Source organism: Kribbella sp. NPDC043289, from assembly GCF_056436705.1.
This window is the reverse complement of record NZ_JBWKCB010000001.1, coordinates 2216088-2443717: the sequence shown is the minus strand read 5'-3', so window position 1 is coordinate 2443717 and position 227630 is coordinate 2216088. Positions and strand designations below refer to the sequence as shown.

Genomic DNA, 227630 nt, shown 5'->3' with positions numbered 1-227630 from the left:
CGGCCGCGGCACGATGCTGCTGACGTTCGACAACTGCTCGCACGTGGTCGCGACGGTCGGCCAGGTCTGCGCCGCCCTGCTCGAGTACTGCCCGAACCTGTCGATCCTGGCGTCCAGTCGCGAGCTCCTGCGACTGCCGGGGGAGAGCGTGTACGTCGTACCCGCGCTCGGACTGCCGCACGACGACGAGCTGGAATCGTCCGGGGCGGTCCGGCTGTTCGTCGAGCGGGCCAGCGCGCGCGGCTACGACCCGACGGGCGAGCTGGACCAGGTCGCGCGAGTGGTACGCCGGCTGGAGGGCATGCCGCTCGCGATCGAGCTGGCCGCGGCCCGGACCAACGTGATGACGATCGAGGAACTCGCCACCGAGCTGGAGACATCGTTCACCATCCTGGCCGGTGGCTCGCGCACCGCGACGCCACGCCAGGCCTCGATGTACGGCGCGATCGAATGGAGCCACGCGCTGCTGACCCCGGCCGAGCGCGACGTGTTCGCGCAGCTGTCGGTCTTCGTCGGCGGGTGGACGCTGAACGCGGCGGCCACGGTGATGTCCGGGCAGACCGATCCGGGGCCTGCGGAGCGCGCCGAGGCGGTCGACCTGATCGGACGGCTCGCGGACAAGTCGCTGATCCGGGTCATCCGGCGGGGCGGCGTCGCGCGGTACCACATGCTCGCCGTCATCCGCGAGTTCGCCAACGAGCGGCTGCGGACCGCGGGTCACGCCGAGGAGGCATCCGGCCGGCACGCGCAGTTCTTCCTGCGACTGGCCGAGGAGTCCGAGGAGCACCTGCGCGGTCCACGGCAGGGGGAGTGGCTCGAGCGGCTGGAGCGCGAACTCGACAACCTGCGGTCCGCGATGGCGTGGGCGCTGCGGACCAACTCGGTCGCCCAGGCCCTGCGCCTGGCGAGCGGGCTCTGGCAGTTCTGCTACCTGCGCGGGCATTACGCCGAGGGCAGCCGATGGCTGGAGCGGGCCCTGGCGCTCGGCGACGCGACGCCGTCCGACGTGATGGCCGACCTGTCCGACGCCTGCGCCAAAGCGAACCTGGGGGCCGGAACGCTTGCCTTCCTCCAGTGCGAGTACGACGTGGCGACCGAACGGCTGCAGGCCGCCCTGCAGCAGTACAAGGACCTCGGCGACAAGGTGGGAACGGCGCAGGTGCTGCAACGCCTCGGCGGAGTCGCCCGCGAGCGCGGCGACTACGAGACCGCGGAGGATCTGCACTGCGAGAGCTACGACCTGTACGAGAGCCTCGGCGACCGGGCCGGGATGGCGTCGGCGCACAATCACCTCGGCCTGGTCGCCTGGCTGCGTGGCGATCTCGAGGTCGGCGCCCGGCGCTGCCGGCGCGCCCGCGACAGCTTCCGGGTGGTCGGCGACGGCGAGGGCCTCGCCTGGTCCCTGATCAGCCTGGGCGCGATCGCGCAGTACGGCGGTGAGCTCGTCGAGGCCGAGGATCTCCTGCAGGAGGCCCTCGCGCTCGCGCAGCGGCTCGGCTACCGCGAGGGCGTCGCCTGGTCGCTCAACCAGCTCGGCATCATCGAACGCCGCCGCGGCCTGACCGAACGCGCCGTACACCTGCTCGACGAGAGCCTGGCCGAGCACCGCGATCTCGGCGACCGGTGGCGGTCGGCCAGCGTGCTCGAGGAACTGGCGGCGGTCGCCCAGCACCGCGGCCGCAGCGAGTACGCCGCGTTCCTGCTCGGGGCCGCGGACGGGGTCCGCGAGGTCATCCAGGCACCGGTACCTGCGATCGAGAAGGCCGACTGCGACGCCACCCGAGCCGCGGTCGAAGCGTCGCTCGAACGACGGGAGTTCCGGGTCGCCTGGTCGGCAGGTCGGGCCGCACCACTGGCGGCGGTCGCCGACGGCTATCCGCCACCTGGGACGACACCCACTGCGGGCTGGACCCGCGATCCGCTCTGAGGCCGATTCCGGTCCGTGCAGCCGATCCGGGCGCCGATCCTGGTCGGACGCCTGCCTCGCGGAGCACCACGACCTGGGGGATCGACGATGCCCCGCGAGGGATCTGAAGGCGCGGTTCGAGAAATGTGACCCGGCCGGCTGTGTCCTCTGTCTGACCCCCCAGGCAGTCCCCCCACCCCACAGCCGGCCGAAGCCACGTCGGCGACGGCACCGTCATCGAGCCCTCCCGGTCGACGGCCGGTTCCTCCGCGCTGAATCAAGGTTGCCGTGATCACGCAGCGTCGCACAGGGACGCAACCCTGACATCGCCCTGACAAATTTGTCCTGACAACGAAAGCGCCAGGCCATTTTCGCCGACGGTGACCGGATTCTTTCGGTGCGTAGGAAAATACGCGGCAGGATTCAAACGCTCGTCAGGGCAGATATCCGGAAATAGCTTTTGTGAATCCGGCGATCTTTCGTAAAGGAGCACCGTGCGCGTAGCCGGTCGTGTCCCCGAGTCCGGGCTGCTCGCGGTCCGGTGCCGGGATCCCCTCGCCGCGGCAACTGGCGTCCTTGGCCGGTGCGACCCCGGTGGTGAGGAACGTGTTGACGATCCGGTCCGCGCACTTGTTCACGCCGCCGTAGACGCCGTGGTCACCTTCGCCCGTGACGGTGAGCAGCCGCGAGCCGGCGTACCTGCTGTGGGCCGCGGTGGCGAGGCCGTAGTTGGTGGCCGGGTCGTGCAAAGACTGCACCATCAGCGTTGTGGGCAAGCCTTTGCCGGTCGGTGTCGGCATCGTGAGGTTCGGGCGGTCCCAGTAGAAGCACGGGTTCTCGGTCATCGTCCAGCCGACCAGCGGGTAGTGCGGACCGAGGCGGGCGGCGAGCTGCTCGCCGTACTCACGGCCCTGCGGCCAGGCGGTGTCGTTGCAGGTGATCGCGGTGAAGGTGGCGTCCTCGGCGTCGTCCGCTCCGAGCATTCGCAGGCCGACCGGGGAACGGTTCGCGCGCTGCACGAGCTGCCGCTGGCGGGCCGTCGAGAGCGCGTCGACGCGCCGCTGCGCGGCCTGCGGACCGCCGTGTTCCTGGGCCGCGGAAAGGTCGCGGAGAAATGCCAGGTCGACCGCCAGGGAATGGAAGTCGAGCTTCGAGTACATATCCTCGGTGACCATCTGGTCCAAGGTGTTCTGGTCATAGGTGACCTGGACCCCGGCGTCCATGAACTCCTCGGTGGCCGGCCGCTCCTTCAGCGACCGTCGTAACCGTTCGTAGGCACGGACGACCGCACCGGGTGACGATCCGAGGTGCAGCTGGTCGTCGTACTTCGCCGCCCAGGTCGCGAAGTCCTCGCGGAACCGGCGCTCGAACGCCTGCGGCTGGCCGGCGAAGGTGTCCAGCCAGGTCCTGGTGAAGTCCGTGTTCGAGTCGAGGACGAAGCGGCCGACGTGCTCGGGGAAGTAGGTCTGGTAGTACGCGCCGAGCCAGGTGCCGCCGGAGTACCCGACGTAGTCGATGGTGTCGAAGCCGAGCAGCCGCCGGATCAGGTCCATGTCCTGCACGGTCTGCGCCGTGGTGATGTAGGGGAGCAGGCCGCGCGACTGGCGGTCGCAGTACTGCTGGGCCATCTCGGACGCCTCGGAGATCAGGTCGCGGTTCGCGGGGTCGCGGTCGCGGGCGTCCATCGTGTAGCCCGGGCTGCCGTCGCAGCTGACGTTCGAGCTGCCTCCCGTGCCCCGAGGGTCGAAGCCGACGGCGAGGTGGTCCTTCGCGAGCGCCGCCTGACCGGCCAGGTACGGCGCCATACCGAGGCCGGCGCCACCGGGCCCGCCCGGGTTGCCGAACACGACCCGGCTCGGCTTGTTGCCCTTGGCCGGCGCGACCTTGCTGACCGCGATCTGCAGGTCCTTTCCGGCGTACTGGTTGGCCCAGTCACGCGGGACGGTGATCTTCGTGCAGTACGTGCGGAGCTCGGTGTCACCGCAGGGGATCCACTGCGGTTTCTGGTCCAGGTACTTGTTCGCGACCTGGTGCGGTGCGTCGACGACGGTCGTCGCGTTCATCGACGCGGTCGCGCCCGAGCCGGGGACGACGAGGACGGCGACTGCGGAAAGCCCTAGGCCGACGGCCAGGGTGAGGTACTTCATGCAGACTCCAGCGGATGGCCTTGCGTGATCGGACCGTGACAATCTGTCATGCCACCCACGCGCGGTCGAGCACCACCCCCGGCTCGTCGCCGTTCACGAGCCTGCTAGGGCGCTGGTACTGCGGGAGTTATTCGGTGCCGGGGTCCGTGTGCAGCCGGATCTGCTTGATGCGGACCGACTCGTCGCCGTACAGATCGAGCTCGCGGTGGGCGCCGTCGGGAGCCCACCCGGCTTCGGTGTAGAAGGCCCGCAGTACGTCGTCGGTGGAGTTGACCCAGACCGTCACGCGGCCGAAGCCGTCGGCGCGGATCGTGTCGACGACCGCGTTCAGCAGCCGGGACCCGTGGCCGGCGCGGGTCGCCTCGGGGCTGACCGCGAGCTCGGCGATCAACGCGTCCCGCTGCGCGTCGGCGTCCGGGTCGTCCGACGGCGTGATGGCCGCGAACCCGACCAGCGTGCGGCCGGCCAGCGCGACCATCACCCGGTTGCGTGCCTCACCCGGCGCGAGCAACGCGGCCCGCCACTGGGCCGCGAACTGCGCCGGGTTCAGGTCGGCGAGGACGTCGGCGGGAAGCAGTCCGGCGTACGACGTCCGCCAGGCCGCGACCTGGATCTCGCCGATCTCGTTCGCCTCCGCCGGAAGGGCGAGGCGGACGCTCGTGTCGGCCACCGGGGAGTCGCCGGACGCGCCGGACAGATCCGAGAGGTTGGCGGGTTCCGGAACGCCGAAGTCACTCATGCCCGCCATCCTCCCAAACCCCTCCGCTGCCCTTTTCCCCACCCTCAAAGAGCTTCAGTAGACGAGCTTGCGGAGCAGCGTCTCGGCTGGGCCGCGGTAGGAACGGCGGCTCATCGCGTACGACCCGAGCACCGAGATGATCCAGACGCCGATCGCCACCAGCGCCGCGGTGTACGCCGTGCTGCCGAACCGCAGGTCCAGCATGAACGGGGCCAGCAGCACCGTCCACGCAACCGACTGGAACAGATACCCGGACAGCGACCGCTGGCCGAGCGCGGAGATCGCGCGGACCGGGAGCGACTGCTTCTTGATCCGGGTGACCAGCAGCGCGAACAGAGCGACGTACCCAGGACCGCCGAACATCCCGCTGACGTGCGAAAGGGTGCCCAGGGCATCGACAGCGGCCTTGCCGACGTGCAGCCAGCCGGCGCCGACCAGCGCGAGCGGCAGACCACCGAGGACGGTCAGCCCGAGCCCGCCGGCGGCGACCGACTTCAGCAGGGTCTTGTGCGCGCCCGGGTTCTCCAGGATCTGCTTGCGGGCTGCCCAGATGCCCAGCCAGACGATGACGGTGACACCCAGCACGCTGGCCGCGTGCATCGGGTACTCGTGCAGCCGGTCGACCATGCTCGCGAAGTAGGAGGTCGCGCCGAGGGACGGGTTGGGGGAGTTGGTCAACGGCTGCGCGGGACCGGAGTTGTTGACGATGGCGAGCACGGCCTTGGCCCCGAACGCGACGGCCTCGACCGCCATCAGCGCCCAGATCACGAAGACGATCCGGTGGAACTTGTCGCTGCGGTTGAGCAGGAACAGGGTGCAGAGGATGCCGACGACGCCGTATGCGCCGAGGAAGTCACCGAAGTACAGCAGCGTCGCGTGCGCCAGTCCGAAGGCGACCAGCCAGGCGTTGCGCTTGAGCAGGATCCGCCGTACGGCGCCGGGGGTGGCGCCCGCGGACCGCTGCCGCCGGGCCAGCTGGACCAGGCCGTAGCCGAACATCACCGCGAACACCGGGTAGGCGCGGGCGTCGACGAGGGTCAGCTTGAGGAAGTTCAGGATGCGCTCGAAGCCGTGCGGCGAGCTCTCCAGGCCGGGCTGGCCGGCGAAGGCGAAGTTGGCGCTGTTCGCGAGCCCGATCAGCAGCAGCATCGCGCCGCGGATCAGGTCCGGCGCCAGCGCGCGCTCGCGGCCGGTGACCGGACCGCGGTGGTCGACGGCCGGGGCGGCGGTAAGAGTGGTGGTCACGGGGTCCTCCGGGAAACTGTTAAGCCCTTGAACGGATAACAGAATCCTCGCGCCGCCCGGCCCGGCGCCCCAGTGCGTCACCCCCACTTCGCGGGGTAGGTCCAGGTCCACCTTTGTGACAGTCTCTGTTGATTCTGAGAAAAAGTGTCACATATGCTGGGGGTATGGACAGCTTCCAGGCGACCATCGACGCCGACGGCCGGATCGAGCCGCGGGACGCGATGCCCGAGGGGTACCGCAAGACCCTGATCCGGCAGATCGCGCAGCACGCGCACTCCGAGATCATCGGCATGCAGCCCGAAGGCAACTGGATCAGCCGCGCGCCGTCGCTGCGCCGCAAGGCGATCCTGATGGCCAAGGTGCAGGACGAGGCCGGCCACGGTCTCTACCTGTACGCCGCCGCGGAGACGCTCGGCGTGGACCGCGCGGACCTGCTCGACCTGCTGCACAGCGGGAAGCAGAAGTACTCCAGCATCTTCAACTACCCGACCCTCACCTGGGCCGACATCGGCGCGATCGGCTGGCTGGTCGACGGCGCCGCGATCGTCAACCAGGTGCCGCTGTGCCGCTGCTCCTACGGGCCGTACGCGCGGGCGATGGTCCGGGTCTGCAAGGAGGAGTCGTTCCACCAGCGGCAGGGCTTCGAGATCCTGCACACGCTGTGCAACGGCACGCCCGAGCAGAAGGCGATGGCGCAGGACGCGCTGAACCGCTGGTGGTGGCCGTCGCTGATGATGTTCGGCCCGCCGGACTCCGCGTCCACGCACTCCGAGCAGTCAATGGCGTGGGGCATCAAGCGGCACAGCAACGACGAACTGCGCCAGCGTTTCGTCGACATGACCGTCCCGCAGGCCGACGTACTGGGGATCCGGGTTCCGGACGACGGGTTGTCGTACGACGCCTCGACGGGGCACTACCGGTTCACCGAGCCGGACTATGCGGAGCTGTACGACGTTGTCAAGGGCAACGGTCCGTGCAACGAGCAGCGGCTCGCCAAGCGGGTCAAGGCGCACGAGGACGGCGCGTGGGTCCGCGAGGCTGCGGCTGCCTACGCGGCCAAGCGATCGGTGAAGGCAGGTGCCGCATGAGCGTCGAGCCGTTGTGGGAAGTTTTCGTGCGGTCGCGCCGCGGGCTGTCGCACACGCACGTCGGGAGCCTGCACGCCCCGGACGCGACGATGGCGTTGCGGAACGCGCGGGACGTGTACACCCGCCGCCAGGAAGGTGTGTCGATCTGGGTGGTGCGGGCCGCGGACATCACCGCGTCGAGTCCGGACGAGAAGGACAAGTTCTTCGACCCGGCCGCCGACAAGGTGTACCGGCATCCGACGTTCTACGAGGTCCCGGAAGGCGTCGAGCACCTGTGAACGACCTGTTCGCCTACACGCTCCGGCTTGCCGACGACGCGCTGATCGCGGCGCAGCGGACGGCCGAGTGGATCGCGTCCGCGCCGCAGCTCGAGGAAGACGTTGCGCTCGGCAACATCGGGCTCGACCAGCTCGGACAGGCCCGGTCGCTGCTGCAGTACGCCGGCTCGCTCGACGGCCGCACCGAGGACGAGCTCGCCTACTTCCGTGACGAGCGCGACTTCCTGAACCTGCAGATCTGCGAGTTCCCGAACGGCGACTTCGGCTTCGCGATGGCCCGGTTGCTGTACTTCGCGACGTACCAGCACCTGTTGTACGACGAGTTGCGGTCCGGCACCGACGAGACGCTGGCCGGCGTGGCGGGGAAGGCGGTCAAGGAGGTCGCGTACCACGTCGACCACGCGACGCAGTGGGTGCTGCGCCTCGGTGACGGGACGGACGAGAGCCACCGGCGGATGCAGGCCGGGCTGGACGCGCTGTGGCCGTACACGGGGGAGATGTTCGAGTCCGACGAGCTGGTGCGGCGGTTGCCGGTCGCTGTCGATCCGTCGACTCTCCAGGAGGCCTGGCTGCAGCGCGTGCTGGCGGTCGTGGACGAGTCGACGTGTGAGCGGCCGACGTCGGCGTACCAGCACAGCGGCGGCCGCGAAGGACGCCATACCGAGCACATGGGCTACCTCCTCGCCGAGATGCAGCACGTGGCCCGTTCGCATCCAGGTGCGACATGGTGACCGATGCGGCGGTGTTCGAGGCGGTCGGTGAGGTCACGGACCCCGAGGTGCCGGTGCTGACGATCGCCGACCTCGGTGTCCTGCGCGGGGTGCGCCACGAAGGCGACGAGGTGGTCGTGACGATCACGCCTACGTACTCGGGTTGCCCGGCGATGGATCTGATCCGTCACGAGGTCGAGCTGACGCTGAACCATCTGGGTGTCGACGGCCGCGTCGAGACGGTTCTGTCTCCGGCGTGGACGACCGAGTGGATGAGCGAGGTGGGGAAGGCCAAACTCACGGAGTACGGCATCGCGCCGCCGACCGGCACGGGGCCGGTGATGGTGAGCCTGAGCGTGCGCTGCCCGCTGTGTGGGTCGCTCGACACGAGCGAGCTCAGCCGGTTCGGGTCTACCTCGTGCAAGTCGCTCTGGCGGTGCAACTCCTGCCGCGAACCCTTCGACCACTTCAAGGCGATCTAGATGACCACGATGGCTCCCCGGCGGCGCGCGACGTTCCATCCGTTGAAGGTGGTGGCGATCGATGCGATCACCGACGACTCGGTCGCGATCACGTTCGCCGTACCGCCGGAGCTGGCGGGGGAGTACGAGTTCACCGCCGGGCAGCACCTGACGATCCGCCGTACCGGGGAAGAGGTCCGCCGGAGTTACTCGATCTGCTCGGCGGAGGGATCGGGCGTACTGCGGATCGGGGTGAAACGGATCCCGGGCGGCGACTTCTCGTCGTACGCCGCGAAGGAACTGCGGATCGGTGACGAGCTCGAGGTGATGACGCCGCTCGGCCGCTTCGGGACGACGCTTGATCCGGCCAATGCGAAGCACTACGCGTTCGTCGCCGCGGGGAGCGGGATCACGCCAGTACTGTCGCTGGTCGCGACGATCCTGTCGGTCGAGCCGGCGAGCCGCGTCACGCTGCTCTACGGCAACCGCACCGCCGGTTCGGTGATGTTCGCCGACGAGCTCGCCGACCTGAAGGACCGGTACGCCGAACGCTTCCACCTGGTGCACGTGTTGTCGCGCGAGACGACCGAGGTGGAGCTCTTCAGCGGCCGCATCGACGGGGACCGGTTGCAGCGGATGTTCGCGACGATCCTCCCGATGGACTCGGTCGACGAGTGGTTCCTCTGCGGTCCATACGCGATGGTCGTCGGGGCTCAGGAGCTACTGCTGAGCGAGGGCGTTGCCCGCGAGCACGTGCATGCCGAGCTCTTCCATGTCGGCGACGAGGCCCCGAAGGCACCGGTCGAGGAGGCCGCGACGGACGAGGACGCCGCTCAGGTCACGATCATCCTCGACGGCCGCCGCTCCACCTTCGCGCTGTCCGAGCACGCCAAGGCCGTCCTCGACGCGACACTCGCGGTCCGCTCCGACGCTCCCTTCGCCTGCAAAGGTGGCGTCTGCGGCACCTGCCGGGCCAAGGTCCTCGACGGCAGCGTCCGGATGGACACGAACTGGGCCCTCGAGCCCGACGAGATCCGCGCCGGCTACGTCCTCACCTGCCAGTCCCACCCGACCACGCCGACCGTCACGCTCGACTACGACGCATAAGAACAGCCGGCCTCCCACCTGAAGGATGCCGGCTGTTCTTGTGCGGGTCTCAGTCGGTGCCGGCCTCCATGGCGGCGCGGTCGAGGAGTTCGTCCTCCTCGGTGGCCTCGCCGCGGGAGGCGATCGCCTCGGCGCCGCCGGTCGGCAGCTCGCCGATCAGGTCGGTGGAGGACGCCAGCGCCGGGTTCGAGGAGCCGAACATCCCGAGGCCGGCGTACTGCTCGAGCTTCGAGCGCGAGTCGGCGATGTCCAGGTTCCGCATGGTCAGCTGGCCGATCCGGTCGACCGGGCCGAACGCCGAGTCCTCGATCCGCTCCATCGACAGCTTGTCCGGGTGGTAGCTGAGCGCCGGACCGGTGGTGTCGAGGATCGAGTAGTCCTCGCCGCGCCGCAGCCGCAGCGTGACCTCACCGGTGACCGCCGTACCGACCCAGCGCTGCAGGGACTCCCGGATCATCAGCGACTGTGGGTCGAGCCAACGACCTTCGTACATCAGCCGGCCGAGCTTGCGGCCCTCGGTGTGGTAGCTGGCCAGCGTGTCCTCGTTGTGGATCGCGTTCACCAGCCGCTCGTACCCGGCGTGCAGCAGCGCCATCCCGGGGGCCTCGTAGATGCCCCGGGACTTCGCCTCGATGACCCGGTTCTCGATCTGGTCCGACATTCCCAGCCCGTGCCGGCCGCCGATCGCGTTCGCCTCCAGCACCAGGTCGACCGCGGAGCCGAACTCCTTGCCGTTGATCGTCACCGGCCGGCCCTGCTCGAACCCGAGCGTGACGTCCTCGACGGCGATCTCGACCGACGGGTCCCAGTGCTTCACGCCCATGATCGGGTCGACGGTCTCGAGTCCGGTGTCGAGGTGCTCGAGGGTCTTCGCCTCGTGCGTCGCGCCCCAGATGTTCGCGTCGGTGGAGTACGCCTTCTCGGTGCTGTCGCGGTACTGCAGGCCGTGCGCGACCAGCCACTCCGACATCTCCTTGCGGCCACCGAGCTCGTGCACGAACTGCGCGTCCAGCCACGGCTTGTAGATCCGCAGCTGCGGGTTCGCGAGCAGGCCGTAGCGGTAGAACCGCTCGATGTCGTTGCCCTTGAACGTCGACCCGTCGCCCCAGATCTGGACGTCGTCGTCGAGCATCGCCCGGACCAAGAGCGTGCCGGTCACGGCCCGCCCGATCGGGGTGGTGTTGAAGTACGTCCGGCCGCCCGACCGGATGTGGAAGGCGCCACAGGCCAGCGCCGCGAGACCTTCCTCGACCATCGCCGTACGGCAGTCGACCAGGCGGGTGATTTCCGCCCCGTACGCCGTGGCGCGGCCCGGCACCGACTCGATGTCAGGCTCGTCGGCCTGCCCGAGATCAGCGGTGTACGTGCACGGGATCGCACCCTTGTCCCGCATCCACGCAACCGCAACCGACGTGTCGAGACCACCCGAGAAGGCAATCCCGACCCGCTCACCGACCGGCAAAGAAGTAAGCACCTTGGACACAGGAAGAGTATGCATCACCCTGCATGATTATGCAAAGCCGCCTCGTCCTTGTGCCTCCATCAACCGAATCTCGCCGCCGATTGTGGGTGGTGGGGACTCAAGGAGTGGGTGGCTGGTGTGACGGGTGGGGTGGATGGGGGAGGATGTGGGTCGAGTGAGGGGAGTGAGGCTCCGGATGATGGGGCGGTCGCATGCGTTGTCGGGGTGGTGTGCCGGGCTGGCGGTGGCGCCGTTGGTCGGGCTGACCTCGATAGCGGAAGTGGTGCCGTTCGCGGCGGCCACGGCCGGGTACGCGTTGGTGCCCGACCTGGATCATCCGGGGGCGAGTGCCTCGAGGCTGCTCGGGCCGGTGACCCGGCTGGTGTCCGGAGCGGTCCGGGCCTTCTCCGGTGTCCTCTACAACGTCACCAAGGGCCCACGTGACGAGGACAGCACCGGTAAGCACCGCCACGCGACCCACACGCTCGTCGCGGCGATTCTGCTCGGCATGCTCGCGGCGAGCCTCGGTGACCGCGGCAAATGGGCCGTACTGGCGGTCGCGCTGACCGGACTGGTGCTCGCGGCCGACGCGCTCGGAGACTGGATCGTGCTCGCCGTACTCGGGGCCGCCGGCTGGTCTGTGGTCAGCACCACCGGCGCAGGTACGGCGCTCCCGGGAACCGCGGCTGCTGACGCTCTACAAACAGGTCTGACCCAGATCGGCGGCTGGATCGGAGTGTCCGTCGCGCTGGGCATGTTCGTGCATTGTCTCGGCGACAGCCTGACGCGCGCGGGCTGCCCCTGGTTGTGGCCGCTCCCGATCGCGGGCGAGACCTGGTACGAGATCCGCCTGCCGAGGTTGTTGCGATTCCGCACGGGCAGTTGGGTCGAGCACCTGGTCATCGTCCCGCTCCTGGGCGTCGGCGCCGTACTGCTCCTGCCTGGCGCTCTCCAGGTGGTCCAGCGGTTCTTCGACGCGACCTCGGTCTGGATCGCCGGTCAGTCCTGAAGCCGCGCACCCAGGTACGACGGAACGCCGCGCGACTCGAGTGACGCGGCGAACCGCTGCTGGTTCCGCGCGCTCGGCCACACTTCCAGGAGAACCAGCGGCAGCGCGAGCACGGCTCCGATCAGCACCACCCAGAAACTCTGTACGACGAATGCCAGCGCGACCGAGACCAGGAACACGCCCTCGCACAGTGCGAACCGGGTGAACGTCGACGCCGTGAACCGCCGCCACGACTCGGCCTCGATCTCGGCGGCGGGGCGACCGGAGTGCTCGAGCGCGGGCGTACGGAAGCCGGCCAGCTCGCAGAACGTGTACGCGGCGGCGGCTGCAGCCAGCACCACGAGCGGCGCCCACGTCGCTGGGAACTCGCCGGTCCCGTCGGTGGCGAGCACGAACCACAGCACCAGGGTGATCATCGGGATCGCGCCTGCCATCGCTGCGCAGATGATGGTGAGGCTCTGCTGCGCTGCTGGAGGCTTAGTAGATGTCGACACGCGGATGACCCTAGCGGTCTCGAAAGTCACCGATTTATCGACACAGAGCACTCGTTTCATCACCCAGAGTATTTGCAGAAGTTTTTCCGGACTTTTTTGCTGGAAGCTGTAACGACTCCCGGGTCGAGCCCGATAGGACGAGTGAGCCTGGTGGCTGCCCGGACCCCCGAGCGGACAGCCACCAGGCCTACTCATTTCTTCAGGGTCCAGGAGCGGTAATCTGAGGCTCATGTCCTCGCCAGAATCCACGCCCTCGCCGGCGCTGCCGTTCGGCCGCCTGACGACCGCGATGATCACTCCGTTCCGGGCCGACGGTGCGCTCGATCTCGACGCCGCCCAGCGGGTCGCGACCTACCTCGTCGACGGCGGTAACGACGCCCTGGTGCTGAACGGGACCACCGGCGAAGCGCCGACCACGTCGGACCAGGAGAAGGTCCAGCTGATCGAGGCCGTCCGCGAGGCGATCGGCGACCGCGCCTTGATCGTCGCCGGGGTCGGCACCAACGACACCGCGCACACGATCGAGTGCGCAAAGCAGGCCGAGGCCGCGGGCGCGCACGGTCTGCTCGTCGTCACGCCGTACTACAACAAGCCTCCGCAGGACGGGCTGCGCGCGCACTTCACCGCGGTCGCCGACGCCACCGGCCTGCCGAACATGCTGTACGACATCCCCGGCCGGTCCGGCGTCGCGATCAAGACGGAGACCTTGATCACGCTCGCTGAGCACCCGCGGATCGTCGCGGTGAAGGACGCGAAGGGTGACATCGCGGGGACCACCAAGGTGCTGGCGAACACCGATCTGTTCTACTACTGCGGTGCGGACGAGCTGAATCTCGCCTCCTTGGCGATCGGCGCGGTCGGCATCGCGAGCGTGGTAGCCCATGTCGCGAGCCGGGAGTACCGGCAGCTGATCGACGCCGTGGTGGCCGGCGACCTTGCCACCGCACAGGAGATCGACCGACGGCTGGTGCCCGCCGTCGAGACGATCATGACCAGGACCCAGGGCGCCATCATGGTGAAGGCCGCCCTCAAGCTGGCCGGTGTCATCGAGCACGCGACCCTCCGGTTGCCGTTGGTTGAGGCGACCGCCGAGCAAGTGGACTGGCTCACCACCGACCTCAAGACGGCAGGACTGATTGCATGAGCCATCCCCATCCAGATCTCGACGCGCCCGGACCTCTCGCTCCGGGCGCTTTGCGGGTCATCCCGCTCGGCGGCCTCGGCGAGGTCGGCCGGAATATGACGGTGTTCGAGTACGACGGCAAGTTGCTGATCGTCGACTGCGGCGTCCTCTTCCCGGACGAGAACCAGCCCGGCGTGGATCTGATCCTGCCGGACTTCGAGCCGATCCGGCACCGTCTCGACGACATCGTCGCGGTGGTCCTGACGCACGGCCACGAGGACCACATCGGCGGGTTGCCCTACCTGCTGCGTGAGCGGGGTGACATCCCGGTCGTCGGGTCTCAGCTCACGCTCGCGCTGCTCGAGGGCAAGCTGAAGGAGCACCGGCACCGCAACGTGCCACAGCAGACCGTGGTCGAGGGCGAGAAGCTCCAGATCGGGCCGTTCGTCTGCGAGTTCGTCGCGGTGAACCACTCGATCCCGGACGCGCTCGCGGTGGCGATCAAGACGCCGGCCGGCGTGGTGCTGCACACCGGTGACTTCAAGATGGACCAGCTGCCGCTGGACAACCGGATCACTGACCTGCGCGCGTTCGCCCGGCTCGGCGAGGAGGGCGTCGACCTGTTCATGGTCGACTCCACCAACTCCGAGGTGCCCGGTTTCACCACCCACGAGCGCGACATCGCGCCGGTGCTGGACCGGGTCTTCACCAAGGCGAAGAACCAGCGCATCATCGTCGCCTGCTTCGCCTCGCACGTGCACCGCGTCCAGCAGGTGATGGACGCCGCCGTGAAGCACCGCCGCAAGGTCGCGTACGTCGGCCGCTCGATGGTCCGCAACATGGGCGTGGCCCGCGACCTCGGCTTCCTGACCGTGCCGGGCGACACGCTGATCGACATGCGCGACCTCGACAACTACCCGCCGGAGCAGGTGGTGCTGGTGTCGACCGGTTCGCAGGGCGAGCCGATGTCGGCGCTGTCCCGGATCGCGGCCAACGACCACAACGTCGTCCACCTGCAGCCGGGTGACACCGTCGTCCTCGCGTCGTCGCTGATCCCGGGCAACGAGAACTCGGTCTACCGGGTGATCAACGGCCTGGTCCGGCACGGTGCGAATGTCATCCACAAGGGCAACGCGCTGGTGCACGTCTCCGGCCACGCGAGCGCCGGCGAGCTGCTGTACTGCTACAACATCGTGAAGCCGCGCAACGTGATGCCTGTGCACGGTGAGGTCCGGCACCTGCACGCGAACGCCGACCTGGCGGTGCAGACCGGCGTACCGCGGGAGAACGTGGTGGTCGTCGAGGACGGTGTGGTGGTCGACCTGATCGACCGCAAGGCCGTGGTGGCGGGCAAGGTCGACTGCGGGTACGTGTTCGTCGACGGCTCGACCGTCGGTGACATCACCGAGACCTCGCTGAAGGACCGCCGGATCCTCGGGGACGAGGGCTTCATCTCGGTGATCGCCGTGATGGACTCGGTCACCGGCAAGCTCACCGCTGGGCCGGAGATCCAGGCGCGCGGGTTCGCCGAGGACGACACCGTCTTCGACGACCTGAAGCCGAAGATCGAGGCCGAGATCGAGAAGGCGATCGGCGGCGGGGTCGACGACATGTTCCAGCTGCAGCAGGTGATCCGCCGGGTGGTCGGCAAGTGGGTCAGCGACACCCACCGCCGCCGCCCGATGATCATTCCGGTAGTTGTCGAAAGCTAGTAACGTCGGCGCGACTAGACGAAGGGGTGGGCCGGCGATGAGTGTCAGTGGAGTGAACGGGACGGGCCAGCGCCGGCCCACGATGAAGGAGGTCGCCGCCCGGGCCGGGGTCGCGTTGAAGACCGTGTCCCGGGTGGTGAACGAGGAGCCGAACGTCAGCCCGGAGCTGACCGCGAAGGTCCAGGCCGCGATCAAGGAGCTCAACTACACCCCGAACGAGTCCGCCCGGATGCTGCGCCGCGGCAAGACCGGGACGATCGCCGTCGTGATCCGCGACATCGGCGACCCGTTCTTCGCCTCGCTCGGCCGCGCGGTCGAGCTGTGGGCGCGCTCGTCCGGCTCGGTGGTGATGATCGGTCTGACCGACGAGGACCCGGAGCGCGAGAAGGACGTCTGCCTGGAGTTCGTCGCCCGCCGGCCGGACGCGCTGATCATGGCCCCGATCGGCGAGACCCAGGACTACCTGGCCCCGCACGTGGACGCCGGGATGGCGGTCGTCACGATCGACCGTCCCGCGCACGGTATCGAGGCCGACGCCGTACTGGCCGACAACGCGGGCGGCATCGATCAGGCGATCGACCACCTGGTCCGGCAGGGCCATCGGCGGATCGCGTACCTCGGTGACGACGAGCGGATCTTCACCGCTCGCGAGCGGGTGGTGGCCTACCGGGCGGCGATGGCGAGGCACCGGATCGACGTCGACGAGGACCTGGTGCACCTGTCCGAGCCGACCACCGAGGGCATCGGCATCACGCTGTCGGCCGTCCTCGATCGAAGTGATCCTGCGACGGCGTTGCTGTCGGCCAACAACATGACCACTGCCGAGGTGCTGCGCGGTCTGGCCGGGCGGCGGGATCGGGTCGCCCTGGTGTCGTTCGACGACCTTCAGTTGGGCGACCTGCTGAGCCCGGGGCTGACCGCGGTCGCGCAGTCGGCCGACGTGATGGCGCGGACCGCGATCCAGTTGATGACCGAGCGCCTGCCGGAGCCGCATCGCCCCGGCCGCACGGTCCGCGTCCCGGTGAAGCTGACGATCCGCGGTTCAGGCGAGATTCCGCCCGCTCACTGATCGGAGTTCCGCGGCCAGCGGGCAGTCGAACGGGTCACGGGCGCGAAGTCCCACGTTGTTCAGATAGCCGACGACGATCCGGTACGACGCGAAGAAGCTGACCTCGGTGTAGGCCACGTCGTGCAGCCCGCAGTACTCGCGGACGATCGGCTGCACCCTCCGCAGCGTCGGCCGTGGCATGCTCGGGAACAGGTGGTGCTCGATCTGGTAGTTGAGCCCGCCCATCGCGAAGTCGGTCAGGATCCCGCCGCGGATGTTGCGCGACATCAGGACCTGACGCCGGAGGAAGTCCAGCTTCATCGTCTTCGGTACGAGCGGCATGCCTTTGTGGTTGGGCGCGAACGAACCGCCGAGACACACCCCGAAAACGGCGAGCTGCAGGGCGAGGAACGCGCCGGCCTTGCCGATCGGCAGCAGGATGAGCAGCACGGCCAGGTAGCCACCGATCCGGCCCGCCACGATCGCGGCCTCGACACGCTCGACCGAGGTCGCCCCCCGGCGCAGCAGGTGCCGCATGCTCGAGACGTACAGGCTGAGGCCCTCGAGGGTCAGGAGGGGAAAGAACAGCCAACCTTGGCGACGGGTCAACCAGGCCTGGAAACCCCGGCGCCGGCCGGCGTGCTCCGGGGTGAACGCGATGACTCCGATCGCGATGTCCGGATCCTTGTCCAGCTGGTTCGGGGCGCCGTGGTGGCGGCTGTGCTTCGATCGCCACCAGTCGGCGCTCATTCCGACCAGGCCACCGGCCAGCAGACGCGCGGTCCAGTCGTTCCAGGCAGCGGAGTCGAAGATCTGCCGGTGCGCACTGTCGTGGCTGAGGAACGCCACTTGAGTCAGGACGAGCGCGAGGGCACCTGCCATCAACAGCTGGAACCATGAATTGCCGAGCAGACCGACGCCGACCCAGACCGCGATGAAGGAACCGACCACCAGGGCGATGCGTGTCAGGTAATAGCCGCGGCGCCGGCGCAGCAGCCCAAGCTCCCGGACGGTTCGCAGCAGGTCGGTATAGAGGTGCGTGTACCTGTGCTGCGCGCGCAGGGGATCGTCGTCGTCGGCAAGCAGCTGTGACAAAGGAATCGCCCCGGCTCCGGAAGTGCATCGGTCGATGCGCTACCGGGGTACCGGGGCAGCGTACGAGAATGTGCTGAGACCCTCAACGGAACCACGTCGGGTAACCGTACGCAAGGCTGGCGCGGGTCGCGCCGCGCGAGTCCAGGGTGATTTGACGCCCAGTTCGCTCGGCTTTCATCTGAGCGTCACCAGCGAGGCGCACCTTCGGGGACATGAAACTGAGCCGCCGCCAGCTCCTGGCCGCATCCACAGTCGCCGGTGCCTCCCTCGCCGTACCCGGGGTGGCCGCCGCGGCGCCGAACCTCGTCCGTCGCGACCGTCCGGCGCTGCCGTCCGGGATCGCGAGTGCTGACGTCACGCCTAACTCGGCCGTCGTCTGGTCGCGCACCGACCGCCCCGGCCGGCTGGTCGTGCAGCTGACCAGCCACGGACGCTTCGACAAGGCGATCAACCTGCGTGGTCCGAAGACCGACGCCGCCGACGACTTCACCGCGCGGCTGCCGCTGCGTGGCCTGCGGCCCGGCCAGCGCTACGACTACCGGATCGGTTTCGAGGACGCGCAGGGCCGGATCGGCGAGACCCTGGACGGCTCGTTCAGTACGCCGGGCCGCAACAAACCGGTGTCGTTCGTGTTCACCGGTGACACCGCGGGCCAGGGGTACGGCATCAACCCGGACCTCGGCGGCATGGTCGCGTACCGGGCGATGCACGACACCCGGCCGGACTTCTTCCTGCACTCGGGCGACAACATCTACGCCGACGGCCCGATCCAGGCCGAGCTGAAAGTTGCCGACGGCACCATCTGGAAGAACGTGGTGACCGAGGAGGTCGCGAAGGTCGCCGAGACGCTGGCCGAGTACCGCGGGCGGTACAAGTACAACCTGCTCGACGACAACGTGCGCTCGCTGTACGCCGACGTACCGCTGATCGCGCAGTGGGACGACCACGAGACGCTGAACAACTGGTACCCGGGGGAGATCCTCACCGACGACCGGTACACCGAGAAGCGCGTCGACGTCCTCGCGGCGCGGGCCAAGCAGGCGTTCCTCGAGTACCTGCCGATGGAGCACGTCGCGGACCGGGACCGGATCTACCGCAAGGTCAGCTACGGGCCGCTGGTCGACGTGTTCTGCCTGGACATGCGGACGTACCGCGGTGCGAACCCGGTCCCGTCGACGGCCGGACCGGTCGCGATGCTCGGCGCCGAGCAGGCCGCCTGGCTGGTCCGTGAGGTCGCGGCGTCCAAGGCCACCTGGAAAGTGATCGCCAGCGACATGCCGATCGGCCTGCTGGTGCCGGACGGCGACCTGATCGAGGCGGTCGGGAACGGGCTGCCCGGTGCGCCCGGCGGTCGCGAGCACGAGATCGCCTGGGTGCTGAGCCAGTTCAAGAAGCGCAAGGTCCGCAACGCGATCTGGCTGACCGCGGACGTGCACTACGCCGCGGCCCACCACTACGACCCGGCGCGCGCGGCGTTCACCGACTTCGACCCGTTCTGGGAGATCGTGGCGGGCCCGATCAACGCCGGGACGTTCGGGCCGAACGGGCTGGACAGTACGTTCGGGCCGCAGGTCGTGTGGTCGAAGGCGGCCGACTTCCCGAACCAGTCGCCGGCCGGCGGCAACCAGTTCTTCGGTCACACAACGATCGACCCACGGACCGGCGTGTTCACCGTGTCGTTGCGGAACCTGTTCGGCAAGGTGCTCTGGTCGAAGGACATCAACCCCACCCGATAGAGCCTGGTTGAGAGGCCCGTCACTGATGGGTCCGTCGTACTCACCCGGCCCCGGCGCCTGCGCGGGATGCCGCCCACCGGGGCCGGTGAGTACGACGCGTTCTCCGGCTAGGTTTGGATTCATGACCTATCCGGAGAGCCGCCGCGACGACGTGGTCGAGACGATGCACGGACACCAGATCGCCGATCCTTACCGTTGGTTGGAAGACCCTGACGCGGACGACACCCAGGACTGGGTTCGCCGGCAGAACGCCTTCACCGAGGACGAGGTGTCGGGCTACGCGGAGCGCGCGTGGTTCCAGGACACGCTGTCCGCGATCCTGGCCAGGCCACGCGCCGGTGTGCCGGTGAAGAAGGCGGGTTGGTACTTCGCCGGGCGCAACGACGGCACGCAGGCGCAGGACGTGATCTACGTGGCCGAGTCGCTCGACGAACTGCTCAGCGGCGGCCGGGTGCTGATCGACCCGAACACGCTGTCCGCGGACGGCACCGACTCACTGGGCTCGTTCACCGTCAGCCCGGACGGCAAGTACTTCGCGTACGGCATCAACGAGAGCGGCAGCGACTGGACGACGTTCCGGCTGCTCGACATCGCCACCGGTACGCCGGTCGACGACGTGGTGTCCGAGGCCAAGTTCTCCGAGGCGACGTGGCTCCCGGACAGTTCGGCGTACCTGTATCTGCACTACCCGGTCAGTGGGCGGAACGAGGGGACCGAGACCACCTCGCTGGCTGCTGGGCGGCTGATGCTGCACAAGGTCGGTGCGCCGCAGTCCGAGGACGAGCTGGTGCTGAGCATCCCGGACAAGGAGCAGTACTTCTACACGCCTGAGGTGTCCGACGACGACCGGTACCTCGTCGTCCACATCACCGAGGGGACCGACCCGAGCACGCGGCTCTGGGTCTACCCGATCACCTCCGACGGGCTGGGCGAGCCGGTCAAGGTCGTGGACGAGTTCAAGGACGAGATCGCCTTCGTGCGGATGTCCGGGGACCACCTCGTCCTGCGGACCGACCGCGACGCGTCACGAGGCCGAGTGGTGCTGTCGACGCTGGCAGGCGAGTTCACCGACCTCATCCCGCAGGGCGAGGCGACGCTGCAGGCAGTCCGCGGTACGGCGAACGGCCTGGCCACGCTGACGCTTGTCGACGCGCAGTCGGTGCTGACGCTCTATGCGTTGGACGGATCCGGTGCGCGTGAGGTCGACGTACCTGGCGGGGGAGTGGTGGGGCTCAACGCGTCACCGGAGTACGACGAGCTGTTCGTCGGGCTGTCGACGACGACCGACCCCACGCTGTCGTACGTCGTGTCGACCGGGTCAGGCGACGTACGTGCACTGCCGGAGCTGGTCCGCGGCTCCGGTGGCTTCACGCCGCCGCAGGTCACCGTGACGCGCCGGATCGCTCCCGGACGCGACGTGCCGTACTTCCTGATCACCCGGTCCGACCTGGACTTCTCCGCACCGCGCCCGACCCTGATGTGGGGGTACGGCGGATTCCGCATCCCGATCCAGGCGGACTACCGTCCCGGCTGGCCGGCGTGGCTCGCCGCCGGCGGAGTACTGGTCATCGCCAACCTGCGTGGTGGTGGCGAGTACGGGACCGACTGGCACGATGCGGGGCGGCTCAAGAACAAGCAGAACGTGTTCGACGACTTCATCGCGGTCGCAGAGCACCTGCGCGACACCGGCGTGACCACTCCGGAGCAGCTGGCCATGCACGGCCGCAGCAACGGTGGACTGCTCGTCGGAGCGGTCATGACGCAGCGACCGGACCTCTTCGCGGTCGCACTGCCCGGTGTGGGCGTGCTGGACATGCTGCGGTTCCACAAGTTCACCGTGGGAGCGGCGTGGGCGTCCGACTACGGTCTGCCCGATGACCCCGAGCAGTTCGAGGACCTGTTGGCGTACTCGCCGCTGCATCGCGTCAGCGACGGGACGGCGTACCCGGCGACTCTGGTGGTCACTGGTGACCATGACGACCGCGTGGTGCCGTTGCACAGCCACAAGTTCATCGCGACCCTGCAGCATGCGCAGTCCGATCCGCGGCCTGTCTTGACTCGCGTCGAGGTCAACACCGGCCATGGCTTCGGAAAGCCCGCCGCGATGGTCGCTGCGGAGTGGGCGGACCTACTGGCGTTCGCTGCTCACCATGTAGGTCTCGTACCTCCCGAGCAGTAGGAGCGCTGCTTCACCAGATGCGCGGCGCGTGGAGGTCGCGGGGATCGTCGGCCGGCTGACAGCCGTGGGCGCTCTCCGCGTACTCCGTCCGCGGGCCAGTGGTGGCCAGCGTGCGTACGGCGTTGACGAGGCGGTCCACGTGCTCACGGGTCGTCCCGAGGCCGAGGCTGGCTCGGACCGCCGTACCGTGTTCGCTGCCGGTGGTGAGCAGGTGGCCGACCAGGAGGTGGGCGCAGAACTTGCCGTCGCGAACACCGATGCCGTACTCGGCGCTCAGCGCGGCGGACACCAGCGTCGAGGTCAGACCCTTGACGGTGAAGCAGACTGTGCCGACGCGGTCGGCGTCCGCACCGAAGATCGAGTACGTCGTGACGCCGTCGATCTGCGCGAGTCCGGTGCGCAGGCGGGCCAGCAGGCTGCGCTCGTGCTGCTCGATGGCGTCGCGGTGCTTGCTGATCGCGGCGCACGCGGAGGCGAGGGCGATCGCACCGATGACGTTGGGGGAGCCGCCCTCGTGCCGCGCCGGTCCGGTCGACCAGACCACGGTGTCGCTGGTGACCGCGTGGGTCGCGCCACCGCCGTACAGGTACGGGTCGGCGGCGTCGAGCCAGTCCGAGCGGCCGATCAGCGCGCCGGCGCCGTACGGGGCGTAGAGCTTGTGACCGGACAGGGCGACCCAGTCGACATCCAGTGTGGCGATGTCGACTGCGCGGTGCGGCGCGAGCTGGGCGGCGTCGAGGCAGACCCGGGCACCATGCGCCTTGGCGACGGCGGCGATCTCGGCAATCGGGAAGATCTCGCCGGTCACGTTGGACGCGCCGGTCACGACCACGAGGCGCGGGCCTTCAGGCGCCGCCCGCAGCGCGTCGGCGACGTTCGTCACGGCCTCGGTGGGGCTGCTCGGCGCGGCGAGCCGAATGGTCCGCTCGGCCGGCCAGGGGAGCAGCGCCGCGTGGTGCTCGGACTCGAACACGATCACGGTCGCGTCCGCCGGCACGGCGTGCGCCAGGAGGTTCAGCGCGTCGGTGGTCTGCCGGGTGAAGATCACCTGGTCGTCGGTCCGGGCACCGACGAAGGCGTGCACCTCGGCGCGTGCCCGCTCGTACCACTGGGTGGTGATCCGCGAGGCGTACCCGTTGCCGCGGTGCACCGACGCGTACGACGGCAGCGCGGCCTCGACGCTGTTCCGCACCGACTCCAGACACGGGGCGCTCGCACCGTGGTCGAAGTTCGCGTAGTCGGTGACCCGGCCGTCGGCGAGCGGGACCAGCAGGTCCGAGCCGACGGTGGCGGGGATGCTGCCGGTCGCGAGCCGGGCGACGGTCGGTCGGTTGGACGTCGTACTGGCCGGCTCGAGGATGGAGAGGATCGACATGCTGGTGCTCCCAGGAAGTCCGCGCTTGCCGAACGGGGTATCCGCACGGCCTGGTCTTCACCCGGGGCACCCCACCGCGGAGGAGGGTTGCCGGCCAGCGAGCCGGGGCTTGTCGCTGGCACTCATGACCTGCCGTGAACGGTAACGAACGGGATACGGGGTCCGCCAGTGCATATCTCATGTGATGAGATAGATGTACACAATGTGGGACAACGTGAGGATGGCAATGACCTGGAACGCACCTGCGGTCGAGCGGCCGGACGGCTCGCTGACTGCTCCCGAACGCGAGCTGCTGCAGGGTTATCTGGATTTCTATCGCACCACGCTGCTGTTCAAGTGCGCGGGGCTGACCGCCGAGCAGTTGGCGGCCCGCCCGTCGCCGCCGTCCAACCTCTCGCTGCTCGGCCTGATCCGGCACCTCACGAAGGTGGAGCGGATCTGGTTCCGCATCCACTTCGCCGACGCGCCCGCCGAGCCACTGTTCGCGCCCGAGCTCGGCAAGGACGCGGACTTCGAGCTGATCGATCCCGCTGACGCGCAGGCGGCGTACGAGGGTCTGATCGCGGAGTGGAAGCTGTCCGACGAGGCGGTCGCCGGTCGTTCCCTGGACGATCGCTTCACGTTCGGCGGCACCGAGTCGTCGCTGCGGATGATCTACATCCACCTGATCGGCGAGTACGGCCGGCACTGCGGCCATGCCGACCTGCTCCGCGAGCAACTGGATGGCACCACCGGCGCGTAAATGGTCCACGGCAGGTGGAAAACGGTTGCCGTTCACTCTTCCCGGCGCGGACTTACCGTGCTCAACTCGTCACATGAAGCGAACGACCGCCCTCGTGGCGCTTGCAACAGCGATGATTGCCGCTGTCCTGGCGTTGCCCGCCAGTGCGGCGTCCGGGGTGCGGATCGAGGTGCTGTCCGCACCCCGCCCCGACATGGTCAGCGACGGCAACGCGCTGGTCTCCGTCTCCGGCCGGCACCTGGAGGACCTGAAGGTCCGGCTGAACGGCCGTGACATCACTAGTACCTTCACCCGGACCGCGGACAAGCTGGTCGGCGTCGTCCAAGGCCTCGTCGACGGCCGCAACACGCTCACTGCGGCCGATGCGCGGCTCGAACTCACCAACCATCCGCGGACCGGCCCGATGCTCGCCGGCCCGCACGAGACGCCGTTCGTTTGCGGTACGGCGACCTTCATCACCCTCGCGAAGGTCCCGCTCGGCCCACCGACCGACGCGAACTGCTCGGTGCCGATCCGCGTCGACTACCTGTACCGCTCGACCGTGGACCGCTCACTGAAGGTGCTCCCGGCAACGAAACCGGCGGACCTCGCCACCACCACGACCTCGGACGGCCGGACCGTGCCGTACGTCGTCCGCGTCGAGACCGGCGTGATCAACCGGTCGATCTACGAGTACGCCGTACTCAACGATCCCGCCGCGGGTGAACCGAGCGCGCTGAAGGCGCCGACCGGCTGGAACGGCCGCCTGGTCTACACGTTCGGCGGCGGCTGCCCGGGTGGTTGGTACCAGCAGGGGAGCGGCACCGGCGGCGTCAACGACGACGTACTGCTCGGTCGTGGGTACGCCGTCGCGTCGTCGAGCCTGAACGTGTTCGGGGTGAACTGCAACGGCGTACTCGCGGCCGAGACGATGTCGATGACCCGTGAGCACATCCTCGAGAGCATCGGCGTACCGAAGCAGACCATCGGCTGGGGGTGCTCGGGCGGTTCGTACCAGGTGTTCCAGATCGCCGAGAACTATCCGGGCCTGCTCGACGGGATCATGGCGTCCTGCGTGTTCCCGGAGGTCGGCTTCGCGACGCTGCACACGATCACCGACGCGTTGCTGCTGGACCACTACTTCAAGTCCGCGACCGGCTGGACCGACGAACAGAAACGGGCCGCGTCCGGGTTCGGCATGGTCACCACGATCGCCAACCTGGCTGGCGCCGGCCGACGGATCGACCCGCGGGTCTACTGTCCCGCGCAGCTCCCGGTCGCGCAGCGCTACGACCCGGTCAGCAACCCGGACGGCGCGCGCTGCGACGTCTACGACCATCAGGTCAACATCTGGGGCAAGAACCCAGCAACCGGTGCGGCCCGGCGCCCGCTGGACAACGTCGGGATCCAGTACGGCCTCGACGCGCTGAACGCGGGCAAGATCACCGCGGCGCAGTTCCTGGACCTCAACCGCGCGATCGGCGGGTTCGACACCGACGCGAACTTCGTACCCGCCCGGACCGTCGCGGACCAGCGCGCGATCGACACGGCGTACCGGACCGGTCAGCTGATCAACGGTGGTGGGGGACTGGCCAGTACGCCGATCATCGACTACCGCCAGTACTGGGACCAGTTGCCGAACGGCGACATCCACCTGATCTTCCACTCGTTCTCGCTCCGCGAGCGGTTGCAGAAGGCGAACGGCGACTTCGGCAACCACGTGATGCTCGTCCAGGCCGGAGACGCGGCGGGCGGCTTCAGCACCAAGAACCCGGTGCTCACCAACGCACTGGACGCGCTCGACCGGTGGATGGACGCGACCGACGCGGACCAAGGGCCCGGCTCGCCGCATGAACGTCTGCTGCGCAACAAGCCGACGTCGCTCACGGACGCGTGCTGGAGCCCGCAGAACCAGAAGATCGTCGAGACGCAGGTCGACGGCATCGGAACGACCAAGTGCAACACGCTGTACCCGGTGTGGCCGGCGCCGCGTCAGGTGGCCGGCGCCTCCGTTGCCAACGACGTCATCAAGTGCCGCCTGCATCCGATGACGCGGTCCGACTACAAGGCCAAGCTGACCGCAGCGCAGTGGAAGACGCTGCGTCAGACCTTCCCCAACGGCGTCTGTGACTGGTCGAAGCGAGGTATCGGCCAGCAGGACCCGGGCCCGAGCTGGCCAACCTTCTGACCTCCTAGGCTGCGGGGTGTGCCCTTCACGCTGGCCCACCCCGCGGCCATCCTCCCGCTGATCCGCCGGCCCCTCGTCGCATCGGCCCTGATCGCCGGCGCCGTCGCACCAGACCTGCTGTACGTCGACCCGCTCTATCGGTTCGCCACGCAGCAGGTCAGCGGCAACTTCACTCTGACGCTCACGCACGAGTTCACGTCCGCGTTCTGGCTGGACCCGCTGTTGGCGCTCCTCCTGCTCGCCGTCTTCACCGTCCTCCTCAAGCGCCCGCTGATCGCGCTCGCGCCGCCGTCGCTGGCTGCGCGCCTCCCGTCCCCGCGGCGCATTCCTCGGGTGCCAGGCGTTCAGGTGCTGCTGTGGACCGTCGTCTCGGCCGTCCTCGGCGCCCTGACCCACGTCATCTGGGACTCCTTCACCCACGGCGACGGCTACTTCGTCCAGCAGTTCCCCGACGTCTTCCGCGCCACCGTGACCCCGGCCTGGGACGTCAATCGGATCCTGCAGTACGTCAGCACCGTCGGCGGCTGCCTGGTCCTCGCCGTCTGGCTCTACCGCTGGTTCCGCCGTACGACGCCGGCTCCCGTCACTCCGGGTGACCAGGTCGCCCCCTGGGTCCGGTACGTCGTACTCGCCGCCGGGACCCTCCTCGCAGCGACCGGAGCGATCATCGAACTCGGCCGCGCGGACGGTGAGCTGGGCGGCGAAATCGCCGTACGACTGCTGCTCTCCGGCCTCGTGTCGGGAGGCCTGGCCGCCCTCGGGTGGTACGTCGTGATCTGGCATCTGGTTCGGTTCCGGAGGCGGGTCGCGACACTGTGACGCTACGGATGGGGCAGCGTGACCGGCGTGTGACACGTGGGACTCGAGAGGTGATCGGGGTAGCCTCAGGAGTATGGCGACCCGCACGTCTTCCCCGGCGCGGGCGCAGAAGTCGGCAGCTAAACGGCCCAGTACGGCTCGTTCGGCTGCTGGTGGACGCTCCCGTCCGTCAGCCGCCCAGAAGCGAGGGCAGAGCACGAAGCGCGGTGGATCCACGGCCGCGCGGACCAGCACGCCCAAAAACAGCGGACCGGGTCCGTTCGCGGCCGCCATGCTCGCTCTGTGTCGCGGAGTGGTGAAGGTCTGGATCGGTATCGCGCACCTGCTCGGCAGGATGGTGCGGGGGATCGGCAACAGCGCCCGCGACCTCGAGCCGGAACACCGCCGTGACGGTGCCGGGCTGTTCCTGATCGGTCTGGCGCTCGTAGTGGCCGCCGCGATCTGGTGGGACCTCCCGGGCTCGGTCGGCAACGCTGTCCGCACGGTCGTCGGCGGCAGCATCGGCATGCTCGGTTGGGCATTGCCACTGCTGCTCCTGCTGATCGCGATCCGCACGCTGCGTGACCCTGAGCGCAACGGCCCGGCAGGCCGCCAGGTCATCGGCTGGACAGCGGTCACCCTCGGCGTCCTCGGCCTGATCCACATCGCGAACGGTCTGCCCCGGCCCAGCAACCCGGCCGACGGACCGCTGAGCGACGCCGGCGGCGCGATCGGGTACTTCATCTCGTCGTTCCTGTCCGACCTGCTGACGCAGTACGTCGCGGCGCCGCTGCTCGTGCTGCTGTCGATCTTCGGCGCGCTGGTCGTCACCGGTACGCCGGTGTACTCGATCCCGCTGCGGTTCCGAGCGGCGTTCGACGTACTGATGGGGCGGACCGAGCTGCCCGAGGACGCGCCGTCCGTGCAAGCCGCGCCGACCGACGACACGGTCCGGCTGACGCGCAAGCAGCGCCGCGCGAAGGCGGAACTCGAGGACGACGACGACCCGACGGTCAAGCCGTACGACTCGCCGGTGCTCGAGAGCCGCGAGATGGCCAAGCGCGGCCGGAAGACGAAGGCCCGCGAGCCGGAAGAGGACGCCTACGACGTCGACTCCGAGAGCGCTGCTTCGGCACCGGAGTCGGTCGACGAGGCGCCGGCCGCCTCGAAGAAGGCCTCGTCGCCCACGCCGCCGCCCGAGCCGCCGCCACACACGCCGCTGCCCCAGCGGGTCGAGCAGCTGAGCCTGTCCGGCGACATCACGTACACGCTGCCCGACGGCCAGATGCTCAGTCCCGGTTCGGTGCACAAGGCCCGCACCAAGGCCTCCGACCAGGTCGTCGACCGGCTGACCGAGGTGTTCGAGCAGTTCGGAATCGACGCCCAGGTCACCGGCTACACCCGTGGCCCGACCGTCACGCGGTACGAGGTCGAGCTCGGCTCCGCTGTCAAGGTCGAGAAGGTCACCGCGCTCTCGAAGAACATCGCGTACGCCGTGGCGTCGGCCGACGTCCGGATCCTGTCGCCGATCCCGGGCAAGTCCGCGATCGGTATCGAGATCCCGAACACCGACAAGGAGACCGTCAGCCTCGGCGACGTGATCCGGTCGGCGACCGCCCGCAACGACCACCACCCGATGGTGGCCGGCCTCGGCAAGGACGTCGAGGGCGGCTTCGTGGTCGCGAACATGGCGAAGATGCCGCACCTCCTGGTCGCCGGTGCGACCGGCTCGGGCAAGTCGTCGTTCGTCAACTCGCTGATCACCTCGATCCTGATGCGCTCGACGCCGGACGAGGTCCGGATGATCCTCGTCGACCCGAAACGGGTCGAGCTGAACAACTACGAGGGCATCCCGCACCTGATCACGCCGATCATCACCAACGCCAAGAAGGCCGCCGAGGCGCTGCAGTGGGTCGTCCGCGAGATGGACATGCGGTACGACGACCTCGCGGCCTTCGGGTTCCGCCACGTCGACGACTTCAACAAGGCGGTCAAGGCGGGCAAGGTGAAGCCGCCACCAGGGTCCGAGCGCGTGCTCTCGCCGTACCCGTATCTGCTGGTGATCGTCGACGAGCTCGCCGACCTGATGATGGTTGCACCGCGCGACGTCGAGGACTCGATCGTCCGCATCACCCAGCTGGCGCGTGCCGCCGGTATCCACCTGGTGCTCGCCACCCAGCGGCCGTCGGTGGACGTCGTGACCGGTCTGATCAAGGCGAACGTACCGTCCCGACTGGCGTTCGCGACCTCGTCGCTGGCCGACAGCCGGGTCATCCTGGACCAGCCCGGCGCGGAGAAGCTGGTCGGTCAGGGTGACGGTCTGTTCCTGCCGATGGGCGCGAGCAAACCGATGCGGATCCAGGGCGCGTGGGTCACGGAGAACGAGATCCACACGGTGGTCGAGCACTGCAAGGAGCAGTTGCAGCCGACGTACCGTGAGGACGTCACCGCGGCGCCGGGGCCGAGCAAGGATCTGGACGACGAGATCGGGGACGACCTCGACCTGGTGGTGCAGGCGGCGGAGCTGATCGTTTCCACCCAGTTCGGCTCCACGTCGATGCTGCAGCGTAAGCTCCGCGTCGGTTTTGCCAAGGCCGGCCGGCTGATGGACATCCTGGAGAGCCGCGGCGTCGTCGGTCCCAGTGAAGGTTCGAAGGCCAGGGACGTCCTGGTCAAACCCGACGACCTAGAGGACTTCATCAGCACCCTCCGAGGAGAGTGAGACCGTGACCGCGGCGAGCGCACTGCCCAGGCAGGAACGATTCGACGTCGACCCGAAGCCGACGCCGTTCACCGTGCACGCTTCCCAGAAGGTGCACGGCGGCCTGGCCGTCGGGGCCGCGCTGGTGGCGATCGGTTTCGCCGCCTCCGCGTCCACGAGTCCGACCGGCATCCTGCGCTGGATCGTGGCGGCGGCCTTCGCCGCACTTGCCGTCGTGTGCGCCCGCGCCCTGACGGTGGGGGACATGCTGGTCGCCGACGACGTCGGCATCCGCCTGCGGATCGGCAACGAGTGGATCGGTACGCGGTGGGAGGACATCGAAGAGGTGACGGTGCTGCAGCGCCGGCATCCGCTCGACGACGGGCGGATCGCCGTACATCTGCAGGATCCTGGGCCGATCCTCGGTGCGATGCCGAGTTCGACACGCAAGCGAACCGATGCCAACCGGCGGCTGACCGGATCGTCACTCGCGATACCGTTCGGGTTGACGGCTCGGCCGTCGAATGGGGAGGTTGTGCAGGCTCTGCACATGCTGGCGGATGCCAGATGTCCGGTCAGAGAACAACTCTGAGTAGTCCGTGACCCCGTCGTACCAACGGCGTTGAGTTGGTGTCGGCGGACCGGTCGCCGACTAGGCGGGCGTCAACGCTCCGCGCGATAACGCCGAGCGAAGGAGAGGATGGTGGGGACGTGAGCATCGGCAGCGAGCTCACGGCGGCCCGCGAACGGGCCGACATGACGATCGAGCAACTGAGCGCCGCGACCCGGATCAGAACCGGGCTGCTGATCGCCATGGAGGCCGATGATTTCTCCCGCTGCGGCGGGAATTTCTACGCCCGTGGACATATCCGGTCGATCGCTCGCGTGGTCAAGGCCGACCCCGCGCCACTGCTGGCCACCTTCGACGCTGAGCACGCCGCCGAGGAGGAGAAGTCGCGGCGCGAGGAACGCGCCGCGGTCAAGGGCCCGACCCTGCGCCCGGCCCGGCCACGCTGGGCCCTGGTGGTCGGCGCGATTCTCGTCATCCTGATGGGCTGGGGGATGGTGCGGCTCTTCACGCTGCCCAACGACATCGAGGCCAACGCGTCCAAGACCGCGACCGCCACGGCGACCGTCACCACACCGACCCCGAAGACATCGCCGAAGCCGACGGCCCAGCCGACCAAGAAGCCGGCGTCCCCGAAGCCGCCGGTCCTGAGGACCGCGCTGACGCTGACCGCGAAGAACGACGGCACGTACCTGACGATCCGCGACAAGAAGAACCGCCGCCTGTTCCAGGGCCGCCTCAGCCCCGGCATCGCGCAGTCCGTCACCAGCTCCGGCGACATCCGCGTGACGGTGGGCAACCCCGGGAACCTGATCATCGTCCTCAACGGCAACCGCCTCGACACCAAGCTCTACAAGTTCACCGCCCACCCGAACGGGACGCTCAGCAAGACCGCCTCCTGAGTTCGGGGTGTGAGATCGGTTGGTGAGTTAGGTCGCGGCGTGTACCGCGCGTCATACTCGTAGCGATGACTACGCCACCCACCACCGTCGCCCTGGTCACGCTGGGCTGTGCCCGCAACGATGTCGACTCCGAGGAGCTGGCCGGCCGGCTCGAAGCCGGTGGCTTCCGCCTCGTCGACGACGCCGCCGAGGCGGACACGGTGGTGGTGAACACCTGCGGCTTCGTCGAGGCCGCGAAGAAGGACTCGGTCGACACCTTGCTGGCGGCCACCGACTACAAGGACTCCGGCCGCACCCAGGCCGTCGTCGCGGTCGGCTGCCTGGCGGAGCGGTACGGCGAGCAGCTCGCCGAAGCCCTCCCGGAGACGGACGCGGTCCTCAGCTTCGACGACTACGCCGACATCTCGGACCGCCTCCGCGCGATCCTGTCGGGTACGAAGCATCAGGCCCACGTCCCCCGCGACCGCCGCAAACTCCTGCCGCTGGCCCCCGCCGCCCGCCACACCACCGAGGGCGTAGCCATCCCCGGCCACGGCAACCCAACCCCCGCCGCAGATGCCCCAGCCACGAACTCTCCTGCGGGCGCCTCTGCTGCTGCCGCCGGCGACCTCATCACGGGCCACGCGGCTGCTGTCGCCGCGGATGCGTCCGCGACCGGCCGCGGCGCGGCCGCAGTTGCTTCCGGTGCCGCTCTCGGTGACGCAGCGCCGGCGCCGGTTCTGGGCGACCACATACCCGCCGCGCTGCGTCCGGCGCAGCCGGACGGCGCTGCACCCGAGCCCGCCGGCCTCAAGGGACGCTTCGTCACCGGCGCCCCCGAAGAACTGAAGATCGACGCCCCCGACCTCGAACTCGCCCCCGCCAGCGGCCCCCGCGTCATGCGCCGCCGCCTCGACGGCGGCCCGATGGCCCCGCTGAAGCTCGCCTCCGGCTGCGACCGCCGCTGCGCGTTCTGCGCCATCCCGATGTTCCGCGGCGCCTTCATGTCCCGCCGCCCCGCCGAGGTCCTCCGCGAGGCGGAGTGGCTCGCGGAGAACGGCGTACGCGAACTGTTCCTCGTCTCCGAGAACTCCACCTCCTACGGCAAGGACCTCGGCGACCTCCGCCTCTTGGAGACCCTCGTCGGCGAGATCGCCCAGGTCACCGGCATCACCCGCGTCCGCGTCTCGTACCTGCAGCCCGCCGAGATGCGCCCGACCCTCATCACCGCGATGACCTCCACCCCCGGCGTGGTCCCGTACTTCGATCTCTCGTTCCAGCACGCCTCGGGCCCGCTGCTCCGCCGGATGCGCCGCTTCGGCGACTCCGAGCGCTTCCTCGAACTCATCGCCCAGGTCCGCGCCGCCGCCCCGACCGCCGGCATCCGCAGCAACGTCATCGTCGGCTTCCCGGGCGAGACCGAGGAAGACGTCGACATCCTCTGCGACTTCCTGTCCCGCGCCGGTCTGGACGCGATCGGCGTCTTCGGCTACTCCGACGAGGACGGCACCGAGGCGGAGACCTACGACGGCAAACTCGACGAGGACACCATCGCGTCCCGCCTCGACCGAGTCACCCGCCTCGCCGAAGACCTCACCTCCGCCCGCGCCGAATCCCGCATCGGCGAACTCCTCGAAGTCCTCATCGAGTCCCTCGACCCCACCAACGAAGCCGTCAACACCGACGCCGACGCCGACGCCGGCGCCGACGCCGGCGCCGACGCCGGCGCCGACGCGGACGCTACCGACGCAGCGAACGCCTCGGCCGACGCAGCTGACGCGTCTGCGGACGCAGATGACGCCTCCGCCGAGGCCGCAGAAGCCGCTGACGCTGCACGCGCGGGCGCTGACTTCGGGCAGCGCCCGGCCGACGAGTTGGCGGACAGCGGACTGCTCGGCACCGGTCGGACGGCCGAGGGTCGCGCCGCGCACCAGGGTCCTGAGGTGGATGGGATCACGACGCTGACGGGTCTCCCGGACGGCATCAAGGTCGGCGATCTGGTGTCCGCGAAGGTGGTGGCGAGCGACGGTGTCGACCTGATCGCCGAATTCGCGGCGCTCGTGACGGCGCCGGACGCCCGTTCGGCAGTTAACCTGACCGCGTGACCAACCCGCCGACGAACCCGGCGCCACGCGCTGCCGGCAGTCATCTCCACGCGCCCAGCGCCTGGAACCTGCCGAACGCTCTCACGGTTCTCCGGCTGGTCCTGGTACCGCTTTTCGTCTGGCTCCTGCTCCGCGAGGGCGGCCACACCACCGACAACCGCCTGCTCGCCACGGCCGTGTTCGTCGTCGCGATCGTCACGGACCGCTTCGACGGCGACATCGCCCGGCGCTGGAACATGGTCACGAACTTCGGCAAGGTCGCCGACCCCATCGCCGACAAGGCCCTCACCGGAGCCGCCTTCCTGGGCCTGTCGTACCTCGGCGAACTCCCGTGGTGGGTCACCATCCTCGTGATGGTCCGCGAATGGGGCGTCACCGCCCTCCGCTTCTGGGTCATCCGCCACGGCGTCATGCCCGCCAGCCGCGGCGGCAAACTCAAAACCGTCCTCCAGGCAATCGCCTTAGGCCTGTACCTCCTGCCCTGGCAGGACGTCGCCATCCTCCACTGGACCGCCGTAACCATCATGGCCGCCGCAGTCCTGGTCACCGTAGTAACCGGCATCGACTACGTAGGCCGAGCCCTCCGCCTCCGAGCCGCCGCCAAACGCCCCCTCCCATAACCCGATAGCCCGGTCACGCCGGCCCCTCAGCGGCCCCGCGCCCTCCACCCAGCGCCCTCGCCCTAGCGCCACCTCGCCCCAACGCCTGCGCCCACTGCACGCGCCCCAGCGCCCGCGGCTCGGCGCCCTCGGACCAGCGCTCGCTCGACCTAGCTCGCCATCGGTACCGCGCGGCTCCCACCCCACCCTCGGCCCGCACCGCCTGCGCCAGGCATCCTCCGTTCGCCTACCCCGGCATGCCTCGCCCGGCCGACTCCGCCTGGTTACGCTCCGCGTCGCGCACGTCGGCGCCTGCTGGTGGTGCGCCGCGCATCTCGGAACCCCGCCGTTGGGCGGCGCGGGCTGAAGATGCGTTTGTCAGCGGCTGGTTACAAGTGGGGTGGGGGAGAGGGCTATGAGTCCGCCAGCCAGGAGAGCATCTTGCCTCGGGACCAGGTACGGCCGACTGACTCGGTGTGTAGAGAGCCGTGTCTGAAGACTGCGAGGCTGATGATGCTGTGACCTGAGGCCCGGCGGTCGCCGAAGGTTGGGATCGCGGGGGCGACTCCGACGCCTTCCACCGAGACCCACGCGATCGGCCGATGGGTTGCCGCGTCGTTCAGGTGCTGGAGGAACCGCAGCCGGCCCTCGAGCGGAACATTCGACAACGCCCAGGTCGTGGTGACAACCGGCAACACTCCCGCAGGTACGTGAGCGAGCGCATCGGGCAGGACATCAACAGGTTCACCGCGCACCAGCGTTGGTGCTGCACCGGCCGCCATCTTGAGCTCGGCGCCGAGCAGTCCCAGCGCGTCCGCGTCATCCGGGGGCAGACACGCACGCAACCACCGCGCCTGATCCACATCTGTGACGTCTACCGGATCAACGTCCACGACGGCTCGACTAACGACCTCAGGAATCGCCCGCGTCGGCACACCCCGGTCACCCACCATCGAAGCCGCCACCTGCACCGACGAACCCGAGTCACCCAGCGACTGCCCGTCGCTGTAAGCAATCCCAACCCGATCGACAGTGAGATTGAGCCCAGCCGCCCGCCCCACATCGATCAGCCCGATCGCGTCCGCGCCGACCCGCTGAGCGACCTCCGCAATAGCCGGGTACAAGACGGCGTACCGCCCGCTCTCGTTCGAACGCACAGTCCGGCTCTCGGCAAGCGAGACCACCGAGTCCCGCATCCGCACCACGACATCGACCGCCACAGTCCCCGCCGCATCGCCCCGTTCGTGATCAGCTGAGGCGTTCGGTGCGGGGGCGAACGCCTCTGCTAAGTCAGGGGCTTGGCCGGTGAGGGCGAGATAGTGGAGGACCGCGAGGATGATCGTTGGACTGCGCTTGCGCGGTGACGCTGTCTCGATGACTGCGAGAGCCTCGTCGGACTCGCTCAAGGCGAGCGCGATCCGGGTGCTGAGCGGAGAGGTCTTACTCGCGTCGCTCTCTGCGAAGCGGCGATAGATCTGAGCGAGTGAGCGGCCGTGACGCTCCGGCTTGGATCCTTGAGCGGTCGGCATCGGCACCTCCAGGAGTTTAGCGATCGTCCAGCACGTCAGGGACGTGCTTGGGGTGTGTTGGTGGGGTGGGGCACGGGCGTTGGTGTTGAGTACAGGTACTGGTCGGAGTGAGGGAGGTGGCGGGTGGCTGGTGATGGGGTAGACGCGGCAGTTGGACGGTTCGTGGAGCTGCTCCTCGAGCGGGGCGTGACGGTTGCGACGGCTGAGTCGTTGACTGGGGGGATGGTTGGGGCTGTTCTCACGGACGTGCCGGGGGTGTCGGCTGTGTATCGGGGTGGCTTGGTGGTTTACGCGACTGACCTGAAGGCCAAGCTTGCAGGCGTGCCTGAGGATCTGTTGGCGGCTGTAGGCCCCGTGCATCCGGATACGGCTGCAGCCCTGGCCAATGGAGTGCGAGAGCGTTTGGAGGCCGATTACGGGCTCGCGACGACGGGTGTGGCCGGTCCGGACCCGCAGGCGGGGATCGAGGCCGGCACGGTGTACGTCGCGGCGGCCGGCGCGGGGTCCGTCCAGGTCCGGAAGCTGCAGGTCGCCGGTGATCGGGCGGTTGTACGCCGGGCGAGTGTCCAGGCTGTCCTCGAACTCGGAGCCGCAGTTGTGGCGGAAGAACTCGACTGAACGGGGTGTTGAGACCAGCATGGGGACAGGTAAGGCAGACTGGCACGGCGCACCGAAGGTGGACATTGCGTCGGGGAGTGACCCAGCAACAGGTACCGTTGGTTCCTACGGTCGCGCTACCGTGCGAGTAGACGTGGCCGGACAGGTGGAAGGGAGAAACCCTATGGTGCTGGTTCGTGGCCTGTTGGGCGACGTGCTGCGGCGTAAGCGGCTGCGCCAGGGGCGCACTCTCCGCGAGGTGTCCGCTGACGCTCGGGTGAGCCTTGGCTACCTGTCCGAGGTGGAGCGCGGCCAGAAGGAAGCCTCCAGTGAGCTGCTGGCAGCGATCTGCATGGCGCTCGAGGTGCCGCTGTCGACGGTCTTCGCCGAGGTGAGCGAGGACCTGGCGCGCGAAGAGGCTCTGGTGCTGGCGCACCCGACCATCGAGTCCGAGGTCGTGGCCTCGGCCGCGTGAGCTCCGAGTCATCGGACACCGCCCTCGGGCGTTGGAGTGCTGCACGGCTGGATCAGTGCTGTCCGGCTCGGCCAGAGGAGCTGCAGCGCCGGCAAGGGCGGGAAGCCCGGCTGCCGGAACATCTGGTTCGCCGTGTATAGGTGCGTTGCTGAGTCGGGGAATCGGAGCAGTTCCGCCGTCTCGGGCGGTGGGAAGAAGGCGGACAGGTCGTCGCCCTCGTCGAACTCCGCGCCCTCCATCACCGCCCAGGCGAGCGGCTTGAGCCCGAGGTACGCCGAGCACGGCTCCGGGTCGAAGACGATGATCTCCGGATGTCGGTACAGGCTGAGACCGAGCGTGTACCCGAAGGCTGGATTACGGGCGCCGCCGCCCTCGACGTACTGCATCGTCCAGCCGTAGGTCCGGATGTTCTGCTCGATCTGCCGTGAGTACTGCTCGTCGGTCACACCGCCGCACGCCTCGCACATCGCCTTCTCCTCTCGCTCGAACATGTGTTCGATGTGTCAGAGAAGATATCGGTGTTCGATCCCGCCGCTGGGGTTTTCCACAGGGCAGTTCGGTGGGTCAGATTTCCGGCTGGCAGGCCGGGCACCAGTAGGTGACCCGCTCCCGGGTTGGTTCGCCGAGCATTGCGGAGAGGATCGTCGTACCGCAGCGGCGGCAGGGTTTGCCGGCGCGTTCGAACACCCAGGAGCGTTGCCCGGGACGGTCGACGCCGGTACTGACCTGGGTGCCGTTGCGCACGTTGGCCTTCATCAGCTTCCTGCTGAGGTCGACCGCGGCAGGGACATCGACCGCCGAGACCGGACGCCACGGGTGCAGACCGAGCAGGAAGCAGACCTCGACGCGATAGAAGTTCCCGATTCCGGCGAGGTTGCGCTGATCGAGCAACGCCCCGCTGATCGTCCGTCCGGGATCGGACTCGACGTTCGAGATCGCAACCGATCGGTCGAACGACGGTGAGAGCAGATCGGGCCCGAGATGCCCGACGACGCTGTCCTCGTCGTCGGTGGCCACCAGATCGAGGACCGGCAGCCGGTAGCCGACGGCCGTCCAGGGAGCGGTTTCGAGCACCGCGCGGACCTGATGATCAGGCCCGCCGTGCCACCGTTCGCCGGGGCGGTACAGATGCCAACTCCCGTCCATCCGGAAGTGGCTGTGCAGCGTCAGGCCGCCGGAGATCCGCATCAGGATGTGCTTGCCCCGTGCAACGACCTCGTTGATCGTCCGACCACTGAGGTCCGTCGTCGCGAGTGTCGGAACCCGGAAGTCGGTACGGACCAGTTCCTGCCCGGCCAGCGCCTGATTCAGCCGCTTGCAGGCCCGCCAGACGGTGTCCCCCTCAGGCATGGCTGACCGCCGCGACCGTCAAGCCCGCAGCCGCAGGCCGCGCGGCGTCGCGTGGAATCCGGCCTTCGCCAACGCATCGCCGAACGCGGTGTGCCGAACTTGCTCGCCGTCAGCTGTCTCCACACTCAACTTCCCGAGCTGCCCGTCCCGGATCGCCAACGCCAGCGCATCCACGGCCGGCTGCAGCAGGTCAGAATCCTCGGTGAAGCTCAGCACGGTCCGCCCGCCCCGCTCGACGTACACGATCAGTTGGCCGTCGACCATCACGACCAACGCACCCGCCTTCCGGCCGGGCCGATGACCGCCGGCGCTTTCACGCTCGGGCCAGGACAGCGCCGCACCATACGGGTTGGCCGGATCAGAAGCAGCTAGTACGACGGCGCGCGCGGTCAGCTCCTCGTCCTTTCGGGCGCGCCCACCGTTGCCGGGCCCGAAGCGACCAGGTGGACCAAACGGCCCGTCAGGCGTCGCCGCGGACGAGGTTGGCAGCTCGGCCAGAGCTCGCAGCCGATCGACCGCGCCTGGCAGTGCGAACTGTGCAGCCCCGAGTCCCGCTACGAAGTACCCGCGCCGGCATCGCCCGGACTCCTCGAACGCGCTCAGCACCTTGTAGACGGCAGCGAACCCGCCGGGTGTGCGCTCCGTGATCACCGACCCGCGCGTGACGATCCCGTAGCGATCCAGCAGCGTCTCTGCCGCCGCGTGCGCCCGCCGAGTCGCGTCCGTACTGCGTTCCGGGAGCAACGACCATCGCCCGCCCGCTGTCGGCGGCCCACTCCGCGACGGCATCGCCGGCCGCCCGGGCCGCACAGGCCGCCCTGGTCGCGCACGCGGCGTCGCGCGGCGAGTCCGATGACTGCCACGGCCGCCACCGACGAGGGACCGGACAGGCGTCAGCGTGTCGTTCGTCAGGTACCCGGACCACACGAGATCCCAGAGCACCCCAACCAGCGCCTCGTCCTCGACGACTCCGGATGCGGCACCCACCGCGTCACTCAGTTGTCTGAAGAAGAACGCACCCCCACCAGACAGCGAATCAAGAACCGCCTGATGCGTCTCACCCAACTCGACCGCCGGGTCCGGATCAGGCAGCGTCAGGTCACAGTTGTCGGCCAGATGCAGCGAGACCCACCCATCTGTCCCGGGCAGTGAACCCGCGCCGGCCCAGATCACTTCACCGGTCGCCGTCAGCTCGTCCAGCATCGACGGCTGATATCCGGGCACGCGCGATGGCAGCACGATCGACTCGAGCGCCGACGCCGGCACAGCGCATCCCGCCAGTTGCTCGACCGCTCCGAGAAGTACGTCGTACCCGCGTCCGCGGCTGCTCGTGATCCCTTGCCAAGCCGGCAGGAAGCGGGCCAGCGCCGACGGATCGACGGGCTCGACCTCCTTCCGTAGCGCGGCGAGTGAGCGCCGTCGCAACAACCGAAGGATCTCGCTGTCACACCACTCGAGCGCGATCCCGCCCGGTAGGAATTCGCCCTCGACGACGCGACCGGCCGCTGCCAGTCGTCGCAGCGCCTCCGTGACCACCGCGACCCCGATGCCGAGATGCGTCGCGAGATCGATCGCCCGGAACGGCCCATGCGTGCGCGCATACCGCGACACCAGATCGCCAAGCGGATCGGCGACCGGCTCGGCGTGCGCTTCCGCGACGCCAGGCGGCAGCGGTACGCCGAGAGCGTCGCGCAATCGAGCGACATCCTCGACGACCGCCCATCGATGCTCACCGGCGATCCGAACCCGAACGACTCGGCGAGCCGCAGCCAATGAAGTCAGCCAGGACTCCGCATCCGAACCGTCGACGCAGCGCTGCGTTGCCTCGGACAACGACAGCGGCCCGATCAGTCGCAGTACGTCGAACAAACCCTCGGCATCGCGAGCGCGGCGGTCCTCGGCGAGCCGCTGCAGCTCAGCCTCAGTGCGCAGCACGACCTCTGCGTCCAGCAACTCGCGCAGCTCGGTCCGCCCGAGCAGCTCGGCCAGGAGGCTCTGATCGAGTGCCAACGCTGCAGCACGCTTCTCCGCGAGCGGACTGTCGCCCTCATACATGAACGCGCCCACGTAGCCGAACAGCAAGGATTTCGCGAACGGCGACGCCTCTGACGTCTCCACCTCGACAACCGAGATCCGGCGTTCACCGATCCCGGTCAGCAGGTCCTTCAACGCGGGCAAGTCGTAGACGTCCTGCAGTACCTCGCGCAACGTCTCGAGAACGATCGGGAACGAGCCGAACTTGCTCGCCACACTGAGCAACTGTGACGCCCGCTGTCGCTGCTGCCACAGCGGCGATCGTCGCCCGGGATTCCGTCGCGGCAGCAGCAAGGCCCGCGCGGCACACTCGCGGAATCGCGCCGCGAACAACGCCGACCCACCGACCTCGGTGGTCACCAGATCCTCGATGTCCGCCGGATCGAACAGCACCAGATCCGCTCCCGGCGGCGCCTCGTCGGTCTCCGGCAGCCGCAGCACGATCCCGTCGTCGCCCGAGACCGACTGCGCATCCATCCCGTACCGATCGCGCAGCCGTGCCGCGATCGCCAGCGCCCACGGCCCGTGCACCTGACCGCCGTACGGCGAATGCACGCACACTCGCCAGTCGCCGAGCTCGTCGCGGAACCGCTCGACGACGATCGTCACGTCGTCCGGGACCCGGCTCGTCGCTTCACGTTGCTCGGCCAGGTACGAGACGAGATTGTTGGCGGCGTACTCGTCCAGGCCAGCGGCTCGTGCGCGGTCGACCGCCTTGCCGGCTGGCAGTGACGCCATCTTGCGGACGAACGCGCCGGTCGCCGCACCGAGCTCGGCCGGGCGCCCGACCGCGTCGCCCTTCCAGAACGGCAGCCTGCCCGGCTGACCCGGCGCGGGGGAGACCAGCACCCGGTCATGGGTGATGTCCTCGATCCGCCAGCTCGAGGCGCCGAGCGTGAAGACGTCACCGACCCGCGACTCGTAGACCATCTCCTCGTCGAGCTCGCCGACCCGATGGTTCGTCGATTCGCCGACCAAGAACACCCCGAACAACCCGCGGTCCGGGATCGTCCCGCCGCTCGTCACCGCGAGCCGCTGCGCGCCCGGCCGACCCGAGACCTCGCCGCTGACCCGATCGAACACGATCCGCGGCCGTAGCTCCGCGAACTCGTCCGACGGATAGCGACCGGACAGCATGTCGAGCACCCCGTCGTACGCCGAGCGTGGCAGCGTCGCGAACGGGGCGCAGCGTCGTACCAGAGAGAAGAGGTCGTCGACGTTGACGGAATCGAGGGACACGATCGACACGATCTGCTGGGCGAGCACATCCAGCGGGTTGGCCGGAATGTGCAAGCTCTCGATCAGTCCCTCGCGCATCCGCTGCACGACGACGGCGGTGTCGATCAGATCGCCGCGGAACTTCGGGAACAGCACACCACGCGACACCGCGCCCACCTGGTGACCCGCGCGACCGACACGCTGCAGACCGCTCGCGACGGAGGGCGGCGCCTCGACCTGGATGACCAGATCCACGGCGCCCATATCGATGCCGAGCTCGAGGCTGCTCGTCGCCACGACACACGGAAGCCGACCGGATTTCAGGTCCGCCTCGATCAGCGCGCGCTGCTCCTTGCTCACCGATCCGTGATGCGCCCGCGCTATCAGTGGGGGAGCCGCGAGTGATCCGCCTGACTGCGCCATCACTTGTGCAGGTGATCCGAGTTCCTGCAGCTCCAGCTCGGCACGCTCGGCGGCGATCTCGTTCAGCCGGGCGGTCAGTCGCTCGGCCAGGCGGCGTGAGTTCGAGAAGACGATCGTCGACTGGTGCTGACTGATCAGGTCGAAGACCTGCTCCTCGACGTGTGGCCAGATCGAGGCGTGCTGTTGTGGACCCGCCGCGGAGCCGGAGGTCTCGACCTCGGTCGCGGCCAGCTCCGCCATGTCCTCGACCGGCACGACGACGCTCAGATCCCACTGCTTGGTGAACTTGGGCTGCACAACGGTCACCGGCCGCTCACCGCCGAGGAACCGCGCCACCTCTTCGACCGGTCGCACAGTCGCCGACAGACCGATCCGTTGCGCCGGCTTCGGCAACAACTCATCGAGTCGCTCAAGGGTCAGCGCCAGATGGGCGCCGCGCTTCGTCCCGGCGACCGCATGGACCTCGTCGACGATGACCGTCTCGACTCCGCGCAACGCCTCCCGGCCCTGCGACGTCAGCAGCAGGAACAGCGATTCCGGCGTCGTGATCAGTACGTCGGAAGGTCGCGAGGCGAACCGCCGTCGCTCGCCGGCCGGGGTGTCGCCCGACCGCACCGCGACCTCGACCTCGATCGGCGCCTCACCGAGCCGGCGCGCGGTCTCCCGGATGCCGATCAGGGGCGCGCGCAGGTTGCGCTCCACGTCGACAGCGAGCGCCTTCAGCGGGGACACGTACAGCACCCGGCAGCGCAGCTTCGGATCGGACGGCGGGGGGATCGAGGCCAGCCGGTCGAGCGCCCAGAGGAAGGCCGCCAGCGTCTTCCCGGAGCCGGTCGGCGCGACAACCAGCGCGTCCCGGCCCGCGGTGATCGCGTCCCACGCCTCGAGCTGGGCCGGGGTGGCCGCCTCGAAGACGTCGCCGAACCACGCCCGGGTCGCGGGCGAGAACCGGCTCAACGCGCTGGTTTTCTTCACGCCGACCATCTTGCCGGGTCCAGCCGACAGTTTTCACGGAGGCTTTATGGAGGCGGCCGCCGGCCCTCGTCGCCGACCGTGAGCACGCGCTTTCCGTCCGATGCCGAGCTTGTCCCCTTCGTCTGCAATGATCGGCCACATGATGAACCGCGTACGTGCAGCCCTCGTCGTCGTGGCCTGCCTCGTCGGGTTGACCGGGTGCGTCAACCTCGACGCCGACCTGAAGGTCGGGTCGAACGAGACGGTCTCCGGGACCATGAAGATCGGGGTCGACAAGCAGCTGCTGCAGTCCAGTGGCCAGTCCCTCGACAAGGTCCGCCAGCAGATCGAGAGCGGCATCAAGGAGACGACCACCGAGGGCGTCACCTGCAAGTCGTACGAGGACGACAAGTACGTCGGGTCCAACTGCACGTTCGAGAGCGTGCCGTTCGACAAGATGGGCAGCTCCAGCGGTGACGGTGTCAGCTTCCGCAAGGACGGCGACAAGGTCACGGTGACGGTCAAGGCTGACAACCTCGGCAATGTCCCGTCCGGCAGCCAGCCGCAGGTGAACTTCAAGATCACCATGCCGGGCAAGATCCTCGAGCACGACGACGGCGCGAAGATCAGTGGCCGGACGGCGACGTACGACAGCCTCGACAAGCTCGGGAAGATCTCGCTGACCTCGCAGGCCGGCGGTGGGTTCCCGACGTGGGCGCTGATCCTGATCATCGTCGTGGTGTTGCTCGCCATCGCCGCGGCGGTGTTCTTCGTGCTGCGCAGTCGGAAGGCGAAGGGGCAGCAGGGCTACGGACAGCAGTTCCCGGGGCAGTACCCAGGGCAGCCGGGGCAGTACGGCGGTCCGGGGCAGTACCAGGGGCAGCAGGGGTACGGGCAGCAGTACGGCCAGCCTGGTCCCGGTGGGCAGTACCCGGGCCAGCCTGGGCAGTACGGCGGTCCGCAGGGCCAGCCTGGTCAGTACGGCGGCCAGCCGGGGCAGTACCCGGGTCAGCCGCAGCAGGGTCAGCCGGGTCAAGGTCAGCCGGGTCAGGGCCAGCCGCCGTACGGTGGTCAGCCTGGGCCGCAAGGACAGCCTGGTCAGCAGCAGTACCCTGGGCAGCCTCAGCAGGGCCAGGGCCAGTGGGGTCCGCAGCAGCAGCCGCCTCGACAGGGGCAGCCGCCGCAGCAGGGTCAGGGCGGCTGGGGACAGCAGCCCGGCCAGGGACAGCAGCCCGGCCAGCAGCCGCCGCAGCAAGGCGGTTGGGGACAGCAGGGTGGTCCGTCAGCGCCTCAGCAGGGGCAGCAGGGCGGTTGGGGGCCGCCGCCGAAGGATGACGACGGGCAGGCATGAGACTGACGGAATTCTGGGCACGGATGGATCACCATCTCGGGCCCGCGTACGCACGGACCTGGGCAGAGACCCAGGTGGTTCAGGAACTCGGCGGCCGCACGGTCGTCGAGGCTCTGGACGACGGTGAGGCTGCGAAGGTGGTGTGGCGTGCCGTCTGGGCGCACCTCAACCTCCCCGCCAGCGAACGCTGATGCCTAAGGCAACAAATCGCTTCAGCCGGTCCAGCCGGTGCGCGCCGCCCATTCCTCGGCCGGCAGGTAGATGAGGTCGCAGACCGGGTCCTTGAGGTCGGAGTAGTCACCGATCTCGAGCCGGAGGGCGGCAGCGTGCTGCTTGAACGCGGCGTACGCACGAGCCGTTTCCGGATGGCTGCGCAGGTAGTCGCGGAAGAGCAGTGCGTACCGCTGGTTGGCCCGGCCTGCCACCCGGATGTGGAGATTGACCCGGCGCCGGTACATCGGCTCGACCAGCATCCGCTTCACCCACTGGGCCTCGTCCGTGGGCAGTCCGGGCACCGGGTGGTCACGACGCGGTGGACGGAGCTCCCAGTCCGCGGCGGCCAGCCGTTCCGCCACGGCGTCCAACTCGGACTCCGTACCCACTGTGACCTGGATGTCGATGATGTCCTTGGCCGGCAGCCCGGGCACCGAGGTGGAACCGATGTGGTCGATCCGCTGGGCGAGCTCGCCCAGCAGTCCGCCGATCGTGTGGGCTGTCTTCTCGTACTGCGCCGGCCAGCTGTCGTCAGGGCGGGCGATGACGATCCCAGTCATGCCGAGATCATCCCAGGAGTCCGTGGGGTCAGACAGGCTTGAGACGGAACGCACCGTTGGTGAGCAGGTCGGCCGCCTCGTACGCCGCCTTTCGGATCGCTTTGCGCTCGTCGAAGTACCCGCCGACCACCCCGACGCCTGGGAGCTTCCCGACGAACCGGGCAGCCAGACCGCCACGCGGACGCTCCTCGAAGATCTCGTTGAGCCCACCGAACAGCTTGCTGATCCGCCAGATCATCCGGACGCCCTGACGCAACCCCTTCTCCTCCGTCTCGTCACCGAGGCCGAGCTGCTTCGCCACGTCCTGCCCGGCGACGGTCGGGTCGTCGTACTTGAGTACTTCGTCCGGCGTGATCGGCCGGTCGGTCAGTACACGAGCGATGATCGCCGTACGGTCGGCGTGCGCCTCCACGCCGTACTCACGGCATACCGCCCCGATCACCATCGCCTGGACCGCCGCACCGAGGGTGTCCCTGATCGGGAGCCTGTCGGCGGCCGCACCGCTGAGCCGGGGGAGTGCCGCGACGACGGCCGCGAACCCACCCAGCCGGGCAACCCACCAGTCGCAGCGCTTGGCGAGCGGCAGCAGCGGCCACTCCGAGTGTCCGGGCACCTTCATCTTCAGCAGCCGGTCGATCGCGAGGATCAGGGCCTTCTCCGCGAGGTTTGGCTTCTCCTGGTCGGAGTACTCCGTCAGGATGCTGCGGACCCCGAACGGGTCCTGGGTGCGGAGTGCGTCGAGTACGGTGTCGATGCCGAACTCGACCCGGCTGAGAGCCAGAATCACGGCTGAATCGGGCACGTCGGGACGGTCTGTCACGCCCGCAAGGGTAGGGAGCGCACGGGTCAGGATGGTTGCCCGGGCAGGGTTCGGCGTGTCAGTTGTGATTCGAACACGTGTTCGGGATACTTTGGTGCTCTGAAGGTGCGTGGACGGGCCGAGTTGTCCACAGATTCGAAGTCGCGACGAAAACTGTCGGTGCGGACGAATACCTTCTCTGGCGACAACGAAGTTCCTTCGGGCGGCCGGCTGGCGGCCCCGGATTATCAGATGGGTCAGGTGGCAGTCACATGGCGGGTGCAGCGAGCGCGGCGGCAAGTGCGGAGCGTGCGGCGGCCGATCGCGAGAAGGCGCTTGCGACCGCGCTGACGCAGATCGAGCGGCAGTGCGGCAAGGGATCGGTGATGCGCCTAGGGGAGCAGAACAAGCCCCCGATCGAGGTCATCCCGACCGGGTCGATCTCGCTCGACATCGCACTCGGGATCGGTGGTCTGCCGCGCGGTCGCGTGGTGGAGATCTACGGCCCGGAATCCTCCGGTAAGACGACCGTCGCCCTGCACGCGGTCGCGAATGCGCAGCGGGCCGGCGGGATCGCGGCGTTCATCGACGCCGAGCACGCCCTCGACCCGGAGTACGCGCGGAAGCTCGGTGTCGACACCGACGCGCTGCTGGTCTCGCAGCCCGACTCCGGTGAGCAGGCCCTGGAGATCGCCGACATGCTGGTCCGCTCCGGCGCGATCGACATCGTCGTGATCGACTCCGTGGCCGCGCTGGTGCCGCGCGCCGAGATCGAGGGCGAGATGGGCGACAGCCACGTCGGTCTGCAGGCCCGGCTGATGAGCCAGGCGCTGCGGAAGATGACCGGCGCGGTCAGCGGGACGAACACGACCGCGATCTTCATCAACCAGCTGCGCGAGAAGATCGGCGTGATGTTCGGCTCCCCGGAGACGACGACCGGTGGTAAGGCGCTGAAGTTCTACGCGTCGGTGCGGCTGGACGTCCGCCGGATCGAGTCGCTGAAGGACGGCACCGACGTGGTCGGTAACCGGACCCGCGTCAAGGTCGTGAAGAACAAGGTGGCCCCGCCGTTCAAGCAGGCCGAGTTCGACATCATCTACGGCCAGGGCATCAGCCGTGAGGGCAGCCTGCTCGACCTCGGCGTGGACCAGGGCTTCGTCCGCAAGGCCGGCGCCTGGTTCACCTACGAGAGCGACCAGCTCGGTCAGGGCCGGGAGAACGCGCGGAACTTCCTGCGTGACAATCCCGATCTGGCCAACGAGCTGGAGAAGAAGATCAAGGAGAAGATGGGCATCGGCCCGACGCTCGACGCCCCGGCCGACGAGGCCGCCAAGGCCGAGGTTGATGTCGACTTCTGATCGACCCACCGCGGGCGGCAGCGTGGGTCGGCAGTCGCCAACTGCCGACGACGCTGCCCCCGCGGCGCTGTCTCTACCCCACGAGGAACGCCTGGCCCTCGCCCGCAAACTCCTGGTCGAGGGCCCACCGTCGTCCGCGTCGAGCTCATCAACGTCGCCATCGGCGTCTTCACCAACGTCATCGTCATCAGCAGCGTCAGTGTCTTCGGCCGCGAATCGGTCTGCAGCCGCGAAACGCGGGGCCGAGGCGTCGACGGGTTCTAGATCTGGCTCGGGCCGACGGAGTCGGCGTACCGGTGGTCGCAGCTCGACCGCAAAGCGGGGAAGTGCCCAGGACGACTCCGACGACTTTCTGTCTGCGGACGACTCGGGTTGGGAAACCTCGCGGCGTCCCGGCTCGATCAGGCGAACTGTCGGAACGGTCGATCCCTGGGACGAGCCCGACACCTCTCGCGACAGCACTCGAGAGTCTGAAGAACAGTCTGCGCCTGGGGCTCGGTCCCGGCGAGCGCGGACCGAACCGTCCGCGTCTGCTTCGACATCGTCCCGGGCGGAGGACGTTCGGGAGGTACCTCGGCGAGATGCCTCGCGCCGTAGCTCCGGTGCGAAGGCGGCCGATCCGTGGGGCGATCAGGACGAGCGCTTGGCTGAGGCATTCGAAGCCCAGGCCGCCGACCGGCAGGCCGAGGCACGCGCCTTCGCCGACGACACCGAAGCCCCTCCCACACCCCGCGCCAACCACGGTCGCTCTACCGACAGCCGGTCCACCCATAGCGAGTCCATCGACCGCCAATCCACCGATCGTCGGTCCATCGGTAGCGGGTCTGCTGACAGCGAGTCCGACGACCGCCAGTCCGACGACCGCCAGTCCGACGACCGCCAGTCCGCCGACGGCGAGTCCATCGATGGCGATTCCGTCGAGCGCCAGTCAGTGCATCCTCGATCCACCGATGGTCGGGTCGATCGCGGCCGGTCGAGCAAGAGTGGCTCAAGTTCGGGTCGCTCTGACCTAGACAGCTCTGGTCGGAGCCGTTCTAGGCGTGGGCGTTCCATGGGCGGCGATCGATCGGCTGACGCACCTGATGCGTCGGCTGACAGGTCGTCGACGACTGCGTTTGAGCGGAACCTTCGTTCGGCTGCTGGCGGACTCGATCCGTGGGGAGATTCGGACGACTCCGCGGCCAGTTCGCGTCGAGTTCAGCCGGCCAAGCCCGATCACACACTCGCCGACGCATCGAGCGGGCAGTCCTTTGCCCGCCACGGCGAGACCGCCGGCGATACGTCCAGCGAGACCTCACCTGAGACATCCACTCCGCCGTTGGGTGAGACATCCACTGACCGAGGCAGGTCTGCTGAACACAGCGGGTCTGCTGAACAGGCCGGGTCCGCTCAGCACGGCGGGTCCGCTGACCGCGGCGGGTCCATCGACCACGACACGGCCACTGAGCACGGCGGGTCCATTGAGCACGGCGCGTCCGCTGAGCACGGCGCGTCCGCTGACCGACGTGGACCCTCTGCGGTTAGCGCGTCTGCCGAGACCGCTCCGCCTGTTCGAAGTGCAGTGTCTGGTTGGGCTGGTGTGTCCGGTGTTGACGCGAGTGGTGAGGTCGCGGCTGAGGGTGGCCGGTCTGGGCGGGGTGCGGGGACCGGCGGGTCCAGTGGTGGAAGTGCGCGTCGGGGGACGGGGCGGCGGCGTGTTGGGGGTGGGTTCGGGCGGCGTGGGAGGCCGCGGTCCGCGGAGGGAGCCGAGCCTCGGGATTCTGCGTTGGACGGTGATTCGGATCCGTACGCGGTGGCCCGGACGATCTTGCTGGACAAGCTGACCGGCCAGCCGCGGACGCGGGCTGAGTTGGCCGATGTGTTGGCTGATCGGGAGATTCCGGACGAGGTCGCTGATCAGGTGCTGGATCGGTTCACTGACGTCGGGTTGATCGATGATGCGGCGTTCGCGAAGGCGTGGGTGGAGTCGCGGCATCGAGGGCGCGGGCTGGGCAAGCGATCGCTCGCGCAGGAGCTTCGGCGGCGTGGCGTCGACGATGAGTTGACGCGGGATGCGCTCGAGGAGCTGGCTCCGGAGCAGGAAGAGGAGACGGCCCGCGAGCTGGTACGGCGGAAGTTGCGGTCGATGCGTTCGCTGGAGCGACAGGTGGCGATGCGCCGGTTGCTCGGAATGCTTGCTCGCAAAGGCTATCCGGGTGGTCTTGCCATGAGCATCGTCAAGCAGGAACTCGATGCGAGCCACGAGGAGTTCCCGATGTTGGATTCATCCGGGTTGGAGCCTGAATGAATCACGCTGAGTCTCGCGAGAGTTTGGTCGTGCGCGAGGCTGGGGCGGTTGATGCCGGGGCGATTCGGGTGTTGCTGCGGGAGTTGCATGGGGACGCGGCCGAGGCTGCCACGCTGCCGGTGGTGCGGCAGGAGGCCCGGACGTTTGTCGCGGCTGATGGTGATGACGTCGTCGGGGTGGTTGTCGCGACGTTTGTCGACTACGGGCACGAGCCGTACGGGATGGTGGAAGAGCTGGTGGTGGCTCCGAGTCGGCGTGCTGCCGGAACGGGTGCGGCGTTGCTGGGGCAGTGCCGTCGGTGGTTGGCGGGGCTGGGGGCCGAGGTTGTGTTCGTGTCGGCGGTCAGTGATGAGGTGGCCGAGTTCTACCTGGCCGCTGGGTTCCAACGCTGCGTCGGCCCGTGGTTGTGGGCTGGTTAGCCGGTAGCCAGGTTCCAGCGCTGCTGGACCGTGGGATGTCGGTTGTGGATTCACGAGGGTTGGGTGGGGGCGGGGGTAGCGTCGGGGGATGGTGAGTTTTGGGGATGTGGAGCGGTTGGTGGGGGAGTTGTCGGGGACCGAGGAGACGGCTCGGTATGGGCAGCGGACTTGGGCGGTTGGGGGTAAGGGGTATGCGTGGGAGCGGCCGTTCAGCAAGGCTGACCTGAAGCGGTACGGCGACGAGACGCCGCCGGCTGGGCCGATTCTGGCGATCGTGGTGGAGGACCTCGCCGAGAAGGAAGCGGTGCTTGCAGCGCGGGCTGGGGACGGGTTTTTCACGATTCCACATTTCAACGGGTACGCCGCGGTGCTTGTCGAACTGGAGAAAGTGTCCGAGCCGGTGTTGCGGGAGGCGCTGCTCGACGGGTGGTTGGTGCGTGCTCCGGCGGACATCGCGAAGGCCCACCTGGACGGGCAAGCGACCGAACGCTGACCCGCGGGATCGACGGAGCTTTGATAGGCGGGCCGGCCGGGCGCTGCCCCGCGGGAAAGTACTGGGTGGGTGATCGTCGAGCGTCGACCAGGTGATCCGGGGGCGTCGACGGGGTATCGGCGGGGCGCCGACCTGGCGATCCGGGGCACGTCGACCGGGTGATCGGCGTCGCGCTGGCTGGGTGATTCGTGGCGCGTAGACCGGGGATCGGTGGCGGGCTGACCGGGTGATTGGAGCGGGGTGGGTCTGGGGCGGGCGTGTTGGGGTGGGCGGGATCTGGTCGGTTGGGGGCGGCGTTGTTACGTTGCGTGAGGTGGGTTCGGGGTCGGGCTCGCGGCGAGGGGCGTTGACGGGTGCGGGATGACGGTGTGTTATCCGAAGTAGGACTGGTATTTGGGCCGGTCCGTAGGCTGGGATTTTCCGTCGATCCGCCCCAGACACCGCGGAGGGTGCAATGAACGATTTTCAGGAACAGGCGAAGAACTGGCTCCGGAATGTCGTCAAGCAGAACCCGGACAAGATCAAAGCCGGCGTCGAGAAAGCCGGCGATCTGATCGACAAGCAGACCGGCGGGAAGTACGCGGAGAAGGTCGACGCTGTCCAGCAGAAGGTCGGCGGCTTCGTCGACAAGCAGAACACCGACGAGAGCCCGAGCGACGCAACAACCGAGGCGCCATCCGACTCAGCAACCGGCTCGGCATCTGACGCAGGATCCGGCTCCGCGAGCGCGGAAACAGCCGAGAACGCGGCGACCAGCCAAACGCCGAGTTCCGATGAGGCGACCGGGAACTCCGCGACCTCGGCCGGCACCGCTAGTTCCGACCGCCCGACGCCCGGACCAGGCCCGGCCGCCGGCTAGCGCCCGCCGCCCGACGCACCTCGCGAGCGGTGCTGTCACGCCGCCGCACCTTGGCAGTTGCTGACACGCTCCCCGCGCACCCCGGCTAGCAGGTCCTGGTCTTTCGACCAGCCGACCTGTCAGTGCCGGGGCGCGGTGGATGCGTTGCTCGGCGCCTGAGCGCATGGCGCCCGACGCACCTTGGCGAGCGAGGCTGTCAAGCCGTCGCACTTTGGTGAAAGTTGTGTGTCATGCTCCCCGCCCACCCGGCGAAGCGAGTCCTGGTCGTTCGACTAGCCGAGCTGGCGGTGCTGGGTCGCGGTGGATGTGTTGCTCGGCGCGTGAGCGCCCGCCGCTCGGCGCACCTCGGCGAGCGTGCCTGTCGGGCCGCTGTGCGTCGGCGAGCCACGATGGTGACGTCGGCGCACTTTGGTGAGGGTTGGTGTTGCTCGTGCGGTCGCGTGTCGGTGCGGGGTGTTGTGGAGGGGACCATTGGGTGGGGTGGTCTGGTTTGGTGGGGTGGGGTGGGGGATCGGTGGGGGCGTGCGTGAGTGTCCGCTTGACCGGGTGGTGGGGCGCGCTTAGCCTCAGGACCAAGAAGGGACGAACCCACCGCATCGGTGGCGGATATAAGGATCGGTGGGCCGGTGAAACGGCCGGCCGGAAAAGACGCAACCACGCTCGACCGAGCTGAAGGAAGGACGACGGCGCCCGAAAGCGCCGTCGGATAGGCGGCACCGCACGCACATCCCGGACGGCAGCGCGAGCGAGCCGAACCGGGCGCGAGGCGGGCCCATCGTGGTCTCCGGTTGTCAGCGGTGACTCACGGTGAGCAAGCGAGGCAAACAACGCTGGCCAGCCGCGTACGCGGCCGCCAGGCAATCCGCGGACGGGGGTTCGCGGACCGCGACCAGCGAGTGAGCAGCGACGCCGTCGTCACGGCATCGCAGGAAACGGCAACGCATCGGGTACCGCCTCACCGAGGTGGCACCCGTCCAGCCGTACCCCGGCGGCGCCGTACCGTCTCCTCGACCGTATGAGTGGTAGTCCCTTCGACCGACGGCCACAGTCCCGCGTGGGACTCGAAGGAGAGGGGAGACGCCGATGACCGCGATGTCCGTTGGCCTGGCCCTGATCGGATTGCTGATCGCCGGACTGCTGGCGTGGATCGGCTTGACCCTCTCCCGCCGAAAGGCCGTCGACAACTCGACCGCCCGAGTCGAGGTGGAGCAGGCGGCCAAGTCCGCCGCTGACCAGGTACGTCGGCAGGCCGAGGAGGACGCCGCCGTACTGCGGACCCGCGCGGAGGCGGCCGAGCAGCGGGGCGAGGAGATTCGCCGTGCCGCCGAGGACCGGGCCTCCGAGGTGCGACGGGACGCCGAGCAGCGAGCGTCCGACGTACGGCGGGAAGCTGAGGCTGAGGCGCAGGCGATCCGGGATGATCTGCGTGAGCAGCGCCTGGAGATGGAGCGTCGCGACCACCGGCTGACCGAACGTGAGGAGCGGCTCGACGAGCAGCGCCGCGCGGTCGAGGAACGCCACACCGAGGTCACCGCGCAGCTGGCCGAGCTGGACCAGCGCAAGCAGGAGATCAAGGACCTGGACGACGAGCGCCGCCGGATCCTCGAAGGTGTCGCGAACCTGACCGCCGAGCAGGCGAAGACCGAGCTCGTGTCCGCGATCGAGGACGAGGCCAAGCGGCACGCGCACACGATCGTTCGCGACATCGAGCGGCAGGCACTGGACGAGGGCGAGACGAAGGCCCGCAAGATCATCACCGGCGCGGTGCAGCGGCTCGCGTCCGAGCAGACCAGCGAGTCCGTGGTGTCGGTCGTCCATCTGCCGAGCGACGACATGAAGGGCCGGATCATCGGCCGCGAGGGCCGCAACATCCGGTCGTTCGAGCAGACCACCGGCGTGAACCTGATCATCGACGACACCCCCGAGGCAGTGCTGCTGTCCTGCTTCGATCCGGTACGCCGGGAGACCGCGCGCCTGACCCTCGACTCGCTGGTGCTCGACGGCCGGATTCACCCGTCCCGGATCGAGGAGATCTACGAGCGCAGCAAGGGCGAGGTCGCCGAGCTGTGCGAGCGGGCCGCCGAGGACGCGATGGCGGAGGTCGGGATCACCGACCTGCACCCGGAGCTCGCCCGGACGATGGGCCTGCTGCGGTACCGGACGTCGTACGGGCAGAACGTGTTGAAGCATCTGGTCGAGTCGGCGCACATCGCGGGGATGATGGCGGCCGAGCTCGGGTTGGATCCGAAGCTGTGCAAGCGTGGCGCGTTCCTGCACGACATCGGCAAGGCGCTCACGCACGAGTCCGAGGGCAGTCACGCGATCGTCGGCGCGGAGCTGGCCCGCAAGTACGGCGAGAGCGACGACGTCGTGCACTGCATCGAGGCGCACCACAACGAGGTCGAAGTACGGACGGTCGAGGCCGTGCTCACCCAGGCCGCGGACGCGGTGAGTGGTGGACGGCCGGGCGCGCGGCGGGAGTCGCTGGAGGCGTACGTGCAGCGACTCGAGCGGCTCGAGGAGATCGCGATGCATCACGACGGCGTCGAGAAGGTGTTCGCGATGCAGGCCGGGCGCGAGATCCGCGTGATGGTGCTGCCGGACGCGGTCGACGACATCGCGGCGCAGGTGATGGCGCGCGACATCGCGAAGCAGGTCGAGGAGGAGTTGACGTACCCCGGTCAGATCCGCGTGACCGTCGTACGGGAGTCTCGCGCTACCGAGGTGGCGAAGTAGCGTACTTCGCGCGCCACTGCGGCGCCTCGAACGGGGCGCCGTAGATGCGCGTCTCGCGGGCGATCCGGCCGTCGCGGAACTCGACGACGTTCGCGACGTAGTAGATGTCGCCGCCGTAGTCCGAGCGGCCGAGGACGACGAAGTGGTCGCCGGCGCCGGCGATGCGCAGGATCTGGATCGACGGCGGGTTCGGGTACTCCTGCTGCATCTCGCGCATCAGGTCTCGGCCGACGATGCGTTCACCGGACTGCGGCATGTCCAGCACGTAGTCGTCCGTGCGTAGCTCGTGCTCGGCCTCGGCCGAGAGCGCGAGCCGGCCGTCGGTCGGCCACAATCGCTCGAGCACTTCCCGGTTCCTGTCCATGATTCACAGTGCCATGGACTGCTGGTTCAGGCCACGCTGGCGGCCGACGCGGTGTAGGTGTTGCAGGCCGACGGTGCCCCCGCGTCGAAGCCGCGACGGGTCCACTTGCTGTGGCTGGAGCTGTCGCCGTGGTCGCGGACCGTGCCCCATTCGTCGCCGCGGTGGCGGATGGTCCAGACCCACTTCTCTTTCCAGCTGCCTGAGACGGGGAAGTACCGTCGATCGGCGCCGAGGTAGACGCCACTCAGGCAGGACGCCTGCAGCTCGAGGCGACGCCTGTCCTGCAGGTTCGCCTCGACGCCGTTCAGGTACGTCGCGCGCTCGGCTGCGGCTGCCGAGATTCCGGTGAGTGCCTGGATGTGATGGGCGTACTCGTGGGCGACGAGGTGGGCCATGGTCGTCCGTGTCCAGAGCTTGTCGTACTGGCGGTAGTTCTTGAGGTCGAAGTCGGCGCTCATCGAGATCACGCCCCCGCAGTACGCGGCCGAGTCGGTGACGGAGCACAGGGTCCGTGAGGGGCCGGTGAAGACCTCGACACGCGGTGACCGGAACGTGAAGCCGGCCTTCCGGACCACCGGCGCCCACGCCTTGTCGAGGCAGCGGACGAACTCGGCGTAGTACTTGCGCACGTTCGCGACCGAGGTCGGCCGGACGGTGGGCTCCTTGCAGTGCGAGGCCGGGAGGCGCCCGACGCCGTACAGCGGGTTCCGCAGGAGGATGCGGTTCTGCGCCGCGAGCGCCGCCGTGGTCGCGTTGACGGTCGGGGTGCTCGCGGTCGGGGTGCTGACAGGCGGCGTACTGACTGTCGGCGTACTGCTGGGCGTCGACGGCTGCGCGGTCGGAGTAGGCGAGGCGGTCCCCGGCGTCGTCTGGGCGACAGGTCGATCCGAACCGGAACCAACCGCGCGTACGACGACAACTCCGGCCGCTGCGAGGACAATGACCAGCGCACCGACCACCCCAACCCGCCTGATCACGGACCGGATGCTAGCCGGTGGCCGAGGTCAGCGGCGGCGGTGGTCCGGTTGCTCGCGAAGATGGGTCGGCGTGACGTCGATCGGCTCCTCGCCGACCTGGCGCAGAGGAGCGGTGCGGTACTGCTTCTCGACGTCGGGGTCGATCACGGGCCGCGCGCCTCGCCGGCGTTGGTTGGCGAGGCGGTAGGACAGCCAGATGCCGGCCGCGCCGCCGAGCATGATGATGATTCCGAGCGCCCGCAGGTTGAACACGTCCGAGTGGATCCGGACGGCGAAGGCGATGACGGCGCCGACCACGACGAGTGCGATCCCGGCCCCGATCCGCATAGATGCTCCTTCCTGAGCAGTTTGCAATCCGGTGCCCAGGAGTCGCGGAGCGTATTCGTCAGCGGAAGGCGGACTGCCCGGTCAGCGCTTGGCCGATCACCAGTTGGTGTACCTCGGACGTGCCCTCGTAGGTGAGGACCGACTCGAGGTTGTTGGCGTGCCGCATGATCGGGTACTCGCCGCTGATCCCGTTCGCCGCCAGGATCGTGCGGCACTCACGGGCGATCGCGATCGCCTCACGGACGTTGTTGAGCTTGCCGACCGAGACCTGCTCCGGGCGGAGCGTGCCCTTCTCCTTCAGCCGGCCGAGGTGGACGGCGAGCAGGATGCCCTTGTTCAGCTCGACCGCCATGTCGGCCAGCTTCGCCTGGGTCAGCTGGTACGCCGTCAGTGGCTTGTCGAACACGATCCGCTCACCGGCGTAGGCGACCGCGGTCTCCAGACAGTCCCGGGCCGCGCCCATCGCGCCGAAGATGATCCCGAACCGGGCCTCGTTCAGGCAGCCGAGCGGACTGGACAAACCACGGGCCTCGGGCAACATCGCGCTCTCCGGAAGCCGCACGTCCTCGAGCACCAGCTCCGACGTCACGGACGCCCGCAACGACATCTTCTGCTTGATCTCCGGTGCCGAGAAACCGGGCGTCGACGTCGGTACGACGAAGCCGCGGACACCGTCGTCGGTCCGCGCCCAGACCACCGCGACGTCGGCGACCGAACCGTTGGTGATCCACATCTTCGAGCCGTTCAGCACCCAGTCGGCGCCGTCGCGGCGGGCGTTCGTGCGCATGCCGGCCGGGTTCGATCCGAAGTCGGGCTCGGTCAGGCCGAAGCAGCCGATCGCCTCGCCGGCGGACATTCGGGGCAGCCACTCGTTCTTCTGTTCCTCGCTGCCGTACTTCCAGATCGCGTACATCGCCAGCGATCCCTGCACCGACACCAGCGACCGCATCCCCGAGTCGGCCGCCTCGATCTCCAGACACGCCAGCCCGTACGCGACCGGCCCGACGCCGGCGCACCCGTACCCCGTCAGATGCATCCCGAGAAACCCGAGCGCACCCAGCTCCTTCGCCAGCTCCCGCGCCGGGATCGACCCCGTCTCGAACCACTCCGGCAACGAAGGCCGCAACCGCTCGTCCGCGAACCGCCGCGCAGCCGCCCGAACGTCGACCTCCTCCTCGGTAAGCAAGGAATCAACATCAACGAGATCCAGCGAAGCAGTCATAACTGAACGCTAACGGCAATCCGGCCGGGGAGAGAGGAGGTGTGGATCACTTCCGGTACCAGGGCCACCACCAGTGCCTTTTGCGGGCGTGGCGGACGATGATGTTGGAGTGCCGGGCTTTGCCGGTGACGACCAGGCGGACGCCGCCGGGCCGCGGCGGGCCGGCCTTGTTCTTCGCGCTGCTGTGTACCGCCTCGACCTGGTCGACGTCGACGCTCCAGCCCTCGGGGATCACCATGATCACGGGGCTGTGTTTGGTGTGCGCGTCGACGTGGACAACGCCCCAGTGCACGATCGCGTCGGTGAAGTCGAGCTTGACCGGTGAGTGCTCCGCGATCGCGGTCACCCGCTCGGGCACGACCCACTTGCCTTCGCGCTTCTGGGCGCTGTGGCGGGCGCGCAGCGTCAGTTCCTGCGTGCTGCCGTGCGCGACCGGGATCAGGTCGGCGGTCGCGTTGCGCAGCTCGAGCTGGGTCTTGGCCGAGTAGACCTGGGTCAGCCGCTCGTCGAGCTCCTGGATGTCCAGCCGCCCGTCGGTGTGTGCTTCCTGGACCACGGCGGCGGCACGCTCACGGTCGTTGTCGGATGCCCGGTGGCCGGGCGGCGGCTGCTCCAGACTCATGCCCCCAAAGGTAGCGCTGAGTCAGGCCGTGAGATCGAGAAATCTCCCGACGACCGTGGACCAGGTTTTGTCGAGTTCCACGGCGTACTGCTCGGCGTCGGCGACGACCGTCTCGGGGTCGAATCCGAGCGACCGCAGTCGCTCCGGGTTCCAGCGCCGTACCCGGTCCGCTGTGACCTCCGGGTGGAACTGCACGCCCCAGCTCCGGCCGATCCGCAGCATCTGGTTCGGGCAGCGTTCGCTGGACATCAGCAGCACGGCATCCGCCGGCAGCCGGGTGATCTGGTCCTGATGACTCTCCACCGCCCGCACCGTTGACGGCAGCCCCGCCAGCAGTAGGTCGTCCGCCGCGGCAGGCAGCACCGTCAGCGGCGTCACACCCTTCTCGGGCAGTCCGTACTTCCCCTGCACCTCACCGCCGAAGGTGTGCGCCAGCAACTGTCCACCGAGGCAGATGCCGAGCACCGGCACCTTGCCGTGCGCGTCGCGCAGCAACGCCCGCTCGTCCGCCAGCCAGGGCGACCGCTCGTCCTCGTCCGGCAGCATCCCGCCGCCGAGCATGATCAGCGCCGCATGGCCGTCGACGCTCCGGGGCACAGGTTCACCGTCCCAGGCCCGGACGACGACCGGCGAGATCTCACGATCGTCCATCCAATCGAGGATTTTGCCTGGACCGCTGTCGCGGTCGTTCTCGATGATGAGTACGGAAGCCGGAACTGGGGTCACCGGGCAACGGTACGGCGGCACACCGAGCACCGCCGTACCGGAGTGGCGATTCCTGGATACTGATGCACTGGGGGTGCCGATGGAACCTGTCAGTGGATTCGTGCGAGCCGTGGTGGGCGACGTCGCCTTCATCTTCGGCAAGGGCATGGTCAGCGCGTACCTGCTCGCCCGGCGCAACGGGTGGACGCGGCCGCAGCTGGACGTCCTGGTGCGGTCGCACGGTCAGTACGTGCCGCTGGACATCCCCACCGGTGCGGTGCCTGTGGTCGGGCGGCTGGTCGGCCTGGACGAGATCGGTCCGGCGCCGATGGTGACCGTCGAGTTCACCCCGGGCGACACCGGCGCCGAGGCGCACCTCACCGCGAACAACCCGGTCCTGATCACCATCACCGACGTGAGTCACCGCGAGTACGACGCTGTGGTTCTCACCACGTCGCTCGGCGCCGCGGCGTACGCGCAACTGCCTCCTGGGTACTACCACGTCTCCGCGGTCGTCATCGACGAGCACGGCGACCTCCTGCAGGGGTACGGCGCTCAGCACAACCTGCACGTGGACAAGGGCGACGACCTGATCGTGTCGCTGTCGATCCGGACGGCCGGTGTGGGTGGGATCGCAGCGGCGCTGGAGACCGGACCGCAGCCCGTGCTCGTCGGGGAGGCCGGTGACGTCGTACCGCTGCTCGACCTGGTCCGGATCGGGCGGGCTCCGGACTGCGATCTGATCCTGGACCGCCCGGAGGTGAGCCGGCACCACGCGGAACTCCTGCGGATCGACGCGACCACCTATGAGTTGCGGAACCTGGCGGCGACCAACGGGACGTTCGTGAACGGTGAGCGGATCGACACCGCAGCGGTCGGCCACGGTGACGAGATCGGCCTCGGAGCCTTCCCGTTCCGCCTGTACATCAGCTGAACGAGGCCTGGTCGTCACGATGGGTGCGCACCTGGAACAATGGCGCCGTGAACCCGCGCAGCGTCGTCATCCTCGGCTCCACCGGCTCGATCGGTACCACGGCGCTCGAGCTGATCGGGCGTAACCGGGACCGCTTCCACGTGCTCGCGCTGTCCGGCGGCGGCGGCAACGTCGCGCTGCTGGCCGAGCAGGCGCTCGAGTTCGGCGTCGAGGTCGTCGCGGTGGCGAAGGCCACGGTCGCGCAGGACCTGCAGCTCGCCTTCTACGCCGAGGCGCAGCGCAAGGGATACGCGCAGGGCGAGTTCCGGATCCCGAAGATCGTCACCGGGCCGGACGCTTCCAGCGAGCTCGCGGCGATGCCGTGTGACGTGGTTCTCAACGGCATCAACGGCTCGGTCGGGCTGCACGCGACCCTGGCCGCCCTGGACGCCGGGAACACGCTCGCGCTGGCCAACAAGGAGTCGCTGGTGATCGGCGGCCCGATCGTCACGCGGCGGGCCGAGCCGGGGCAGATCGTCGCGGTCGACTCCGAGCACAGCGCGATCGCCCAGTGCCTGCGCGGCGGCGGGCCGGACGAGGTCCGCAGACTGCTGCTGACCGCGAGCGGCGGCCCGTTCCTCGGCAAGCCGCGCAGTGAGATGGAGACCGTCACGGTCGAGCAGGCCCTGGAGCACCCGAACTTCGCGATGGGCCCGGTCGTCACGATCAACTCGGCGACGCTGGTCAACAAGGGCCTCGAGCTGATCGAGGCGCACCTGCTCTTCGGGATCCCGATGGACCGGATCGACGTCGTGATCCACCGGCAGCAGGCCATCCACTCGATGGTCGAGTTCTTCGACGGCTCCACGATGGCGCAGGTCGGCGTACCGACGATGACGGTGCCGATCGCGCTGGCGCTCGGCTGGCCCGACCGGATAGCGGACGCGTCGCCGCCGTGGGACTTCACCCAGGCGAGCACCTGGACGTTCCAGCCGGTCGACGACGCCGAGTTCCCGTCGGTCCAGCTGGCCCGCGAGGCAGGTACCCGCGGCGGGACGGCCCCGGCGGTCTTCAACGCCGCCAACGAGGTCTGTGTCCAGGCGTTCCGGGACGGCCGGTTACCGTTCGTGAGAATCGTCGACACGGTGGCCCGGGTGGTGACCGACCACGACGTACCCTCATATGAGGAACTGTCCGTCGACGACGTGCTCGCCGCGGACGCGTGGGCCCGAACCCGGGCTCGTGAGATCACCGGCGTACGGGAGAACCAAGAGGCATGAGCGTGCTCCTCACCATCCTCGGCATCGTGCTGTTCGTCGCCGGGGTCCTGATCTCGGTAGCACTGCACGAGATGGGTCACATGCTCCCGGCCAAGGCGTTCGGGATGAAGGTCACGCAGTTCTTCGTCGGCTTCGGGCGCACCGTGTGGTCCACGAAGCGCGGCGAGACGGAGTACGGCATCAAGGCGATCCCGGCCGGTGGTTTCGTCCGGATCATCGGGATGATGCCGCCCGCGAAGGGCGAGGACCCGACCCGGATCCGCAAGGCCAACACCGGCCCGATCCAGTCGATGGTCGAGAACGCGCGCACCGCGGAGTACGAGACGATCGCGCCCGAGGACGACGGCCGGCTGTTCTACCAGAAGGTGTGGTGGAAGAAGCTGATCGTGATGGCGTCCGGGCCGCTGGTCAACGTGCTGATCGCGGCGGTGCTGTTCACCGGCCTCTTCACGCTGTACGGCGCGCACGTTCCGCAGACCACGATCTCCACCGTCACGGACTGCGTGATCCCCGCCGACCAGGCGTCGGCGAACCGCAAGTGCCAGGACGGCGACAAGCTCTCGCCCGCCAAGCAGGCCGGGTTCCAGGTCGGCGACCGGATCGTGTCGTTCAACGGCACCACGATCGACAGCTGGGACCAGCTGACGCCGCTGATCCGGGCGAACACCGACAAGGCCGCCACGATCGTTGTCGAGCGCAACGGTCAGCAGCTGACCCTGCACACCAGCACGATCGTCAACCAGGTGCTGGACAAGCCGGGCTCGGACAAGTACGTCTCGGTCGGGTTCCTCGGTGTCTCGCCGGAGGACAAGCTCGAGCGGCAGAGCGTCGGCTACGCGTTCGACCAGATGGGCACCTACACGGTCGCCACGGTGAAGGCGCTCGGCCAGTTCCCGGAGAAGCTGGTCGGCGTCGCGAAGTCGATCACCGGCGGCCAGCGCGACCAGGACAGCCCGATGAGCGTCGTCGGCGCCAGCCGGGTCGCCGGCGAGATCGCCTCCTCCAACGCCCTCGACGTCGGCGCGAAGTTCGCGAGCTTGATCATGCTGCTCGCGTCGCTGAACCTGTTCCTCGCGCTGTTCAACTTCATCCCGCTGCTGCCGCTGGACGGCGGGCACATGATCGGCGCGATCTGGGAAGGCATCCGGCGCGGCTTCGCGAAGCTGTTCGGCCGGCCCGACCCCGGGTACGTCGACGTGGCCAAGCTGCTCCCGATCGCGTACGTCGCGGCGAGTGTGATCGTGGTGATGGGCGTCCTGCTCGTCATCGCCGACATCGTGAACCCCATCAAGTTGTTCAACGGATAAGGACACATGAGCATCAACCTGGGCATGCCCGCACTGCCGCCCCCCACGCTGGCTCCGCGCCGGAAGACGCGGCAGATCAAGGTGGGCAGCGTGCTGGTCGGTGGCGACGCGCCGGTCTCGGTGCAGTCGATGACCACCACCCCGACCAACGACGTCAACAAGACGCTGCAGCAGATCGCCGAGCTGACCGCGGCCGGCTGCGACATCGTCCGGGTCGCCTGCCCGCGGCAGGAGGACGCCGACGCGCTCCGGGAGATCGCGCAGCACTCGCAGATCCCGGTGATCGCCGACATCCACTTCCAGCCGGGCTACGTGTTCGCCGCGATCGAGGCCGGCTGCGCCGCGGTCCGGGTGAACCCGGGGAACATCCGCAAGTTCGACGACCAGGTCAAGCAGATCGCCCAGGCGGCCAAGGACCACGGTACGTCCCTGCGGATCGGCGTGAACGCGGGTTCGCTGGACAAGCGGCTGCTGGAGAAGTACGGCAAGGCGACGCCGGAGGCGCTGGTCGAGTCGGCGGTCTGGGAAGCCTCGCTGTTCGAGGAGCACGACTTCCACGACTTCAAGATCTCGGTCAAGCACAACGACCCGGTCGTGATGGTGCAGGCGTACGAGATGCTCGCCGAGCGCGGCGACTGGCCGCTGCACCTCGGGGTCACCGAGGCCGGTCCGGCGTTCCAGGGCACGATCAAGTCCTCGGTCGCGTTCGGTGCGCTGCTGTCCCGCGGGATCGGCGACACGATCCGCGTCTCGCTGTCCGCGCCGCCGGTCGAGGAGGTCAAGGTCGGTCTGCAGATCCTGCAGTCGCTGAACCTGCGGGAGCGCAAGCTCGAGATCGTCTCCTGCCCGTCGTGCGGTCGCGCGCAGGTGGACGTGTACACGCTCGCCGAGCAGGTGACCGCCGGTCTGGAGGGCATGGAGGTGCCGCTCCGGGTCGCCGTCATGGGCTGCGTCGTGAACGGTCCGGGTGAGGCCCGTGAGGCCGACCTCGGCGTCGCGTCCGGCAACGGCAAGGGCCAGATCTTCGTCAAGGGCGAGGTGATCAAGACCGTCCCCGAGGCGGCGATCGTCGAGACCCTGATCGAAGAGGCGATGCGGATCGCCGAGCAGATGGGCGAGGCCGGAGAAGCCGGCGAGCCCACCGTCAGCGTCGGGTGACCAACTACCTGGTAGTCAGCGCGATCGCGGGCGAGGCGCGGTACGTGCCGGAGTCGATCCCGGTGGTCCTCACCGGGATCGGTAAGACCCAGGCGGCCGTCGCCGTCACCCGCGCGTTGTCCGAGCGCGACACCACGGACCTGGTCGTCCTGAACGTCGGCACCACCGGCGCGCTCCGGGACGGCCTGTCCGGTCTCTACCTGCCGAGCAAGGTCATCAACCACGACGTGAACGCGGACGCGTTGCGGGCGATCGGCGTCGACCCGCAGGATGAGCTGCCCGTCGAGGGCGGTGACGGGTCGGTCCTCGCGTCGGGCGATGTGTTCGTCACCGATCCCGCCGTCCGCGATCGCCTGGCCGAGCGCGCGCACCTGGTCGACATGGAGGCGTACGCGGTCGTGTACGCGTGCCGCGAGTACGGCGTACCCGTGCGCGTCGTGAAACACGTCTCCGACTCGGCCGACGAAGCCGCGCTCGACTGGCCTTCGCTCGTCGACGCCAGCGCGAAGGTCCTGGGGGAGTGGGTCAACCAGAACGCCCGCTGAGCCACTCCAGCACAGCAGTCTCCCGCACCAACCACCGCATCACCCCGACGCCGTCGTCCAACACCGCGCGATTGGCGTCGAGCGCTTGGCCGACCGTCACCCAGCGGGGCGTGAGTCCCAGGCCCGCCTCGTACGCCTCGAGGTGTTGCCCGCCGATCGGCGTGCCGCCCGAGCACGTGAAGTAGTACGACGTCATCGCGAACACGTCGTAGCCCGCATCCACCGCGGGCACCTCTTCGCGAGTTGTCACAAGTTCCGGTCCGACGAGCACCCCGCCGTACCCACACTCCTCGTCGAACTCGCGGCGGAGCGCCTCCTCGAGGGTCTCGCCGACCTCGACTCCACCGCCCGGGAACTTGTAGTCGCCGTGCTTGGACAACAGCAGCAGCAATTCGTCGTCGCGGGAGAGCACGCCTCGGACCGCGGTCCGCTCGATCGTCCGGCCGCCAGGTGCGAGACCTTGCGCGCGGAAGGTGTCCAGCTGCATGCGGGTCATGCTGGCGCGACCTGTGGGTGGTATCAAGAGTCGGTGGGATGCTTTACGGGGGGTTGGTCGGCGGCTTAGTTTCAGGTGCTTCGTACGCCACTCCTGGAGGTCGGGATGACTGACTCGTCGCCCTTGTCCGTACTGGTCGCAGCCCTCGCCGACGGGTCGGTCGAGATCGTCGACCTGACCTCGCCGTTGAGCGCGTCGACGCCGGTGATCCAGCTGCCGCCGGAGTTCGGGCAGACGGCGCGGTTCGAGCTCGAGGAGATCAGCCGGTACGACGATCGCGGGCCGGCCTGGTACTGGAACAACTTCACCAGCGGCGAACACACCGGCACCCATTTCGACGCACCGAACCACTGGGTGACCGGCAAGGATCTCGCCGACGTCGCCTCGGTGCCGGCGCAGCGGCTGATCGCGCCGGCCGTCGTACTCGACTTCACCGCCGAGGTCGCGAAGAACCCCGACTTCCTCGTCGAGATCGACCACATCCAGGCCTGGGAAGCGGACAACGTGCCGCTGCCGGACGGCGGCTGGCTGTTCGTCCGCACCGGGTGGAGTGCGCACTCCCATTCACAGGAGGCGTTCCTCAACGCCGACGAGAACGGGCCGCACACACCCGGCCTGTCACCCGAGTGCGCCCGGTGGGTCGCACAGGAGACGCCAGTACTCGGCATGGGGGTCGAGACCGTCGGCACCGACGCGGGCAAGGCGCACTCGTTCGACCCGCCGTTCCCGTGCCATTCGTACCTGATGGGCAGCGACAAGTACGGGCTGACGCAGCTGCAGAATCTCGATCAGTTGCCGCCGACCGGTGCCGTGGTGATCGCCGGACCCTTGCCGATCGTGAGTGGATCCGGCGCCCCGGCTCGGGTGCTCGCGTTGGTCGAACGCCGGTGAACGTCGCGGCCGCGGTTGGCCGCGCGTTGGCCGACGCGGGGATCCGCCAGGTGTTCGGTGTCGTCGGGTCCGGCAACTTCCACCTGACCAACGCGATGCTGGCCGCCGGCGCGCGATTCGTCGCCGCGCGGCACGAGGGCGGCGCAGCGACGATGGCCGACGCGTACGCGCGGATTAGTGGAACGGTCGCCGCGCTGTCGGTCCACCAGGGCTGCGGTCTGACGAATGCGATGACCGGGATCGCCGAGGCCGCGAAGAGCCGTACGCCGATGGTCGTGCTGGCGGCCGAAGCCACCGAGCCGCGCTCGAACTTCTTTGTTGACCAGGACGCACTGGCCCGTTCGGTGGGTGCGGTGCCGCTGCGCATCACGTCGGCGGAGACGGCGGTGGCCGAGGCGGTCGGGGCCGTGGCGACCGCCGTTCGCGAGCGCCGAACCGTACTCCTGAACGTCCCGCTGTCCTTGCAGGCATTGGAGACTGAAGAGCATGCGGTGGAGCCGCCGCCCGCTCGGGACGCCGTGGTTCCGGACGACGTCGATGCTCTGGTCGACCTGTTGAGGCGTGCCTCCAGACCTGTGTTCGTCGCCGGTCGGGGCGCTCGTGGATCGCGGGAACCGCTGGAAGAGTTGGCGGAACGGTGTGGCGCGTTGCTCGCGACGTCGGCGGTCGCGCACGGGCTGTTCCACGGCAACCCGTGGTCGCTCGGCATCTCCGGCGGCTTCGCCTCACCACGCACCGCCGAGCTGATCCGTGGCGCCGACCTGATCGTCGGCTGGGGCTGCGCGCTGAACATGTGGACGATGCGCCACGGCCAACTGATCGGACCGGACGCGACAGTCGTCCAGGTCGACGACGACGCCTCCGCACTCGGTCTCCACCGCGAGATCCACCTGGGCATCACCGGCGACGTCGACCGCACCGCCACGCTGACCCTCGACGCTCTGAGCGAGCAACGACCCGGCTATCGCACCATCGACATCGGTAGCGTGCGTTGGCGGGACGTCGACTACGACGACACGAGTACGGCGGACCGCATCGACCCGCGGACGCTCAGCATCGCGCTGGACGACGTACTCCCGGACGAACGCGTACTGGCCGTCGACTCCGGGAACTTCATGGGCTACCCGAGCGCCTACCTCGACGTACCGGACGAGAACGGGATGTGTTTCACCCAGGCGTTCCAGTCGATCGGGCTTGGGCTCGCCACCGCGATCGGGGCGGCGCTGGCACAACCGGACCGGCTCCCGGTCGCCGCGCTCGGCGACGGGGGTGCGCTGATGAGCGCCGCGGAGCTCGACACGGTACGCCGGCTCGGTCTGCCGATGCTGGTGGTGGTGTACAACGACGACGCGTACGGCGCCGAGGTACACCACTTCGGCGGGCAGCGGATGGACACGGTCACGTTCCCTCCGACCGACATCGCCGCCATCGGCCGGGGCTACGGCTTCGAGGCGGCGACCGTTCGCACCGTCGCCGACCTCGCCGCGGTCGAGGACTGGCTGCGCGGTCCGCGCTCCGCCCCGATGCTCGTGGACGCGAAAGTGGTCGCCGATCATCCGTCGTGGTGGTTGGAGGAAGCATTCCGCGGTCACTGATTAAGCTGGCTTGACCTTGACCCCGGGGTCAAGGTTTAGCGTCGTCGGTGAAGGAGGCGGGATGCGGATCAGCGATCTGGCGGCCGAGGCCGGTGTGACGGTCAAGGCGGTGCGGTACTACGAGGCGCAAGGGCTGCTCAAGCCGCGCCGGGAGGCCAACGGCTACCGGGCGTACGAGGCGGACGACGTGGTCGTGGTGCGTGAGGTGAAGGCGTTGCTGAGTCTCGGGCTGACCGCGGAGCAGACGTACCCGTTCATCGAGTGCCTGCGAGCCGGCAATGCGCGCGCCGACGTGTGCCCGGCGTCGCTGACGGCGTACCGGACGCGGATCGCGGAGGTGGACCGGCGGATCGCCGAGCTCACCGACCTGCGGGCCCGGCTGACCGACCTCCTGACCGATGCCGAGAGCTGGAGGAACCAACGATGACTGATCTGCTGACCGTCGACGAGGCAACCTTCGACGAGGTGGTACTGCGCTCCGCGAAGCCCGTACTCGTGGACTTCTGGGCCGAGTGGTGCCCGCCCTGCCATCAGATCGCCCCGGTGCTGGCACAGATTGGTGCCGACCGCAACGAACAGCTGACCGTCGTGAAACTCAACTCCGACGAGAACCCGGCCGTCTCCGCCCGCTACCGCGTGATGGCCCTGCCGACCCTGATCCTCTTCCACCACGGCGAGATGATCTGGTCCGTCGTCGGCGCCCGGCCGAAAGCCAAACTCCTGAAAGAGATCGACGACGCCCTGCTCACCGCCGTGTGATCCGGCCCAGCCGCACCGCCCGCCCTGGTCCGCGAAAGCAGGCAGGGTTGTCGTAGATCTGCATTTCGACAGGAGGTGTCAGCTGCCTGGGTAGTGCAGTTGAGCGTGACCGGGCCTGCGTGTACAGCGTCTCGCCGGTGCACTACCTGTCGAACTGCCGACTGACTACTGCGGCTGGTTGAACTTGTAGAGCTCGACCAGCACGCCGTGGGGGCCGGCGCCGTACGCCGAGGTGGTGCCCCAATCGGTGTCGGTCGGCTCGAGCGCGATGGTGCCGCCGCGGCGGCGGATCTCCTCGATGTCGGCGCGGACGTCGTCGCTGCTGAACTGCAGGAGCGTCCCGCCGATCGCGCCGAAGTCGTCGACCATCGCGCCGGTGTGCAGCGCGATGGTCATTGCGCCGGCCTTCACCTCGGCGTACCCCTCGTTCGCGGTGCCGGTGATCTCGAGGCCGAGGACGCCGCCGAAGAAGTCGGCCAGGTCCTGGTTCTGCTCGCGGGTGCGGCTGAGCAGGCCCATGTGGTCGAAGCGGAGGTTCATCGTCGGAGCTCCCTCTCGGTTGACGGTTAGCTGTCTAGGATGCTAGCAATATAGCCATGGCTGATGACGGTGGCAAGAAGGTGCAGTTCAACGTGTATCTGCCGCCCGAGCTGGTGCGGCGGGTGAAGCACAAGGCGATCGACGAGGCCGCGAGTCTGTCCGCGCTGGTCGAGCAGGCGCTGGCGGAGTACCTGGACAACCATGGGGAGGCGCGAGGATGAACGACGTGGTGATCAGGCCGTTGCGGTTCACGGCCGATGTCGATGCGATGCAGGTGTTTCTGGAGACGCTGGGGTTGCGGTCGCGGATCGAGTCCGAGCGCGGCGGCTGGGTCGACATGCTGACCGGTCGCGGGATGGTCGCGTTGCACGACGCGGCGTCGAGTTCGACCGGCGGGCAGCCTGGGCAGACGACGCTGTCGTTCGAAGCCGACGAGATCGACCAGCTGCGGGATCGGCTGGAGCAGGCCGGGTTCGAGGACGCGACGGTCTTCGACGAGGCGTACGGGCGAGTGTTGTCGGTGACCGGCCCCGACGCGGCCGTGATCTGGGTCGACGAACGCAGCGAGGACCTCTACGGCTACAAGTTCCACGACGCGAGTCCTGACGCGCGCTGGTCAGTCACGCCGTACCTGACCGGCGCCGACGAGACCGCGTGGCGCACCTTCTTCCAAGCGGTCGGGACGGATGCGACCGCGCTGTTCGGCTCGGCCGAAGGCGCGTTCACCGTTCGTCTCGACCTGACGACGACCGAGGATCTGGACGAGGTGCGGAGCCGCCTGGGCGATCTTCAGGTCACGCGCACCGAGGCCGGTCTGGAGATCACCGACCCCGACGGCCGGCTCGTGGTGGTGCACGGATGAGTTGTACGGCCGATCGGGATCTGGGTGCGGGATGTGGATGGGGCTTGACCTCCAGCCCACGTGAGGTTGGATCATGCCCGTCATGACGACGGGGGCGCCTGAGCGGCTGCGCGACGATCCGGACTTCCGGCGGTACTGGTTGGCTCGTGCGTTGTCGGTGACCGGGTCGATGGTGACGGCGATCGCGCTGCCCGTGCTGGTGTACCGGCTCAGCGGCTCGACGGTGCTCACCGCGGTGGTGACTGCGCTGGAGTCGGCGCCGTACCTGCTGGCTGGTTTGTTCGCCGGTGCGCTCGCCGATCGGTGGAACCGGCGACGGGTGATGGTCGCCGCGGACACCGTGAACGCGGTACTGGTCGGGTCGGTGCCGGTAGCGCATCTGCTCGGCCTGCTGACGGTCGCGCAGGTGCTGGTGGTCGCGTTCACGGTGCAGGCCGTCTACACCTTCTTCGACGGCGCGAACTTCGGTGCGTTGCCGGTGCTGGTCGGCCGGGCGCGGGTCGCGCAGGCCAACTCGGCCGTCTGGACCGCGTCGAGTCTGATCGAACTGTTCGTGCCGCCGCTGACCGGTCTGCTCCTCGCCGTCTTGGATCCGGCGAGTCTGCTGACTCTCGATGCGTTGAGTTTCGCGGCGTCCGCGTTCGCCGTCCGCGGGATCGTGCGGGCGATGTCGGAGTCGCGCGACGGGCGGCCGCCGCTGCGCCCGCGGGTGGTACTGAACGACATCCGCGACGGACTGCGCTACTTGGTCCGGCACGCCGGCGTCCGCACGATGACGATCGTCGGCAGCGTGCAGTCGTTCGCCGGCGGTGGGTTCATGGCGCTGATCGTGGTCTGGTGCGACCGCGTCCTGCACGTCGGTACGTCGGGACTTCGGTTCGGACTCGTCTGGGGAACGTGGGGGATCGGCGGTCTGATCGCGGCACTCAGCCTGCCGCGGTTGCTGAAGCGCGTCTCGCCCGCCGCGATCACGCTCTACGCGTTACCGGTCTCGGCGTTGCTCGGTGTGTTGGCGCCGCTGTCGCCGCACTGGGTCGTGGCCGCGCTGGCGTTGCTCGTCTGGGGTTCGGCGTACGTGCTGGTGATCGTGAACGCGGTGTCGTACCGCCAGCAGGTGACACCGGAGAACCTGCTCGGCCGGGTCAACACAGCGGGCCGGATGCTGTCGTGGGGCGTCGGGTGGACGTTGGGTTCGGTGGTCGGCGGAGTGCTCGGCAACGCCTTCGGACCGCGGACCGGGATGGTACTGATGGGCCTGTGCGGATTCGCCGGAGTCGTGGTCGCCTGGACCTCGCCGCTGCGCCGGATCGCGGCCGGTGCCGATGCCGGTGCCGATGCCGGTGAGGATGTCGGGGTCGGCTGAGTCGGCCCCGTTGCATACGGGAGCCCGGGTCATCCGCTAGGTTCTGCGCGTGGGCGTACGGGTTCTCGGTCCTCGTGACCTCGCGGCGGCGCGCGCGGTCATCGCTCGCGATCCGGTGGTGAACGTGTTCGTGGACAGCCTCGTGCAGGCGTCCGGGCTCGACCCGCGGCGTGGTGCCGAGGTCTGGGGGTACGTCGAGAAGGGCGCGCTCGAGGCGCTGTGCCACGCGGGCGGCAACATGGTGCCTGTCGGTGCGGACGATGCCGCGCTGCGGGCGTTCGCGGCGTACGCGATGCGGCGCGGGCGGAACTGTTTCCAGATCCTCGGCCAGGCGCGGGCGGTCGCGCAGCTGTGGGAGATCCTCGAGCCGCAGTGGGGACCGGCGCGCGAGGTGCGTGACGACCAGCCGTTCATGGTGATCGACGGGTCGCCGTCGGTCACGCCCGATCCGCTGGTCCGGGCGGTGGAACCGGTCGAGCTGCCGATCCTGTACCCGGCGTGCGTGGCGATGTACACCGAGGAGGTCGGCGTACCGCCGCAGACCGGGCCGGACGGGACGTTCTATAGGTCCCGGGTGGCGGAGCTGATCCGGACCGGGCGGGCGTTCGCGCGGATCGAGGGCGGGCGGGTCGTGTTCAAGGCCGAGGTCGGCTCGGTCGGCACCGGGGTCTGCCAGATCCAGGGGGTCTGGGTGGATCCGGAGTACCGCGGCCGAGGGCTGGCCGCGCCGGGGATGGCGGCCGTGGTCGAACTGGCGCGGCAGATCGCGCCGGTCGTGACGCTTTACGTGAACGCGTTCAACCTGCCCGCGCGGGCGGCGTACGAACGCGTCGGCTTCCGCACGATCGAGACCTTCGCGACGATCTTGTTCTAAGCTCCGGCCCATGCCATCGCGAAGCACGAAGGGTCTGGCCGTTCTTTTCGGGGTCCTCGGGGCGCTGCATTTCGCCAAACCCGAGCCGTTCGAGAAGATCGTGCCGAAGGTGCTGCCCCGCAAGAAAGAACTCGTGTACGCCTCCGGTGTCGCGGAGTTGGCCTGCGCGGCCGGGCTGCTGCACCCGCGGACGCGGCGGTTGGCCGGGCTGGCGAGCGCGGGGCTGCTGGTCGCGGTGTTCCCGGCGAACGTCCAGATGGCCGCGGACCTGCGGCGAAAAGGCTCGCCGGGGGCGCAGGCAATCGCTTTCGCACGGTTGCCGCTGCAGATTCCGTTGATCCGGTGGGCGCTGAAGGCCTCCCGCGAGGTGTAGCCGGTGTGGCCTTGTGGATAACGTGGTGAGACCATGTCCGGCGGACAGATATTCTCTGTGACGTCCTGATTTCGACTTTTGCACGCTTGGAGACTCCCGTGATTTTGCGTATGTCGTCGTTGTTCCTCCGCACGCTTCGCGAGGACCCGGCGGACGCGGAGGTCCCGAGCCACAAGCTGCTCGTCCGCGCCGGGTACATCCGGCGGGCCGCGCCCGGCATCTACACCTGGCTGCCGCTGGGTCTGCGGGTGCTGCGCAACGTCGAGCGGATCGTCCGTGAGGAGATGGACGCGATCGGCGCGCAGGAGCTGGTGTTCCCGGCGCTGCTGCCCCGCGAGCCCTACGAGGCCACCGGCCGCTGGACGGAGTACGGGCCGAACATCTTCCGGTTGAAGGACCGCAAGGGCGCCGACATGCTGCTCGGTCCGACGCACGAGGAGATGTTCACCCTCGTCGTGAAGGATCTGTACTCGTCGTACAAGGACCTGCCGCTGTCGATCTACCAGATCCAGAACAAGTACCGCGACGAGGCGCGGCCGCGGGCCGGCGTGCTGCGCGGGCGCGAGTTCGTGATGAAGGACTCGTACTCCTTCGACGTCGACGACGAGGGCCTCGCCACGTCGTACGAGAAGCACCGCGACGCCTACATCAAGATCTTCGACCGGCTCGGTTTCGACTACGTGATCGTGCAGGCGATGTCCGGCGCGATGGGCGGATCCCGGTCCGAGGAGTTCCTGGCGATCGCGGAGAACGGCGAGGACACCTTCGTCCGCTCGCCCGGTGGGTACGCCGCGAACGTCGAGGCGGTCGTGGTTCCGCAGGCGGCGGCCGTCGACGCGTCCGCCGTACCCGCCGCCGAGGTCGTGGACACGCCGGACACGCCCACCATCGACACCCTGGTCGACGCGCTGAACGCGAAGCACCCGCGCACCGACGGGCGCGAGTGGGCCGCGGCCGACACGCTGAAGAACGTGCTCGTGATGCTCGTGCACCCGGACGGCTCGCGCGAGCCGCTCGCGATCGGCGTTCCCGGCGACCGGGCGATCGACGAGAAGCGGCTCGGCGCGCAGATGGAGCCCGCCGAGATCGCGGCCTTCGAGGAGGCCGACTTCGAGAAGCACCCGGCGCTGGCGAAGGGGTACATCGGCCCCGGCGTACTGGGCAAGGAGAACACGTCCGGCATCCGCTACCTGCTCGACCCGCGGGTCGCTGAGGGTTCGGCGTGGGTGACCGGCGCGGACAAGTCCGGGTTCCACATCATCAACCTGGTGCACGGGCGCGACTTCACCGCGGACGGCACGATCCAGGCCGCCGAGGTCCGCGACGGTGACCAGGCCCCCGACGGCTCCGGCCAGCTGGAGACCGCGCGCGGCATCGAGATGGGCCACATCTTCCAGCTCGGCCGCAAGTACGCCGACGCGCTCGACCTCAAGGTCCTCGACCAGAACGGCAAGCTCGTCACCGTCACCATGGGCTCGTACGGCGTCGGCGTCACCCGCGCCGTCGCCGCGATCGCCGAAGGCAACCACGACGAGCTCGGCCTCGTCTGGCCCCGCGAGATCGCGCCGGCCGACGTACACCTGGTTGCCACCGGCAAGGACCCGGAGGTCTTCGCGAAGGCCGCCGAGATCGCCGCCGAACTCGAGTCCCGCGGCCTCACCGTCATCTACGACGACCGCGAGAAGGTCTCGCCCGGCGTCAAGTTCAAGGACGCCGAACTGCTCGGCGTCCCCACCATCGCCGTCGTCGGCAAGGGCCTCGCCGAAGGCACCATCGAGGTCAAAGACCGCCGCACCGGCACCCGCTCCGACATCCCAGTCGCAGACGTCGTCAACCACTTGGTCACCACCGTCCGCAACTGACCTGCCCGCCGCCCAGCGCGAGCGGGGCGGCGACCACTCACCTTCAAACCCGCGCAGCTCGAGCCGATCCGGATCCACGGACCCCGGCCCGAGCTGCTCCGGGTGCATAGACCTGGGCGCGCGCGCATCTGAGTGCACAGACCCCGCATCGCGCCGATCCATGAACACCGACCTGGGTCTGGCTGATCCCGTCACGCGGAGCTCGCCTCGGACCGATCCGGTGCACGTTTCGCGGCGCCCGTTTAGCGGAGCGCTCGGCATCGAGTCGTGGCGTTTGGCGGGTCTAGCGAATCGCGAGTCGTGACTCGTGGCTGTGTCGGAACACGACCGATCCCCACGACTCGGCAACCAGCGGCCGCTCGCCTCGCCGGTGCACGGTTCGCGGCACCTGCTGTACGGCGCTCGGTTCGCCGCGCTCGGTTGTGCAGCAGTCGGCTTGCTTCGCGCGGTTCCCGGCGTCGGCTCGTCGCACTTGCAGCCTGAGGTGTGGCGGTTGGACCGGGTTCCACGAGTCGGCGAATTCTTGGGCTGATTCGGCTGTGTGTGGGACTGCTTTGGAGACCGTGGATAGGCCGTGGGGACTGGGCGCTTGGTATTGCTTGTTCACAGTGCTCGGCGCCTGTGCTCAGTGCCGGTCGGTGAACGCGGTCCGCACCATGCCGACGTCGAGCAGACGGTCTTAGATGTCCGGCACATCTCGGGTGTGGCGTGGGGCTGGTGGAAATTTGTTTGGTGGGGGATGTCGAGGGGTGGGGGGTGGTTTCGATCCCTGGGTGAGGCGCCGTGGGGGCGTCTGGAGCTAGGGAGTTGTGATGAGGGAATCTGTGGTGGCTCGGGGTGGGCTGGATGGGCTTCGTGGGGTTGTGGTGGGGGAAGTGCTCGCCGGCGGGGATGCGGGGCTCGCCGAGGCCGGGCGGGTGTTGACGGCTGAGGGGCGGCCGCGGGTGGTGGTGCGGTGTGCGGGGGCCGGTGATGTGGTTGCGGCGTTGCGGTACGCCGAGGCGCAGGATCTGCCGATCGCGGTGCGCAGCGGTGGGCATCACGCCGCCGGGTTCGGGACGAGTGACGGTGGGGTCGTGATCGACGTACGGCCGATGGATGAGGTGCGGTTGCTGCCGGACAACGTCGTCCGTATCGGCACCGGGGCGACCTGGGGTCAGGTGGCCGCGCGGCTCGCGAAGGTTGGCCTGGCGATTTCATCGGGGGACACGGCGGCGGTCGGTGTCGGTGGGTTGATGGCGGGCGGTGGCATCGGCTGGATGGTGCGCAAGCACGGCCTCGCGATCGACAACGTGGTCGCCGCCGAGATCGTCACCGCGGACGGTGCGGTACGCCGGGTCGACAGCGCGACCGAGCCGGAACTGTTCTGGGGACTGCGTGGCGCAGCGGGAAGTCTTGGCGTCGTCACGTCGTACGACATCGTCGCCGTACCGCAGAAGACCGTGCATTTCGGGACGCTGTTGTATCCGTGGACGCAGGCGGAGCAGGTGCTCGCGAAGTGGGCGGAGTACATGAGCGATGCGCCCGAGGAGCTCACGTCGTCGCTGCAGTTGGCGCCGACGATGATGGCCGATCGGCAGGTGCCGGTCGCGGTCGCGGTGTGTGCGACCGGCGACGGCGCGGTCCTCGAACCGCTGCGCAACCTCGGTTCGTTGCTGACCGACAAGGTGGTCGAGATCCCGTACGCCGAGGTGTTCAGCGACATGTCGATGCCGCCGGGGATGCGCCCGCGGATCCGCAACGGGTTCTACGACCGTTGGACGCCGGATCTCGGTCAGCGACTGCTGGACGCCCGTCCGCGGATTCCGGGGCTGGCGATGGAGGTCCGGGCGCTCGGTGGTGCGTACGGCGCGATGCCGGCGGACGCGACCGCGTTCGGGCATCGCGACGCGCGGTTCCTGGTCAACTCGGTGCTGATGGGATCGCCCGAGCAGGCTGACGACTTCGACGCGTTGTGGAAGTCGCTGCGGCCGAAGGGGGCGTACCTGAACTTCCTGTCCGACCCGACGGACGCCGACGTGGACCTCTGCTATCCGAAGGCTCACCGCACCCGGCTCGCCGCGTTGAAGCGGTCTGTCGATCCGGGGCACGTGTTCCGGAGCGCGGTGAGTGTTCCGCCGCAGCCGGAGTGGACCGGCGGCCGGCGTCACTTGATGAGGTGGGCGATGCGCTCGCGGAGGTAGTTCTGTTCGGCCGTGTTGCGGGTGCGATCGAGGGCCGCGAGGTAGTTCTCGCGGGCGAGGTCCGGGCGGCCGGCGAGTTCGTGGAGGTGCGCGAGGACGGACAGCCGGCGGTGGTGGTCGCCGAGGTACCGGTCGGCGGCGAGCCCCTCGACGATCGCGATGCCGGCGTCCGGACCTTCGGTCATCGCGACCGCGACGGATGCGCCGAGCGTCACCATCGGACTCGGGTCGACCTTCTCGAGGATCCGGTAGAGGCCGGCGATCTGTTCCCAGTCGGTGGTCTCGACCGAGTCCGCCTCGCCGTGCACCGCGGCGATCGCCGCCTCCAGCTGGTACGGCCCGACGGCGCCGGAGCGCAAGGTCTCCTCGACGAGCCGGGTGCCTTCGGCGATCTCGTCGGCGTACCAGCGGGAGCGGTCCTGGCGGTCGGCGGGGATCAGGTTCCCGCCGGGGCCGGTGCGTGCGTCGCGGCGGGCGTGCGTGAGGATCATCAACGCCAGCAGCCCGGTCACCTCGCCCGATCGACCGACGGCGTGCTGGAGCAGCCGCGTGATCCGCAACGCCTCCTCGGCGAGGTCCACCCGCTGCAGTTCGTCACCGGCGCTCGCCGTGTGGCCCTCGTTGAAGATCAAGTAGAGAACGTGCAGTACGGCGCGGAGTCGTACGTCGTACTCGTCGGCTGTCGGCAACTCGAACCGGGCGCCCGCGTCCTGGATGAGCCGCTTCGCCCGGCTGATCCGCTGCGCGACGGTGCTCTCGCCGACCAGCAACGCCGCAGCGACCTCGGCCGTCGTCAACCCACCGACCGACCGCAGCGTCAGTGCGACCTGCGATGCCGGGGTCAGCGCGGGATGGCAGCACAGCACGAGCAGCCGGATCGTGTCGTCGCTGTCCTCGTGGTACTCATCGGGATCGAACTCGGTCGGCGCGCGCAGGAAGTCGTTCAGCTCGCGCTGCCGCCGCGCGTTGTCCCGCCGCCAACCGTCCATCATCCGCCGCGACGCCACACTGATCAGCCACCCGATCGGCTGCTCCGGTACGCCGTTCGCGCCCCACTGCACGATGGCGTCGAGCAACGCCTCCTGGACCGCGTCCTCGCACTGGTCGAACGCGTCGTACCGCAGGACCAGCGCCGCCAACGCCCGCGGCGCCGCAGCCCGCATCGCACCCTCGAGCTCCGCCCCCCTCACGCCGCGCGGCTCAAGGTTCGACCGGTCTGCCTCACAGTTCGGCGATCTGCGCGAAGAAGTCCTGCTCGGTGGCCAGCACCTGGCGGATCTCCACCCGGCGGAACTCCACCAGCGGGATCCGGGCCGCGATCTCCACCGCTCGCTCGACCGACACGCAGTCCAGTACGAGCGCGCCGGCCAGGTACTCCTTCGTCTCCAGCAAGGACCGGTCGGAGATCACCGGCGTACCGGCGGCGAACTCGACGTCGGTGATTCCGGGGGACTCGCCGAGGTTGAGGATGGAGACGAGTTCGCCGCTGTCCCGCAGTTCGCGCGCGGTGGCGGCGACCCGCTCCCGGCCGCCGGCCATCGCGGTCAACTGCTCCTCGGTGAACGCTTTGAGCGCTTCGACATTGTTGTGGATCAGCAGTAGGAACTTCACCAGACCATTCTGCCGATCCGGGTGTCAGACACCCGGCCTGATCGGGTGCGGATGTGGTGTCGCTCTCAGTCAGCGGTGTAATGGTTGAGCGGGACAACGCCCTTACCTGATCATCGGGGCGTGAGGACGTGCTGCGGTGCCTGATGTTTCGTTGTGGACGTTGTTGTTCCTGGTGGTCGCGGCCTTCGCGGCGGGCTGGATCGACGCGGTGGTCGGGGGCGGTGGGCTGCTGCAGTTGCCGGCGATGCTGCTCGGGCTGCCGAACGCGTCGCCCGCGCAGATCCTGTCGACGAACAAGATCTCGTCGTTGTGCGGTACGACGACCAGCGCGGTCACGTTCGGTGTAAAGGTGCGGCCGGACCGTAAGACGGTGCTGCCGTTGGCGATCCTGGCCGGCCTGGGGGCCGCGGCCGGTGCGTTGGTGGCGACCAAGATCCCGATGTCGTGGTTCAAGCCGATCGTGCTCGTGCTGCTGGTGGCGGTCGGGATCTACACCGCGATGAAGCCGTCACTCGGCGCCCGGACGGCGCTGCGGTTCGACGGTCGCGACCATTACCTCGCGGCGAGCGGGGTCGGCGTACTGATCGGGTTCTACGACGGCGCGGTCGGGCCGGGGACCGGTTCGTTCCTGATCTTCGCGTTGGTCGGCCTGCTCGGGTACAACTTCCTGCAGGCGAGCGCGAAGGCGAAGATCGCCAACGTCGCCACCAACCTGGGCGCGATCGCAGTGTTCGCGCTGCACGGCGCACCGCTGTGGGGTCTCGGGCTGATCATGGGGGCGGCCAACATGCTCGGCGGCCTGCTCGGCGCCCGGACCGCGGTGGCTCGCGGCAGCCGGTTCGTCCGGGTGATCTTCCTGGTGGTGGTGTCGGCCCTGATCGTCCGGCTCGCGTTCGACGTGTTCTGAGTTTCGCCTGCTGATCAGGTACGGCGGCTGAACGTGGGCGCCCACGGGGCGTCGTCGAGGCCGATCCGTTGAATGGCGGCTGCGGTCTGGTTCGCCAGGCTCTGGAGCGCGGCGACTTCCTCGGGCGAGGCCTCGTAGTGACGCGACCAGTACGCTCCGATCGCCGCCACCGGGGTCGGCGAACCGACCGGGACCATCGCGAGGCTGCGGACGAAGGTCGGCAGGTAGGCCTCGAGCGGGATCCGGTCGTCGACGGAGATGTCCGGGATCACGGCCGTCTCGTCGTGGAGCATGGCCCAGCCGCTGACACAGGACGTGATCGGAAAGCGTTGTCCCTTCCACAGCGGCGCGATCGCGTCCTCGTCCGCGTAGAAGCAGTGGTTCTCCTCGCGCAGCACGAACGTCGCCCCCTGCGCGCCGGTGCAGCTCCGAGCCTCCCGCCGGACGATCTCTCCGACCTCGTCCAGGGTCGTTGCCGTCTCCAAGGCCGCCACCATCTCCGTCATTCCGACATTGTGCTCCCGTCCGGCCGATGTCAAAAGCAGCACTCCGTAGTCGAGCGCCGTCGAGCGGCCACGGCCGCCGCGCGCCCGGCCTGCACACCGGGTACGTCGCGTTGCGGGTCGAGCACACCGAGCAGCCGCCGCTCGGTAGTGTCGTGCCATGGTCGACTACAACGGTCGGATCGGCAGTGTGTACGCGGCAGGTCGGGGTATGCCTGCTGCTGAGGTACGGCGCTGGACGGCAGCGCTCGCCACGCATCTCCCGGAGCATCGCCCGCTCGACGTCCTCGACCTCGGAAGCGGAACCGGCCGCCTGACTCCCGGGCTGGCCACGGAGTTCCAGGGCGAGGTGTACGGCGTGGAGCCGTCGGACCGGATGCGGGACACCGCCGAGCAGGCGCCGCACCCGGGGGTGACCTACCTGAAGGGCAGCGCCGAGGACATTCCGTTGCCCGAGGCCTCAGTCGACGCGGTGCTGATGTTCCTGTCCTTCCACCACTTCCGGGACCCGCTGCAGGGGCTCCGGGAGGTACGCCGGGTGTTGCGGCCCGGGGGAGTGGCGTTCCTGCGCAGCCAGTTCTCCGACCTGATGCCGGACCTGTTCTGGTACGAGTACTTCTCCTCCGCACGCGACGTCGACGCCGCGTTGTACCTGTCGCTCGGCGCGGCGAAAGCGCTCGCGACCGAGGCAGGGCTCGCGCCGGCCGATGACGTCGTACGGATCACTGCGGAGACTCCGCGGACGCTGCGGGAGAGCTACGAGCGGATCAGCCTGCGGGCGCTGTCGACGTTCGAGCACCTGCCGACGGACGAAGTCGAGACTGGGTTCGCGAGGTTCGCCCAGGATGCGGAGCGCGATCCGGAGCGCGAGATGCCGGTGCACGCCGCGACGATGCTGGTGCTCAGCCGTCCCAGGTGACGCGGAGTGCCGCCGGCTTGCGGAACACCAGCCCGTACGGCGGTGGCGAGTCATCGGCCAGCCGGAGACCCGGAAGGCGAAGGACTGCTTCCAGCGCGGTGAGGGTCTCCAGACGGGTCAGGTGCATGCCGAGACAGATGTGCGGTCCACTGGCGAACGCGAGATGACGGCGGGCGTTGGCCCGGCGTACGTCGAAGGTGTCGGGCGACTCGAACAGCTCGGGATCCCGGCCCGCGCCTGCGAGTGACACGGTGACCATGTCGCCGCGACGGATCTGCGCGCCGGCGAGCTCGATGTCGCGGGTGGCGTAGCGGTCGACGACGGCGGCGGCCGGTTCGAGGCGGAGCGACTCCTCCATCGCGTTCGGGAGCAGCGACGGATCGGCGAGGACCAGGTCCAGCTGGTCGCGATGGGTCAGCAGGTGCCAGAGCGCATTGGTGATCATGCCCTCGGTGGTCTCGATGCCCCCGAACATGAACACCGCGGCGTTCGCGACCACCTCGTCCACACCGAGCCCGGCATGGGCAGCGACCGCGAGCAGCGAGTCGGCGGAGTCGATGCCCCCGGCAACATGCTTGTGCAACTCCGCGAAGGCGGCCGCACCGTCGGCGGTGACCGGTTGGCCGGCGGAGACGCCTGACACGGAGGTCGAGATCGCCGTGTACCAGTCGAGCACGGTGGAGGCCGACGCCTGCGGCAGTCCAAGCGACAGCGCGACGACCGCGACCGACAACGGCCCGGCCAGTCCGGTCCGGAGATCAGCAGGTGACGCCAGCTCGGCCATCAGTGCATCGACCGTTTGCTGCACCGGCTCCGTGAACCGGCGGCGGGTCTCGGCCAGAGCGAAGGGGGACTCGAACGGATCGCGATGCGCCTTGTGTGGAACGCCGTCCAGCGACAGCATCGACGGCCCGACGACCTGTGCCGTGGAGAATCGCGGATCGTCCACGGTGAACCTCCCGGGATCGCGGAGCACCTGGACGGCCAGCGCGCGGCCGGTCACGACCCAGGAGCTCAGGGGCTCGATCCAGCCGATCGGCCGGATCCGCGCCAGGGTCGGATGAGGGTCGACGGCAAGCTCCGCAACGGTCACCACGCGGACAGCCTAGGCGTAGGACCACTTGTTATACTGGTATTGCTGAGACAGATCGATTTCAAACGACTCAGGAGGGCTCCGGGTTACGGTTCTCTCAGCAACGCCCTCTAGGGTGTGGGCCATGTCAGTGTCCGATTCAATCCCCGCCCCTCCGCCCCGGTCAGGGAACCTGGTGCTGCTGCCTGCCGTCGATGTGGCGGACGGGCAGGCGGTCCGGCTGGTGCAGGGTGCGGCCGGTAGCGAGACGTCGTACGGCGATCCGCTCGCGGCCGCGATGGCCTGGCAGGACGCCGGGGCGGAGTGGATCCACCTGGTCGACCTCGACGCGGCGTTCGGCCGCGGCAGCAACCGTGAACTCCTCGCCGAGGTGACCGGCAAGCTCGACGTCCAGGTCGAGCTGTCGGGTGGCATCCGCGACGACGAGTCCCTCGAAGCTGCGCTTGCCACCGGTGCCCGCCGGGTAAACATCGGCACCGCCGCCCTCGAGGACCCGGAGTGGTGCGACCGGATCATCCAGCAGTACGGCGACCGCGTCGCGATCGGCCTGGATGTCCGCGGCCGCACGCTGGCGGCCCGTGGCTGGACCAAGGAAGGCGGCGACCTGTACGAGGTGCTCGCCCGGCTGGAAACGGCCGGCTGCGAGCGGTACGTGGTCACCGACGTCACCAAGGACGGCATGCTCCAGGGCCCGAACCTGGATCTGTACCGCGACCTGTGCGCGCGCACCGACAAGCCGATCATCGCCTCCGGCGGTGTCTCCAGCCTCGACGACCTGCGCGCGCTCAGCACGCTGGTCGGCGACGGCGTAGAGGGCGTCATCGTCGGCAAGGCGCTGTACGCCGGCGCGTTCACCCTGACCGAGGCACTCGAGCTCACGCGTGGAGGCGACAAGTGAGTCTGGCCGACAAGCTCAAGGACAAGAAGGTCCTGGTCACCGGCGTTACCGGCTTTGTCGGTGAGGCGCTGCTGCACCGGATCATCGGTGATCTCCCCGGGACCACCGTGGTCGCGATCATCCGTCCGAAGGGCTCGCTGACCGGCACCGACCGGATGGCGCAGTTGCTCCGGAAGGACATCTTCAAGCCGTTCTACGGCGAGGGCACCGAGCACGCCGACGCCGAGGCGCTGACCGCGGCCCGGATCCAGGTGATCGACGGCGACCTGTCCGACGTACCGGAGCTGCCGAAGGATCTCGACATCGTCGTGCACTGCGCCGGCGACGTCAGCTTCGACCCGCCGATCCACGAGGCGTTCAACACCAACGTGCTCGGCACCAAGAGCCTGCTCGAGCGGATCGTCGAGACCGGGCGCCCGGTGCACTACGTGCACATCTCCACGGCGTACACGGCCGGTCGCCGGCGCGGCGCGATCCCGGAGGCCCCGGTCGACCACTTCGTCGACTGGCGGACCGAGGCCGAGGCCGGGATGGCGATGAAGGCCCGGATCGAGGAGCAGTCCCGGTCCGCGGGGATGCTGGCGAAGTTCCGCAAGGAGGCCGAGAAGCTGCACCGCCGCGCGGGTCACCTGACCGCCGCGGCCGACACCGAGCGGCGCCGTACCGAATGGGTCGCGAAGAAGCTGGTGGAGACCGGCACCGAGCGCGCCCGCAGCCTCGGCTGGACCGACTGCTACACGTTCACCAAGGCGCTCGGCGAGCGCGTCGTCGAGGAGTTCGCCTCGACGCTGCCGACCTCGATCGTCCGGCCGGCCATCATCGAGTCCGCGGTGCAGAGTCCGCACCCGGGCTGGATCGAGGGCTTCAAGATGGCCGAGCCGCTGATCCTGGCCTACGGTCGCGGCGAGCTGCCGGAGTTCCCGGCGTCGCCGGACTCGGTGATCGAGATCATTCCGGTCGACCACGTGGTCGGTGCGATCTGCGCGGTGATGGCGACCGAGCCCGAGCTGAGCAAGCCGGAGTACTACCACATCGGTTCCGGCGCCCGGAACCCGCTGACCTTCGAGCAGCTGTACGCCGGGGTTCGCGCGTACTTCTCCAAGCACCCGTTCGACCTGGGCGAGCGCGGCGCCGTACGGCTCCCGGTCTGGAAGTTCCCCGGCGGCGACTCGGTCGAGACGATGCTCAGGTACGGCGAACGCGCGCACAAGCTCGCGGACGCGGTCATCACCCGGGTCCCGCGCGGCGAGCGGACCCGCAAGTACGCGCGCGAACTCGACGTACAGAAGCGCCGTCTGGACTTCCTGCGCCGCTACATGGACCTGTACTCCGAGTACGCGCAGGCCGAGCTGCAGTTCATCGACGACAACGTGCTCGCTCTGCACAACGCGCTCGAGGGTGACGACAAGGAGAAGTTCGCCTGCGACACCTCGGTCGTCGACTGGCAGTACTACCTGCAGGAGCTGCACTGCCCGAGCGTCACCGAGTCGATGCGCCGGCTCGACGTCGTCCGGAAGAAGCGGAACAAGGCGCTCGCCGAGTCCGCCGGGGTGCTCAAGAAGGTCGAGCCGAACCAGGACTCGCAGGTGATCGCGGCGTTCGACATGGACGGCACGCTGCTGTCGTCGAACGTGATCGAGACCTACCTGTGGATGCGGCTGCCCGAGCTGGACGGGCCGCAGCGGGTCGGCGAGGTCGGCGCGATGCTGCGCAAGCTGCCGAAGCTGATCGCGGCCGAGCGCAAGGACCGTGGCACCTTCCTCCGGACCATCTACCGCCGGTACGCCGGCGCGGACCTGGAGGAACTGAACCAGATCGTCGACGAGATCCTCGCGGAGCACGTCCTCGAGCGGTTGAGCGGTGCCGCCGTACGCCGGATTCGCGAGCACCGCGCGGCGGGGCACAAGACGATCCTGATCACCGGCGCGGTCCGGCCGCTGACCCGGCCGCTCGAGCCGCTGTTCGACGAGATCGTCGCGGCCGAGCTGGCCGTCGACGACCGCGGCCGTTGCACCGGGTTCCTCTCGGGCCCGCCGCTGGTCGGCGAGTCGCGCGCGGCGTGGATCAAGCACCACGCCCGGGTGACCAACATCGATCTGTCCAAGTCCTACGCCTACGCCGACAGCCACTCGGACCTGCCGATGCTGTCGGTGGTCGGCAACCCGGTCGCGGTCTCGCCGGACGTATCGCTGTTCCGGGCCGCCCGGGCCGCGCGCTGGCAGATCGTGGACTGGAAGACCTCGTCCACCACGTCCCGTCTGGAGCTCCCAGGGGTGAACGCCCGATGATGCTCGCTCTCGAGATGTACCGGTCGCCGGCGAAGTACCTGGCGGCCAAGGCGGTCGGCGGCCGCATCCCCGGCATCCTCACCGGGCCGGCCGCGCCGCTGCGCCTCGTCACCATCAACGAGCCGAAAGCCGACCGGGAGGGCTGGGCGCGGATCCGCCCGATCCTGTCCGGGATCTGCGGCTCGGACCTTGGCATGGTCACCGGCTCGACCAAGCTGTACTTCTCGGCCGTCGTGTCGATGCCGTTCGTCCCGGGCCACGAGGTGGTCGGCGAGCTGCTCGACGACTGCGAGGACCTGCCGAAGGGCACCCGCGTAGTGATGGACAGCGTCCTGACCTGTGCGGCGCGCGGCGTCGAGCCGTGCCAGGGCTGCGTGTCCGGCAACACCAACCGCTGCGACCGGATCACGGTCGGCCACGTGGCGCCGGGGCTGCAGACCGGGTTCTGCCAGGACACCGGTGGTGGCTGGGGCAATCTGATGGTCGCCCACCGCAGCCAGCTGTACGCCGTACCGGACGAGATGTCCGACGAGCGCGCGGTCCTGGTGGAGCCGCTGGCCGGTGCGGTGCACGCCGCACTGCGGGCCAAGGTCGAGCCAGGCCAGTCGGTGCTGGTCAGCGGCGCCGGCGCGGTCGGGCTGTTCGCGACGCTCGCGTTGCGGGAGCTGACCCAGGCCGGCCGGATCACCGTGGTCGCCAAGCACGCGAAGCAGCGCGAGCTCGCCCGCGCTTTCGGAGCCAGCGATGTCGTCGCGCCGGACGAGGTGTTCCGGGGCGTCCGCCGCTCCACCGGTGCCTTCCGGCTGAAGCCGGACTTCGGCGCTCCCGAGTTCCTGCTCGGCGGCGTCGACGTCGCGGTCGACGCGGTCGGCAGCAAGGACTCGATCGACACCGTGCTGCGGGTCACCAAGGCCGGCGGCCGGGTGGTGCTGTCCGGGATGCCGGCCAGTGGCGCCGACCTGTCGCCGGTGTGGTTCCGCGAGCTCGAGGTCACCGGCACGTACGCCTCCGCGCGCGAGGAACCGAACGGCCGCCCGGCGTTCGAGACCGCGCTGGAGCTCGCCGGTCGCGCCCCGCTGGACGGGATCGTCGGCGCGCGGTACCCGCTCTACCGCTGGCGCGAGGCGCTCGACCACGCGCACTCCGCCGGCCGACTGGGAACAGTCAAGGTCGCATTCGATGTGAGGGCCTCATGAGGGCAGTGATGACGGCAGTGACGATGCAGTTCGTACGACGAGAGAGGTTCTGACATGTCCCGGCCAGGTTTCGTGCTCGAGGTGGACGACCGGACGCCGCCGCTGCTGGTGCACAACGGTGAGGGCTTCCTGCTGGAGCGTTTCCCGCAAGGCACCCGCGTGGTGTACCCGCCCGAGGCGCTGCCCGCCGTCCGCGACGTCGACGAGGCGATCCAGAACGCGCTGCTGAACCCGATCGACTCCGAGCCGCTGCCCGAGCTGCTGCGCGCCGGGATGAAGCTGACGATCGCGTTCGACGACATCTCGCTGCCGCTGCCCCCGATGAAGAAGCCGGACATCCGGCAGCGCGTCATCGAGGCCGTGCTGGAGCTGGCCGCGCAGGCCGGTGTCGACGACGTCGAGCTGATCTCGGCGAACGCGCTGCACCGCCGGCTGACCCCGAACGAGCTGCGCGAGATCGTCGGCGAGCGGGTCTTCCGGTCGTTCTTCCCGGACGGGAAGCTCTACAACTTCGACGCCGAGGACGCCGACAACCTGACCCACCTGGGTCAGACCCGGCACGGCGAGGACGTGGAGATCTCCAAGCGGGCGGCCGAGTCCGACCTGCTCGTCTACGTGAACGTGAACCTGGTGGCGATGGACGGTGGCCACAAGTCCACCTCGATCGGGCTGGCGTCGTACAAGTCGCTGAAGCACCACCACAACAGCCACACGATGATCCACTCGCGGTCGTTCATGGACCACAAGGCGTCGAAGATGCACCACTCCGCCTGGCGGATGGGCGAGATCCTCACGCAGCACGTCAAGGTGTTCCAGATCGAGACCACGCTGAACAACGACATCTTCGGCGGGCCGCTGGAGTTCCTGCAGAAGCGCGAGTGGGAGTGGTCGATCAAGGACCAGGCCTCGATGCTCGGCACCAAGCGGGCGCTCGCGGCCGCGCCGGCCAAGCTGCGGCACAAGATCTTCACCGACGTCCGCTCGAACTACGGCCTGACCGGGATCAACGCCGGCGCCATCGAGCCGGTGCACGAGAAGACGATCGAGGCCGTGCACCGCCAGCACCTCGTCGAGGTCCAGGGACAGTCCGACGTCGCGATCATGGGCGTGCCGTTCATCGGCCCGTACAACGTGAACTCGGTGATGAACCCGATCCTCGCCGCCTGCATGGGCCTCGGGTACTACTTCAACTCGTACCGGGGCAACCCGGTCGTCCGCAAGGACGGCGCGGTGATCCTGTACCACCCGGTCGACTACGAGTTCAGCCAGCTGCACCACCCGTCGTACGTCGACTTCTTCGAGGAGGTGCTCTCGGAGAGCACCGACCCGGCGACGATCGAGGCGAAGTTCGAGAAGCAGTACGCCGAGGACCCGTGGTACATCCACCTGTACCGGACGTCGTACGCGTACCACGGCGTGCACCCGTTCTACATGTGGTACTGGATCTCGCACGCGCTGGACCACTGCGGCGACATCGTCTGGGTCGGCGGGAACCGCAAGACCGTCGAGCGGATGGGCTTCCGGTCCGCGTCGACGCTGCAGGACGCGCTCGAGATGGTCAGCCACTCGGTCGGCCGGTCGCCGTCGATCACCTACCTGCACAACCCGCCGCACCTGCTCGCGGACGTGCGCTGATGGGCACCAGTCTGGTGAAGTTCGGCCGCGACACCGCGCGCGACGTGAAGCAGGTCGCGCGCGGCTGGCGCTGGGGCCGGCGCCCGCAGGTGCCGCGGTCCGCCGAGCCGTACGTGATCCCGAAGGAGACCACGGTCTTCCCGACCAAGTGGGCGCGGACGCCGGCCGCGATCGCGGTCCGGGACCTGATCCAGAAGGGCCCGCTGAACGCCGTACTGAACTTCGAGGTCAGCCCGCAGGTCAGCGGACTGGACTCGCTGCTCAAGCTCGACGGTCCGGCGATCATCGTCGCGAACCACTCGTCGCACCTCGACACCCCGTTGCTGCTGCTGTCGCTGCCGGACGCGATGCGCCGCAAGACCGCGTTCGCGGCGGCCGCCGACTACTTCTTCGACACCTGGTGGCGGGCGGCGGGCTCGGCGATCGTGTTCAACACGTTCCCGATCGAGCGCCGCGGCGGCAAGATGAGCTCCACCCCGGGCGACCTGCTCGCCGACGGGTGGAATGTCGTCGTGTTCCCGGAGGGCACCCGCTCACCGGACGGCTGGGTGCAGCGGTTCCGGATGGGAGCGGCGTACCTGGCCGTCGAGCACGACGTGCCGATCATCCCGGTCGGGATCAAGGGCTCGTTCGCCGCGATGCCGCGCGGCCGCGGCTGGCCGATCCCCGGTCGCCCGGCAGTGCACGTCCGGTACGGCGACCCGCTGCGCCCCGCCGAGGGTGAGAGCGCTCGCGACTTCGCGCCCCGCATCTCGGCCGCGGTGTCGGCCCTCCTCGACGAGGAGTCGACCACCTGGTACGAGGCCCGCCGTCGTGCGGCGATCGGCGCGTCTCCGTCGCAGACCGGCCCCGAGGCCGCGCGCTGGCGCCGCGTCTGGGAGTCGACCCGCCCGATGAGGTCCACGGACGACCGCCGCCGGGCCTGGAAGTAAGTGTCACCGACAGTCCTCCGGCCGAGCATCGCCTCGGCCGGAGGCTCGTTCTGGTACCTGCTCGGGTGGTACGCCGTGATGCTCGCGATCGTGTGCGTGTCACTGGCGACCTGGGCCGTGAGCCCGGTGGTGGCGGCGGTTCTGTTCGTCGTACTGCTGGCCGGCTTGGGGCTCGGACTCGAACTGCTGTCCCGGGGTGCCGAGTTCGTCGTGGACGATGCCTCGATCACCTATCGCGAGCGCCGTTGGGGAATGCGCAAGGTGCTGCCGCGCGGACAGGTGCGGCGGGTACTGCTGGTCGATCGGTTCACCCCGCTGATGCCCGGCGCGCTGATCCTGCTCGCCGCCGACGGGAACCGGATCGCGGCGGCGCGCTGGCTCTGGCCGATCGCGACGCTCGAGGAAGCCGCCGTACTCACCGGGCTCCCGATCGAGCGGCGCGCGACGATGCGGGCGATGGATCTGCAGCGTGAGATCGGAATCGATCCCGCGCTGCGGCAGCACGGGGCGCGGTTCGTCCTGACGCGGCTGGTGACCTCTGCGCTCGGCATCCTGACCGCATGGCCGTTCATCCACTGGATCTGGACGAAGTGAAGCCACGCCGCATCCCGGCAAAGGTCCGGTACGCCGTTGCCGGCGCGGTCACGCTGGTATTTGCCGTCGTCCCCTCCTTGCAGCCTGACGGCGTCACCGCTGCGCGCCTCAGCACCGTCGTGATGGTCGCGACCGTCCTCGGGCTCGCTGCGGCGACCCTGCTCGTCGCGAACCTCGGATTCCGTCCGCGGATCCGCGGGCAGTACCTCGAGGTGTGGACGCTGCTCGGGCGACAGTCATTGGACCTGGCCAGGATCGCCGAGGTGCGCTACGAGGGCAGCCTGAGTGGCACCACCAGTCTGGGCCTGCGTGACGATGTGACCGACGTACTGATCACAATCCCGGTATCACCCCAAGTGTTTCCGGTGCTGAGGGACGCGTTGCTGGCTGCGGGGCAGCGCGGCGTGCCGTTGCCTCAACGAGTCACCAGGATGTTCAACCTGCCCGACTTCCCGGGGGCTCCGCTGGGCGGCGGCAATCGGACACTGCTGATCATCTGTGTGCTAGCCGGTGTGATCGTGCTTGGGGCGGTCATCGGTCTGGTGCCCATGGTTTGACCGCTACGCTTGGCGGCGTGAGCCTTGCCGTACGAGTCATTCCCTGTCTGGACGTCGACGCCGGCCGCGTGGTCAAGGGCGTCAACTTCACCGACCTGCGCGACGCGGGCGATCCGGTCGAGATGGCGAAGGTGTACGACGGCGAGGGCGCGGACGAGCTCACCTTCCTCGACATCACCGCGTCGTCGGGATCCCGCGAGACGACGTACGACGTGGTCCGGCGGACCGCCGAGCAGGTGTTCATCCCGCTGACCGTCGGCGGCGGTGTGCGGGAGGCGAGCGACGTGGACCGGCTGCTGCGCGCGGGTGCGGACAAGATCGGGATCAACACCGGCGCGATCGCGCGTCCCGACGTGATCAAGGAGATCGCCCACCGGTTCGGCAACCAGGTGCTGGTGTTGTCCCTCGACGTACGGCGGTCCGCGGAGCAGCCGAGCGGGTTCGAGGTCACTACCCACGGCGGCCGGAAGTCGGCCGGGCTGGACGCGATCGCATGGGCCCAGCGCGGCTGCGAGCTGGGCGCGGGCGAGATCCTGCTGAACTCGATGGACGCCGACGGGACCAAGCAAGGGTTCGACCTGGAGTTGATCAAGGCGGTGCGGGCGGTGGTCGACGTACCGCTGATCGCCAGTGGGGGAGCGGGCGCGCCCGAGCACTTCCCGCCCGCGGTGCAGGCGGGCGCGGACGCCGTACTCGCGGCCAGCGTGTTCCACTTCGGCGACTTCCGCATCGCCGACGTGAAGAAGGCGCTCCGGGACGCCGGGATCGTGGTCCGATGAGCACGCCCGCGCACGTCGAACGCTCCGAGGAACTCGTCGCCGCGGTCGAGCAGGAGCTGTCCGCCCTGTTCCGCCGCTCCCGCTCGGCGTCACTCCGGCTGGCCCGCCGCGTGCACCCCGACATGGACGCAGCCGGCTACGCCCTGATCTCCCAGATCGAGCTGGGCACCAGCGCCGGCAGCGGCACTGGCACCGGCAGCGGTACCGGTAGTGGCGCCGGCGTTCGTGCCTCGGACGTCGCGCACGTCCTCGGCCTCGACAAGTCGACGGTCAGCCGCGGCATCACCCAACTGGAGAACCTCGGCCTGATCGAACGCGTCGGCGACCCCGACGACGGCCGCGCCCGCCTCCTCCGCCTCACCACCACCGGCGCCGAACGCTACGAAGCCATGCGCACCCAACGCCAAACCGAGTTCCGCGCCATCCTCGACCGCTGGACCCCCACCGACCTGGCCGACCTCTCCCGCCTCCTAACCCGCCTAAACACCGACCTCGGCTAGTTCCCACCCCAGCCACCCCCGGCGCCCCGAGCCAGGAACCGGTACCTCCGTCACCCGAGCCCCGGTACGGCGCGTGTGCCGGCCGCTCGTGGTGACCTGAGACAGGAACTGGTGTCTGGGGACCTGTTATTGCCTGTCTTCGCCCACCATTGGGTGTCTCCAGTCCAGGGACCGCCGCGCGAGCTGAGGTACGGCGCGACCCCCGTCACCCGAGCTGGGGTACGGGCGTCTGTGCCGACCGCTTGTGGTGACTGGAGACAGGCTCTGGTGGCTGGGGACCTGTTATTGCCTGTCCTCACACACCGTTGGGTGTCTCCAGTCCCGACACCGCCGCTTGAGCTGGAGGTGCGAGCGGAAGTACGGCGTACCTCCGTCGTCCGAGGTCCGGTACGGCGCGTGTGCTGGCCGCTTGTGGTGACCTGAGACAGGAACTGGTGTCCGGGGACCTGTTATTGCCTGTCCGCACCCTCCGTTGGGTGTCTCCAGCCCCGGGGAGCGGGTGGGAGTACTGGGAGTACTGGGGGTAGTGGGGTTTCCACAGGGTGTGCATATGGTTGTGGAAACCAACTAGTCGGGTATATAGTTGGGTTATGCAACTAGCTCAGCAACCCCTCGTCCCGGGGGTAGAGCGGGATCCGGCGGCTCATGAGTTGATCGAAGGGGTCAGTTCGCTGATTCGGGCCGTGCGGTGTATCGAGCACCGGAATCTGATGCCTGATGTGGGACTGCGGCGGTCCGATGCGAGTGTGCTCAAGGTGCTGGCGAAGGACGGCGAGCAGCGTGGCGGGGAGATCGCGGCGAAGCTCGGTGTCGATCCGTCGGTGGTGAGCCGCCAACTGACCACGCTGGAGGCCGACGGTCTGGTGAGCCGTCGGCCGGATCCGGCCGACGCGCGGGTCGGGCTGGTCAGCCTGGCGCCGCAGGGCCGGTCCCGGCTGCAGGCGATGTATTCGTCCTACACCCAGCAACTTCGTAACTCCCTGGAGGACCTCGACGACGAGGCGCTGATCGCTGCGGGGCAGACCCTGCAGCGCGTCGCGCGCGCGATCACCGAGGCGAACCAGGCCGTGAGGCAAACGTCCAAGACTGGAGAGTAATGACTGTCACCGAGACCCGGCAGCAGTCGGCGCCCAACTCAGGGCCCGCTGCGCCGGAACTCACCCACCGCGAGATCCTCGAGATCCTGATCGGACTGCTCGCCGCGCTGTTCACGGCGATGCTGAGCTCGACGATCGTCAGCAACGCCCTGCCGACGATCATCGCCGACCTCGAAGGCTCCCAGACGCAGTACACGTGGGTCCTCACCGCGAGCCTGCTGGCGACGACGGTGTCCACCCCGATCTGGGGCAAGCTGTCGGACCTGGTCAGCAAGAAGCTGCTGGTCCAGGTGGCGATCACGGTCTTCGTGATCGGGTCGGCGCTGGCCGGTCTGTCCCACAACGTGCCGTTCCTGCTCGGCGCCCGCGTGCTGCAGGGCCTTGCGATGGGCGGTCTGATGGCGCTCGCCCAGGCCATCATCGGCGCCGCGATCCCACCCCGGTCGCGGGGCCGGTACTCCGGTTACATGGGTGCCGTGATGGCGGTCGCGACCGTCAGCGGCCCGCTGATCGGTGGCGTCATCGTCGACACCTCGTGGCTCGGCTGGCGCTGGTGTTTCTACGTCTGTGTCCCGCTGGCCGTGGTCAGCCTGGTGATCCTGCAGAAGTACCTGCGGCTTCCGGTCATCAAGCGCAAGGTCAAGATCGACTACCTCGGCGCCGTCCTGATCAGCATCGCGGCCAGCCTGCCGCTGCTGTGGGTGTCCTTCGCCGGTAGCGACTTCGCGTGGATGTCGTGGCAGTCGGCGCTGTTCGTCGGCGGCACCCTGGTGGTCGGCTTCTTCGCCGTCCTGGTGGAGAGCCGGGTCGCGGAGCCGCTGGTCCCGCTGAAGGTCGTCCGCGAGCGCACCACCGCACTGGCAATCATCGCCAGCCTCGCGGTCGGTGTCGCGATGTTCGGCAGCGCGCTGTTCCTCGGTCAGTACTTCCAGATCGCCCGTGGCTACAGCCCGACCGAGGCCGGTCTGCTGACCATCCCGATGATGCTCGGGTCGTTCGTCGGCTCGGCGGGTTCGGGTCAGATGATCACCCGGTACGGGAAGTGGAAGCGGTACCTCGTCGCCGGCGGCATCCTGCTCCTCGCGGGCCTGCTGCTGCTCGGCACGATCGACCACAACACGCCGTACTGGTTCGTCGGGCTCGGCATGCTGGCGATGGGTCTCGGCATGGGTATGACGATGCAGAACCTGGTCCTCGCCGTACAGAACACCGTCGATGTCACGCAGATCGGCGCTTCGTCCGCGACCGTCGCGTTCTTCCGCAGCCTGGGTGGTGCGGTCGGCGTCTCGGCGCTGGGTGCGGTGCTCGCCGCTCGGGTGAAGGACCTGATCGTCGCCGGCCTGCTGGCCGGTCCGAACGGCGCCGAGGCGGCGCGGAAGCTGCAGGAAGGTGGCTCCGGCGGCACCAGCCTGCTGGACGTGAAGAACCTGCCGCCGCAGCTCGCCGAGCTGGTCCGGCAGGCGTACGGCGACGCGACCGGTCGGGTCTTCCTGATCGCGGCCGCTTGTGCGGTGGTCAGCTTGATCGCGGTGGTGCTCATCAAGGAGGTCCCGCTCCGCAAGACCGTCGCGAAGGTCGATGTCGTCGAGGACCTGATCGACGACTGAGGACGACCGGAACACGAGGTACTCCGAGGAAACTCTCGGAGTACCTCGTTCGCGTTATGCGGCCAGTCCGCGGAGCCGTTCCTCGTCGATCTCGAACCCGAGCCCCGGGGCATCGGGCACGCGCAACAACCCGTCGGGTCCGACCAGCACCGGTTCGGCGAGCATGAAGTCACGCCGCTGTTCGGTCCACGTCGGCGGATCGATCGGGTACTCCAGGTACGGCCCGCCGCCGACGCCCGCGGTCACGTGCAGGTTGGCCAGCAACCCGATCCCGTTGGACCAGGTGTGTGGCGTGAAGAGCCGGTTCTTCCGGCGTACCACCTCGGCGATCGTGCGCACGCGGTGCATGCCGGCGGCGAGCACCACGTCGGGTTGGTAGACGTCGAGCGCGTCCTGCTCCACGAGGTCGAGCAGCTCCTCGAACGTCCGCACCATCTCACCTCCGGACACCCGTACGCCGGTCTGCTCGCGCAGCGACCGCAGTCCGGGAAGGTCGTCGAGTGGCAGCGGTTCCTCGAGCCAGAAGATGTCCGCCTCGGCGAGCTGCTCCGCGACCCGCCGGGCCTGGGGCGGATCCATCGCGCGCCGGATGTCGCCGGCCATCCGCCAGGACTGGTTCAGGTCGACCATCAGCTGGAAGTCCGGTCCGACCGCCTCCCGGACCGCGAGCACGGTGCCGATCCCGTTCTCCAGATCACCGGGGGAGACCCGGATCTTCGCCGCCCGGAACCCGCGCTCCCGCAGCGCCAGGATGCTCTGCACCCGCTCCTCGCGACCGAGCGGCCGACCGGTCGACGCGTACGCCGGGACCGCCGACTCACTGCCGCCGAACAACGTCGCCACCGGGGTGTTCAGCGCCTTGCCGATGATGTCCCACAACGCCACCTCGAGCGGCCAGTACCGGCCGGCGTGGAACGAGATGGTCTCCAGCGAACGGACGTGCCGGCTGATCCGGAGCGGGTCCTCGCCGAGGAACAGCCCGGAGTACGGCTCGAACCCGTCCATTGTGTCGCCGGACCCGTAGCCGACGATCCCTTCGTCGGTGCTGACCTTCACCACGGTCGCGGCGAAACTGGTCCGTGGTACCGGGTCCCAGGCCGCGTCGAACGGCGGGTCGAGGGGGAGGTCGGCGCGGATCAGTTCGATGTCGGCGATCTTCATGGATCCTCAGGGTTCAGGCTGCACGGGTGGCTCCAGACCGTCCAGTGAACGGGTGCGGATGATGGGGGAGCCAACCAACCACAGTACGGACAACAGGCCGCCGGCCGCGGACACCAGGAGCGTTTCCCGGACACCGATCCAGGTGCCGAGGAACCCTCCGGCGACCGCGCCGAGCGGCCTGATCCCGTAGTTGATGCTGCTGAAGGCCCCTGCCACCCGGCTCCGCATGTGGTCGTGGATGACCGCAGCCTGCAATGAGTTCAGCGGTACGTCGAAACACATCACCGCGAACGCCCCGATGAACTCCGACGCCGCCACCGCGACGGCCTTGAGCCAGGTCGGCCCACCGGCGAGTGCGGCGATCGCGATCGCACCGGGGAAGACGACGGCACCCATCGCGATCACCGGACCGGCACCGAACCGGCGGCTGAGCGGCGACGCGGTGACGGCCCCCAGCAGTCCGCCGGTCGCCCCGACGCCGAACGCCAGACCGATGGTCCCCGCCGACAGCCCCAGGTTGCGGCTCGCGAACAGTACGAGCAGCGCGATGCTCATCAGGTTGAAGAAGTTGACCGTCGTCGCGCACGCCAGACTGCGACTCAGGTACGGGTGCTTCAACACGTACCGCATGCCGGCAGCGGCTCGCCGGAGAAGCGGCTCACCCGACTCCTCCGAAGCGCCCGGTTCGATCTTCAGCCGGCTGATCTGCACTGCCGAGAACACGAACGTCAGCGCATCCACGACGAACGCGATCGGCGCGCTCAGCCACTGCACCAGCAGACCGCCGACCGCGGGCCCACCCATGAACGAGATCGAGCGCGTCGCGGACAACTTGCTGTTCGCCTCGAGGAACTGGTCGCGATCGACCAGCCGGACGAAGAACGACGCGTAGGCGGTGTTGAAGACGACATGCGCCGTACCGGCCAGGATCGCGACCGCGTAGAGCTGGCCGAGGGACAGCAGGTCGAGCCAGTAGGCGACCGGCAGGGTGAGCAGCAGGACGGTCCGGGCCAGGTCGGCGGCGATCATCAGCGGGCGCTTGTCGCGGCGGTGGTCGACCCACGCGCCGATGAACAGCGAGGCGAGGTTCGGCAGCCAAACCGCCGCGGTCAGGAAGCCGACCTGGCTGGGAGAGGCGTCGAGCAGCGTGACCGCGATCAGCGGCAGCGCGAGCTCGGTGATCCGGTCGCCGAATTCGGAGACACCCTGCGCGGACCAGAACGTCCGGAACCTGCGGTCGCGCCACAGGCTGGTGGCGGTCGTGGTGCTCACTGGCCGTCCGTTGCTTCAGGCAAAGAGATCCGGAGGTGCCGGAGCGGGCGCGCGTCGTCCGGCGTCTCGCCGCTGTCCCGGCGTTGCACGTACGGCGCCAGCAGTTCCTCGATCGCGGACTCGATGGCCTCGGCCTCGGCGGGTGTGACGACCAGCAGGGTGTTCGCCGAACCAGCCAGCCGGCTCCACTCGGGGGAGAGGTTGGGTTCGGTGTCGACCAGCCACTGCTGGGCCGCTTCGAGGGCCTGGTTCATCATCTCGGTGCGCAGCAGCCGTCCGGCCTCGGCGCCGTCGGGAGTGTCCGGCATCTCGTACCGGAACCCGCGGGCGGCCGCGTGCCACCAGCGCTGCCGCCGGTCCGAGCCGCTCGGGGGCGGCCCGTCCGTGACGAGGCCGAAGCTCGCCAGGTGTCGCAGGTGCCAGCTGGTCACCGATGGCGAGGCGCCGACGTGCTCGGACAGCTGGGTCGCCGTGGCGGGGCCGTTCTTCTGCAGGTAGCTGAGCGCGGCGAGCCGAACCGGGTGAGCCAGCGCCCGCATGGCTTGCGGGTCGGTGATCTCGAAATCGCCGTACGGATTTCTGAGAGACATGTTTCGAGAGTAATCTCTCAGATCTCTCGAAGGCAATCCTCAACGCGGGGCAATCCTTAGGCGGTGATCGTGCGGGTCCAGATGTCGCTGATCAGGTCCGGGCGCATGCCGACGCCGGTGTAGAGGGCGACGGCGGGCGTGGGGTTGCTGGTGTCGACGTGCAGGATCGTCCCGCTGCGGCCGGCCGCGGCGTCGACCGCGAACGCGTCCCGCAGGAGGAACTTGGCCAGCCCGCGTCCCCGAGCGGACGGTACGACGGCGAGTCGCCCGACGTACCCGCAGTTGGTGGTGCTGACGAAGTTGTCGTTGCACTCGGTCATGCCGACCGCCTGCCCGTCGAGCTCGGCGATCGTCACCTGCGACCAGTCGAACGTCGACCGGCTCTCGCGCGACGCCGCCCACTCCTCGAACGGTCGTGGCAACGTCCCGGGCTGCTCTGCGAACGCCTCCATGAGTACGGCGTGCGCGGCCCGCCGACTCGTCTCGTCGGGAGCCCCACGTCGTACGACGACACCCTCGGGCACGTCAGGCACCGGGACCGGGCCGTCGAAGGCGATGCGCATCCGCTGCACCGACGTACCGACGGTGTACCCGCGCGGAGCGAGCACCTTCGGCAGGAGTTCGTCCTGGCTGATCACGCCGACCTTCACCACGACTTCACGGCGGCCTACGAGCTGGGCACGCCGTTCGGCCTGGTCCAGCAGCCAGTCGAGGATCGCCTCATCGGAGCTCAGGATGTCGACGATCACGTGCGTGCCGCCGGTGATCGGGACCGCGGTCGCCGAGCCGGCGAACTCGCCGGACGGGCCGAGCACCACCCATCCGTCAGTCGCCAGGTCGGTGCCGGGGTCCCGCAGGTAGTTCGCGACGTCCTCCGGGCTGTGCTTCGCGAAGCCGAGCAGCGCCGAGGTGTAGACCGCGGACCGCTCCGCGATCAGTGCCGCGTCCGCCGGCGTCATCGCCCGCGCGGTGTGGCCGGCGGGCAGGCTCATGCGGCCGTCACCTCGCGCCGCCAGACCTCCATCACGAGGACCGCCTCCATGCCGACCGACAGGTACACGCCGAGCGCCGGAGTCGGGTTGTTGGTGTCGACATGCAGGATCGTCCCGGACCGCCCGGCCGCCGCGTCCAGCGCGAACTGGTCTCGCAGCAGGAACTTCGCCAGCCCGCGCCCCCGAGCCTTCTCGAGTACGCCGAGCCGGCCGACGTACCCGCAGTTCTCGTCCTCGACGAACTGGTCCGAGCATGACCGCATCGCGACGACCTCGCCGTCCACTTCGAGCAAGGTCAGCTGCGACCAGTCGAACGCGGAGAAGTTCTCCTGCGAAGCGTGCCACTCCTCATACGGCCGCGGGCTGAACCCGAACTGCCCGTCGAACGAAGCATTCAGTACGTCGTGCCCGGCCCGCCGGCTCGCCTCGTCCGGCGCGCCCCGACGTACCGTCACTCCGGCCGGAACCTCCGGCGCGGCGACCGGGCCGTCGTGGTCGATCCGCATCCGGTGGAACACCGTCCCGCACCGGAATCCCCACTCCGCAAGGCGTTCCCGCCGTACGGCGTCTGCCTGGTACGCGACCACGTCGACCTGGACCGAGGCGTGCCCGTACTCGCGGGCAAACTCGCTCGCGCGCTCCAGGACCCGGTCGAGCAGCCAGCGCTCGACAACGGGGTCAGCGGTGACGATCTCCAGGTCGAGGTTGCTGCGGTCGCCCTTGCCGAAGACCGACCCGAACCCGACCAGCCGGTCGCCGTCGGACACCAGCCACCCGTCGGTCGCGGGCTCGAAACCCGGCTCGGAGAGCTCGTCCTCGGCGTCCTCGAGGGTGTAGTCCGCGAAGCCGATCACCGGCGTGTTGTACGCGGACACCAGGTCGAGGACAGCCTGCGCGTCCTCCTTCGACGGCGGACGGACGGTGTACGACGATGGCAGTACGGCGGTCATCCCCACATGGTGAAGAACGACCGCCGTACCTGTCCAAGCGATTAGCAGGCCTTGTCCCACTCCGACTCACACGCGGTCTGGGCGGTCTTGAAAGTAGACGCTGCGGCTGGCGGTGCCTGGTCGGACCAGGAGGCGAGGGTGACGCCGACCGCGTCCTCGATCGAGCGCGGGCTGCTCAGGTAGTTGTTGCTGATCATCGAGAACACCAGCTTCCGGCCGTCCTTGTTCGTCACGTAGCCGGACAGCGAGGTGACGCCGGTGAGCGAGCCGGTCTTGCCGTGCAGGTTGTTGGCGGCCGGCGTGTTCGCCATCCGGCTGCGCAGGGTGCCGCCGACGAACCGTTCCGGGTTACCGGCGATCGGCAGCGCGTCGTACCACTGCTTCCACCACGTCTCCTTCTGCGCACCGATCAGTACGTCGGTGATCGAGTCCGCGGTGACGTTGACCTTGCGCGAGAGACCGGAGCCGTCGGAGAGCCGGATCCGGCTGGTGTCGACACCGAGGGACTTCGCGTAGTTCGTCACCACGTCGAGCCCGGCCGACCAGCTGCCGTCGGCCTCGGCGACCGCGCCCATCGCCTTGACGAGCGTCTCGGCGTGCATGTTGTTCGACAGCTTCAGGAACGGCGTCAGGAGTTCGCCGACGGTCATCGACTCGTCCCGGGCCATCCGCGTCGCGCCGCTCGGGGTGCCCGCGTTCTTGATCTGGCCGGTGACCGCGATGCCCTGGGCAGCCAGCGCCCGGCGGAACACGTCGGCGGCGTACAGCTCGGGCTCCCAGACGGTCGACCACTCCTGGTCGACCGACGCGCCGAGCGGGATCGAGCCGCTGACCCGGACGACATTCGTGCCGTGGTCGCGCTCGACGTTCAGCGTGTTGGACGAGCCGGTCGCACCGGTGGTTGCGGTGTTGACGAGCTTGACCGTGTCGTTCGCCGGCACCAGGTTCAGCTTCGCGGGGGCGCCGGCGGCGGCACCGGGGCGGGTCTCGACGATCGCCGTACCGGAGTCGTAGTCGGTGTTCGGCGCGAGCGTGAGGGCCGAGATCTGGGCGCTGTAGTAGAACGGTTCGTCGTCCCAGGACCAGGTGTCGCCGAGGCGGACGTGGTCGAAGTACGTGTCGTCGGCGATCAGGTTGCCGTCGACCCGGCGTACTCCGGCGGCCTTGAGTTGCTTGGCCAGGCCAACGTAATCCGATTCGAGCGCGGTCGGGTCGCCGTACCCCTTCAGGTAGAGATCACCGCGCAGCATCCCACCGCGGACGGGTGCGGTGGCGAGCACATCGGTGTGGAAGCGGTACGCCGGACCGAGGACGTGCATCGCCGCGGTCGAGGTGAACAGCTTGGTGTTCGACGCGGGCAGCAATCGCTCGGCACCGTTCCGGTCGTACAGCGTCTCGCCGGTGGTCGCGTCGCGAACCACGAGCGCGACCTGCGAACCGTCGTACCGGCTGTCGTTCAACAGGCCGTCGAGCCGTTGTTGCAGCGCCGTCGCTTGTACTGCGGTCGGCGCGGCGGCGGACTGCCCGACGAAGCCTCCGGCGACGGCCGCGACCGCGGCGACCGCGGCGACCATTCCGCGCCCCGACACTCTTGGTAAACCACTCACGAGCCACTCCCTCGATCCAGGCGGAAACCAACTAGCGGGAGTCTCCACCGCGCGTTCGCCAGGGTCCAGTGATTGAGCTATCGCGTTTCAGGTGAATCGATGGAAAAGTTCGTCGTACAGGTATCCGCCCCCACCTGAGGAGTCGCCATGCCCCGATTGCGAACCAGATTTCTGGCTGCCCTTGTCGCAGCCCTGAGCTTGACCACGTTCCTCTCGGTTCCGGTGCACGCCGCGACCACCGCGGCCGTGTTCCCGAGCGAGATCATCGGCGAGGACTTCCCCGATCCGGACGTCTTCCAGCAGAACGGCACCTGGTACGCGTACTCGACCAACAACGGCCGCGGCACCGTCCCGGTCGCGACTGCCCCGAGTGCGAACGGCCCGTGGACGATCCGCGGCGACGCGATGCCCGGCGGCCCGTCCAGCGCCTGGGCCCAGCCCGGCCGCACGTGGGCGCCGGACGTCTACCCGAACCCCGACGGCACCTACACCCTCACCTACACCGCGTGGCACAAGGCGTCCGGCCGGCAATGCATCGGCGTCGCCACCGCCACCTCACCGCTCGGCCCGTTCCAGCCGGTCGGTACGGCGCCGTTGATCTGCCCGCTCGACCAGGGCGGCGCGATCGACCCGAACACGTTCGTCGCGAACGACGGCACCCGCTACCTGGTCTGGAAGAACGACGGCAACGCGATCAGCAAGCCGTCGACGCTCTGGCTGACCCGGACCGCGGACAACGGCCGAACCCTCGTAGGCGGCAACACGGCGATGCTCACCTCGAGCGGCGTGATCGAAGCCCCGGATCTGGTCCAGCGGGGGAGCCAGTACGTGCTGTTCTTCTCCGGCGGCGGCTACAACGACTGCAACTACCTGACGTCGTACGCGACCTCGAAGAGCCTCAGTGGGCCCTGGACGACGGCGTACCGGCCGTTGATGACGACCGCGACGTTCGACAACCACCTGTGCGGTCCTGGCGGCGCGGACTTCGTCGGCGACAAGGTGTTCGTGCACGGCTGGGTGAACGGGGCCCGGCACCTGTACGTCGCCGACGTCGGGTGGGCGAACGACTACCCGGTGGTACGCGGCAGCCGCGTCCGGTACGAGGGGGAACGCGGCACGCTGAACCACTGCTCGGTGCGCGCGAACGCCGCCGGCGCGTCGGACGGGAAGGTGGTCGCCTACATCGACTACGCCGACTCGTGGGTGGAGAACACGGTGTTCGCGCCGGTCGCGGGCGGCTACACGCTGCACGTCGGGTACGCCAACGGTTCGGCGTCCACCGCGAGTCACGGCCTCGTTGTCAACGGCAACAACGCCGGATCGGTCAGTTACCCGGTCACCGGCTGGGACAACTGGCACGAGAGTTCCGTACAGGTCACGCTGAACGCGGGCTGGAACACGATCCGGCTGACCAAGGGTGACCTGTACACGGAGGTCGACTACCTCGAACTGCAGTAAAGCCGTCTGCGGGACCCCGTACTCTCGTACTGCACAGCAGGACGGAACGGGGAGCACGAAGCAGGCGATGGCAAAACCACCAGAACAGGTGTCCGGAGACCGGCGACGGCGTCCGGTGTGGCTGGATCTGCGCCGCACCGGACGCGGTCTGCAGGCGATGCTGTACGGCGGCCTCGCCTCGCTGATCTCACTCGTCGTCACGTTCTGGCTGCTGCCGCAGATCAGCAGTGACGGCCGGCTACCGATCTTCCGGCTGGTCGTCCTGCTCGCGGTGTTCTCGGTGCTGATGCGCTGGGTGCTGGCCGGGATCGCGGTGCTGATCGGCTCGATCGGCGTCCTGGTCGGCGGCCTGCTGTCACAGTTCGCGGTCGTGTACCTCGGCATCACCGTCGACCCGGGCGTGGACCTGCACGGCGGCGTCGAGGCGCCGCTACTGGTCGCGATCGTGATGTCCTCGGTGAGCGCCTTCGTCGGCTGGGTCGCGTACGCCGGCAGTGACGACGCGTACGTCGCGGAGGTGATGCGGGTCGTGCACCGTCGCGCCCGGCGGATCGAGCCCGCACCTAAGACCGGCATGCTGATCATCCAGATCGACGGCCTGTCCGCGCCGCTGCTGAACTGGATGGTCCTGGCCGGCAACCTCCCGAACCTCGGCGGCTGGATCCGGGACGGCAACCACTCGATGCTCTCCTGGCACACCGGCGTCCCGGCGACGACACCGGCGAGCCAGGCCGGGATCCTGCACGGCGGTTCGCGGCACATCCCGGCCTTCCGGTGGTACGAGAAGGAGACCGGCCGGGTGATGGTCACCAACCGCGGCCGGGACGCGGCGGAGATCGAGGACCGGATGTCCACCGGTCGCGGTCTGCTCGCCGACGGCGGCGTCAGCATCAGCAACAACTGGTCAGGTGATGCGGACCGCTGCGAGCTGGTGTTCAGCCGGGCCGCCCTGCCGAACAGCCGCAGCCGCGGGTACGTCCGGTTCTTCTCCAGCCCGCAGGGTGCCGCCCGCGGCTTGATCCTGTGCGTCGCGGAGATGATCAAGGAACTGCACCAGGCCCGCCGGCAGCGGGTCCGGCACCTCGTGCCGCGGGTGAAACGCGGCGGCGCGTACATCTTCCTGCGCGCGATCACCAACGTCCTGCTCCGCGACCTGAACGTCTCGCTGATCACCGACGAGCTGGTGAAGGGCACGCCGGTGATCTACTGCGACTTCGTCGACTACGACGAGGTCGCGCACCACGCCGGACCGACCCGGCCGGAGTCACTGCAGACCCTCGAAGGGCTCGACCGGGTGCTCGGCGCGCTGCAGCGGATCATCGACATCCTGCCGCACTCGTACGAGATCGTCGTGCTGTCCGATCACGGGCAGAGCCAGGGCTCGACCTTCCTGCAGCGGTACGGGCGGACCCTCGCCGAGGTCGTCGACGATCTGGTCGACACCACCAAGGAGCCGGTCCAGGCGGTCGGCAAGTCCGAGGGTTGGGGGCCGGTGAACGCGTTCCTCACCGAGCTGAGCATGCGCCGCAGCGTCGCCGGATCGGTCACCCGGAAGGCGCTGCACGTGAAGACCGGCGAGGTCGAGCTCGGCCCGGCGGACTGCGAGCCGCCGGTCGCCGCGGACGAGCAGATGGTCGTCACCGCGTCCGGCAACCTGGCCCTGATCTACCTCGCGACCACCCCCGGCCGGGTGCCGCTGGAGGAGATCGAGCTGCTGCATCCGAAGCTGATCCCAGGCCTCGCGACCCATCCGGGGATCGGGTTCGTCGTCGTCGACTCGCTCGCCGAGGGACCGGTCGCGATCGGCCGGGCCGGGGTGCACGTGCTGCGGACCGGCCATGTCGAAGGCGAGGACCCGCTGCCGCCGTACGGCGAACTCGCGGCGGCGTCGCTGCTCCGGCAGGCCGAGATGCCGCACAACGGCGACCTCGTGGTGGTCAGCCGGCTCGACGACTACACCCAGGAGGTGGCCGCGTTCGAGGAACTGGTCGGCTGCCACGGCGGGATCGGCGGCTGGCAGACCGACGCGGTCCTGGTGCACCCGTGCCGCTGGGTCCTGAACGAGCCTCCCGTAGGCTCCGATGCGGTCCACGAGGTCCTGGTCGGCTGGCTCGAGAAGCTCGGCCACCGTAAGGACCTGAAGGATCCCGTCGAGTCGAAGGTGGAGGCCTGAAGCGTGCGGATCACCTGGTGGGGGCACGCCACCACCACGATTGAGGCGAACGGCACGCGACTGCTGACGGACCCGGTGCTGACGGCGCGGATCGCGCACCTGCGCCGCCGCCGCGGTCCGGCGCCGCTGCCGGAGGCGGGGGACTGTGACGCCGTCCTGGTCTCCCACATGCACGCCGACCACCTGCACCTCACCTCGCTGCCGTTCATCTCGCCGGACGCCGCGCTGGTGGTCCCGCGCGGCGCGGCCAAGTTGATCCATGCCGACAGCGGAGCGGCGTACTCGGACCGCTGCATCGAAGTTGCTCCCGGCAACCGAGTGCAGATCGGCGGGCTCGAGGTCACCGCGGTCACCGCGCACCACGACGGCCGCCGTCTGCCCTGGTCGTCGTACGAGGGTCCCGCGATCGGGTACCGGATCGACGGGTCGCCGAGCGTCTGGTTCGCAGGCGACACCGACCTGTACGACGGTCTCGCGGCCGAGGCCGGCCCGGTCGACCTGGCCCTGGTGCCGGTGGGTGGGTGGGGGCCGTCGCTCGGTCCTGGCCACCTGGATCCGGTCCGGGCCACCGAGGCGGTGCGGCGGGTCGGGGCGTCGACGGCGATCCCGGTACATTTCGGGACGTTCTGGCCGATCGGGTGCGACTGGATCAAACCCGAGTTGTTCCTGCCACCGGGGGACAGGTTCCGGTCCGCGATGGCCGAGGTGGATCCCGCGGTGAAAGTGGAGGTTCTGGTGCCCGGTGATTCGCTCGAGGTATCGGCATGACCGGTGATACCAAGTTCGATCTCTGGTACCTGTTCGCGCTGGCCGGGGCGGTGCTGGTCGGAGCGGTGCTCCCGGTGCTGCCGACCGGCGCCGCGGTGTCGGCAGGCGCCGTACTGGCGTCGCACAGCAATCCGATCGGGCTGGTCGGGGTGCTGATCGCCGGCGCCGCGGGAGCATACCTGGGCGACCTGATCGTGTACGCCGGGTGCCGCTTCGGCGGTGAGCGACTGGCCAAGCGGGTCGGCTGGTTGCGCGACAACGCCTCGCTGTACTCGCTGCGGCAACGCTTGGCCGACCACGAGATCGGCGTACTGCTGACGTCGCGGCTGATCCCGGGCGGCCGGGTTCCCGTGCTGCTGGCGGCCGGGCTCGCGGGATACAAGTGGGAGCGGTTCGCGGTGGTCGACCTGATCGCGTCGTCGCTGTGGGCGGCGGTCTACATGGCGATCGGGCTGCTCGGCTACGCGCTGTTCGACGAGCCCTGGCAGGGCGTGCTGGCGGCGATCGTGCTGGTCATCCTGACCACTGTGGTCAGCGGCTTGGTGCAGCGCGCCCGGCGCGGGCGTTCACACTCCAAATGAGGCGTTGCGGAGCTGCTCCACGGCCTCCGCGTCACCATCCAGCTGGACGTCGGCCACCTGCTGCCGCCCGAAGCAGAACAGCACGAGCTCGGCCGGCTCACCGGTCACCGTCACCGAGCCGAGTTCGTTCGGCCGCTTCGCGACGGACGACGTACCGTCGGGCCGGCTGAGCACCAGGCCGGTCGGCGACTTGCGGGTCATCGTCTTCGCCGCCAGCCGGACCGCCTTCCACAGGCCGTCCTGCTGTTCGGCGGGCAGCTCCCGGACGTCGTACTCCGGTTGCGCGCGGCGGACGTCCTCGTGGTGCACGAAGTACTCGGTGGTGTTCAGCTGGTGGCCGAGTTTGGGGAGGGCGTAGATCGAGACCGGGGGCGGTCCGTTGCGCACCTTCTCGACCACCTCGGCGAACCCGAAGCGCTCCTTGACGCGCTTCATCCGCCGCTCGGTGGTGTCGGCGAGCGCGGGGATCATGATCCCGGGGCCGGCCATCGGATCGGCTTCCCGCACATACAGATGGACCGCGAGGTCGTAGGCGTCCCAGCCCTCGCACAGAGTGGGGGCGGCTGGTCCGACTTGATCGAACAGTTCACACAGAGCGAGGCGTTCTACCCGGCTGTAGTCGGTCACATACCCGATCGTAGTTGTCGGTTGGTTGAGGCAGAATGTCATTCGTTGTCATGTCTGTGGTTCGTGAATGCACCTGACTGTCCCTGGAGCGTGTCTTGCCTGTCCCGAGAGTCCCCGACAAGGGCAGCGTCACCCGGCGGGGGTTCGGGGTGCTGCGGGTCGCGATCTGGGAGGAGCCGGGCATCTTCGCGCTGTCCGTGCTCGCCAGCATGCTGTACGGCGGGATGACCGTGGCCGGCGGCTGGGCCCTCGGCTGGTCCACCGACCACATCATCCGGCCCGCGTTCGAGAGCGGTCACACCAGCACCGGCGCGATCGCGACGCTGATCTCGCTGTTCATCGGGATCGCGATCCTGAACGCGATCGGCGTCGTCGGCCGGCGGCTCGGGGCCGGCGTGATGCAGTTCCGGCTGCAGGCGACGTACCGCCGACGCGTCACCCGGCAGTACCTGAAGCTCCCGCTGGAGTGGCACCACCAGCACTCGACGGGCATGTTGCTGTCGAACGCGAACGCCGACGTGGAGTCCACCTGGTTCGTGATCGCGCCGCTGCCGATGGCGATCGGGGTGATCGCGATGCTGATCTTCGCGACCATCGCGATGTTCGCCGCCGACGTCTGGCTGGCGCTGGTCGGCTGCCTGGTGTTCCCGCTGGTCTTCGTCGCGAACGTGATCTTCCAGCGGTACCTGCAGCCGCTCGCGACCCGCGCGCAGCAGCTCCGCGCCGACGTCTCCGAGGTCGCGCACGAGTCGTTCGACGGTGCGCTGGTGGTGAAGACGCTGGGCCGGGAGGCCGCCGAGACCGAGCGCTTCCGCGGCCCGACGTACGCGCTCCGGGACGCGAACATCGCGGTGAACAAGGCCCGCGGCATGTTCGACCCGGTGATCGACGGGTTGCCCCGGCTCGGGGTGCTCGCGGTGCTGCTGGTCGGCGTCGGGCGGGTGCGGTCCGGCGGCGCGGACGCGGGTGACGTCGTCCAGGTGGCGTTCCTGTTCACGCTGATCGGGTTCCCGATCCGTGCGCTCGGCTGGGTGCTCGGCGAGCTGCCGCGCTCGGTCGTCGGCTGGGACCGGGTGCAGCGGGTGCTGACCGCCGAGGGCGGCATGGAGTACGGCGAGGCGAAGCTGACGTCGGCGAAGGCGGCCCGGCTGCAGGTGGCCGGCGTCCGGTTCGGGTACCTGCCCGAGCGCGACGTACTCGCTGGTGTCGACTTCACCGTCGAGCCCGGCCGAACGGTCGCGGTCGTCGGCCCGACCGGCGCCGGGAAATCGACGCTGACCACGATGCTGACCCGCCTGGTCGACCCGGAGTCCGGCGTCGTCAAGGTGGACGGGGTCGATCTGCGCGAGCTGGCGCGCGACGAGCTGGCCGGTTCCGTCGCGCTGGTCGCGCAGACCGCGTTCCTGTTCGACGACACGATCCGCGGCAACATCACGCTCGGCGGCGACTACAGCGACGACGACGTCTGGGACGCGCTGCGGATCGCCCAGGGCGACGGCTTCGTGAAGTCGCTGTCCGACGGCCTCGACACCAAGGTCGGCGAGCGCGGTACGACGCTGTCCGGCGGGCAACGGCAGCGGATTGCGCTGGCCCGGGCCCTGGTCCGGCGGCCGCGGCTGCTGATCCTCGACGACGCGACCAGCGCGGTGGACCCGCAGGTCGAGGCGCGGATCCTGGCCGGCCTGCGGTCCGCGGTGCAGGAGGACGCCGGCGCGGCGACCACGGTTCTGGTGATCGCGTACCGGAAGGCGACGATCTCGCTGGCCGACGAGGTGCTGTTCCTCGACCACGGCCGGATCCAGGCGCACGGCACGCACACCGAGCTGCAGGAAAGCACTCCTGCCTACCGCGATCTCGTCGACGCGTACGAGAAGGACGCCGAGCGCCGCCAGGAAGAGGCCGAGTCGGCCGACGATCTCGATTCCGAAGGAGCATCAGCGTGAGTGCCGCCGAAGCGAGCCGCCTCGACCACGGTGACAACGCGGGCGGCCTGCAGACCCTCAAGGACGGGCTGAAGGTCTCACCCGAGCTGGCCCGCGGGTGGGTACTGACCGGCATCCTGGCGCTGACCATGACGGCCGGGCGGATCGTCGTACCGATCGCGGTGCAGCAGACGATCGACAAGGGGCTGTCGGGTCCGAACGGCCCGGACATGTCGTACGTCGCGTGGATGTGCCTGGTCTGCGCGCTGGGCGTGATCCTGACCGCGGGAGCGTCGTACCTGACGACCGTGCGGCTGGCGGTCAACTCCGAGCACGGGCTCGCGACGATGCGGATCAAGGCGTTCCGGCACGTGCACGACCTGCCGGTGCTGACGCAGAGCACCGAGCGGCGTGGCGCGCTGGTCAGCCGGGTCACGTCGGACGTCGACACCGTGTCGCAGTTCCTGCAGTTCGGCGGGTTCATCTTCCTGGTCAGCCTCGGCCAGATGCTGCTCGCGACGATCGTGATGTTCTTCTATTCCTGGCAGCTCGCGCTCGTGGTGCTGGTCTGCTTCGTCCCGCTGTTCGGGAGTCTCAAGTACCTGCAGCGCGCGATGTCGGCGGCGTACGGGATCGTCCGGGCGAAGGTCGGCGAGATGCTCTCGGCGATCGCGGAGCCGGTCGTCGGCGCGCAGGTGGTCCGTTCGTACGCGATCGAGCAGCGCACGCAGGGCCGGATCGACTCGTCGATCGAGGACTACCGGCGGACGGCGACGAAGGCGCAGGCGATCACCGGTCTGACGTTCTCCATCGGAGGTCTCGCGGCGGGCCTCGCGAACGCTGGGGTGCTGACGGTCGGCGTACTGCTCGGTGTGGACAAGCAGGCGACGCTGGGTGAGTTGCTGGCGTTCATGTTCCTGGTCGCGCTTTTCTCGGACCCGGTGCAGATCGCGACGCAGGTGCTGACCGACGCACAGAGCGCGTTCGCCGGCTGGCGGCGGGTGCTCGGCGTGATCGCCACGCCGGCCGACGTCGTGGACCCGGGGACCGAGGGCGTGAAGCAGCCGCGTGGGCCGATCACGGTCGAGTTCGCCGACGTGGACTTCGCCTATCCGGAAGGCGAGCTGGTACTGCGGGATGTCGACGTACGGATCGCGCCGCACCGGCGGGTCGCGGTGGTCGGCGAGACAGGCTCGGGGAAGACGACGTTCGCGAAGTTGCTGACCCGGTTGATGGATCCGACGTCCGGGGCGGTGAAGCTGGACGGGGTGGACGCCAAGGACATCTCGTTCGAGTCGCTGCGGGAGCGGGTCGTGATGGTGCCGCAGGACGGGTACCTGTTCGACGCGTCGCTCGCGGACAACGTGCGGTTCGGCCGGCCGGACGTCACCGACGCGGAACTCGTGACGGCGTTCGGCTCACTCGGCCTGACCGACTGGCTGGAGTCACTGCCGGACGGACTGGAGTCGCCGGTCGGTCAGCGCGGCGAGTCGCTGTCGGCGGGGGAGCGGCAGCTGGTCGCGCTGGTGCGCGCCAACATCGCGGACCCGGATCTCCTGGTGCTCGACGAGGCGACCTCAGCGGTCGACCCCGGGACCGAAGTACGGGTGAACGCGGCGCTCGAGCGACTCATGGCCGGGCGTACGTCGGTGACGATCGCGCACCGTTTGTCGACGGCTGAAGCGGCGGACGAGGTGCTGGTGTTCGACGAGGGCGAGATCGTGGAGCGCGGGCCGCACGCCGAGCTGGTCGGCGCGGGCGGGGTGTACACGCGGCTGCACGACAGCTGGATCGCCCAACGCAGCTCGATCTGACTCAGCCACAGGCTGTGCGGACAGAAGAACGGGTAGTGCCCGCCCGACCGCGGCGCAGGCCGCGCTGGGCGCGGCCTGCCGGCGGACGGGATTAGGGATCACTACCCGTTCTTCGGTACACACCTACGTGTGTCAGGGGGTCGGGGCGGCACCGTTCTCCCGGCCGGCCCCGGGCTGCGGGACCAGCAGGAACTCGACACCGCCCTTGTCGTCGACCGCCGCGTCCAGGATCTTGTCGTCGAGGGCGTTCGCGGCGTTCTGCTCCAGGAAGACCCGGGCACCCGCCTCCTCGACGACCTGGTCACCCGGCTGCGGAGCCTCGGTCGTGGTCACCGCCAGTGCCGGATCCGCCGGGTTCTCCTGCGAGATCCGCACACCGGCTCCCTCCGGCGCGCCCTCGACCCCAGTGATGCTCTTGATCACCAGCGTCGCGTTCTCAGTCAGGGTCAGCACAGCCACTCCATCCGTCGGTTGTCACTTGAGCCCGTCCCGTGCCCTCCCCGAAAAATCACAAACCCCTCTACGAGCCCCCACCAACCAATTTTCTACAGCGGTTCTGGTTGGTGGGGACCCAAGGTCACGCGACGTCGGCGACGGTGTGCGGAGCGACGCGCCACGTGGGTGGCTTCGTTGTGCGTGACGCGCCGCGGGCGAACGCGGCGCGGAGCCGGGCGATCAGGTCGGAGTGAGGGTCGACCACGTCCTCCCAGCCGAAGTGCACGAGCTCGACGCCGCGGTCTCCGAGGCGCTGGTCGCGGCGGTGACTGCGACGGATCCGGCGCCGTCGCTCGGCCGGCGAGTCCGCGTCGTACTTCGCCAGTCCGTCGGCCTCGCCGACCGTGCGGAAGGACGGCCACCAGAAGTCGACGCGTTCGGGCATCCAGGTGAAGCCGTCGAAGAACTGGACCTGAAGCACCGGCGCGGGCAGGCCGGCCGCCGCGAACACGGCCCGCGAGATCGACTCCAGGACCGACTCGGACAGCGGATCGCCGAAGCCGATCGTGGAGCGGGCTCGCTGGATGCCGGGCCAGTGCTCCTGGCGCGCGCAGACCTCGAGCAATTCGGTCATCGTCGTACCGCTGCGCAGCGCGTGGTCGACACTGACGATCGCCTCGCGCAAGGGCAGCTCGCGGGCGAGGTCGACAACGGTTCTCGCGATACTCGTGACCGGGAGTTGGCCCTGGCGTGACACGTCCACGGGCGGCAGTCCGGCCCGCCGTACGACGATGTTCGGGCGGCGCTGGTTGCGTGGGGCGGTCGGTGCACGCGTCAGCCAGGTGGCGTCGACCGGGGGAGCGGCCTTTCGGAGGCGATCGGTCCACAGCCGGAGCCCCGCCAGCCGGGCCGCGCTGAAGTGACTCACGACCGAGCCGGGGTACGCCGCCCGCGCACAAGCGATCACCGCGACCAGCTCGTCGACCTGCGCGTCGATGTAGTGACCGTGACGGTGGAGCAGGTGCTGTCGGCGTACGAGGCGGCGGAGGTCTGCGTCGCTGAGGCCGAGTTCGCGCAGAACGTTTCGTGGCACCGCGTGCTGAGTCACGACGCGCAGTCGCTCCCGCGTGACCTCGTCGAGCCGATCCATCGCCCCATCCTCGCGCGCCACACCCCCGCACCGCTCCACCCCTGTGGACAACGCACTTTGAGTCCCCACCAACCAAATTTCGGCGCGGATTTTGGTTGGTGGGGGCCCAAAGACGGGCTAAACCGGTGTGCGGAGTGGTGGGGGGATGGTGTGGGATCGGGGTATGGCGATTGAGATGGGTACTGCGGGGGTCGGGGAGCTCGGGGATGTTGTGGAGGTGTTGCGGGACTGGACGCGGGAAGGGGTGCCGCTGCAGTTGCATCCGGGGGATCTCGGGTGGTTCTGGCGGTTCGGGATCGAGAAGACGGCGGCCGCGACGCGGATCTGGCGGCGGGACGGGGAGATCGTCGCGATCGGGATGCTCGACGAGCCGGACTGGGTGCGGATGTCGATCGCGCCGGACGCGCAGCGCGACGAGGAGCTCGCGCAGCGGATCGTCGCCGACGTGTCCGACCCGGCGGCCGGTGTCCTGCTCGACGGCAAGGTGTTCGTCGAGACGCCGATGGGAGCGCTCGTCCAGGACCTGCTGTTCAAGGACGGCTGGAACGCGGACCAGCCGTGGATCCCGGTCTGCCGCGACCTCGCCGACCCGGTCCCGGACCCGGGAGTCCGGATCGACGTGATCGGGGCCGAGGAGGCGCACGAGCGGGTCGGCGTACAGCTGGCGTCGTTCGACGGGTCGACCTTCACCAACGAGCGCTGGTTCGCGATGGCGGGCGGTCTGCCGTACGACGACGCACAGTGCCTGGTCCTGCGGAACGACATCGGCGAGTCGGTCGCCGCGGCGACGGTCTGGTCGGCCGGCGCGGGCAAGCCCGGGTACATCGAGCCGATGGGCGTGCACCGGCTGCACCGCGGGCGTGGCTACGGTACGGCGATCGTGCTTGCCTGCGCGCGGGCGATGCGGGAGCTCGGCGCGTCCAGCATCTACACCGTCACGCCGGCGTTCAACGTCGGCGCGGTCGCGACGTACCAGGCCGCCGGCCTCGAGCCGCAGGACGAGATCCGCTCCCAGTACCGCGACGCCTGACCAGGACGCCGGGCCGCGAAAGATCAGACCGCGGCGTCGTCCGCGGCCCGGAGCACCCGGCGGATGTTGCCGCCGGCAAGCTTCGCGAGTTCCTCGTCGCTCCAGCCGCGGTCGGCCAGCGCCGTGAACAGCACCGGGTACGACGCCACGTCCGGCAGCTCCACCGGGAAGTCCGGGCAGCCGTCGTAGTCGCCACCCACGCCGATGTGATCGACGCCGGCCACCTCGCGGACGTGCTCGACGTGCTCCACCACGTCCGCGAGCGTGACGGCCGGCTCGGGTACGCCGTACATCGCCTGCACCTGCTCGCGGTGCTCGCGATCCTCCAGCCCGTGTTCCTTCGCGAGCGCATGCATTCCGTCGACCCAGTCGACGTACCGCTGCGAGACGAAGTACGGCACGAAGGTGACCATGCAGACGCCGTCGTTGCGGGCCAGCGTCTCGAGGACGTCGTCGGGCGCGTTCCGCGGTACGTCGCAGACCGCGCGCGCCGACGAGTGGCTGAAGATCACCGGTGCGCTCGTCACCCGCAGCGCGTGCCGCATGGTGTCCGCCGAGACGTGCGAGAGGTCGACGAGCATGCCGATCCGGTTCATCTCCCGGACGACGTCCTCGCCGAACTCGCTGAGCCCGCCGAGCACCGGCTCGTCGGTCGCCGAGTCCGCCCAGGACACGTTGTTGTTGTGCGTGAGCGTCATGTACCGGACGCCGAGGCTGCGCATCACCCGCAACACGCCGAGCGACTCACCGATCGAGTGGCCGCCCTCCATGCCCATCAGCGACGCGATCCGGCCGGCCTTGAGCGCCGCGTCCACGTCGTCGGCCGAGTCCGCGAGCTGCAGTTCGGACGGGAACCGCTCGACGAACCGCCGGACGAAGTCGAGCTGCTCGAAGGTACGCCGTACCGCGTGCTCGTCCTGCGGCACCCACAGGGACCAGAACTGGGCACCGACGTGGCCGGCGCGCAGCCGCGGCAGGTCGGTGTTCAGCTGCGGCACCGGCCCGGCGAGATCGTGGGCGTCCAGGTCGTACCCACACAGCTCGTAGAACGCAATCGGCAGGTCATTGTGCCCGTCCACCACCGGTTGCTCGGTCAGCACCGCCTCGACCCGCGCCTCACTCGTCGTCATCCCGCCATCCTGTCAGGCCTGTTGGTAGCTCGCCCGCGGGGTCGTGAACGTGTCAACAACCCGCCGCAGTACCTCGAGTACGCCGAGCCCGGGCAACTCGTCGTACCCGATCGCGGTCCCGGCCTGGACGATCAGGTGCTCCGCTACGGTCGGCCAGAAGCCGAAGCCCTCGCCGGTGGTCTCCTCGGTGTCGGGGTCGCGGGTGCTGAAAGCGGTCCGGATCGAGCCGGGCTCCGGGGTCAGGAACAAGCCGTCGGCGTCGGCGTCACGGACCAGCGCGCCGAGGTTGCCGGCGTCGACCGGACCCGGCCAGCTGTCGGCCCAGGCCGCCGCGTCCGCGGAGAGCGCGAACCGCCATTTGTGCCTCCGTTCGGCGAACTCCTGCTGAGCCAGGTCCCGGCGTCGCCGGTTCTCGGCGTAGTAGGCGTTCAGGTCCACTGCGACCTCCCGTGGTCGGGGCACTCGTCGTCATCGGAGACAATAGGCCGGTGAACATCGACGAGTTGACCTTCGACGCGGCCGGTCTGATCCCGGCAGTGGTGCAGCAGTACGACACGCGCGAGGTCCTGATGGTGGGCTGGATGAACGCCGAGGCGGTACGCCGTACCGCGGACACCGGGCGCAGTACCTTCTGGTCGCGCAGCCGGCAGGAGTACTGGGTCAAGGGCGAGACCAGCGGCCATCGTCAGCACGTCAAGCAGATCCTCGTCGACTGTGACGCCGACACTCTGCTGGTGCTCGTCGACCAGGAAGGCCCGGCCTGCCACACCGGCACCCGCAGCTGCTTCGAGCACGGCGAGATCGAGGTGGCGGCGTGACGGTTCCGGAGCTGGAGACCTTCCGCGAGTACGCCAAGGATCGCCGGGTCATCCCCGTCACCCGGCGGCTGATGGCCGACGCGGAGACGCCGATCGGTGTGTACGGCAAGCTCGCCGCCGAGCGCGAGGGCACGTTCCTGCTGGAGTCGGCCGAGAACGGCGGCGTCTGGTCGCGGTACTCGTTCATCGGCGTCCGGTCCGCCGCGACGCTGACCGAGCGCGACGGCGAGGCGATCTGGACCGGCAACCCGCCGGTCGGGCTGCCGCAGACCGGTGACCCGCTGCAGGCACTCCGCGAGACGCTCGAGATCCTGCACACGCCGCGCCTCCCGGACCTGCCTCCGCTGACCGGCGGCATGGTCGGCTTCCTCGGGTACGACGCTGTTCGCCGCCTGGAGCGGTTGCCGGACACAACCACCGACGACCTCGGCCTGCCCGAACTGACGTTCCTGTTCGCCACCGACCTGGCCGCGCTCGACCACGAGACCGGCGAGATCTGGCTGATCGCGAACGCGGTCAACTGGGACGACTCCGACGACCGCGTCGACGAGGCCTACGCGGACGCCGTACGCCGGCTCGACGCGATGGAGCGCGACCTCGCGCAACCCACCCCGTCGTACGTCGTGCAGGCGGACCGCCAGGCCGAGCCGGACCCGCATCGCCAGCGCTCCAGCGTGGAGTACCGGGAGGCGGTCGAGCACGCCAAGGAGGAGATCCGGGCCGGCGAGGCGTTCCAGATCGTCGTCTCGCAGCGGTTCGAGCTGCCGACCACCGCGTCGGCCCTGGACATCTACCGGGTACTGCGCCGCTCGAACCCGAGCCCGTACATGTACCTCGTCCGCCTGGACGGGTTCGACATCGTCGGCTCCAGCCCGGAAGCGCTGGTGAAGGTCACCGACAACAAGGTGATCCTGCACCCGATCGCCGGCACCCGCCGCCGCGGCGCGACGCCGGAGGAGGACCACGCGCTGGAGGAGGAGTTGCGCGCGGACGTGAAGGAGCGCGCCGAGCACCTGATGCTGGTCGACCTCGGCCGCAACGACGTCGGCAAGGTCTGCGCGCCGGGCACGGTCGAGGTCGTCGACTTCATGGACGTCCGCCGCTACAGCCACGTGATGCACCTGGAGTCCACGGTGACCGGCCGGCTGGCCGCCGGGCGGACCGCGTTCGACGCGCTCGCCGCGGCGTTCCCGGCCGGCACGTTGTCCGGGGCCCCGAAACCGCGCGCGATGGAGATCATCGACAAGCTCGAGGTCACCCGCCGCGGCGTGTACGGCGGTGTCGTCGGCTACCTCGACTTCGCGGGTGACGCCGACACCGCGATCGCGATCCGGACCGCGGTGCTGCGCGGCGGGACGGCGTACGTACAGGCGGGTGCGGGCATCGTCGCCGACTCCGACCCGGCGTCGGAGGACGCCGAGTGCCGGACCAAGGCGGCCGCGGTGCTGAACGCGATCGCCGTCGCGGGAACGTTCAAGGACGTCTGATGCTCAAACCGCAGCGGTTGGTCGACGTCCTCACCGTGCTGGCGCTCGCCCTGCTCGGGTTGTCGGCGTACCTGACCTGGGTCACGGTCGACCCGGGCAACGGCCGGCTGCCGGTGCACTTCAACGGCTACACGATCACCAAGGCCCCGGTGACGCTGGCGCTCGCGTCGGTGGTGGCCGTGGTCGTGATGAAACTCGCCGGTACGGCGCTGCGCCGCGTGCTGGGCGCCCTCGTACTGGTGATGGGTGTGGTCGCGGTCGTGGTCGCGCTGACGGTGCGGCCGAGCAGCGAGGAACTGAGCCGGTTGCGGCCGGAGATCAGTGATGTGCTCGCCGACCAGGTGACGCAGACCGGTGGACCGGCGCCGTGGTTCGCGCTGGGCGGCGGTATCGCCCTGGTCGCGGCGGGTCTGATCGCGATCCTGACGGCGCAACGCTGGCGCCGCGCGACCCAGCGTTACGAGCGTGATCCGGCTGCCTCACCAGCCGATCAGTGGAAGGCGATCGACGCCGGGGAGGACCCGACTCTCTGATCGCGGCGGGCTACCGCCACAATAGGACCGGGACGACGAGGAGGAGTGGCGCGTACTATGGACAATTCTGTGTCCTCTCTAGGGGCCAATCAAACAACAGCCCGGATCGAGGAGGAAGCACCTCACGATCTGCACGGCAACAGCCCGGCGGCTTGGACCGCGGTGGCGATCGTGCTGGTCGCGTTCACGCTCGGCGCCATCGCGATGGTGCTCGGCCCGAACTGGGTGCTGTTCTGGATCTCTGTCGGCATCGCGGTGCTGGGTGCGCTGGCCGGCAAGGTGCTGCAGTTGCTGGGCTTCGGGGTTCCGAGCGACGGCGACCACTGAGGGGCGGACGGACATGACTGTGCTTGACGACATCCTCGCCGGGGTCCGTGCGGACCTCGCGGAGCGCCAGGCGCGGGTCAGCCTGGACGACCTGAAGCTGGAGGCCCAGCGCAAGCCGGACGCCAAGGACCCGATGCCGGTGTTCCGCGGCGACGGGATCGCGGTGATCGCCGAGGTGAAGCGGTCCAGCCCGTCGAAGGGCGAGCTGGCCGAGATCACCGACCCGGCCGCGCTGGCCGGGGAGTACGAGCTGGGCGGTGCGGCGGCGATTTCGGTGCTGACCGAAGAGCGCCGGTTCAACGGCAGCCTGGACGACCTGCGCGCGGTCCGCGGCCGCGTCGACGTGCCGGTGCTGCGCAAGGACTTCATCGTCTCGTCGTACCAGCTCTGGGAGGCGCGCGCGGCCGGTGCCGACATGGTGCTGCTGATCGCCGCGGCGCTGGAGCAGGAGGCGCTGGTCTCGCTGATCGAGCGGGCCCAGTCGATCGGCCTGTGCCCGCTGGTCGAGGTGCACGACGAGGAGGAGACCCGGCGTGCGGTGGACGCCGGCGCTCAGCTGATCGGTGTGAACAACCGGAACCTGAAGACCCTCGAGGTCGACCGGGACACCTTCGCGCGGGTGGCGCCGACGATCCCGACCGAGCTGGTCCGGGTGGCGGAGTCGGGTGTCCGCGGGCCGCATGATGTAATCGAGTTCGCGCGCGCCGGGGCCGATGTCGTCCTCGTCGGTGAGACCCTGGTGACCGGCCGCGATCCTCGCGCCTCGGTCGCCGACCTCGTCGCCGCCGGATCGCATCCCGCCATCCAGCAGCGCCACTAGTAATCCTCGGCCGGTCCAAACGGCTCGGGGCAGAAACTCTCCCGTGCCGTCTGGGCCGGGTTTGGAAGGTTTTGTCGGATGACTACTGTGCTGCCCGACCAGTTCGGGCACTTCGGCCGTTTCGGCGGCAGGTTCATGCCGGAGGCGCTGATCGCGCCGCTCGACGAACTGACCCAGGCCTGGCGGGACGCCATGGCCGACGCCGAGTTCACCGACGAGTTCGAGCGGATGCTGCGCGAGTACATCGGCGCCCCGAGCCTGCTGTACGACGCGACCCGGCTGTCCGACGTGGCCGGCGCGCGGATCCTGCTGAAGCGCGAGGACCTGAACCACACCGGCGCGCACAAGATCCGGAACGCGATCGGCCAGGCGCTGCTCACCAAGCGGATGGGCAAGCCGCGGGTGATCGCCGAGACCGGCGCCGGCCAGCACGGCGTCGCGACCGCGACCGCCTGCGCGTACCTCGGCCTCGAGTGCGTCGTCTACATGGGCGAGGTCGACACCGAGCGCCAGGCGCTGAACGTGGCCCGGATGCGGCTGCTCGGCGCCGAGGTGATCTCGGTCAAGACCGGCAGCCGGACTCTGAAGGACGCGATCAACGAAGCGCTCCGCGACTGGGTCGCCAGCGTGGACAAAACGCACTACATCCTCGGTACGGCGGCCGGTTCGCACCCGTTCCCGGCGATGGTGCGCGACTTCGTCCGCGGGATCGGCGACGAGGCCCGCGAGCAGTCCCTCGAACTGCTCGGCACGCTGCCGGACGCCGCGGTCGCGTCGGTCGGCGGTGGGTCGAACGCGATCGGCCTGTTCACCGCGTTCATCCCCGACGAAGCCGTGTTGCTGTACGGCATCGAGCCGGGCGGCGACGGGTTCGAGACCGGCCGGCACGCCGCCACGATCACCGCCGGCCAGGTCGGCGTACTGCACGGTGCGCGGTCGTTCCTGTTGCAGGACGAGGACGGGCAGACGATCGAGTCGCACTCGATCTCGGCCGGGCTGGACTACCCGGGCGTCGGTCCGGAGCACGCGTGGCTGGCGGAGACCGGGCGGGCGTCGTACCGGCCGATCACCGACGCCGAGGCGATGGAAGCGTTCCGGCTGCTGTCGAGGACCGAGGGCATCATCCCCGCGATCGAGTCCGCGCACGCGGTCGCCGGCGCGCTCGACATCGCCAAGGAACTGGGGCCTGAGGCAACTATCCTGGTGAACCTGTCCGGTCGCGGGGACAAGGACATGGACACGGCCGCCAGCTGGTTCGGCCTGGGTGAGAAGGGGGCCGGCGGTGAGTGAACTCGTTGCCCTGGGCAAGGCCGGCGCGGCGATCCGGAAGGCGACCGACGAGGGCCGCGGCGCCCTGGTCGGGTACCTGCCGGCCGGTTACCCGACGTACGACGGTGGCGTGGACGGGATCAAGGCGCTCGTCGACGGCGGCGTCGACGTGATCGAGATCGGCCTGCCGTACAGCGACCCGGTGATGGACGGTGTCACCATCCAGCGTGCCACCGAGATCGCGCGCGCCGGCGGCCTGCGGACCCGCGACGTGCTCAGCACGGTCGAGAAAGTCGCGGCGTACTCCGACGTGCCGGTGCTCGTGATGACGTACTGGAACCCGGTCGAGCGGTACGGCGTGGACCGTTTCGCGGCGGACTTCGCCGGGGTCGGGGGAGCGGGGCTGATCACGCCCGACCTGATCCCGGACGAGGGCGCGGAGTGGATCGCGGCCGCGGACAAACACGACCTGGACAAGGTGTTCCTGGTCTCGCCGTCGTCGACCGACGAGCGGATCGCGATGACGACAGCGGCCTGCCGCGGGTTCGTCTACGCGACCGCTGTGATGGGTGTCACCGGCGCCCGGGACAAGCCGTCGGACCTCGCGGCGCCGCTGGTCGCCCGGGTGAAGGCGGCGACGGGCGTGCCGGTCGGCGTCGGCCTCGGCATCTCGAACGGTGACCAGGCGGCCGGCGTGGTGGCGTTCGCGGACGCGGCGATCGTTGGCGCGGCCCTCGTCAAGGCCCTTACCGACGGTGGCCCGGCCGGGGTTCGCACACTGACCGAGGACCTGGCCGCGGGCGTCCGCCGGGAACCTCGCGCCACCGTCGAGCGTTAGTACCGCCGTGAGTCGAACCAGGAACGCGGTGCTCCTGCTGACCGCGGTGGCTCTGCTCGCCCTCGCGGGCTGCAGTGGCAAGGACGAGAAACCCGACAACCCCGGCGGCGCGATCATCCGCAGCAGCCAGGACCCGAACGGGTTGCGCGGCGCGACGCTGGACCGGCCGTACTCGATGCCCGCGGCAACCCTGACGGACACGAACGGGAATCCGTTCAACCTGGTGACGTCGACGAAGAAGCCGGTCACGCTGGTGTTCTTCGGTTACACGAACTGCCCCGACGTGTGCCCGACCGTGATGGCCGACGTGGCGTCCGCGCTGACCAAGCTCGACAAGTCGGTGCAGGACCAGATCCAGATGCTGTTCATCACCACGGACCCGGCGCGTGACACGGGTCCGGTGATCCGCAAGTACCTGGACCGCTTCGACCCGGCGTTCACCGGGCTGACCGGATCGCTGACGTCGATCAAGGACGTAGCCAAGGCGGTCGGCGTACCGGTGGAAGGGATGCAGAAACTCCCCTCCGGTGGGTACGAGGTCGGTCACGGAGCGCAGGTGATCGGGTTCGGGAAGAACGACAAGGCGACCATCATCTGGTTGTCGAACGCCGCGATCGGTGATCTGTCCCACGACTTCGGGAAGTTGGTCGAGGCGAACCAGTGAAGCGTCGCTCCTGGTTCGGATGGGTCTCGCTCGGAGCGCGGCTGCTGCTCGGCGGTGTGATGCTGGTCGCCGGCGCGCTCAAGGTGACCGATCCGGAGACGGCCGCGCAGGCGGTCCGTGCGTACGAACTGCTCCCGTCGGCGCTGGTGCAGCCGGTCGGCTGGGGCCTGCCGTTCCTGGAGATCGCGATCGGGTTGCTGTTGATCGTCGGCTTCGGTGTCCGCGCCGCGGCCGCGGCCGCAGGTGTTTTCCTGATCGTGTTCATCGCCGCGGTCTCGTCCGCCTGGGCTCGCGGCCTGTCGATCGACTGCGGCTGCTTCGGCGGCGGCGGTCAGGTCGCGCGCGGCCAGACGCAGTACCTGCAGGAGATCGTCCGCGATCTCGGTCTGCTGGCGCTGGCCGGATGGCTGTGGTTGTTCCCGGCGAGCAAGTTCGCCGTCGTATCCGAAGCACAAGGAGTCGCCGCGTCGTGAGCAAGACCAATGCCCCCGGGAATCCGCTGCTGCAGCCGAAGCGCCGGATCTCACCCGGGATCGTCGTGGTGATCGTCCTGGTCCTGGCGCTCGCCGCCGGGGTCGGCGTCCAGTACTACCGCGGTCACTCCAAGGTCGAGGTGAGCTCGCTCGGCCGCCCCGAGCCGGCGGTGATCACCGGCCCGGGTACGGACGGCAAGGGCGTCACGGTCGGCAAGGCCGGCGCCAAGGTGAACATCGACCTGTACCTCGACTTCCGCTGCCCGCACTGCGCGGAGTTCGAGGAGGCAAGCGGCGCCACCGTCGACAAGCTCGTCCAGGACGGTACGGCGACGCTGACGTACTGGCCGTTGCAGTTCGTGAACCCGGACGCCTCGCCGCGGCTGGCGAACGCGTTCGCCGCGGCCGCCGCGAACGGCAAGGCGCTGAGCTTCGCCGACGAGATGTACGGCGACTTCTCGAAGTCCTGGACCACCGACCAGCTGATCGAGCTCGGCAAGCAGCTCGGCGTCGGCGACCAGAAGTTCCAGCAGGCGTTGCAGGACAACACCTACGCGGGCTGGCTGGAGTCGGTGAGCAAGGCGTCCGACGACCGGGGTGTGACCGGGACGCCGACCGTCTACGTCAACGGCAAGCAGTTGGCCGCCGACCAACTGACCGCGGAGGGCCTGCAGAAGGCCGTCGACGCGGTCGCAAGCTGAGGCCCCATCGTGACCGTGCGTTCCTGGCCGTGTTCTGGCGGGTCGAGTAGCGTTCCCATTTGCCATGTCTAGTCTGATTCCCGCCGTGATGGTTCCGGCGTTCATCCCTAGTCCGAGCCAGGGCGTCTGGCACCTCTTCGGTCTGCCGATCCGCGCCTATGCGCTGTGCATCCTGGCCGGCATCTTCGCCGGGTACTGGCTCGGCCGCCGGCGCTGGGTGGCGCGCGGCGGGTCCGCGCCGGTGCTCGCCGACATCATGTTCTGGGCGATCCCGTTCGGACTGGTCGGTGCCCGGATCTACCACGTGGTGACCGACGCCGAGCTGTACTTCGGCGCGGGCAAGCACCCGATCGACGCGCTGAAGATCTGGCACGGCGGCCTCGGTATCTGGGGCGCGGTCGGCTTCGGTGCGCTCGGCGCCTGGATCGCCTGCCGGCGCGCCAAGGTGCCGTTCCTGGCGGTCGCGGACGCGATGGCGCCCGGGATCGCACTGGCGCAGATCTTCGGCCGGTTCGGGAACTACTTCAACCAGGAGCTGTTCGGCCGCCCGACCACGAAGCCGTGGGGCCTGGAGATCGCGCCGGGACATCGCCCGGACGGGTACGCCGACTTCGCGACCTTCCAGCCGACGTTCCTCTACGAAGCGGTCTGGAACCTCGGTGTGGTCGCGCTGATCCTGATCGTCGACCGCCGGTTCAAACTCGGCCACGGACGAGCGTTTTTCCTGTACGTCGCGGCGTACACCGCCGGTCGTGCCTGGATCGAGAACCTGCGGATCGACACCGTGAACCACTTCTTCGGCCTGCGCCTGAACGTGTGGACCGCGATCATCCTCTTCGTGATCGCCGTCATCGCCTTCGCCATCAGCGCCTGGAAACGCCCCGGCCAGGAGGACATCTCCACCGGCGCCGCGGCCGGAACAACGCCGACCCCGGAGCCGGCCGACGCCGCCGAGTCCAAAGAGTCCGCCGAGTCCACAGAGCCGGAGCCGGCCGCGGATTCCGAGAAGGCGGATGACTCAGGCAAGGTAGATGCGGGTACTACCAACGGATCTGCGAAGACCGAACCGAATGACGGGGCACGTGACTGAGACGCCTGCTGTTTCGCCTGAGCATCACGGTGATCACACACACCGTGATGTGAACGGCGGCTGGCTGCGGCCGGCGGTGTTCGGCGCGATGGACGGGCTGGTCTCGAACTTCGCGCTGATCGCCGGTATGGACGGCGGCACCAGTTCGGGCTCGAAGTTCATCGTGCTGGCCGGCCTCGCGGGCCTGGCCGCCGGTGCGTTCTCGATGGCGGCGGGCGAGTACACCTCGGTCGCCTCGCAGCGGGAACTGGCGCACGCCGAGATCGAGGTGGAGCGCAAGGAGATCAAGCGGCACCCGGTCGACGAGGAGATCGAGCTCGCCGAGACCTACCGCGCGAAGGGCCTCGACCCGGACCTGGCCAGCAAGGTCGCCAAGCAGTTCCACGCCGACCCCGACCAGGCCCTCGAGGAGCACGTCCGCGAGGAGCTCGGCATCGACCCGGACGACCTACCGAACCCGGTGGTCGCGGCCGCGTCCTCGTTCGTCTGCTTCGCCGTCGGTGCCTTCATCCCGCTGGCGCCGTACCTCCTGGGCGCGAGTAACGTCCTGCCCTCGCTGATCCTGTCGCTGACGGCCCTCTTCGTCTGCGGCGCCGTCGTCTCCCGCGTCACCACCCGCTCCTGGTGGTACTCCGGCCTTCGCCAACTCCTCCTCGGCGCCGCAGCCGCCGGCCTGACCTACTTCGTCGGCACGTTGGTCGGCCCGGGGATCGGTTGACGGCGCCGGACAGCACCGCCGACACTCGTTGCCCGACGCAAGCCGGGGCAGCGTATCTACCATCGAAAGATGGCGAGCAGCGTGTTCTGCACGAGGTACGGCATTGAGCTGAACCTGACGTTGCCTGACCTCGGTCATCCGGAGCTCCCCGACCTGTGGAGTGAGATCTACGGGGACGACGCCGATCCGGACCCGGAGTTCTTGCAGTGCATGCAGAGCGCACGCGGTGATCCCTGCAATTCCGAGGCGGACGGCAAGTCGCCGTACATGTACATCCAGAGGCGAGGCGGCAAGCCCGTTGCCGTCCACCGCAACCACGGCGTCCACTTGGTCACGGCGGCGGAGAGCGACGAACACAAGGCGCTGAAGGAGCGGATCTGCCAGGACGCACAGGCGGCCGGCTTCGATGCTGATATGGAGTCGAGGTCGGCGGACGGGAAGCGTCGCACCGATGTGATCGTCCGTGGTCCGGACGGGATCCGTATCGGCTGGGAACCACAGATGTCGAAGCTGTCACGAGGCGCGGTACTACGGCGTACGGCGCTCGCCGAACGCGACGGCCTGACATCAATGTGGCTGACCAAGTCGGACAAGGCGGAACTGATCAACCGGGCGCCTTGGTCACGGATCAAGGAGACGCCGTGGACGGTGATCGCTGCCGGCGATCCGGTGGAGATCATCGGCGGCGTCAACCGGTTCGAGACCTGGCGATGCGACAGCAGCGCCGTCACGCCGTGTCCGGTCGACAAGCGCGGACGCTGCGGGAAGTTCCACGGCCGATGGACAGCTGCACGGAACCTCTACCTGAACAAACTGGTGGAGCTGACCGCCACCGGCGACTATCGCGTCCTGCATCTCGAGCGGATCACCGGGGTCCAGGCCGAAAGGTTTCTGTGGGCTCCGCGTGAGGAACTCAGGAGGTACCGCGAGATCACGCCGGCAGGCGCCGAGGAAGCTGAACCTGTCGTCCGCGAGCCCGTCGAGGACGAGGTGCGCGAACGGCCGCTGGACACGTCCTGTAGGTATGGCGAAGAGACTGGGTTCCGCGCTCAGCCGACCCTCACACGCGACACCGGCGCGGCCGTTGTCATCCGGCACCTACGCCAGGATCTTGAGCTTGGGGTCGGCGACGAACCGCAACTGCTGGACTGGAGCAATCCCAGGCACTGGAGCTCTGTCTCGCGTCCCTGTGTGTCATGCAAAGGGTTGACCAACCTGCAGGACGACCAGTTTCGCCCGATCCACAAGGCGTGCGCCGAGGCGCGTCTGTGAACGGCTCTTGGCGTCGTCTCAGTCGATCGGCACGTTGGTCGGCCCAGGAATCGGTTGACTCTGGGGGAACAGGCCGCTGTAGGCGTTGAGTGCGGGCTGGCCGCCGAGGTGGGCGTAGAGGACGGTTGAGTCCTTGGGGATGTCGCCGTTGCGGATCAGGTCGATCAGGCCGGCCATCGACTTTCCCTCGTACACGGGGTCGATGATCATGCCCTCGAGCTGACCCGTCAGGCGGATCGCGTCCAGCGTGGACTGCACGGGGATGCCGTACTCGTCGCCGGCCCAGCCCTCGAGGACGGTGATCTCGTCGGCACGCAGGTCCCGGCCGAGGCCGATCAGGTCGGCGGTGCCGCGGGCGATGCGTTCGACCTGGTCGCGGGTCTCCTGGAGCTTGGCGCTGGCGTCGATGCCGATCACCCGCCGCGGCCGGTCCTGCCCGGCGAAACCGGCGATCATCCCGGCGTGCGTCGACCCGGTCACCGAGCAGACGACGATGGTGTCGAAGAACACCCCGAGTTCACGCTCCTGCTGCTCGACCTCGTACGCCCAGTTCGCGAAACCGAGTCCGCCGAGCCGATGGTCCGAGGCGCCGGCCGGGATCGCGTACGGCGTACCGCCCCGGGCCTCGACGTCCGCGAGGGCCTGCTTCCAGCTGTCCTTGAACCCGATCCCGAACCCGGACGGGTCAAGCCGCACCTCGGCGCCCATGATCCGGCTGAGCAGGATGTTCCCGACCCGGTCGTTGAGCGCGTCCGGCCAGTTCACCCAGTTCTCCTGGACGAGGACGGCCTTCAGCCCGGCCTTGGCCGCCACCGCTGCCACCTGCCGCGTGTGGTTCGACTGGTACCCGCCGATCGACACCAGCGTGTCGGCTCCGCTCGCGAGCGCGTCCGGCAGCAGGTACTCCAGCTTCCGCGTCTTGTTCCCGCCGTACGCGAGCCCGGAGTTGCAGTCCTCCCGCTTCGCCCAGATCTTCGCGCCACCGAGATAGGCGCTCAGCCGCTCCAACGGATGCACCGGGCTAGGCCCGAACAACAACGGATACCGCGGAAAGTCGGTCAACCCCATGGCTACCATCCTCCAGATGCTCGCTCACCTGGGAACCAGGCTATGCGGCCTTCTACGGGGCGTGGTTGACGGCTTCTTCGACGAGCGGGGACAGGTCGGCCAGCCGTTGGACGTGATCGTCGGGGTCGGGTTGGGCGAGGGCCCACGCGGCGCGGGCGACGAGGGTGATGGCGGCGGTCAGGACGGCGCCGCGGCGTACCTGGGTTGCCGGCCAGGCGGACGAACTGCCGGCTTGATACGCGGCCACGAGCTCGTCGGCGGGTGACCGGCTGGACTGCAGGAGGTAGCCCAGATCGAAGCCCAGCGGGCCGATGCCGAACTGATCCCAGTCTGCCGCGATCACGTCGTCTCCCTCGCGCCGGAGCAGGTTGAGCGGGTGCGCGTCACCGTGGACGAGCTGCTGCGGGAGCCGATCGAGCTCCGCCAGTACCTCCTCCCGCCGGGTCCACAGCAGGCCGCATGACCGCCGTACGTCGGGTGTCAGCTCGTCCGCCGTAGCACAAGCCGCCCACCCACCATGTACGGCGTCGTCCGCGAGCCGATCGCGCAGGATCTGCCGCGAGAACCAACTGGCCGGCTCGACGTGATTGATCCCGAACCGACCGAGCGCAGCGGCTGCCTCCACGGGCGTCACCGGACTCGGCGCGACCGCTTCGAACCACAGCGTGATGCCGTCCGGATCGCTCTCCGCCTTGAGGAACCGCGGCGCGCGCAGACCGGTCGTCAGCTCGAGGAGTCCGGAGCTCGCGAGGTCGGCCTGGCGGCGCCAGTACGCGTACCGGCTCGGCCGCTCGTCGCCGGGGATGAGCCGCTTGACGACCTGCCGGTCCGGCGTCCGCCACACCCCGCCGTGGGTGATCTCGGTACCGGCGGCCAGCAGCGTCCAGTCCCGCTCAGGTTCCCATCGCATCGCGCAGGTCTACCACCAGCCCGGCTCATCACCCCGCGATCTGCGCTGCCTCGTCCACCACGGCCGACAGCCGGGCCAGTCGAGCGAGATGTTCGCCACCGTCCGGCTGTGAGAGCGCCCACGCGGCCCGAGACACCCCCGTGTACGCCGCCACGAGTGCCGCGCCGCGTCGTACATCCCCTCCATGCGCCGCGACGAGATCGTCCAGCGGTACGTCGACCGCGAGGAGCAGGTAGGCGAGATCGAAGCCGACCGGACCGAGGCCGAACTGCTCCCAGTCGATCGCGACCACATCGTCCTCGTCGCGGCCGAGCAGATTCACCGGATGGGCGTCCCCGTGTGTCGGGACGCGGGGGAGCGCATCGAGTACTGCGAGTGCGCTGTCGCGGCGCTTCCACAGCTCCTCGATCGCCGGCGTCGCGAGCCCTGAGCGGGACAGCGACGACCACCCGCCGCGCCGCTCCACGGTCGCCAGGCGGTCCCGGAGTACGTCCCGTGCACCCCAGGCAGGCTCGGGCACGGAACACGCTGCGAACCGCCCCAGAGCCCCAGCCAGCGCCTCCGGAGACCAGTCGGCCGGAGCCACGTAGGCCGTCCGCAGCGTGATCCCTTCCACATCACGCTCGACCCCGAGGCACTCCGCCGTACGGAGCCCTGACGTCCCGGCCACGATGCCGGAAGACGCGACCAGCGCCTGACGCTCCCAGTACGCGTGATGGCGCTGGTCCTCGACGCCGGGGACGAGTCGCTTGACCACGTGGCCGTCCGGCGTTCGCCACACGCCGCCGGTGGCCTGGCCGGTGCCTGAGGTGAGCGCTTGCCAGTCGGGGGAGGGGTGCCAGGGCATGCCACCGGCCTATCAGCTTCAGGTGGGTCTCAGCAGGTGAATTTCAAGTGGCGTGGGTGGTTGCGGAGCCGGTCTGCTGGGAAGATAGGAGGCTAGTAGTGAGCGCTTGCTTACTGTGGGTCATCAAGGCGTTTCGCGGTGGACAGAAAGTCCAGCTGGCGGGCGTCATGAGGTAGTCTCGGGACTCCCGGCTTGGGCCAGTGTTGTCCCGCGGCCAGTTGTGTTGACCGTAGGACGACGGGAGCTCCTGAATGTTTGGTCGCCCCCCCATCGGGAAGCTGCAGAGGCCGAGCGAGGGTCTCTACGACGGATTGCACGAGCACGACGCGTGTGGTGTTGCTTTCGTCGCGACCCTGACCGGTGAACCCAGCCACGACATCGTGGCCAAGGCATTGACCGCCCTGCGGAACCTGGAACATCGCGGTGCCTCCGGCGCCGAACCGGATTCCGGCGACGGCGCGGGCATCCTGATCCAGGTGCCGGACGCCTTCTATCGCAAGGTGTGCGAGTTCGAGCTGCCGGCGGCGCACAGTTACGCGACCGGTATCGCGTTCCTGCCCGCCGATCCCGACGACGCCGCCAAGGCGGTCGCCCGGATCGAGGAGATCGCGGCCGAGGAAGAGCTGACGGTCGTCGGTTGGCGGGACATCCCGACCACGCCCGACCTGCTCGGTTCGACCGCGCGCTCGGTGATGCCGACGTTCAAGCAGCTCTTCGTGTCGGCCAAGGCCGGCCGGGTGCTCGGCCTCGCGCTGGAGCGGATGGCCTTCCGGCTGCGCAAGCGCGCCGAGAAGGAGACCGAGACCTACTTCCCGTCGCTGTCGGGCCGGACCATCACCTACAAGGGGATGCTCACCACCGACCAGCTGGACAAGTTCTTCCCCGAGCTGACCGACCCGGACCTCGCCTCGGCGATCGGTGTCGTGCACTCGCGGTTCTCGACAAACACGTTCCCGTCCTGGCCGCTGGCCCACCCGTACCGGTACATCGCCCACAACGGTGAGATCAACACCGTCCAGGGCAACCGGAACTGGATGCGCGCCCGCGAGGCCCTGCTGGCCAGCGACCTGATCCCGGGTGACCTCGAGCAGCTCTATCCGATCTGTACGCCGGGAGCCTCGGACTCGGCCTCCTTCGACGAGGTCCTCGAGCTCCTGCACCTCGGTGGCCGCTCGCTGCCGCACGCGATGCTGATGATGATCCCGGAGGCGTGGGAGAACGCCGCCACGATGGATCCGCAGCGGCGCGCGTTCTACGAGTTCCACTCGACGCTGATGGAGCCGTGGGACGGCCCGGCATCGGTGGTCTTCTCCGACGGCACCAAGGTCGGCGCGGTGCTGGACCGCAACGGTCTGCGCCCCTCGCGGTACTGGGTGACCGAGGACGGCCTCGTCGTACTGGCGTCCGAGGCCGGCGTCCTCGACATCGACCCCGCGACGGTGACCGAGAAGGGTCGCCTCGAGCCCGGCCGGATCTTCCTGGTCGACGTCGACGCGCACCGGATCATCACCGACGCCGAGGTGAAGAACGCGCTCGCCACCGAGCAGCCGTACGACGAGTGGCTGCACGCCGGCCTGATCCGGTTCGAGGACCTGCACGAGCGTGAGCACGTCGTCCACAGCCACGCGTCGGTGACGCGGCGCCAGCAGGTCTTCGGGTACACCGAGGAGGAGCTGCGCGTCATCCTCACCCCGATGGCGAAGTCCGGCGCCGAGCCGATCGGCTCGATGGGTACGGACACGCCGATCGCGGTGCTGAGCGAGCGGCCGCGGCTGCTGTTCGACTACTTCGCGCAGCTGTTCGCCCAGGTGACGAACCCGCCGCTGGACGCGATCCGCGAGGAGCTGGTGACCTCGCTGTCGTCCAGCCTCGGCCCGGAGTCGAACCTGCTCGGTCCGAGCCCGGCGTCCTGCCGGCAGGTGGTGCTCCCGTTCCCGGTGATCACCAACGACGAGCTGGCCAAGCTCCGGCACATCAACCTCGACGGCGACATGCCCGGCCTGGCCACCACGGTCCTGCGCGGCGTGTACGACGTGGAGGGCGGCGGCGAGTCGCTCAAGGCGCGGCTCGACGAGCTGTGCGCCGAGGCGAGCGCCGCGATCAATGACGGCGCCCGCATCCTGGTGCTGTCCGACCGGCACTCCAACGCCGACCACGCGCCGATCCCGTCGCTGCTGCTCACCGCCGCGGTGCACCACCACCTGGTCCGGGAGAAGACCCGTACCCAGGTCGGCCTGGTCGTCGAGGCCGGTGACGTCCGCGAGGTCCACCACGTCGCGCTCCTGATGGGGTACGGCGCCGCGGCGATCAACCCGTACCTGGCCCTGGAGTCCGTCGAGGACCTGTGCCGCCAGGGGACCTACCTGCCGGGCGTGGAGCCGGAGCAGGCGGTCCGCAACGTGGTGAAGTCGCTCGGCAAGGGCGTCCTCAAGGTGATGTCGAAGATGGGTGTGTCGACGGTCGCGTCGTACACGGGTGCCCAGATCTTCGAGGCGAACGGGCTGGCTCCCGAGCTGGTCGAGCGCTACTTCACCGGTACGTCGTCCAAGCTCGGCGGGGTCGGCCTGGACACGGTCGCCGAGGAGGTCCGTCGCCGGCACCTGCGGGCGTACCCGGCGGACGGCATCCTGCCGGCGCACCGCAAGCTCGAGATCGGTGGCGAGTACCAGTGGCGCCGCGAGGGCGAGCCGCACCTGTTCGACCCGGACACGGTGTTCCGCCTGCAGCACAGCACCCGGACCGGGCGCTACGACATCTTCAAGCAGTACACGTCGAAGGTCGACGAGCAGTCCGAGCGGCTGATGACGCTGCGCGGCCTGTTCGCCTTCAAGAAACCAGACAGTAAGTCGGATCGCGCGCCGATCTCCATCGACGAGGTCGAGCCGGTCAGTGCGATCGTCAAGCGGTTCTCCACCGGTGCGATGAGCTACGGCTCGATCAGCATGGAGGCGCACCAGACGCTGGCGATCGCGATGAACCAGCTCGGCGGCAAGTCGAACACCGGTGAGGGCGGCGAGGACGCCGACCGGCTGTACGACCCGGCCCGGCGGAGCTCGATCAAGCAGGTCGCGTCCGGTCGCTTCGGCGTCACCGCGGAGTACCTGACGAACTCCGACGACATCCAGATCAAGATGGCGCAGGGCGCGAAGCCCGGCGAGGGCGGGCAGCTGCCCGGCCCGAAGGTGTACCCGTGGGTGGCGAGCACCCGGCACTCGACGCCCGGCGTCGGCCTGATCTCGCCGCCGCCGCACCACGACATCTACTCGATCGAGGACCTGGCGCAGCTGATCCACGACCTGAAGAACGCGAACCCGCAGGCGCGGGTGCACGTGAAGCTGGTCTCCGAGGTCGGCGTCGGCACGATCGCCGCGGGTGTCTCCAAGGCGCACGCGGACGTCGTCCTGATCTCCGGTCACGACGGTGGTACGGGTGCGGCGCCGCTGACCTCGCTGAAGCACGCGGGCGGTCCCTGGGAGCTCGGCCTGGCCGAGACCCAGCAGACCCTGCTGCTGAACGGGTTGCGGGACCGGATCGTCGTACAGACCGACGGTCAGCTGAAGACCGGGCGGGACGTCGTCATCGCGGCGCTGCTCGGCGCCGAGGAGTACGGCTTCGCCACCGCTCCGCTGGTGGTGTCGGGCTGCATCATGATGCGGGTCTGCCACCTGGACACCTGCCCGGTCGGCGTCGCCACCCAGAACCCGGTCCTGCGGTCGCGGTTCTCGGGCAAGCCGGAGTTCGTGGTGAACTTCTTCGAGTTCATCGCCGAGGAGGTTCGCGAGTACCTGGCGGAGCTCGGCTTCCGGACCTTGGACGAGGCCATCGGGCACGCCGAAGTACTGGACATCGAGCGCGCGGTCGACCACTGGAAGGCCGACGGGCTCGACCTGTCGCCGATCCTGCACGTGCCGGCGCTGCCCGAGGGCGCGTCCCGGCACCAGACCGTCGAGCAGAACCACGGCCTCGACAAGGCGCTCGACAACGAGCTGATCCGGATCTGTGCTCCGGCACTGGAGAACGGCGAGCCGGTACGGGCGCAGCTCGCGATCCGGAACGTCAACCGGACCGTCGGCACGATGCTCGGTCACGAGATCACCAAGCGGTACCGCGCGGCCGGCCTGGCCGACGGCACCATCGACCTGACCTTCACCGGGTCGGCCGGCAACTCGTTCGCCGCCTTCGTCCCGCGCGGGGTCACCCTGCGGCTCGAGGGTGACGCCAACGACTACGTCGGCAAGGGTCTGTCCGGTGGTCGCGTGGTCATCCGCCCGGACCGGCAGGCCCGGTTCGCCGCCGCCGACCAGATCATCGCCGGCAACGTGATCGCGTACGGCGCGACGTCCGGCGAACTGTTCATCAGCGGCGGTGCCGGCCAGCGGTTCTGCGTCCGGAACTCCGGCGCGACCGCGGTCGTCGAAGCGGTCGGCGACCACGCCTGCGAGTACATGACCGGTGGGCGCGTCGTCGTACTCGGCGCCGTCGGCCGGAACTTCGCGGCGGGCATGTCGGGCGGCGTGGCCCACGTGCTCGACCTGGACCGTTCGCTGGTGAACACGGAGCTGGTCGACCTGCTCCCGCTCACGGAGGACGAGTCCGACCTGTTGCAGGACCTGGTGCAGCGGCACCACGAGGAGACCGGCTCGGAGCGGGCGGCCAAGCTGCTCGTCGACTGGCCGGCCGCCGCGGCCCGGTTCACCACGGTGATGCCCCGCGACTACGCCCGGGTGCTGGCGGCCAAGGCGGCCGCCGAGCGCGACGGCCTGGACGAGGACGCCACCACGCGAGCGATGATGGAGGCCATCTGATGGCTGACCCCAAGGGATTCCTGACCACCGGGCGGGAGGTCGCCGACCGGCGGCCGGTCGCCGAGCGGGTACAGGACTGGAAAGAGGTCTACCCCGGCGGGCCCGGCAAGGCGCTGCTGCCGATCATCACGAAGCAGGCCGGCCGCTGTATGGACTGCGGCATCCCGTTCTGCCACAACGGCTGCCCGCTGGGCAACCTGATCCCGGAGTGGAACGACCTGGTCTGGCGGGACGACTGGTCGAGTGCGATCGAGCGGTTGCACGCGACCAACAACTTCCCGGAGTTCACCGGCCGGCTCTGCCCGGCGCCCTGTGAGACCGCGTGCGTGCTCGGGATCAACCAGGACCCGGTGACGATCAAGAACGTCGAGGTCGCGATCATCGACAAGGCCTGGGAGACCGGAGACGTCAAGCCGCAGCCGCCGGAATGGCTGACCGGTAAGACGATCGCGGTCGTCGGCTCCGGCCCGGCCGGCCTGGCCGCCGCGCAGCAGCTCACCCGCGCCGGTCACACGGTCGCGGTCTACGAGCGCGCCGATGCTCCGGGCGGCCTGCTGCGGTACGGCATCCCCGAGTTCAAGATGGAAAAGGAACAGGTCGACCGCCGGATCCAGCAGATGAAGGAAGAGGGCACGGTCTTCCGCTCCGGCGTCAACGTCGGCGTGGACGTCACCGGCACCCAACTCAAACAGCGGTACGACGCGGTGGTGATCGCGACCGGGTCGACGGCGGCCCGCGACCTGCCGGTGCCGGGCCGTGAGTACGGCGGCATCCACCAGGCGATGGAGTACCTGCCGCAGTCCAACCGGGTGGCGCTCGGCCAGACCGTCGAGGACCAGATCGTTGCCACCGACAAGGACGTGGTGATCATCGGCGGCGGCGACACCGGCGCCGACTGCCTCGGTACGGCGCATCGCCAGGGTGCACGCTCGGTGACCCAGCTGGAGATCATGCCGCGGCCCGGCGACGACCGCCCGGGGCACCAGCCGTGGCCGACGTACCCGATGATCTACCGGGTCGCGTCCGCCCACGAGGAGGGCGGCGAGCGGGTGTACGCCGTCTCCACGGTGAACTTCGAGGCCGATGCCGACGGCAACGTCGCGGGGCTGAACCTGGTCGAGGTCGAGTTCAAGGACGGCAAGTTCAACCCCGTCGAGGGGTCCGAGCGGACCATCCCGGCGCAGCTGGTGCTGCTCGCGATGGGCTTCGTCGGCCCGGAGCGCGAGGGCTTCCTCGAGCAGCTCGGCGTCGAGCTCGACGAGCGCGGCAACGTGAAGCGCGACAAGCAGTACCAGACCACGGTCGACGGGGTGTTCGCCTGCGGCGACGCCGGTCGCGGTCAGTCGCTGATCGTCTGGGCGATCGCCGAGGGCCGGTCCTGCGCCGGCGGCGTCGACACCCACCTGACCGGTTCGTCGACCCTGCCCACTCCCATCCCCCCGACCGCCCGCCCGCTGGCGGTCTGACGACATCGACCTTGAGCACCCACCAACCGAAATTCCCGACCCGGGATGGTTGGTCGGTGCTCAAGGTGGTGTCGCTCGGTAGGTTGGAGCGGTGGATACGCGCCTGGTGACCAAGGCTCGGCTCCGTGCGATGGCACCGTGGGCCGGGCTCAGCCTGCTCTTCGTCCTGACCTCGGCCCTGGTCGGGCTGCTCGGATTCGTGAACGACTCCGAGCGGGTCACGATCGGCGCGCACGCGGCGACCGTGTCCCCGACGTTCGACGGGCACGCGACGCTCGACCTGGGCGCGGTGCTGCCGCGATTGCGGATTCCGGCGAAGACGCCGGCCGGTATCGGCGTCAACATCGACGTCCAGGAGACCGACGCGAGCAACCTCACGGAACTGCTCACCCGCGACACCCTGATCGCTTCCCAGCCCGACGGTGAGATCGCGCGGATCAAGCAGGTCATCCAGGAGATGGCGGTCGACAACGCGGTCGCCGGCGCCGGTACCGGACTCCTGGTCGTGGTGCTGGTCGCGACGCTCTGGACCGCCATCGGCGCCCGGCGCCGCCGCGAGCTCTGGCACCTGGTGCACCGGCACGAGCGGCGGTTCGAGCACCGGGCGATCGTGGTGCTGGTGGCGATGCTGATCACGATCGCCTCGATCTACGGACCCGGGCGGATGCGCCAGGCCGACGTACCACCGACGCAGTGGCAGCCGTTGTCCAAGTTGCTCCCCGAGTTGTCGTTCGACGATCGACTGAAGACGGTGGAGGTGGCGTCCGGGTTCTCCACCACCGGCGGCGTCGGCGTGATCCGGACGCTGGTCGAGACGTACCGCAAGTCGACCGAGCTGTACGGCCAGCTCAAGGACCGGGTGGCCGACGTCGCGCCGCAGATCCACGAGCCGGGCAAGGACGAGAAGGTCGCGCTGCTGGTCTCGGACCGGCACGACAACATCGGGATCGACGGCTTCGCGGCCGCCGTGGGGAAGGCCGGCGGCGCGAAGATCCTGATCGACGCCGGCGACGACACCTCGTCCGGCCAGAGCTGGGAAGCGTTCAGCATCAACTCGCTGAAGCAGCACTTCAAGGACTTCAAGGTGGTCTCGGTGGCCGGCAACCACGACGCCGGCGGGCACGTCGAGGAGTTCATGCGCAAGGCCGGGTTCACCGTGCTGGACAGCAAACCGGTCGAGGTCGAGGGGATCCGCTTCTTCGGCGACAGCGACCCGACGCGGACCGGGCTCGGCAGCGCGGACAGTCCGGGGGACGAGACGATCGAGCACCAGTCGAAGCGGCTCGCGGACATCGCCTGTGACCAGCCCGACAACAAGCGGATCGCGACGATGGTGGTGCACGACCCGTCGTCGTACGCCGACACCGCCGAGCGCGGGTGCGCGAGCTTGCTGGTGTCCGGTCATCTGCACCGCCAGGTCGGGCCCGAGCACAAGGTGGTCGACGGGCGCGCGGTCACGACGTACACGAACGGGACGACCGGGGGAGCGGCGTACGCCTTCGCGCTGGGCTACACGTTGCGTAAACCCGGCGAGGTCACCCTGCTCACCTACCTGAAAGGCGAGCCGGTCGGCCTCCAGACGGTCACCGCGCAGCCCGGTGGCGAGGTCACCGTCGGGGCCTACACCCCCTTGTCTTCTTGACGATTCAGGCACTGCGGTCGCTTGCCATCTACTGTTAACCGTCCAGTAATGGGGGCGGACCAGCAGGCCCAGTGGTTTGCAGGAGTAGGGTTGTGTGACGTGCGTCGCGCAAAGATCGTTTGTACGCTCGGCCCGGCTACGGCCGCCCCGGAGCGCATCACGGAACTCGTCCAAGCAGGTATGGACGTCGCAAGGCTCAACCTGAGTCACGGCGCCCATGCCGAGCATGAGCGCATCTACCAGCGGATCCGTACCGCCGCGGCGGAGACCGGGAGCAATGTCGGCATCCTGGTCGACCTGCAGGGCCCGAAGATCCGGCTGGCGGAGTTCGCCGAAGGCAAGGCAACACTGACCTACGGCGAGCGCTTCACGATCACCACCCGGGAGGTGCCTGGTGACCAGACCATCTGCGGGACGACGTACGACGGCCTGCCGGGGGACGTGAACCCGGGTGACCAGCTGCTGATCGACGACGGCCGGATCGCGCTCGTCGCCGAAGAGGTCACCGAGACCGACGTGATCTGCCGCGTCACCGTCGGCGGCCCGGTCTCCAACCACAAGGGCATCAACCTGCCCGGTGTCGCGGTCAGCGTGCCGGCGATGTCGGAGAAGGACGCCGAGGACCTGCGCTGGGCGCTGCACCTGCCGGCCGACATGATCGCGCTGTCGTTCGTGCGCGACGCCGCCGACATCCAGCTGGTGCACAAGATCATGGACGAGGAGGGTCTGCGGATCCCCGTCGTCGCAAAGATCGAGAAGCCGCAGGCGGTCGCCAACCTCGACGAGATCATCGAGGCCTTCGACGGGTTCATGGTGGCCCGCGGCGACCTCGGCGTGGAGCTCCCGCTCGAGGAGGTCCCGCTGGTCCAGAAGCTGATCATCGACCAGGCCCGGCTGAACGCGAAGCCGGTGATCGTCGCCACCCAGATGCTCGAGTCGATGATCTCCGCGCCGCGGCCGACCCGCGCCGAGGCCTCAGACGTCGCGAACGCCGTCCTCGACGGTGCCGACGCGGTCATGCTGTCCGGTGAGACCAGCGTCGGCCGGTTCCCGATCGAGACCGTCAAGACGATGGCCCGGATCGTGGAGTCGACCGAGGAGCACGGCCTCAGCCGGGTCCAGTCGATCGAGTGGGAGCCGAAGACCAAGGGCGGCGTGATCGCCCGCGCGGCCGCCGACGTGGCCGAGCGGCTGGACGCGAAGTACCTGATCGCGTTCACCCAGTCCGGCGACACCGCGCTCCGGCTCGCCCGCTACCGCACCGAGGTCCCGCTGCTCGCGTTCACCCCGGTCCCGTCGGTCAGCTCCTGGCTGAGCGTGGTGTGGGGGATCGAGACGCACATCGTCCCGACCGTCGACCACACCGACGAGATGGTCCGCCAGGTCGACCAGCGCCTCCTCGAACTCGGCAAGCTCCAGAAGGGCGACCTGGTCGTCATCGTCGCCGGCTCCCCGCCGAGCATCCCCGGCTCCACCAACGCCCTCCGGGTCCACCGCATGGGCGACGCCATCGAAGGCATAGCCCCCGCCTACCGCAGCCCCAACCCGTAACCACAAACAACTGAACCCGAGGCGGACGGTCCGCGGACCGTCCGCCTCGCGCAGGTTCAGCCCTTGGGCCCGCTGAAGGCGTCGAGCCTGCGGACTCCTTCGCGGCGGGCTACGGAGAGTGCGTTCGGCCGCGGCATCCGCCAGGGGATGCCGAGCAGATCGAGCGCCCACTGACACAGGCCCATGATGTCGGCGGACGCATTGGAGAACTGGTACCGCGGATACTCGTACCGCTTCGTCTGACCGCCGACCCTGCGCGTCGCCCAGTTGGCAACCCGGCAACCGTCCGAGTTGAACAGCCCACGCAGGAACATCCCGGGGCACTCGGCAACAATCGTTCGCTGCCAGTCCACCAAGGCGATGAGCCGCCGGTGCTTCGGCCCGGGTCCGTGCTGCGGAAAGAGACAAGGCCAGTGCTTCCAGTACGAAACGACCGAGGTGTAGCCGACCGCCTGGACCCGGTGCACCGGCCGACTCGAATGAACGGCGGTCATGACGCCGGCGGCCTCGTCGATCAGCCGCGGATACGCGTCGTCGCAGGCGATCCGAAGCGCGTAGACACCCCGCCTGTGTTCGGACAGACAGCCGTCGCCCAGATATAACCCGAGCAGATGCGAGTACGACGGGGCAGGCGGCGTCTCGTCAGCGCAGATCGGACAGTCGTTCGGACGCGGCGGGCACCGGTCGCCATCGCGCCAGTCACGCAGGGTGGATCGACTCACCCCGAGACGCTTGCTGATCGAGTTGAGACTCTCGCCCGCAGCGATCGCCGCGAGTGCGATCGCCCGCACGCGTTCGTCGTACATGAACGAAGTTTCGCGGGCGCCGCCGACACTTTCTGTGCCCTGGGTGGGATTCGAACCCACACTGGACGCTGTTTGAGAGCGCGGCCTCTGCCGTTGGGCTACCAGGGCATTCCGACGTCGAAGATCCTAGCCCATGGAGCTGCTCGACTCACAAAATGTCGGTGGGTGGCGACAGCCTGGTCCTGTGGGCCACTTCAGATCGAAGGAGACGGTTCAGTCCGCGTTGCGGATGTCGGATGACGGGGTTCCCGATCGGGTGAATGCCGAGATCCACGGCGTGGCTCTCCAGACGATCCGTACCTGGCGACGGCGGTATCAGGTTGAGGGCCGCGTCCGCGGCGACAGCGGGATGCCATGTCCGCGGTGCGACGGGGCGGAGCTGGATGAGGCGGCGTACGCCCTGCTGCTCGGCTGGTATCTCGGGGACGGATCGATCGCTCGGGCGCGGCGGGATGTCTTCACGCTGCAGATCGCCAACGACGCACGGTACACGCAGCTCAACCAGGAGATCGCCGCGACCATCAAGCGTGTCAAGGCGAACGCGAGCCCCTGCCTGCGGAAGGGCCGTGGAGTAATCCTGGTCGAGGCGCGGTGGAAGCACTGGCCGTGTGTGTTTCCGCAGCACGGGCCTGGGCGGAAGCATCTGCGGAAGATCGAGTTGGCGGACTGGCAGCTGGCGATCGTTGCCAAGTTCCCCCAACAGCTGCTGCGTGGGCTCTTCCACTCGGACGGGTGCCGGTTCGTGAACTGGGCCAGCAAGCCGGGCCGGGAGAAGCGGTACTACTACGTGCGGTACCAGTTCTCGAATGAGTCGGATGACATCCGCAGGATCCTCACGGACGCGCTGGACCTGCTCGGGATCGCCTGGAAGCAGCCGCGGCGGAATGTGATCGCAGTCAGTCGCAAGGAAGCTGTCGGCGCGCTGGAATCGTTCGTGGGACCGAAGAGCTGATCCGATGTCGATAAGGTGTCGGTGTGACTGCTAAGCGTGTGGTGATCGCTGAGGACGAGGCGTTGATCCGGATGGATCTGGCCGAGATGCTCGCGGAAGAGGGGTATGACGTCGTCGGGCAGGCCGGCGACGGCGAGGAAGCGATTCGGCTGGCGATCGAGCAGCGGCCGGACCTGGTGATCCTCGACGTGAAGATGCCGAAGCTGGACGGGCTGAGTGCCGCCGAGAAGATCGCGGGGGAGCGGATCGCGCCGGTGCTGATGCTGACCGCGTTCTCGCAGCGTGAGCTGGTCGAGCGGGCCCGGGACGCCGGCGCCATGGCGTACCTGGTGAAACCGTTCTCCAAGGCCGACCTGCTGCCCGCGATCGAGATCGCCGCGTCCCGGTACGTCGAGCTCGCGGAGCTGGAGCGTGAGGTCGCGGACCTGGCGGACCGGCTGGAGACCCGCAAGCTGGTCGACCGGGCGAAGTCGATCCTGCAGACCAAGTTCGGGCTGTCCGAACCGGACTCGTTCCGGTGGATCCAGAAAACCGCCATGGATAAAAGAGTTTCGATGCGCCAGGTCGCGCAGTTGGTGGTTGACGAGGCGGGCAGTAGCGACTGAATCACTCTCTGCTCACCACGGCTGAGCGGGCGTACAGCAACCAAGTGAACCCATGCTGCTTACCGCTGTAACGACCTCACAACACACGTTCCGTGACATCGCTTGAAGGACTGCCCGAGGTCTAACCTGCGGGTGCTCGCGGCAAACGCGAGAGTCCGGGGATTTGCCGGACTATCCAGACATGGGAGGAACAGTGCACCAGCGTTCCGTAGTACGGGTCGGCGCGTCGCTGATCGTTGCGTCGTTGGCCCTGACTGCCTGCGGTTCACGCAGTGGCAACGACTCCGGGGGGAGCTCCGGAGGGTCGACGAAGACTGCCAAGATCGGCGTCATCGCACCGCTGTCCGGAGACTTGTCGGCCCTGGGTCTGGGTATCCAGCACTCCGTCGAGCTGGCCGTGAAGCAGGCCAACGACTCCAACGCGATCCCGGGCTGGAAGCTCGAGGTCGTGCCGAAGGACGACGAGGGGAAGCCGGACCCCGGTAAGAATGGCGCCACCGCGCTGGCCGGCGACAAGGACGTCATCGGCGTCGTCGGCACGCTGAACACCAGCGTCAGCCAGCAGGTCCAGCCGGTGCTCGCCTCGGCGAAGATCGTCCAGGTCTCGCCGGCCAACACCGGCCCGGGCCTGACCCAGGGCGCCAACTGGCAGACCGACCCGAAGCGGCCGTACCCGACGTACTTCCGCACCTGCACCACCGACGCGGTGCAGGGTCCGTTCGCGGCCCGGTACCTCTACGAGACGGCGAAGATCACCAAGGTCGCCACGATCCACGACAAGAAGGCCTACGGTCAGGGCCTGGTCGGCACCTTCACCGAGGAGTTCAAGAAGCTGGGTGGTCAGGTCGTCGCGGCCCAGACCATCAACCCGGACGACTCGAACTACCAGGCCGTGATCTCGTCGATCAAGCCGTCCGGCCCGCAGGCGGTCTACTACGGCGGTGAGTACCCGCAGGCCGGTCCGCTCTCGCAGCAGATGAAGGCCGCCGGTCTGAACGTCCCGCTGATGGGCGGCGACGGCATCTACGACCCGAAGTACATCACGCTGGCCGGTAAGACCAGCGACAACGACCTGGCCACCTCGGTCGGTGCGCCGGTCGACACTCTGGAGTCGGCGAAGAAGTTCGTCTCCGACTACAACGCGGCGGGCTACAAGGACCCGTACGCGGCGTACGGCGGCTACTCGTTCGACGCGGCCAACGCGATCATCAACGCGCTGAAGGTCTCGCTGAAGGACGCGAAGGACGTCGAGTCGGCGCGCCAGGCGACGGTCGATGCCATGAGCAAGGTTTCGTTCGACGGCGTGACCGGCAAGGTCGCCTTCGACCAGTACGGCGACACCACCTCGAAGGTGCTCACCGTCTACAAGGTTGCCGGCGGCAAGTGGGCCACCGTCGAGACCAAGGCGTTCGAGACCAAGTAAGCAAAGTCGACCTCATGTCTCGGGGGTGGGAGCGATCCTCCCACCCCCGTGGCGTGTCATAACTGAGGCAGATGGGAGGTCGACGTGGACCAGTTCTTCCAGCAGCTCGTCAACGGGCTGACCTTGGGCTCGCTGTATGCCCTGATCGCGGTGGGTTACACCGTCGTCTACGGCATCGTGCAGCTCATCAACTTCGCCCACGGCGAGGTCTTCATGATCGGTGCGTTCGGCGCACTGACGACGTACCTGTTGTTCTTCGACGGCAAGACCAACCTGTGGATCCTGCCGATCATGATCATCGGCGCGATCATCGCCTCGGTCGGCACGGCCGTGGCGATGGAACGTGTCGCGTACCGTCCCCTGCGGAACGCGCCACGACTCGCGCCGCTGATCACTGCGATCGGCATCTCGGTCTTCCTGCAGGAGTTCGTCCGGCTGTTCTACGAACGGCCGGGCTGGACGCTGTTCGCCTTCGCCGGTATGGCGATCGGCCTTGGCTACTGGGTCGGCGCGACGGTGTCCAAAGCACCCCTGGATCACCCGGTGACCAAGTGGTACGACCGAGCCCCGCTGCTCGGCGCCGTGCTCGGCGCGGTCGGTCTCTGGGTGGTGGTGCGGCTGGTCAACAACGACGTCAGCGTCGTGCTGGCAGTCGGCGTGCTGATCGTCGGCGCAGCTGTCGGTACGGGGATCGGCTGGCTGGCTGGTCTGGCGGTACGGCGGCAGGCGCGCACCGAGATCAACATCCGGGCGATCGCGGCGGCGGCGGCCACCGCGTCAGCCGGGGCGGTGCTGGGCTGGATCCTGTTCGAGAAGCTGATCAGCAGCATCACCTGGCCGAGTGCGAAGCAGCGCATCCCGTTCCCGCAGATCGATGTGGTGACCGGCACCGCCTTCGACGTCGGCGGGGTGACGATCCAGCGGTCGGCGATCTTCACCATGGCAGCGCTGGCGATCTGCTCCGCCCTGCTGTGGTACTTCATCAACCGGACCCGTCTCGGCCGCGGCATGCAGGCCGTCTCGCAGGACCCGGACACGGCCCGGCTGATGGGTATCAACGTGGACCGGATCATCGTGGTCGCGTTCGCGCTCGGTGCGGTGCTGGCGGCGATCGCCGGCGTCTCGCAGGGCCTGCAGAACAACAACATCGAGTTCCGGATGGGCTTCCTGGCCGGTCTGAAGGCGTTCACCGCGGCGGTGCTCGGTGGCATCGGCAACGTCTTCGGCGCTGTCGTCGGCGGCCTCGTCCTCGGCGTCATCGAGGCGATGGCCACTCAGTACATCCCAGGTCAGTTCGGCGGCAGTACCTGGAAGGACGTCTGGGCCTTCGTGATCCTGATTCTGGTACTGGTGTTCAGGCCCCAGGGCCTGCTCGGCGCGCGGGTGGTGGATCGGGCATGAAGGATCTGAAGACACCTCCGGCGGAGCCGGAAACCGCGGCTGAACCGCACGCCAACCCGATCGCCTGGCCGCTGGGCCTGGCCGGCGTGGCGCTCGTCATCGTCGGCTCGTTCCTGTCGTGGAGTTACGACAGCACGATCCTCGGCGACCTGTCGATCAACTTCTACCCGGGTGGCCTGCAGATCCTGGCGATCATCATGGCCCTGTTCGCGCTGGTCCTACTGCTGGTCGAGAAGGGCCCGCTGACCAGGGTGGGCGCGTGGCTGGACGCGACCGCCGGACTGCGGGCGCTCGGCGTGACGCTCACGCTCTACATGCTGCTGGTCCTGATCGCCATCTCGGCCGATTCCGGCGGCCTGATCAACGTGAACCCCGGCGGGTACGTCACGTTGGTCGGTGCCGTGCTGATCGTGGTCAGCTCGCGGATGCTGCCGCTGCGGCAGTTGCGCGACATGAGCGAGGCGAAGCTGCCGGCCTGGGTCGAGATCCTCGCGATCGCGGTGCTGATGGGCTCGGTGCTGTTCGTCGCGGCGTACGCGCTCGGGTTGGAGGACGCGTGGTCGTTCATCCTCTGCCTGGTCTTCGTCGCCGCCATGGCGGTCGCGCTGTTCCGGACCGGTGCGCTGACCTGGGTCGGCCACGTCTCGCAGCGGCAGCGAAAGGTGCTCACGCTGTCGGCGTTCTTGGTGGCCTTCCTGTTCCCGTTCACGCAGGGCGGTTCGGACGCGAACATGTCGATCGCCACCCAGGTGCTGGTCTTCGCGGCCACCGCGATGGGCCTGAACATCGTCGTCGGTCTGGCGGGTCTGCTCGACCTCGGCTACATCGCCTTCCTCGGGTCCGGCGCGTACGTGGCGGCCACGATGTCGACCTCGGCGTTCGCCACCGTCGGCTGGAAGCCGCCGTTCCTGGTGGTGATGCTGATCGGCGCCGGCGTGGCGGCGACCTTGGGTCTGATCATCGGTACGCCGACTCTGCGGGTCTCCGGTGACTACCTGGCCATCGTCACCCTGGGCTTCGGTGAGATCTTCCGGTTCTCGATGTTCAACCTGGACGGCAACAACGGCCCGAACCTGACCAACGGCCCGAACGGTGTCCCCGGCATCCCGGACCTGGAGATCGGCGGCTTCAACTTCGGCGACGTGCACACGGTCGCCGGGATCGAGCTCGGCCGGTTCTCGAACTACTACTTCCTGCTGCTGGTCCTGACCGGCTTCGTCATCCTGGTCTTCTCCCGGCTGAACAACAGCCGGATCGGCCGGGGCTGGGTGGCGATCCGGGAGGACGAGAAGGCGGCCGAGGCGATGGGCGTGAACACGTTCGGCCTTAAGCTGCTCGCGTTCGCGATCGGCGCCTTCCTGGCCGGCCTGGCCGGCACCATCAAGGCCCACCAGGACGGCGCGGTCAGCCCGGACCAGTACATCTTCCTGGAGTCGGCGTTCCTGCTCGCCGCGATCGTGCTCGGTGGTATGGGCACCATCGCCGGTGTGTTGCTGGGGGCAACGATCCTGAAGCTGCTGCCGGAGAAGCTGCGGTTCTTCTCGGAGTACCGGCTGCTGTTGTTCGGCCTGCTGCTGGTGCTGATGATGCGGTTCCGGCCGGAGGGCCTGGTTGCGAACCGACGCCGCCAGCTGGAGTTCCACGAGGAGGACGAGGTGTTGGCGGTCGAGATCGACGAGGAGCACCTGTTGGTCGAGGAGGCGACATGACCGTCACCGAAACGAACCGGGCACCGGCCCGGCCGGGCGGCGCCGCGGTGCTGGAGGCCACTGGCGTGACCATGCGGTTCGGTGGTCTGCTGGCGGTCAACGATGTGAACCTGACCGTTCACGAAGGCGAGATCGTCGGCCTGATCGGCCCGAACGGGGCCGGCAAGACGACCTTCTTCAACTGCCTCACGGGCCTCTACAAGCCGACCAGCGGTCAGGTCCGGTTCGCCGGTGCTCCACGGAAGCCGCCCCGGGCGCCGAAGCGGCGCAAGGACGGCACGGTCGGCGTGGAGGCGGTACCGGTGCAGCCGCTCGCCGCGCTGACGCCGTTGCCGCCGAAGCCACGGGCGGTGGTGCGCGCCGGGATGGCGCGGACGTTCCAGAACATCCGGCTGTTCGCCAACATGACTGCGCTCGAGAACGTGATGGTCGGCCGGTACTGCCGGACCAGTTCCGGCGCACTCACCTCGGTCTTGCGCGGACCGAAGTTCCGTCGCGAGGAAGCGGCCAGTCGGGCGCGGGGCCAGGAACTGCTCGAGTTCGTCGGTCTCGGCCGGTCGACCGAGCACCTGGCCCGGAACATGCCGTACGGCGACCAGCGCCGGCTCGAGATCGCGCGGGCGCTGGCCACCGACCCGAAGCTCATCCTGCTGGACGAGCCGACGGCCGGTATGAACCCGCAGGAGACCCGGCAGGCGATGGACCTGATCTTCAAGATCCGGGACTCCGGGCTGTCGGTCGTGGTGATCGAGCACGACATGCGGTTCATCTTCAACCTGTGCGACCGGGTGCTCTGCCTGGTCCAGGGGCAGGCCCTGATCGAGGGCACCCCGGAGGAGGTGCAGTCCGACCCGCGGGTGATCGAGGCCTACATCGGCACCGGCGAGGACGACGAGGACGACGTCGAGGTCGAGGACGCCCACGTCCAGGACACCACCGTCGCCGACGAGGAGGGCCGCCCGTGAGTGCCATGCTCGAGGTCAAGGACCTGGAAGTTGCCTACGGCAAGATCGTTGCGGTGAAGAAGATCAGCTTCAGCGTCGAGCAGGGGCAGGTGGTGTCGCTGATCGGCACCAACGGCGCCGGCAAGACCACCACGCTGAAGACGATCTCCGGTCTGCTCCGGCCGACCGGCGGTGAGATCTGGTTCCAGGGTGAGCGGATCGACCACGTGGCGGCGCACGACATCGTCACCCGGGGTCTGGCGCACTCGCCCGAGGGACGACGGATCTTCCCGCGGCTGTCGGTCGAGGAGAACCTGATGCTGGGTGCGTTCACGCGTCGCGATCCCGCGGGCGTGCGGACCGACCTGCAGTCGGCGTACGACTTGTTCCCGATCCTGGGGGAGCGGCGCAAGCAGCCGGCCGGGACGTTCTCCGGTGGTGAGCAGCAGATGCTGGCGATGGGCCGGGCGATGATGAGCCGGCCGAAGCTGCTGATGCTGGACGAGCCGTCGATGGGTCTGTCGCCGATCATGATGAAGCGGATCATGTCGACGGTGACCGAGCTCCAGAAGCAGGGGACGACGATCCTGCTGGTCGAGCAGAACGCCCAGGCGGCGCTGAAGCGCGCCGACTTCGGGTACGTGCTCGAGGTCGGGAAGATCGTGCTGTCCGGCACCGGCCGGGACCTGCTGGTCAACGACGAGGTCCGCAAGGCCTACCTCGGCGAGGACTGAGATCTCACACGCAGTGCTGCTGGTTCAGTTGCGGATGACAACGAGCAACTGAACCAGCAGCGGCGCGACGATCAGCGCCGGCAGCAGGTCGGCGACGGCGACCTGCTTGAGCTTCAGCAGCCGCAGCGCGACACCGATCAGCATGACGCCGCCGGTGGCGCCGAGCGCAGTCACATGCGCGTCCGGCAGTACGTCGCCCAGCAGCGCGCCGACCGCGGTCATCGAACCCTGGACCACCAGCACCACCAGCGCCGACGCGGCGACTCCCCAGCCGAACGACGCGGCGAACGCGATCGACGTGAACCCGTCCAGGACCGCCTTCAGGTACAGCTGGTCCGCTCCGCGCCCGAGGCCGTCGGAGAGCGAGCCGAGGAACGTCAGCGGCCCGACGCAGAACACCATCGACGCCGAGACGAAGCCCTCGACGAACGTGCTCCGCCCCTCGCCGCGGTCGAACCGGCGCTGCATCCAGCCGCCGAAACCCTCCAGCCGTTCCTCGATCCGCAGCAGCGAGCCGATGATCCCGCCGATCAGCATCGCGCCGAGCACGATCAGGATCGGCGCGCTGTCGCCGACCGCGGCGCTCAGCGCCCGGTCGCTCACGGTGAGGGCCGACGAGATCGCGATCAGCAGCGTGACCAGGCCGATCGCGTCGGTGACCAGGTCCCTGGTGCGGTGACTGAGGCGGTGCCCGACGAGTACGCCGAGTACCGAGCCGATGAGCACCGTCGCGACGTTCACGACGGTGCCGATTCCGATGAACAACCTGGTCCCTCCGGACAGCTGTGGTCAGCTTTGCATGTGACCCCCGACGGCCTACTGTTGCGCGAGGACGAGCGTATCGGCCCGTCTGTTCACCTCGGGGGTGGACCTGAGCGGGAGGTTCGCTGTGGTGGCAGCCGTCGAGGTGCGGGACGCCCAGCCGGGGGATGCCGGCGCCCTGGTCACTTTGTGGCGCGAGCTGACCACCGCAGGATTGCCGTCCCGGCTCCCGGCTCCACCGTCGGAGGCGGCCGCGGCGGTTGCCGTCAGCAAACACCTGGGCGATCCGCTCGGCCGGCTGCTGATCGGCGAGCTCGACGGCCAGGTGCACGCAATGGCGTACCTACGCCGTACCTCGGTGAGCCCGCTGCACGAGGACACCACGGTCACCGTCGAGTACCTGCACGTCAGTGACGCCGCCCGTCGGCACGGTGTGGGCAAGGCGCTGATCGCGGAGGCGGTCGCGTGGGCCGAGCACGAGAACTGCGCTCATCTGGCCGTCGTCGCGCCCGCGAGCGCCCGCGAGGCGAACCGATTTCTGGCCCGTCTCGGTCTCGGGCAGGCCGGCGTACTGCGGTATGCGAACACGCACACGGTGCGTCGCCGACTGGCGTCCGAGCAGCCGCCGAACCTGTTGGCCCTGCTCTCGTCGCGACGTTCCGCCGTGGCCCGGCGCGCGCAGCTCGGCGCGGTCAGCTCCCCGGCGGAGCCTGAATCAGCTGGCAAGTGATCCGCGCGGTGCAGACCCGCTTGTCCCGCTCGTCGGTGACGACCACCTCGTACGACGTCGTGGTCCGGCCGAGGTAGATCGGGGTCGCCACGCCGGTCACCACGCCCTCGCGGACCGCGCGGTGGTGGGTGGCGTTGATGTCGACACCGACCGCGACCTTCCCGTACGTCGCCGCGTGCAGCGCGGACCCGATCGAGCCCAGGCTCTCCGCCAGCACGCAGGACGCGCCACCGTGGAGCAGACCGTAAGGCTGGGTGTTGCCCTTGACCGGCATCGTTGCTACGACCCGCTCCGGCGCGGCTTCGCTGACAACGATTCCCATGACCTGGAGGAGCGTCCCCTCCATGCTCATGCCGGGGCCGAGGTTCGATTCATCAGTCACGGGAGCAGAGTACGCGGCTGTGACAGAACTGTCGGTGGGAACCACTAGAGTCGGGTTGTGGCTCCAGAAACGGATACGACGACGATGACAGCTCCGTCCACAGGGGACACCGCGGCCCCGGGCACCGGGCGGCCGCGGATCCTGCTGCTGGACGGGCACTCGCTGGCCTACCGGGCGTTCTACGCGCTCCCGGTGGAGAACTTCTCCACTACGACCGGTCAGCACACCAACGCGGTGTACGGGTTCACCTCGATGCTGATCAACATGCTCCGCGACGAGCAGCCCACCCACATCTGTGTCGCGTTCGACGTCTCCCGCAAGACCTTCCGCACCGAGCAGTACGCGGAGTACAAGGCCGGCCGGTCGAAGTCGCCGGACGAGTTCAGCGGGCAGATCTCGCTGGTCAAGGAGGTGCTGGAGGCACTCCGGATCCCGACCACGGAGATCGACGGCTGGGAGGCCGACGACATCATCGCGACGCTCGCGACCCAGGCCGACGAGCAGGGTTTCGAGGTGCTGATCAGCTCCGGTGACCGGGACTCCTTCCAGCTGATCAACGAGAACGTCACGGTGCTCTACCCGAAGCGCGGCGTGTCCGAGATCGCCCGGATGGACCCGGCCGCGATCGAGGAGAAGTACGGCGTCGGCCCGCGGCTGTATCCGGACCTCGCGGCGCTGGTAGGGGAGCAGAGCGACAACCTGCCGGGCGTTCCCGGGGTCGGTCCGAAGACGGCGGCGAAGTGGCTGAACCAGTTCGGCTCGCTGAACGACGTGGTCGACCGGGTGAACGAGATCAAGGGCAAGGCCGGCGAGTCGCTGCGTGAGCACCTCGCCGACGTGATCCGGAACCGGCAGATCAACGAGCTGGTCCGCGACCTGAGCTTGGATGTCACGGTCGACGACCTGGCCCGCACGCCGTGGGACCGGGACAAGGTGCACACGCTGTTCGACAGCCTCGAGTTCCGGGTGCTGCGGGAGCGGCTGGTCGCCGAGCACGAGGAAGTCGACGCGACCGTCGACCACGGCTTCGACCTGGACGGCACGCAGTTGAAGCCGGGCGAGGTGGCGGCCTGGCTCAAGGAGCATGTGAGCGGCGACGAGCGGGTCGGCGTGGCGGTGCAGGGCAGCTGGGGCGGCGGCACCGGTCAGATCACCGGGCTGGCGCTGGCGAAGACGTCCGGCGCGGCGGCCTGGTTCGACCCGACCACGATGACCCCCGACGACGAGTCGGCCTGGCAGGCCTGGCTCGCCGACGAGAAGCACCCGAAGGCGCTGCACGACGCGAAGGGTCCGCTGCTCGGCTTCCTGGAGCGCGGCTGGACCCTCGGCGGCCTCAGCTCCGACACCCAGCTCAGCGCGTACCTGGTTCGTCCGGACCAGCGTGCCTACGACCTCGCCGACCTGACCGTGCGGTACCTCAAGCGCGAGCTGCGCAACGAGGAGGCGGACAACGGCCAGCTCAGCTTCGACGACGTCGAGGGCGGCCCGGCCGCCGACCACACGATGCTGCGTGCCCGTGCGATCGCCGATCTCGCCGACACCCTGGACGCCGAGCTCGAGAAGCAGGCCGGTACGGCGCTGCTCGCGGATGTCGAGCTGCCGCTGATCCAGGTGATCGCCTCGATGGAGCGCGACGGGATCGCGGTCGACCGGCCGTACCTGCAGGAGCTCGAGGAGCGGTTCGCGACCGGCGTGCGCGAGGCGGCCACCGCGGCGTACGAGGTGATCGGGAAGGAGATCAACCTCGGGTCGCCGAAGCAGCTGCAGGTGGTGCTGTTCGACGAGTTGCAGATGCCGAAGACCAAGCGGACCAAGACCGGTTACACCACGGACGCGGACTCGCTGCAGGCGCTGTTCGAGAAGACCGAGCACCCGTTCCTGGCGTACCTGCTGGCGCACCGGGACGCGACCCGGTTGCGGCAGACGGTGGAAGGGCTGCTGAAGACGATCAGCCCGAAGGACGGCCGGATCCACACCACGTTCAACCAGACGATCGCGGCGACCGGCCGGCTGAGCTCCACCGAGCCGAACCTGCAGAACATCCCGATCCGCACCGAGGAGGGCCGCCGGATCCGGCAGGCGTTCGTGGTCGGCGAGGGCAACGAGTCGCTGATGTCGGCGGACTACAGCCAGATCGAGATGCGGATCATGGCGCACGTGTCGAAGGACGAGGGTCTGATCGCCGCGTTCAACTCCGGGATGGACTTCCACTCGGTGACCGCGTCCCGGGTGTTCTCGGTCGAGCCGTCCGACGTGACCCAGGAGCAGCGCGCCAAGATCAAGGCGATGAACTACGGGCTCGCGTACGGCCTCTCGGCGTACGGGCTGAGTCAGCAGCTGAAGATCGGCGTCGACGAGGCCAAGGGCCTGATGGACGAGTACTTCGAGGGCTTCGGCGGGGTCCGGGACTACCTGCGGTCGATCGTCATCGACGCCGGGAAGACGGGTTACACCGAGACGATCCTGGGCCGCCGGCGCTACCTGCCGGACCTGACGAGCGACAACCGGCAGCGGCGCGAGATGGCCGAGCGGATGGCGCTGAACGCCCCGATCCAGGGCTCGGCCGCCGACGTGATCAAGATGGCGATGCTCAAGGTCGACAGTTCGCTGCGCGGCTCCGGCCTGAAGTCCCGGATGCTGCTCCAGGTCCACGACGAACTCGTCTTCGAGATCGCGCCCGGCGAGCGGGAGGCGCTGGAGGAGCTGGTCCGCCACGACATGGGCCACGCGGTCGACATGGCCGTCCCGCTGGACGTCTCGGTCGGCGTGGGCCGCACCTGGCACGAGGCCGCTCACTAGCACCGTGGAGCCGATCCGGCCGTTTCGCTGGGACCTGATCCGGCCGGACCACCTCGGCTCGCTACTCGACGACGTCGAGGTGTGGGAGCTGTTCTTCCTCGAGGACCTGGTCCGCTGTGCGGCCCGGGTCCTCGGCCAATGCGGCAACGGCGAGCTGTACTTCGTCGGCCGCTCGGTCGACAGCCTGTTCGACCTCTTGAGCGGCGCGCTGGCGGACACCGCGTGGAGCTCACGGCTGCACCCGCTGCCGCTGTCGTTGTTCGGCATGGACGGGCGGGCCGTCACCGGCGCGGAGCTCTGCCAGCTTCGCACCAACCTGGCTGCTGCCGGTCTCGCGCCGTCCGACCTGATGCGCGGCCGGCCGACAGTCTTCGTCGACCTGGTGTCACAGGGTTCGACCTTCGAGAACCTGTACGCCGTCCTCCGCCGGTGGATCGAGGACGAGCACGCGCAGTGGGACGTGATCCGGCGACTGCTCCGGTTCGTCGGGATCACGCCACGCACGAAGACCAGCCCGAACACGTGGCGCTGGCAGCAGCACGCCGACTTCGCGGGCGAGTTGCCGGCGTCGGCGATTCGGAACGTGTCGCTGGACGGGCGCCTGTGGTCGTACTTCGGTGACTACCAGTACAAGACGGCCGCCTCGTTCCGGCGTACCAGGTGGTCGGATCCGGAGGTCGCGGATCCTCGGCGTGACGAGAAGACACGGATGGCGCTCGCGGAGGCGGTGCGGGTGGTCGCGGCGGGAAAGTCCGCCAAGGTACGGCGGCAACTCGCGGAGCTGCTGACGAAGGAGCCGGCGATCCGCGAGGGCTGGCTCCGGGAGCTGCAGGTCAGTCTTCGGGCGTGATGTAGACCGGCGTCGGGTCGGGGGAGAGGGCGTGCTTGATGCAGGTGTGCTCCCGGTCCGTCAGCTCGGGTAGGTCGTTCAGCGGCCACCAGCGGACGTCGAGGGACTCGTCGTCGTTGACCCTGGGCTCGCCACTGAGCGGCCGGCAGCGGAAGCAGATGTCGAGGAACTGGACCTGGTCGCCGTTCGGGTAGCTGGCGGGCGGGAGTGACTCGAAGCTGACCAGGCGGTCGATGGCTGCCTCGACGGCGGTCTCCTCCTGGATCTCGCGGATCAGGCCGACCGCCGGCTGCTCCCCGGGCTCGAGGATCCCGGCCACCAGGGACCAGCGCCCGTTGTCCGCGCGCTGTACCAGCAGCACCTCGTCCGCGTCGTTCAGCACCACCGCGGTGAGGCCGGTGAGCCAGAGCAGGTCGTGCCCGATCTTCTCGCGCAGGTCGAGGATGAACTTCGGGGTCGGCATACGCCCGACCCTACCGGCGCCGGAGCGATCAATGCTGTCAGTGGATTGCCTGCGCTCCGATCACGGACAGCAGCTGCAGCTTCTCGTAGCTCTCGCTGCCGGGATGGGCGGTGTAGACGAGCAAGCGGTGTGACTGCTCCGGATCCAGCAACGACTGGCAGGTCAGCTCCAGCGCGCCGACCTCGGGATGGACGAAGCGCTTCACGTCGTTCGGACGGACGCCGACCTCGTGGTCGTCCCACACTCGCCGGAACTCCTCGCTCTGCTCCAGGAGGAGCCGGGCGTACTCCGCTCCGCGGGACTCCGGCCCGCGGAGCGTGACGACCTGCCGCAAGCCAGAGCAGAACATGCGCGTCAGGAACGGGTGGTCCTGCGGGGCGTATAGCTGTCGCGTGCTCGTGTCGGTGAACCATCGGTACCCGATGCTGCGGGCCGGGCCGGTGTAGCTGGTCGTGTCTCCGGTGAGCGCGACGCCGAGCGTGGTCTGCCGCAGCGTCTCGCCGAGCTCGGTGACGATCTCCGCCGGGGTGTCGTCGAGGCGGTCGAGGATGCGGAGCAGGCCGGGACTGATGTGCTCACTCGTCGTTCCGCGGGTCGGCGGGTTGTGCCCGGCCAGCCGGAACAGGTGATCGCGTTCGTCGAGCGAGAGGTGGAGCCCCTGCGCGATCGAGGCGATCATCTGCTCGGACGGCTGAGGTCCGCGTTCCCGCTCGAGGCGCGAGTAGTAGTCGGTCGACATGTGGCACAGCACGGCCACCTCCTCGCGCCGCAGCCCGCTCGTCCGGCGGCGCTGTCCGCGCGGCAGGCCGACGTCCTCCGGCTGCAGCAGCTCGCGACGGCGGCGCAGGAACTCCGCCAGCCCGGTGCGATCGATCACGACGCCTCTCCTCCTCGGGGTGCTGCCTCGTTTCTACCGTCTGCGGGCCGCGCTAGCCACGGACTGCCGATCCCCCCGTGATGTGACGAGCCTGGGATCGGGAGGCCGTGGTTACCGCTTCGCTGCCGACCGAGGATCGGTACTGGGCGCTACTTGGACCACCACGAGAAGGAGCAGAACCAATGCGACGTACGCCGATCGACATCAGCGTTCCCGACCTGTCGGGGAAGCGCGCCGTGGTCACCGGCGCGAGCGACGGGATGGGGCTCGGGATGGCAACACGGCTGGCCGCGGCCGGGGCGGAGGTGGTCCTGCCCGTCCGCAACCCGCGCAAGGGCGAGGCCGCGATCGCCGCGATCCGGCGAACGGTGCCGGAGGCGAGCGTGTCGCTGCGCAGCCTCGACCTGTCGTCGCTGGAGTCCGTGGCGGCCCTCGGCGAACGTCTGCGCGACGAGGGACAGCCGGTCCACCTGCTGATCAACAACGCGGGCGTGATGACACCACCGAACCGGCAGGCCACGGCCGACGGGTTCGAGCTGCAGTTCGGCACCAACCACCTGGGTCACTTCGCGCTCGCGCCCCGAGCTCGGCCGTAGCCAGGACACGCCGCAGGTTCGTTTGATCCGGGCACTCTCGGCCCGCGGCATCCTGATCGGCACGGTCGATAGCGCCAAGCTCCCGGCCTTGATGGCCGCGACCGGAGCAGGCACCTTCTACGGGCCAGGCGGCCTGGGTCAGCTCGGCGGAGGTCCGGCAGAGCAGCGCCTGTACCCACCGCTCCGCAGCCGCGCGGACGCCGAGCACATCTGGCGCATCTCCGAAGAGCTCACGAAGACCACCCTCCCCACAGCTTGACCCGTCCAGCGCTTGCAAGAAACGTACGGGTGAAACGTTCAGCGGTAAACGCTTTCATGCAAGATCCGGACAGTGGTCGGCCGATTTCGGTCGGTGACCGCCGACCTCTTCCGTAGCGTCCTGATCTATGTCATCCTCCCGGGCAAAGATCCGAGATCCTATCGGATATCCCCTATCAGCATCGGGAGGCGGGATGCGGGAAGACCTGAGGACCACTCCGGTGAGACGACGGGCAGTCGTCGCCGGAGCGCTCGGGATCGCGGCAGCGGGCGGCAGTGGCCTGCTGAGTGGTTGCAGCTCCGGCGCGGCCGCGACCGGTGCCGCCGCGGACAGCCTGAGTGCGCCGCCCACCGAGCTCGGCCGGGAGCGCACCGGCATCAACTACCCGCCCGGGTACGTCGGCCCGCGGGCCCGCGAGCGCCGCGCGGTCGTGACCGAACCGGCCACGTTCACCATCGTCGTACCGCAGAGCCTGACGGTCGGCGATTGGGCGAAGAACGAGTTCACGCGCTGGATGGAGCAGCAGACCGGTATCCGGATCCAGTGGCGCCAGGTGGCCGGCAAGGGCAATGACGCCGAGACGATGACGAAGGTCAACGCGATGATCGCCGCGGGCGACGTACCGGACGCGTTCCTCGGGATCACGTTCACCCGCTCGCAGCTCTACCTGTACGGCGCGCAGAACCTGTTCGTGGACCTGAACCCGTACCTGGACAAGTACGCGCCGAACCTGCAGCACGCGATGAAGGACTACCCCGAGGCGCGCAAGCTGATGGTGTCGCCGGACAAGGGCATCTACAGCTTCCCGGACATCAACGACTGCTACCACTGCCGCGCGTCGAACGGCCGCGCGCTGCTGAACACCGAGTGGTTGCGCAAGGTCGGTCTGGACATGCCGACGACGACCGACGAGTTCCGTGAGGCGCTGACCGCGTTCAAGAAGGCCGATCTCGCGGGCAACGGCAAGACCATCCCGTTCGGCGGCTACAAGGACGCGCCGCTGGACACCTACTTCATGAACGCGTTCGTCTACAACCCGGGCGACCCGTGGCTGGTCGTCGACGACGGCAAGGTCGGCGTCTCGTACCTGAAGGACGAGTGGCGCGAAGGCCTCAAGTACCTGCACGGCCTGTACCAGGACGGCCTGCTGGCGAAGGACATCTTCACCGCGAACGAGGACCAGATCAAGCGGTACGGCGACAACCCGGGCGGCCCGATCCTCGGTGGCGCCCGCGTCTACTACTGGGGCTCGTGCATGACGCTGGACCTGTCCGACCCGAACGCCCGCTGGCGGCAGTACCGCACGATGGAGCCGCTCAAGGGACCGGAAGGCGTGCAGGTCGCGCCGTGGGACTACCTGAAGGTCGGCCTCGAGGTGTCGACCCTCGTCGTCACCCGCAAGTGCAAGCGCCCGGACCTGCTGGTCCGCTGGGCCGACTACCAGATGGACCTCGAGGTCGTGCTCCGCTCGTACGCCGGTCCGGACATCCGCTGGTCCGCGAAGGGTGACAAGGGCATCAACGGCAAGCAGTCGATCTACGGGTACGACTCCTGGAACACCGACGCCACCAAGGGCAAGACCTGGGACCAGTTCGGCGTGATGTACCGCTCGGGCGACTTCCGGCTGGCCGAGCGGGTGAACCCGACGAAGCCGACGTTCGAGTCGCCGCTGTACGAGCAGAGCCGGGACTACCTGTTCCCGCACAAGCAGCCGATGGAGCAGCAGTTCCCGCCGGTCACGCTGGAGGCCGACCAAGCCGCGCAGGACGCCGAGATCGGCCTGAACCTCAAGGGTGAGGTGACCACGTCACTGGCGAAGTTCGTCACCGGGAAGCTCGACCCGAACGACGACGGCCAGTGGAACGACTACAAGGACCGCATCAACCGGATCGGACTGAAGCCCTACCTGGAGATCCAGCAAGCCGCCTACGAGACCTACCAGGGGTGATCTGATGGCCACCGCAACCGCCACACCGGGTGGCGCGCCCGCTCCGGTGAAGGAAACCCGGTCCGACCGGATCGTGTCGATCTGCAACTACACCGCCCTCGGCCTGTTCACGCTGGCCGTCCTCTACCCGTTGGTCTATGTCCTGAGCGCGTCGCTGAGCGACCCGAAGAACGTTGTCTCGGGCAAGGTCTGGCTCTGGCCGGTGGGCTGGAGCACCGAGGCGTTCAAGGCGATCTTCGACTACGACTCGATCGTCAGCGGTTTCAGCAACTCGGTGATCTACGCGATCGGTGGTGCGCTGATCGCCACCGCGCTGACCCTGCTCGCGGCGTACCCGTTGTCCCGGAAGGGGTTGCCGGGCAAGGGCCTGATCATGGGGCTGTTCGTGTTCACGATGATGTTCAGCGGCGGGCTGATCCCGACGTACCTGGTGGTGGACCGGCTCGGGCTGATGAACACCCGGTGGGCGATCCTCCTGCCGGGCGCGCTCGCGGTCTGGAACATGATCATCACCCGGACGTTCTTCCAGTCGACGATCCCCGAGGAACTCAACGAGGCCGCGAAGGTCGACGGCTGCACCGACTTCGGGTTCTTCTGGCGGATCGTGCTGCCGCTGAGCAAGCCGATCATCGCGGTGAACCTGCTGTTCTACGCGGTCGCCCAGTGGAACTCCTGGTTCAGCGCGCTGATCTACCTGACCAACGAGCACCTGTTCCCGCTGCAGATGGTGCTCCGCCAGATCCTGATCCAGAACCAGTTCGACCCGTCCCAGGTCCGCGACACCGCCGAGCTGATCCGGATGAAGGAACTGCAGGAGCAGCTGAAGTACTCGCTGATCGTGATCGCCACCATTCCGCCACTGCTGATCTACCCCTTCGTGCAGAAGCACTTCGTCAAGGGGGCCATGGTCGGCTCACTGAAGGGCTGACGCGCAATGGCTACAGACACCTTGGTACGTCGTACTCCCGCGCACAGCTCGACGCGGCAGAAGAAGGAGGCGCTCGGGTTCGGGGCGCGGATGCGGCGGCACTGGCAGCTGTACGTGATGCTCGCGCTGCCGTTGATCTGGCTGGCGCTGTTCGCCTACTGGCCGATGTACGGCGCGATCATCGCGTTCAAGGACTACAACGTGATCGACGGCATCTTCGGCAGCCGGTGGGTCGGCTTCAAGCACTTCGAGCGGTTCGTCGAGTCGTACCAGTTCGGGCGGCTGCTGAAGAACACGCTGATCCTCTACACCTACGAGTTGCTGGCGACGTTCTGGCCGCCGATCCTGCTGGCGCTCGGCCTGAACATGGCGCGCCGGCGCTGGTTCCGGCGGTCGGTGCAGCTGATCACCTACGCGCCGCACTTCATCTCGACGGTGGTCGTGGTCGGCCTGATCGTGGTGATCGTCGACCCGAACAGCGGCGTACTGAACCAGGTCCTCGGGCACTTCGGGATCGGGCCGATCGACGTCCTGAGCGACCCGAGCTACTTCCGGCACCTGTACGTCTGGTCAGGCGCGTGGCAGACGATGGGGTTCTCGGCGATCATCTACCTCGCCGCGCTCACCAGCGTCTCGCCGGAGCTGCACGAGGCGGCGATCGTCGACGGCGCGTCCCGGCTGCGACGGATCTGGCACATCGACCTGCCGGCGATCCGGCCGGTCGCGGTGATCCTGCTGATCCTGAGCATCGGGTCGATCATGTCCGGCGGGTTCGAGAAGGTCCTGCTGCTGCAGAACACGCTCAACCTGCAGACGTCGGAAGTCATCGACACCTACGTCTACAAGCTGGGCTTCGCGTCGCAGGTGCCGCAGTTCAGCTACGCCGCGGCGATCGGGCTGTTCCGGTCGGTGATCGGTCTCGCGCTGCTGGTGATGGCGAACACGATCGCGCGGCGCTTCTCGAAGTCCAGCCTGTGGTGAGCTAGCTCGATTGGCGGTGCAGGCCGGTCGCCAGGCCGGCCGCGAGCACGAGGGCGCAGGTGCTGGTCATACCGGCCAGCACCTTCACCCCGTTCAGACCGGTGGCGGCGCCGGTGCCGAGCACGATCACGGCGGCCACCACGAGAACGACCAGCCCGATCCAGATGGCGAGCGCCGTGCGCTTCTCCTGCTGCGCGATCGCGGCGTACACGACCAGCTGGAGTACGGCGTACGCGGAACCGGCGACCGCGAACAGCCAGGTGTAGGGACCGAGTGGCGCGTACTTCTCCTTGCCGCCGATCACCTCGACGACCAGGCCGGGCAGGATCAGCGTCCCGGCCACGGCGCAGGCTCCCAGGCCCGCGACGGCGAAGATCGCGCGGCGCAGCCGGCCGGTGTCGCCGGGGGAGTTGGCGAGCGACGGGAACACCAGGACGATCACGAACTGCGGCAGGAACAGGCAGGCCTTGGCGATGATCAGACCCGCCGCGTAGTACCCGCTGTCCTTCTCGTCGAGCAGAGCGCGCGCGATGAGTACGTCGGCGTTGGCGAGCGCGAAGAAGGCGAGCAGGGTGTGCGTGCCGTGCACGGTCTCCCGCAGTACCTCCCGGATCTCCTTGTGGGTCGCGCCGGTTGATCCGCGCAGGAAGAACTGACCCAGCAGAGCCGGTACGGCGGCACCGACAGCGAGACCCGCCATGGCCCAGTCGAGCGACGGGTGCACGACCAGCGCGCCCCCTCCGAGCACCAGACGGCCGATGCCGCTCGCGGTGTAGACCGCGGCGAGCTCGGTCCAGCGCTGGCTGCCCTGGAGAACGCCGAGCTGCGAACCCATCAGCGTCAGGCCGCCGAGCGTCGGGGCGAGCAGCACGATCGCGACGAAGGAGTCGATGTTCAGCAGCCACATCAACAGCGGGGTGATGACGATGCTGAGCAGCGTCAGACCGAGTGCGGACCGGCGGCCCGCGCGCAGCGTCGCGTCGGCGAGCTCCTTGGCGCCCTCACCGGTGTGAGTGGCGAGCTGACGGGCGCCCGTGGCCTGCAGACCGAGTGACGCGACGTTGCCGATCAGCAGTAGGCCAAGCAGCGCCGTTATCGCTCCGAACTGCTCCGGCATCAGCCGGCGGGACGCGATCAGCGTGAATCCGTAGGCGGCGATGTTCATGATCGCCATCGCGACGGCGACGACCGTGGCACTGCGCAGGAAGGAGGTGCGGGGAGCCTGCGGTTGCGGCGTCGGGGTGGTGCCAGAAGTCATACTGCCGCTGCCTCGGATCGTTCGATGACGTTGCCGGACCTCACGGTACGGCAACGATGCCGTCGGGGACCTGCCGGATCCGTTAGTGTCCCGCCGGTGAGGAGGCTGAAAGCGGGTAGTTCGGAGCAAGTGGTCTGGCGGGCACGACTGGTGCTCGGATGCTTGGCTCTGATCGCGCTCTGCTTCCAGCAGTCACCCGGCAAAGTTCTCCCGGACAGCAGGCTCGAGCTGACTGCCGGCCCGCGCGGCGTCCTGTCTCGCGCTCTGCATCTGTGGGACCCACACACCGCATTCGGGCAGTTGCAAACCGACGCCTACGGCTATCTGTTCCCCATAGGTCCCTTCCACTGGCTGCTCGACACACTGTCCGTGCCGGACTGGGTCACACAGCGCCTCTGGTGGTCACTGGTCGTCTGCGTCGCCTTCCTCGGCATGTGGAAGCTCTGCAATGTCCTGCAGTACGGCGTCCCATGGACGCGCCTCGTCGCCGCTCTCCTCTACGCCGTCGTGCCGCGGACGTTCGGTGAGCTCCCGATCGAGGTGTGGCCGATGGCGATGGCTCCGTGGGTGCTGATGCCTCTGGTCTCATCACGGGTCCGGTCCGGCTGGTGGCGCGCCAGTTGGTCCGCTGTGGCGTTCGCACTGATCGGTGGAGCCAATCCGGTCGCGAGCGCAGCCACACTCGTCGTACCGGCGGTCTGGCTGGTGCGGCAGCGCAAGCTGAGGCTCGGGCTGGGCTGGCTCGGCTTCGTCGTCGCGGCGTCGATCTGGTGGCTCGTCCCACTCGCGCTGCTGATCCGGTACGGCGCTGCGCCTGAAGCACCGCGGTGGGTACCGGTCGCCGGCGTGGTCGTCGGGATGCCGCTGGCGTTTGTCGTCGCGCACTACCTACGGCGGCTGGCCACTGTGTCGGTCTCACGAGGACTTCACCGCCGCGTCGTACCTGTCCTGGTCACCTGTGTGGCAGTGGCTGCGGCCGTGCCAGTCGTGTTCATGCGGCAGGACGCAGCGATGGCAGCGATTCCGAAGCACTGGGACGAGGCAGCGGCCTGGCTGGACGCGCAGTCCGCTCCCGGCAGTGTCCTGCTGCTGTCGACGGCGACCGAACCGCTCGCCGCGCTCGTCGACCGACCGATGGCTGGGTTCACGGACGACGTGAAGAGCCGCGTCGACTCCGGTGTGGGCGACCAGACGCTGCGGCAGGAGCTCACGCGCAACGGGGTCCGCTACGTCGTGGTGCGCAACGACGTCGCGGACGGCGCGCCGGCGTTGGCGATCCACGAGAGCCTGGCCGACGCAGGCATCGCGCGGGTCGCGTACTTCGGTCCGGCCGGCCAGACCCGCCTGCCGTACCCGAGTGTCGAGATCTACGACGTCGGTGCGACGTCAGCGGGGCGGCTGATCCCGCAGTCGCGGCTCGTGGCAGTCGGAGGCACGGCTGACGACGTACCGACCGTGGTGACCGCGCTCGGTGGTGACGGGGGAGCGGTACTGCGCGCGGACGCGGACGGCAAGCTCGATGGGCTGCCGCAGATCGCGACCGACGCTCCCGACCAGGCGGGCGGCAAGCAGCCGAGCGCAGTGGTGCTGTCGAACCGGGGGATCGGGCGGTCCAGTTGCCTGCACGTGGGTACGCGCGCGGTGTGCGATCCGGACCAGGCCAAGGTCTCGGACGAGCCGAACGGCCTGTCCCGGAGCGTGGAGCTGCCGCAAGCCGCGTCGTACCAGGTCCGTGGGACGGCGTTGCCGCAGGACGGCGAGACGCTGGAACGGCTGCTCGCCGTACCCGGAGCGATCACCGCCACCGCGTCCTCGCGGGCCGTCAGCGCACCGGAGGGGCGGCCCGGCGCGGCCGTCGACCGTGACCCGGGGACGAGCTGGACGGCGAGTCCGGACGACCCGACGCCGAGCCTGACGCTGCAGTTGCCGACGGCAAGGGAGGTGCACGGGCTGCGGTTCGGGTCCGACGCGTACCTGAACGGCTCCCGGCCGGCCGAGGTCAGCCTGCGCTTCGACGGCGGCTCCCCGGTCCGGCTCACGGTCGGTGCCGACGGGTCCGTGCAGTTCACCGCCCGTCCCGCGCGGACGATCCAGATCGACTTCACCGCGACGAAACCGCTGCAGGACACCCGGCGCAGCCCGGTCGGTGTGACCGAGATCGAGGTGCTCGGTGCGGACGAACTGCGCAAGGCCGTCGACCCGAACCGCCGCGTGCCGTCGTACTGCGGAAACGGGCCGGCTGTCCGCGTGGACGGCGTACAGGCTCGCACCGAGGTCGCGGCGACGATGCGGGAGCTGCTGCAGCGACGACCGGTGTCGTTCAGCCTGTGTGCTCCGGCGCCGGCCCTCCCGCTGCGGTCCGGGCATCACAAGGTGGAGGTGCTGGCCAACGGTGGACTGGTGCCGACCGAGACCACACTGGCGAAGGCAGGGTTCGGCGACGTGTCGGTGACACCGGTGCAGGGCGTGGACGTCTGGCGTCCGAGCCCGACCGCGCTGACGGCCGAGGTGCCGGGTGCGGCCGAGCAGTCCGTGCTGACGATCGCGCAGAACTACAGCGACGGCTGGGAGGCGTACGACGGCAGCGGGCGGAAGCTCACGCCGATCCGCGTCGGCGGGTGGCAGCAGGGCTGGATCCTGCCGGCCGGTCCGGAGCAGGCGGTCACGGCCGGCTTCATGCCCGACCGGACTTACCGGGCCGGACTGCTGCTCGGGTTCGTCGCGCTGCTGTCGGTCTTGGCGACGGCGGTGTTCTTCCGTCGCATGCCGAAACGCACCACTGGCCGCTCGAAGAAGCGGTAGCTGACCGCTGCGAGCACTACCGAAAGCAGCAGCGTCAGAGGTAGCTGGAGCGCGAACGGTTCTTTGAGCAGTCCTAGTACGACGAACTGGTACGCGACAACGCCGTACGAGAGTCGGGCAGCGATCTGCGCCGGGCGACTGCCGAGGAGACGGACTGTGCCTGCCGTCGGCGTCAGGATCGGGAAGAGCACGCAGGCGACGATGACCGTGTAGAGCAGGTTCTTGATGAGTGCCTGCGCCGGTGTGGCGATGGAGTGGTCGTACGGTCCGGCAATCGGGGTCGCGGCGACCAGGAGGAGCGCGGCGGCGATTCCCCAGAGCGTTCCGGGGACTCTGGTCAGTGCGTCGAGTGTGGACGGTCCGAGCCGACCTGTGGCGCGGGCCACCTGCCAGAGTGCCAGCCCCATACCGACCGCGAACCAGCCGAGGTACCCGGGCAGCCACAGGCCGGCATCCGGCTGATCGGTCGCCGTGACCGCGGCCATCCAGACCGGACCGATGACCGTGAGGCCAAGCAGGACCAGGAGCCGCCATTGGACGCTCCGGCGCGTGGGCCGCTCGTACCCGGTCAGCAGCCTGCCCAGACCGGGCAGGAGCAGATAGAAGAGGAACGGCGTCAGCACAGCCCACTTGAGGGGCGTCGTCGCGGGGTGCTCGACGAACACCAGCGACAGCACCACGGTGATGAGCAACGCGGGCAGGATGCGCAGCGCGCGCCCACGGAGGTACGGCAACGTCAGCGGCGGCTCGGTGCTGGAGAACCACGCCAGCACGTGAGGGCGGTAGAGCAGGAACCCGGACACCGCACAGAAGATCGCCCAACCGACATCCAACCGCGACACCACGCCCGCGAAGGGTGCGTGCGTCTGCAGCCCGACCTGCGACACGATCACCGCCAGCGCGGCGATCACACGCAGCCCGTCCACTGCCGGGAACCGGGTCATCCGCCCGCTCCCTTGTGAGCGGTCCAGATCGCCGTACCGGGAACGAACTGCCCGCGTTCGGGACCCCAGCCGCCCCAGATCAGCTCGTGTCCGGCCGGCCACTCCGGCTCGAGCAGGTCGTCGACGACGAACCCGGCGCCGGTGAGCTCACGGATCCAGTCGCCGGTGGTGCGGTGGTGCTCGGCGTACACCGGCGTACCGGAGGCGTCGACCTCGACGTACGGCGTCCGGTCGAAATACGAGTGGGTGATCCGCAGGCCGGCCGGTGACGGGTCGTCGGGCATCGTCCAGCGGAACGGGTGGGTCACCGAGAAGACGAGTAGGCCCGCTGGTTTCAGTACGCGCGCGATCTCGCGGAACGCCGTACCCACGTCGGCGACGAAGGGGAGGGCGCCGAAGGACGAGCAGGCGATGTCGAAGGTGGAGTCGCGGTAGGGGAGTGCGACGGCGTCTGCGGCGACCGTGCGGACCGGGGTGCCGGTGCGCTCGTCCAGGGTCTTGGCGATGCGGAGCTGCTCGACCGAGATGTCGAAAGCAGTCACGTTCGCGCCCTGCGTCACCAGCCAGCGGGCGCACTGGGCCGCACCACAGCCGACCTCGAGGATGCGCTTGCCGCGGACAGGTCCCAGGAGCTGCGCCGACTCCTCGTCGACGCCCTCGGGCGACCAGATGAACCTGTCGTCACCGAGGAACTCACCGTGCTCCGCCAAGTACTCATGAGCCACCGCGTCCCAGTACGTACGACTGGCCCGCGAGGTCTCCACCTCGGTCAGCTCAACCCGTACCGGCTCATTCACGCGCCACACTCTAGTGTCGGGGCCATGAGCGACTTCGCAGCCAGTGCCGTTCCGTTGACGGGTGGGTACGGCGGGCAGACGTTCGCGGTCAGCGCGGGCGGTGAGGACGCCGTACTGAAGTTCTATGTGAAGGACCCGGAGCGGGCCGTTGTCGACGCTGCACTGCTCCAGCTGGTCCGCGGGCTGCTGCCCGTGCCACAGGTGCTGGAGCTGAAGCGGGAGGGGTCGTACGAGGACCCGCCGTACCTGCTGACCGAGCGGCTGCCCGGGGTGAACCTGCAGGTCTTCCTGGAGACAGCGACAGCGGAGCAACGCCGTACGGTCGGTACGCAGCTGGGGGAGTTGCTGGCGCGGCTGAGCGGTATGCCATTCCTCCAGGCCGGCATGTTCCGAGGCAGTGAGCTCAGCGTGGAGCCGTTCGGACTCGGCGACCTGACGGAGTACGTCGCAGGACTGAACCTGAACCTGGGCGACGGCTTCACCACCGTCATCGCCGAGGCAGAGGACCTCCTGGACGGCGGCGTCGACCGCGTCTGCCTCGTGCACAGCGACTTCAACCCGAAGAACCTGCTGGTCGACCCCGGTACGGCGCGGATCACCGGCCTGATCGACTGGGAGTTCAGCCACGCCGGATCGCCGTACGCCGACCTGGGCAACCTGCTGCGGTTCAACGAGGACCCGGTGCTCGCCCGGGCTGTGCTGGACCCGCTCCGTGGGCTGGGCCTGGGAGAACCGCTCGTGGACCTCGGCCGGGCGGCCGATCTGTGGGCGCTGCTGGACCTGGCCGAGCGGGCCGCGGAGCACGAGGTCGCGGCCGCGGCGCACCGCCTGGCCTCCCGGATGGCGGACACCAGGACACTCGCCGGCGGCCGTCCTGGCGTGGACGTCGTACATTGAGATCAGTGGTACGTCGAGAAGCACTCGGCGGGCGTCCGGGAGGTACCGGGTGCCCCAGGTTGTGCTGTCTCCGTCAAGCCCGGTATTCTGTGAGATGCGCTATGGGCCCGCGCGACCTCGGACCGAGCAGGCTCGTGACTCGCAGCAGTCGGTGGTGAATCTGTCGTCTTCAGGCAATCCCGCGGTTTGGTGCGATCCAAAGGAACATGGCGCGACCGCACGACACCACCAGTCCACGGAGCAACCCACCACATGACGGCCAGCATCGAGGCTCCCCTCGACCCCGCAGTTCGCAGCACCCCGCAGGTAGCGGTCAATGACATCGGGTCGGAGGAAGACTTCCTCGCGGCGATCGATCAGACCATCAAGTACTTCAACGACGGCGACATCGTCGAGGGCACCATCGTCAAGGTCGACCGGGACGAGGTCCTGCTCGACATCGGTTACAAGACCGAAGGCGTGATCCCCTCCCGCGAGCTGTCGATCAAGCACGACGTCGACCCGAACGAGGTCGTCAACGTCGGCGACCACGTCGAGGCCCTGGTTCTCCAGAAGGAGGACAAAGAAGGCCGCCTGATCCTCTCGAAGAAGCGCGCCCAGTACGAGAAGGCCTGGGGCACGATCGAGAAGATCAAGGAAGAGGACGGCGTCGTCACCGGTACCGTCATCGAGGTCGTCAAGGGTGGACTCATCCTGGACATCGGCCTCCGCGGCTTCCTCCCGGCCTCGCTCGTCGAGATGCGCCGGGTCCGCGACCTCCAGCCGTACGTCGGCCAGGAGATCGAGGCGAAGATCATCGAGCTGGACAAGAACCGCAACAACGTGGTCCTGTCCCGCCGTGCCTGGCTGGAGCAGACCCAGTCCGAGGTGCGGATGAACTTCCTGACCCAGCTGCAGAAGGGTCAGATCCGCAAGGGCGTCGTCTCCTCGATCGTCAACTTCGGTGCGTTCGTGGACCTCGGCGGCGTCGACGGTCTGGTGCACGTCTCGGAGCTGTCCTGGAAGCACATCGACCACCCGACCGAGGTCGTCGAGGTCGGCCAGGAGGTCACCGTCGAGGTGCTGGACGTCGACATGGACCGCGAGCGTGTCTCGCTGTCCCTGAAGGCGACCCAGGAAGACCCGTGGCAGCAGTTCGCCCGGACCCACCAGATGGGCCAGATCGTGCCCGGCAAGGTCACCAAGCTGGTTCCGTTCGGTGCGTTCGTCCGCGTGGAGGAGGGCATCGAGGGTCTGGTGCACATCTCCGAGCTGGCCGAGCGGCACGTCGAGATCCCGGAGCAGGTCGTCCAGGTCAACGACGACGTCATGGTCAAGATCATCGACATCGACCTCGAGCGCCGGCGGATCTCGCTGTCGCTCAAGCAGGCGAACGAGGGTGTGGACCCGGTCTCGGACGACTTCGACCCGACGCTCTACGGCATGACGGCGACGTACGACGACCAGGGCAACTACATCTACCCGGAGGGCTTCGACCCGGAGACGGGCGAGTGGCTCGAGGGCTTCGACGCGCAGCGTGAGGAGTGGGAGCGGCAGTACGCCGAGGCCCACACGCGCTGGGAGGCCCACAAGAAGCAGATCGAGGAGGCCAAGACGGCCGACGTGGAGGCCGGCGAGGCTTCGACGTACTCCTCGGCTGCTGCCCCGAAGGACGACGCTCCCGTCGAGGGTGCGCTCGCTTCCGACGAGGCGCTGCAGGCGCTCCGCGAGAAGCTGACCGGCCAGGGCTGATCAGTTCGACCCTTCGAGACCCCCGCATCCGGTTCCGGGTGCGGGGGTCTCGCACGTCTGACCGGCCCTTCTCTCCCCCTGGCCCTCCATGGTTCGGGACGGTGGCTCATCGGCCGCCCGGAGCGGGTCGATAGGGTGCAGGCGTGCTGAGAGTGGGACTGACTGGGGGCATCGGTGCCGGGAAGAGTGCGGTGTCGTCGCGCCTTGCCGCGCGAGGGGCCGTGGTGATCGACTCCGACGTACTCGCGCGTGAAGTGGTCGCGCGGGGGACCGACGGGCTGGCCGAGGTGGTGACCGCGTTCGGGCCCGGCGTACTGACGGCCGACGGTGACCTTGACCGGCCGGTTCTGGGGCAGATCGTGTTCGGCGACGAGCCCGCGCGGCGGAAGCTCGAGGCGATCATTCATCCCCGGGTCCGCGCCCGGGCGGCCGAGATCGAGGCAGGTGCCGCGCCGGACGCGATCGTCGTCCACGACATCCCGTTGCTGGTGGAGACCGGTCAGGCGGGCACGTTCGACCTGGTTCTCGTGGTCGACGTACCGGTCGAGGTCCAGGTGGAGCGGCTCACCGCCCAGCGCGGCATGGCTGACGAGGAAGCGAAGCGACGGATCGCCAGCCAGGCCTCCCGGGACGACCGGCTCGCGGCCGCGGACGTCGTCGTTGACAACTCCGGCAGCCTGGTCGACCTGGACCGCCGTCTGGACGAGGTGTGGGCCACACTCGCGGACCGTCAAGGCCACGGTCCGGACACGAAAAGGTGACCCTTGCGCGGTAAATGATGATTCCGGGACCGGCTGTTAGAGAATCTGTCCCGGTTCGGCCCGGTGCGACCCTGCGCGTCCCGGCCGGCCACCGACGGCGCGCCCCGCGCCGGTCCGGACGTCCGAGGTTGGGAGGATGGCGTGGTCTGTCCGCGCTGCAGCTCTGACGTCCCCGAGGTATCGCACTTCTGCCACCACTGTGGCAACGACATGCGGACCGGGGATGCCGAGCGCAAGAAGGCGTACGCCGCCAGGCCAGATGAGCCGGTGGCGTCGTTCAAACTGGTTTCGACGATCATGCCCCAGGGGTCCGGCAAGCAGCCGTACACCTACAAGGTCGCGCTGGGCCTGGCCCTGCTGCTGACCGTCCTGACCGCCGCGCTTGGCGCGCTGCCGGTCGCCATCATGATCGCGGCCTTCGCCATCCCGATCGTCTACATCATCTATCTGTACGACGTGAACCTCTGGGAGGACGAGCCGGTCCCGGTCGTCGCCGCGGCGTTCGTGCTGACCGGCGTACTGGCGGCTGTCTTCACCTGGTTGTGGAAGGACAAGCTGGCGCTCTCGCTGGACACGATCGGCGGAAACAGCGCCGGTCCGTCCGTGCGGGACCTGCTGATCCTGCTGTTGCTGGTGCCGGTGGTGTCGGAGCTGATCCGGCAGATCGGCCCGCTCTACCTGGCCTCGCGGCCGCGGTACGACGACCTGATGGACGGCTTCACCTTCGGTGTGGTCGCCGGTGTCGGGTACGCCTGCTTCGAGACGCTCGTGCTGCACTGGGGCTGGATCAGCGGCGGCTTCGCCGGTCCGGGCAGCAGTGCCGGCACGTGGATCTCGATCGTGCTGCTGCACGGCTTCATCAAGCCGCTCGTGTACGGCTCGGCCACCGGTCTGGCCGGCGCGGAGTTCTCCGGCCTCGGCGAGGGGTACGACGGGTTCACGCCGCGCTGGGTCGCCGCTCTGATCCAGGCGATGGTGGTGAACGCGCTGTTCCAGGGTGGTGTCTACCTGCTCGGTTTCGTCGGCGGTCATGGCTCGACGATCGGCTCGGTCCTCGGTGTCGTCTGGGGTCTAGCGCTGCTCGGCGCACTGATCATCCGGGTCCGGACCGTGCTCCATACGGGTCTGCTCGAGGCGGCGCTGGAGTCGGCCGCGCGCGGTGGCTCCAACCACGCGTCCGGCGACCTGGCGTTCTGCTCGCGCTGTGAGATGCCGCTGCTCCCGCAGTCCGACTTCTGCTCCGCCTGTGGCAACTCGGTCCGTTCGGTACCGAAGTCCGCTCGCGGGGTGGCGGCACCGATCGGCGCCAGTGGGTACGAAGCGACGACTGGGGAGACGCAGGCATGAGCAACCAGCAGCCGCCGTACGGCGGCCAAGGCGGACAGCAGCCGTACGGCGGTCAGCCGGGGCAGTCCGCTCCGCAGGGTCGGCCAGGCCAGCAGCCGCCGGGTCAGCAGCCGCAGGGTCAGCCTGGCTACGGGCAGCAGCCCCAGGGCCAGCCCGGGTACGGCCAGCAGCCTGGGTACGGGCAGCAGCCGCAGGGCCAGCCTGGGTATGGCCAGCAGCCGCAGCACGGCCAGCCGGGTTACGGGCAGCAGCCGGGGCAGGGCCAGTACCCGCAGCAGGGCCAGACCTTCCCGGGTCAGCAGCAGTACCAGCAGCAGCAACAGGGCTACCCCGGCCAGCAGCAGTACCAGCAGGGGTATCAGGGCCAGCAGCAACAGTACGGCGGTCAGCAGCCGTGGGGCGGCCAGCAGGGTGGTCAGCGGGCGCAGCGTAAGAGCGGCCCGAACAAGACCCTGCTGCTCGCCGGCGGTGGCTTCGTGGTCGTCGCGGTGATCGGCGTCATCCTGGCGTTCGTCTTCGGTGGCGACGACAAGAAGGCCGACCCGAGCCCGACCCCGACGACGCAGCCGACAGGGCAGCCGACCACGAAGCCGACGACCGGCCAGAGCACCGAGCCGTCGAGCGGTGACGAGGGCATCGAGGTCGCCGAGGGCGTCTACGTGAAGCCGCAGCCGGGGTACATCCGGAAGAGCCTGGACGGGTTCAACGGTGTCTACCTGCTGAAGCAGGGCGAGGCGTACTTCATGGTGAACGCCTGGAAGGCCGAGGACGGCGAGACCACCGACACGGTGCTGCCGAAGCTGCTGAAGGCCGAGACCAAGGACCTGTCCTCGGTGAAGACCGGCGATCCGAAGGTGACCAAGCCGGGGCCGGACGACAAGACGCCGGTCAAGGTCGTCACCACCCAGAACTTCGACGCGGTCTCGACCAGCCAGAACGGCAGTATGCCGGTGGTCGGCTTCGTCGGCGTGGTCGAGCGGAACGACGGCGTGATCACGATCATCCGGGTGTACGGGCGCAAGGACAAGGTGGCGTCGATCCGGACGGACTCCGACGCGATGCTGCTGTCGGTGGTCAAGAGTCAGTGAGCGGCAAGCGCGACAAGGGCGGCGCCAACCCCTGGGTGAACGAACCCGGGCCGGAGGTGGAGGCCGACGAGCCGGAGAACCAGCTCCCGCCGTCGCCGTGGAACCTCGAGGTCCAGCCGCCGCCGTCGCCGTGGGGCGACCAGGCGTCCGGACCTGGCCCCGGACCCGGTCCGGGGCCAGGTCCCGGTTCCGGTCCGGGGTCCGGGCCTGCGACCGAGACGTCGTCGGCCTGGGGTGACAAGGTCGGGCCGCCGTCGCTGCGGCGGCCCGCGCCCGAGAAGAAGAAGTTCCAGATCCCGCCGCTGATGATCCCGATCGGTGCCGGCGTGATCGTGGTCGTGCTGGTCGCGGTCGCGCTGGTGCTGCTGTCCGGCGGCGACAAGAAGGCGGACCCGTCTCCGTCGCCGAGCACGACCGGTACGCCGACCGCCCCGAAGTCGTCGTACCAGCCGCCGCCGAACGCGCTCCCGGTCGGGTTCGGGGTTTCGCTGGTGCCGCTGCAGGGCTGGACCGTGGTCACCAAGGAGACCCAGGGCAAGCAGGTCGCGACCTACCCGCCGAACGACAACATCAACGCGCGGGCGTTCTTCTGGGTGCGCCAGAAGCAGAACGTCACCGCGAACGCGTACCTGCTCGGGATCGTCGAGGGCGAGACCGAGGAAGAGGTCGCGCAACTCGGCAACGTACGGAACCTGCCGTGCCCCAAGGACGTCTTGGTGGAGTGCGTCGCGATCGACTACACGTCCACGGTCAAGGAGAAGGGCGAGGACGTGAAGGTCAAGGGCTCGGTCGAGGTGTACCGGCGCAAGGACAACGTGGTCACCGCGCTGGACTTCCGGACCCGGGTCGACTTCGCACCGAAGGCCGAGGCGGACGCCGCGATCATGAAGAAGTCCGTGCTCGACAGCCTGTGACGGATCCCCAGAACTACCGCGAGGAACAGCCATGAGTCAGCAGTACGGCACCCAGCCGGGCCCGCCGCCCGCGCCCGCCGCCCCCCGTGGCCCGGGCGGCCCCGGTGGTCCTGGTGGTCCCGGTGCCTGGGGCCCCGGGCCGACGCGCCCGAACCGGCCGCAGAAGTCGAACCGGACGGCGTGGATCCTGATGGCCGGTGCGATCGTCGCGGCGTTGCTGGTGGCGACCGGAGTGGTGCTGCTCGTCAACGGCGGCGGGGACGACAAGCCGGCGTCGCAGCAGACGCCGAACCCGGTCGGCACCATGTACACGCCGTCGCCGACCCCGACGCCGAACGACTCCAAGGGCGCGAACGACGTCGGCGTCGAGGTCGGCTGGGGCGTCTGGTTCACGCCCGCGAAGGGCTGGCTGCCGGACTGGGACAAGTCCAAGGGCGGGAAGAACTACATCCTGCAGCAGTTCAACGCGCGCGGGCTGATCGACGGGTACTACTGGGTCCGCCAGACCGAGCTGTACGACGCGAAGGGTTTCGCGGAGCACCTCGTCGACGTCGAGTCCAACGGCATGCAGGGTGTCCGGATCGGTAAGGGCGTCCAGTGCAAGGCGGCCAGCCCGAACATCAAGGCCTGCTACGCGCTCTCGTACACCGGCGTCTGGGTCGCGAAGAACGGCAAGAAGGTCGCGATGCAGGGCTTCGTGACGGCGTACCAGGACCAGTTCGACCGGACGACGGCGAGCGACGCGGGGCTCGAGACCCGGGTCTACAAACGCCGGGTGAACGAGCTCATCTACATGAACAACACCCTGGTCAAGAGCTTCTGAGCTGGGGTTCTTAGAAACTGTCGGCGCGGCGCCGTACGGTGGTGGGCATGAGACAGGTGTCGGATCTCCAGCGGATGGTCGCCCCGTTGAAGGTGGTGTCGGACTTCGATCCGGCCGGTGACCAGCCGGCCGCGATCGCGGACCTCGAGCGGCGGATCAACGCGGGCGAGCAGGACGTGGTCCTGCTCGGCGCGACGGGTACGGGTAAGACCGCGACGGTCGCGTGGCTGGCCGAGCGGGTGCAGCGCCCGATGCTGATCCTGCAGCCGAACAAGACGCTGGCCGCCCAGTTCGCCAACGAGCTGCGCCAGTTCTTCCCCGAGAACGCCGTCGAGTACTTCGTCTCGTACTACGACTACTACCAGCCCGAGGCGTATGTCCCGCAGACGGACACCTACATCGAGAAGGACTCCTCGATCAACGAGGAGGTCGAGCGGCTCCGGCACTCGGCCACCTGGTCCCTGCTGACCCGGCGCGACGTGGTCGTGGTCGCGACCGTCTCCTGCATCTACGGCCTGGGCTCCGCGGACGAGTACCTGAACCGCATGATCCACGTGAAGGTCGGCACGGAGATGGACCGCGACGGCCTGCTCCGCCAGCTCGTCGGGGTGCAGTACGCGCGCAACGACCTGGCCGGCACTCGCGGCACCTTCCGGGTCCGCGGCGACACGCTCGAGGTCTTCCCGGTGTACCAGGAGCTCGCCGTCCGGGTGGAGTTCTTCGGTGACGAGATCGAGCGGCTGATGACGCTGCACCCGCTGACCGGTGAGGTGCTGAGCGAGGAGGACGAGCTCTACATCGGCGCGGCGACGCACTACGTGACCGCGCCGGAGCGGATGGAGAAGGCGATCACCTCGATCGAGGCCGAGCTCGAGGAGCGGCTGGCCGAGCTCGAGCGCAACGGGCAGCTGCTGGAGGCGCAGCGGCTCCGGATGCGGACGACGTACGACATCGAGATGATGCGGCAGATCGGGACCTGTTCGGGGATCGAGAACTACTCGCGGCACACCGACGGGCGCGAGCCTGGGACGGCGCCGCACTGCCTGCTGGACTACTTCCCCGAGGACTTCGTGCTCGTCATCGACGAGTCGCACGTGACCGTCCCGCAGATCGGTGGGATGTACGAGGGCGACATGTCCCGGAAGCGGACCCTGGTGGAGCACGGGTTCCGGCTGCCGTCCGCGATGGACAACCGGCCGCTGCGCTGGGAGGAGTTCCTGGAGCGGATTGGTCAGACCGTCTACCTCTCCGCGACCCCGGGGCAGTACGAGCAGGACAAGTCCGACGGGTACGTCGAGCAGATCATCCGGCCGACCGGTCTGGTCGACCCCGAGGTGATCGTGAAGCCGACCAAGGGGCAGATCGACGACCTGATCCACGAGATCCGGCTCCGGGTCGAGCGTGACGAGCGGGTGCTGGTCACGACGCTGACCAAGAAGATGTCCGAGGACCTCACCGACTACCTGCTGGAGATGGGGATCCGGACCAGGTATCTGCACAGTGAGGTCGACACGCTGCGCCGCGTCGAGCTGCTGCGTGAGCTGCGGATGGGCGAGTTCGACGTCCTGGTCGGTATCAACCTGCTCCGCGAAGGTCTGGACCTGCCCGAGGTTTCGCTGGTCGCGATCCTGGACGCCGACAAGGAAGGCTTCCTGCGGTCCGGCCGCTCGCTGATCCAGACCATCGGCCGTGCGGCGCGAAACGTCTCCGGCCAGGTGTTCATGTACGCCGACAAGATCACCCCGTCGATGGAGTTGGCGATCGACGAGACGAACCGGCGGCGCGCGAAGCAGATCGCGTACAACGAGGAGCAGGGTGTCGATCCGCAGCCGCTGCGGAAGAAGATCGCCGACATCACCGACATGCTGGCTCGCGAGGACGCGGACACCGCGGAGCTGCTCGGCTCCGGCCGCACGCAGTCCCGCGGCAAGGCCCCGGTACCGGGTGGCGGCAAGGCGAAGGCGGGCGAGAAGGCGAAGGAGCTGGCCGGTGGCCTGCCGTCGTCCGATCTGGCCGATCTGATCCAGCAGCTGACGGACCAGATGCACAACGCCGCCGCCGAGCTCCAGTTCGAGGTCGCCGCCCGCTACCGCGACGAGATCTCCGAACTGAAGAAGGAGCTCCGCCAGATGACCAACGCCGGCGCGAAGTAGCTCGAGTAGTCCAGTAGCCGAGTACGCCGGGGGTGACCGTCAGTTCCGGCGTACGACGGTCTGGTGGGGTGACTCGTCCACGGACAGCGTGAAGATGTCCGGGCGGGCGTAGTGGCCGACCGAGTCGAAGTCGAAGTACCCGCGGTCGAGCTCGGCCAGGTCGAGTTCCGCGACGAGGATGCCTTCGCCGGCGCGCAGCGGGCCGGCGAGGATCTCGCCGAGCGGGGAGATGATCGTGCTGCCGCCGTTGATCAGGACGGCGCCGTCGTCGCCGGTCAGGTACTGGTTGGCGCTGATCACGAAGCAGCGGCCTTCGAGCGCGATGTGGCGCATCGTCGCCTGCCACTGGTCGCGGTCGTCGACCGTCGGTGCACACCAGAGCTGCACGCCCTTGGCATACATCGACTGCCGGAACAGCGGCATGTAGTTCTCCCAGCAGATCGCCGCGCCGAGCACTCCGAGGTCGGTCCGTACGGCGGGCATCGTCGAGCCGTCGCCTTGGCCCCAGAGATAACGCTCGGCCGCCGTCGGCATCAGCTTGCGGTGGTGCGCGACCAGTCCGGCGTCGGGCGAGATGAAGACGGCCGTGCAGTACAGCGTCCCGCCGTCGCGCTCGATCACGCCGACGACGAGGTGTACCGCGAGTTCGCTGGCGAGCTCGGCCAGCCGCGTGACTTCCGGTCCGTCCAACTCGACCGCGGCCTGCCGGTAGCGCCGGTACAGCTCGCGGCCCTCCGGCGACCGCGACCCGACCACGATGCCGAAGTCCTCGCCCTTGGGATAACCGCCCAGGAACGCCTCCGGCAGCACGATCAGGCGAGCGCCGGCCGCGTCCGCCTCACGGACATACTGCTCCGCCTTCGCCAGCGTCGCGGGCGTGTCGAACAGGATCGATCCGGCTTGGACGGCGGCAACGACGACAGGTGATGTCATGGCGAGCAGCGTAGTTCTGTCGCCGCGGCGGTCTAGTGTGCGGTTCAGAGACTTCACGTGGGATTTCAGGGGAGGAAGCATGTTCGATCACGTGTCGCTGCAGTGCGACGATGTAGCCGCGAGCCGGCGCTTCTACGAGACCGTGCTGGCCCCGCTGGGGATCTCGGTGTCGCTGGATTTCGGCGACGTTCTCGGGCTCGCCGGGACGGACGGCGTACCGAAGTTCTGGCTCGGTGGGCACAACACCGGCGGGGCGCAGCGGGAGATCCACGTGGCGTTCACCGCGCCGAACCGGGGGACCGTCGACACCGTCCATCGGGCGGTCACGGAGCTCGGGGCCGAAGTACTGCACGAGCCGAAGGAGTGGCCGGAGTACCACCCGGGGTACTACGCGGTGTTCATGCGCGACCCGGACGGGAACAACGTCGAGGTCGTCTCGCACAGCTGACGGAGGACCGTGATGACGCGACTGGCCGGTGACAACATCCTCGACTACTGCCTGGGCAAGCCGGGCGCCTGGCAGGACGAGCCGTGGGAGGGGGACGTGGTCGCGAAGGTCGGGGACAAGATCTTCGCGTTCCTCGGTGACGGCGGCGTCGGGCTCAAGTGCGGGGCGAACCGGGAGGAGGCCGACGAGTTGGTGGAGACCTATCCCGACGACGTCAGCAAGATGGCCTACATCGGGCGGGCCGGCTGGAACACGGTGCGGTTCGGGGGAGCGGTGCCGGATGACGAGGTGCTGGAGTTGATCGACGCCTCGTACGACACCGTGGTCGCGAAGCTGCCGAAGCGGCAACGACCGGCCGTCCAGGATTGATCATTCGCCAATAGATCACGCGCTGCAACTATTCCCTGACCCAGTTGTGACGATGTCGACAGGCGGACACGGGCCTCAGGATTTGGAGTCTTGGACATTCAGCCGTCAGAATGGGTGCAGAGAAGGGGAGTATTCCTTTCGCGGCGGCATCGTCATCACGGTCCAGGTCATCCCGGACCCGGTGCCTCCGGCGTCACTCACGGTGACGCGGAAGAGACCTTCGGAGTAGATGGTTTTCGTCTGAGCTCCGGAGGATTTCTGTGCACGTTGCTGACTACGTTTGGTACATCACCGTCGGGGTGCTGCTCGCGCTGCTGGCGTTCGACGTCTTCGTCATCGGCCGCCGCCCGCACGAGCCGAGCACCAGGGAGTCCGCGACCGCGATCGCGTTCTACGTCGGTCTCGCGGTGGTCTTCGGCCTCGGTGTCTGGTGGTTCTCCGGTGGGCAGTACGCCGGGGAGTTCTTCGCCGGCTGGCTCACCGAGTACAGCCTGAGCGTCGACAACCTGTTCATCTTCCTGATCATCATGGCCAGGTTCGGGGTGCCGAGGAAGTATCAGCAGACCGCGCTGCTGGTCGGCATCATCCTGGCGCTGGTGTTCCGCGGCATCTTCATCGCCGTCGGCGCGGCCGCGATCAACCAGTTCTCCTGGGTCTTCTACATCTTCGGCGCGTTCTTGGTGTACACCGCGATCCACCTCGCCAAGCAGGGCGAGAACGATGACGACGACTTCAAGGAGAACGCCGTCATCCGGTTCGCGAAGAAGCGGCTGAACGCCACCGACGAGTACAACGGCGTCAAGCTCACGCTCAAGAAGAACGGCAAGCGCCTCGTCACCCCGATGGCGCTCGTGATCATCGCGCTCGGTACCACCGACCTGCTGTTCGCGCTCGACTCGATTCCGGCGATCTACGGCCTGACCCAGGAGCCGTTCCTGGTCTTCACCGCGAACGTGTTCGCGCTGATGGGTCTGCGGCAGCTGTACTTCCTGCTCGGCGACCTGCTGAAGCGCCTGGTGTACCTGTCGCTGGGGCTGTCGGTGGTGCTCGCGTTCATCGGCGTGAAGCTGGTCCTGCACGCGATGCACGTGAACGAGCTGCCGTTCATCAACGGCGGTCACCACATCGACTGGGCGCCGGAGATCCCGATCTGGTTCTCCCTCGGCTTCATCATCGTGACGCTCGGCATCACGACGGTGCTGAGCCTGCACAAGTCCCGCAAGCTCGCCGTCGAAGCCCCGGCTCAGCAGCCCGCGCCGGAGCAGGACACCCAGCAGGCGCAAGAGCTGCACCACAAGGAGTCCTGAGACCGGACGTCGTGGCCTGAGACCTGACACAGCAGGTCTCAGGCCACCGTTTCGTGTCTCAGGACACGACTTCGGGGTCAGAAGCGAGCGGCCCGGATCAGGGTGGCGCGGCGGTCGTCCGTCAGCGGGCCGTCCTCCAGGCGCTTGCCGGTTTCCGAGGCGTGCAGCATGCCGGCCGCGGAGACGAAGCCGACGTGGTGGATCGTCTTCTGCGGGCGTGCGAAGAAGTAGAGGTCACCGGGCTGGGCCTCGTCGATCGGGATGTTCGGGAGCGCGTCGGCCTGGTCGTGCGCATCGCGCGGCGTCCGCAGACCGAGCACCCGGCTGACCGCGTGGATCAACCCGGAGCAGTCCAGCCCGTACGCCGACGTACCGCCCCACAGGTATTCGAGGCCGAGGAACTGCTGGCCGAGGCGCAGGCGGTCTTCGGCGTCGGACGGCTCCGACCCGGAGCGCAGTACGGCGTCCGCGAGCCAGCCGGAGCCACCGTCGGGCGTTGCCACGCGGGTGTGCCCGTCAGCGTGCTCGTCGGAGGCCAGCACGGTCGCGAAGGACAGCTCGGCCAGCGGTTGGCCACCGGGCTCGGCGAGCAGCATCGCGGTCGGTACGGCGATCGCGACCGGGTCGGCCGCACTGGTCGGCAGCTCACCCAGGTGGCTCGACGGGACCCAGCCCGGGTACCCGAGCTCGTCCTGGGACGACGGCTGCCAGGGCGCGACGATCTCGGACCAGCCGTCCCGTTCGGAGCGCACCAGGACGGGCTCGGCGAACAGCAGCTGCGTGAGGGTCCGGCCGTGCAGGCCGAGGCGGGTCTCGGTGTCCATCGACTTGGCCCAGGCGGCCACATCGGGCTGGTCGGCGGTGGCCGGGGCGTCGATGTCGCGCGGCGCGTCCGGCGAGGTCCAGACCGTGCTGACCGGGACGTTGGTGGCGGCTAACTTCATGCGGTCAAGCCTGTCACGCCCAGTCCCGGAGCAGAAGGCAGGTGGATCAGGGAGCCGTCGTACCGGATCCCGCCGGTCACCGGCGCCTCGCGGAGCCACCAGGCGGCGTCCAGGTCGTTGACCGCGGTCGTCGGGTACGCCGAGACGAGGGCCGCCGCCGCGCCGACGCCGACGTGGCTCTCCATCATGCAGCCGACGATCGCGCCCAGCCCGTGCTCACGGGCCAGTTCGAGCAGCGTGCGGGCCGGCGCGAGGCCGCCGCACTTCGCGAGCTTCACGTTCACCAGGTCGGCCGCGCCCTGCCGGATCACCGCCACCAGGTCGCGGACGCCGTACACGGACTCGTCGGCGAGGATCGGCGTCCAGACCCGGTCGGTGACCCACGCCATTCCCTCCAGATCGGCCGCGGCGACCGGCTGCTCGACCAGTTCGATCGCGCACCCGGCGTCCTCGAGCTCCCGGATGACCCGCACCGCGTCGCGGCGGGACCAGCCCTGGTTCGCATCGAGTCGCAGTCGCGGCTCCGGACCGATCGCCTCGCGCACCCGGCGTACCCGCTCGATGTCTCCACGAGCGTCGGTCCCGACCTTGATCTTCAGTACGTCGAACCCGTCCGCGACCCGCGCCCGACCGGCCTCGGCCAGCGCGGCGGCTGCGCCGACCGACAACGTCACGTCCGTTTGCACCACGTCGACCGTCGACCCGAGGAACTCGTGCAAGGTCTGACCGCGGCGCCGGGCGGCGAGGTCGTGCAGCGCGACGTCGACCGCGTCCTTCGCGCCGAAGTTGCCGACCGCCGCGCCCTGCACCCGGCGCAGCGCCTCGGTCAGGTCGTCGGGACCGAGCCCATTCAGCGCGGTCGTGATCGGGCCCTCGATGCAGGCCTGCGAACCGGCCAGCGAGTCGCCGGTCACCTTCCAGACCTGCGGCGCCTCGCCCCAGCCGCTCAGCTCGCCGTCGCTCACCTCGACGAGGAGCGACTCGACGTGAGTGGCGGTCCGGAGCGCGGTGACGAAGGGGGTGTGCAGCGGTGCGGACACCAGATGGGTGGTGATCTTCACCGGACTGCCTCCAGGTTGTGGCGGTTGTTCCACGCCTCGAGAGCGATCGCCGCGATCAGCTTCTGCGCGGCGGCGTCCGGCAGGTCGGACGTCGTACAGACCACCAGCACGAACGGGTCGGCGTCGGTGGGGCGGACGATCCCGCCGTCGTGCCGGATCCGGGTGTCCCAGCCGTTCTTGTGCTCGACCCGGGTGCCGGCCGGCAGTTGCGCGGGGATCTCGCCGTTCCACTGGTTGCCGGCCAGCAGATCACGCAGGTAGTCGTCCTCCTGCTTGCCAACAGCAACGAGTACGCCGGCCAGGCCGGCCGGGCTCATCAGATTGCTGATCCCGGCGCGCTGCGCGGCCGAGTCGTCGATCCCGCGCTGGATCTTGGACTCCGGCGCCGTCGAGCCTGGGAGCGTCGAGGCGGCCAGCGCCGCGTGGGCCGCCGCGATGCCGACCTGCTCGAGGACGAGGTCGGTCGCGAGGTTGCTGGAGCGGGTGATCATCTCCGTGGCCAGCCATCCGAGCGGCGCCGACGAACCCATCCGCTCCCAGGTCGCCGGCGCCTCGTCCTCGTCCGGATCCACCCCGAACCGGCCGCCGGCCGCGGACTCGAAGTCGTTGTGCACGGTCACCGGCTGGTCGAGCGCCAGCTCACCGGCCTCGACCTTGCGCAGCATCGCCATCGCCACCGGCAGCTTCATCGTGCTCGCGGAGTAGTGCCCGCGTTCCGCCTCGTGCTCGAACACCGGTACGCCGTCCGAGCGGCCCAGCCAGACGCCGAATGTGCCGCTCCCGTCGACCTCCTGGAGCAGCTTCGCGATTCCCATGGCGCTCACCCAATCACAGGGCCGGACCTGGCAGACTTCCAAGGGTGTCCCGGGCCATCGGTGTTCTCCTCGGCTTCGCCGCCGACCGCCTTCTCGGCGATCCCCGGCGCTTACACCCGGTGGCCGGCTTCGGCCGGACCGCCGCGCGCCTGGAGCAGCAGGTGTACGCCGATTCGCGCCTGGCCGGTGCCGCGTACACCGCGATCCTCGTCGGCACCACGACCGCAGCCGGGATCGCCGTCGAACGAGCCACCCGCAACCACCCGGTGCTGCACACGATCGCGACCGCCGCCGCGACCTGGACGGTGCTGGGCGCCCGCAGCCTGGAGCGCGAGGCCGAGACGATGGCCGGCTTGCTGGAGGAGAAGGACATCCCGGCCGCCCGCGACCGCCTCGGTCATCTGTGCGCGCGCGACGCGACCGATCTCGAAGCCGACGAGCTCGCTCGTGCGACCGTCGAGTCCGTCGCGGAGAACACGTCGGACGCCTGCGTCGCGCCGCTGCTGTGGGGCGGCGTCTTCGGTGTCCCGGGGCTGCTCGGGTACCGCGCGGCCAACACGCTTGACGCGATGGTCGGTTACCGGTCTCCGAAGTACGAGAACTTCGGGTGGGCGGCGGCGCGACTGGACGACGTACTCAATCTGTTGCCGGCTCGGGTCTGCGCGGTGCTCACCGGTCTGGTGGCGGGTCGGCCGAAGGAGGCCATCGGCGTCTGGCAGCGGGATGCCGGCCGGCATCCGAGTCCGAACGCGGGGCCGGTCGAGGCGGCGTTCGCCGGCGCACTCGGGCTGACGCTCGGCGGTACGAACAGTTACGGGACCTATCAGGAGGACCGCGGCACGCTCGGCGACGGACCGGCGCCGACGGTGACCGACGTCCGGCGTACGGCGGCACTCGCGACCAAGGTCGGCGCGGCAGCGGCCGGAATGGCTGCGGTCGTAGCGGTCCTGGGAAAGGGGAAGCGATGGGGCTGAGTCACCGGCCGTTGCGGATCGCGCTGATCCGGCACGGCGAGTCCGAGGCGAACCTGGACAAGCGGATCTACGAACGCGTCCCGGACCACGCGGTCCGGCTGACGCCGGTGGGGCGCGAGCAGGCGGCCAAAGCCGGCAAGGAGCTGCGGGAGGTGTTCGAGAACGAGCCGGTCCGGGTGTACGTCTCGCCGTACCTGCGGGCCCGGCAGACGCTGGACTCGCTCGGGCTGGACGACCTGATCCGGATGCCGTGCGAGGAGCCGCGGCTGCGCGAGCAGGACTGGGCGAACCTGCAGGACACCGAGGACATCAAGCAGCAGGAGCAGCTCCGGGACTCGTTCGGGCACTTCTTCTACCGGTTCACCCACGGCGAGTCGGGCGCGGACGTGTACGACCGGGTGTCGACGTTCCTGGAGACGATGCACCGCGACTTCGACTCCCCGAACGCGCCGCAGAACGTGCTGCTGGTGTCGCACGGGCTGACCATGCGGCTGTTCTGCATGCGGTGGTTCCACTGGTCGGTCGGGTTCGTCGAGTCGCTGCGCAACCCGGACAACGCGGAAACACGCGTCCTGCTGCGGCAACCCGATTTCCGGTACAAGCTGGACCGGCCGTTCGAACAGTGGACACCTTACGAACCGACGGAACGGGAGCGATCGGCATGGTTGTAGCGCAGACGCGGGACGCCGTACTGGATCTGCTGGCAAGCCTCACGCAGGCGCAGCTGGACAAGATCCGGGCGCCGTTCGACACCCCGGACCACAAGGAGTGGACCTACCTGCCGGGGGACCGGGCCGGCCTGCCGCTGTCCGAGCTGACGCCCGAGCAGCAGTTGCTGGCGAAGCGCCTGGTCGAGCTCGGATGCAGTGAGCGTGGCGCGGCGGACTCGTGGGCGGTGCTGGACGCGGAGGTGATCCTGCGCGGGATCCCGGCGCTGCCGGCGTCGGGGGACTGGGAGGGCTCGGTCCTCGGCGGCCGGTACTTCCTCCGGGTGCTCGGCGACCCGTCCGGCACCGAGCCGTGGGCCTGGCGGCTGAACGGGCACCACCTCGCGCTGCACGTGACGTTCGTCGACGGCGCGGTCGCGTTCACACCGCAGTTCATCGGGTCGAACCCGGCCGAGGCGCGGACCGGACCCGAGGCGGGCCGACGGTTCCTCGCGGCCGAGCAAGACCTGGGCTTCCAGCTCCTGCACGCCCTCGAACCGGGCCAGCTGGAGATCGCGCACGTCTCACCGGACGCCCCCGACGACATGCTGACTCGCCACGACCCGGTCGCCGACGCTTCGCTACTGCACCGCGGCCTCGGGTACGGCGACATGACCGAGGACCAGCGTCAGCTCCTCAGCCTGCTCATCGGCCAGTACGTCGGCCGCGCCGCCGGCCCGATCGGTCTGCAGACCTGGCAGGACATCACCGAACACGGCATCGAGCGCCTTACCTTCGCCTGGGCCGGTGAGACCCAGCCCGGCGTCGGCCACCGCCACTACTACTCGATCGCCGGCCCCAGTTTCCTCGCCGAGTACGACAACACCCAGGACAACGCCAACCACATCCACTCGGTCTGGCGCGACCTCCGCAACGACTGGGGCACCGACCTGCTCGCCGCCCACTACGCGCTTCATAAGGCTTGACTTATGTAAACAATCATTGACACACTGAAGAGGTGGAGATCTTCAGTGCGCTCGCGGACGGCACCCGGCGGCGGATCGTCGAGTTGCTGGCCCGGGGTGAGCGGACGGCCGGTGAGCTGGCGAACGAGTTCAGCAGCACCCGGCCGGCGGTCGCGCACCATCTGAAGGTGCTGCGGGAGGCAGGTCTGGTCCGGCGGCGCGTCGACGCGCAGCGCCGGGTCTACAGCCTCGACGCGCGCGGCTTCGGTGAGCTCGAGCAGTGGGTCGCCACGCAACGGCAGTTCTGGGACCGGCACCTCGACCGTCTGGACGCGCGGATCCGCGCCGACCTCGCGGCGGGCGACACACCTGACAGGAGACAGTCATGACAGATCTGGGCACCCTCACCGAGGGCGTCGTACGGCTGGAGCGCAGCTTTCCGGTGGATATCGAGACGCTGTGGTCGTACCTCACCTCGAAGGACGGCCTCCGCCGCTGGATCGCCGACGGGGAGATTGGGCCGGACGGCGCCCTGCTCGTCATGCACGACAACCAGGGCGACCCGATCAGCGGCAAGACGCTGGCCTGGGAACCGCCCCGGCTGGCCGAGTTCGAGTGGAACGGCGGGCCGACGCAGCCTGCGGACAGCATCGTCCGATTCGAGCTGACCCCGGAGCCGGACGGCACCCGGCTTGTTCTCACCCACGGCAGGCTGACGGATCAGGGGCACGGCCTGGACTTCGTCTCCGGCTGGCACTACCACCTCGACACACTGGCCGCCGTCGTTGTCGACGCCGAACCTGGCTCAGACCGCGCGACCTGGGAGGAACTCAAGAGCCGGTACGCCGCGTCGGTCGGCTAGAGTCGGCGACGTCATTCGACGGCATCAGCAGGAACCCGGTGTGAGTCCGGGGCGGTCCCGCCACTGTGACCCGTAAGGGGAGTCAGGAACTGCCGCCGTCGTACCTGGAGTCGGGGCGTGGATACCCCGGGAAGGAACGGTCGCGCATGCCTGCGAACCTGCTGTTGCTGTCCACCGCCGACACCGATCTGCTGGCGGCCGCGGAGGCCGGCGCGGGGTGGAAGGTGGCGAACCCGGCCCGCCTCGAGCTCGCCGAGCTCGGTGGGTTGCTGGCGACCTCCGATGTCGTGGTCGTGCGGCTGCTCGGTGGTCGGCGCGCCTGGGAAGAAGGGCTCGACGCGGTGCTCGCGGCGGGCAAGCCGACGGTCGTGGTCAGTGGTGAGGCCGCGCCGGACGCGGAGCTGATGTCGCTGTCGACGGTGCCGGCCGGTGCCGTCACCGAGGCGCTGGCGTATCTGCGCGAGGGCGGCGCGGACAACCTCCGGAACCTGGCCGGCTTCCTGCGCGACACGTTGCTGCTCACCGGCGACGAGTTCGAGCCGCCGCGCGCGCTCCCGGCGTACGGCGTGCGCGGGACGTACGTCGAGGACGACCGGCCGGTGGTCGGGATCGTGTACTACCGCGCTCACGAGATCTCCGGGAACACGGCCTTCGTCGACGCGCTGGCGTCCGCCGTGACGGAGGCAGGCGCGCAGCCGCTGCCGGTGTACTGCGGGACGTTGCGCGGCCTTGATCCGACGAGCGACGAGAACGCAGGCTTGTTCGACCTGCTGCGCAAGTGCGACGTGCTCGTCACGACGCTGCTCGCCGCCGGCGGTTCGGTCGCGGCGAACGCCAGCGCGGGTGGAGCCGACGACGCCTGGGACGCCGGTGCGCTCGCCTCGCTCGACATCCCGTTGATCCAGGGCCTCGCGCTGACCTCGACGCGCGAGCAGTGGGTGGAGAGCGACGCGGCGATCAGCCCGCTGGACGCCGCGACGCAGGTCGCGATCCCGGAGTTCGACGGGCGGCTGATCACGATCCCGTTCTCGTTCAAGTCGTACGACGCCGACGGGCTGGCCCGGTACGCGCCGGACGCCGAGCGGTGCGCGCGGCTGGCCGGGATCGCGGTCGCGCACGCCCGGTTGCGGCACGTGCCGCCGGCCGAGAAGCGGATCGCGCTGGTGTTGTCGTCGTACCCGACGAAGCATGCGCGGATCGGGAACGCGGTCGGTCTGGACACCCCGGCGTCGGCGGTCGTGCTGCTCGGCCGGCTGCAGGAGGCCGGGTACGACGTCGGCGATCTCGACGTGAGCGCGCTGGAAGGTGATGGGCTGATCCATCAGCTGATCGCGGCCGGCGGTCACGATGTCGACTGGCTGACCGAGGAGCAGTTGGCGTCCGCGGTCGCGAAGGTCCCGCTGTCGACGTACGCGCAGTGGTTCGGCCGGGCGCCGGAATCGTTGCAGACGGCAATGACCGAGGCGTGGGGCGAGGCACCCGGCGAGTTGTACGTCGACAGCTCGGGTGACGAGCCCGCGGTCGCGCTGGCCGCGCTGCGGTTCGGGAACGTGGTGCTGATGATCCAGCCGCCGCGCGGATTCGGTGAGAACCCGGTGGCGATCTACCACGATCCGGACATGGCGCCGTCGCACCACTACCTGGCGGCGTACCGCTGGCTGGAAGCACCCGTCGAAGAGGGCGGGTTCGGTGCGCAGGCCGTCGTACACCTGGGCAAGCACGGGACGCTGGAGTGGCTGCCGGGCAAGGGGATCGGGATGGCGGCCGACTGCGCGCCGGACGCCGTACTCGGGAACCTGCCGATGGTGTACCCGTTCATCGTCAACGACCCCGGCGAGGGGACGCAGGCGAAGCGGCGCGCGCACGCGACGGTTGTCGACCACCTGGTGCCGCCGATGGCGCGGGCCGAGACGTACGGCGACATGGCGAAGCTCGAGTACCTGCTCGACGAGTACGCGACCGTGCAGGCGCTCGACCCGGACAAGGTGCCGACGCTGCGGGCCCAGATCTGGACGTTGATCCAGGCGGCCCAGTTGCACCACGACCTGCACACGGACGAGAAGCCCGAGGACGACGACTTCGACGAGTTCGTGCTGCACCTGGACGGGTACCTGTGCGAGATCAAGGACGTGCAGATCCGCGACGGGCTGCATGTGCTGGGCGGTGCGCCGGACGGTGAAGCGCGGGTGAACCTGGTGCTCGCCGTACTTCGCGCTCGGCAGCTGTGGGGCGGTTCGTACTCGATCCCGGGTCTGCGGGCCGCGCTCGGGGAGACCTTCGGGGTGGACGAGGCCGAGTTGCTCGCCAATCCCGGCGTGTCCGTTGACCTCACCGATCTGGCGACGCTGGCCGACCTGCCCGCGGTCACTGGCGCAGACGGTGTGGACATCTTGGAAGCCGTCGCGCGGAAGCTGGTCCTCGGCATGGAGACGCTGAGCTGGGACGCGTCCAAGGTCCCGGTCGTCGTCGCCGAGGTGCTCGGCCGGGAGTCCGCTCAGGTGACGGCGTCGCTGACGTTCGCGGCCGAGGAGGTCGTACCGCGGCTGGCGCGCACCGACGACGAACTGGCTAACGTACTGCGCGCCCTCGACGGGCGGTTCGTCGAAGCCGGACCGTCCGGGTCGCCGACCCGCGGTCTGGTGAACGTACTGCCGACCGGGCGCAACTTCTACGCGGTCGACCCGAAGGCGATCCCGAGCCGCAACGCGTGGGACGTCGGCGTCGCGCTCGCCGACTCGTTGCTGGCCCGGCACTTGTCCGAGACGGGGGAGTACCCGCGATCGGTGGGCCTGACCGTCTGGGGAACGTCGGCGATGCGGACCCAGGGCGACGACCTCGCCGAGGTGCTCTGGCTGCTCGGCTGCCGCCCGGTCTGGGACGAGGCGTCCCGGCGGGTGACGAGCTTCGAGGTGGTCGATCTCGTGGAGCTCGGTCGGCCGCGGATCGATGTCACGATCCGGATCTCCGGCTTCTTCCGGGACGCGTTCCCGCACGTCGTCGCGCTGCTCGACGAGGCGGTCCGGACGGTCGCCGCGCTGGACGAGCCGCCGACGGACAACTTCCTGAAGGCCCACGTCGACGCTGACGTTGCTGCGGGCAACGACGTACGCCAGTCGACGGCCCGGGTCTTCGGCTCCAAGCCGGGCTCGTACGGCGCCGGCTTGCTGCCGCTCGTGGACGCGCGCAACTGGCGCACCGACGCCGAGCTGGCCGAGGTTTACGCCGTCTGGGGCGGGTACGCGTACGGCAAGGACCTGGACGGCGCCGAGGCCCGCGGCTCGATGGAACGCGCGTACGCCCGGATCCAGGTCGCGGCGAAGAACGCCGACACCCGCGAGCACGACATCATGGACTCCGACGACTACTTCCAGTACCACGGCGGCATGATCGCGATGGTCCGGCACCTCACCGGCTCGAACCCGAAGGCGTACGTCGGTGACTCCGCCGTCCCCGCCCAGGTGAAGACCCGGACGCTGGAGGAGGAGGCGAAGCGGGTCTTCCGGGCGCGGGTGGTGAACCCGCGCTGGATGGCGGCGATGCGGCGGCACGGGTACAAGGGTGCGTTCGAGATGGCCGCGACCGTCGACTACCTGTTCGGGTACGACGCGACCGCGGGCGTGGTCGACGACTGGATGTACGAGTCGCTGACCACCGAGTACGTCGCGAATCCCGAGATGGCCGAGTTCTTCCGCGCGTCGAACCCGTGGGCCCGGCACGGCATCGCCGAACGGCTGCTCGAGGCGGCGCAGCGCGGGCTCTGGGCGGAGCCGTCGGACGAGGCGCTCGCGACGCTACGGAACGCAGTACTTGAGACGGAAGGTGACATCGAGGACCGCGGCTGATTGGGTTGAGGCATGCTTCCTGAGCGACCACGGGTCCTGATCACCAACGACGACGGGTATCGCGCCCCGGGAATCCGGGCGCTGGCACCGACCATCGCCGAGCTCGGGTACGACGTGGTCGTGGTCGCACCGCTGCTCGACGAGAGTGGCGTCGGATCGGCCCGCGCGGGCATGGTCGGCCGCCCGATCCGGACCGCGTCCGACGAGGAGAACGGCGTCACCTACATCGGGATCGAGGGAACGCCCGCGGGTGCGGTGACGCTGGCGGCCCTCGGCGCGTTCGGTCCGGCGCCCGACCTGGTCCTGTCCGGGATCAACCGCGGGCTCAACGTCAGCGTGTCGATCTTCCACTCCGGCACCGTCGCGGCGGCCGTGACCGCGTCCGGTTACGGTACGTCGGGGGTCGCCGTCAGCCTCGACTCGGAGGACCCGCAGCACTGGCCGACCGCGGCGACGATCGCGGGTGAGGCGCTCGGGTGGATCGCGGCCGAGCCCGCCGGCACGGTCGTGACGATCAACGTGCCGGACCGCCCGCTGGACCAGCTGGCAGGAGTACGCCACGCGTCGCTGGCGCCGCTGTCACACTCGCGGCTGACCGGCTCGACGGCTCCGACCGGGGAGCCGGTGATCCTGCTGGGGCCGAATCACCCGAATCCGGACCCGGACTCCGACGTGGCCCTCCTCGCCGCCGGCTTCGTCACCGTCACCCCGATCGTCGGCATCCGCGAGGTCGCGGACGACACCGCCGCCAACGCCCTCGCCAAACGCCTGAACCGCTGACGCCTGACTGCCTGACACCGGGTGCCGCTGGCGGGTTGCTGCGCCGCTGACGTGCTGTAACCCGTCAGTGGTCACACAACCCGCCACCCGGCGGCGTGGTGAGTGCCACGTGACCGGGATGGGTTCCGGAGGGAGTTGGTGTGCCATGATCGGGCCGACGGTTGTGGAGGAACACCGGTGCGAATCCGGGGCGGTCCCGCCACTGTGACCAGAGCTGTGCGAAAGCTGTGACAGGCGCAGACTCTGGGAGCCAGGACATCCACGGTCGTCCGCCGGCCTACGGAATTCCGCAGTGCCGGCGTACCAGTGCCGTAGCGGGCGTGGACACCCGCTCGACGAAAGGGATTCCGCCGATGCGGGCCGTGCGTTCACCGGGTCAGTCGACCAGCTTTCCGTTCACCGCGATCGTCGGGATGGACGATCTCCAGCTCGCGCTGATCCTGGCCACGATCTCGCCGGCGATCGGCGGTGTACTGATCCGCGGCGAGAAGGGGACGGCGAAGTCGACGGCCGTCCGCGCGCTGACCGAGATCCTCCCGCCCGTCGAGGTGGTCCCCGGCTGCCGCTTCTCCTGCGATCCGGTGCGCCCCGACCCGACCTGCCCCGACGGCCCACACCACGCGGAAGCGGACGGTGCCGAGCGCAGCGACGGATCGCATCACGCGGAAGCGGACGGTGCCGCGCACGGTGACGGACTGCGTCACGGGGAAGCGGACGGTGCCGCGCTCAGCGACGGACCGCTTCGGGGAGAGGCGGACGGCGGTGACGTGGGTGGGACCGGCGGGCGGCGGGGGCTGCGGGCTGCGCGGTTGGTCGAGTTGCCGGTGGGCGCGACCGAGGACCGGGTGCTCGGGTCGTTGCACCTGGAGAAGGCGCTCGCGGAAGGCGTCACGGCGTACGAGCCGGGCTTGTTGGCGGCCGCGCATCGGGGGTTGCTGTACGTCGACGAGGTCAACCTGCTGCACGATCACTTGGTCGACGTACTGCTCGACGCGGCCGCGATGGGGCGGGCGACGGTCGAGCGGGACGGCGTCTCGGTCACGCACCCGGCGCGGTTCGTGCTGGTCGGCACCATGAACCCGGAGGAAGGCGAGCTCCGGCCGCAGTTGCTCGACCGGTTCGGCCTGACCGTGGACGTGGTGGCGAGCCGCGATCCCGCCGTCCGCGTTGAGGTGATGCGCGCGCGGCTGACCTACGAGGCGGATCCGGAGACCTTCGTCGCCCGGTACGACGGCTCGCAGCGGGAGCTTGCCGAGCGCATCGTGAAGGCGCGTGACCTGCTGGCCGAGGTGATCCTGACCGACTCCGCGCTGCGGCAGATCGCGGAGATCTGCGCTTCGTTCGACGTGGACGGGATGCGTGCCGACCTCGTGACGGCTCGCACCGCTGTGGCGCACGCGGCGTGGTCCGGACGGACGGTTGTCGAGGTCGAGGACGTCCGGGCGGCCGCGAAGCTGGCGCTCCCGCATCGCCGTCGGCGGAACCCGTTCGACGCACCGGGGTTGGACGAGCAGCAACTCGAAGACGCGATCAACAACAGCACGCCCCCGGAAGACCCCGACGACGACCCGCCGGGCGGCCCGCCGGGCGGCCCGGGCGGCGCCGACGACCCGGCCAACGCCGACGCGGTGCCGGGCGACTCGAACGACTCGGCGAGCGCCGCGGACCCGACAAACGGCGACCTGGCGAACGACGCCTCGGATGATGCCGCGGATCCGGCCCGCGACGGCCTGGACGACGGCGCGCCCGGCGACCCGAAGCGCTCGGCTGCGAAAGGTGAGCCGGGTGACGGTGAAAGCGGTCAGCCCGGCCCGACGCCGGTCGGTGAGATCGCCGGAAGCTCCGAGCCCTACAAGGCCCGCCTCCTGAGCGTGCAAGCAGCTGGGATGGGTGTCGCCGGCCGCCGCTCCCGCGCCATCACCGAGGTGGGCCGGGTCGTCGGCGACCGCGCGCGAGTCGGCCGCGAGCCGGGCCGACCGCATCTCCTCGGCACCATCTGGAGCGCCGCCCCACACCAGCACGCCCGCGGTCGCAGCGGCCCAGGCCTCGTGGTGCGTCCCGCCGACGTCCGCCTCGCCGTACGCGAAGGTCGTGAGGGCAACCTCGTCCTGTTCTGCGTCGACGCGTCCGGCTCGATGGGCACGAAGAAGCGCATGGGCGAGGTGAAGACCGCGATCGTCTCGCTGCTCCTCGACGCGTATCAGCGCCGCGACACCGTCGGCCTCGTCACGTTCGCCGGCCCGGCCGCCACGGTCGCTCTCCCGCCGACGGGCAGCGTCGAAACCGCCGTACGACGCCTCGAATCCCTCCCGACCGGCGGCCGCACCCCGCTCGCCGAAGGTCTCTTGCAAGCAGCCGAGGTACTGCGGATCGCCGCGATCCGCGACCCCCGGCGGCGCCCGCTCCTGGTGCTCGTCACCGACGGCCGCGCCACGTACGGCGAGAACGCCTTCGCCCGCGCTCGTCAGGCGGCCGGCTGGCTGGCCCAGCAGGGCATCGCGACCGTTGTCGTGGACTGCGAACCGCACCGCGGCGTCCGGCTCGGTCTTGCCGCCGAACTGGCGGTCGACCTCGGCGCGGAGTACCTCGACCTCGGAGATGTTGCCGCCGGCAACCTCGTCCGCGCGGTCACGGACCGGAAGGCGGCCTGAGATGCCGAAGGGGCGGCCGGCCGCCGTACCGGACGACGGACTGACCACCCGCCAGCGCCGCAACCGGCCGCTGCTGATGGTGCACACCGGCGAGATGAAGGGGAAGTCGACCGCCGCGTTCGGGATGGCGCTGCGGGCCTGGAACCAGGGCTGGAACCTCGGGGTCTTCCAGTTCGTGAAGAGCGCGAAGTGGAAGGTCGGCGAGGAGAGCGCGTTCAAGGCGCTCGGCGAACTGCACGCGGCGACCGGACAGGGCGGTCCGGTCGAGTGGCACAAGATGGGTGAGGGCTGGAGCTGGTCCCGCAAGGCCGGCACCGAGGCGGACCACGCCGCCGACGCGCTCGAGGGCTGGCGCGAGATCCAGCGCCGGCTCGCCGCCGAGACCCACGACCTGTACGTACTCGACGAGTTCACCTACCCGATGAAGTGGGGCTGGATCGACGTCGACGAGGTGGTCTCGACGCTCGTCGATCGTCCCGGTCACCAGTACGTCGTGATCACCGGACGCGACGCGCATCCGAAGCTTCTCGATGCGGCGGACCTGGCCACCGAGATGACCAAGCTGAAACATCCGATGGACACCGGCCAGAAGGGCCAGAAGGGCATCGAGTGGTGATTCCGCGGGTGGTGATCGCGGCGCCGGCGTCCGGAGCCGGGAAGACGACCGTCGCGGTCGGGCTGATGGCCGCGCTGCGGAACGCCGGACACGTGGTCGCGGGCTTCAAGGTCGGACCCGACTACATCGACCCCGGGTTCCACGCGGTCGCCACCGGACGCCCGGGACGCAACCTCGACCCGATGCTGTCCGGCGAGGAACGCATCGGCCCGCTCTTCGCGCACGGTGCGGCCGGCGCGGACCTGGCCGTCATCGAGGGCGTGATGGGCCTGTACGACGGTGCGCTCGGGACCGAGGGTTTCTCGTCGACCGCGCATGTCGCGAAGCTGTTGCAGGCGCCCGTGGTGCTGGTGGTCGACGCGTCGGCGGCCGGGCGCAGCGTCGGGGCGGTCGTCCAGGGTTTCGTTGCCTTCGACACCGAAGTGCGGATCGCCGGGGTGATCCTGAACAAGGTCGGCTCGGACCGGCACGAGACCGAAGTACGCGCCGGTGTCGCGCCGATAGGCGTCCCCGTCCTCGGCGTCCTCCGCCGCGACACGCGGCTGACCGTCCCCAGCCGGCACCTGGGCCTGGTCCCCGCCGACGAACAACGCGCCCAAGCCGAAGCAGCAGTCGAAGCCGCCGCCGAACTCGTCCACCAAGGCGTCGACCTCCAGGCCGTCGTCGCCACCGCCAAGGCTGCCCCCAGCCACCAAGCCACCCCCTGGAACCCAAGCGAAGAGCTCGAACAACCGTCCTCGCCGACCGCGCGACCTGTGGTTGCGGTTGCTGGGGGACCGGTCTTCTCCTTCAGGTATGCGGAGACGACGGAGTTGCTGACCGCGGCGGGGGCGGAGGTTGTCACGTTCGACCCGTTGACCGACACGTTGCCCGAGGCAACGGCGGCGCTCTGTCTCGGCGGCGGCTTCCCTGAGCTGCACGCGGAGGCCCTGTCCGCGAACAAGGAGCTGCGCCACCAGGTCGCCACCGAGGTCGCCGCCGGTCTGCCGGTGATCGCCGAATGCGCCGGCCTGCTTTACCTCTGCCGCGAACTCGACGGCCACCCGATGACCGGCGTTCTCCCGGCAACCGGCCGGATGACGCCGCGCCTCACCCTCGGGTACCGAACAGCTGTCGCCGCGACCACCACGACCTTCTTCGACGAGGGCCGCCGCGTCCACGGGCACGAGTTCCACCGCACCACGGTTGACCTCGACGCCGACGTACAGCCGGCCTGGTATCTCCCGACCGGCGTCGAAGGCATCACGCTCCCGAACCTGCACGCGTCGTACCTGCACCTGCACTGGACGGCCACCCCCGACGTCCCGGCCCGCCTGGTCGCCGCCGCCCGCGGGCGGGTCCGATGAGCCTGGTGCTTGGCGTCGGCCTCCGCTCCGGTACGCCGTACTCCGAGCTCGCCGACCTGGTGGCCAAGGCCGTCAACGGTGACGTGCGGTTGGTCGTGACGATCGCCGGTCGCGAGACCGAGCCGGCACTGCGACAGCTTGTCGACGAGCTCGGAGCAGAGCTGCGCACGTTCACGACCGACGAGCTGGCCGACCAGCCGGCGCCAACGCCGAGCGAGCAGGTCGAGCAGCTCGCGGGCGTCCCCAGTGTCGCCGAGGCAGCCGTCCTCGCCAGTGGCGCGCAGCTTCTGATCCTGAAACAACGCAGTACCAACGCGACCGTCGCCGTCGGTCGCTTGCCCGCGCCCGGGTACGCAGCGGACGAGCGGGCCGTGGTGCATCGCGTGATCGCCGAGCGCCGCGACGTCCGCCGGGGATTCCTCGACGTCCCGATCGACGACGATCTGCTGACGCGGGTGCTCGAAGCCGCGCACCGGGCGCCGAGTGTGGGACTCAGCCAGCCGTGGGACTTCCTGCTGATCCGCGATCTCGCCACCCGCCGCAAGGTGCACGATCTCGCCATCGAGCAGCGCGACGCGTTCGCCGCGTCGCTGCCGGAGGACCGTCGGTCGGCGTTCGACGGGCTGAAGATCGAGGCGATCCTGGACACGCCGCTGAACATCGCGGTGACCTGCGACCCCGGTCGCGGCGGCCGGCACGTTCTCGGTCGGCACGCGGATCCGCGAACGACCTGGTTCTCCGCAGCGATCGCGATCCAGAACCTCTGGCTCGCCGCCCGCGCCGAGGGACTGGGCGTCGGCTGGGTCTCCTTCTTCGAACCCGCCGAGGTCGCCGCGGTGCTCGACCTGCCCGCGCACATCGAACTGGTCGGCTACCTCTGCGTCGGGTACGTCGACGAGTTCGCAGCGGCACCCGAGTTGGTGCGGTCCGGCTGGGCCAGGCGCCGACCTCTGACCTGGGCGATGCATCACGAGGAATGGGGACGCCGTACGACGTCGATCGTCGACGACGCGTTGCGGGCGGGCGCGAACGCAGTACCGGCCTCCGGTCAGAAGGTCCGCGTTGTCGTCGGCGGCGACGCGACCGACCTGGGACAGCCCGACGCGCTGGTCGTCGACCTCGGCGCCGACCGCCCGCGAGCCGACTTCGGAGTGCTGTGGCGACCTGCCCGTACGCCGGCCGAGGCGGTCGAGTTGGGCGTCGAGATCGCCCGCGACCTGGCGCTGCAAGGAGTCGGCGAACTCGTCGTACAACTCGCCGATTCTTCAGCTACTGCTCAGGCTCTTGCCGAAGGCTTGGAGACCGGTGCGTCGGCCTGTGGTCTGACACACTCGCCCGCATGACCTCCCAAGCGCCCACCTACGTGCCCGCGTTCTCGATGAAGCAGCGGGTGACGTTGATGGCGAACAAGTACGAGCTGATCGCCACCAACCCGGACGGGAGCGACGGGCCGCTGCTCGCGTTCGCGCAGCAGAAGCGGATGGCGTTCAAGGAGCAGGTGACGTTCTACACCGACGACACCAAGACCCAGCCGGTGTTCTCCTTCAAGGCCCGCAAGACCCTCGACCTCGGCTCCGGGTACGACGTGTTCGACGCCGACGGGCAGGCGATCGGCTGGTTCAAGAAGGAGTTCGGCAAGAGCCTGCTCCGGTCCACCTGGTTGCTTTCCAGCGGGCACGTGCACGGGACCGGTACCGAGCGGAACGCCACGATCGCGATCGTCCGCCGGATCTGGGAGTTCGTCCCGATCGTCGGGGAGATCCCGCTGCCGTTCATCTTCCACTTCGACTTCACCGAGGAAGAGTCGGGCACCGCGGTGCTCTCGGTGGAGCGGAAGATCTCAGTCCGGGACCGGTACCGGATCACCGTCCAGGACCAGCGCCTGGACTTCCGGGTCGCCGCCGCGATGACGGTCGCCCTGGACGCGTTGCAGTCACGCTGAGTCCCCGGCGTACGACCACGGTCGTACGCCGGTCTCACTCTTTCGGGTGAACCTGCCCTGACTACCCTTGGTTCCGGTTGCCGCCGGTGCGAGGCTGTACACATGGGCGTAGCACAGCGCAGTCGACGGTGGTTGGTTCCGTTCGCGGCAGTCGCAGTGGTCGCGGGGGTGGGGACTCTGGGGCCGATGGTCGCGGACGCCTCGCCCAAGCTTCCGAGCATCACCGCACAAGATCTGCTGGCCAAGGTGCAGACGGCGAAGGTCGACGGCCTCAGCGGCACGGTCACCTCGACCGCGGACCTCGGCCTGCCCGAGATCCCCGGCGCGCCGGCCGGTAGCGAGCAGATCACCCAGCTGCTCAGCGGTCAGCACACCGCGCGCGTCGCGTACGCCGCTCCGAACATGGCCCGCGTCTCGATCCTGGACAACCAGTCCGAGCGGGTCTGGACGACCGACGGCAAGACCGCCTGGGCGTACGACTCGGCCAAGCGCGAGGCCACCAAGCTGACCGTCCCGGCGCACTCGAACACGCCGGAGAAGGCGAAGCCCGGCAACTACGACCCGCAGGCGGTCGCCAAGCAGTTCCTCGCCGCGATCGACCCGACCACGACGGTCCAGGTCAGCGGCACCGAGAAGGTCGCCGGCCGGGACGCCTACAAGATGAGCCTGGTGCCGAAGACCGACAAGACGACCGTCGGCTCGGTGACGCTCGCGATCGACTCCAAGACCTGGGTCCCGCTCGACGTGACGGTGCTGCCGCGCGGCGGCAACAGCCCGGCGCTCGAGGTGGGCTTCAGCTCGGTCTCGTTCAGCACACCGGCGGCGAGCACGTTCACGTTCACCCCGCCGGCGGGCGTGAAGGTCACCGATCAGAAGGTCCCGTCGAAGGGCGAGGCCCCGGGCAAGCTGACGCCGAAGCAGACCACGCCGGCCACGCCGAAGCCGGGGACGGCCCAGGCCAAGCCGACCGTGATCGGCACCGGCTGGGAGAGCGTCGCGATGATCAAGGGCGCCCAGACCGCCGCCCTGACCGGTAACGGCCCGCTGGCCCAGCTGCTCGCGAAGGCGCCGACGGTCCAGGGCTCGTGGGGCACGGGCAAGGTGCTGACCAGCAAGATGGTGAGCGCGCTGATCACCACCGACGGCCGGGTCTTCGTCGGACTGGTCACCCCGGACACCCTGCAGGCCGCCGCGGCGAAGGCCCCGCGCTGAACAGCACGATGACGAGCGCGCCGGTCGTCACCCACGGCCTGACCAAACGGTTCCACGGCGGGCAGGTGGCGGTCGACGCGGTCGACCTGGAAGTGCCGGCCGGCAGCGTGTACGGCTTCCTCGGCCCGAACGGGTCGGGGAAGACCACCACGATCCGGATGCTGCTCGGGCTGATCGCGCCGACCTCCGGTGCGGTCGAGTTGCTCGGCGAGCCGATGCCGAAGGCACACCTGCGGGTGCTGCCGCGGGTCGGGGCACTCGTCGAGGGGCCGGCGTTCTACCCGTTCTGGACCGGCCAGGCGAATCTGCTCCGCTTCGACGCCGCCGACCGTACCGCCGACCCGAAGACCCGGAAGGCGCGCGCGGGGGAGGCCCTCGAACGGGTCGGCCTGTCGAACGCGGCCGGTAAGAAGGTCCGGGCGTACTCGCTCGGGATGCGCCAGCGGCTCGCGATCGCGGTCGCGCTGATGCAGCGCCGGGAGCTCCTCGTGCTGGACGAGCCGACCAACGGTCTGGACCCGCAAGGCACCCGCGAGGTCCGGCACCTGATCCGCGAGCTCGCCAACGACGGGACGACGGTCTTCACCTCGACCCACCTGCTCGCCGAGGTCGAGCAAGTCTGCACTCACGCCGCGGTGATGAGCCGCGGCAAGCTCCTGCGCCAGTCCACCGTCGCGGACCTGCGCGCCGAGCTCCGCCCCAAACTGATCGTCCGTACGCCGGACCTCGCGACGGCGGCCGAGACGCTGCAGGGTCTCGGCGTCACCGATCTGAAGACGACCCCCGAGACCGTCGAGGGCGATCCGGGCGAACTGCCGATCGAGAAGTTCGCCGCCGCGCTGGTGGCGGCGGACGTCCGCATCCACGGCTTCGGCCTGGAACGCCCCAGCCTCGAGGACGCCTTCGTCGCCCTCACCGGGGAGGGCTTCGATGTCGCCGAGTGAACTCCCACCCGAGCCGGTCACCGCTGAGCCCGCACGCGCCACCGCGGCGCAACCGGCTGAGCCCGCGCGCCCCACCGCTTCCCAGCACGCCGAGGTCGTCGCCGGGAGGCCGAGTGCTGGGCGGCATACGTTGGCGTTGTTCCTCTCTGAGTTGCGGCTGGTTTTCGGGCGGGCTCGGACGCAGGTCGGGCTCGGGGTGCTTGCCGCCGTACCGCTGCTGATCGGGATCGCGATCAAGATCGCCGGCAATGACGGCGGCACCGAGGGGTTCATCGGGCAGATCGCCGGCAACGGGCTGTTCCTGATTGTCGCCGCCCTCGGCCTGTCGCTGCCGTTCTTCCTGCCGACCGCGGTGACCGTGATCTCGGGGGAGTCGCTGGCCGGCGAGGCCAGTCTCGGCACCCTGCGCAACCTGCTCACCGCCCCCGCCGGCCGCTCGCGCCTGCTCGCCGCGAAGATGGTCGCGCTCGCGGTCTTCTGCCTGGCCGCGACGATGACGATCTGGCTGTCCGGCCTGATCTTCGGGTTCATCCTGTTCCCGGTCGGCGACGTCCTGCTGCTCTCCGGTTCGACCGTCTCGCTCGGTGACGGCCTGCTGCGCGCCCTCGGGATCGCCGTCGTGATCTCGCTGTCGCTGCTCGGGCTCGCCGCGATCGGGCTGTTCGTCTCCTCGCTGACCTCGACGCCGCTCGCCGCGATGGCCGCGACCTTCGGGACGTTCATCGTCCTGGGCATCATGACCGCGATCCCGCAGCTGCACGCGATCCACCCGTGGCTGCTGATGTACCGCTGGCAGTCCTTCGCCGACCTGCTCCGAGATCCGCCGTACTGGCACGAGATCGGGCGCAACCTGCTGCTCCAGGCGGGGTACCTCGTCGTCTTCTACACCGCTGCCTGGGCGAGGATCACGAGCCGCGACATAACGTAGGCGGCATGGAAGCCGACCTCGTTGCCGTCCTGCGCTGCCCGGTCTGTGCCGACGGGCTGGTGCTGGACGACCGTACGGCGCGGTGCGCGCGCGGCCACGCCTTCGACCTCGCCAAGCAGGGCTACCTGAACCTGTTGCCCGCGGCCTCGAACGGGATCGACGGCGACTCGGCCGCGATGGTCGGCGCCCGCACGGTGTTCCTCGGCACCGGCCACTACGCCCCGATCCGGGACGCCCTGATCCTCAACGCCGAGCTGGGCGAGGACGACCTGGTCGTCGAGGTCGGCGCCGGCACCGGCTACTACCTGGCCGGTGTTCTCGGTCTGTCCCCGCAGCGCCGGGGCATCGCCCTCGACGTCTCGAAGTACGCGGCCCGTCGGGCGGCGAAGGTGGATCCGCGGATCGCGTCGGTCGTCTGCGACGCCTGGCGTGAGCTCCCGCTGGTCGACGGGTCCGCGCAGCTGATGCTGAACGTGTTCGCCCCGCGGAACGCCGCCGAGATGGCACGCGTGCTCGCGCCGACCGGGCGCCTGCTCGTGGTCACGCCGAACCAGCGGCACCTGACCGAGCTGGTCGGCGTACTCGGGATGGTCAGTGTCGACGAGGACAAGGAACGGCGGCTACACGAGTCGCTGGCGGGGGAGTTCGAACGGGTCGGTAGCGAGGTGATCGAGGAGACGATGGCGCTCGATCGGACCGCGGTGGAGCAGTTGGTGCTGATGACGCCGAGCGCCCGGCACCTGAACTATCGCGAGTTGCTGCAACAGATCGCCGTACTGCCGGAGCTCGCGATCGTCACGTTGTCCGTGACGCTGTCGACGTGGAAGCGGACCTCCAGCACTCAGCAATCGGCCTGACAGCCGGCAGCCCACGCTCAGCGACGCTCGCCGGCGGCGATTGTGTAGTGCTGGAGGTCCGCTCCGTCAGGCGGCGTTGCCGATCAGTTCGCGGGCCACGACGGTGCCGTGGTTCTCCGCCACCACGTGCGCCTCGGACTCCGAGACCTTGGACGCGTCGATCAGCTCCTCCATCCCCGGGGTGACCGGGGCGAGGGTGAGCTCGGCCGCCGCGGTCCGGATGTTCATGCCGAAGACGTCACCGAAGATCCGCTCCAGGTACGGCGTCGCGTGGTCCCAGCCGTGCTTCGGCGTACCGGGGCCGTAGCCGCCGCCGCGGGCGATCGCGAAGATCGCCGGCCGGCCGACGAGCGGACGTGAACCGAAGGCGAGGTCCTTGTCGATCACCAGCACGTCGATCCAGGTCTTCACGTTCTGCGCGATGCCGTAGTTGTACATCGGTACGGCGAGCAGGACGGCGTCGGCGTCGACGATCTCGGCTTTCAGCTCGTCCGCGAGCGCCTGGGCCTCTGCGAGCGGCATCCGGTCGGAGCCGGCGGCCGGCTCCTGGCCGAGCTGGGCGGCGACGAGCGTCGGCCACAGGGTCGCGGACAGCGGGTGCTGCCCGAGGTCACGCCGTACCACGACACCGTCCGGGTGCTCCGCCTTCCAGGCGGCCTCCGCGCTGTCCGCCAGGGCACGCGACACCGAACCGTCCAGCCGGACGCTGGCGTCGACGCGTAGCAGGGTGCTCATACGTTCTGTCTCCATCGAGTTGAGGGGAATGCTCGGGTTGAGATGCTCCCAAGATAATCTGTGAAGCAGAACATATACAAGTCAGATCGTATTCCGGGTGGCGTACACCACGTACGATGGGGACATGTCCAGTACTTCGCCTGAGGTCGCGGCCCGGAGTCCGCGCGGAGTCGAGCCCGCCGAGGCCAGCGGTGCGCCCGTTGAGGCCGATCTCGGCTGGGCGCTGGGCGTCGTCTTCCGGCGGTACGCGAAGGCGTCCGCGGCCGCGCTCGAGGGCCTGCCCGGCGGTCCGCGGGGTTACCAGGTGCTCGCGACGACCTCGGCCGAGGGCCCGAAGCGGCAGCTCGACCTGGCCGCGCAGCTGGGCGTCGACCGGACCGTGATGACCTACCTGCTGGACGACCTGGAGAAGGCCGGTCTGGTGCAGCGCCGGCCCGACCCGGCCGACCGGCGGGCGCGGCTGATCGCCCCGACGGAACAGGGTGGGGAAGCGCTCTGTGATCTGGAGCGCCGGCTGCGCGCGACCGAGGACGAGATGCTCGGCATCCTGGACGAGTCCGAGCGGGCGAGCTTCCGGATGCTGCTGCAGCGGCTCGCGATGAAGGCGAACGCGGTCGACCCGCTGCACAACGCCTGCACCCTCGCCGAGGCCGAGGACCCAGCGCGCACCTAATGCAGCGGTACGAAGCCTGATTCGTACGCGCGGATCACTGCCTGCGTCCGGTCCCGGGCGTTCAGCTTGGCGAGCACGTTCGCGACGTGCGTCTTGACCGTCTGCAGACCGAGGATCAGCTCGCCGGCGATCTCCGCGTTGGACAGCCCGCGGGCCATCAGCCGCAGCACCTCCTGCTCGCGGTCGGTCAGCTGGTACTCGTCCAGGCCGGCCGGCGTCCGCGACCCCGCGTGCGCGAGCGCCAGTGACCGGATCGCCTCCGGGAACAGCAGCGACTCGCTGCGCGCGACCGTCCGGATCGCCGCGATGATGTCGTCCGGCGGGGTCCGCTTGAGCAGGAACCCGGACGCGCCGGCCCGGAGCGCGTCGTACACGTAGTCGTCGTTCTCGAACGTGGTGACGACCAGGACGCGCGGCGCCGGGTCGAGGCTGTCGAGCAGCAGCCGGGTCGCCTGGATGCCGTCCACGGCGGGCATCCGGACGTCCATCAGCACGACGTCGGCGCCGGTCCGGCGGACCACGGGGAGCACCTCCGCGCCGTCCCCCGCCTCGCCGACGACCGTCAGATCGGGCTCGGCGTTGATGATGGCGCGCAGTCCGCTGCGGATCAGCGGCTCGTCGTCGACCACGACCACCGACAGGTTCATGTCATCCCTTCGTCGTCATGCTCACAGGCAACCGCACCGCCAGTCGCCAGCCCGGTTCGTCCCGCCAGCTCACCGGGCCGGCATCGACCGTGCCCCGCAGTACGGCGACTCTTTCACGGATCCCGGCCAGTCCACGGCCGCCGCCCGAGTGGTCGGACCGGCCGCTGACCGGATTGGTGACGGCGAGCCGCAGACCGGAGGTGTCCAGCCGGATCGACAGGTCGACAGCGAGCTCGTCGGCCGGGCGACCGGCGTGCCGGATCGCGTTGGTCAGACCTTCCTGGACGATCCGGTACGCCTCCCGGGAGACCGCCGCGGGCAGCTGGTCCAGGTCGCCAGACCGCTCGACCTCGATGGTGATCCCGCCGGCCTGGGTCGCCTCGACCAGTCGGTCCAGGCCGCCGAGCGTTGCCTGCGGCGTGGTCCGCGTCCCCGGGCGGCGGTCGTCCCGCAGTAGTCCGAGAACGTGGTCGAGATCGGCGAGCGCGGCGCGCGCCGAGGTCTCCATCGCAGCCAGCGCGTTCTCGGCGAACTCCGGGTCGCTGGCCAGTACCCGCCGGGCGGCCGCGGCCTGGATGGTGACCAGGCTGAGCGCGTGCCCGACGCTGTCGTGCAGCTCGCGGGCGAGACGGTTGCGTTCGGCAAGCGTCGCGGTCTGCTGCTCGAGCAGCTCGATACGCTCCGCCGCGGTCGGGCCGAGGACCTGCGGCGCAAGGTACGCGAGCAGTGCGCCGACGACGGCGGACAGCAGAAACAGTCCGGCGAGTCCGGCGATCGCCGCCGCGGGCATCCAGAGGTCGGTCCAGTCGCCGCGGACGTCGTACGACCAGCCTGGGACGATGTCGCGGGAGCCGGGGGAGCGGAACGGCGCCGCCAGCCAGACCGCGCCGAGGCCGACCACGATCGTGCTGATGATCCCGACCACGCCGCCGGCCAGCAGGTGCAGGCAGAACCACAGCGCGGTCCGCCGCCGCTGTGCCCAGGTCCGCGCCGGGCCGAGCGGCCGTTCCTCGAACCGCACCGCGAGCAGCGACTCGACCGCGATGCCCTCCACCTCGCGGACCGCCGGCAGCAGCCCGAGCGCGATCGGCGGCAGCAGCCCGATCACCACCCAGATGATGCCGGTGGCAACCTTCGGCAGCCCGAGATCGGAGACCACGGCGCCGAGTGCGCTGTCCACCAGGATGAACGCCAGTACCAGCGCGGCGCCGAGCAGCAGGTACACCCAGCGCAGGTACGTCGACGGACGCCACAGGCTGCCGATCGCCCGCCAGAGCTGTCGCGCCACGTCTCTCACAGTGACATCGTGTCAAAGCGGGGGCGGCGCCACCTCCCTCCGTGGAGGGATCGGCCGCCGGGCGTGTGCTGTCTCACCAAGAAGTTGAGGGTTTACGTAAATTTGACGGTGTCCGGCCCGGTTCGGCCCTCGCGGGCGTCGCGATCTGCTGCTCTGGCAGGTACGGTCTGTGGTCGGGGCGGGTGCCCGGTCGGTTACGGACGGGCATGGGGAAAGCTCCAGACGGGTGGCGAGCAGGACTGCGAGGACCCGGCGCGGCGGACGACGTTAAGTCCCCGTGAAGACCCCGCGGGCGAATTGACCACCCTTCAATATTTGATGTTTGATCAAATATCGGGACGAGAGAGGTCGATATGAGGTTGAGGCGTTCCGTCATCGCGCTGGTGACGGTCCTGGGGCTCGCCCTGGTCAGTGCGTGCAATTCCGGCGACGACAAAGGCAAGGACGCGGACAACGGCCTGCAGAAGGTCAACTACCTGACGTCCTTCAACACCTTCGGCCGCGAGGCGTACGCGTACGTCGCGCTGGAGAAGGGGTACTTCAAGGACGCCGGGTTCGACGTCAAGATCAGCCCCGGCTCCGGCACCGTCGACGTGATGAAGCTGGTGGCCGGCGGTCAGGCCGACTACGGCATCGGCGACTTCACCGCGGTCGCGATCACCCTCGCCAAGCAGAAGCTTCCGGTGACCACGGTCGGCATGATCCACCAGGCGTCACTGGCCGGTCTGATGTCGCTCGAGGGGTACGGCGTGAACACGCCGAAGGACCTGGTCGGCAAGAGCGTCGGCGACCAGCCGGGCTCGACCAACACGGTGATGTTCGGCGTCTACGCGGAGAAGGTCGGCATCCCGCCGAAGTCGGTCACCTTCATCCCGTCGCCGCCGCCCGCGCTGCCGCAGCTGCTGGCCAGCAAGAAGGTCCCGGTGATCGGCCAGTTCGTGGTCGGCCAGCCGCTGATCGAGAAGGCCGACCCGCAGCACCGCAAGGCGGTCTTCCTGTCCTACGGCAAGGAGCTGCCGGACCTGTACGGCAACGCGATCATCACCCGCAGCGACCTGGCCAAGGACCACCCGGACCAGGTGAAGAAGTTCACCGCCGCGCTGCTCAAGGGCCTGCAGGACACCGTGAACGACCCGGCCGGGTCGGCGGCGATCCTGAAGAAGTACGTCCCGAGCACCGATCTCGAGGTCGCCACCAAGGAACTCCAGATCATGAAGGACTACACCAAGCCGGCCACCTTCAAGGGGTCGCTCGGTGAGGTCGACGTCGAGCGGGTGAAGAAGATCATCGCGCTGCTGGAGAAGTCCAAGGCGGTCCCGGCCGGTTCCCTCACCCCGCAGGACGTCGTCACCACCAGCCTGGCCCCGACGAACTAGGAGAACCGGCAACAGATGATTCGCCTGGACGGCGTGGGACAGGTCTTCGACGGACGCGAGGGCCAGGTGACCGCCCTCGAGAAGGTCGACCTGCACGTTCGCGGCGGCGAGTTCGTCACGCTGATCGGCCGGTCCGGCTGTGGCAAGTCCACGCTGCTCCGGCTGATCGCGGGACTGTTGCCCCCGACGTACGGCGCGGTTCAGGTGGCGGGCGAGCCCGTCACCGGGCCGCGCCGGGACGTCTCGTTCATGTTCCAGCGCCCGGCGTTGCTGCCGTGGCGTTCGGTGGTGTCGAACGTGCTGCTGCCGGTCGAGATCGACAAGGGCGCCGGCGATCGCAGCAAGGCGGCGTACCGGGACCGGGCGCATGAGTTGCTCGAGCTGGTCGGGTTGCAGGGGTTCGAGCGGCGGCTGCCGCACGAGCTGTCCGGCGGCATGCAGCAGCGGGTGTCGCTGTGCCGGTCGCTGATCCGCGACCCGCAGGTGATGCTGATGGACGAGCCGTTCTCGGCGCTCGACGCGCTCACCCGGACCGAGCTGTCCGAGGAACTGCAGCGGATCAAGATGGAACTGTCCACCACGATCGTGTTCGTCACGCACTCGATCGAGGAGGCCGTGGTCCTCGCCGACCGGGTGGTGGTGCTGACGCCGCGGCCCGGCCGGATGCGCGAGGTCGTCGACATCGACATCCCGCGGCCGCGCAGCCTCGGCCAGGACTCCCATGTCACCGAGGTCGCCACGATCAGCGCGCGGTTGCACGCGCTGCTCGCCGAGAAGGAAGCCCGCCCGGTGGACGAGGTGCCGTCGCGATGAAACGCAGATCCTGGCTGGCCACTTCGACCGGAGCGGCCATCCTGTTACCGGCCATCGGCCTGGTGGTCGCGGTCGGGCTGTGGTGGGGCGCCACCGTGGTGTTCTCGATCGAGCCCTACCTGGTGCCGAGCCCGGGTGACGTGGCGGTCAAGTTCCTCGACCAGCCGGGCGTCCTGCTGTCCGAGACCTGGACGTCGCTGCTGGAGACGATCGAGGGCTTCCTGCTCGCGATCGTGATCGGCGTCCCGATCGCGCTGGTGATCGTCCGCTCGGTGATCCTCGAGCGGCTGGTGTACCCGTTGCTGCTGATGGTGAACTCGATCCCCAAGGTCGCGGTCGCGCCGCTGCTGGTGGTGTGGATGGGTTTCGGGCAGTGGCCGAAGGTCGTGATGGTGCTGCTGATGTGCTTCTTCCCGATCGTCATCTCGACCGCGCAGGGGATGAAGTCGACCCCGACCGAGCTGGTCGAGCTGATGCGCTCGCTGAACGCCAGCCGGGCGCAGGAGTTCTTCAAGCTCCGGCTGCGGTACGCGATGCCGCAGATCTTCACCGGCTTCAAGGTCGCGATCTCGCTGGCCGTGATCGGTTCGGTGATCGCCGAATTCGTTGGCGCCACCAAGGGACTCGGCTACGTGATCCAGCAGTCCGGCGCGAGCGCCGACACCACGCTGGCGTTCGCCGCGATCACCCTGCTCAGCATCATGAGCATTGTCCTGTTCTACGGCTTGGCCCTGCTGGAGCACTTGCTCCTCCCGTGGGCTAGGGAGACCCGATGACCGCGCAAGCCTCCGATGCGGACCGGCGCGTGCTGGTACGGCCCGAATGGCTGGAGGCGACCGTTTCGGCGGTGTTCTCCGCGGTCGGGTTCGGCTCCGAGGACGCGGCCGTGATCTCCGCTGCGCTCGTCGAGGCGGACCTGCGCGGTGTCAGCTCGCACGGCGTGATGCTGGTCCCGATGTACGTCGAACGCCTGAAGGCCGGCGGCGTCACCCGCGAGCGGGAGCTCGACATCCTGTACGACGCGGGCGCCGCGATGGTGGTCGATGCGCGCGGCGGGATGGGGCAGCTGTCCAGCCCGCAGGCGATGGGGCACGCGATCGAGCGGTCCGGCCGGTACGGGATCGGCATCGTCTCGGTCCGCAACGCCCACCATTTCGGGGCCGCGAGCCGCTGGGCGATGCAGGCCGCCGAGGCAGGGTGTATCGGTATCGCAATGTCGAACACGACGCCGCTGATGCCGGCGCCGGGCGGCGCCGAGCGGATCGTCGGCAACAACCCGCTGGCGATCGCCGTACCGACCTCCGCGGGCGTGGAGATCGTGCTGGACATGGCGTTGTCGGCCGTTGCGCTGGGCAAGATCCGGCTCGCGGCGTCGGCAGGGCGGACGATCCCGGAGACCTGGGCGACCGACTCCTCCGGTACGCCGACCACGGACCCGGACGAGGCGGTCCTCGGCATGCTGCTCCCGGCCGCCGGGCACAAGGGTTTCGGGCTGGCGCTGATGATCGACGTACTCACCGGGGTGCTGAGCGGTGGCGGCTGGGGTGACGAGGTCCGCCCGCTGTATCGCGAGCCCGACCGGCCGAACGACTGCGCGCACCTGTTCCTGGCGATCGACCCGGAGCTGATGGGCGGCGTGGAGGACTTCCGGCGGCGGTCCTCGGGACTGGCCGCGCGGGTCCGCGGGAGCGCCACCGCTCCCGGGGTGAACCGGCTCTATCTTCCGGGGGAGATCGAGGCCGAGCGCGCGGCGCAGCAGCGGCGGCGCGGCGTACTGATCGAGCGATCGGGACTGGACGGACTGCTGGCGGCCGCCCGCGCGGTCGGTGCCGTCGTCCCGGCAGGAGGGGTGTTGAGCTGATGCCGAAGACACAGGTGACCACCGAGGCGCTGCGGAGCCCGAACGGGGTGTTCTCGCAGGCCACCACGATCGAGGCGACCGGCCGGTTGGTGTTCGTCTCCGGGATGACCGCGCGTCGCCCCGACGGGAGTATCGCCGGGGTCGGGGACGTCCGGGAGCAGACCCGGCAGGTGTGCGAGAACGTGAATTCGGCGGTCGAGGCGGCCGGTGGCACGCTCGCCGACGTGTGCCGGGTCGACGTGTACGTGCGCAACATGGAGGACTTCGCCAAGATCCACGAGATCCGGGCGCGGTACTTCACGGAACCCTTGCCGGCTTCGACGATGGTCGAGGTCAGCAAGCTCGCGCATCCTGACTACCTGATCGAGATCTCCGCGATCGCCGTGATCGCATGACCGAGCGAAGCGAGGTCATCATCAAGCGCAGCCCGCTCGGTGCCTCGTCCGCGCCCGGAGCGAAGCGAGGACGTGGACGAGTGAGGGGTGATTCTGTGCGTGGCGTCGAGTGGACCTGAGATGCGGTACGTGATGGTGGAGCACGCCGGCCGGGACGTGCCCGGCGTGCTCGAGGGCGACACGGTTACGTTGCTTCAAGCAACAGATTTGACGGAAGTGATCACTGGTGGCGCGACGCCCACCGGTGTGGAAATCCCTTTCAGCGAAGAGATCCTGCGGGCGCCGTTGCGGCGGTTCCGGCGGGACATCCTCTGCACGGGGTGGAACTACTGGGACCACTTCGAGGAGAGCAAGGGCAAACGTGAGGGTCAGGACGTGGACCGTCCCGAGCACCCGACGTTCTTCACCAAGGGCCCGGACGTGGTGATCGGTCCGTACGACGACATCGCCTGGGATCCCGCGATCTCCGCCAAGTGGGACTACGAGGCCGAGGTCGCGTTGGTGATCGGCCGGACCGGCAAGAACATTCCGGTCGACGAGGCGCTCGACCACGTCTGGGGCTACATGCTGGCCAATGACGTGTCCCAGCGGGACCTGCAGCGTGCGCACGGCGGGCAATGGCTGAAAGGCAAGAGCATCGACGACACCATGCCGCTCGGCCCGTGGATCGTCAGCGCCGACGAGGTCGGCGACCCGCAGGACATTCGCCTGCAGTGCTTGGTCAACGACGAGGTCCGTCAGGACGCGTCGACCCGGCAGATGGCGTACGACGTGGCGACGCTGATCAGTGAGCTCTCGTTCGGTATGACGCTGCGCCCTGGCGACCTGCTCCTCACCGGTACGCCGGCCGGCATCGGCAACGCCCGCGAACCGCAGGTCTTCCTGCAGGAGGGCGACGTGGTCGTCACCCGGTCCGACAAGCTCGGCGAGCTGCGGAACAAGGTGACCCGAGCGTGAGTGGGCCACTGGAACTGTTGCCAGGTGGTGGCAAGGGCGGACGCCGTACGCTCGCTGAGCACGCGGCGGCCGAGCTGCACCAGCTGATCCTGTCCGGCGAACTCCCGAGCGGTACGCCGTTGCGCCTCGTCGAGCTGGCCAGTCGGCTCGAGATGAGCCAGATGCCGGTCCGCGAAGGACTCCGGCGTCTCGAGGCGCTCGGGCTGGTCGAGATCATCCCGCACCGCGGCGCCTGGGTACGTGACCTGTCCGTATCGGATTTGCGCGACACGCACGAGACCCGGCTGGCGTTGGAGAGTCTCGCCGTACGGGCGGCTGCGTCCCGGTTCACGGACGAGGACTTGGCGAAGGCGGCGGTGGCACTGGCCGAGCACCTGCGGTTGTCGCGGGCTGAGGACTCCGCGGGCGCTCGCGAGGCGCATGCGGACTTTCACTTCGCGATCTACCGGGCCAGCGGTTCGCAGTGGTTGCCGCGAGCCATCGAGCCGGTGTGGCAGAACAGCGAGCGGTACCGGTTCGGCAGCCGGCCGACCGCATTCCTGATCGAGCGGAGCCGGCAGGAGCACCAGGCGATCCTGGACGCGTGTGTGGCCCGCGACCCGGACGCTGCTGAGCAGGCGCTGCGCAGTCACCTGGCCGGTGCGTTCCAGCGGATCACCGAGACCATGACGTCGAAGCAGAAGGAGACGCCATGAAGGCCAGCTTCGATGCGACCGGTGAGGTCGTCGTCGTCACCGGCGGTGCCCGCGGTATCGGCGCCGCGCTGGCCGCGGGAGTGAACGCTGCCGGCGGTACGGCGGTCGTCCTGGACGTCACCGCACCAGCGGACGGGATCGAGTACGTCGAGGTGGACGTCGCGGACAAAGCCGCGGTCGAGGTCGCTGTCAAAGACGTGCTGCAGTGGTACGGGCGGATCGACGGCCTGGTGGCCGGTGCGGCCGTGCAGCCGCGTTCGAGCGTGCTGGAGATGGACGCGGGCGAGTGGAGCCGGACGCTGCAGGTGAACCTCGACGGCGTGGTCTGGGTGTGTCAGGCCGTCGTACCGCACATGGTGGCGCAGCGGTCCGGGTCGGTCGTGGTGTTCACCTCCGGGATGGCGTCGACCGGATACGCGGGCGCTGCGGCGTACGCGGCGAGCAAGGCGGCGCTGGTGGCGTTCGCCAAGTCGCTGGCGGGGGAGGTGGCCGGTGACCGCGTGCGGGTGAACGTGGTCGCGCCTGGCGTGATCGACACCGAACAGTTCCGAGGTGCGAACGTCGGTGCGGACCGGGAGCACTGGCAGGACACCATTGGTATCGGTGACGCCGACGACGTGGTCGGTCCGCTGCTCTTCCTGCTGTCCGATGCGGCCGCGATGACCGGGTCGGTGCTGACTCGAGAACGTGCCTTTGCCAAACTCACGAGCTTCGTGGAGTAGACGAGTGACTGAACAGCTGCCTGTTGCCGTGGTGGGTGCCGGACCGATCGGTCTGACCACCGCGCTCGGTCTGGCGCACTACGGCATCCCGTACGTGCTGCTGGAGGAGGACGCGGTCCTGTCGTCCGACACCAAGGCCGGTACGACGCTGAGCCGGACGCTGGAGATCTGGAACCGGTACGGCGCGGTCGACGGCATCCTCGGGGCCGCACTGCGGATCGACGAGATCGGTGACATCGACCGGGCCACCAACACGCCCCGTGCCTCGGTGCAGCTGGCCGAGCTGGTCAACGACACGCAGTTCCCGTTCGTCATCAATCTGCCGCAGCAGAAGATGGAGCCGCTGCTCGCCGCGGCCCTTCCGGAGCCGGTCCGGACGCAACACCGGCTGAGGTCGTTCGAGGTCCGCGACGACCGCGTCGTCCTGCAGCTGGAGACGCCGGACGGTCCGCAGGAGCTGGAGGCGTCGTACCTGCTGGCCTGTGACGGTGGGCGTTCGAGGATCCGGGACGCGCTCGGCGTGAAGGTGGTGGGGGAGACCCTGCCCGAGCGGTACATGCTGATCGACGTCGTGGTGGACCTGGACGTGAACAACGCAAGGGACTACCCGTACCTCGCGTACTTCGCGGACAAGTCCGAGTGGATGGTGCTGATCCGGCAGCCGGACAACTGGCGGTTCCTGTTCCCGTTGGCGCCCGGTGCCGACACGCCCGACGACGAGGACCTGCTGGTCAAGGTGAAGCAGTTCATCGGTGAGGTGGACCGGATCGAGCTGCTCGGCACGGTCATCTACAACGTGCACCACCGGGTCGCCGAGCAGTGGACCAAGGACCGCAAGGTGTTCCTGATGGGTGACGCCGCGCACCTGATCACGCCGATGTGGGCGCTCGGTCTGAACACCGGTGCGCTGGACGCGTCCAACCTGCCGTGGCGGCTGGCCTGGGTACTGCGTGGCTGGGCAGAGCCGGCGTTGCTGGACGGGTACGAGCAGGAGCAGCGGCCGGTCGCGATCGAGGGCTCGGGCGAGATGGCCGAGGCTGCGCGTAAGTACATGTCCTTCCAGCAGGGGGCCGTTACCGCTGGCACGAGTGACTGGGCGACGGCGTACACACGCACCTTGCTCAGCGTGCGGCTGGACGTGGACGGGTCCGGGGACTGGTCGATGGTGGCCACCGCGGCTGAGCCGCCGGCCGTGCGTGCCGGTGACCGGGCGCCCGACCTCGTGTTGCAGGCGCCCACCGGTCGTACGACGATCCACGAGCTGGCCCGGGATGCGTTCGTCGCTCTGTACTTCACCGACGTCCGGCGGCGTCCGGAGATCCCGGTGAACGAGTCGCCCGCGCTGAAGCACTATGCGGTGTCCAGATGGGACGCTCCGCACGACTCCGGTCTGCGCGATCGTGCGTTGTTCGACCCGGGAAGCGTCGCTACCAAGCGGTACGGCGTACCGCCGGAGAGCGTCGTACTGATCCGTCCGGACGGACATGTCGCCGCCGTCGCGCCGATGGGTACCGGAGTGGCCGAGGAGCTGTACACCCGGATCACCGGTCGGGAGGCGCCGTGAGTGGGTTCGACGAGCCGCTGCGCGAGATCCTGCTGCAGACGGACGACCTGGAGTGGGTGGAGAAGTCGCTGGACGGGCTGTCCCACAAGATGCTGTGGCGGGACCCCGAGACCGAGGCGTCGATCGCGTTGGTGCGTTTCGAGAAGGGCGCGGGCATCCCGTCCGAGCACAAGCACGCCTCGAACCAGTTCATGTTCTGCCTGTCCGGCCGGTACGTGTACCTGCCGACCGGGACGACGCTGACCAAGGGCAGCTTCTACTGGAACCCCAAGGGCGTCGTCCACGGTCCGACGCGCGCCGAGGAGACCTCCGTCCTGCTGGAGGTGTACGACGGGCCGCACTACCCGGAGCGGCCGGACTTCTACGACAACGACGAGGACGCCCGCTGACATGGCCGGATGGGACGTCCACACGCACCTGATCCCGCCGACCGTGCTGTCGGCGGCGCACCGAGGCGAGTTCGGGCTCACCATCGACAACGGTTCCCTGGTTGTCGACGGTGAGCGGCTGCCGCTCGGCCGGCTCGCCGACCCGGCCGCACTGCTGCACTGGATCGCCGAACAGGACCTCGACGGCGCCGTGGTGTCCGTTCCCCCTGCGCTCTTCCGGTACGACGCCGGCGTCGAATGGGCCGAGCTGGTGAACCAGGGCCTCCGTGAGCTCGCCACACCCCAGCTACGGGTGCTGGCGCATCTGCCGTTGCTCGACCCGGCCGCACCTGGTGTTGCTGCCGGACTGGCCGGCGAGGGCGTCTTCAGCGGTTTCGCGCTCGGTACGCCGAGCTATGCAGGGCTCGATCCGGTCTGGCAGGTGCTGGATGCCGTCGAGGCGTTCACGCTGATTCACCCGGGTGCCAGTGACGACAAGCGGCTTGATTCGTTCTACTTGTCGAACCTGTTGGGAAATCCGTACGAGACCGGAGTGGCGGCGGCTTCGCTCGTCTTCGCGGACGTGCCGGGGCGGTTTCCGGGCATCCGGTTCTGCCTGTGCCATGGGGGTGGTGTGACGGCGGCGGTCGCCGGCCGGTGGCAGCGTGGCATCGACCAGGCCCGGCCCGGGATCGAGCCGGTGTCCTTGCCGGTGGCCGAGGCGCTGCGGCGATTCTACGTGGACGACCTGGTGCACGACGACGCCGTACTGGAACTGCTGACGAAGACGTTCGGGCCCGAGCGGGTGCTGGCCGGGAGTGACTGGCCGTTCCCGATGGGCAGCGACGGGGTGTCCGCCGCGCGGTCCGCGGCGGCCGAGGTCCTGACCCGGCCGCTCGCGACGGAGGTTGTCGCGTGGTGAGACGTGTGTTTTGTCTGGTCGATGTCGTGATCAGATATCAAATCTTGTTGAACGTAGTACACGTGGTGAACGGGGATGAGGCATGAGTACGCGGGGGACTGTGTTGCGCAGTCATGGACCAGGGGAGCAGCTGAAGGCCGAAGAGGTCGAGCTGGCTGCCGGTCCAGGTGAGACGTTGGTGGAGATGCGGCTGGCCGCGGTGACTACGCTCGACCGGACGACACTGGCCGGCAAACAGCCAGCGGTGCCGTTTGTTCCTGGCTCCGAGGGAACTGGCGTCGTGGTGAGCTCGGACGTCATCGAGCCCGGTACGGCGGTTGTGGTCCGTGGCGAGGGTGTTGGCGCGACCAAGCCCGGCGTATGGGGCCAGTACGCCGTTGTGCCGAATTCCGCCGTACATCGGCTGCCTGAGTCCATGGAGCCCGCAGCGGCGCTGGCACTGCTGACGCCCGCGTTGACCGCGCACACCGCAGTACGTCGGGTTGCTGAGGTGCTGGCCGGCGAGACTGTGGTGGTCACTGGTGTCACTGGCCTGATCGGGCGGATGTGTGCGGTGATCGCACGGTCGGCCGGTGCGGCTCGAGTGATCGGTCTGGTCTCGGAGGTCGACTCCATCGACAGCACGGCCGGACTGGTCGACCAGATCGTCCGCGTGGACGGGCTGGGCCAGGTCGGCCGGGAGTTGCAGTGGTGCGACGCCGCCATCGACACGATGGGTGGTCCGGTGGCCGGTGGCGTGCTCGGGCACATCGCTCCGGGCGGGCGGATCGCCGTACTGGGCTACAAGTCCGGTGAGTTCACCACGATCGACCTGCACCAGCTGATCGGTCGGGATCTGCGGGTGCTGCCGGTGAACCTGCAGCGGACCGCGCTGGCACCTGATGCGGTGGGTCAGGCCTTGGCGGACATCGCATCGGAGTCCTGGCGAGCGGACTACGAAGTGGTCCCGGCGGACCGCGCCGGCGACGTGGTGGAACGGCAGACCGGGCGGGTTCTGCTGGACCTGACGGCCCTGCGCTGACCCTGCGCGCTTCCGGTTTCGTGGCCTAGACCACAGCCGTTTCTTGGGCTCTGGGCTGAGCAATCCGTCGCCGAAGGCCTCCAGATACCCGGTCGGCGGCTACGGTACCTCCAGAGTTGTACGCAGCGTGGAGGAGAGAGGCAGCCTGCTACTGATGATCCGACGACTCGAGCTCACGCCTGGGGGGCCGACCGGCCGTCGTACGCTCGCCGAGGAAGCCGCCGCCGAGCTGCACGAGCTGATCCTGTCCGGCGAGCTCCCCAGTGGTACGGCGCTCCGGCTCGAGGAGCTCGCCCAACGGCTGGACATGAGCCAGATGCCGATCCGGGAAGGGCTGCGCCGGATGGCCGCGCTCGGACTGGTCGAGATCGTCCCGCACAAGGGCGCCTGGGTCCGCGAGCTGTCGATGGAGGACCTGCGCGACACCCACGCGACGCGATTGGCGCTGGAGTCGCTGGCGGTGCGTGCCGCCGCGACACGGTTCTCCGACTCGGACGCGTCGACGGCCCGGTCCGCGCTGGCCGAGCACGTCCGGTTGTCGAAGGCCGGTGACAACATCGCGTCCCGGCAGGCGCACACCGAGTTCCACTTCGCGATCTACCGGGCCGGCGGTTCGCGCTGGCTGCCGCGGGCGATCGAGCCGGTGTGGCAGAACAGCGAGCGCTACCGGTTCGGCTCCCGGCGGACCAAGTCCCGGATCGAGCAGACCCGCCGGGAGCACCAGGCGATCCTCGACGCGTGCATGGCGCACGACGAGGAGGGCGCGGAGGCGGCGCTCCGCGAACACCTCGAAGGCGCCATGCAGCGCATCACCGAGACGATGGAGCGTCGCTCGAAGCAGTGAGCTCTTCGAACCGGTCCTGGTGCCAGCCCGACGCGTCGTACACGGCACGGAGCAGCAGACCGTCGCTGGTCGACCGGTGTACGCCGAGCAGGTCTTCGAGCGGCTTGCTGCCCAGACCGTCGTAGTACTCGTCCAGAGCCTGCCGTCTGCGCTGTTCCGACGCTCCGCTCATCTCCACGAGCGGCGTGCCGTCTTCGCAGCCGGTGATGTTTCCAGAGCCGATCTGCTGGCCCGGAGCGATCTGCCGGACCAACTGCTCACCAGCGCGCACGTCCTGAGCTCTGACGCGTGCGCCCAACGCACGGCAGTCAACACGGCGGAGTGCTCGCTGGACTCCTTGTGAGATGGCGATGTGGTCCGGGTGACCGGTCAGGCCGTCACTGCCGACCGTGAGGATCAGCTCGGGCTTGGTCGCCAGTGCAGCGGCCTCGATTGCCGCAGCGATGTCGTCCGGCGGTGCAGCCGCCAGAGTGCGTGGTCCGTCTTTGCCGCCGTCGTCGATCCACTGGTCCTCAGCACCGAGCCAGTCCCACTCGTCGATCCCTAGTAGTGCGCAGGAAGCGGTCACGTGGTCGGCGGCTCCGTGCATACCGGCGGTGGCGACACGGAGTACGACGCGCCAACCCTGCTCGCTGAGCACGGAGGTGGCGGCGCCGGTGGCGAACACTTCGTCGTCGGGGTGCGCGTGGACGACAAGCGCCGTACGCATCAGTCGGCGAGATGCGCAGGGAACCCGCCGGTGGCGATCGGGCTCCAGCGCTCCGGGGCGATACGGATCAGGCACTTGCCCTGCTTCACCATCGCCTCGCGGTACTCGTCCCAGTCCGGGTGCTCACCGGAGATGGCGCGGAAGTAGTCGACCAGCGGCTCCACCGCGTCCGGCAGCTCGATCACCTCGCCACTGCCGTCCACCTGGACCCAGGCGCCGTTCCACTCGTCCGACAGCACGACCACGCTGGCCTTGCCGCTCCGCTTCACGTTCGTGCTCTTGGCCCGCTCCGGGTACGACGAGATGACGATCCGGCCCTCGGTGTCCACACCACCCGACACCGGCGACGCCTGCACCGTCCCGTCCGCGCGGGTCGTCATCAGCAGCATGTGATGACGCGGCCGCACGAACTCCAGCAACCCGTCCAGCTCGACCTTGGTGTTCGTGGCAATAGTCCTCGGCATGCCTCTCACCTTATGCGGCTGATCAGGTCCGCCGGCGTGAGCAGGTGCTCCAACTCGTCGTCGGAGAGCTGATTCACGAGGTGCTTGTACCGCTGCGCCTGCGGAGTCGTGGGGAGCGCACCGTCCAGCAGATCGGGAAGGACGAGTTCGTAGCCGGCCCGGGCGCGTGGTGTGTAGCGGTGCCTGGTCCGCGCGACGGCCGAGGAGACGCGAATCGCGTGCTCGTTCCCCGGCGGTACGTCGGGGCGGTCGGTCTCCCGGGCCGCGAACCGGAAGCCGTTCGCCCGGTCGCAGCTCGGGCAGCCGACGTCGCCGGAGCCGAGCGTCGCGTGGCAGTCGGGACACGTCAGCTGGTTGAGCGCGCCGTCGACGACCCGCCAGTCGAACTCGGACGGGTCCTGGAGCACGATCTCGGCGAGGTCGCGTGCTTCCGGCGTGCCTCGGCGTACCTCGGAGGTCGTGCAGAAACTGTCCCAGGCGGCGTCGATACTGGCCTCGATCTGTTGGAGTGCGGTGCGGAACCGAGGGTGTTCGACGCGGCGCATACTCCGGACTTTAGCCAGGCGGTGGGGCTGTGGACGACCGGATTGACATGTTCGAACAGGTGTTCGAACATGGGGTTATGACGGGGAGCAAGGCACCAGGAAGTCGAGTCACCGCGCTCGACCAGGCCCGCCTGCTCCTCGCCCAGGCCAAGGCGCAGAAGGCCGCCGCCGACCCCGACTTCGCCGAGTTCTTGTCCACCGAGCCTCCGCCTGACGCTCCCGATCAGCCCGCCCGGCTTGCCACCGTCACGAGCTTCGATCCCGACTCCCACTCACTGCACCCCGACCAGGATCACGCTGGTGTGCGGCTTGCTTCGGTGGATGGGGCGACTCGGCTGCCCTCGGTGGCGAAGGTGCAGCAGGCGTTGGACACGGCGGGGGTGGATCGCGAGCTGCCGACGCATCCCGCGGTGAGTGAGCTGCTGGCCGGTGCGAGCCTGCGCGGCGGATCGGCGTACTCGGTCCGGGGGAGCGCGGCGCTCGTGATGGCGCTGATGGCCGGTCCGTCGGCGGAGGGCGCGTGGTGTGGGGTCGTCGGCGTCCCGTCCTTCGGTGCCGAGGCGGCGCGGGGGCTCGGCGTCGACCTCGACCGCCTCGTCCTGGTCCCGGAACCCGGGCACGACTGGCTCAGCGTCGTCGCCGCGCTGGTCGACGCGCTGACGGTCGTGGTCGTCCGCCCGCCCGGTGACGTGACTCCGGGGGAGGCGGCCCGGCTCGCCGCCCGGCTCCGGACCCGCGGCGCGATGCTGATCGCGTACGGTTCGTGGCCCGGCAGCGAGGCCAGGTTCGAGATCGAGAGCAGCACCTGGACAGGGCTCGGTGACGGCGAAGGCCTGCTCACCGCCCGCAAGGCGACGGTCGCGGTGACCGGCCGCCGCGCCGCCGTCCGTGCCCGGCAACACCTCTGGCTGCCCGCGCCCGACGGCACCATCCGCTCCGCCGAACCGGTCGAGGGCGCCCGTGAAGAAGCCCCCGGCCGTCCGGAAACGTGGTCGGAGCAGATCGGCGCGGTGGGCTGATGAGCGGCCGTGGACCGACCCGGACGATGGTGATCTGGGTGCCGGACTGGCCGGTGGCGGCGGCCGCGGTGGCGACCGGACGGTCACCGGACGAGCCGATCGTCGTCCTGGAGAAGGGCAAGGTGCTCGCCACCTCCGCCGCCGCGCGGAGCGAAGGGGTGCGGCGCGGGCAGCGGGCCCGGGACGCGCAGTCGCGGTGCCCGGAGCTCGTGGTGCTGAAGTACGACCCGGTGATCGACGCGCGCGCATTCGACCCGGTGATCTCCTGCCTGGAAGCGATCACGCCGGGCGTGCAGGTGATCCGGCCGGGGATGTGCGCGTTGAAGGCCCGCGGGCCGGCCCGGTTCTACGGCAGTGAAGAGGCAGCCGCGGAGAAGCTGCTCGACCGGCTGGAGACGTACGACGTGCACGGCAGCCGGATCGGGATCGCTGACGGCCCGTTCGCCGCGGAGCAAGCGGCGCGGGTGAGCGCCGCGCAGACCCGTGTGCACGTGGTGCCGCCCGGCGGCTCACCGGAGTTCCTCGCGCCGCTGTCGGTCGACCTGCTGGAGCAGCCGACGCTCACCGATCTGCTGCGCCGGCTCGGGCTGCGGTCGCTGGGAGCGTTCGCTCAGCTGTCCGGGACCGAGGTGCTCACCCGGTTCGGCCCCGACGGCGCCTTCGCGCATCGCCTGGCGAAGGGGTCTGACGATCGCCCGGTGACCGGCCGGGAGATCCCGCCGGAGCTCACTCGGTCGCTCGACTTCGAGCCGGCCGTCGACCGGGTCGACCAGGTCGCGTTCGCGGTCCGCGCGATCGCCGACGAACTGATCGCCCGGCTGACCGAGCTCGGCCTGGTGTGTACGACGCTGCGGGTCGAGGTCGGCACCGAGTCCGGGCGGATCCACGAGCGCGAATGGCTGCACCCACGCTGGTTCACCGCGGCCGACGTGGTCGACCGGGTGCGCTGGCAACTCCAAGGCAGCGGTACGGCGACCAGCGAGCTGACGTCACCGGTCGTCCGGATCCGGCTGATCCCGGACCAGGCGGACCCGGTCGGTGCGCATGTCGACGGACTGTGGGGCGGCGGGCCGGACGAGCGGATCCACCGCGCGTTGTCGCGGGTGCAGAGCATGCTCGGCCACGGTGCCGTCGTCTCGGTGGTGATCGGTGGCGGGCGCGGGTTCGCCGAGCGGCAGACGCTGATCCCATGGGGCGATCCACCGACGCCGGCCCGATCACCGGACCAGCCGTGGCCGGGCGCGATCACCGCCGCGGACCCGAAGCGCTGGCCGACGCTCGCGCCGACCATGGTCTTCCCGGAGCCGATCCCCGCGAAGGTGTTCGCCGCGGACGGCACCCAGGTGTCGGTCAGTGCCCGTGGCGAGCTGTCCGGTGTCCCGACCGCGTTCTCCCTGCTGCCGCCCGCGGCTCGCGGCGTACAGGTTGCTGACAGCAACAAGATTCACCCGATCACCGCCTGGGCCGGTCCGTGGCTCACGGCCGAGCGCTGGTGGGACCCCGACAGTGAGTCCCGGCAGGCCCGCTTCCAGTTCCAGACCGCCGACACCCGCGCCTGGCTCTTCACCCTCCACCGAGCCGCCTGGCAAGCCCAGGCCACCTACGACTGACTGACTACTCGAAATCGATCCGCATCACGCTTCGGCGGAGCGTCGGGTGGGTGATCTGGCGGAAGCCGGCCTCCTCGAAGGCCTGGTGCGGACCGACGTGCAGTTCGCCCCAGGTGATGGTCTTCCCCGGCTGCGTGAACATCGGATACGCCTCCAGCGCCCGGGCGCCGCGAGCGCGAGCGTGCGGGACGGTCGCGCGGGCCAGGTGATAGCTGAGGCCGCGGCCGCGGTATCCCTTGCGGACGACCAGGCAGGTGACCGCCCAGACACTCTCGTCGTCCTTGTCCTCGCTGCGGTCCGTCCACGGCACCCGCGAGCTCCGCAGCTTCGGGTACGCCGTTCGCGGCTCGACCGCGGCCCATCCGGCCGGCTCGCCGTCGACGCACGCGACCAGACCGCTCGTCGACGGTGCGTCCGGCGTACCGCATGCGGTCTCGTCCTGGAGCCTCGTCATCCGTTCGTCCAGCGTCGAGTCCCGCCAGATCCATCCGCGGATCTTGAACCGCTGACACTGACACTGCCCCGCGTCCGCCGTACCGAGGACCGTTTGCAGGTCCTCCCACGGCACCTCGTTCGCCGGTACGACGGTTACTTGTGACGCCTCGATCACCTGCATGGGCAGCACGGTAATTCAGGTTCCGGACGACTGACTTCCGGATAGGTTGATTCGCATGCATCGGAGCCGCGTGTCCACGTTCCTGATCGACGTCAAGACCGAAGAGGTGGACGACGCGGCGGCGTTCTGGTCGAAGGCCATCGGCGTCCGTACGTCGTCACCGGACGGCGAGCCGCAGTTCATCAGCCTGCACGACGCCGTCCCCGGATACGTGACCGCGATCCAGTCCGTCGACGACGAGCCGCGGTACCACCTGGACATCGAGACCGATGATGTTCCGGCCGAGGTCACCCGCCTGGCCGGCCTCGGTGCTGTCGAGATCGCCAGCTGGCAGGGTTGCCACACATTGCGCGCGCCGGGCGGGCACCTGTTCTGCGTGATCCCGGTGCACAGCGACCCGGCGTACTTCGAGGAGCACGCGACGGTCTGGGAGGCGTGACACAACGACCGCGTGAGTGCCGGAGTTCCGGGCTAGGCCGGGAGCAGAAAAGGGCTGTCGGCCGGTCGGCCCGCGGCTAGGCTCCGAGACATGACGGAACTCGCGGCGACGTTTCAGCAGCAGGCAGTGGCAGAGGCCTACCAGCACCGGCCGCCGTACCCGGACGAGGTGTTCGACCGGCTCCTCGCGCTGATCGCCGACGCACCGCGCCGGGTGCTCGACATCGGGGCCGGCGAAGGCGCGATCGCGCGGCCGCTGGCGCCGCGCGTCGAGCACGTGGACGCGATCGACTTCTCGCAGCCGATGGTCGACGCCGGCCGGCGCCGTCCGGGCGGCGACCACCCGAACATCAGTTGGCAGGTCAACCCGATCGAGACCGCGGACCTCGCCGGGCCGTACGCGCTGGTGACGGCCGGCGCGAGCATCCACTGGATGCCGTGGAAGCAGACGTTCGCGCGGATCGTCCCGCAGTTGACGCCGAACGCGCAGCTCGTCGTCATCGAGCACGGCGCCGTCGACGAGCCGTGGCTGGACCGGCTCATCCCGGTCATCGAGAGGCACTCGCGGAAGAAGGGCCACGACCCGAAGTTCAACGTCGCCGACGCGATCCGCGAACGTGGTCTGCTCGACCTCACCGGTACGGCGCGGACCGCGCGCGTCACGTACCAGCAGACGGTCACCGATTACATCGAGAAGCTGCACTCCACGTCGAGTCTGGCGCGCGGCCTGATGCCCGCCGACGAGGCCGCCGCCTTCGACGCGGGGGTGACCGAGGCGCTCAGCCCGTACGCGCACGACGGCGTACTGGAGCTGACGATCGAGGCCGAGCTCACTTGGGGCCGGCCGAAGATCCCAAGCTAGCCGCCTGGGACCGCAGGTAGCGCTGCTCGGGGACGCTCTGAGTCAGCCGGGCGGCGACCTCGTACGCCTCGCGGGCGGCCGCCGTGTCACCGGACAGCTCGAACAGATGCGCCCGGACGGCCGCCAGCCGATGGTGATCCCGGAGCGCTGGGTCCACGTCGTCGAGCAACGCCAGCCCTGCCGCGGCGCCGTGCACCATCGCGACCGCGACGATTCGGTTCAGCGTCACCATCGGGCCCGGCGCGGTCGACTCGAGGAGTTCGTACAGCATCAGGATCTCGCGCCAGTCGGTGTCGTCGGCGTTCTTCGCCGCGTCGTGCACCGCCGCGATCGCGGCCTGCAGCTGGTACGCGCCGACCGGCGCTGCCTGCAGCGTCGACGTGATCAACTCGGTGCCCTCGGCAATGGAGTCGGCATCCCAGAGCGTCCGGTCCTGCTCCGGCAGCGGCACCAGGGCCCCGTCCGGCGTGGTTCGCGCCGGCCGCCGGGCGTCCGTCAGCAGCATCAAGGCGAGCAGACCGGCGACCTCGCCCTCGGTCGGCAATTGCGCGCGTAGCAGCCGGGTCAGCCGGATCGCCTCCGCGCTCAGCTCGACCCGGTGCAGCGAGTCGCCCGACGACGCCGTGTAGCCCTCGTTGAAGATCAGATACAGCACATGCAGTACGGCGGCCAGTCGCTCCGGCTGCTCGGACGCCGGGGGCATCGCGAACCGCGCGCCCTGCAGCTTCGCCTTCGCCCGGCTGATCCGCTGCCCGATCGTTGCCTCCGGCACCAGAAATGCCCGGGCGATCTCACCGGTCGTCAACCCGCCGACAGCGCGCAGCGTGAGCGCGACCTGCGACTGCGGGGTGAGCGCGGGGTGGCAGCACAGCATCAGCAGCGTCAGCGAGTCGTCCGCCGACGTCGCGGGCTCCGGGGGACTCCACGACGCGACGGTCTCCTCGCGCCGCGTCCGAGCCGCCTCGCTCCGCAGTACCTCGATCCGCCGCCGGGACGCGACGGTGATCAGCCAGCTGCGCGGATTCGCCGGTACCCCTTCACCGGGCCACTGCTGCGACGCGGCCAGCAGAGCCTCTTGTACGGCGTCCTCGCACGCGTCGAAGTCGCCGTACCGCCGGACGAGTGCGCCCAGCACCTGCGGCGCCTGCTCGCGGAGCAGTTCCTCGAGCATCAGGCGTACGCGCTGAGGTCACGCACCGGCCGGACCTCCACGACGCTGAACGGAGCCTCCGGGATCTGCGCGACGATCTCCACCGCGCGGTCCATCGACTCGCAGTCGAGCAGGTAGAACCCGGCCAGCTGCTCCTTCACCTCGGCGAACGGGCCGTCGGTCGTCAGCGGCCGGCCGTCCCGGACCAGCACCTGCTTGGTCAGTCCTGGATCGTCGAGCGACTCCGACGCGACCAGTTCGTCGCGCGCCGCGAGCGCCTCGTGCAGGGCGGCGTACCCCGCCATGCCTTCCTGCTTCTGCTCGTCGCTGAGTGAGTCCCACACGGCCCGGGACTCCGGGTTTCCGTAAATCAGCACCAGGAACCTCATCTGCCCAGCCTAGACAGTGCGGAGCATCACCCTTCGGTATCGATCGGATCACCGCTTCGCAGCACCCATAGCGGCGCGACACAGCTAGCGTTCAGGTATCAGGGGAAACTCGGGGCCTGCCCGGCATGGCCGGGCGTAAACCTGTCGACGCTCCCCAGTACAGTTACGACGGGTATTCAGGGTGAGAGAGGGAGGGGTCGCGTGCCGGACTTGGAAGTGTCCGACCGGGTGTGGACGATCCCGAATGCGCTGAGCTTCCTGCGGTTGCTGGGAGTGCCACTGTTCCTGTGGCTGGTCCTCGGTCCGCAGGAGGACGGCTGGGCGCTGCTCGTGCTGGCGATCTCCGGGTTCACCGACTGGGCCGACGGCCAGATCGCCCGCCGGATGAACCAGACCAGTCGCCTCGGCCAGATGCTCGACCCGGTCGCCGACCGGCTGTACATCTTCGCCACCGTGATCGGTCTGGCACTGCGCGACATCATCCCGTGGTGGCTGGCGATCGCGCTGCCGCTGCGCGACGTACTGCTCACCCTCACCCTGCCGGCGCTGCACCGTCGCGGCTTCAACGCGCTGCCGGTGCACTTCCTCGGCAAGTCCGCCACGTTCTGCCTGCTGTACGCGTTCCCGCTGCTCCTTCTCGGTGACGGTGACAGCACGCTCAACCTGCTGGCCCGCGTCTTCGGCTGGGCGTTCGCGATCTGGGGGACCGGTCTGTACTACTGGGCCGGCGCGCTGTACTTCGCCCAGCTCCGGCACCTGGTCCAGACGGTGAAACCGATCAAGGACGCGGCCGGGTAGACCCGTGACACAGCAAGCTCCCGAGCAGCCGGCGCAGCAGACGACGCAGCCGCCGCGGCGCGTCGATGCGTCGATGTCACTGCTCAACAACCTGATGGCGCACCCGCTCGACGAGGGGTACGCCGTCGCCGCCCGGACCCGGTCGAAACAGGGCGATCGCCCGCTCCGGTCCCGGCACCGGGTGATGCTGGTGGCCGCTTCGATCGTGCTCGGTTTCCTGCTCGCGGTCGCCGCCGCGCAGAACTACCGCACCGCGCCGGAGGCCGAGAAGCAGCGCAACGAGCTGGTCGACCGGATCAACCAGGCCGACACCCGGCTGACCGGTCTGCGCAACAACCAGTCCCAGCTCGCCGACGAGGTACGTGGGTTGCAGGCCAGCGGACTGAGCAACGACAGTACGGGCGCCGCGCTACAGCAGAAGCTCGACGACCTGGAGCTGCAGACCGGTGCGATCGCGGTCACCGGCCCTGGTATCAAAGCGGTCATCGACGACGCGAAGAACGCCGACGCCAAGGAAGGCCGGCTGCTCGACGTCGACCTGCAGCAGCTGGTCAACGGTCTGTGGACGTCGGGCGCGGAGGCGATCGCGGTGAACGGTCACCGGATCACCTCGCTGACCGCGATCCGCGGCGCGGGCAGTGCGATCACGGTCGACTACAGCTCGCTGACCCCGCCGTACACCGTGCTCGCGATCGGTGACACGGCGACGATGCCGGCCCGGTTCGCGCAGAGCTCCGGCGGGCAGTGGGTGCAGTACCTGGTGAGCAACTTCGATGTCCGGAGCACGATCACGACGGAGGACTCCTTGCTGGTGCCGGCCGATGCGACCATCGCGTTGCGCTACGCGAAGGTGGGAACGAGATGATCGCCGTACTCGGGCTGGTGATCGGTGTCGTCATCGGTCTGCTGGTCGCGCCCGACGTCCCGGAGTGGGCGCAGCCGTACCTGCCGATCGCGGTGGTGGCCGCGCTGGACGCGGTGTTCGGCGCGCTGCGGGCGTTCCTGGACGGGATCTTCGACGACAAGGTGTTCGTCGTGTCGTTCGTGTCCAACGTGCTGATCGCGGCGCTGATCGTCTACCTGGGCGACCAGCTCGGTGTCGGCTCGCAGCTGTCCACCGGTGTGGTCGTCGTGCTCGGCATCCGCATCTTCACCAACATGGCGGCGATCCGCCGGCACATCTTCCGGGCCTGATCATGAGCGACGACAAGCCCGACCCGACGCCGGACCCGAAGACCGCCTCGACGCCGGACCCGAAGCCGCAGCCGCAGCCGCAGCCGAAGGCCGAGTCGGAGCCTGCGGGCGGGCAGCCCGACGTACCGACGCCGATGCCGAAGCCGAAGGTGCCGAACCTGGCGCTGCGCCGGTTGCGGGCCGGGTTCAAACCGTCCCGCGGGCAGGCGATCGTCGCCGTGGTGCTCGCGCTGGTCGCGTGTGTGGCGGTCGTCCAGGTCCGGGTGAACCGGGCCGACGACGGCTACCAGAACGCCCGCCGCGAGGACCTGATCGCGATCCTCGACGGCCTCGGGCAGAACACCCGGCGGCTGGAGAGCGAGATCGCCGACCTGGAGGAGCGGAAGAACTCGCTGTCCTCCAGCGCGGACAAGGCGCAGACCGCCCGCGAGCAGGCCGAGGCCCAGGTGCGGACGCTCGGCATCCTGGCCGGCACGCTGCCCGCGCAGGGACCGGGGGTCCGGATCACGCTGAACGACCCGCAGGGCAAGATGACCTCGAGCAACCTGCTGGACGCGATCGAGGAACTGCGCGACGCCGGCGCCGAGGCGATCCAGATCAACGGAGCGGTCCGGGTCGTCGCCAGTACCGACTTCGTGGACGACGCGCCGGGGATCCGGATCGACGGCCGGAAGGTGAACTCGCCGTACGTCGTGGAGGCGATCGGGGAGTCGCACAACCTGTCCGAGGCCGCCAACTTCCCGGGTGGTCTGGTCAGTGAGGTGACCGGTCCGCAGGTGGGTGGAACGGCCGAGGTGACCGAGCTCGGCTCGCTGACCGTGACCGCCTTGCACGCGCCGGAGGAGCATCGTTACGCTCGCCCGGCGTCCAGCCCCACCAAGTAGTTCGAACGCTGAGCTGTACTCGTAGCTGTCCTTGAGCGAAAGAGGAACGAAGGTGTACCCCGAAGACCTGAAGTACACGGCCGAGCACGAGTGGCTGAAGGCCGGCGAGGAAGGTCCGGTGCGCGTCGGCATCACCGACTTCGCCCAGGACCAGCTCGGCGACATCGTGTACGTGCAGCTGCCCGAGGTCGGCAGCACGGTGCGGGCCGGTGACGCCTGCGGGGAGCTGGAGTCGACCAAGAGCGTCAGCGACCTGTTCGCCCCGGTGAACGGCACCGTGACCGCGGTCAACGAGGCGCTCGCCGACCAGCCGGACTTGGTGAACAGCGACCCGTACGGCGAGGGCTGGCTGCTCGACATCGACGTCGAGGACGCGGCCGAGGTCGCGGCGCTGATGGACGCCGAGGCCTACAAGGGACAGCTCGACCAGAGCTGACAGCCAGCTGATAGCGTTACCGGACCTCAACCGCTGGTCGAGGGTTGAGGTCCCCTCATCTTGTTTCACCACGTCACACTGTTCATACGGGGTCTATCGAAAACGTCGCCGGACCGCCGGCGATCGGGAGGATCACAGCATGCCGTTCTGCAACCAGTGCGGGCACGAGAACTCCGAGGGCAGCAGGTTCTGCTCGCAGTGCGGAGCGATGCTGCCTGGCGCGGACCGCCCGGCGGCAGCCCCGGCGAACCCCCAGCCTCAGCAGACGCCTGGTGTCACCGACACCGCGATGCTGACCCCGATCGGTGCCGAGCCGGAGCCGGAGCGTACCGGTGAGCCGCTGTCGGCCGACGACGAGGCCGCCGTCGGCGCGCTGCCGGCCGGGTCCGCCCTGCTGATCGTCCAGCGCGGCCCGAACGCGGGCAGCCGGTTCCTGCTCGACGTCGACGTGGTCACCGCCGGCCGGCACCCGGACAGCGACATCTTCCTGGACGACGTGACGGTGTCGCGCCGGCACGCCGAGTTCCGCCGGGACCCGTACGGCGTGAAGGTCCGCGACGTCGGCAGCCTGAACGGCACCTACGTGAACCGGGACCGGATCGACGAGGTCCAGCTGAACAACGGCGACGAGGTCCAGATCGGTAAGTACCGGTTGGTGTACTACGCCAGTGGCCAAGCCTGATCCCACCGCCGACGGGCCCGTGGACGGCCGCGGCATCGGAGAGGTACTGCAGCTGCTGCAGGCCGACTTCGCCGACGTCACGATCTCCAAGATCCGGTTCCTGGAGGCCGAAGGGCTGGTGACGCCGGCCCGGACGGCGTCGGGCTACCGCAAGTTCAGCGTCGGCGACGTCGAGCGGTTGCGGTACGTGCTGACCGCGCAACGCGACCAGTACCTGCCGCTGAAAGTGATCAAGGAGTATCTCGGCGCGATCGACCGCGGCCTGCGTCCGGCCGCCGCGGGTCCACCGGTCGCGCCGAGCTCGTCGCCGCAGCCTCCCGGTCAGCCGGTCGCGGACGACTTCGGTGCCGCGGGCACCGAGCTGCGGATGACCCGCGACGAGCTGCGGACCGCCGCGGGCGTGTCCGCCGAGCTGCTCGCCGAGTTGGAGAGCCACGGCCTGGTGGTGGCCAGCGGCAACCACTACGCCGGCGACGCCATCGTGATCGCCCAGGTCGCCGCCGAGCTCGCGGCGTACGGTCTCGAACCACGGCACCTGCGCGCGTTCCGTACGGCGGCCGATCGGGAGGTCGGCCTGATCGAGCAGGTCACCGGGCCCCGGCGGACCGAGCAGACCGCCGAGCTGGCGGCGCTCACCGTCCGTCTCCATACGGCGCTGGTCCGCTCCCGCCTGCCGCGCTGATCCACCCCGGGACCCTGACCGTGACGCCGACCGTGGCGCACCCCGTGGGACTGCTGGTGCATTGACTGCGGAGTAGGCTGAAGGTGTGCGCGAAGTCGACGTGGTCGGAGTCCGGGTGGAGATGCCCTCGAGTCAGCCGATCGTGCTGTTGCGAGAGGTCGGAGGTGAGCGGTACCTGCCGATCTGGATCGGTGCCGCCGAGGCGAGCGCGATCGCGTTCGCGCAGCAGGGCATGGAGCCGCCACGGCCGCTGACCCACGACCTGTTCGCCGAGACCATCCGGGTGCTCGGCCACACCCTCAGCCAGGTCCGGATCGTGAACCTGACCGACGGCGTGTTCGAGGCGATCCTGGTCTTCGACGACAAGACCGAGATCTCCGCGCGGCCGTCGGACTCGATCGCGCTGGCGCTGCGGACCGGGACACCGGTGTTCTGCACCGAGGAGATCCTCGCCGAGGCCGGTATTCCGGTGCCGGAGAGCGAGACGTCCGGTACCGACGAGGTGGAGGAGGAAGAGGAGGTCGAGCGGTTCCGGGAGTTCCTGGACCAGGTGACCCCGGAGGACTTCGACAAGAGTTGATCCGGGTCCGGAGTCAACTGCGACCCGCCGATGTGCTCGTTCTGATACAAGAGCGACTAGGTAACGATTCGTGCTGCAGTCGCGACACGCTCCCGGCTCGACGCGGTTGTCGTTGACCCGGTTCAGGCCGCGGCTTACCGTGAAGGAGTCGTGGAGTGTTGTCACTCCACGCAGATGGCTCGTTCTAATCGGTATCAGGGAGGCTCAGGCGTGACACGCACCGGCGACACAGATCTGACGGCGCAGTCGGCGTCCGACGCGCACGCCGAGGCCGTGGCGGAGGCCACTGCCACTGCCGGCGTTCAGGGTCTGCTGTTCGACGACGACCTGCGGCCGATGCCGGAGGACGTCGGGTTCCGGGGGCCGACGGCCTGCGCTGCGGCCGGGATCACGTACCGGCAGCTCGACTACTGGGCCCGCACCGGCCTGGTGTCCCCGTCCGTGCGCCCCGCGACCGGCTCCGGTACGCAACGGCTGTACGGGTTCCGGGACGTGCTGTTGCTGAAGGTGATCAAGCGGCTGCTGGACGCCGGGATCTCGCTGCAGCAGATCCGGACCGCGATCGCCCACCTGAGCAAGCGCGGCTTCGACGACCTGACCCAGATCACGCTGATGAGCGACGGCGCGTCGGTGTACATGTGTACCTCGCCCGACGAGGTGATCGATCTGCTGGCCGGCGGCCAGGGCGTGTTCGGTATCGCCCTCGGTGGCGTCTGGCGTGAGGTCGAGGGTTCGCTGTCCGAGCTGCCCACCGAGCGTGCCGACGGTCACGACGAGTCGGACGAGGACGGCCACGCGGGCGATGAGCTCGCCGCCCGCCGCCGCGCCCGCATGACCGGCTGACCCGGCCCTTTTCCGCCCTTCCTGTGCGCCCACTCACCGCCAACTCGCTGCGCGGTGTGTGGGCGACCTTGTTGTTACCGCTGACCGCGGACGACTCGATCGACTTCGCCCGCCTGGAGTCGCAAGCTCGGACTCTGGGCGCGACTGCTGTCGACGGGCTCTACGCGCACGGGACGGCGGGGGAGTTCCAGACCCTCACCGAGGACGAGTTCGACCAGGTCAGCACGATCCTGGCCGCGGCCGGCAAGCCGTTCCAGATCGGCGCCAGTCACCCGTCGGCGCAGCTCCAGCTTGCGCGCGTCCGGCGGGCGGCGACGCTGGAGCCGGGCGCGATCCAGATCATCGTCCCGGACTGGCTCCCGCTGAACCCGCGCGAGGTCCTCGACTTCCTGCACCGGACCGCTGACGCTGCCGCCGGTGTCCCGCTCGTGCTCTACAACCCGCCGCACGCGAAGACGCAGGTCGGTCCACGCCAGCTCGCCGACCTGGCCGCGGCGGTGCCGAGTCTCATCGGCCTGAAGACCGCCGGCGGTGACAAGGCGTGGTTCGACGAGGCAACGAAGTCCGGTCTGGCGATCTTCGTGCCCGGGCACTTCCTCGCGAGTATGTCGTCACTCGGTGCGCACGGTAGCTACTCCAACGTCGCGGCCCTCTCACCGAACGGTGCCGTGAAGTACGCGACAGACCTGGACGTCGAGCGTCGGATCGGCGAGTTCTTCGCGAAGCACGTCGTACCGCTGCAGAAGGCGGGGCTGGCCAACCCGGCGCTGGACAAGTTCCTGGCCGCGGTGGGGGACTGGGCCGACGTCGGTACCCGGGTGCGGTGGCCGATGGAATCGGCGACACCGGAGCAGGTCGCGGCCGCGCGGCCGGACGCCCGTCGACTGCTGCCCGAACTGTTCGACAATTCCTGGTAGCCTCGGGACAGCCGTACACAACACTCGGGAGAGACCCGTGTTCGGGCGCCGAAGGGGCAATTCCTCCCCGGAACCTCTCAGGCCCATGGACCGAGTGTCACAGGCGACTCTGAAGCGTACTGCCTGCACAGCAGGGTGTGACAGAGGGGGAGGCGACCGGAAGCACTGTCAGCAACGGAGCCTCTAGATGAACAACTCACCCCACCTCTCGGCGACTTTCGCCGACCGTCACATCGGTCCGCGCCCGGACGAGATCACGCGGATGGTCCAGCTTCTCGGGTACGACGACGTGGACGCGCTCGTCGACGCCGCGGTCCCCGCCTCGATCCGATCCGCCGAAGCGCTGCGACTGCCCGAACCGGCCTCCGAGGTCGACGCGCTCACCGAACTCCGCCAGCTCGCGGCCCGCAACAACGTCGCCACCTCGATGATCGGCCAGGGGTACTACGGCACCTTCACGCCGTCGGTGATCGTCCGCCGCCTGGTCGAGAACCCGGCCTGGTACACCGCGTACACGCCGTACCAGCCGGAGATCTCCCAGGGCCGGCTCGAGGCGCTGCTGAACTTCCAGACCGTGGTCTCCGACCTGACCGGTCTGCCGACCGCGAACGCGTCGCTGCTCGACGAGGGCACCGCCGCCGCCGAGGCGATGACGCTGGCGCACCGGTCGAACAAGAAGAGCAAGTCCGACCGTTTCCTGGTCGACGCGGACTGCTTCGCGCAGACCATCGCCGTCGTCCAGACCCGGGCCGAGGCGCTCGGCATCGAGGTCGTCGTCGCCGACACCACCGACGGTCTGCCCGAGGGTGACTTCTTCGGTCTCCTCGTGCAGTACCCGGGGTCCGACGGCGCGGTCCGCGACCTGAAGCCGCTGATCGAGGCGGCGCACGGGCGCGACACGTTGGTGGCCGTGGCCTCCGACCTGCTCGCGCTGACGTTGCTCGAGGCACCGGGTGAGGCCGGCGCCGACATCGTCATCGGTTCCTCCCAGCGCTTCGGCGTACCGCTGTTCTACGGTGGTCCGCACGCCGGCTTCATGTCGGTGCGGTCCGGTCTCGAGCGGTCGTTGCCCGGTCGCCTGGTCGGCGTCTCGGTCGACTCCGACGGCGCCCCGGCGTACCGGCTGGCGCTGCAGACCCGCGAGCAGCACATCCGCCGCGAGAAGGCGACGTCCAACATCTGTACGGCGCAGGTCCTGCTCGCCGTGGTCGCGTCGATGTACGCCGTCTACCACGGTCCGGAAGGTCTGCGCGCGATCGCCGAGCGCGTGCACTCGTACGCCGGCAAGCTCGCCGCCTCGCTGCGCGCGAGCGGTATCGAGGTCGTTCACGACGACTTCTTCGACACCGTGCTCGCCCGGGTCCCGGGGCAGGCCGCCGACGTCGTCGACGCCGCCCGCCAGAACGGGATCTGGCTGCGACTCGTGGACGCGGACCACGTCGGCATCTCCTGCGACGAGAAGACCGACGTCGCCACGCTGACCCGGGTCTGCCAGTCCTTCGGCGGCCAGTACGACGACACGCTCGGCGCCCCCGCGATCGCGGTCGCGCGGACGTCGGAGTACCTGACGCACCCGGTGTTCAACACGCACCAGTCCGAGACCTCGATGCTGCGGTACCTGCGCAAGCTGTCCGACATGGACTACGCGCTCGACCGCGGCATGATCCCGCTCGGGTCCTGCACGATGAAGCTCAACGCGACCACCGAGATGGAGCCGGTCACCTGGCCGGAGTTCGCGGACCTGCACCCGTTCGCGCCGGTCGAGGACGCGGCCGGGTACGTCAAGCTGATCAACCAGCTGGAGCGCTGGCTGGCCGAGGTGACCGGCTACGCGAAGGTCTCGATCCAGCCGAACGCCGGCTCCCAGGGTGAGCTCGCCGGGCTGCTCGCGATCCGCGGCTACCACCACGCGCAGGGCTCGGCGGACCGCAACGTCTGCCTGATCCCGGCGTCGGCGCACGGCACCAACGCGGCGTCCGCGGTGATGGCCGGCATGAAGGTGGTCGTTGTCAAGGGCAACGACGACGGCACGATCGACCTGGACGACCTGCGCGCGAAGGCGTCCGAGCACGCCGCCAAGCTCGCGGCGATCATGATCACCTACCCGTCCACGCACGGTGTGTACGAGGAGAGCGTCCGCGAGGTCTGCCGGATCGTCCACGACAACGGCGGCCAGGTGTACGTCGACGGCGCGAACCTGAACGCCCTGCTCGGGCTCGCGAAGCCGGGTGAGTTCGGCGGCGACGTCAGCCACCTGAACCTGCACAAGACGTTCTGCATCCCGCACGGCGGTGGCGGTCCGGGTGTCGGTCCCGTCGCGGTCGCGGCGCACCTGGCGCCGTACCTGCCGAACCACCCGCTGCTCGACCAGGCCGGTCCGGAGTCCGGTGTCGGTCCGATCAGCGCGGCGCCGTTCGGGTCGGCCGGTGTGCTGGCGATCTCCTGGGCGTACATCCGGATGATGGGTGCCGAGGGGCTGACCGCCGCGACGAAGGCCGCCGTCCTGACGGCGAACTACGTGGCGAAGCGGCTCGAGGGCGCGTTCCCGGTGCTGTACACGGGCGAGAACGGGCTGGTCGCGCACGAGTGCATCCTCGATCTGCGGCCGATGACGAAGGAGACCGGGATCTCGGTCGACGACGTCGCCAAGCGGCTGGTCGACTACGGCTTCCACGCGCCGACGATGTCGTTCCCGGTCGCGGGCACGCTGATGGTCGAGCCGACCGAGTCCGAGGACCTCGGCGAACTCGACCGCTTCTGCGACGCGATGATCGCGATCCGGCACGAGATCGACCGGGTCGCCGCAGGCGAGTGGCCGGCCGCCGACAACCCGCTGGTGAACGCGCCGCACACCGCCGAGTCGGTCATCAACGACAAGTGGGAGCACGCCTACACCCGCGAGGAAGCCGCCTTCCCGCGCTCGGTCGACCGCGCCTCGAAGTACTGGCCCCCGGTCCGCCGCATCGACGGCGCCTTCGGCGACCGCAACCTCATCTGCTCCTGCCCCGCCCCAGAGGCCTTCGAGTAGCCCGAGGTTGGATGGAAGTCCTCAGAGGTATCTGAGGACTTCCATCGCGTGTTGACGGACAGGTCGCGCCAACTCTGTGAGGTCGCCGCCGTCGGCGAAACGGAGCAGTCGTGTGGCTGCGGCGAGCGTCGCGATGCGTCCGGAGGGCGAGTCGAGGAATTCTGACAGAACTCGGCTGACCGTCCGGGACAGCTCTGGGTACGCCAGACTCGTGCAGACGAGGGTGGCGGCGTCGTACCCGGCAGGCGCTCTGCCCCAGGTTTCCCAGTCCAGGATGGCCAGTGCCGGCGCGGTGAGGTTGCCCCAGTGGAGATCGCAGTGTGCGGTTGTCCAGGAGACGGACGCGATGTCGACCTCGATACCG

At 69.1% G+C, this 227630-nt stretch carries 216 protein-coding genes, 1 tRNA gene and 4 riboswitches (2 of these 221 cut by a window edge); of the genes, 155 read left to right on the top strand and 62 right to left on the bottom strand.

What is annotated here, in order from left to right; genetic code table 11:
- Positions 1-1927, top strand: partial view of an ATP-binding protein gene (locus AC0662_RS11595; protein ID WP_478300115.1) — the 3' portion only. The gene continues 587 nt to the left of window position 1, outside the view; only the last 1927 of its 2514 coding nucleotides appear in the window; its start codon lies off the left edge, out of view; its stop codon occupies positions 1925-1927.
- A 413-nt stretch (positions 1928-2340) separates the two neighbouring features.
- On the opposite strand, the gene AC0662_RS11590 is transcribed toward AC0662_RS11595, so the two are convergent.
- The 3 genes from AC0662_RS11590 to AC0662_RS11580 all read right to left on the bottom strand — a co-directional run bounded on the left by AC0662_RS11590 (position 2341) and on the right by AC0662_RS11580 (position 6037).
- A complete protein-coding gene (locus AC0662_RS11590) occupies positions 2341-4053 on the bottom strand; it encodes an alpha/beta hydrolase (RefSeq protein WP_478300113.1) in 1713 nt (570 codons plus the stop codon).
- 127 nt (positions 4054-4180) lie between these two features.
- Positions 4181-4792, bottom strand: a complete 612-nt coding sequence (locus tag AC0662_RS11585; protein ID WP_452194251.1) for a GNAT family N-acetyltransferase — start codon at positions 4790-4792, stop codon at positions 4181-4183.
- A 54-nt stretch (positions 4793-4846) separates the two neighbouring features.
- Positions 4847-6037: a DUF418 domain-containing protein gene (locus AC0662_RS11580; RefSeq protein ID WP_478300112.1), complete on the bottom strand. Its 1191-nt coding sequence runs from the start codon at positions 6035-6037 to the stop codon at positions 4847-4849.
- Positions 6038-6201: 164 nt separating this feature from the next.
- Here AC0662_RS11580 and paaA point away from each other — a divergent pair, with 164 nt between their 5' ends.
- Genes paaA through paaE form a run of 5 tightly spaced genes read left to right on the top strand, consistent with a single transcriptional unit; the run spans position 6202 to position 9681 of the window.
- Complete coding sequence (gene paaA / locus AC0662_RS11575) at positions 6202-7125, top strand: 1,2-phenylacetyl-CoA epoxidase subunit PaaA (protein ID WP_478300110.1); 924 nt, start codon at positions 6202-6204, stop codon at positions 7123-7125.
- A complete protein-coding gene (gene paaB, locus AC0662_RS11570; RefSeq protein ID WP_478300108.1) occupies positions 7122-7403 on the top strand; it encodes a 1,2-phenylacetyl-CoA epoxidase subunit PaaB in 282 nt (93 codons plus the stop codon). The genes paaA and paaB overlap by 4 nt, the downstream gene beginning before the upstream one ends.
- The gene (gene paaC, locus AC0662_RS11565; protein WP_478300106.1) at positions 7400-8134 is read left to right on the top strand and encodes a 1,2-phenylacetyl-CoA epoxidase subunit PaaC; all 735 of its coding nucleotides are present in this window, start codon (positions 7400-7402) and stop codon (positions 8132-8134) included. Before paaB ends, paaC begins: the two co-directional genes overlap by 4 nt.
- A complete protein-coding gene (gene paaD / locus AC0662_RS11560; RefSeq protein WP_452194242.1) occupies positions 8128-8595 on the top strand; it encodes a 1,2-phenylacetyl-CoA epoxidase subunit PaaD in 468 nt (155 codons plus the stop codon). Before paaC ends, paaD begins: the two co-directional genes overlap by 7 nt.
- Complete coding sequence (paaE, locus tag AC0662_RS11555) at positions 8596-9681, top strand: 1,2-phenylacetyl-CoA epoxidase subunit PaaE (protein WP_478300104.1); 1086 nt, start codon at positions 8596-8598, stop codon at positions 9679-9681.
- A 49-nt stretch (positions 9682-9730) separates the two neighbouring features.
- Here the strand turns inward: paaE and argG are convergent, their stop codons facing one another.
- Complete coding sequence (gene argG, locus AC0662_RS11550) at positions 9731-11164, bottom strand: argininosuccinate synthase (RefSeq protein WP_478300102.1); 1434 nt, start codon at positions 11162-11164, stop codon at positions 9731-9733.
- Positions 11165-11342: 178 nt separating this feature from the next.
- On the opposite strand from argG, the gene AC0662_RS11545 reads away from it, so the two are divergent.
- On the top strand, positions 11343-12152 hold the full coding sequence (locus AC0662_RS11545; RefSeq protein ID WP_478300100.1) for a metal-dependent hydrolase: 810 nt from the start codon (positions 11343-11345) through the stop codon (positions 12150-12152).
- Here AC0662_RS11545 and AC0662_RS11540 read toward each other — a convergent pair.
- On the bottom strand, positions 12143-12646 hold the full coding sequence (locus tag AC0662_RS11540; protein WP_478300098.1) for a hypothetical protein: 504 nt from the start codon (positions 12644-12646) through the stop codon (positions 12143-12145). The genes AC0662_RS11545 and AC0662_RS11540 overlap by 10 nt on opposite strands.
- A 229-nt stretch (positions 12647-12875) precedes the next feature.
- Here AC0662_RS11540 and dapA point away from each other — a divergent pair, with 229 nt between their 5' ends.
- Genes dapA through AC0662_RS11525 form a run of 3 tightly spaced genes read left to right on the top strand, consistent with a single transcriptional unit; the run spans position 12876 to position 16550 of the window.
- Positions 12876-13790, top strand: a complete 915-nt coding sequence (gene dapA, locus AC0662_RS11535; protein ID WP_452194234.1) for a 4-hydroxy-tetrahydrodipicolinate synthase — start codon at positions 12876-12878, stop codon at positions 13788-13790.
- Complete coding sequence (locus tag AC0662_RS11530) at positions 13787-15481, top strand: ribonuclease J (RefSeq protein ID WP_452194232.1); 1695 nt, start codon at positions 13787-13789, stop codon at positions 15479-15481. Before dapA ends, AC0662_RS11530 begins: the two co-directional genes overlap by 4 nt.
- Positions 15482-15518: 37 nt before the next feature.
- A complete protein-coding gene (locus tag AC0662_RS11525; protein WP_452194230.1) occupies positions 15519-16550 on the top strand; it encodes a LacI family DNA-binding transcriptional regulator in 1032 nt (343 codons plus the stop codon).
- On the opposite strand, the gene AC0662_RS11520 is transcribed toward AC0662_RS11525, so the two are convergent.
- Positions 16524-17624 carry a fatty acid desaturase family protein gene (locus tag AC0662_RS11520; protein ID WP_452194228.1) on the bottom strand — a complete coding sequence of 367 codons (1101 nt, stop codon included), beginning with the start codon at positions 17622-17624 and terminating at the stop codon, positions 16524-16526. The two genes, AC0662_RS11525 and AC0662_RS11520, sit on opposite strands and share 27 nt — an antisense overlap.
- Positions 17625-17836: 212 nt before the next feature.
- Here AC0662_RS11520 and AC0662_RS11515 point away from each other — a divergent pair, with 212 nt between their 5' ends.
- Positions 17837-19360 carry an alkaline phosphatase D family protein gene (locus AC0662_RS11515; protein ID WP_452194226.1) on the top strand — a complete coding sequence of 508 codons (1524 nt, stop codon included), beginning with the start codon at positions 17837-17839 and terminating at the stop codon, positions 19358-19360.
- A gap of 121 nt (positions 19361-19481) precedes the next feature.
- On the top strand, positions 19482-21539 hold the full coding sequence (locus tag AC0662_RS11510) for a prolyl oligopeptidase family serine peptidase (protein WP_452194224.1): 2058 nt from the start codon (positions 19482-19484) through the stop codon (positions 21537-21539).
- A 10-nt stretch (positions 21540-21549) separates the two neighbouring features.
- Here the strand turns inward: AC0662_RS11510 and AC0662_RS11505 are convergent, their stop codons facing one another.
- Complete coding sequence (locus AC0662_RS11505; RefSeq protein WP_452194222.1) at positions 21550-22914, bottom strand: aminotransferase class V-fold PLP-dependent enzyme; 1365 nt, start codon at positions 22912-22914, stop codon at positions 21550-21552.
- A 16-nt stretch (positions 22915-22930) separates the two neighbouring features.
- Positions 22931-23044: riboswitch (SAM riboswitch) on the bottom strand.
- Positions 23045-23140: 96 nt separating this feature from the next.
- Between AC0662_RS11505 and AC0662_RS11500 the strand changes: the two genes are divergently transcribed.
- The 8 genes from AC0662_RS11500 to pgsA all read left to right on the top strand — a co-directional run bounded on the left by AC0662_RS11500 (position 23141) and on the right by pgsA (position 33496).
- Positions 23141-23656 carry a DinB family protein gene (locus AC0662_RS11500; protein ID WP_452194220.1) on the top strand — a complete coding sequence of 172 codons (516 nt, stop codon included), beginning with the start codon at positions 23141-23143 and terminating at the stop codon, positions 23654-23656.
- 73 nt (positions 23657-23729) lie between these two features.
- A complete protein-coding gene (locus AC0662_RS11495; RefSeq protein WP_452194218.1) occupies positions 23730-25823 on the top strand; it encodes a DUF6351 family protein in 2094 nt (697 codons plus the stop codon).
- A gap of 18 nt (positions 25824-25841) precedes the next feature.
- Positions 25842-26642, top strand: coding sequence for a DUF4184 family protein (locus tag AC0662_RS11490; protein WP_478300094.1), 801 nt, complete (start codon positions 25842-25844; stop codon positions 26640-26642).
- 271 nt (positions 26643-26913) lie between these two features.
- Positions 26914-29343 carry an FtsK/SpoIIIE family DNA translocase gene (locus AC0662_RS11485; RefSeq protein ID WP_452194690.1) on the top strand — a complete coding sequence of 810 codons (2430 nt, stop codon included), beginning with the start codon at positions 26914-26916 and terminating at the stop codon, positions 29341-29343.
- A 4-nt stretch (positions 29344-29347) separates the two neighbouring features.
- Positions 29348-29914 (top strand): hypothetical protein, encoded by a 567-nt coding sequence (locus AC0662_RS11480; protein WP_452194214.1) that lies wholly within the window; start codon positions 29348-29350, stop codon positions 29912-29914.
- A gap of 119 nt (positions 29915-30033) precedes the next feature.
- Positions 30034-30792 carry a helix-turn-helix domain-containing protein gene (locus tag AC0662_RS11475; RefSeq protein WP_452194212.1) on the top strand — a complete coding sequence of 253 codons (759 nt, stop codon included), beginning with the start codon at positions 30034-30036 and terminating at the stop codon, positions 30790-30792.
- Positions 30793-30857: 65 nt separating this feature from the next.
- Positions 30858-32876: a radical SAM protein gene (locus AC0662_RS11470; protein WP_478300092.1), complete on the top strand. Its 2019-nt coding sequence runs from the start codon at positions 30858-30860 to the stop codon at positions 32874-32876.
- A complete protein-coding gene (gene pgsA / locus AC0662_RS11465) occupies positions 32873-33496 on the top strand; it encodes a CDP-diacylglycerol--glycerol-3-phosphate 3-phosphatidyltransferase (protein WP_452194209.1) in 624 nt (207 codons plus the stop codon). The genes AC0662_RS11470 and pgsA overlap by 4 nt, the downstream gene beginning before the upstream one ends.
- Positions 33497-33888: 392 nt before the next feature.
- Here the strand turns inward: pgsA and AC0662_RS11460 are convergent, their stop codons facing one another.
- On the bottom strand, positions 33889-35004 hold the full coding sequence (locus tag AC0662_RS11460; RefSeq protein WP_478300090.1) for a DUF2332 domain-containing protein: 1116 nt from the start codon (positions 35002-35004) through the stop codon (positions 33889-33891).
- Positions 35005-35166: 162 nt separating this feature from the next.
- Here AC0662_RS11460 and AC0662_RS11455 point away from each other — a divergent pair, with 162 nt between their 5' ends.
- Positions 35167-35622: a CinA family protein gene (locus AC0662_RS11455; RefSeq protein WP_452194207.1), complete on the top strand. Its 456-nt coding sequence runs from the start codon at positions 35167-35169 to the stop codon at positions 35620-35622.
- A 163-nt stretch (positions 35623-35785) separates the two neighbouring features.
- Positions 35786-36076 (top strand): helix-turn-helix domain-containing protein, encoded by a 291-nt coding sequence (locus AC0662_RS11450; protein WP_452194205.1) that lies wholly within the window; start codon positions 35786-35788, stop codon positions 36074-36076.
- Positions 36077-36084: 8 nt separating this feature from the next.
- Here the strand turns inward: AC0662_RS11450 and AC0662_RS11445 are convergent, their stop codons facing one another.
- From AC0662_RS11445 to AC0662_RS11435, 3 genes are all read right to left on the bottom strand, one after another.
- Positions 36085-36567 (bottom strand): DUF4262 domain-containing protein, encoded by a 483-nt coding sequence (locus AC0662_RS11445; RefSeq protein ID WP_478300088.1) that lies wholly within the window; start codon positions 36565-36567, stop codon positions 36085-36087.
- A gap of 73 nt (positions 36568-36640) precedes the next feature.
- The gene (locus tag AC0662_RS11440) at positions 36641-37426 is read right to left on the bottom strand and encodes an Fpg/Nei family DNA glycosylase (RefSeq protein WP_478300086.1); all 786 of its coding nucleotides are present in this window, start codon (positions 37424-37426) and stop codon (positions 36641-36643) included.
- A gap of 18 nt (positions 37427-37444) precedes the next feature.
- Positions 37445-42085, bottom strand: coding sequence for an ATP-dependent helicase (locus AC0662_RS11435; protein ID WP_478300084.1), 4641 nt, complete (start codon positions 42083-42085; stop codon positions 37445-37447).
- A gap of 130 nt (positions 42086-42215) precedes the next feature.
- On the opposite strand from AC0662_RS11435, the gene AC0662_RS11430 reads away from it, so the two are divergent.
- Positions 42216-43406: an LppM family (lipo)protein gene (locus tag AC0662_RS11430; RefSeq protein WP_478300082.1), complete on the top strand. Its 1191-nt coding sequence runs from the start codon at positions 42216-42218 to the stop codon at positions 43404-43406.
- A complete protein-coding gene (locus AC0662_RS11425; RefSeq protein ID WP_387773149.1) occupies positions 43403-43597 on the top strand; it encodes a DUF3046 domain-containing protein in 195 nt (64 codons plus the stop codon). Before AC0662_RS11430 ends, AC0662_RS11425 begins: the two co-directional genes overlap by 4 nt.
- 21 nt (positions 43598-43618) lie before the next feature.
- On the opposite strand, the gene AC0662_RS11420 is transcribed toward AC0662_RS11425, so the two are convergent.
- Together AC0662_RS11420 and AC0662_RS11415 are read right to left on the bottom strand one after the other, a co-directional pair.
- Complete coding sequence (locus tag AC0662_RS11420) at positions 43619-44179, bottom strand: GrpB family protein (RefSeq protein ID WP_478300080.1); 561 nt, start codon at positions 44177-44179, stop codon at positions 43619-43621.
- Positions 44180-44207: 28 nt separating this feature from the next.
- A complete protein-coding gene (locus AC0662_RS11415) occupies positions 44208-44981 on the bottom strand; it encodes a hypothetical protein (protein ID WP_478300078.1) in 774 nt (257 codons plus the stop codon).
- 269 nt (positions 44982-45250) lie between these two features.
- Between AC0662_RS11415 and recA the strand changes: the two genes are divergently transcribed.
- The 6 genes from recA (at position 45251) to rny (ending at position 53130) form a co-directional block, all read left to right on the top strand.
- A complete protein-coding gene (recA, locus tag AC0662_RS11410; RefSeq protein WP_452194191.1) occupies positions 45251-46336 on the top strand; it encodes a recombinase RecA in 1086 nt (361 codons plus the stop codon).
- Positions 46337-48101: 1765 nt separating this feature from the next.
- Positions 48102-48623, top strand: a complete 522-nt coding sequence (locus AC0662_RS11405) for a regulatory protein RecX (protein ID WP_478300076.1) — start codon at positions 48102-48104, stop codon at positions 48621-48623.
- A gap of 29 nt (positions 48624-48652) precedes the next feature.
- Entirely contained in the window at positions 48653-49042 is a 390-nt protein-coding gene (locus AC0662_RS11400) for a GNAT family N-acetyltransferase (RefSeq protein WP_478300074.1), read from the top strand.
- A gap of 88 nt (positions 49043-49130) precedes the next feature.
- Positions 49131-49535, top strand: coding sequence for a hypothetical protein (locus AC0662_RS11395; RefSeq protein WP_478300072.1), 405 nt, complete (start codon positions 49131-49133; stop codon positions 49533-49535).
- A 454-nt stretch (positions 49536-49989) separates the two neighbouring features.
- A complete protein-coding gene (locus AC0662_RS11390; protein ID WP_452194184.1) occupies positions 49990-50394 on the top strand; it encodes an antitoxin in 405 nt (134 codons plus the stop codon).
- A gap of 1083 nt (positions 50395-51477) precedes the next feature.
- Positions 51478-53130: a ribonuclease Y gene (gene rny, locus AC0662_RS11385; protein ID WP_478300070.1), complete on the top strand. Its 1653-nt coding sequence runs from the start codon at positions 51478-51480 to the stop codon at positions 53128-53130.
- Here the strand turns inward: rny and AC0662_RS11380 are convergent.
- Genes AC0662_RS11380 through AC0662_RS11355 form a run of 6 tightly spaced genes read right to left on the bottom strand, consistent with a single transcriptional unit; the run spans position 53111 to position 57293 of the window.
- Positions 53111-53494 (bottom strand): nuclear transport factor 2 family protein, encoded by a 384-nt coding sequence (locus AC0662_RS11380; RefSeq protein WP_452194181.1) that lies wholly within the window; start codon positions 53492-53494, stop codon positions 53111-53113. The genes rny and AC0662_RS11380 overlap by 20 nt on opposite strands.
- Before the next feature lie 26 nt (positions 53495-53520).
- Complete coding sequence (locus tag AC0662_RS11375) at positions 53521-54471, bottom strand: neutral zinc metallopeptidase (protein ID WP_478300068.1); 951 nt, start codon at positions 54469-54471, stop codon at positions 53521-53523.
- Between the two features lie 27 nt (positions 54472-54498).
- On the bottom strand, positions 54499-54798 hold the full coding sequence (locus AC0662_RS11370; RefSeq protein WP_452194177.1) for a DUF6458 family protein: 300 nt from the start codon (positions 54796-54798) through the stop codon (positions 54499-54501).
- 58 nt (positions 54799-54856) lie between these two features.
- The gene (locus tag AC0662_RS11365; RefSeq protein ID WP_478300066.1) at positions 54857-56020 is read right to left on the bottom strand and encodes an acyl-CoA dehydrogenase family protein; all 1164 of its coding nucleotides are present in this window, start codon (positions 56018-56020) and stop codon (positions 54857-54859) included.
- 46 nt (positions 56021-56066) lie between these two features.
- A complete protein-coding gene (locus AC0662_RS11360) occupies positions 56067-56642 on the bottom strand; it encodes a DUF1707 SHOCT-like domain-containing protein (protein ID WP_478300064.1) in 576 nt (191 codons plus the stop codon).
- A 21-nt stretch (positions 56643-56663) separates the two neighbouring features.
- Positions 56664-57293: a type 1 glutamine amidotransferase gene (locus AC0662_RS11355; RefSeq protein WP_478300062.1), complete on the bottom strand. Its 630-nt coding sequence runs from the start codon at positions 57291-57293 to the stop codon at positions 56664-56666.
- A 154-nt stretch (positions 57294-57447) separates the two neighbouring features.
- Here AC0662_RS11355 and AC0662_RS11350 point away from each other — a divergent pair, with 154 nt between their 5' ends.
- The 5 genes from AC0662_RS11350 to AC0662_RS11330 are packed head-to-tail and all read left to right on the top strand — an operon-like array spanning position 57448 to position 62550.
- Positions 57448-58281 (top strand): FHA domain-containing protein, encoded by an 834-nt coding sequence (locus AC0662_RS11350; protein WP_478300060.1) that lies wholly within the window; start codon positions 57448-57450, stop codon positions 58279-58281.
- A 47-nt stretch (positions 58282-58328) separates the two neighbouring features.
- Positions 58329-59540 carry a 1-deoxy-D-xylulose-5-phosphate reductoisomerase gene (dxr, locus tag AC0662_RS11345; RefSeq protein WP_478300058.1) on the top strand — a complete coding sequence of 404 codons (1212 nt, stop codon included), beginning with the start codon at positions 58329-58331 and terminating at the stop codon, positions 59538-59540.
- Positions 59537-60847: a M50 family metallopeptidase gene (locus AC0662_RS11340; protein WP_452194163.1), complete on the top strand. Its 1311-nt coding sequence runs from the start codon at positions 59537-59539 to the stop codon at positions 60845-60847. The genes dxr and AC0662_RS11340 overlap by 4 nt, the downstream gene beginning before the upstream one ends.
- A 6-nt stretch (positions 60848-60853) precedes the next feature.
- Positions 60854-62005, top strand: a complete 1152-nt coding sequence (gene ispG / locus AC0662_RS11335) for a flavodoxin-dependent (E)-4-hydroxy-3-methylbut-2-enyl-diphosphate synthase (protein ID WP_452194161.1) — start codon at positions 60854-60856, stop codon at positions 62003-62005.
- Positions 62002-62550, top strand: coding sequence for a nucleosidase (locus AC0662_RS11330; protein WP_478300055.1), 549 nt, complete (start codon positions 62002-62004; stop codon positions 62548-62550). Before ispG ends, AC0662_RS11330 begins: the two co-directional genes overlap by 4 nt.
- Here AC0662_RS11330 and AC0662_RS11325 read toward each other — a convergent pair.
- The gene (locus AC0662_RS11325) at positions 62531-63046 is read right to left on the bottom strand and encodes an NUDIX domain-containing protein (protein WP_478300053.1); all 516 of its coding nucleotides are present in this window, start codon (positions 63044-63046) and stop codon (positions 62531-62533) included. The two genes, AC0662_RS11330 and AC0662_RS11325, sit on opposite strands and share 20 nt — an antisense overlap.
- A gap of 105 nt (positions 63047-63151) precedes the next feature.
- Between AC0662_RS11325 and AC0662_RS11320 the strand changes: the two genes are divergently transcribed.
- The 4 genes from AC0662_RS11320 to trxA all read left to right on the top strand — a co-directional run bounded on the left by AC0662_RS11320 (position 63152) and on the right by trxA (position 66291).
- A complete protein-coding gene (locus AC0662_RS11320) occupies positions 63152-63937 on the top strand; it encodes a cyclase family protein (RefSeq protein ID WP_452194156.1) in 786 nt (261 codons plus the stop codon).
- Positions 63934-65532 carry a thiamine pyrophosphate-binding protein gene (locus tag AC0662_RS11315; RefSeq protein ID WP_478300050.1) on the top strand — a complete coding sequence of 533 codons (1599 nt, stop codon included), beginning with the start codon at positions 63934-63936 and terminating at the stop codon, positions 65530-65532. The genes AC0662_RS11320 and AC0662_RS11315 overlap by 4 nt, the downstream gene beginning before the upstream one ends.
- 61 nt (positions 65533-65593) lie before the next feature.
- Positions 65594-65959: a MerR family transcriptional regulator gene (locus AC0662_RS11310; protein WP_452194152.1), complete on the top strand. Its 366-nt coding sequence runs from the start codon at positions 65594-65596 to the stop codon at positions 65957-65959.
- On the top strand, positions 65956-66291 hold the full coding sequence (trxA, locus tag AC0662_RS11305; protein WP_478300048.1) for a thioredoxin: 336 nt from the start codon (positions 65956-65958) through the stop codon (positions 66289-66291). Before AC0662_RS11310 ends, trxA begins: the two co-directional genes overlap by 4 nt.
- Before the next feature lie 165 nt (positions 66292-66456).
- Here the strand turns inward: trxA and AC0662_RS11300 are convergent, their stop codons facing one another.
- The gene (locus AC0662_RS11300) at positions 66457-66831 is read right to left on the bottom strand and encodes a VOC family protein (RefSeq protein ID WP_478300046.1); all 375 of its coding nucleotides are present in this window, start codon (positions 66829-66831) and stop codon (positions 66457-66459) included.
- 56 nt (positions 66832-66887) lie between these two features.
- Between AC0662_RS11300 and AC0662_RS11295 the strand changes: the two genes are divergently transcribed.
- From AC0662_RS11295 to AC0662_RS11265, 7 genes are all read left to right on the top strand, one after another.
- Positions 66888-67052, top strand: a complete 165-nt coding sequence (locus AC0662_RS11295) for a ribbon-helix-helix domain-containing protein (protein ID WP_452194147.1) — start codon at positions 66888-66890, stop codon at positions 67050-67052.
- Positions 67049-67693 carry a VOC family protein gene (locus AC0662_RS11290; RefSeq protein WP_452194145.1) on the top strand — a complete coding sequence of 215 codons (645 nt, stop codon included), beginning with the start codon at positions 67049-67051 and terminating at the stop codon, positions 67691-67693. The genes AC0662_RS11295 and AC0662_RS11290 overlap by 4 nt, the downstream gene beginning before the upstream one ends.
- Positions 67694-67775: 82 nt before the next feature.
- Positions 67776-69056 (top strand): MFS transporter, encoded by a 1281-nt coding sequence (locus AC0662_RS11285; protein WP_478300043.1) that lies wholly within the window; start codon positions 67776-67778, stop codon positions 69054-69056.
- Positions 69057-69105: 49 nt separating this feature from the next.
- Entirely contained in the window at positions 69106-69930 is an 825-nt protein-coding gene (locus AC0662_RS11280; RefSeq protein WP_452194142.1) for a GNAT family N-acetyltransferase, read from the top strand.
- Between the two features lie 10 nt (positions 69931-69940).
- Complete coding sequence (locus tag AC0662_RS11275; RefSeq protein ID WP_478300041.1) at positions 69941-70303, top strand: DoxX family protein; 363 nt, start codon at positions 69941-69943, stop codon at positions 70301-70303.
- Positions 70304-70401: 98 nt separating this feature from the next.
- A complete protein-coding gene (locus tag AC0662_RS11270; protein ID WP_452194139.1) occupies positions 70402-72165 on the top strand; it encodes a proline--tRNA ligase in 1764 nt (587 codons plus the stop codon).
- A gap of 812 nt (positions 72166-72977) precedes the next feature.
- Complete coding sequence (locus tag AC0662_RS11265; protein WP_478300039.1) at positions 72978-74348, top strand: FAD-binding oxidoreductase; 1371 nt, start codon at positions 72978-72980, stop codon at positions 74346-74348.
- Here AC0662_RS11265 and AC0662_RS11260 read toward each other — a convergent pair.
- On the bottom strand, positions 74312-75511 hold the full coding sequence (locus tag AC0662_RS11260) for an RNA polymerase sigma factor (protein ID WP_478300037.1): 1200 nt from the start codon (positions 75509-75511) through the stop codon (positions 74312-74314). The genes AC0662_RS11265 and AC0662_RS11260 overlap by 37 nt on opposite strands.
- Positions 75512-75569: 58 nt before the next feature.
- A complete protein-coding gene (locus AC0662_RS11255; RefSeq protein ID WP_478300035.1) occupies positions 75570-75959 on the bottom strand; it encodes a YciI family protein in 390 nt (129 codons plus the stop codon).
- Between the two features lie 136 nt (positions 75960-76095).
- On the opposite strand from AC0662_RS11255, the gene AC0662_RS11250 reads away from it, so the two are divergent.
- On the top strand, positions 76096-76866 hold the full coding sequence (locus AC0662_RS11250) for a sulfite exporter TauE/SafE family protein (protein ID WP_478300033.1): 771 nt from the start codon (positions 76096-76098) through the stop codon (positions 76864-76866).
- Between the two features lie 14 nt (positions 76867-76880).
- Here AC0662_RS11250 and AC0662_RS11245 read toward each other — a convergent pair whose 3' ends face one another.
- Entirely contained in the window at positions 76881-77372 is a 492-nt protein-coding gene (locus AC0662_RS11245) for a GAF domain-containing protein (RefSeq protein WP_452194130.1), read from the bottom strand.
- Between the two features lie 157 nt (positions 77373-77529).
- Here AC0662_RS11245 and AC0662_RS11240 point away from each other — a divergent pair, with 157 nt between their 5' ends.
- The gene (locus tag AC0662_RS11240; protein WP_452194128.1) at positions 77530-78288 is read left to right on the top strand and encodes a class I SAM-dependent methyltransferase; all 759 of its coding nucleotides are present in this window, start codon (positions 77530-77532) and stop codon (positions 78286-78288) included.
- On the opposite strand, the gene AC0662_RS11235 is transcribed toward AC0662_RS11240, so the two are convergent.
- Positions 78272-79384, bottom strand: a complete 1113-nt coding sequence (locus AC0662_RS11235; RefSeq protein ID WP_478300030.1) for a cytochrome P450 — start codon at positions 79382-79384, stop codon at positions 78272-78274. The two genes, AC0662_RS11240 and AC0662_RS11235, sit on opposite strands and share 17 nt — an antisense overlap.
- Before the next feature lie 121 nt (positions 79385-79505).
- Between AC0662_RS11235 and priA the strand changes: the two genes are divergently transcribed.
- The 11 genes from priA to AC0662_RS11180 all read left to right on the top strand — a co-directional run bounded on the left by priA (position 79506) and on the right by AC0662_RS11180 (position 91464).
- Positions 79506-80279 carry a bifunctional 1-(5-phosphoribosyl)-5-((5-phosphoribosylamino)methylideneamino)imidazole-4-carboxamide isomerase/phosphoribosylanthranilate isomerase PriA gene (priA, locus tag AC0662_RS11230; protein ID WP_452194125.1) on the top strand — a complete coding sequence of 258 codons (774 nt, stop codon included), beginning with the start codon at positions 79506-79508 and terminating at the stop codon, positions 80277-80279.
- Entirely contained in the window at positions 80276-82567 is a 2292-nt protein-coding gene (locus tag AC0662_RS11225) for an HAD-IB family hydrolase (protein ID WP_452194123.1), read from the top strand. Before priA ends, AC0662_RS11225 begins: the two co-directional genes overlap by 4 nt.
- On the top strand, positions 82564-83763 hold the full coding sequence (locus AC0662_RS11220) for a zinc-dependent alcohol dehydrogenase (RefSeq protein WP_478300027.1): 1200 nt from the start codon (positions 82564-82566) through the stop codon (positions 83761-83763). The genes AC0662_RS11225 and AC0662_RS11220 overlap by 4 nt, the downstream gene beginning before the upstream one ends.
- Positions 83764-83817: 54 nt before the next feature.
- A complete protein-coding gene (gene larAH, locus AC0662_RS11215) occupies positions 83818-85398 on the top strand; it encodes an NPN-dependent hydroxyacid isomerase, LarAH14/15/16 family (protein WP_452194119.1) in 1581 nt (526 codons plus the stop codon).
- Positions 85398-86330: a lysophospholipid acyltransferase family protein gene (locus AC0662_RS11210; RefSeq protein ID WP_452194118.1), complete on the top strand. Its 933-nt coding sequence runs from the start codon at positions 85398-85400 to the stop codon at positions 86328-86330. The genes larAH and AC0662_RS11210 overlap by 1 nt, the downstream gene beginning before the upstream one ends.
- Positions 86331-86924, top strand: a complete 594-nt coding sequence (locus tag AC0662_RS11205) for a hypothetical protein (RefSeq protein WP_478300024.1) — start codon at positions 86331-86333, stop codon at positions 86922-86924. It begins immediately after the preceding gene.
- The gene (locus AC0662_RS11200; protein ID WP_452194114.1) at positions 86891-87481 is read left to right on the top strand and encodes a hypothetical protein; all 591 of its coding nucleotides are present in this window, start codon (positions 86891-86893) and stop codon (positions 87479-87481) included. Before AC0662_RS11205 ends, AC0662_RS11200 begins: the two co-directional genes overlap by 34 nt.
- Before the next feature lie 17 nt (positions 87482-87498).
- On the top strand, positions 87499-88260 hold the full coding sequence (gene hisF, locus AC0662_RS11195; protein WP_452194113.1) for an imidazole glycerol phosphate synthase subunit HisF: 762 nt from the start codon (positions 87499-87501) through the stop codon (positions 88258-88260).
- Positions 88257-88760, top strand: a complete 504-nt coding sequence (locus tag AC0662_RS11190; RefSeq protein WP_478300022.1) for a MarR family winged helix-turn-helix transcriptional regulator — start codon at positions 88257-88259, stop codon at positions 88758-88760. Before hisF ends, AC0662_RS11190 begins: the two co-directional genes overlap by 4 nt.
- A gap of 710 nt (positions 88761-89470) precedes the next feature.
- Positions 89471-89857, top strand: a complete 387-nt coding sequence (locus AC0662_RS11185; RefSeq protein WP_452194109.1) for a MarR family winged helix-turn-helix transcriptional regulator — start codon at positions 89471-89473, stop codon at positions 89855-89857.
- Positions 89857-91464, top strand: coding sequence for an MDR family MFS transporter (locus tag AC0662_RS11180; protein ID WP_478300019.1), 1608 nt, complete (start codon positions 89857-89859; stop codon positions 91462-91464). The genes AC0662_RS11185 and AC0662_RS11180 overlap by 1 nt, the downstream gene beginning before the upstream one ends.
- Positions 91465-91518: 54 nt before the next feature.
- On the opposite strand, the gene AC0662_RS11175 is transcribed toward AC0662_RS11180, so the two are convergent.
- Genes AC0662_RS11175 through dacB form a run of 6 tightly spaced genes read right to left on the bottom strand, consistent with a single transcriptional unit; the run spans position 91519 to position 98036 of the window.
- Positions 91519-92625: a mandelate racemase/muconate lactonizing enzyme family protein gene (locus tag AC0662_RS11175; RefSeq protein WP_478300017.1), complete on the bottom strand. Its 1107-nt coding sequence runs from the start codon at positions 92623-92625 to the stop codon at positions 91519-91521.
- A gap of 6 nt (positions 92626-92631) precedes the next feature.
- The gene (locus AC0662_RS11170) at positions 92632-93897 is read right to left on the bottom strand and encodes an MFS transporter (RefSeq protein ID WP_478300015.1); all 1266 of its coding nucleotides are present in this window, start codon (positions 93895-93897) and stop codon (positions 92632-92634) included.
- Positions 93894-94487, bottom strand: coding sequence for an ArsR family transcriptional regulator (locus AC0662_RS11165; protein ID WP_478300013.1), 594 nt, complete (start codon positions 94485-94487; stop codon positions 93894-93896). Before AC0662_RS11165 ends, AC0662_RS11170 begins: the two co-directional genes overlap by 4 nt.
- Before the next feature lie 56 nt (positions 94488-94543).
- Positions 94544-95479, bottom strand: coding sequence for a GNAT family N-acetyltransferase (locus AC0662_RS11160; RefSeq protein ID WP_478300011.1), 936 nt, complete (start codon positions 95477-95479; stop codon positions 94544-94546).
- Entirely contained in the window at positions 95476-96429 is a 954-nt protein-coding gene (locus AC0662_RS11155; RefSeq protein WP_478300009.1) for a GNAT family N-acetyltransferase, read from the bottom strand. Before AC0662_RS11155 ends, AC0662_RS11160 begins: the two co-directional genes overlap by 4 nt.
- 41 nt (positions 96430-96470) lie before the next feature.
- Positions 96471-98036 (bottom strand): D-alanyl-D-alanine carboxypeptidase/D-alanyl-D-alanine endopeptidase, encoded by a 1566-nt coding sequence (gene dacB / locus AC0662_RS11150; RefSeq protein ID WP_478300006.1) that lies wholly within the window; start codon positions 98034-98036, stop codon positions 96471-96473.
- 147 nt (positions 98037-98183) lie between these two features.
- Between dacB and AC0662_RS11145 the strand changes: the two genes are divergently transcribed.
- The 4 genes from AC0662_RS11145 to AC0662_RS11130 all read left to right on the top strand — a co-directional run bounded on the left by AC0662_RS11145 (position 98184) and on the right by AC0662_RS11130 (position 103016).
- Positions 98184-99494, top strand: a complete 1311-nt coding sequence (locus AC0662_RS11145) for a family 43 glycosylhydrolase (RefSeq protein WP_478300004.1) — start codon at positions 98184-98186, stop codon at positions 99492-99494.
- Positions 99495-99561: 67 nt separating this feature from the next.
- Positions 99562-101667: an alkaline phosphatase family protein gene (locus tag AC0662_RS11140; protein WP_452194092.1), complete on the top strand. Its 2106-nt coding sequence runs from the start codon at positions 99562-99564 to the stop codon at positions 101665-101667.
- Between the two features lie 3 nt (positions 101668-101670).
- On the top strand, positions 101671-102435 hold the full coding sequence (locus tag AC0662_RS11135; protein WP_452194090.1) for an MBL fold metallo-hydrolase: 765 nt from the start codon (positions 101671-101673) through the stop codon (positions 102433-102435).
- Entirely contained in the window at positions 102432-103016 is a 585-nt protein-coding gene (locus tag AC0662_RS11130; RefSeq protein ID WP_452194088.1) for a DedA family protein, read from the top strand. Before AC0662_RS11135 ends, AC0662_RS11130 begins: the two co-directional genes overlap by 4 nt.
- Here AC0662_RS11130 and AC0662_RS11125 read toward each other — a convergent pair.
- Positions 103002-103643 carry a TIGR03085 family metal-binding protein gene (locus tag AC0662_RS11125; RefSeq protein WP_478300001.1) on the bottom strand — a complete coding sequence of 214 codons (642 nt, stop codon included), beginning with the start codon at positions 103641-103643 and terminating at the stop codon, positions 103002-103004. The genes AC0662_RS11130 and AC0662_RS11125 overlap by 15 nt on opposite strands.
- A gap of 95 nt (positions 103644-103738) precedes the next feature.
- On the opposite strand from AC0662_RS11125, the gene AC0662_RS11120 reads away from it, so the two are divergent.
- Together AC0662_RS11120 and AC0662_RS11115 are read left to right on the top strand one after the other, a co-directional pair.
- A complete protein-coding gene (locus AC0662_RS11120) occupies positions 103739-105586 on the top strand; it encodes an ABC transporter ATP-binding protein (RefSeq protein ID WP_452194085.1) in 1848 nt (615 codons plus the stop codon).
- Positions 105583-107379: an ABC transporter ATP-binding protein gene (locus AC0662_RS11115; RefSeq protein ID WP_452194083.1), complete on the top strand. Its 1797-nt coding sequence runs from the start codon at positions 105583-105585 to the stop codon at positions 107377-107379. The genes AC0662_RS11120 and AC0662_RS11115 overlap by 4 nt, the downstream gene beginning before the upstream one ends.
- Before the next feature lie 132 nt (positions 107380-107511).
- Here AC0662_RS11115 and AC0662_RS11110 read toward each other — a convergent pair whose 3' ends face one another.
- On the bottom strand, positions 107512-107832 hold the full coding sequence (locus tag AC0662_RS11110) for a Fe-S cluster assembly protein HesB (protein ID WP_387773337.1): 321 nt from the start codon (positions 107830-107832) through the stop codon (positions 107512-107514).
- A 124-nt stretch (positions 107833-107956) separates the two neighbouring features.
- Entirely contained in the window at positions 107957-108964 is a 1008-nt protein-coding gene (locus AC0662_RS11105) for a hypothetical protein (protein ID WP_478299998.1), read from the bottom strand.
- A gap of 163 nt (positions 108965-109127) precedes the next feature.
- Here AC0662_RS11105 and AC0662_RS11100 point away from each other — a divergent pair, with 163 nt between their 5' ends.
- On the top strand, positions 109128-109994 hold the full coding sequence (locus AC0662_RS11100) for a GNAT family N-acetyltransferase (RefSeq protein WP_452194081.1): 867 nt from the start codon (positions 109128-109130) through the stop codon (positions 109992-109994).
- Positions 109995-110017: 23 nt separating this feature from the next.
- On the opposite strand, the gene AC0662_RS11095 is transcribed toward AC0662_RS11100, so the two are convergent.
- Together AC0662_RS11095 and AC0662_RS11090 are read right to left on the bottom strand one after the other, a co-directional pair.
- Positions 110018-111124, bottom strand: a complete 1107-nt coding sequence (locus AC0662_RS11095) for a dipeptidase (protein WP_478299996.1) — start codon at positions 111122-111124, stop codon at positions 110018-110020.
- A 12-nt stretch (positions 111125-111136) separates the two neighbouring features.
- Positions 111137-111562: a hypothetical protein gene (locus tag AC0662_RS11090; RefSeq protein ID WP_452194077.1), complete on the bottom strand. Its 426-nt coding sequence runs from the start codon at positions 111560-111562 to the stop codon at positions 111137-111139.
- A gap of 50 nt (positions 111563-111612) precedes the next feature.
- Between AC0662_RS11090 and hisI the strand changes: the two genes are divergently transcribed.
- From hisI to AC0662_RS11025, 13 genes are all read left to right on the top strand, one after another.
- Positions 111613-111942 carry a phosphoribosyl-AMP cyclohydrolase gene (hisI, locus tag AC0662_RS11085; protein WP_452194075.1) on the top strand — a complete coding sequence of 110 codons (330 nt, stop codon included), beginning with the start codon at positions 111613-111615 and terminating at the stop codon, positions 111940-111942.
- Complete coding sequence (locus tag AC0662_RS11080) at positions 111939-113429, top strand: anthranilate synthase component I (RefSeq protein WP_452194074.1); 1491 nt, start codon at positions 111939-111941, stop codon at positions 113427-113429. Before hisI ends, AC0662_RS11080 begins: the two co-directional genes overlap by 4 nt.
- Positions 113429-113962 carry a Trp biosynthesis-associated membrane protein gene (locus tag AC0662_RS11075; protein ID WP_452194073.1) on the top strand — a complete coding sequence of 178 codons (534 nt, stop codon included), beginning with the start codon at positions 113429-113431 and terminating at the stop codon, positions 113960-113962. The genes AC0662_RS11080 and AC0662_RS11075 overlap by 1 nt, the downstream gene beginning before the upstream one ends.
- Before the next feature lie 57 nt (positions 113963-114019).
- Positions 114020-114289, top strand: a complete 270-nt coding sequence (locus AC0662_RS11070; protein ID WP_452194071.1) for an HGxxPAAW family protein — start codon at positions 114020-114022, stop codon at positions 114287-114289.
- Between the two features lie 13 nt (positions 114290-114302).
- Positions 114303-115109 carry an indole-3-glycerol phosphate synthase TrpC gene (gene trpC / locus AC0662_RS11065; protein WP_452194069.1) on the top strand — a complete coding sequence of 269 codons (807 nt, stop codon included), beginning with the start codon at positions 114303-114305 and terminating at the stop codon, positions 115107-115109.
- A gap of 78 nt (positions 115110-115187) precedes the next feature.
- Complete coding sequence (gene trpB / locus AC0662_RS11060) at positions 115188-116399, top strand: tryptophan synthase subunit beta (protein ID WP_478299992.1); 1212 nt, start codon at positions 115188-115190, stop codon at positions 116397-116399.
- A complete protein-coding gene (gene trpA / locus AC0662_RS11055) occupies positions 116392-117216 on the top strand; it encodes a tryptophan synthase subunit alpha (protein WP_452194065.1) in 825 nt (274 codons plus the stop codon). Before trpB ends, trpA begins: the two co-directional genes overlap by 8 nt.
- 7 nt (positions 117217-117223) lie before the next feature.
- Complete coding sequence (locus tag AC0662_RS11050; RefSeq protein WP_452194063.1) at positions 117224-117880, top strand: SCO family protein; 657 nt, start codon at positions 117224-117226, stop codon at positions 117878-117880.
- Positions 117877-118353 (top strand): MauE/DoxX family redox-associated membrane protein, encoded by a 477-nt coding sequence (locus AC0662_RS11045; RefSeq protein ID WP_452194061.1) that lies wholly within the window; start codon positions 117877-117879, stop codon positions 118351-118353. The genes AC0662_RS11050 and AC0662_RS11045 overlap by 4 nt, the downstream gene beginning before the upstream one ends.
- A complete protein-coding gene (locus AC0662_RS11040; RefSeq protein WP_478299988.1) occupies positions 118350-119054 on the top strand; it encodes a DsbA family protein in 705 nt (234 codons plus the stop codon). The genes AC0662_RS11045 and AC0662_RS11040 overlap by 4 nt, the downstream gene beginning before the upstream one ends.
- A 64-nt stretch (positions 119055-119118) precedes the next feature.
- A complete protein-coding gene (lgt, locus tag AC0662_RS11035; RefSeq protein WP_478299986.1) occupies positions 119119-120144 on the top strand; it encodes a prolipoprotein diacylglyceryl transferase in 1026 nt (341 codons plus the stop codon).
- A gap of 49 nt (positions 120145-120193) precedes the next feature.
- On the top strand, positions 120194-120862 hold the full coding sequence (locus AC0662_RS11030) for a VIT1/CCC1 transporter family protein (protein WP_478299984.1): 669 nt from the start codon (positions 120194-120196) through the stop codon (positions 120860-120862).
- Positions 120863-120931: 69 nt separating this feature from the next.
- Positions 120932-122134, top strand: a complete 1203-nt coding sequence (locus AC0662_RS11025) for a competence protein CoiA family protein (protein ID WP_478299982.1) — start codon at positions 120932-120934, stop codon at positions 122132-122134.
- A gap of 18 nt (positions 122135-122152) precedes the next feature.
- Here AC0662_RS11025 and AC0662_RS11020 read toward each other — a convergent pair whose 3' ends face one another.
- Genes AC0662_RS11020 through AC0662_RS11010 form a run of 3 tightly spaced genes read right to left on the bottom strand, consistent with a single transcriptional unit; the run spans position 122153 to position 124959 of the window.
- On the bottom strand, positions 122153-123202 hold the full coding sequence (locus tag AC0662_RS11020; protein WP_478299980.1) for a 1-aminocyclopropane-1-carboxylate deaminase: 1050 nt from the start codon (positions 123200-123202) through the stop codon (positions 122153-122155).
- Positions 123203-123254: 52 nt separating this feature from the next.
- A complete protein-coding gene (locus tag AC0662_RS11015; RefSeq protein ID WP_452194053.1) occupies positions 123255-124112 on the bottom strand; it encodes a phosphotransferase family protein in 858 nt (285 codons plus the stop codon).
- A gap of 28 nt (positions 124113-124140) precedes the next feature.
- Positions 124141-124959: a phosphotransferase gene (locus AC0662_RS11010; RefSeq protein ID WP_452194051.1), complete on the bottom strand. Its 819-nt coding sequence runs from the start codon at positions 124957-124959 to the stop codon at positions 124141-124143.
- A 251-nt stretch (positions 124960-125210) separates the two neighbouring features.
- Between AC0662_RS11010 and gltB the strand changes: the two genes are divergently transcribed.
- The 4 genes from gltB (at position 125211) to pyk (ending at position 134423) form a co-directional block, all read left to right on the top strand.
- Positions 125211-129764 carry a glutamate synthase large subunit gene (gltB, locus tag AC0662_RS11005; RefSeq protein ID WP_452194050.1) on the top strand — a complete coding sequence of 1518 codons (4554 nt, stop codon included), beginning with the start codon at positions 125211-125213 and terminating at the stop codon, positions 129762-129764.
- On the top strand, positions 129764-131230 hold the full coding sequence (locus AC0662_RS11000) for a glutamate synthase subunit beta (protein WP_452194048.1): 1467 nt from the start codon (positions 129764-129766) through the stop codon (positions 131228-131230). Before gltB ends, AC0662_RS11000 begins: the two co-directional genes overlap by 1 nt.
- 91 nt (positions 131231-131321) lie before the next feature.
- The gene (locus AC0662_RS10995; RefSeq protein ID WP_478299977.1) at positions 131322-132872 is read left to right on the top strand and encodes a metallophosphoesterase family protein; all 1551 of its coding nucleotides are present in this window, start codon (positions 131322-131324) and stop codon (positions 132870-132872) included.
- A gap of 99 nt (positions 132873-132971) precedes the next feature.
- Positions 132972-134423 (top strand): pyruvate kinase, encoded by a 1452-nt coding sequence (gene pyk / locus AC0662_RS10990; protein WP_452194045.1) that lies wholly within the window; start codon positions 132972-132974, stop codon positions 134421-134423.
- Between the two features lie 56 nt (positions 134424-134479).
- Here pyk and AC0662_RS10985 read toward each other — a convergent pair whose 3' ends face one another.
- Both AC0662_RS10985 and AC0662_RS10980 read right to left on the bottom strand, forming a co-directional pair.
- Positions 134480-135229, bottom strand: a complete 750-nt coding sequence (locus tag AC0662_RS10985; protein WP_478299975.1) for a helix-turn-helix domain-containing protein — start codon at positions 135227-135229, stop codon at positions 134480-134482.
- 35 nt (positions 135230-135264) lie between these two features.
- A tRNA-Leu gene (locus AC0662_RS10980) sits at positions 135265-135337 on the bottom strand.
- Between the two features lie 76 nt (positions 135338-135413).
- On the opposite strand from AC0662_RS10980, the gene AC0662_RS10975 reads away from it, so the two are divergent.
- From AC0662_RS10975 to AC0662_RS10945, 7 genes are all read left to right on the top strand, one after another.
- Positions 135414-136181 (top strand): helix-turn-helix domain-containing protein, encoded by a 768-nt coding sequence (locus AC0662_RS10975; protein ID WP_478299973.1) that lies wholly within the window; start codon positions 135414-135416, stop codon positions 136179-136181.
- A 23-nt stretch (positions 136182-136204) separates the two neighbouring features.
- The gene (locus AC0662_RS10970) at positions 136205-136786 is read left to right on the top strand and encodes an ANTAR domain-containing response regulator (RefSeq protein ID WP_452194039.1); all 582 of its coding nucleotides are present in this window, start codon (positions 136205-136207) and stop codon (positions 136784-136786) included.
- 181 nt (positions 136787-136967) lie between these two features.
- Positions 136968-138209 (top strand): branched-chain amino acid ABC transporter substrate-binding protein, encoded by a 1242-nt coding sequence (locus tag AC0662_RS10965; RefSeq protein WP_452194037.1) that lies wholly within the window; start codon positions 136968-136970, stop codon positions 138207-138209.
- Between the two features lie 84 nt (positions 138210-138293).
- A complete protein-coding gene (locus tag AC0662_RS10960) occupies positions 138294-139610 on the top strand; it encodes a branched-chain amino acid ABC transporter permease (protein ID WP_478299971.1) in 1317 nt (438 codons plus the stop codon).
- Positions 139607-141319, top strand: coding sequence for a branched-chain amino acid ABC transporter permease (locus AC0662_RS10955; RefSeq protein WP_478299969.1), 1713 nt, complete (start codon positions 139607-139609; stop codon positions 141317-141319). The genes AC0662_RS10960 and AC0662_RS10955 overlap by 4 nt, the downstream gene beginning before the upstream one ends.
- Positions 141316-142284, top strand: coding sequence for an ABC transporter ATP-binding protein (locus AC0662_RS10950; RefSeq protein ID WP_478299967.1), 969 nt, complete (start codon positions 141316-141318; stop codon positions 142282-142284). Before AC0662_RS10955 ends, AC0662_RS10950 begins: the two co-directional genes overlap by 4 nt.
- Positions 142281-142997: an ABC transporter ATP-binding protein gene (locus AC0662_RS10945; RefSeq protein WP_452194030.1), complete on the top strand. Its 717-nt coding sequence runs from the start codon at positions 142281-142283 to the stop codon at positions 142995-142997. Before AC0662_RS10950 ends, AC0662_RS10945 begins: the two co-directional genes overlap by 4 nt.
- 24 nt (positions 142998-143021) lie before the next feature.
- On the opposite strand, the gene AC0662_RS10940 is transcribed toward AC0662_RS10945, so the two are convergent.
- On the bottom strand, positions 143022-143762 hold the full coding sequence (locus AC0662_RS10940; protein ID WP_478299965.1) for a DUF554 domain-containing protein: 741 nt from the start codon (positions 143760-143762) through the stop codon (positions 143022-143024).
- A gap of 127 nt (positions 143763-143889) precedes the next feature.
- On the opposite strand from AC0662_RS10940, the gene AC0662_RS10935 reads away from it, so the two are divergent.
- Positions 143890-144489, top strand: coding sequence for an N-acetyltransferase family protein (locus tag AC0662_RS10935; RefSeq protein WP_478299963.1), 600 nt, complete (start codon positions 143890-143892; stop codon positions 144487-144489).
- On the opposite strand, the gene AC0662_RS10930 is transcribed toward AC0662_RS10935, so the two are convergent.
- Positions 144452-144871 carry a hotdog fold thioesterase gene (locus AC0662_RS10930; protein ID WP_452194023.1) on the bottom strand — a complete coding sequence of 140 codons (420 nt, stop codon included), beginning with the start codon at positions 144869-144871 and terminating at the stop codon, positions 144452-144454. The genes AC0662_RS10935 and AC0662_RS10930 overlap by 38 nt on opposite strands.
- Before the next feature lie 84 nt (positions 144872-144955).
- Between AC0662_RS10930 and polA the strand changes: the two genes are divergently transcribed.
- Positions 144956-147670, top strand: a complete 2715-nt coding sequence (polA, locus tag AC0662_RS10925) for a DNA polymerase I (protein ID WP_452194687.1) — start codon at positions 144956-144958, stop codon at positions 147668-147670.
- Between the two features lie 4 nt (positions 147671-147674).
- Entirely contained in the window at positions 147675-148520 is an 846-nt protein-coding gene (locus tag AC0662_RS10920; protein ID WP_452194021.1) for a hypothetical protein, read from the top strand.
- Here the strand turns inward: AC0662_RS10920 and AC0662_RS10915 are convergent.
- Both AC0662_RS10915 and AC0662_RS10910 read right to left on the bottom strand, forming a co-directional pair.
- Entirely contained in the window at positions 148504-148983 is a 480-nt protein-coding gene (locus AC0662_RS10915) for an NUDIX hydrolase (RefSeq protein ID WP_452194019.1), read from the bottom strand. The two genes, AC0662_RS10920 and AC0662_RS10915, sit on opposite strands and share 17 nt — an antisense overlap.
- 37 nt (positions 148984-149020) lie before the next feature.
- On the bottom strand, positions 149021-149860 hold the full coding sequence (locus tag AC0662_RS10910; RefSeq protein WP_478299960.1) for a helix-turn-helix transcriptional regulator: 840 nt from the start codon (positions 149858-149860) through the stop codon (positions 149021-149023).
- 182 nt (positions 149861-150042) lie between these two features.
- Between AC0662_RS10910 and AC0662_RS10905 the strand changes: the two genes are divergently transcribed.
- From AC0662_RS10905 to AC0662_RS10885, 5 genes are all read left to right on the top strand, one after another.
- Positions 150043-150456 carry an SDR family NAD(P)-dependent oxidoreductase gene (locus tag AC0662_RS10905; protein ID WP_452194015.1) on the top strand — a complete coding sequence of 138 codons (414 nt, stop codon included), beginning with the start codon at positions 150043-150045 and terminating at the stop codon, positions 150454-150456.
- Between the two features lie 22 nt (positions 150457-150478).
- Positions 150479-150715: a Rossmann-fold NAD(P)-binding domain-containing protein gene (locus AC0662_RS10900; RefSeq protein WP_452194013.1), complete on the top strand. Its 237-nt coding sequence runs from the start codon at positions 150479-150481 to the stop codon at positions 150713-150715.
- Between the two features lie 220 nt (positions 150716-150935).
- Complete coding sequence (locus AC0662_RS10895) at positions 150936-152663, top strand: extracellular solute-binding protein (protein WP_452194011.1); 1728 nt, start codon at positions 150936-150938, stop codon at positions 152661-152663.
- A 4-nt stretch (positions 152664-152667) separates the two neighbouring features.
- Positions 152668-153591: a carbohydrate ABC transporter permease gene (locus AC0662_RS10890; protein ID WP_478299958.1), complete on the top strand. Its 924-nt coding sequence runs from the start codon at positions 152668-152670 to the stop codon at positions 153589-153591.
- A 6-nt stretch (positions 153592-153597) separates the two neighbouring features.
- Positions 153598-154572 carry an ABC transporter permease gene (locus AC0662_RS10885; protein ID WP_478299956.1) on the top strand — a complete coding sequence of 325 codons (975 nt, stop codon included), beginning with the start codon at positions 153598-153600 and terminating at the stop codon, positions 154570-154572.
- A 1-nt stretch (position 154573) separates the two neighbouring features.
- Here the strand turns inward: AC0662_RS10885 and AC0662_RS10880 are convergent, their stop codons facing one another.
- Positions 154574-155830, bottom strand: a complete 1257-nt coding sequence (locus tag AC0662_RS10880; RefSeq protein WP_452194005.1) for an MATE family efflux transporter — start codon at positions 155828-155830, stop codon at positions 154574-154576.
- 96 nt (positions 155831-155926) lie between these two features.
- Here AC0662_RS10880 and AC0662_RS10875 point away from each other — a divergent pair, with 96 nt between their 5' ends.
- A complete protein-coding gene (locus AC0662_RS10875) occupies positions 155927-158632 on the top strand; it encodes an alpha-(1->3)-arabinofuranosyltransferase domain-containing protein (protein WP_478299954.1) in 2706 nt (901 codons plus the stop codon).
- Here the strand turns inward: AC0662_RS10875 and AC0662_RS10870 are convergent.
- Both AC0662_RS10870 and AC0662_RS10865 read right to left on the bottom strand, forming a co-directional pair.
- Complete coding sequence (locus tag AC0662_RS10870; protein ID WP_478299952.1) at positions 158521-159576, bottom strand: acyltransferase family protein; 1056 nt, start codon at positions 159574-159576, stop codon at positions 158521-158523. The genes AC0662_RS10875 and AC0662_RS10870 overlap by 112 nt on opposite strands.
- A complete protein-coding gene (locus tag AC0662_RS10865) occupies positions 159573-160373 on the bottom strand; it encodes a class I SAM-dependent methyltransferase (protein ID WP_452194001.1) in 801 nt (266 codons plus the stop codon). The genes AC0662_RS10870 and AC0662_RS10865 overlap by 4 nt, the downstream gene beginning before the upstream one ends.
- 24 nt (positions 160374-160397) lie before the next feature.
- Between AC0662_RS10865 and AC0662_RS10860 the strand changes: the two genes are divergently transcribed.
- The 8 genes from AC0662_RS10860 to uvrB all read left to right on the top strand — a co-directional run bounded on the left by AC0662_RS10860 (position 160398) and on the right by uvrB (position 170087).
- Positions 160398-161270 carry a phosphotransferase family protein gene (locus AC0662_RS10860; protein WP_452193999.1) on the top strand — a complete coding sequence of 291 codons (873 nt, stop codon included), beginning with the start codon at positions 160398-160400 and terminating at the stop codon, positions 161268-161270.
- Between the two features lie 252 nt (positions 161271-161522).
- On the top strand, positions 161523-163001 hold the full coding sequence (rpsA, locus tag AC0662_RS10855) for a 30S ribosomal protein S1 (RefSeq protein ID WP_452193998.1): 1479 nt from the start codon (positions 161523-161525) through the stop codon (positions 162999-163001).
- 143 nt (positions 163002-163144) lie between these two features.
- Complete coding sequence (coaE, locus tag AC0662_RS10850; protein WP_452193997.1) at positions 163145-163762, top strand: dephospho-CoA kinase; 618 nt, start codon at positions 163145-163147, stop codon at positions 163760-163762.
- A 210-nt stretch (positions 163763-163972) separates the two neighbouring features.
- Positions 163973-165109 carry a PrsW family glutamic-type intramembrane protease gene (locus AC0662_RS10845; protein WP_452193996.1) on the top strand — a complete coding sequence of 379 codons (1137 nt, stop codon included), beginning with the start codon at positions 163973-163975 and terminating at the stop codon, positions 165107-165109.
- Entirely contained in the window at positions 165106-166197 is a 1092-nt protein-coding gene (locus tag AC0662_RS10840; RefSeq protein ID WP_452193994.1) for a hypothetical protein, read from the top strand. The genes AC0662_RS10845 and AC0662_RS10840 overlap by 4 nt, the downstream gene beginning before the upstream one ends.
- Positions 166194-167111 (top strand): hypothetical protein, encoded by a 918-nt coding sequence (locus AC0662_RS10835; protein ID WP_452193992.1) that lies wholly within the window; start codon positions 166194-166196, stop codon positions 167109-167111. Before AC0662_RS10840 ends, AC0662_RS10835 begins: the two co-directional genes overlap by 4 nt.
- A 31-nt stretch (positions 167112-167142) precedes the next feature.
- Positions 167143-167934 carry a hypothetical protein gene (locus tag AC0662_RS10830; RefSeq protein ID WP_478299949.1) on the top strand — a complete coding sequence of 264 codons (792 nt, stop codon included), beginning with the start codon at positions 167143-167145 and terminating at the stop codon, positions 167932-167934.
- A gap of 47 nt (positions 167935-167981) precedes the next feature.
- Positions 167982-170087 carry an excinuclease ABC subunit UvrB gene (uvrB, locus tag AC0662_RS10825; RefSeq protein ID WP_478299947.1) on the top strand — a complete coding sequence of 702 codons (2106 nt, stop codon included), beginning with the start codon at positions 167982-167984 and terminating at the stop codon, positions 170085-170087.
- 39 nt (positions 170088-170126) lie between these two features.
- On the opposite strand, the gene AC0662_RS10820 is transcribed toward uvrB, so the two are convergent.
- On the bottom strand, positions 170127-171020 hold the full coding sequence (locus tag AC0662_RS10820) for a carbon-nitrogen hydrolase family protein (RefSeq protein ID WP_452193988.1): 894 nt from the start codon (positions 171018-171020) through the stop codon (positions 170127-170129).
- 79 nt (positions 171021-171099) lie between these two features.
- Between AC0662_RS10820 and AC0662_RS10815 the strand changes: the two genes are divergently transcribed.
- The 3 genes from AC0662_RS10815 (at position 171100) to AC0662_RS10805 (ending at position 173144) form a co-directional block, all read left to right on the top strand.
- Entirely contained in the window at positions 171100-171468 is a 369-nt protein-coding gene (locus tag AC0662_RS10815; protein ID WP_452193987.1) for a VOC family protein, read from the top strand.
- A gap of 12 nt (positions 171469-171480) precedes the next feature.
- Positions 171481-171837, top strand: a complete 357-nt coding sequence (locus AC0662_RS10810; protein ID WP_452193986.1) for an MmcQ/YjbR family DNA-binding protein — start codon at positions 171481-171483, stop codon at positions 171835-171837.
- A gap of 260 nt (positions 171838-172097) precedes the next feature.
- The gene (locus AC0662_RS10805) at positions 172098-173144 is read left to right on the top strand and encodes a TerC family protein (protein WP_452193985.1); all 1047 of its coding nucleotides are present in this window, start codon (positions 172098-172100) and stop codon (positions 173142-173144) included.
- Positions 173145-173221: 77 nt separating this feature from the next.
- Here the strand turns inward: AC0662_RS10805 and AC0662_RS10800 are convergent, their stop codons facing one another.
- The 3 genes from AC0662_RS10800 to AC0662_RS10790 are packed head-to-tail and all read right to left on the bottom strand — an operon-like array spanning position 173222 to position 175964.
- Positions 173222-174088: a C40 family peptidase gene (locus tag AC0662_RS10800; RefSeq protein WP_478299944.1), complete on the bottom strand. Its 867-nt coding sequence runs from the start codon at positions 174086-174088 to the stop codon at positions 173222-173224.
- Complete coding sequence (locus tag AC0662_RS10795) at positions 174085-175149, bottom strand: mandelate racemase/muconate lactonizing enzyme family protein (protein WP_478299942.1); 1065 nt, start codon at positions 175147-175149, stop codon at positions 174085-174087. The genes AC0662_RS10800 and AC0662_RS10795 overlap by 4 nt, the downstream gene beginning before the upstream one ends.
- Positions 175146-175964: a serine hydrolase gene (locus AC0662_RS10790; RefSeq protein ID WP_478299940.1), complete on the bottom strand. Its 819-nt coding sequence runs from the start codon at positions 175962-175964 to the stop codon at positions 175146-175148. The genes AC0662_RS10795 and AC0662_RS10790 overlap by 4 nt, the downstream gene beginning before the upstream one ends.
- A 44-nt stretch (positions 175965-176008) precedes the next feature.
- Between AC0662_RS10790 and AC0662_RS10785 the strand changes: the two genes are divergently transcribed.
- The 16 genes from AC0662_RS10785 to AC0662_RS10710 all read left to right on the top strand — a co-directional run bounded on the left by AC0662_RS10785 (position 176009) and on the right by AC0662_RS10710 (position 194530).
- Complete coding sequence (locus AC0662_RS10785) at positions 176009-176938, top strand: cobalamin biosynthesis protein (RefSeq protein WP_478299938.1); 930 nt, start codon at positions 176009-176011, stop codon at positions 176936-176938.
- The gene (locus AC0662_RS10780; RefSeq protein WP_478299936.1) at positions 176929-177609 is read left to right on the top strand and encodes a phosphoglycerate mutase family protein; all 681 of its coding nucleotides are present in this window, start codon (positions 176929-176931) and stop codon (positions 177607-177609) included. The genes AC0662_RS10785 and AC0662_RS10780 overlap by 10 nt, the downstream gene beginning before the upstream one ends.
- Positions 177600-178571 (top strand): DUF3500 domain-containing protein, encoded by a 972-nt coding sequence (locus tag AC0662_RS10775; RefSeq protein WP_478299934.1) that lies wholly within the window; start codon positions 177600-177602, stop codon positions 178569-178571. Before AC0662_RS10780 ends, AC0662_RS10775 begins: the two co-directional genes overlap by 10 nt.
- Before the next feature lie 32 nt (positions 178572-178603).
- A complete protein-coding gene (locus AC0662_RS10770; RefSeq protein WP_452193974.1) occupies positions 178604-178939 on the top strand; it encodes a metalloregulator ArsR/SmtB family transcription factor in 336 nt (111 codons plus the stop codon).
- Positions 178936-179412, top strand: coding sequence for an SRPBCC family protein (locus AC0662_RS10765; protein ID WP_478299932.1), 477 nt, complete (start codon positions 178936-178938; stop codon positions 179410-179412). The genes AC0662_RS10770 and AC0662_RS10765 overlap by 4 nt, the downstream gene beginning before the upstream one ends.
- A riboswitch (cobalamin riboswitch) is annotated at positions 179399-179523 on the top strand. It overlaps the preceding gene by 14 nt.
- 35 nt (positions 179524-179558) lie before the next feature.
- Positions 179559-183254: a cobaltochelatase subunit CobN gene (gene cobN, locus AC0662_RS10760; protein ID WP_478299930.1), complete on the top strand. Its 3696-nt coding sequence runs from the start codon at positions 179559-179561 to the stop codon at positions 183252-183254.
- Positions 183255-183266: 12 nt separating this feature from the next.
- A complete protein-coding gene (gene surE, locus AC0662_RS10755; protein ID WP_452193968.1) occupies positions 183267-184034 on the top strand; it encodes a 5'/3'-nucleotidase SurE in 768 nt (255 codons plus the stop codon).
- Positions 184035-184178: 144 nt separating this feature from the next.
- Positions 184179-184315, top strand: a riboswitch (cobalamin riboswitch).
- A gap of 72 nt (positions 184316-184387) precedes the next feature.
- Positions 184388-186685 (top strand): magnesium chelatase subunit D family protein, encoded by a 2298-nt coding sequence (locus AC0662_RS10750; protein ID WP_478299928.1) that lies wholly within the window; start codon positions 184388-184390, stop codon positions 186683-186685.
- Position 186686: 1 nt separating this feature from the next.
- Positions 186687-187301 carry a cob(I)yrinic acid a,c-diamide adenosyltransferase gene (gene cobO / locus AC0662_RS10745; protein ID WP_478299926.1) on the top strand — a complete coding sequence of 205 codons (615 nt, stop codon included), beginning with the start codon at positions 186687-186689 and terminating at the stop codon, positions 187299-187301.
- Positions 187295-188647 carry a cobyrinate a,c-diamide synthase gene (locus AC0662_RS10740; RefSeq protein WP_478299924.1) on the top strand — a complete coding sequence of 451 codons (1353 nt, stop codon included), beginning with the start codon at positions 187295-187297 and terminating at the stop codon, positions 188645-188647. The genes cobO and AC0662_RS10740 overlap by 7 nt, the downstream gene beginning before the upstream one ends.
- Positions 188644-189990, top strand: a complete 1347-nt coding sequence (gene bluB / locus AC0662_RS10735) for a 5,6-dimethylbenzimidazole synthase (protein WP_452193960.1) — start codon at positions 188644-188646, stop codon at positions 189988-189990. Before AC0662_RS10740 ends, bluB begins: the two co-directional genes overlap by 4 nt.
- Positions 189987-190589 carry an LURP-one-related family protein gene (locus tag AC0662_RS10730; protein ID WP_452193958.1) on the top strand — a complete coding sequence of 201 codons (603 nt, stop codon included), beginning with the start codon at positions 189987-189989 and terminating at the stop codon, positions 190587-190589. The genes bluB and AC0662_RS10730 overlap by 4 nt, the downstream gene beginning before the upstream one ends.
- 102 nt (positions 190590-190691) lie before the next feature.
- A complete protein-coding gene (locus AC0662_RS10725; RefSeq protein WP_452193956.1) occupies positions 190692-191801 on the top strand; it encodes a LolA family protein in 1110 nt (369 codons plus the stop codon).
- Between the two features lie 8 nt (positions 191802-191809).
- On the top strand, positions 191810-192745 hold the full coding sequence (locus AC0662_RS10720) for an ABC transporter ATP-binding protein (RefSeq protein ID WP_452193954.1): 936 nt from the start codon (positions 191810-191812) through the stop codon (positions 192743-192745).
- Positions 192732-193673: an ABC transporter permease gene (locus tag AC0662_RS10715; RefSeq protein WP_452193952.1), complete on the top strand. Its 942-nt coding sequence runs from the start codon at positions 192732-192734 to the stop codon at positions 193671-193673. Before AC0662_RS10720 ends, AC0662_RS10715 begins: the two co-directional genes overlap by 14 nt.
- Positions 193674-193678: 5 nt before the next feature.
- On the top strand, positions 193679-194530 hold the full coding sequence (locus AC0662_RS10710; RefSeq protein WP_478299921.1) for a putative RNA methyltransferase: 852 nt from the start codon (positions 193679-193681) through the stop codon (positions 194528-194530).
- A 66-nt stretch (positions 194531-194596) separates the two neighbouring features.
- Here AC0662_RS10710 and AC0662_RS10705 read toward each other — a convergent pair whose 3' ends face one another.
- Positions 194597-195265: an FMN-dependent NADH-azoreductase gene (locus AC0662_RS10705; protein WP_452193948.1), complete on the bottom strand. Its 669-nt coding sequence runs from the start codon at positions 195263-195265 to the stop codon at positions 194597-194599.
- Positions 195266-195389: 124 nt separating this feature from the next.
- On the opposite strand from AC0662_RS10705, the gene AC0662_RS10700 reads away from it, so the two are divergent.
- A complete protein-coding gene (locus AC0662_RS10700) occupies positions 195390-195938 on the top strand; it encodes a MarR family winged helix-turn-helix transcriptional regulator (RefSeq protein WP_452193946.1) in 549 nt (182 codons plus the stop codon).
- Here the strand turns inward: AC0662_RS10700 and AC0662_RS10695 are convergent.
- Positions 195935-196585 (bottom strand): response regulator transcription factor, encoded by a 651-nt coding sequence (locus AC0662_RS10695; protein ID WP_478299919.1) that lies wholly within the window; start codon positions 196583-196585, stop codon positions 195935-195937. The genes AC0662_RS10700 and AC0662_RS10695 overlap by 4 nt on opposite strands.
- Position 196586: 1 nt before the next feature.
- Complete coding sequence (locus AC0662_RS10690) at positions 196587-197882, bottom strand: sensor histidine kinase (protein ID WP_452193942.1); 1296 nt, start codon at positions 197880-197882, stop codon at positions 196587-196589.
- 353 nt (positions 197883-198235) lie between these two features.
- Between AC0662_RS10690 and AC0662_RS10685 the strand changes: the two genes are divergently transcribed.
- The 13 genes from AC0662_RS10685 (at position 198236) to AC0662_RS10625 (ending at position 209420) form a co-directional block, all read left to right on the top strand.
- Positions 198236-199258 carry an ABC transporter substrate-binding protein gene (locus tag AC0662_RS10685; protein WP_452193940.1) on the top strand — a complete coding sequence of 341 codons (1023 nt, stop codon included), beginning with the start codon at positions 198236-198238 and terminating at the stop codon, positions 199256-199258.
- Between the two features lie 15 nt (positions 199259-199273).
- Positions 199274-200071: an ABC transporter ATP-binding protein gene (locus AC0662_RS10680; RefSeq protein WP_478299917.1), complete on the top strand. Its 798-nt coding sequence runs from the start codon at positions 199274-199276 to the stop codon at positions 200069-200071.
- The gene (locus AC0662_RS10675) at positions 200068-200847 is read left to right on the top strand and encodes an ABC transporter permease (RefSeq protein ID WP_452193937.1); all 780 of its coding nucleotides are present in this window, start codon (positions 200068-200070) and stop codon (positions 200845-200847) included. The genes AC0662_RS10680 and AC0662_RS10675 overlap by 4 nt, the downstream gene beginning before the upstream one ends.
- Positions 200844-201932: an Ldh family oxidoreductase gene (locus AC0662_RS10670; RefSeq protein ID WP_478299915.1), complete on the top strand. Its 1089-nt coding sequence runs from the start codon at positions 200844-200846 to the stop codon at positions 201930-201932. The genes AC0662_RS10675 and AC0662_RS10670 overlap by 4 nt, the downstream gene beginning before the upstream one ends.
- On the top strand, positions 201932-202327 hold the full coding sequence (locus AC0662_RS10665; protein ID WP_478299913.1) for a RidA family protein: 396 nt from the start codon (positions 201932-201934) through the stop codon (positions 202325-202327). Before AC0662_RS10670 ends, AC0662_RS10665 begins: the two co-directional genes overlap by 1 nt.
- A gap of 120 nt (positions 202328-202447) precedes the next feature.
- Positions 202448-203284: a fumarylacetoacetate hydrolase family protein gene (locus AC0662_RS10660; protein WP_452193931.1), complete on the top strand. Its 837-nt coding sequence runs from the start codon at positions 202448-202450 to the stop codon at positions 203282-203284.
- The gene (locus AC0662_RS10655; RefSeq protein WP_452193929.1) at positions 203281-203979 is read left to right on the top strand and encodes a GntR family transcriptional regulator; all 699 of its coding nucleotides are present in this window, start codon (positions 203281-203283) and stop codon (positions 203977-203979) included. Before AC0662_RS10660 ends, AC0662_RS10655 begins: the two co-directional genes overlap by 4 nt.
- Complete coding sequence (locus AC0662_RS10650) at positions 203976-204701, top strand: SDR family NAD(P)-dependent oxidoreductase (protein ID WP_452193927.1); 726 nt, start codon at positions 203976-203978, stop codon at positions 204699-204701. The genes AC0662_RS10655 and AC0662_RS10650 overlap by 4 nt, the downstream gene beginning before the upstream one ends.
- A gap of 4 nt (positions 204702-204705) precedes the next feature.
- Entirely contained in the window at positions 204706-206265 is a 1560-nt protein-coding gene (locus AC0662_RS10645; protein ID WP_452193925.1) for an FAD-dependent monooxygenase, read from the top strand.
- Positions 206262-206654, top strand: coding sequence for a cupin domain-containing protein (locus AC0662_RS10640; protein ID WP_452193923.1), 393 nt, complete (start codon positions 206262-206264; stop codon positions 206652-206654). Before AC0662_RS10645 ends, AC0662_RS10640 begins: the two co-directional genes overlap by 4 nt.
- Position 206655: 1 nt before the next feature.
- Positions 206656-207555 carry an amidohydrolase family protein gene (locus AC0662_RS10635; protein ID WP_478299910.1) on the top strand — a complete coding sequence of 300 codons (900 nt, stop codon included), beginning with the start codon at positions 206656-206658 and terminating at the stop codon, positions 207553-207555.
- An 82-nt stretch (positions 207556-207637) separates the two neighbouring features.
- The gene (locus AC0662_RS10630) at positions 207638-208576 is read left to right on the top strand and encodes an alcohol dehydrogenase catalytic domain-containing protein (protein WP_452193920.1); all 939 of its coding nucleotides are present in this window, start codon (positions 207638-207640) and stop codon (positions 208574-208576) included.
- Positions 208577-208730: 154 nt separating this feature from the next.
- A complete protein-coding gene (locus tag AC0662_RS10625; RefSeq protein WP_452193918.1) occupies positions 208731-209420 on the top strand; it encodes a GntR family transcriptional regulator in 690 nt (229 codons plus the stop codon).
- Here AC0662_RS10625 and AC0662_RS10620 read toward each other — a convergent pair.
- The 3 genes from AC0662_RS10620 to AC0662_RS10610 are packed head-to-tail and all read right to left on the bottom strand — an operon-like array spanning position 209386 to position 211138.
- Positions 209386-210129: a PIG-L family deacetylase gene (locus tag AC0662_RS10620; RefSeq protein WP_478299908.1), complete on the bottom strand. Its 744-nt coding sequence runs from the start codon at positions 210127-210129 to the stop codon at positions 209386-209388. The two genes, AC0662_RS10625 and AC0662_RS10620, sit on opposite strands and share 35 nt — an antisense overlap.
- A complete protein-coding gene (locus AC0662_RS10615) occupies positions 210129-210593 on the bottom strand; it encodes a PPOX class F420-dependent oxidoreductase (RefSeq protein WP_478299907.1) in 465 nt (154 codons plus the stop codon). The genes AC0662_RS10620 and AC0662_RS10615 overlap by 1 nt, the downstream gene beginning before the upstream one ends.
- A gap of 5 nt (positions 210594-210598) precedes the next feature.
- Positions 210599-211138 (bottom strand): hypothetical protein, encoded by a 540-nt coding sequence (locus AC0662_RS10610; RefSeq protein WP_452193912.1) that lies wholly within the window; start codon positions 211136-211138, stop codon positions 210599-210601.
- A gap of 77 nt (positions 211139-211215) precedes the next feature.
- On the opposite strand from AC0662_RS10610, the gene AC0662_RS10605 reads away from it, so the two are divergent.
- The gene (locus AC0662_RS10605) at positions 211216-212157 is read left to right on the top strand and encodes a hypothetical protein (protein ID WP_478299905.1); all 942 of its coding nucleotides are present in this window, start codon (positions 211216-211218) and stop codon (positions 212155-212157) included.
- On the top strand, positions 212157-213767 hold the full coding sequence (locus tag AC0662_RS10600) for a DNA polymerase Y family protein (protein ID WP_478299903.1): 1611 nt from the start codon (positions 212157-212159) through the stop codon (positions 213765-213767). Before AC0662_RS10605 ends, AC0662_RS10600 begins: the two co-directional genes overlap by 1 nt.
- A gap of 4 nt (positions 213768-213771) precedes the next feature.
- Here the strand turns inward: AC0662_RS10600 and AC0662_RS10595 are convergent, their stop codons facing one another.
- Positions 213772-214383, bottom strand: a complete 612-nt coding sequence (locus tag AC0662_RS10595; RefSeq protein ID WP_478299901.1) for an N-acetyltransferase family protein — start codon at positions 214381-214383, stop codon at positions 213772-213774.
- A gap of 55 nt (positions 214384-214438) precedes the next feature.
- Here AC0662_RS10595 and AC0662_RS10590 point away from each other — a divergent pair, with 55 nt between their 5' ends.
- Positions 214439-214822, top strand: coding sequence for a VOC family protein (locus AC0662_RS10590; RefSeq protein WP_478299900.1), 384 nt, complete (start codon positions 214439-214441; stop codon positions 214820-214822).
- Positions 214823-214912: 90 nt separating this feature from the next.
- Entirely contained in the window at positions 214913-215683 is a 771-nt protein-coding gene (locus AC0662_RS10585; protein ID WP_478299898.1) for a class I SAM-dependent methyltransferase, read from the top strand.
- Here the strand turns inward: AC0662_RS10585 and AC0662_RS10580 are convergent.
- Both AC0662_RS10580 and AC0662_RS10575 read right to left on the bottom strand, forming a co-directional pair.
- A complete protein-coding gene (locus tag AC0662_RS10580) occupies positions 215652-216854 on the bottom strand; it encodes an RNA polymerase sigma factor (RefSeq protein WP_452193901.1) in 1203 nt (400 codons plus the stop codon). The two genes, AC0662_RS10585 and AC0662_RS10580, sit on opposite strands and share 32 nt — an antisense overlap.
- A complete protein-coding gene (locus AC0662_RS10575) occupies positions 216854-217222 on the bottom strand; it encodes a YciI family protein (protein ID WP_452193900.1) in 369 nt (122 codons plus the stop codon). Before AC0662_RS10575 ends, AC0662_RS10580 begins: the two co-directional genes overlap by 1 nt.
- 201 nt (positions 217223-217423) lie before the next feature.
- On the opposite strand from AC0662_RS10575, the gene clsA reads away from it, so the two are divergent.
- The 11 genes from clsA (at position 217424) to gcvP (ending at position 227266) form a co-directional block, all read left to right on the top strand.
- The gene (gene clsA, locus AC0662_RS10570; RefSeq protein WP_387773636.1) at positions 217424-218020 is read left to right on the top strand and encodes a cardiolipin synthase ClsA; all 597 of its coding nucleotides are present in this window, start codon (positions 217424-217426) and stop codon (positions 218018-218020) included.
- 4 nt (positions 218021-218024) lie between these two features.
- A complete protein-coding gene (locus AC0662_RS10565) occupies positions 218025-218885 on the top strand; it encodes a DUF881 domain-containing protein (protein ID WP_452193897.1) in 861 nt (286 codons plus the stop codon).
- Positions 218882-219214, top strand: coding sequence for a small basic family protein (locus tag AC0662_RS10560; protein WP_131352136.1), 333 nt, complete (start codon positions 218882-218884; stop codon positions 219212-219214). The genes AC0662_RS10565 and AC0662_RS10560 overlap by 4 nt, the downstream gene beginning before the upstream one ends.
- A gap of 2 nt (positions 219215-219216) precedes the next feature.
- Positions 219217-220098 carry a DUF881 domain-containing protein gene (locus AC0662_RS10555; protein WP_478299895.1) on the top strand — a complete coding sequence of 294 codons (882 nt, stop codon included), beginning with the start codon at positions 219217-219219 and terminating at the stop codon, positions 220096-220098.
- A 52-nt stretch (positions 220099-220150) separates the two neighbouring features.
- Positions 220151-220534: a glycine cleavage system protein GcvH gene (gcvH, locus tag AC0662_RS10550; protein ID WP_452193894.1), complete on the top strand. Its 384-nt coding sequence runs from the start codon at positions 220151-220153 to the stop codon at positions 220532-220534.
- Positions 220535-220673: 139 nt separating this feature from the next.
- Complete coding sequence (locus AC0662_RS10545; protein ID WP_478299893.1) at positions 220674-221216, top strand: FHA domain-containing protein; 543 nt, start codon at positions 220674-220676, stop codon at positions 221214-221216.
- Positions 221203-221898 (top strand): transcriptional regulator FtsR, encoded by a 696-nt coding sequence (gene ftsR / locus AC0662_RS10540; protein ID WP_452193891.1) that lies wholly within the window; start codon positions 221203-221205, stop codon positions 221896-221898. The genes AC0662_RS10545 and ftsR overlap by 14 nt, the downstream gene beginning before the upstream one ends.
- Positions 221899-221983: 85 nt before the next feature.
- Positions 221984-222478 (top strand): bifunctional nuclease family protein, encoded by a 495-nt coding sequence (locus tag AC0662_RS10535; RefSeq protein ID WP_452193889.1) that lies wholly within the window; start codon positions 221984-221986, stop codon positions 222476-222478.
- A 174-nt stretch (positions 222479-222652) separates the two neighbouring features.
- Positions 222653-223321, top strand: coding sequence for a MerR family transcriptional regulator (locus tag AC0662_RS10530; protein ID WP_452193887.1), 669 nt, complete (start codon positions 222653-222655; stop codon positions 223319-223321).
- 23 nt (positions 223322-223344) lie between these two features.
- Positions 223345-224238 (top strand): dihydrodipicolinate synthase family protein, encoded by an 894-nt coding sequence (locus AC0662_RS10525; RefSeq protein ID WP_478299890.1) that lies wholly within the window; start codon positions 223345-223347, stop codon positions 224236-224238.
- Positions 224239-224253: 15 nt separating this feature from the next.
- A riboswitch (glycine riboswitch) is annotated at positions 224254-224341 on the top strand.
- A gap of 84 nt (positions 224342-224425) precedes the next feature.
- Complete coding sequence (gene gcvP, locus AC0662_RS10520) at positions 224426-227266, top strand: aminomethyl-transferring glycine dehydrogenase (protein ID WP_452193884.1); 2841 nt, start codon at positions 224426-224428, stop codon at positions 227264-227266.
- A 21-nt stretch (positions 227267-227287) separates the two neighbouring features.
- Here gcvP and AC0662_RS10515 read toward each other — a convergent pair whose 3' ends face one another.
- Positions 227288-227630 carry the 3' portion of a hypothetical protein gene (locus tag AC0662_RS10515; protein WP_452193882.1) on the bottom strand. The gene runs 482 nt beyond the window's last position, so 343 of the gene's 825 nt are visible here — the last part of the coding sequence; its start codon lies beyond the right edge, outside the window; the stop codon is at positions 227288-227290.

What these genes read in the sequence shown, in the direction of transcription:
- trpC (WP_452194069.1), top strand. Translation starts at nt 114,303, where the DNA reads ATGACTGTGCTTGACGACATCCTCGCCGGGGTCCGTGCGGACCTCGCG.
- AC0662_RS11320 (WP_452194156.1), top strand. Translation starts at nt 63,152, where the DNA reads ATGACTGACTCGTCGCCCTTGTCCGTACTGGTCGCAGCCCTCGCCGAC.
- AC0662_RS10580 (WP_452193901.1), bottom strand. Translation starts at nt 216,854, where the DNA reads ATGCTCGAGGAACTGCTCCGCGAGCAGGCGCCGCAGGTGCTGGGCGCA.
- AC0662_RS10705 (WP_452193948.1), bottom strand. Translation starts at nt 195,265, where the DNA reads ATGAGCACCCTGCTACGCGTCGACGCCAGCGTCCGGCTGGACGGTTCG.
- AC0662_RS11450 (WP_452194205.1), top strand. Translation starts at nt 35,786, where the DNA reads ATGGTGCTGGTTCGTGGCCTGTTGGGCGACGTGCTGCGGCGTAAGCGG.
- AC0662_RS11380 (WP_452194181.1), bottom strand. Translation starts at nt 53,494, where the DNA reads ATGGACAGGAACCGGGAAGTGCTCGAGCGATTGTGGCCGACCGACGGC.
- AC0662_RS11295 (WP_452194147.1), top strand. Translation starts at nt 66,888, where the DNA reads ATGGCTGATGACGGTGGCAAGAAGGTGCAGTTCAACGTGTATCTGCCG.
- AC0662_RS11355 (WP_478300062.1), bottom strand. Translation starts at nt 57,293, where the DNA reads ATGGACGATCGTGAGATCTCGCCGGTCGTCGTCCGGGCCTGGGACGGT.
- AC0662_RS10610 (WP_452193912.1), bottom strand. Translation starts at nt 211,138, where the DNA reads ATGCGCCGCGTCGAACACCCTCGGTTCCGCACCGCACTCCAACAGATC.
- AC0662_RS11180 (WP_478300019.1), top strand. Translation starts at nt 89,857, where the DNA reads ATGACTGTCACCGAGACCCGGCAGCAGTCGGCGCCCAACTCAGGGCCC.
- AC0662_RS10700 (WP_452193946.1), top strand. Translation starts at nt 195,390, where the DNA reads ATGTCCAGTACTTCGCCTGAGGTCGCGGCCCGGAGTCCGCGCGGAGTC.
- polA (WP_452194687.1), top strand. Translation starts at nt 144,956, where the DNA reads ATGACAGCTCCGTCCACAGGGGACACCGCGGCCCCGGGCACCGGGCGG.
- AC0662_RS10810 (WP_452193986.1), top strand. Translation starts at nt 171,481, where the DNA reads ATGACGCGACTGGCCGGTGACAACATCCTCGACTACTGCCTGGGCAAG.
- AC0662_RS11510 (WP_452194224.1), top strand. Translation starts at nt 19,482, where the DNA reads ATGACCTATCCGGAGAGCCGCCGCGACGACGTGGTCGAGACGATGCAC.
- AC0662_RS11500 (WP_452194220.1), top strand. Translation starts at nt 23,141, where the DNA reads ATGACCTGGAACGCACCTGCGGTCGAGCGGCCGGACGGCTCGCTGACT.
- trxA (WP_478300048.1), top strand. Translation starts at nt 65,956, where the DNA reads ATGACTGATCTGCTGACCGTCGACGAGGCAACCTTCGACGAGGTGGTA.
- AC0662_RS11200 (WP_452194114.1), top strand. Translation starts at nt 86,891, where the DNA reads ATGGCCGTTCATCCACTGGATCTGGACGAAGTGAAGCCACGCCGCATC.
- AC0662_RS11440 (WP_478300086.1), bottom strand. Translation starts at nt 37,426, where the DNA reads ATGCCTGAGGGGGACACCGTCTGGCGGGCCTGCAAGCGGCTGAATCAG.
- AC0662_RS10885 (WP_478299956.1), top strand. Translation starts at nt 153,598, where the DNA reads ATGGCTACAGACACCTTGGTACGTCGTACTCCCGCGCACAGCTCGACG.
- AC0662_RS10955 (WP_478299969.1), top strand. Translation starts at nt 139,607, where the DNA reads ATGAAGGATCTGAAGACACCTCCGGCGGAGCCGGAAACCGCGGCTGAA.
- AC0662_RS11530 (WP_452194232.1), top strand. Translation starts at nt 13,787, where the DNA reads ATGAGCCATCCCCATCCAGATCTCGACGCGCCCGGACCTCTCGCTCCG.
- AC0662_RS11100 (WP_452194081.1), top strand. Translation starts at nt 109,128, where the DNA reads ATGGCGATTGAGATGGGTACTGCGGGGGTCGGGGAGCTCGGGGATGTT.
- AC0662_RS11145 (WP_478300004.1), top strand. Translation starts at nt 98,184, where the DNA reads ATGCCCCGATTGCGAACCAGATTTCTGGCTGCCCTTGTCGCAGCCCTG.
- AC0662_RS10800 (WP_478299944.1), bottom strand. Translation starts at nt 174,088, where the DNA reads ATGAAGTTAGCCGCCACCAACGTCCCGGTCAGCACGGTCTGGACCTCG.
- cobO (WP_478299926.1), top strand. Translation starts at nt 186,687, where the DNA reads ATGCCGAAGGGGCGGCCGGCCGCCGTACCGGACGACGGACTGACCACC.
- AC0662_RS10675 (WP_452193937.1), top strand. Translation starts at nt 200,068, where the DNA reads ATGAAACGCAGATCCTGGCTGGCCACTTCGACCGGAGCGGCCATCCTG.
- AC0662_RS10685 (WP_452193940.1), top strand. Translation starts at nt 198,236, where the DNA reads ATGAGGTTGAGGCGTTCCGTCATCGCGCTGGTGACGGTCCTGGGGCTC.
- AC0662_RS11445 (WP_478300088.1), bottom strand. Translation starts at nt 36,567, where the DNA reads ATGTTCGAGCGAGAGGAGAAGGCGATGTGCGAGGCGTGCGGCGGTGTG.
- AC0662_RS10665 (WP_478299913.1), top strand. Translation starts at nt 201,932, where the DNA reads ATGCCGAAGACACAGGTGACCACCGAGGCGCTGCGGAGCCCGAACGGG.
- AC0662_RS11350 (WP_478300060.1), top strand. Translation starts at nt 57,448, where the DNA reads ATGGAACCTGTCAGTGGATTCGTGCGAGCCGTGGTGGGCGACGTCGCC.
- trpB (WP_478299992.1), top strand. Translation starts at nt 115,188, where the DNA reads ATGACTACTGTGCTGCCCGACCAGTTCGGGCACTTCGGCCGTTTCGGC.
- AC0662_RS10620 (WP_478299908.1), bottom strand. Translation starts at nt 210,129, where the DNA reads ATGCGTACGGCGCTTGTCGTCCACGCGCACCCCGACGACGAAGTGTTC.
- AC0662_RS11245 (WP_452194130.1), bottom strand. Translation starts at nt 77,372, where the DNA reads ATGACGGAGATGGTGGCGGCCTTGGAGACGGCAACGACCCTGGACGAG.
- AC0662_RS11290 (WP_452194145.1), top strand. Translation starts at nt 67,049, where the DNA reads ATGAACGACGTGGTGATCAGGCCGTTGCGGTTCACGGCCGATGTCGAT.
- AC0662_RS11165 (WP_478300013.1), bottom strand. Translation starts at nt 94,487, where the DNA reads ATGTCTCTCAGAAATCCGTACGGCGATTTCGAGATCACCGACCCGCAA.
- AC0662_RS10915 (WP_452194019.1), bottom strand. Translation starts at nt 148,983, where the DNA reads ATGCCGACCCCGAAGTTCATCCTCGACCTGCGCGAGAAGATCGGGCAC.
- AC0662_RS10595 (WP_478299901.1), bottom strand. Translation starts at nt 214,383, where the DNA reads ATGCAGGTGATCGAGGCGTCACAAGTAACCGTCGTACCGGCGAACGAG.
- AC0662_RS11360 (WP_478300064.1), bottom strand. Translation starts at nt 56,642, where the DNA reads ATGAGTCTGGAGCAGCCGCCGCCCGGCCACCGGGCATCCGACAACGAC.
- AC0662_RS10965 (WP_452194037.1), top strand. Translation starts at nt 136,968, where the DNA reads ATGGGAGGAACAGTGCACCAGCGTTCCGTAGTACGGGTCGGCGCGTCG.
- AC0662_RS11515 (WP_452194226.1), top strand. Translation starts at nt 17,837, where the DNA reads ATGAAACTGAGCCGCCGCCAGCTCCTGGCCGCATCCACAGTCGCCGGT.
- AC0662_RS11470 (WP_478300092.1), top strand. Translation starts at nt 30,858, where the DNA reads ATGACTACGCCACCCACCACCGTCGCCCTGGTCACGCTGGGCTGTGCC.
- AC0662_RS11265 (WP_478300039.1), top strand. Translation starts at nt 72,978, where the DNA reads ATGAGGGAATCTGTGGTGGCTCGGGGTGGGCTGGATGGGCTTCGTGGG.
- AC0662_RS11325 (WP_478300053.1), bottom strand. Translation starts at nt 63,046, where the DNA reads ATGACCCGCATGCAGCTGGACACCTTCCGCGCGCAAGGTCTCGCACCT.
- cobN (WP_478299930.1), top strand. Translation starts at nt 179,559, where the DNA reads ATGCCTGCGAACCTGCTGTTGCTGTCCACCGCCGACACCGATCTGCTG.
- AC0662_RS10815 (WP_452193987.1), top strand. Translation starts at nt 171,100, where the DNA reads ATGTTCGATCACGTGTCGCTGCAGTGCGACGATGTAGCCGCGAGCCGG.
- AC0662_RS11105 (WP_478299998.1), bottom strand. Translation starts at nt 108,964, where the DNA reads ATGGATCGGCTCGACGAGGTCACGCGGGAGCGACTGCGCGTCGTGACT.
- AC0662_RS10695 (WP_478299919.1), bottom strand. Translation starts at nt 196,585, where the DNA reads ATGAACCTGTCGGTGGTCGTGGTCGACGACGAGCCGCTGATCCGCAGC.
- AC0662_RS11000 (WP_452194048.1), top strand. Translation starts at nt 129,764, where the DNA reads ATGGCTGACCCCAAGGGATTCCTGACCACCGGGCGGGAGGTCGCCGAC.
- AC0662_RS11015 (WP_452194053.1), bottom strand. Translation starts at nt 124,112, where the DNA reads ATGCGATGGGAACCTGAGCGGGACTGGACGCTGCTGGCCGCCGGTACC.
- AC0662_RS10870 (WP_478299952.1), bottom strand. Translation starts at nt 159,576, where the DNA reads ATGACCCGGTTCCCGGCAGTGGACGGGCTGCGTGTGATCGCCGCGCTG.
- AC0662_RS10560 (WP_131352136.1), top strand. Translation starts at nt 218,882, where the DNA reads ATGATCGCCGTACTCGGGCTGGTGATCGGTGTCGTCATCGGTCTGCTG.
- AC0662_RS11485 (WP_452194690.1), top strand. Translation starts at nt 26,914, where the DNA reads ATGCTCGCTCTGTGTCGCGGAGTGGTGAAGGTCTGGATCGGTATCGCG.
- AC0662_RS10830 (WP_478299949.1), top strand. Translation starts at nt 167,143, where the DNA reads ATGAGTCAGCAGTACGGCACCCAGCCGGGCCCGCCGCCCGCGCCCGCC.
- ispG (WP_452194161.1), top strand. Translation starts at nt 60,854, where the DNA reads ATGAGCATCAACCTGGGCATGCCCGCACTGCCGCCCCCCACGCTGGCT.
- dapA (WP_452194234.1), top strand. Translation starts at nt 12,876, where the DNA reads ATGTCCTCGCCAGAATCCACGCCCTCGCCGGCGCTGCCGTTCGGCCGC.
- AC0662_RS11155 (WP_478300009.1), bottom strand. Translation starts at nt 96,429, where the DNA reads ATGACCGCCGTACTGCCATCGTCGTACACCGTCCGTCCGCCGTCGAAG.
- AC0662_RS10890 (WP_478299958.1), top strand. Translation starts at nt 152,668, where the DNA reads ATGGCCACCGCAACCGCCACACCGGGTGGCGCGCCCGCTCCGGTGAAG.
- AC0662_RS11460 (WP_478300090.1), bottom strand. Translation starts at nt 35,004, where the DNA reads ATGCCGACCGCTCAAGGATCCAAGCCGGAGCGTCACGGCCGCTCACTC.
- gltB (WP_452194050.1), top strand. Translation starts at nt 125,211, where the DNA reads ATGTTTGGTCGCCCCCCCATCGGGAAGCTGCAGAGGCCGAGCGAGGGT.
- AC0662_RS10820 (WP_452193988.1), bottom strand. Translation starts at nt 171,020, where the DNA reads ATGACATCACCTGTCGTCGTTGCCGCCGTCCAAGCCGGATCGATCCTG.
- AC0662_RS10630 (WP_452193920.1), top strand. Translation starts at nt 207,638, where the DNA reads ATGAGTACGCGGGGGACTGTGTTGCGCAGTCATGGACCAGGGGAGCAG.
- AC0662_RS10775 (WP_478299934.1), top strand. Translation starts at nt 177,600, where the DNA reads ATGGTTGTAGCGCAGACGCGGGACGCCGTACTGGATCTGCTGGCAAGC.
- AC0662_RS11070 (WP_452194071.1), top strand. Translation starts at nt 114,020, where the DNA reads ATGGACAATTCTGTGTCCTCTCTAGGGGCCAATCAAACAACAGCCCGG.
- AC0662_RS10880 (WP_452194005.1), bottom strand. Translation starts at nt 155,830, where the DNA reads ATGACTTCTGGCACCACCCCGACGCCGCAACCGCAGGCTCCCCGCACC.
- AC0662_RS11590 (WP_478300113.1), bottom strand. Translation starts at nt 4,053, where the DNA reads ATGAAGTACCTCACCCTGGCCGTCGGCCTAGGGCTTTCCGCAGTCGCC.
- AC0662_RS11435 (WP_478300084.1), bottom strand. Translation starts at nt 42,085, where the DNA reads ATGGTCGGCGTGAAGAAAACCAGCGCGTTGAGCCGGTTCTCGCCCGCG.
- AC0662_RS10680 (WP_478299917.1), top strand. Translation starts at nt 199,274, where the DNA reads ATGATTCGCCTGGACGGCGTGGGACAGGTCTTCGACGGACGCGAGGGC.
- AC0662_RS11095 (WP_478299996.1), bottom strand. Translation starts at nt 111,124, where the DNA reads ATGACGACGAGTGAGGCGCGGGTCGAGGCGGTGCTGACCGAGCAACCG.
- gcvP (WP_452193884.1), top strand. Translation starts at nt 224,426, where the DNA reads ATGAACAACTCACCCCACCTCTCGGCGACTTTCGCCGACCGTCACATC.
- AC0662_RS11340 (WP_452194163.1), top strand. Translation starts at nt 59,537, where the DNA reads ATGAGCGTGCTCCTCACCATCCTCGGCATCGTGCTGTTCGTCGCCGGG.
- AC0662_RS11310 (WP_452194152.1), top strand. Translation starts at nt 65,594, where the DNA reads ATGCGGATCAGCGATCTGGCGGCCGAGGCCGGTGTGACGGTCAAGGCG.
- AC0662_RS10555 (WP_478299895.1), top strand. Translation starts at nt 219,217, where the DNA reads ATGAGCGACGACAAGCCCGACCCGACGCCGGACCCGAAGACCGCCTCG.
- paaE (WP_478300104.1), top strand. Translation starts at nt 8,596, where the DNA reads ATGACCACGATGGCTCCCCGGCGGCGCGCGACGTTCCATCCGTTGAAG.
- uvrB (WP_478299947.1), top strand. Translation starts at nt 167,982, where the DNA reads ATGAGACAGGTGTCGGATCTCCAGCGGATGGTCGCCCCGTTGAAGGTG.
- AC0662_RS10790 (WP_478299940.1), bottom strand. Translation starts at nt 175,964, where the DNA reads ATGGGAATCGCGAAGCTGCTCCAGGAGGTCGACGGGAGCGGCACATTC.
- AC0662_RS10635 (WP_478299910.1), top strand. Translation starts at nt 206,656, where the DNA reads ATGGCCGGATGGGACGTCCACACGCACCTGATCCCGCCGACCGTGCTG.
- priA (WP_452194125.1), top strand. Translation starts at nt 79,506, where the DNA reads ATGTCAGTGTCCGATTCAATCCCCGCCCCTCCGCCCCGGTCAGGGAAC.
- AC0662_RS11370 (WP_452194177.1), bottom strand. Translation starts at nt 54,798, where the DNA reads ATGCGGATCGGGGCCGGGATCGCACTCGTCGTGGTCGGCGCCGTCATC.
- AC0662_RS11365 (WP_478300066.1), bottom strand. Translation starts at nt 56,020, where the DNA reads ATGACTGCTTCGCTGGATCTCGTTGATGTTGATTCCTTGCTTACCGAG.
- AC0662_RS11075 (WP_452194073.1), top strand. Translation starts at nt 113,429, where the DNA reads ATGCTCAAACCGCAGCGGTTGGTCGACGTCCTCACCGTGCTGGCGCTC.
- AC0662_RS10905 (WP_452194015.1), top strand. Translation starts at nt 150,043, where the DNA reads ATGCGACGTACGCCGATCGACATCAGCGTTCCCGACCTGTCGGGGAAG.
- AC0662_RS11260 (WP_478300037.1), bottom strand. Translation starts at nt 75,511, where the DNA reads ATGCGGGCTGCGGCGCCGCGGGCGTTGGCGGCGCTGGTCCTGCGGTAC.
- AC0662_RS10725 (WP_452193956.1), top strand. Translation starts at nt 190,692, where the DNA reads ATGGGCGTAGCACAGCGCAGTCGACGGTGGTTGGTTCCGTTCGCGGCA.
- AC0662_RS11175 (WP_478300017.1), bottom strand. Translation starts at nt 92,625, where the DNA reads ATGAAGATCGCCGACATCGAACTGATCCGCGCCGACCTCCCCCTCGAC.
- AC0662_RS11160 (WP_478300011.1), bottom strand. Translation starts at nt 95,479, where the DNA reads ATGAGCCTGCCCGCCGGCCACACCGCGCGGGCGATGACGCCGGCGGAC.
- AC0662_RS10845 (WP_452193996.1), top strand. Translation starts at nt 163,973, where the DNA reads ATGCGGACCGGGGATGCCGAGCGCAAGAAGGCGTACGCCGCCAGGCCA.
- AC0662_RS11420 (WP_478300080.1), bottom strand. Translation starts at nt 44,179, where the DNA reads ATGACTGGGATCGTCATCGCCCGCCCTGACGACAGCTGGCCGGCGCAG.
- paaB (WP_478300108.1), top strand. Translation starts at nt 7,122, where the DNA reads ATGAGCGTCGAGCCGTTGTGGGAAGTTTTCGTGCGGTCGCGCCGCGGG.
- rny (WP_478300070.1), top strand. Translation starts at nt 51,478, where the DNA reads ATGACCGCGATGTCCGTTGGCCTGGCCCTGATCGGATTGCTGATCGCC.
- AC0662_RS10950 (WP_478299967.1), top strand. Translation starts at nt 141,316, where the DNA reads ATGACCGTCACCGAAACGAACCGGGCACCGGCCCGGCCGGGCGGCGCC.
- AC0662_RS10530 (WP_452193887.1), top strand. Translation starts at nt 222,653, where the DNA reads ATGGCTCGTTCTAATCGGTATCAGGGAGGCTCAGGCGTGACACGCACC.
- AC0662_RS10575 (WP_452193900.1), bottom strand. Translation starts at nt 217,222, where the DNA reads ATGAGGTTCCTGGTGCTGATTTACGGAAACCCGGAGTCCCGGGCCGTG.
- AC0662_RS11585 (WP_452194251.1), bottom strand. Translation starts at nt 4,792, where the DNA reads ATGAGTGACTTCGGCGTTCCGGAACCCGCCAACCTCTCGGATCTGTCC.
- paaD (WP_452194242.1), top strand. Translation starts at nt 8,128, where the DNA reads ATGGTGACCGATGCGGCGGTGTTCGAGGCGGTCGGTGAGGTCACGGAC.
- AC0662_RS11395 (WP_478300072.1), top strand. Translation starts at nt 49,131, where the DNA reads ATGGTGAGTTTTGGGGATGTGGAGCGGTTGGTGGGGGAGTTGTCGGGG.
- AC0662_RS10840 (WP_452193994.1), top strand. Translation starts at nt 165,106, where the DNA reads ATGAGCAACCAGCAGCCGCCGTACGGCGGCCAAGGCGGACAGCAGCCG.
- rpsA (WP_452193998.1), top strand. Translation starts at nt 161,523, where the DNA reads ATGACGGCCAGCATCGAGGCTCCCCTCGACCCCGCAGTTCGCAGCACC.
- AC0662_RS11210 (WP_452194118.1), top strand. Translation starts at nt 85,398, where the DNA reads ATGGGCACCAGTCTGGTGAAGTTCGGCCGCGACACCGCGCGCGACGTG.
- AC0662_RS10985 (WP_478299975.1), bottom strand. Translation starts at nt 135,229, where the DNA reads ATGTACGACGAACGCGTGCGGGCGATCGCACTCGCGGCGATCGCTGCG.
- AC0662_RS10765 (WP_478299932.1), top strand. Translation starts at nt 178,936, where the DNA reads ATGACAGATCTGGGCACCCTCACCGAGGGCGTCGTACGGCTGGAGCGC.
- AC0662_RS11130 (WP_452194088.1), top strand. Translation starts at nt 102,432, where the DNA reads ATGACCGGTGATACCAAGTTCGATCTCTGGTACCTGTTCGCGCTGGCC.
- AC0662_RS11525 (WP_452194230.1), top strand. Translation starts at nt 15,519, where the DNA reads ATGAGTGTCAGTGGAGTGAACGGGACGGGCCAGCGCCGGCCCACGATG.
- AC0662_RS11390 (WP_452194184.1), top strand. Translation starts at nt 49,990, where the DNA reads ATGAACGATTTTCAGGAACAGGCGAAGAACTGGCTCCGGAATGTCGTC.
- AC0662_RS10710 (WP_478299921.1), top strand. Translation starts at nt 193,679, where the DNA reads ATGGAAGCCGACCTCGTTGCCGTCCTGCGCTGCCCGGTCTGTGCCGAC.
- AC0662_RS11185 (WP_452194109.1), top strand. Translation starts at nt 89,471, where the DNA reads ATGCCTGATGTGGGACTGCGGCGGTCCGATGCGAGTGTGCTCAAGGTG.
- AC0662_RS10730 (WP_452193958.1), top strand. Translation starts at nt 189,987, where the DNA reads ATGACCTCCCAAGCGCCCACCTACGTGCCCGCGTTCTCGATGAAGCAG.
- AC0662_RS11505 (WP_452194222.1), bottom strand. Translation starts at nt 22,914, where the DNA reads ATGTCGATCCTCTCCATCCTCGAGCCGGCCAGTACGACGTCCAACCGA.
- AC0662_RS11430 (WP_478300082.1), top strand. Translation starts at nt 42,216, where the DNA reads ATGATGAACCGCGTACGTGCAGCCCTCGTCGTCGTGGCCTGCCTCGTC.
- AC0662_RS11190 (WP_478300022.1), top strand. Translation starts at nt 88,257, where the DNA reads ATGAGCACGCCCGCGCACGTCGAACGCTCCGAGGAACTCGTCGCCGCG.
- AC0662_RS10650 (WP_452193927.1), top strand. Translation starts at nt 203,976, where the DNA reads ATGAAGGCCAGCTTCGATGCGACCGGTGAGGTCGTCGTCGTCACCGGC.
- AC0662_RS11275 (WP_478300041.1), top strand. Translation starts at nt 69,941, where the DNA reads ATGCCATCGCGAAGCACGAAGGGTCTGGCCGTTCTTTTCGGGGTCCTC.
- AC0662_RS11495 (WP_452194218.1), top strand. Translation starts at nt 23,730, where the DNA reads ATGAAGCGAACGACCGCCCTCGTGGCGCTTGCAACAGCGATGATTGCC.
- lgt (WP_478299986.1), top strand. Translation starts at nt 119,119, where the DNA reads ATGTCTAGTCTGATTCCCGCCGTGATGGTTCCGGCGTTCATCCCTAGT.
- bluB (WP_452193960.1), top strand. Translation starts at nt 188,644, where the DNA reads ATGAGCCTGGTGCTTGGCGTCGGCCTCCGCTCCGGTACGCCGTACTCC.
- AC0662_RS10860 (WP_452193999.1), top strand. Translation starts at nt 160,398, where the DNA reads ATGAGCGACTTCGCAGCCAGTGCCGTTCCGTTGACGGGTGGGTACGGC.
- AC0662_RS11020 (WP_478299980.1), bottom strand. Translation starts at nt 123,202, where the DNA reads ATGGGGTTGACCGACTTTCCGCGGTATCCGTTGTTGTTCGGGCCTAGC.
- AC0662_RS10780 (WP_478299936.1), top strand. Translation starts at nt 176,929, where the DNA reads ATGGGGCTGAGTCACCGGCCGTTGCGGATCGCGCTGATCCGGCACGGC.
- AC0662_RS10600 (WP_478299903.1), top strand. Translation starts at nt 212,157, where the DNA reads ATGAGCGGCCGTGGACCGACCCGGACGATGGTGATCTGGGTGCCGGAC.
- AC0662_RS11220 (WP_478300027.1), top strand. Translation starts at nt 82,564, where the DNA reads ATGATGCTCGCTCTCGAGATGTACCGGTCGCCGGCGAAGTACCTGGCG.
- recA (WP_452194191.1), top strand. Translation starts at nt 45,251, where the DNA reads ATGGCGGGTGCAGCGAGCGCGGCGGCAAGTGCGGAGCGTGCGGCGGCC.
- AC0662_RS10615 (WP_478299907.1), bottom strand. Translation starts at nt 210,593, where the DNA reads ATGCCGAGGACTATTGCCACGAACACCAAGGTCGAGCTGGACGGGTTG.
- paaA (WP_478300110.1), top strand. Translation starts at nt 6,202, where the DNA reads ATGGACAGCTTCCAGGCGACCATCGACGCCGACGGCCGGATCGAGCCG.
- AC0662_RS11545 (WP_478300100.1), top strand. Translation starts at nt 11,343, where the DNA reads ATGGGGCGGTCGCATGCGTTGTCGGGGTGGTGTGCCGGGCTGGCGGTG.
- larAH (WP_452194119.1), top strand. Translation starts at nt 83,818, where the DNA reads ATGTCCCGGCCAGGTTTCGTGCTCGAGGTGGACGACCGGACGCCGCCG.
- AC0662_RS10605 (WP_478299905.1), top strand. Translation starts at nt 211,216, where the DNA reads ATGACGGGGAGCAAGGCACCAGGAAGTCGAGTCACCGCGCTCGACCAG.
- AC0662_RS11425 (WP_387773149.1), top strand. Translation starts at nt 43,403, where the DNA reads ATGAGACTGACGGAATTCTGGGCACGGATGGATCACCATCTCGGGCCC.
- AC0662_RS11025 (WP_478299982.1), top strand. Translation starts at nt 120,932, where the DNA reads ATGGCGAGCAGCGTGTTCTGCACGAGGTACGGCATTGAGCTGAACCTG.
- AC0662_RS11010 (WP_452194051.1), bottom strand. Translation starts at nt 124,959, where the DNA reads ATGCCCTGGCACCCCTCCCCCGACTGGCAAGCGCTCACCTCAGGCACC.
- AC0662_RS10545 (WP_478299893.1), top strand. Translation starts at nt 220,674, where the DNA reads ATGCCGTTCTGCAACCAGTGCGGGCACGAGAACTCCGAGGGCAGCAGG.
- surE (WP_452193968.1), top strand. Translation starts at nt 183,267, where the DNA reads ATGCTTCCTGAGCGACCACGGGTCCTGATCACCAACGACGACGGGTAT.
- AC0662_RS10750 (WP_478299928.1), top strand. Translation starts at nt 184,388, where the DNA reads ATGCGGGCCGTGCGTTCACCGGGTCAGTCGACCAGCTTTCCGTTCACC.
- AC0662_RS10715 (WP_452193952.1), top strand. Translation starts at nt 192,732, where the DNA reads ATGTCGCCGAGTGAACTCCCACCCGAGCCGGTCACCGCTGAGCCCGCA.
- AC0662_RS11140 (WP_452194092.1), top strand. Translation starts at nt 99,562, where the DNA reads ATGGCAAAACCACCAGAACAGGTGTCCGGAGACCGGCGACGGCGTCCG.
- AC0662_RS10670 (WP_478299915.1), top strand. Translation starts at nt 200,844, where the DNA reads ATGACCGCGCAAGCCTCCGATGCGGACCGGCGCGTGCTGGTACGGCCC.
- AC0662_RS11285 (WP_478300043.1), top strand. Translation starts at nt 67,776, where the DNA reads ATGACGACGGGGGCGCCTGAGCGGCTGCGCGACGATCCGGACTTCCGG.
- AC0662_RS11240 (WP_452194128.1), top strand. Translation starts at nt 77,530, where the DNA reads ATGGTCGACTACAACGGTCGGATCGGCAGTGTGTACGCGGCAGGTCGG.
- AC0662_RS10625 (WP_452193918.1), top strand. Translation starts at nt 208,731, where the DNA reads ATGATCCGACGACTCGAGCTCACGCCTGGGGGGCCGACCGGCCGTCGT.
- AC0662_RS10585 (WP_478299898.1), top strand. Translation starts at nt 214,913, where the DNA reads ATGACGGAACTCGCGGCGACGTTTCAGCAGCAGGCAGTGGCAGAGGCC.
- AC0662_RS10720 (WP_452193954.1), top strand. Translation starts at nt 191,810, where the DNA reads ATGACGAGCGCGCCGGTCGTCACCCACGGCCTGACCAAACGGTTCCAC.
- AC0662_RS10660 (WP_452193931.1), top strand. Translation starts at nt 202,448, where the DNA reads ATGCGGTACGTGATGGTGGAGCACGCCGGCCGGGACGTGCCCGGCGTG.
- AC0662_RS11300 (WP_478300046.1), bottom strand. Translation starts at nt 66,831, where the DNA reads ATGAACCTCCGCTTCGACCACATGGGCCTGCTCAGCCGCACCCGCGAG.
- AC0662_RS10590 (WP_478299900.1), top strand. Translation starts at nt 214,439, where the DNA reads ATGCATCGGAGCCGCGTGTCCACGTTCCTGATCGACGTCAAGACCGAA.